This is a genomic window from Thioalkalivibrio sp. HL-Eb18, from assembly GCF_000364985.1.
In the GTDB taxonomy this organism is placed as follows: Bacteria; Pseudomonadota; Gammaproteobacteria; order Ectothiorhodospirales; family Ectothiorhodospiraceae; genus Thioalkalivibrio.
The window spans coordinates 1-230,009 of sequence record NZ_KB822962.1 but is presented as its reverse complement, the minus strand read 5'-3'; the positions used below and the strand labels follow the sequence as shown (position 1 = coordinate 230,009).

The window sequence follows — 230,009 nt, the reverse complement described above, 5'->3', positions numbered from 1 at the left end:
GGAATGGCGGACAGACGGCAACGACACAGACTGGGCCAGCCTGCGAAACGAAGTGTCACATATTACAGAGAGGTACGGCACAGCTGGAAAGACCCGGCGCGGAGCGTCAGCTCCGATGGAATCCGCCGCACCCGAACGGTCGCAGGCGCAAGGCTTCCGGAACAAGGGCATTTTTTGTGCGCGCGACGGTCTCATAGGGCATGAATGGACGAGCACCTTCGCTCGCCCCGATCGCCAGCAGGTCTCCCCTATGTCCGAACGTGCCCCTCCCATTGCCTGGACGCCGGCAGTTTTCTTTGTACTGACCAACCTGGCCGCGGTCACGCTGGTGCCGTGGTGGTGGTTCACCCAGGGCTTCAGCGGCGCGGCCTGGGCGGTCTTCGGGCTGTTCATGGTGCTGAGCGGGCTCGGCATCACGGTGGGTTATCACCGACTCTGGGCGCACCGCACGCTCAAGGCCCGCGGGCCCTTGCGCGTTCTACTGGCGCTGAGTGGCGCCCTGGCACTGCAGAACAGCATCTACAACTGGGGGGCGCGGCATCGCGTGCATCATCGTTACGTCGATGACGTGGAACGCGATCCGCATTCCATCAAGCGCGGTTTCTGGCACGCCCACATGGGCTGGATGCTGCGCAACTGGCCCGCCAGCGAGGCCGACTATTCACGGGTGAAGGATCTGGCGAAGGACCCGGTGGTGATGTGGCAGCACCGGCATTACTGGACACTCGCATGGGGACTGAACCTCGGCCTGCCGCTGCTACTGGGACTGGCGTTCGGGGATCTGGTGGGCATGCTGCTACTGGCTGGCGTCTTGCGCCTGGTGCTCAGCCACCACTTTACGTTCTTCATCAACTCCCTGGCGCACTGGTGGGGCCGGCGCCCCTACGGCGACGAGAACACCGCCGTGGACAACGGTCTGGTCGCGCTACTCACCTGGGGCGAGGGGTACCACAACTTCCACCACGCCTTTCAGGCGGACTACCGCAACGGGGTGCGCTGGTGGCAGTACGACCCCTCGAAGTGGCTGATCAACCTGCTGGCCTGGACCGGATTGGTGTATGACCGCCGACGGACGCCGCATTTCAAGATCATGCGCGCGCGGCTGTACACGGAGTTCCGCCGGCTGCTCAATGCCGACGCGGCCGGGCCGATGCACGACACCTGGCGCGCGACTGTGGAACGGGAGTATCAGCGTTTCCGCGATACTGTGAACCAATGGCAGGAGGTGCAGGCGCGCAAGATGCGGGCCGGGCGTGCGGCCTTGAATGATCGCTGGCTGCGCACGGAGTTGCGCACCCAGTTCAAGGAGCTGGAGTATCGCCTCAAGATGCAGCGCCGGCGACTGCGCGCCCTGGCGGCCTCTCGCCGCACGACTACGGCGTGAGCGCTGGCTCCGGATCACCGGGCCCGGGCGTCTTCAGGTGCGATCTTTCCCAATTTGGCGGCGACCCGGTCGGCCACCTTGCCACGTACCACCACCTCGTCGGCGCCCGCCTGGCGCGCGGCCTTGAGCACCGCCCCTTCTACATGCGGACCAAATGCGACGATGGTTGCGTCCGGATAGCGCTCCCTCCAGCCCGATACCGCTTCCTCACCACGCGCCCCCAGATCGACCACGATCAGGGTGGGCCGCTCGGGCGTCTGGCTGCTGCTGACCGTCGCGCCGGCCGAACGCCAGCGTGACTCCAGCCGAACGCGGGTCATCAGGTCCGGGGTATCAAGATGGATATGCATAGGGAAACACCGATTAATGTACACGCTCACGCTCGAGTCGCTTTTGCGGGCCAACCAGGCGCGGCGACTGCCATGCAGTCATTCTGCACAAGGGAGCCGCAACGCCGTGCGCGCGCCCCGTTTTTGATCACAACGGGCGGCCGAGCCCCTGCATTGTAATGGGTTGTGGGGTTGGTACCCCAGGTTCCCCGATCCTGCGTTGCGCCCCGAATCGATCAAAAACGGGCGGGTAGAACACTACCCGCTACGCGAGGCGCCTTGTCTCGGAAAACCTGGGGTGCCAACGCGAGTGTGCACATTGATCCGTGTTTCCCTGGGGACTCCCGAAGGGGTCCGCCGATTCGTGGGCATCGGTGCGCGCTCGGCACGGTTCCTGCTCGGACCCGTTAGCGGGATCAAGGTGCCAGGGAGAATGGCTCGGGCACGCTGTCACGACAATGCCATCCGTGATCGAGGATAATCGCACTGCACCGACTGGAGACGACACTGCACCATGACGGAACTGAAAAAAGCGATCGAGCACCAGCGCGAATACCTGGAAGCCCGGCTACAGGAGCCGCTGGCCGATATTGCAGCGCGTCTGAGTACGGCATGGCCACGCCGCGAGGCGCTGGATTCGATTCTGGAAGAGGCGATCCGCCAGATCCCGGAAGCCACCTTTGTCTATGCCCTCAACACCGAGGGCATCCAGCTCTCGGACAACATCTCGCGCAGCGGGGTGCTGCCGGAGCACTTCGGGCGCGACCGCTCGCAGCGTCCTTACATGAAGGAGGCGGTGCCGGCTGCGGGCTTTCTGCTGTCAGAGGCCTACATCAGCCTGCTCGGGCGGCGCCCGTCGCTCACCGCACTACAGCTGGTACGCGACGAGAACGGCACGGCACTCGGGTTCCTGGGTGCGGACTTCGACCTGCGCAACCTACCGGACCTGTCGGAGGATCTTTACGAAGAACCCAATGAGTGGCGCCAGATCAAGGGCGACCCGTCGATCCGCGGGACGCTGTTCCTGCAGAGCCGCACCGAGAGTCTGATGGACCAGCACATCGACACCGCGCTGGCCATCCTGGAGGAACTGTTCACCGAGCGCGGCGTATTTCAGGGTGTGTTCCATTTCTCCAGCTCTCGAGCGACGCTCTGGACCACCGAGGACCCCTACCGCTACCGCATCCTGACCCACGAGTCGCTGGCCGACCCCGATGTCTGCCTCGCCTTCCCCCACGAGCCCTACCCGGAGGAAGCGCTGATCCCGAAGGAGGCCATGGGCCGCGTGCTCGAAGGGCTCAAGGCCCTGCGCTTTGCCGACGAGACCATCTACCTGCGCTCGGCCTCGGTGAACCTGTTCAATGGCATGGTCAGCCTGACCTTCTCCTGCGACGGCTCCCACTACATGACCTGGGACGACTTCCTCGGCCGCTCCATCGACTTCTGGATCGGCGCCACCGGGTAGGAAATACCCACGCGCGCTGACAGCGACCCGCCGCCTGGGCCATGATGGTCTCGGAGTCAGGTGCGGGGACAAGGGATGGAGACCGCAGTAGCCAAGGAGATCGGCGGGCGGCGCGAGCAGCAGGACGCAGTCGGCGTATGGGCCAGCCCGGATGCCCGCTGCGCGTTGCTGGTCGTCGCAGATGGCATGGGCGGGCACGCGGACGGCGCTCAGGCAGCCCGGATGGCCATCGCCACCGCCGAGCGCCTGTGGAACGACTGCGACGGTCGCCCGGAGGACCCGGCGGCACTCCTGGAGCGCCTCTTTCACGAGACCCAGGCCGCCCTGTACAACCCCGAAGCGGCACCCGGCGAACAACCCGGGACCACGCTGGTCGCGCTGTATGTCGGGCCGGAGCGGGCCTGGTGGGCCCACTGCGGCGACAGCCGTCTGTATCACTTCGAGGGGGAGCGCCTGATCACCCGCACGCGGGACCACACCCGGGTGCAGGCGCTGGTGGATGCCGGCGAGATTGGCGAAGAGGACATGGCAACCCACCCGGAACAGAATCAGCTCCTGCAGGCCCTGGGTGTAGTGGATCCGGTACGGGTGGACCATGGCGAAACCCCGCTGACACCCGACAGCCGCTTCCTGCTGTGCTCCGATGGATACTGGGAACAGCTGGGCCCCGATGAGAGTGCTCGGTGGATGAGGCAGCCGGATCTGCGGGCAGCCTGTACACAGGCCGCCGGCCACGCGGCGCAGCGCGGCGGCGCGCATGGAGACAATGTGGCGATCGCGGTGTGGCGGGCGCACAGGGGAACCACGCCGGAGCGACATCACCTGCGGGCGGCGATCCGTCCCGCGTTGCTCGCGGGTCTGCTCCTGCTCGCTGTACTCACGATCCTGCTCTGGCCCCTGGATTGAATATGGCGCGCATTGTTTCCGTGGCAATAGTGCCTCTCGTCACCTTGCTGACCGGCTGCGCCATGCTCACGACCGACCACGAAGAAGCACCGGTCACCGAGGCGGCCGAGGAACCCCGTTCCGACGAGGCGACCGAGCCGCAACCCGAGGTTCTGTCTATTGCCGAGATCATCGAGGCCCTGCAGGAAGGGGACACGGAACACGCCGGTCAGGCACTGGACCGGTTTCTCGAAAACGAGCCCGAGCACCGGGTTGCCCGCAGTCTGCGCTCGCAGCTGGATGCGGACCCGGTCGAGGAACTTGGCGAGGCATCGTTCGAACATACGGTAGAGTCTGGCGAAACGCTGGGACAACTGGCCCGGCGGTATCTCGGCGATGCCAATCGTTTCCTGATCCTGGCGCGTTATAACGACATCGAGCGGCCGTCACGGCTGCTGGCAGGGCAGCGTCTGCGCATCCCGGAAACCGCCCCGCGCGAGGCGAGCACCGCCGATAGGGAAACACTCGACGAGCAATTGGCGGCCCTGGGCGGGCAGGACGACGAGGATGCCTACCTGCGCGCCATCGAGGCCGACCTGGAAGCCGGCCGGTATGCGGAGGCGCGAGAAGGGCTCCAGCACGCGCGCGAGCAGAGCGGTAACGGCCGCTGGGGCCGACGGCTGGCGGCGCTGGAGCACGAAGTGGAGGGGCGGTACTGGGAGCAACGCGGGAACCAGGCACGCGATGCGGGCGACACCGGCGCCGCACTGACCGCCTATGACCGGGCGCTGGAGGCCGACTCCGGGCGCGATGCGGCCCGGGACGCGCGCGAGGAACTGCGCGAGCAACGCAAGGAAGAGCTACATTCGGCCGCGATCCGGCGTTACCGCAACCAGGACCTGGAAGAGGCAATCGCCCTTTGGGACGAGGCGCTGGAGCTGGACCCGGAGTTCGAGGCCGCACGCGGATACCGCCTGCGGGCCCTGGAACTGCAGCGCCGCCTGGAGCGGCTGGGGCACTCGGAAGACGGCGCTTCCTGAGCCGGTCAGACGCCGTATTCGGAGCGGTAGGCGCGCAGGGCCTCGAGGTGCTCGGGGGCGCGGCCGGTCTGCTCCAGCATCTGCACCAGGTCCCCCAGCCGGGCCACGCGCACGACCTCCAGGCCCAGTTCGTCCTCGACCTCCTGGATCGCCGAGCGCTCGCCACGGCCGCGCTCTTCGCGATCCAGGGCAATGGCCACCGCCACCGGCGTGGCGCCCGCCGCGCGGATCAGCTCCACCGATTCACGGATGGCCGTGCCGGCGGTGATCACGTCGTCCACGATCAGCACGCGCCCGGCCAGCGGCGCCCCCACGATGTTGCCGCCCTCGCCATGATCCTTGGCCTCCTTGCGGTTAAAGGCCCAGGGGCGATCCATGTCGTGGTCGCGGTAGAGCGCCTCGGTGACGGCCGCGGCCAGCGGGATGCCCTTGTACGCCGGGCCAAACACCAGATCGAAGGCGACGCCGGAATCGACGATGGCCTGCGCGTAGAACTCGCCCAGGCGTACGAGATCGGAGCCCCGGTTGAACAGGCCGGCATTGAAGAAATACGGGCTTGTCCGCCCCGACTTCAGTGTGAACTCGCCAAAGCGCAGGACGTCGCGTTCCAGGGCATAGTCGAGAAAGGCATGGGCGGTCATCGCGGGGCTCCGGTCGGAAAACGCCGTATTCTGACACAGGCACGGCGGGATTCATCACGCCGGCCCTTTCCTGTACGCGCGCGCGCCGGTATCGTTCCCGGCCATGCGCATACTCTCGATGAACGCCAACGGCATCCGTGCCGCCGCCCGCAAGGGCTTCTTCGACTGGCTCCCGAAGACCGAGGCCGACGTGGTCTGCATCCAGGAGACCAAGGCCCAGATCCACCAGATTCAGGGCGAGCCTTTCCATCCCCCCGGCTATCACAGCGCCTATGTGGACGCGGTGAAACCCGGCTATAGCGGGGTCGCCCTGTACAGCCGGCGCCAGCCGGACGAGGTCATTACTCGCATCGGCTTCGAAGAAGCGGACAACGAGGGTCGCTACGTCGAGATGCGCTTCGGGGACCTGTCCGTGGTGTCGCTATACCTGCCTTCGGGCTCCTCGGGGGATCACCGGCAGGATTCCAAGTGGCGGTTTCTGGATTTCTTCCGGCCGTGGCTGGCCGAGCGCATGCAGGACGGGCGCGAGTGGGTGATCTGCGGCGACTGGAACATTGCCCACAAGGAGATCGACCTGCGCAACTGGAAATCCAACCAGAAGAACTCCGGCTTCCTGCCCGAGGAGCGCGCCTGGCTCGATCACTTGTTCGACGAGATCGGGATGGTGGATGTTTTCCGGCGACTGGACGACCGGCCCGAGCAATACACCTGGTGGTCCAATCGCGGCCAGGCCTGGGCGAAAAACGTGGGCTGGCGTATCGATTACCAGATCGCCACCCCCGGCATCGCAGAAACCGCGCGGGACCCGTACATCCATACGGACGACCGCTACTCCGATCACGCCCCGTTCTGGATCGACTATGACTACACCCCCTGATCGTCATCTGCGGGCACCTTCGTGAGCACAGCTGCCGAGTCGCAGAATCGGCCGAACCGCGACTGGCGCGAGGCACTGTCCGTCTACCGCCATCCGCGGGTGGTGGGCATGCTGTTCCTCGGCTTTGCCGCCGGGCTTCCGCTACTGCTGACGGGCGGCACCTTCACCGCCTGGCTACGCGACCTCGGGGTCGAACTGGCCTCCATAGGTTTCCTCTCCTGGGTGGGCATGGCCTACAGTATCAAGGTGCTGTGGGCCCCGATCGTGGACCGGATGCGACTGCCGCTGCTGACCCGGATCTTCGGGCGACGGCGCGCGTGGATGCTGGCGGCGCAGGCGACCATCATGCTGGGGCTGTTCGGGATCGCCTTCACCGACCCCACCGAACAGCTCTGGCTGGTTGCGGTCTGGGCGGTACTGACCGCCTTTGGCGCCGCAACCCAGGACATCGCAATCGATGCCTACCGTATCGAGGCGGTCAGCCAGGAGCGCCAGGGCGCCATGGCGGCCGCCTATGTCTTCGGGTACCGCGTGGCATTACTGACGGCCGGGGCGGGGGCCCTGCATATTGCGGCCGCCGGCAGCTGGAGCCTGTCCTATATGGCGATGGCGGCACTGATGCTGGTGGGGGTGGTCTGCACCCTGATCGTCCGCGAGCCGGAGGTCGCGCCGCGCGACACAAAGACCGCGCAACTGGAAGCGCGCGTGGTGCATTACATCAACAACACTTCCGACACCGGGCTCTGGCGCGACTTCAAGGCCTGGTTCATCGGCGCGGTGGTATGCCCGTTCGTGGATTTCTGGCAGCGCTTCGGGCGAATTGCGCTGGTGGTGATCGCGTTCATCGCGATCTTCCGCATCAGCGACATCTTCATGGGGGTGATGGCCAATCCGTTCTATCTCGACCTGGGCTTCACCAAGGACGAGATTGCCAACATCGCCGCCGCCTTCGGCCTGGCGATGACCCTGACCGGGGCCGCCCTGGGCGGCCTGCTGGTCGTCCGATTCGGGATCATGCGCATGCTGATCGCGACCGCCATCCTGGCCCCGGCCACCAACCTGACGTTCTCCTGGCTTGCCACCCTGGGCCCGGAGATCTACGGCCTGGTGTTCGCGATCATGGCGGACAACCTCTCCGGCGGGATGGCAATCTCGGTGTTCATCGCCTACCTGTCCAGCCTGACCAACTCGGCTTACACCGCGACCCAGTACGCCCTGTTCAGCTCGATCATGACCCTTCCGGGTCAGTTCCTGGCCGGCTTTACCGGGGTGTTTGCCGAGCACTTGGGCTGGTTCTGGTTCTTTGTCAGCTCCGCCCTCATTGGCATCCCCACCATTTTGCTGGCCCTCGCCCTGATGCGCTGGGCCAACCCGGACCGCATGGCCCAGCCGGGAAGGCCGCCGGAGTTGCAGGAGCCGCCCGAGGGGCCGGAACGCGCCCCCTCGTAGGGAGAGGCCGCAGTTTCAAGCGGCCGTTCAAGCGCCCACGCTCAGGCCGACCGTGGCCTGCAAAAACAAAAACGTCCGCCGGCGATGAACATCGCAAGCGGACGGCAAGGCGCCCCATTAACGAAGGCGCGGCTATCGGCTACCCCGGCGTCAGGGGCGCTTCGGCGTGGTGTACTCGGCCTCTTTCTGGAAGGACTCCCAGATCGTCTCGTAACCGACGAAGCCCTTTTCGTTGGGCGGCATCTGGCGGGTCACCAGGTAACGGGACTTGCCGTCGGGGACCTGCGGGTGTTTCTTCTCGGTATCCTGGCTCATGGTTCATTCACCTCGCTTCGATGAAAAAGAGGGGATGGGAGATACGGGTCTCACTCCCCAGACTTACTGAAAGGCCGGGTGAACGGGCCCCATCACTCGATGGGCACCGCTCGTCCGCTGTCGATTTCCGGGCCCGACTCCACCTTGCCACCATGCTCGATTTCGTCCGCAGTGGCATCACGCACCAACAACACATTCAGCTTGAAAATCACCTGCCGACCACACAGCGGGTTATTGCCATCGATGGTGATCGTCTTGTCGTCGAGCCGCGTGACCAGAAAACTCTTGGTCTGGCCACGATCGTTTTCCATCAGGATCGCCGTACCGAGCTTGCGGTATTCCTCTGGCACATTTTCGATCGCTTCCGTGATCACCAGAGACTCGTCGCGCGGGCCGTACAGCGCATTGCAATCGATGGGGACCTCGATGGTTTCGCCCTGCGCCTTGCCCTCAAGCTCGCCCATTACCTTGGGCGACAGGACCTCATTGACACCGTGCACATAGCCCAGCGGGAACTCCACCTCGGTCAGGACCTGGCCGGATTTCTCGTCGATGACCTGATAGTTCAGCTCAACGTACTTGTTGTCCTTGATTACATCTGTCATTCAAAGTCCCGCTGCCTTAGAAAATGGACGCACCGAAGATTCGCACTTCGCCTTCCTCGTAACCGAGGACCATGCGGCCGAGCCACTCGCCTTCTTTCTTCGTGCTGCGCACCCGATACAGGACCGTGACATGTTCGCCGCGGCGAATGATGCCGAGAAAATCCCAGTCCTCCTTCAGGTTGCGGGTCAGCTCGCTCTGGGCGAATTGCTTGCCCACCTCGACCTCGTTAAGGCCGAACAGCAGGTGGTAGGAGAACCGGCGGACGAATTTGCCGTACTGGCCCTTGTTCGAGTATTTGATCAGATCGTTCCACATGGGGTGGGCGATCTCCAGGATCTCCTCGTCGGAGTGATCGATGATGTTCATCGAGGTCTCCGGCATCGGCTGTGCTTCAGCTGCACTGGTCATGTTGAAACCCCCGGGGGTGACGGTTGAAAGAGAAGACCAACGCGCGAACGCGTTGGCCATCGCCGCTTGCCAGCCGTGGTGACGGGGCCGCAGCCGACCCCGTCACGTTAGCACCCTAGGCTTCCGCCTTCTCGGGCTCGGCCGGGGCCTCGTCCTTGTCGACCAGGTGATAGCACGGCGCCTTCTCCATGGTGTACTCGCCCGTCTTCGGGTCACGACGAGAGACGGTCAGGTGATGCCAGTTCTTGTCGTCGAGCTTCATGTAGTCGCCGCGGTAGTAGTAACCCGGCCAGCGGGTTTCCTTGCGGAACAGCGTGTGGTGGAAGACACTCTCGGCCGTGCGCACGCGGTGCTTCAGCTCCCAGGCGCGCAGCAATTCGTGGATGTCCTCCGCCGCCAGCTTGTCCAGGTCCTCTTCGAGGATGTGCATCTTCTTCAGGCCGATGTTGAGCAGCTTTTCGTTGGTCATGTAGCTGACCGTCACGCCGCCACAGTATTCGTCCATCAGCTTCTGCAGGCGGTCAAGACCCTGGCGCGGGTTGATGTAGTTCGGATTGACCGAACCGGCCACGACCTCGTTGCGGTAGATCTTGTAGTGTTCCAGCGGCTTGTAGATCTCCTCTTTGCGCTTGTTGATCTGCGAATCGGAGACGCGGATGCCATCGGCCTTGCCATCGTCGATGTACTTGCAGGCGGCCTTCGCGGCCAGGCGGCCCTCGGTGAACGAACCGGAGGAGAACGCATGTGGCGTCCCGCCCACGGCATCGCCGGCACCGAACAGGCCTTCGACGCTGGTCATGCGGTTGTAGCCCCAGAAATATTCGGGCGGGGAGACGTCCTCCGGACCGGAGCACCAGGCACCGCAACCCGTGGCGTGCGAACCCATCACGTAGGGCTCCGAGGTGGTCAGTTCGGGGTTCTCGTTCTTGGGGTCGACGTCAGTGGCGGCCCACAGCACGGCCTGGCCGACGGTCATGCCCAGGAAGTTCTCCCAACCCACCTCTTCGAGGTGCGGATCCTGGAAGGCCTCCATGGTGACCATGTGGATCGGGCCACGACCGGCATTCACCTCGTTCAGGAATGCGTGGTTGCGCAGGCAGGTCGGGATCGGGCGATGGGTTCGGTGGGAGGCCTCCGGATCCAGGTACTCCTTGCCGACCATCTCCTGCAGTTGTGGCCACCACTTGGACTCGTACTCTTCGCCGTTGCAGTTCTGCGTGCGGGTCTTCAGATGCAGGAAGTAGGCACCGACCGGGCCGTAGCCATCCTTGAAGCGGGCCAGCACGATGCGGTTTTCCATCTGGGTCATCTTGGCACCGGCGTTGATCAGCAAACCATAGGCCGAGCCGGAAGACCACGGCGCGTACCACACACGGCCCGCACCTTCGCCCACGGAACGCGGCTTGAAGATCATCGAGGCGCCGCCGGCGGCGACGATCACCGTCTTCGACTTGAAGACGTGATAGTTACCGGTGCGAACGTTGAAGCCCACGGCACCGGCCACCCGGTTCTCCTTGGACTCGTCCATCAGCAGATGGGTGACGCAGATGCGGTTGTAGATCGTATCGGCCGACTTCTTGGCGGCCTCGGCCACGATCGGCTTGTAGGATTCGCCGTGGATCATGATCTGCCAGCGGCCTTCACGCTGGTAGGCGCCCGTCTTCGGATCGCGCATCAGCGGCAGGCCCCATTCCTCGAACTGGTGCACGGTGGAGTCCACGTGCCGCGCCATGTCGAACAGCAGGTCCTCGCGCACCATGCCCATCAGGTCGATACGGGCGTAGCGGACGTGGTCCTCGGGGTTGTTTTCGCCCCAGCGGGTGCCCATATAGCAGTTGATCGCGTACAGGCCCTGGGCCACGGCCCCGGAGCGGTCGATGTTGGCCTTTTCGGCAATCACGACCTTCTTGTCCTGGCCCCAGAACCGGGCTTCCCAGGCGGCGCCCGTGCCACCGAGCCCGGCGCCGCAGACCAGGATGTCGATGTTGTCTTCGACGATTGTCTTGTAGGCCATCAGTAGTACACCCCTTCTTTCAGTTTGAGACCGGCGGCCTCCAGCGTGTGCAGATCCCCCTCATCCATGCGGATGTACTTGGGCTCGTTGAACAGTAGCTGGCTGTCCCGCATCGACTGATCCGGCGCGGGCACGTCGGCCAGCTGCGGGATATGCTTGCCCCAGGGTTTGGTGGTGATCGGCGACAGGAAATTCTTTTCCCGGCCGTCGCGGAACTTGATCTTCCAGGCGATGGTGCCGCGCTCTTCGTCGCGGTCGACGCGTACGCTGTGCCCCAGTGGCGCGAAGTCCGCGTAGCCGCGCACGTCAATGGCGTGGTGCGGACAGGCCTTCACGCAGGAATAGCATTCCCAGCACATGTTGGGCTCGATGTTGTAGGCGCGACGGGTCGTTTCGTCGATATGCATGATGTCTGACGGGCAGATGTCCACGCAGTACCCACAGCCATCGCAACGGGTCATGTATACGAAAGTTGGCATGGTAGTCCTCGATCGATGCTGATGTTCGGGTAAATGGCTTTAGTAGTGGTTGGGCGCTTCACGCTGGATACCCTTCCCCATCTCCATCGGCGCGTCACGCAACAGCTCCATCGAGTGGCGCTGCTGTTGCTCGGGGTCGTCACGCGTGAGGGTCGGGAGGTTCTCGGCGGAACCGTCAGCCCGGGTAAGGCGCTTCTGATAGGCCGCAGCGGGCTTGAAGAACATGTGCGCGAACTTGGACCAGTAAACCGTTGCGAACAGAGTCGTGGTGGCCGCGAGGAAGAGCGCGAAGAAGACCCAGCCGAGGGCACCGGCGCCCTGGGTCAGCGACCAAAGGATGGCGAACGTCGACATCGCCAGCAGCGACACGATGAACAGATCGGCACGGACCAGCTGGTACCAGCGACGGCCTTCGGAATTCACATCGACACGAATGAAGAACCAGAACCAGTAGCCACCGAAGGCGAGCGACAGGGCGCCCAGATGCCACAGGAGCGGCCACACGCCGGCGGCAGGCTCGGCCGCGTAGCCAAAAATCAGCACGGCGGAAGAGACGACGAAAACAATAAAGCCCCACATGGTGAAAAGGTGGGAGGCACGACGCGTCGGATTTTTGAATTCGCCAGAGGTGATGACCTCTTTCCCAATGGTCTGCATCGCGAGCGAGAATTTTTCGCCACCGCTCACGCTACGGGTCGCGTTCTTCTCGGCTTTCTTGGCGTTCTCGAAAAAGTACTTGGCACTCCTCTTGTGCATCATGTCGAGGATCGTGCCAGCAGCCACCAAGATGACCATGAGCACGACATACGCCTGCATTGCGGCTGGTGGGATAAACGCAGCCAGTTCGGCAAAGGGATTGCTAGTGATCACGGCGTCAGGCCTCCTCGAGTGTCCAATGGGCCCACTGAGTCTGTGATAAATCGTTCTTGCGCTTCAAATCAAAGTTGCTTGCCTCGACATAAGGGGAATGTATGGGTCGATATGCTAATTTAGGGAAACGCTAATCTATCAAGGTCGCCCGCAGACGGGCGCCCACCCCCAACGACCCTTCAGCCGGTCTTTACTTTGCAGCCCGCATCAAGCCCCCTGAACAATCGCAAAGCGCGCAGCGGCGGGCATTCCGCCCGAGCGAACCGGGGGCATTAAGCCCCGGACTACAAGCCCCGATACCACTTGATCTGCACAGCCCTGCCGGGGTCGCGCCCCGACAGAGGGTCAAGTAACCCGGCGCTTTATGGACTATCTTGTGCTACGTTCAGGGTCGATTTGCAGCGCGCCCGGCCACCAGACGGGCTGGCCGCGTGCGGCCCGAGCACGACACCCGGCGGGATAATCCGCCCAATCCATGCAGCCCACATCCAGCGTCGGCAGGAGATAAAGCCCCATGATCAAACCGCACGGTGCAGACACCCTGAAGCCCCTGTTTGTCTACGACCCCGAACAACACCATGCCCTGCTGAAAGAGGCGGAAAGCCTCCCCTCCGTGGTGATCAGCTCGGCGGCCGCCGGCAACGCCGTGATGATGGGAGGGGGCTATTTCACGCCCCTGACCGGCTTCATGAATGTCGCGGATGCGATGAACTGCGCGGAAAACATGCGGACCACCAGCGGTCTGTTTTTCCCGGTCCCGGTGGTGAACCTGCTGGAGAATGCCGACGCCATCCGCGGGGCCAAGCGAATCGCCCTGCGTGATCCCAACATGGAAGGGAACCCGGTGCTCGCCATCCAGGAAGTCGAGGCGATCGAAGAGTTCAGCGCCGAGCAGATGGAGACCATGACGCAGAAGGTCTACGGCACAACCGACATGGAGCACCCCGGGGTGGCCGCCTTCAACAGCGTGGGTCGCGTCTGCGTGTCGGGCCCCATTCAGGTGCTCCACTTCTCCTATTTCCAGGATGACTTCCCCGATACCTTCCGTACGGCGGTCGAGATCCGCAACGAGATTGCGGAACGCGGCTGGAACAAGGTCGTGGCCTTCCAGACCCGCAACCCGATGCACCGCGCTCACGAGGAGCTGTGCCGCATGGCACTGGATCAGCTGGGCGCCGATGGTCTGGTGATCCACATGCTGCTGGGCAAGCTGAAGCCCGGCGATATCCCGGCCCCCGTGCGCGACGCCGCCATTCGCAAGATGGCCGAGATCTACTTCCCCCCGAACACCGTAATGATCACCGGGTACGGCTTCGACATGCTCTATGCGGGGCCGCGCGAGGCCGTGCTCCATGCGCTGTTCCGACAGAACATGGGTGCCACCCACTTCATCATCGGGCGCGACCACGCCGGCGTTGGGGACTACTACGGACCATTCGACGCCCAGACCATCTTCGACACGGAGGTCCCGAGCGACGCGCTGGAGATCGAGATCTTCCGGGCGGATCACACCGCCTTCTCGAAGAAGCTCGGCCGCGTGGTGATGATGTGTGATGCACCCGATCACACGAAGGAGGACTTCGTACTCCTGTCCGGCACCAAGGTTCGCGAGATGCTGGGCCGCGGCGAGGCACCCCCGCCCGAGTTTTCCCGCCCGGAGGTGGCCGAGATCCTGATGGACTACTACCAGAGCATCAATCAGTAACCGCGTTCGACCGAGCCAAAGCCCGGAAACAAAAAAGGTGGCGGGGTCTCCCGCCACCTTTTTGCGTTCAGTAGGTCTTCGACAACGCCGCCTGGATTTCGGCGAAGGTCCGTGCAACATCGAATGTCTGCACCGACACGCCCAGCTGGCGGCCAATCTGCGTGGCCGAGAACATGCCCCGGATGCGGGTCTCGCCGGTCGCCGGGTCCGTCTGCCCGACGAGCGCATGCTGGCGCCCCCAGTCCTTCAGGGTGGCGATGATGTCGCCAACGTCCGCCTGCATCACCCGCTGCATGTCCAGAAGATCCACGTCATCCAGGGGCGCCATCAGGTCACGTACCCGAAGGTCCTCGTGCCGCAGACCGCGCTCGTTCACCATCTGGATCGGGCGCTCCCCCTGCGTATCGCGAGCCGTAATCAACCCGCGCACCTGACGCGCGTCGTCGACCACGATCAGCAACCGCACACCCCTGGCAATCATCTGCTCCGTCGCCTGACCGAGGGTCGCGTCGGGACCGATCGTGGCCACCGGCACTCGGCGGAAGTCGGTCAGCACACACAACGCGGAGGAGGCCAGCGTAACCCGCGGTTCCTCGTCGGTTACCTGCTGAAGCCCGGTTCCGGGAGCTGCCTTGCTCGATGGCAGGGGCTTGTGCGGGAATTCTGCGGTCATCGCGTTTCTCCATCCAGGGTGGGAACCTAGACGATGCCCTGAGATGGGCGCGCTGACAAGCGGGTTCTGCCGGACCGGATCGGTGGGGGCGAATCCACGCCACGGGGCCACCGAGGGCCTCGAGGGGTCACTCGATTCCGACGGCGGTCTCTTCCGGCGTTGGCCGGATCTCGAACGACATGCGGTCGAGATCCCCCAGCGCCCAGGTCGCCTCGGGCGCGCCGAGACCGGCGACCGTGCCGGGATTCACAACCCAGGTGGAGCCATTCTGCACGTGCGGCTGCTGACGGATCTCGGTCTCGTGGCTGTGGCCGCAGCAGACCAGATCGTAGTCACCGGTGCAGGCCATCGCGTGGGCGTAGTGGGGGTAGTGCGTGACGAAGATGCGCCGCCCACCCAGAGTGATCGTGGCATCCAGCCCGTAGTAGTGCAGCAGGCCGTTGGACTGGTGGGCAATGCGCGAGATCGCGACCGGGTCCCCCAGGTTGTTGCCATGCACCGCGTGGATCGGCACACCCAGCTTCAGTGACGCCCGCAGCGTATTGCCGCCGATCACGTCGCCGCAATGGATGACCGCCTCGGCGCCTTCGGCAATGCCGGCCTCGATCGCGCGGGCCAGCATCGGGCCGCGGTCATGGCTGTCGGAAACAATGCATACCTTCATTGGATTCGCGGGCCTCTGCTGTCAGGTTCCTGGCCCGAGACGATAACACTGCCGCACCCATCCCCGCGTTCAGCCCCGATCCAGGCCGCCCAATCGATACGCAAATCGCGCCCGAAATGCCTTGTGGTGGACCCCCCGGAACTGCATAGTGGGGGTAACCCCGGGCGGCAGAGAGGGGGACGCAAGTATATCGTAATTGTCTAAACTATCAAGGCGTTAACGATCTATGGCACAGACCCCGTCGCACGAAATCAAGAACACCACCTGTTACATGTGCGCCTGCCGTTGCGGCATCCGGGTGCACCTGCGTGACGGGGAGGTGCGCTACATTGATGGCAACCCCGAGCACCCGATCAACGAGGGCGTGATCTGCGCCAAGGGCGCCTCCGGGATCATGAAGCAGCACTCGCCGGCGCGGCTCACCCAGCCCCTGCGGCGCAAGCCCGGTGCCGAGCGTGGCGACGGCGAGTTCGAGCCGATCTCCTGGGAGGAGACCTTCGAGATCCTCGCCGAGCGCCTCGGGCACATTCGCGAGACCGACCCGAAACGCTTTGCGCTGTTTACCGGACGCGACCAGATGCAGGCCCTGACCGGTTTGTTCGCCAAGCAGTTCGGCACCCCCAACTACGCGGCGCACGGCGGCTTCTGCTCGGTGAACATGGCCGCCGGCATGATCTACACCATCGGCGGCTCGTTCTGGGAGTTCGGCGGCCCCGACCTGGAACGCTCCAAGCTGTTCGTGATGATTGGCACCGCGGAGGACCACCACTCCAACCCGCTGAAGGTGGCAATCTCCAAGTTCAAGCGCCAGGGCGGGCGCTTTATCTCCATCAACCCGGTGCGCACCGGCTACTCCGCGATCGCCGACGAGTGGGTCCCGATCCGTCCGGGGACCGACGGCGCCCTGCTGCTGGCACTGATCCACGAGATTATCAACAAGGGCCTGTACGACCGCGACTTCCTGGTGCGCTACAGCAATGCCGGCCAGCTGGTGAACATGGACGAGGACCAGGACGAGTTCGGCATGTTCCTGCGCACCGAGGACCCGCCGGAAGAGGGCTGCTACGACGCGCAGAACCAGCTCTGGTGGGATCGCAAGACCGGTCGCCCGGTGCCCACCCACACCCCGGGCGCCGACCCCTTCCTGCTCGGAGAGTTCACGCTTGACGACGGGACCCGCGCGAAGCCCTCGTTCCAACTGCTGCAGGACCGGGTTGCGGAGTACACCCCGGAATGGGCCGAGCGTGTCACCGGCATAGCGGCCAAGGATATCCGCCGCCTGGCCCACGAGATGGGCGTGACCGCGCGCGACCAGCGCATCGAACTGCCGATCGCCTGGACCGATTCCTGGGGCGTGGAGCACGAGTCGGTGACCGGCAACCCGGTCTCCTTCCATGCGATGCGCGGGCTGGCCGCACACTCGAACGGCTTCCACACCATCCGTTCGCTGTCGATCCTGATGTCGCTGCTGGGCACAATCGACCGCCCCGGCGGGTTCCGCCACAAGGCCCCGTTCCCGCGTCCGATCCCGCCCTGCGCCCGCACGCCGAAGGGGCCGGAGGGCGTGCAGCCCGGCAAGCCGCTGGACGGCATGGTGCTCGGCTGGCCGGCCAGCCCGGACGACCTGTTCGTGGACGACAAGGGCGAGCCGGTGCGGCTCGACAAGGCCTTCTCCTGGGAGTACCCGCTGGCCGTGCACGGCATGATGCACAACGCGATCACCAATGCCTGGCGCGGCGACCCCTACCCGATCGACACCCTGCTGATCTTCATGGCCAACATGGCGTGGAACTCGACCATGAACACGGAGGAGGTCCGCAAGATGTTGAACGACAAGGACGACAACGGGGAGTACAAGATCCCGTTCCTGGTCGTGGCGGATGCCTTCCAGTCCGAGATGACCGCGTTTGCCGACCTGGTGCTGCCGGATACCACCTATCTGGAACGCCACGACGTGATGTCGATGCTGGATCGCCCGATCTCCGAGTTCACCGGGCCGGTGGACTCGGTCCGCATCCCGGTGGTGCCACCGAAGGGCGAATGCAAGCCCTTCCAGGATGTACTGATCGAGCTCGGGTCGCGCCTGAAACTGCCGGCCTTCGTGAACGAGAAGGGCGATCGCAAATTCCGCGACTACCCGGACTTCGTCATCAACTACGAGACCGAGCCGGGCTCCGGCATCGGCTTCCTGGCCGGCTGGCGCGGCAAGGGCGGTGAAAAGTCCCTGCGGGGCGAGCCGAACCCCAATCAGTGGGAGATGTACGCCAAGAACAACTGCGTCTTCCAGTACGAACTGCCCCGCAGCTACCAGTACATGCGCAACTGGAACAAGGGGTATCTGGAGTGGTCGCAGCGCAACCGCATCACGCGCTATGGCGAGCCCGTGCTGATCCACCTCTACTCCGAGGTGCTGATGAAGTTCCGCGCCGCCGCCCAGGGCAAGGGGACCACGCGCAAGGTGCCGGCGCACCTCGCCAAGCGCGTCGAGACCTTTTTCGACCCGCTGCCCTTCTATTACGACCCGCTGGAACACCAGTCCACGGACAAGCACACCTATCCGCTGGCTGCGGTGACCCAGCGGCCGATGGCGATGTACCACTCCTGGGACTCGCAGAACGCCTGGCTGCGCCAGATCCACGCTCACAACCTGCTGTACGTGAACGCGCGCACCGCGCGCGCCGCCGGCATCGAGGACGAGGACTGGATTTGGGTGGAAAGCCAGTGGGGCCGGGTACGCTGCATGGCCAAATACTCCGAGGCGGTGGAACCCGGAACGGTCTGGACCTGGAATGCGATCGGCAAGGCCGCGGGGGCCTGGAACCTGACTCCGGGCGCCAACGAGTCCCGCAAGGGCTTCCTGCTGAACCACCTGATCTCCGAGGAGCTGCCGGGACATGACGGCCCGATCTCCAACTCCGATCCGGTGACCGGTCAGGCGGCCTGGTATGACGTCCGCGTACGAATCTACAAGGCCGAAGAAGGGGAGCCGCAGGAGACCTCTCCCCAGTTCAAGCCGCTCAAACCGTATCCCGGCCAGTCCACACGGGCACGTGTTTTGAACTTCTTTGCAGGCCTGGGGAAACGCTGAGCAATGTACACACTCGCGTTGGCACCCCAGGGTTTCCGAGGCAAGGCGCGGTGCGCAGCCGGTAGTGGTGCTACCGGCCCGTTGTTGTCTGATTCGGGCCGCAACGCAGGATCGGAAAACCTGGGGCACCAACCCCACAAACCATTGAAAAGCAGGGGCTCGGCCGCTTTTGCCTGCGCACGGCGTTGCGGCTCCCTTGTGCAGAGTGACTGCACGGCAGTCGCCGCGCCTTGTTCGCACGCAAAAGCGACTCGAGCGCGAGTGCGCACATTGTGCAGCGTTCCCCCAGGAGGCAAGAAATGACCCAACTCGCCCTCGTCATCGATCTCAACGTCTGCGTGGGTTGCCACGCCTGCGTAACCAGCTGCAAGGAATGGAACACCTCCGGCGATGCCGGCCCCCTGGTCGACCAGAATCCCTACGACGCGGACCCCACCGGCACCTTCTTCAATCGGGTGCAGAGCTTCGAGGTGGGTGAATACCCGAACACCGAGACGGTGCACTTTCCGAAGTCCTGCCTGCATTGCGAGGAGCCGCCCTGCGTGCCGGTGTGTCCGACCGGGGCCTCCTACAAGCGCGAGTCGGACGGCATCGTGCTGGTCGACTACGACAAATGCATCGGCTGCAAGTACTGCTCCTGGGCCTGCCCCTACGGCGTGCGCGAGGTGGATGCCGAACGCAAGGTGATGACCAAGTGCACCCTGTGCGTGGACCGCATCTACAACGAGGAGCTGCCGGAATGGGACCGCAAGCCGGCCTGCGTGCGGGCCTGCCCGACCAATGCGCGGCTCTACGGTGATATCCATGACCCCGAGTCGGTCGTCTCCAAGGCCATCCGCGAGGCCGGTGGTTACCAGCTGATGCCGGAATGGGGGACCAAGCCGGCCAACCACTACCTGCCACGACGCAAGACCCAGCTCACCATCCGCGAGGACGAGGTCGAACGCGCGGACAACCCGCTGAAGATCGACAGTCAGTTGCCGAAGCCCGGGCAGGACGAACCCTCGCTCGACGACGTCACCAGCTGGTAAACAGGGACGAAGACACTATGCATCCAGCCTTCTCGGTCATTTTTCTCACCACCCTGATTGGCGCCGGCCAGGGCCTGTTCCTCGGCCTGTTCGGTGCCGAGGCACTGAGCCTGCTGGGCGTGCTGCCGCCCCCGGGTTCGGACTTCCTGGCTCTGGGCTCCGCGCTTGCGCTGGTCTTCCTGGTGCTGGGGCTGATCGCCTCGTTCTTCCACCTGGGACGGCCGGAACGCGCCTGGCGCACCGCCACCAAGTGGCGCACCTCGTGGCTCTCGCGCGAGGTGATCGTGCTCCCGGCGTTCATGGGCGTGGTGTTCCTGTACGGCGCGGCCCATGCGTTCGGGTTCAATCCGCCCCTGGGTACGCTGGCCGGGGACATACCCGTGCTGCTGACCGTCGTGCTTGGAGCCATCGGGGCACTGCTGGCCATCGTGCTGTATGTGACCACCGCGATGATCTACGCCTGCATCAAGTTCCTGCAGGAATGGCACTCCCCGCTGACCGTGGTGAACTACACCGTGCTGGGGGCCGCCAACGGCTTTACCCTGGCGGCCGCTTATGCGGCCTGGGCCGGTGTCCCGCTGGTCGCCTTCCTGGCGACAGTCGCGATCGTCCTGACGGTTCTGGGACTGGGTACCCGCAGCGCGTCGCTGGTGCGCAACTCCCGCATCAAGTCGAAATCGACGTTGCAAACCGCGATTGGGGTGAAGCACCCGAAGATCCAGCAAAAGTCCCAGGGCTTCATGGGCGGCTCATTCAATACGCGGGAGTTCTTCCACCACATGTCGGCGGCGTTCCTGCGCGGCATGAAGTGGATCTTCCTGCTGGGTGCGTTCGTGGTCCCGGCGATCCTGCTGCTGGTCGTACTGGTCACCCGCATCGACCCGGTCAACCTGCTGATCGCCGCGTTCGTGATCCAGTATCTGGGCATGGTCGCCGAGCGCTGGTTCTTCTTCGCCCAGGCGAACCATCCGCAGAACATCTACTACCAGTCGGTGGCCTGAGTACCACCGGGGGCGGTTCTTCCGCCCCCGGTCCGTCACGGTTCCGGGCACACCCGAGCCGGCCCGGTCAGGCTGCAGGCCAGCCCTCGGTCGCTATCCCCTCGCCCAGATCCACATCTATCAGGCGGCGACGCACCTCCAGCAGCTTTTCCAGCAGGGCCGGTTCGACACGCTCGTAGGCCTCCGCATCCGGTACCCGGTTGACCACCACCCCCAGCAGCTCGGTAATCGCGTTGCCGATCGAGTTCTGGCTGATCGTGACGATCAGGCGACCCTCGTCGTTGCGGTAGATCAGCTGCTTGAAGGCCGGCTGCCAGCGGATCGCATGGGCGTACTTGGCATCGGTGAAGCAGCGGTCTCGCACCTTCTTCGCGGTCTTCAGGAAATCGTTGTTGAACAGCAGGACCTCCTCCACGGCATCGGGGAAGTGCGTCCCCTCGGGCATCGGCGCATTGCGGGTGGAGACCTGCGAGAAGAAGGTCCGGTAGAAGTCCAGAAAGCCCTGCAGCACCGCGTCGTATTCCCGCCAGAAGCGGATGTCCTTCAGCGCCTCGACCCCACCCTGGATCTCCCAGCTCGGGAGGCCGTGCGGGTAGCCGGTCAGCCCCAGGCGGGCCTGGTGGTCCGGCGCCGGCCGGAGGATCTGAAGATCCAGGGCCCGAGTGAAAAAGGCCCGGTAGACGTCGCGCATGTAGGCCTGAAACAGGCTGTGCTGGCCGCCATCGGTCAGGTTGGGGTTGCCGGGATCCGCCAGCGGCGCATCGGCCAGGGTCGCCATCGGAAAGACGATGAAATGGTTGTGCAGCATGCGGATGCTGGGCACGCCCGGCGCGGTGAGCGGCCAGGTCGCATCCAGGCTGGCCTCGCCCGCCAGCACCAGGGCCTCGGCCGGGTCCGGGTACTGTTCCAGCATGTACTCGATGATCACCCCGTTCATCCGGTTCCAGACATGCCGTACCGGCTCCGGCACCTGGGTGCGCCGTACCGGACGCCCCATCGGGTCGAGGATGGTCTGCGAGGTGTTGTAGATGATGGAGCAGTCGAACTCATTGCTGTGTCCCAGCGCCTTGCGGTAGAGCAGGAGGTTCTCCGGATTGACCAGCAGGCCGTTGTTATTCACCAGGTCGGCGAGGTTCTCGGTGCTGTTGAAGAACTCGTTGGGTTTCATGCCCTCCGGGATGTCCAGGGGGATAGGCCGAAACGGCGTGGTGATCTCGCGGGGGCCGGCTTGCATAACGGTGGATGACTCCTTGCAGGGGGCGGGTGTCACGTAAGGATGGGCAGGGTTGTACCGACAACCACAACCCCTGTACTGTAACTTGCGCGGCTCGGGAGTGTCTGCCGCGACCATAGCACAACCACCCACTCCTCATAGGAGCGAGAGCATGCGACTGATTCTGTTGGGGGCGCCCGGCGCCGGCAAGGGCACTCAGGCCCAGTACATCTGCGAGAAGTACAACATCCCGCAGATCTCCACCGGCGATATGCTGCGTGCAGCCGTCAAGGCAGGCACCCCACTGGGTCTGAAGGCCAAAGAGGTCATGGATGCAGGCGGCCTGGTCTCCGACGACATCATCCTGGGTCTGGTGAAGGAACGCGTGGAGCAGCCCGACTGCTGCGACACCGGCTTCCTGTTCGACGGCTTCCCGCGCACCATCCCGCAGGCCGAGGCCCTGAAGGAGCAGAACGTGCCGCTCGACTTTGTCGTGGAGGTGGACGTCCCCGACGAAGAGGTGATCCGCCGCATGAGCGGACGGCGGGTGCATCCCGGCTCCGGGCGCACCTACCACGTCGAATTCAACCCGCCGAAGGTCGAGGGCAAGGATGACGTGACGGGCGAGGATCTGATCCAGCGCGAAGACGACAACGAGGAAACCGTGCGCAAGCGTCTGGAGGCCTATCACAGCCAGACGCGCCCGCTGGTGGACTTCTACTCGAAGTGGGCGGAGAGCGACGACCCCGACGCGCCGAAATATGTCCACATCAAGGGAACCGGATCGGTGGAAGACATCCGCGACCAGATCTTCAAGGCCCTCGGATAGCAAAGGCCCGCCCGGCGTACCGGGCGGGCCTTTGTCAGGGGATCAAAACCCCTGCACTTGGCCCCTGGCCCCGGACACGGGACCAGGGGCCTTTTTCTAGCGACCGAGCACCTTGGTCACCTTGTTCTTGCGCAGACGATAGGCATCCGGCATGCCCGAGCCCAGCAACGGGCGCAGATACATGCGGAAGGCATCCGTGACATCGGTGCCCGAGTCATCGATGAATTCGTCCGGCATCACCTTGGTCTTGCCCGCAACGGCCTCCAGCGGGACGTACTCGTAGTCCACCGAGTAAAAGCCGGTGCGCTTGATCGCGACCGAGCCGTCGCGGCCCTCCCACATCGCGAACTGCACGGCCTTCTCGCCCACCTCGCGGGCCTCGCGCTGATCGACATCGGAGACACAGCCAATAAAGGCACGCTGGAGATAGCCGAAGGTATCGCCGCGCACGCGCTTGACCCCCAGCTTGCTGCGGATCTCGTCGCAAAGCATATCGGCCAGTGCCCCGGTACCGGAGAGCTGCACGTTGCCGTGGGCATCCTTCTCCACGTCCTTGGCCAGCTTGGTCGCGATCGGTTCGCCGTCCGCGTCGTGGATGCCCTCGCTGACCGCGATCACGCAGCGGCCATGACGGTCCATGGTCGCCTTGACGTCCGACAGGAAGCGGTCGACCTCGAAAACCCGTTCGGGCACATAGATCAGATGCGGTCCGTCGTCCGGGAACTTCTTCCCGAGGGCGGAGGCCGCGGTCAGGAATCCGGCATGGCGGCCCATGACGACCGCCAGATAGATCCCCGGGAGGGCATAGTTGTCGAGGTTGGCTCCAATAAAGGCCTGGGCCACGAAGCGCGCGGCCGAGGGGAAGCCCGGCGTGTGGTCGTTTTCCACCAGGTCATTGTCGATCGTCTTCGGGATGTGCACGCAGCGCATCGGGTAGTTGGCCTTGCGCGCTTCCTCGCTGACGATCCGTACCGTGTCGGAGGAGTCGTTGCCGCCGATATAGAAGAAGTAGGTGATCCCGTGGGCCTTCAGGACCTTGAAGATCTCCTTGCAGTAGTCGAGGTCCGGCTTGTCCCGCGTGGATCCCAGTGCCGAGGAGGGCGTCCGTGCGACCATCTCCAGGTTATGGGTGGTCTCCTGGGTCAGGTCCAGGAATTCCTCGTCGATGATCCCGCGCACCCCGTGGAAGGCCCCGTAGACGAGCTCGACATCGGTAAATTTCCGGGCTTCGAGCACCGCGCCCACCATGGATTGATTGATTACCGCCGTCGGGCCTCCACCCTGGGCGATCAGAACCTTGGCCATCTTCGTCCTCCTTCTGCGACTTTAAGTACGTTCCAACCGTGAATCGGCCGCGCAACGACCGGGCATCTCAGTGACATAAGGCCCGAAGATAGCAAATTCCGCACTCTACGCACGGAAACGTTTAATTGTATTATCAAAGACTTATTGACTGGGGAGGACCCACGGGTGCAACGGCACCACCAACCCGATGGGTCGGGGGTACCGGCTCGCAGGCCAGGGGAGGAAGTCGGGGGAACTCAGTCGCGCAAATGCTGGTTCACAAAGCGCGTGACCCGGATCATCGCGTCACGCGAGGCCAGATCGTCGGCGAAGGTGCGGTTGCCGCCGTTGCGAAAATCGAAGCCGCGGCCAACGCCTGGATATTCGATCCAGGTCACATCACCGCCGCGGCTCTCCAGGCCGTCCGCCGCCATCTTCGCGGTCCGGTGGCGCTGATACTGCTCGTCCTCGCCGATCAGGATCATCATCGGGATCTCGAGCTGATTGACCTCGTTGGCGTAGCGATACACCTGGTGCGGCTCGCCGAGGTTCGGGTCCTGCAGGTGCGGGTAGTAACCGGCCCAGCAGGCGACGTCCTCGACCTGGCGCTCGTAGGTCACGGCGACCTTCAGCGTCTTGTAGCCCCCGCGCGTGATGGAAACCAGGCAGGCCCGGTCGCCGACGATGTCGTCGCGCTCGAGCAGGACATCCAGCCCCTGGTTCAGGTCGCCCTCCAGTTCGTAGTCATGATCCAGCGGATGCGTCTCCATGAAGCGGCCGGTGTACAGGTCCGGCGCCATCACCACGAAGCCGCGCGCGGCCAGACGCTTCACGTGCAGGATCGCCAGATCGTCCAGCCCGCGCCGGCCATGGGCCCAGAGGATCGCGGGATAGGCCTCGCCATCGGCGGGGCGCGCGACCAGCGCCGGGATGTCCACGCCGTCGCGCTCATACTCGAATCGCTCGATCTCGACCTCGTGATTCTCGAGGTCCGAATACAGCACGCCGTCCTCCCACCAGTCGTCATCCCACCACCAGTTGTCGGAACCGGTGGGTTCGTCCGCGGCGAGCGGCGCGACGAGGAGGCTGGCGGTGGCCAGCAGGCAGAACGATCGCAAAGCAGAAAACATGAATCCCGAACCCCTTTTCCTGAAGCCGCGTGGACGGCCCAACCGGGGGTCCCGCAGCCGTGAGCCACGCCTTCGAGCTTAGAGCAAAGCACGGCGTCATGCCCAGCGCATCAGCCGCTAGATCCCGTCCGGAAAACCGAGCTGGCGCCAGGCCTCGTAGACCACCACCGCCACCGCGTTGGAGAGATTCAGGCTGCGGCTGTCGGGCTGCATGGGCAGACGCAGTCGCTGTTCGGGAGGCAGTGCGTCGAGTACCGCTTGGGGCAGGCCGCGGGTCTCCGGGCCAAACAACAGCGCATCACCGGACTGGAACCCAGCCTGATCGTAACGGGCCTGCCCGCGCGTGGTCAGGGCGAGCACGCGTTGCGGCCGGGTCGATTCCCGCCACTGGTCGAGGCTGTCATACTCTTGCACCCGGGCCAGCTCGTGATAGTCGAGCCCGGCGCGGCGCGCCCGGGCGCTGTCCAGCTCGAAGCCGAGCGGATGGATCAGGTGCAGCGCCGCCCCGGTGTTGGCCGCCAGACGAATAATATTGCCCGTGTTCGGCGGGATTTCCGGTTCATAAAGGACGATGTGAAGCATGAGTGATTCGCGCACCGATCCGCGGCTGGCCGTTGATTTCTGCGGGCTGCATTTGAACACGCCCCTGGTGCTGCTGTCCGGCTGCGTCGGCTTTGGCGAGGAATACACCCGGGTCGCGGGGTTCTCCAATCGCGACGCGGGTGCGATCTGCCTGAAGGGGACCACCGGCCAGGCGCGACTGGGTAATCCGCCGCACCGCGTCTACGAGACCCCGGACGGCATGCTGAACGCAATCGGGCTGCAGAACCCGGGCGTCGACCGGGTGGTGGACGAGATCCTGCCCGCGCTCGATTTCGAGGAGACGCGCTTTTTCGCCAACGTCTCCGGCTCCACGATCGAGGAGTACATCGAGGTCACCCGGCGTTTCGACGACTCGCCGATCGATGCCATCGAGATCAATATCTCCTGTCCCAACGTGAAAGAGGGCGGCGTGGCCTTCGGCAACGACCCGGAGATGTCCGCGCGCGTGGTCGAGGCCTGCCGTTCGGTGACCTCCAAGCCGCTGATCACCAAGCTCTCGCCCAACCAGACCAACATTGCCGAAAACGCCCGCCGTTGCATCGACGCCGGGACCGACGGCTTTGCGGTCATCAATACCCTGATGGGGATGGCCGTCGACGTGGAAAGCCGCCGTGCGGTGATCGGTAACAACCAGGGCGGACTCTCCGGCCCGGCGATCAAGCCGATTGCGCTGCTGAAGGTGCAGCAGGTCTATCAGGTGGCCGCGCCGCACAACATCCCGATCATCGGCCAGGGCGGCGTGCTGACCGCGCGCGACGCCCTGGAATTCCTGATCGCCGGCGCCAGCACCGTGGGTGTCGGGACCGGGCTGTTCTACGATCCGCTGTGCCTGCCGAAGATCCTGGACGGCATCCGCGACTACATGGATCGCCACGGCATCCAGCAGGTCAGCGAGCTGACCGGGAGCCTGCAGCTCAACAGCGCGATCTCCGCCTGCGCCGCCCCGGCCCCGGAAGACCCGACGACCTGACCCGCCCTACTCGTCGTCGATGCCCAGTTCCTGAATCTTGCGGGTCAAGGTGTTGCGGCCCCAGCCCAGCAGGGCGGCGGCCTGCTGACGGTGCCCACCGGTCACATTCAGCGCCTCGCGGATGACCGTGCGCTCCAGTTGTGGCAGGACCCGCCCGAGCAGATCACGCTCACCTTGTTGCCAGTGCTGCCGGGCCACCTGGGCCAGCTCGCTGGTCCAGTCCCGCGGCGTGGCCATCTGCGCGTCCGGCAGGCCCCCATGGGCCTCCATGGGCGGGGCCTCTTGATGCAGCTCGGTCGGCAGGTCATCCAGATGCACCTCGCGCCCCGATGCCATGACCGTCAACCAGCGACAGGTGTTCTCCAGCTGGCGCACATTGCCCGGCCAGGGCAAGCGCTGCAGCTCGCGCACCACCTCCGGCCGCATGGTCTTTGCCTCCACGCCCAATTCACGCGCCACCTCGGCCATGAAGTGCTGCACCAGCAGCGGGATATCCTCCGGGCGCTCGCGCAGTGACGGTACATGGATGCGGATCACGTTCAGGCGATGGAACAGATCCTCGCGGAACAGCCCGGCGCGCACGCGCTCCTCGAGGTCCTGGTGGGTGGCGGCGATGATACGGACATCGACGCGGATCGGGGTGTGCCCACCGACACGATAGAAGGTTCCGTCCGCCAGCACCCGCAGCAGACGCGTCTGCAGGTCGAACGGCATGTCGCCGATCTCGTCGAGGAACAACGTGCCGCCATCGGCCTGTTCGAAGCGGCCCTTGCGGCTCTGGCTGGCACCGGTGAAGGCACCACGTTCATGGCCAAACAGCTCACTCTCCAGCAGGTCCTTCGGAATCGCGGCGGTGTTCAGCGCGATCAATGGTCGATCGGCCCTCGGGCTGTGCTGGTGCAAGGCCCGCGCGACCAGCTCCTTGCCGGTGCCGGACTCGCCGTTGATCAGCACGGTGATGTTGCTGCGCGACAGGCGCCCGATCGCGCGGAACATCTCCTGCATCGCCGGCGCCTCGCCAATGATGGGGGTGTCCTCGATCCTGGTGCCACCCTCGGCGTTTTGTTGTGCGGTCGCACGCGCCTCGAGTGCACGCTGGACCAGGGCCACGGCGTCGTCGACATCGAACGGCTTGGGCAGATACTCGAAGGCCCCGGTCTGGTAGGCCCCGACCGCGCTTTCGAGATCCGAAAACGCCGTCATGATGATGACCGGTGGAGGATCCGGGCGGGTCTGCATCCGGGCGAGAAAATCGAGGCCGTTCAGCCCCGGCATGCGGATGTCGGCCACCACCGTATCCGGGGCCTCGTCGGTCTCCAGCGCAGCCCAGGCCGCGTCGGCCGTCTCGAATCCGCGCACCTGGATACCGGCACGCTGCAGGGCGCGGTCCAGCACCCAGCGGATCGAGTCGTCGTCATCAATGATCCAGACGATGGGGTCCATCAGTTGCCGGCCTCCTTGGCATTTTGGGGTTCGATCGGCAGCAGGATGTCGAACGAGGTACTGCCCGGTCGTGAACGGCATTCGATGAGCCCGTTGTGCAACTGGATCAGGCTCTGGGCGATCGGCAGGCCCAGCCCGGTGCCGGCGGCGCGGCCGGTGACCATCGGGAAGAAGATGCGCTCACGGATCTCCTCCGGGATGCCCGGGCCGTTGTCGCGCACGCTCAGGCGCGCCACCAGTCGGTGGCGGTGGCCAGAAATGGTGTACTGGCGCAGGACGCGCGAGACGAGCGTGATCTCGCCGCCCTCGCTCAATGCCTGCACCGCGTTCTGCACCAGATTCAGGATGGCCTGCACCAGCATGTCGCGGTCGGCCTGCACCTCAGGGATGCTCGGGTCGTAGTCACCGCGGATCTTCAGACCCAACGGCAACTGCACACTCACCAGGCCGCGCACGTGCTCCAGCACCTCGTGGAGGTTTACGGCCTCGAGGCGGGGCAGGTTGTTCGGCCCGAGCATGCGATCCACCAGGCTGCGCAGCCGGTCCGCCTCGCGAATGATGATGCCGGTATATTCCTTCAGCCCGTCGTCATCCAGTTCGCTGGCCAACAGCTGCGCCGCGCCGCGCAGGCCACCGAGCGGGTTCTTGATCTCGTGGGCCAGCCCGCGGGTCACCGCACGTGTGATGGCCTGCTGCTTCTGCAGCTGTTCCTCGCGACTGATCCGTTCGTGGCGATCGATGGCGTTGAGTTCAAACAAGAGCTGTGACGCTCGACTATCTTCACCGCGCAGGGGCGTGATGGTGATGTCCGCGAGGAACGGCTCGGCGCGCAGGGGCTCCATCTGTCGGGCGCGCAGGGTGATCGGCTGATCGAGCGACAACACCGACCGCAGCCGATTCGACAGGCTGCGGTCGAGCCTGAGCCACTGCCCCAGTCCGTGGCCAACGATACGCTCGCGGCTGAGCCCCAGCAGGACTTCGGCCGCACTGTTCAGGCTCACCAGGCGCAGCTCGCCATCCGTCACCAGCACGGCAGTAGACAGGTCATCCCACCAGGGCCATGGAGCTGGGGCGGGCTTGGCGACAGGATTGTTCATCAACGGGCCTCAAGCAGGAATCGCGCCAAACAGGGGCACCGCACGGGGTGGATCATCCTCGGGCCAGAAAGCGCCCAGGCGCGTTTGGCATGATGGCAATCGCAAAGCTCCGCCCCATTATAGTGCAAAAAAGGCACTATAATGGGGCGGTATACGCACGGAGTTGGTGCGACCGGCTAGTTCTGCGGGATCTGCGGGACCTGGGGCTGGGGTGCGCGCGGGGCTTGTGGGGCCCGAGGGGCCTGCGGGGCCCCACCCTCGGGGAACTGCTGTGGGCGCTGTTGCTGCTGCTGTTCCCGCGGAATCGCGATGCGCAGCACGTTGAACTGGATGGTGTCGCTGCTGACGACCTCCTGCCCGGCGTCGTCCTCTACCCGCGCCTGGAGGCTGTATTCACCGCGGTTGAGCCCCTCGAAGGTAATGCTGCGGTCGGTGCTGTCACCCGCCTCCTCGCCGTTCAGCAGCCAGACGATGCGGTGTCCGGCCTCGGCGTCCAGCGCCGGTTCCAGCGCGATCTCGGCGGTGACATTGCCGTCATTGGCGCGCACGCCGGAACCGTCCTCGGGTTGCGTAATTGCGATGCGCTCGTAGCCGCTGGCACCGGCCTCCTCCTGCTGGGGCCGTACCGGGCGTTCGAGGATCTCGCGGGCACCCTCAAGCGGCACCCCGCGCATGGGCTCGCGCACATTGACCGACTCGCTGGCGCGACCCTCTGGCGGGCGGTCACCAAAGTGCACATTGCCCTGATCATCGGTCCAGCGATAGATCTCGGCCTGGGCCAGCGCCGGGAGACAAAACGCGATTAGTAACAGCACCCAGACCTTGTTCATCGTCGATCTCCTTGGGTCGAGACCCCAGCGCCACCTACGCGGCGCGCACCCACATGCTCTGCACACGGGCGGCGTGCCCCTGCAGCGCAACAAGCCGCTCCCGCTCGGACTCGCCCGCCGCACCCGATTCGCGCCGGGCGATCCAGTCCTCCAGCGCCGCCAGACGCAGCAACGTCGGTGCGGCCCCGCGCTCGATCGCGGCCAACGGGCGTTTGGCATGGTATCCCGCCAGCAACGCGCGGTACGCATCGCCACGGATCTCGCCCGCCTCGTCCACTGCGAGCGCCAGCGCGATGCGCGCGAGCTGCCAGAAAGCGGGCACCGGCGCCGGGGGCATCACCAGATCCGCGAGCCCCGCCCCATCGGGGTAAACCCGCACCGAGTGCCAATAGCTCCCGGCCAGCGGCAGATCCTCGAAACGATAGAGGCTCTGGTGGTGAAGCTCGGCATCCAGCATCTCGCGCTCGCCGGCCGACAGCGTCTGGCCCAGGGAGTCGGCGCGTTCACGCAGTAGCTGCTGCAGTACGCCGCGGCGATAGCCCGTGGCCTCCGGCATCGCACCCGCCGGGTGCAGGGCCTGCCAGCTCGCGGCCCGCTCACCCAGGGCCTCGAGGCTTCCGGGGCCCTCGGCCGACAGGGATTCGCGCAATGCCTGGCCTCGATCCAGCAAAAGAATCCGCGCCCCGTCGGCATCGGCCGTGACCAGCGGGCTGATGCCCGCACCCTTCAGGGCCGCTTCGATACCGGAGGCGGCATCCGCCGGAAGACGCAGGCACTGCACGGGCTGACCCGCCAGCAAGGCCTCGCCCTCGCGAAACTCGATGCTCATCCCGCAGGCCTCGGCACAGGCCTGGAGGTCGTGTTCGTTCATCACCATTGGAAAATCACCCAAGACGGCGGTACGAAATCGGGTTCCAGCTCGCGCTGGCGGCGATCGAGCAGGCCGTCACCGGTGCTGTCGATCAGGTAGTAGGAAGGACCGACTGCGGGTGTCACCTCGACCATCACGAGCTGCCCGCCCACGCGGTACTCGCGCCGGGTCTCACCATCGCGCTCGATGATCACGATGTCGGCCTCTTCCAGTCCGCGCTGCTCGCGGGCGCGCTCGTCCAGCACCGGTGGTGCGGGGTCGACCTCCGCCTCGTCCGGCATCTCGGGCGGCGGCGGAGCATCGTCCCACTCGCGCTCCTGCTGGGCAAAGGCCAGGGCCGGCGCGAGGAACAGACCGGCCAGGATGGCGGCGGGGTAACGGGTGGGTTTAGCGGCCATGCTCACAGCTCCATCATGCGTTTCTTTTCTTCCGCGGAAGGCTCGAAGCTGCGCGCCTCGTAGTGCTCGAAGATCACGTCCACCACGTCTTCCGGGGCATCCACCAACGAGTATAGCTGCAGGTCCTCGGCGTCGATGGTGCCTTCGGACACAAGAGTGTCCTCGAACCAGTGCAGCAGCCCCTTCCAGAACTCGGAGCCGACCAGCACGATCGGGATGCGCCGGGTCTTGCCGGTCTGCACCAGCGTCAGGATCTCCGCCAGTTCGTCCAGCGTGCCAAAACCGCCCGGCAGGACCACATAGGCGGACGCGTACTTCACGAACATCACCTTGCGCGAGAAAAAGTGGCGAAACCCAAGGCCGATGTCCTGATAGGGGTTGGCGCTTTGTTCGTGGGGGAGCTGGATATTCAGGCCGATGCTGGGCGAGCGCCCGGCGAAGGCGCCCTTGTTGGCCGCCTCCATGATGCCCGGGCCACCGCCACTGACCACCGCGAAGCCGGCATCCGACAACTGACGGGCGACCTCTTCGGCCAGCAGGTAATGCGGATGCCCCGGCGGGAAGCGCGCGGAGCCAAAGATGCTCACAGATGGCTTGATATGCGCCAGGCGCTCGAAGCCCTCCACGAACTCCGCCATGATCTGGAAGATCTTCCAGCTTTCGCGGGTCAGGGCGGAGTCGTCAATCGGGCGCAGGCCGGGGTGTTCGGCGCGTTCGCGGTCGTTCATGCGGCGGGTTCCTCGTGTCGAAGGCCAAGCGTAACGGCCGCCCCGGGTCGGTACAAATGGTCGCGGCCTGAGACGGGGCTGTAGAATGGCGCGCACCTTCCGAACGGATGCCGCATTGATGTCACAAGCCCCCCTTGTCCTGGTCGACGGCTCGTCGTATCTGTTCCGGGCCTTCCATGCCTTGCCGCCGCTGACCGCGCCGGATGGCGCCCCGACCGGGGCGATGATTGGTGTGGCGAACATGCTGCGCAAGCTGCGCGCGGACTACGGCCCGGAGCACATGGCGGTGGTGTTCGACGCCAAGGGCAAGACCTTCCGCGACGACATCTATCCGGAATACAAGGCCACCCGCCCGCCGATGCCGGAAGAGCTCGCGGCCCAGATCGAACCGTTGCACGAACTGGTGCGGGCGATGGGCCTGCCGCTTTTGTGCGTCGAGGGCGTGGAGGCCGACGACGTGATTGCGACGCTCGCCGACCAGTCGGCCCGCGCCGGGCACGACGTGGTGATCTCCACCGGCGACAAGGATCTCGCGCAACTGGTGAATGACCGCATCACGCTGGTCAACACCATGAGCGGGGTCACGCTGGACCGCGAGGGCGTGCAGGAGAAGTTCGGCGTGACCCCGGAGCAGATCGTCGACTACCTCGCACTGATGGGCGACAGCGTCGACAACATCCCGGGCGTGGACAAGGTCGGCCCGAAGACCGCAGCCAAGTGGATCGCGAAGTACGGCGACCTCGACACCATCCTGGAACAGGCCGACGACATCGGCGGCAAGATCGGCGAGAACCTGCGCGCCGCAGCCGAGCGCCTGCCCACCTCGCGCGAACTGATCACGGTCAAGCGCGATGTCGAGCTGGACGTCGGCCCCGACGACCTCGCCATCCAGGAACCGGACCATGAGCGCCTGCTGGAGATGGTGCGGCGCTACGGCTTCACCCGCTGGCGCGCGGAACTGGAGGGCGGCGAGGCCGGGGCCGCCGGCGACAACCCTGACAACGGGGGCAATCCGGGCCCGTCGCAGGCGAAGGGCGACTACCGGACGCTGCGCGAGGCGGCCGAACTGGCCGAGCTGCTGGAACGCCTGGACCAGGCCGAGCGCGTCGCCTTCGATACCGAGACCACCAGCCTGGATGCCATGCGCGCCGAGATCGTCGGCATGTCCTTCGCCTTCGAGCCGGGCACCGCGTACTACCTGCCGCTGGCCCACACCGGACCGGATGCCGATCCGCAACTGCCGCGCGCGGAGACGCTCGAACGCCTGAAGCCGTGGCTGGAGTCGGAGCGCCACGGCAAGCTGGGGCATCACCTGAAGTACGACCGCAACGTGCTGGGTAATCACGGCATCACCCTGCGCGGCATCGTCGACGACACCCTGCTGGAGTCGTTCTGCCTGGACGCCGGCGCCAACCGCCACGACCTCGACTCCCTGGCCGAACGCCACCTGGACTACAAGACCACGCATTACGAGGACGTGGCCGGCAAGGGGGCGAAGCAGATCCCGTTCGCCGAGGTGGATATCGGCATCGCCACCGATTACGCCGGCGAGGATGCCGACATCTGCCTGCAGTTGGATGCGGTGTTCCAGCCACGCCTGCAGGAGGCCACAGGCCCCGCGTTTGTCTACCGCGAGATCGAGATGCCGCTGGTCCCGGTGCTGGCGGATATCGAGCGCGTCGGCGTGAAGGTGGACCCGGACCTGCTCGGCGAACAGAGCCAGGAGCTGCTGGCCGAGATGGAGCGCATCGAGCGCGAGGCCTTCGAAGAGGCCGGCGGCGAGTTCAACCTCGGGTCGCCCAAGCAGATCCAGGAGATCCTGTTCGAGCGCCTGGGCCTGCCCGTGCTGCGGCGCACCCCCAAGGGTCAGCCCTCCACCGCCGAGGACGTGCTGGAGCAGATGGCGGACGACTACGCCCTGCCGCGCCTGATCCTCGAGCACCGCGGCCTGTCCAAGCTGCGCAGCACCTACACCGAGACCCTTCCCCGGCGCATCCACCCGGAGACCGGGCGGGTGCACACCTCCTATCACCAGGCGGGGGCGGCCACCGGGCGGCTGTCGTCGTCGGAGCCAAACCTGCAGAACATCCCGGTGCGCACCGAGGCCGGCCGGCGCATCCGCCGCGCGTTCATTGCGGATGAGGGCCACCAGCTGCTGGCGGCGGATTATTCGCAGATCGAACTGCGCATCATGGCCCACCTGTCGCAGGACGCGGGCCTGCTCAAGGCCTTCGCCGAGGGCCAGGACATCCACCGCGCAACCGCCGCCGAGGTCTTCGGGCTGGACCCGGAGCAGGTCTCCGGCGAGCAGCGCCGCGCGGCCAAGGCGATCAATTTCGGCCTGATCTACGGCATGTCCGCCTGGGGGCTGGCGCGCAACCTCGGCATCGAGCAGGGCGAGGCGCGCGAGTACATCGATCGCTACTTCAGCCGCTATCCCGGGGTACACGACTATATGGAACGCGCACGCGCCTCCGGGCGCGAGAACGGCTATGTCGAGACCCTGTTCGGCCGCCGCCTGTACCTGCCGGAGATCAACAGCCGCAACGGGGCACGGCGCCAGCAGTCCGAGCGCGTCGCCATCAACGCCCCGATGCAGGGTACCGCCGCCGACATCATCAAGCGCGCGATGGTGCGGGTCGCGAACGACCTCGAAGCGGCAAAGATCGATGCCCGCATGATCATGCAGGTCCACGACGAACTGGTGTTCGAGGTGGCCGATGCGGCGGTAGAGGACCTGACCACCCACGTGCGCCAGGCCATGAGCGGGGCCGCCGATCTCGACGTCGAGCTGGTCGTGGACGTCGGCGTCGGCGCCAACTGGGACGACGCCCACTAGCCCCCATGTTCGCCCGTCGCTTCAACCGTATCGCCGCCTGGCTGGTCGCACTGTTACTGCTAGCGACCGCCTGGATGCTGGCCGAGCGTTACCTGAATGACGGCGCGCCGATGGGTCTACCATTGGTCCTGCCGGAGGACTGCGACCTGAATGCCGGTCCGTGCACGGCCGAACTGGCCAGGGGGGGCACGATCACGCTCGACATCAGCCCGCGGCCCGTGCCCATGCTGCGCGAACTGGAGCTGCGCCTGATGCTGGATGAACCGGCACGGGCGGCACTCGGGACACCCGATACGCTGGAACTCGATCTGGCGGGCGTGGAGATGTTCATGGGGTATCAGCGCCCGGCGCTGGAGCATGCCGGCGAAGGGCGGTACCACGGCACGACCACCCTGCCGGTCTGCGTGACCGAATCCATGACCTGGGCCGCCACGGCCATGCCCTCTGGCGCGCCGGACGAGGCCTTTGCACAATTCCGTTTTGTCACGGCCCGCGATCACTGATGAGTCCGTTATGAACCGTCTCCCCGTCAGCAGCCTCATCTGGGCCTTTGCCGTGGTCGCCGCCGGTGCGCTACTCGTGTACGTCACCCTGGTTCCGGGCGAACCGCCGCAGCGCGATTTCGCGGCCCACGCACAATTGCCGGTCGCGGACGAGGTGCAGGGCGGCCCCATCGAACTGCCGGTGGCCACCCATGCGAAGCGCTTCGACCTGGACGACTACGCGGGCCAGTACGTGTGGCTGTACTTCGGCTATACCAGCTGCCCGGACGCCTGCCCGACCAGCCTCGGCTGGATCGGCGGGGCGTTGAACCGCTTGCCGGAAGAGTGGCAGGGCGAGGTGAATGGCGTGCTGATCAGCGTGGACCCGAAGCGCGATACCGAGGACCGCCTGGCGGACTATGTGGGTCACTTTCATGCCGGGATTCATGGGGCCACCGGATCCGAGGACGACCTGAGGCCGATAGCCGAACGCTACGGGGTCTTCTACGAACGCCGCGCAACGGAGTCGGCCATGGGCGATGTGATCGACCACAGCTCATCCACCTATCTGATCGGGCCCGATGGCGAGCTGCTGGAGATTCACCCTCACGGGACCAGCGCCGCCGAGCTGGTCGGGGCCCTGCTGGAACATGCCGGGCGGCGGGAAAGCGCAGACTGACGGGGCCTCTGGGCGGCCGCGCTCAGGACTGTGATGCCAATCACGTTCATTTTCGGGAACGGATGGAACTCAAGGCAACGAACGCTTTCTTACGTTACAAGCGCTCTAGCCCAGCGCGAGCCCGCTTCTCTCCCTGAGCGGGCAGGCCTCGCTCCCCCCTGTCGAGGCCGAATCTTGCCCCGGTCCTCCCCAAGGCCGGGGCATTTTTTTGTCTAGGGTTCATGGTTCGCGCCCAAGGGAGGGCCACGGTCAGTCTTCGACCGGCTGGAGCCACTCGGTCAGCAGGCCGCGCAGGTCGTCGACCCCCTGATTTTTCAATGAAGAAAAGGTCTGCAGGGTCGCCTCGATCCCCAACCCTTCCAGCTCGCGCTGGGTCGCGTGCAATTGCTTGTCGGCCGCCTGCCGCGAGAGCTTGTCGGCCTTGGTCAGCAGGCAGTGCAACTGGCAGCGCTCCAGCGGCACCCACTCCAGCAGCTGACGGTCGAGCTCGGTCAGGGGACGACGGATGTCCATGATCAGCACCAGCCCAGCCAGGCACTCGCGCGACTGCAGGTAATCCCCCAGCAGCCGGTCCCAGTGCTGGCGCTGGCCGGCGGACACCTTCGCGTAGCCATAGCCGGGCAGGTCCACCAGCCGCCATGCCGCGTCCGGCGGCAGGGCGAACAGGTTGATCTCCTGGGTGCGCCCGGGCGTGCGGCCCACCCGGGCCAGCGCCTTGCGCCCGCACAGGGCGTTCAGGGCACTGGATTTGCCCGCATTCGAGCGCCCGGCGAAGGCAATCTCGATGCCGTCATCGGGCGGCAGTTGCTCGACTTGGGCAACGCCCTTGATAAAGGCGGTCTCGCGGAAACGGGGCTCCATGGGGCAGGGCGTCCTTGGGAAACACTGGTTAATGTACACGCTCGCTGCTTCGTCGCTCTTGCGAGCGAACACGGCGCAGTGACGGCCGTGCAGTCATTCTGCACAAGGGATCCGAAACGCCGCGCGCACGCCCGTTTTCATCAACAACGGGCGGGTAGAACCAACACCCGCTGCACGGCGCGCCTTGGCTCGGAAAACCTGGCGCACCCGCGCGAGTGCGTACATTGACCAGCGTTTCCCTTGGCCGAGTACCGGACTCGGTTTATTTTTGAGCGCAATTTAGCATTGTGCTATAAACTGCGCCCCTTATGTTGATCGCCCTGCCAAGGGGCACAAGGAACGCGGGTCCGACCCGGCACGCATTTACATGCAGGAGAATCTTCGATCATGAACCACAAGCTTTCCGCTCTCTTTGCTGCCCTGTCCGTCTCCCTGCTGCTCCCGCTGTCGGCAGCTCAGGCGGGCGATCCCCAGCGCGGCCAGGAAATCTCCCAGTCCTGCGCGGCCTGCCACCAGGCGGACGGCAACTCGACCAACCCGGAGTGGCCGAAGCTCGCGGGCCAGCACCCGAAGTACACCGTCAAGCAGCTGCGTGACTTCCAGGAAGGCGAGACCCGCTCCGACTCCCTGATGGCGGGCGAAGTGGCCGACCTGGACGAACAGGACATGCGTGACCTGGCGGCCTACTTCGCCGAGCAGTCCATCACCACCGAAACCGCCGACGAAGACGTCGTCGAGCGCGGCGAGCGCATCTACCGTGGCGGCATCCCGTCCCAGAACGTCGCCGCCTGTATCGCGTGCCACGGCCCGAACGGCCAGGGCAACCCGGAGGCCATGTTCCCGAAGGTGGCAGGCCAGCACGCCACCTACAGCGCAAACCAGCTGCGCAAGTTCCGTGACGGCGAGCGCGCGAACGACGCCGGTCGTATGATGCGCAACGTGGTTCAGCGCATGTCCGACGAAGACATCGAGGCCGTGTCGCAGTACATGGCCGGGCTGTCGTCCGACTGATCGTGCCGGAGCGCCGTGCAGTCCGGGCGGCGAACCTCCCAGGGAAGGGGCGGCCATGGGCCGCCCCTTTTTTGCTGTCCAGGGTGTACAAAATTTGCCGCCGCCGGGAATGGTGCAGGGGTTCCGCGCGTCAGACAGGGCGGATCACAGAGACTAGCCAGCCTTGATAACAGGGTTTGCACGGAACTTCCATGCAGTTTGTCTAGGAAATTGAACCCCGGCAGGGGTACTTCGCATAGTCGCGAAGGTCAACGCAGGTTTCAGTATGTCGAATAACGAACAGGTGGCGGGGCCTGCCCCCGCGGCCGGTGCCCGCAGCAAGCCCGCCCGCGCCCCGCGGCGCAGCCGCATCCTGGTCGAGTTCATGGGTTCCATGAGCCTGGCGATCACCTTGTTGGTGGCGCTGGCCATTGCCTCCGTGATCGGCACGGTGCTCGTCCAGAACCAGCCCTATACCGACTACCTGATCGACTACGGTCCCTTCTGGCACGAGATCTTCGCCGGCATGGGGCTTTATCAGGTCTATTCCGCCACCTGGTTCCTGCTGATCGTCACCTTCCTGGTGGTCTCCACCTCGTTCTGCGTCTACCGCCAGAGCCCGGGCATCCTGAAGGACCTGCGGCGCTACAACCTGCAGGTGAAGGAAAAGTCCCTGCGCTCATTCCACTCGAGCGCGACCGGGGAGCTGAACCAGTCGCAACAAGAATTCATTGATCATGCCCGGCGCGTGCTGAAGGCCCAGGGCTTCAAGGCACGCGAGAAGGAGTCGGAAGGCCAGACGGTGATCGCGGCCATGAAGGGCCGCTGGAACCGCCTCGGCTATCTTCTGACCCACGTTGGCATCGTGGTGATCTGCGTCGGTGCGCTGGCAGACGGCTCGACGCTGCTCAAGGCCAAAGAATGGCTGGGCATCATCGAGATCGAGACCCGGGGCGTCCCGGTCTCCGAGGTGCCGCGATCGGCCTGGGTGCCGGTCTCCAACCCCTCGTTCCGCGGCATGGTCGAGATCCCGGAGGGTTCTTCCGCGGACGTGGTGTTCCTGCCGATGCGTGAGGGCTATTTCGTCCAGCAGCTGCCGTTTCGTATCGAGCTGGAAGAGTTCCGCATCGAGCGCTTCTCGACCGGCACGGAAAGCTCCTACGAGTCGGATCTCGTGATCCATGACCCGAACCGCGACGAGCCGCTGCGGCATACCATCTCGGTCAACCACCCGCTGATCTACAACGGGTACGCGATCTACCAGGCCAGCTTCGCCGATGGCGGCACCCGCCTCGATATCGAGGCGATCCCGCTCGGCGGCGAGGCACTACGCTCGCTGGAAGTCCCCGGGCGCGTATTCCAGGAACAGGAAATCCCGACCCCGCAGGGCGACACCCGCACCATCGAGTTCATCGACTTCAGAGACGAGAACGTGGTGCCGCTGCTGAACGAGGAAGGCCAGCGCGAGAACCGTCGGCTCGGCCCGAGCTTCGATTTCCGACTGATGGACCGCACCGGGCACGGGCTCTACTACCGCAACTACATGCGCCCGGCACTGCAGGAAGGGGCGATGTACTTCCTCAGTGGCGTACGCGAGAGCCCGGGTGACGAGTTCCACTATCTGTTCCTGCCGGCGGATGCCGATGACTCGCTGGACCGTTTCCGCACCTATCTGGCGATGCTGCACAACGCCGAGGTGCGCAACACCATCGCGCGCGAAGTCGCGGCCGACGATCCCTCCGGCACCGCGATCGCCCAGACGACCTCGGAGCTGATGCGCCTGTTCGCCGAGGGCGGATACGGCGCGGTGCACGCGGAGATTGACCGCCGCGTGCCGGAGGAACAGCGCGAACAGGTCGGCCAGCTCCTGATGCGGGTGCTGCACGCCGGGCTACAGGGCCTGTACATGGAGGTCCTGGAAGACGAGGGTGTGGTCTCGATCCAGGAGGAGGAGCAGCGCTGGCTGGAAGATGCAGTCTCCGCGATCAACGCGATCAGCCTCTACGAGTCGCCGTTCTACTTCCACCTGAGCGACTTCGAACACCGCGAGGCCTCCGGTCTGCAGATTGCGCGCGCTCCGGGGCAAAGTACGGTGTACACCGGCAGCGTGATGCTGATCATCGGGATTTTCCTGATGTTTTATGTGTCGTATCAGCGTCTGTGGATCATCGCCCGACGCCGTGAAGACGGCCGCGGGACTCAGGTGACCATGGCCGGCACCAGTAACCGGCACAAGGTGGAATTCGAGAACCGTTTCGCGCATCTTAAGCGTTGGATCATCGATCAGAAGCCGACCAACGGCTCGGACGATGGCCAGAAGTGAATCAACTAATAAGAACGACTAACCGGTAGCAGTCGGAGGAGCGATCCATGTCAGTACCCCATGAGGCCCTGGATTTTGAACGGCCCAGTATCTTCCGGCGCATCCAGCTGCGCGACTGGGCCTATTTCGCCCTGGTGCTCGCCGTTGCCGTAATCGCGCACTGGCAATACGGCCACCTGATGGATCGCTATGACACCGGCGGGCTGATCCTCGCCGCCGGCACGAGCGCCTGGCTCGGCTGGTTCTGGCGACCCTGGCAGCTCTTTTCGATCATCGTCGCCGCGCTCTCGCTGTTCGGGGTCTGGTTGTACGGTGACGATCTGGCCCGGGGCAGCACCAACTTCTGGCTGAACTACATCGGCTCCGGCCAGGCCGGGGTCATGTGGATGAGCGTCATGCTCTACATGGCCACCGCGACCTACATCCTCGGCCTGTTCACCAAATCCGACTTCCCGTCCCGCCTCGGGGCGGCGCTCGCCTGGATCGGCTCGGGCGCCGGGATGATGGCGCTAATGGTCCGCTGGCGCGAGATCTACCTGACCGATCCCAGCTGGGGCTACATCCCGGTGTCCAACCTCTACGAGGTGTTCATCCTGCTGGCGGTGATGACCACGCTGATGTACCTGTACTACGAACAGCGCAGCGGCCAGCGCACCATGGGTGCCTTCGTGATGCTGGTGATCGCCGCCTCGGTAACCTTCCTGTTGTGGTACATGTGGGATCGCCAGGCGCACGAGATCGAACCGCTGGTGCCCGCCCTCAACTCGTGGTGGATGAAGATCCACGTACCGGCCAATTTTGTCGGTTACGGCGGTTTCGCGATTGCATCGATGCTGGGTGTGGCCTACCTGATCAAGCACCGCTTCGAGCGCACCCGCCCGGATGCCGCGATCACCCATCGGCTGCCCAGCAAGGATGCGCTGGACAGCGTGATGTACAAGTCCATCGCGATCGGTTTCGCCTTCTTCACCATCGCCACCGTACTGGGCGCGATGTGGGCGGCCGAGGCCTGGGGCGGCTACTGGACCTGGGATCCGAAGGAGACCTGGAGCCTGATCCTGTGGCTGACCTATGCGTCCTGGCTGCATATGCGCTTCACCAAGGGCTGGCGCGGTCCGGTCATGGCCTGGTGGGCCATCATCGGTCTGTTCGTCACCACCTTCACCTTCCTGGGCGTGAACATGTTCCTGTCCGGGCTGCATTCCTACGGAGAGCTGTAAATGAGGCGTCGTGATTTCTTGGGTGCCATGGGCGGTGCCGGGCTGCTGCTGGCAACCGGCACCAGCCTGGCCCGAGAATACCGGGACGGACAGAACTTCCGGACCATCCAGCCGCCCATTGATACCGGGCTGGAAGACGGGAGGATCCAGGTGGTCGAGGTCTTCTGGTATGGCTGCCCGCACTGCTACTCGTTCGAGCCCTACGTGCAGGAGTGGCAGAAAGGGCTGGCCGACGATGTCGAGTTCGTCTATCTGCCCGCACCGATGAACGATGTCTGGGCCCTGCATGCGCGCGTCTTCTACACCGCGCAGAAGCTGGAGGTCCTGGACGAGGTCCACCAGGCGTTCTATGACGCCATCCATGACCAGGGCCGCGAGCTGCGCTCGGAAAGCGCCATCCTGCGCTTTATCAATCAGCGCGGTCTGGATGCCGACGAGTTCCGCGAAGTGATGCGCTCCGAAGAAATCCGCCGCAAGGTCACAGAGGCCGGCCAGGACGTCCAGGAGTACGGCGTCGAGGGCGTGCCCACCCTGGTCATCGATGGGGAGGCCGTGGTCTCGGCCAGCATGACGCGCAGCCACGAAGAGATGCTCGACGTCGCCGATTTCCTGATCGAACGGGCCCGGGGCTGATCCCGCCCGTGCCCAGGTTCCAGCCGACCGGGTGGCGTAACGCGTGAGCACAACCGTCACCACGGCCCAGCGACTGGTCGAATGCCTGGAACAGGAACAGGTCGAGCGCGTGTTCGGCCTGCCGGGCGAAGAGAACATGGCCGTTCTCGACGCCCTGGCCGACTCCCCGATCGAGTTCATCACCACGCGCCACGAGCAGGGCGCGGCCTTCATGGCCGACGTCCATGGCCGCCTGTCCGGCCGTGCCGGGGTGTGCCTGGCGACGCTTGGCCCGGGGGCGACCAACCTGATCACCGGTGTGGCCGATGCCAACATGGATCACGCCCCGCTGGTCGCAATCGCGGGCCAGGCCAGTACCCACCGGCTGCACAAGGAGTCGCACCAGGTACTTGACCTGAAGGGTCTGTTCCAGCCGATCACCAAGTACAGCTCCAGCGTGGTCGAGCCCGAAATCCTGCCGGAGATCGTCCGCAAGGCCTTCAAGTGGGCCGAGGGTGGCAAGCCCGGCGCCAGCTTCATCGAGCTGCCGGAGAACGTGGCGGCCCTGCCGTGCCCCAACCCCCCGCTTCCGGTCCATGCCGGGCCCGAGGCGGTGCCGGCCGAGGCCTCGCTGGAGGCCGCGGCGAAGCTGCTTAACGAGGCCAAGCATCCGCTGATCCTGGCCGGCAACGGCGTGATCCGCTCGGGGGCCAGCGGTGCCCTTTCCCAGCTCGCCTCCGCGCTGAATATCCCGGTGGCCAACACCTTCATGGCCAAGGGCGTGCTGCCGTTCCGCCACCCGCTGGCGCTGGGCTCGGTCGGCCTGCAAAGCCAGGATTTCGTGAATTTCGGCTTTCACAAGGCCGACGTTATCGTCTGCATCGGGTATGACCTGGTCGAATATCCACCCAAGCTCTGGCACCCGACCGGCGACCGCACGCTGATCCACATCGACTCTGCCCCGGCCGAGGTCGATGGCCACTACAACGTCTCGTCCGAGGTGATCGGCGATCTGAACACCTGCCTCGCCCGCCTCACGGATCTCGTGGACCCGCGCGAGGAGACTATCCTGCGCCCGCTGCGCCAGAGTCTGATCGACGACATGAACGAGCATCGCGAGGACACCCAGTTCCCGCTGAAGCCGCAGAAGCTGATCTGGGACCTGCGCACCGCGGCCGAGCTCGACGCCGTGGTCATTACGGACGTCGGGGCGCACAAGCTCTGGATGGCACGCATGTTCCGCTGCGAGCTCCCCAACACCTGCCTGATCTCGAACGGCTTTGCCAGCATGGGCATTGCCCTGCCAGGGGCGATCGCGGCGGCGGCGCTCTACCCGGAACGCCAGGTGATCGCGGTTACCGGCGATGCCGGCTTCCTGATGAATGTGCAGGAACTGGAAACAGCCGTGCGTCTGAACCAGAGCTTTGTCGTGCTGATCTGGAACGACAACGCCTACGGCCTGATCGAGTGGAAGCAGGTCCGCGAATACGGGCGCAAGGCCTTTGTCGATTTCGGCAACCCCGATTTTGTCCAGCTGGCGCACTCGTTTGGCGCCAGCGGCGTGCGCATCGGCCCGGACGACAGCCTGGAGGCCGCCCTGCGCGAGGCCCTCGCCACCCCCGGTGTCACCATCATCGACTGCCCGGTCGACTACAGCGAAAACCTGAAGCTGACGGAACGTTTGGGCGAGTTGGTCTGTCCATTTTAGGGAGTATCCAGGCGGGCCTTCCGCCATTCTCTGGGGAACCAAGCAGTATGACGGCCGACGGCAAGCATGCCGAACCCGTTCGCGCACAGCCGGCCTCGCCGGAAGTCCGCGGACTGACCTATCAGCACGACCAGGGGGCGCAGCGCCTGCGCCTGTTGAGCTTCAATGCCCAAGTGGGCATCCCCTCGTCGCGCCTGCACCACTATCTGACCAACTCCTGGAAGCACGTCCTGCCTTACAAGGGGCGGATCGGCAACCTGGACCGCGTCGCGCGCTTCATCTCCGATTTCGACATCGTCGGCGTCCAGGAGCTGGACGGGGGCAGCCTGCGCTCGAACTTTGTCGACCTGGCCTCCTATCTGTCGGAAAAGGCCCGCTTCCCGCATACCTATAATCGAATCAATCGTAACCTCGGCCAGTTTGCCAAGCACTCGCTGGCCCTGTTTTCACGGCTGGAGCCGGAGCGGGTCGAAATGCACCGCCTGCCCGGACCGCTGCCAGGGCGCGGGGCGATCGAGGCTCGTTACGCGATGGAAAATGGCGAGGAACTGGTGCTGTTCCTGCTGCACCTTGCACTCGGCCGGCGCGCCCGCCAGGCCCAGCTGGACTACGTCGCCGAGCGCATCCAGTCGGAACGCCACGCCGTGGTGATGGGGGATCTCAACTGCCAGCAGGACAGCCTGGAGATCCGTCGTCTGGTCGCCCGTACCGGGCTGCTGGAACCGATGAGCTGCCCGGCCACCTATCCCTCCTGGGATCCGCGCCTCGTGTTCGACCATATCCTGCTGACGCCGGACCTGCATGTCAGCGACATGCGTGTGTACAACGTGGCCCTGTCCGACCACCTCCCGGTCGGTATCGAGATCGAGCTTCCGGCCGCCCAGTCGCTGCACGGGACCCGCCACACCGCCTGATCCCCACTGGTGGCGTCCGCGTCGCGGACGCGGTTAAATGATCCCGGCACACCCACACTCCACAGCCCTTCCGGGAGCCCCATGTCCGCCAGCGAGATGCGCAGGACCATCATCGACCTCGAACGCCGACTGGAGCGCGAGCAGGTCCAGCAGGATGCACTGAGGCGGGTGGCCCTGCGGGCACTGGCGGTGGTCGGTGCCCGCGTGCCGGCACTGGATGGCGCGGTTCAGGGCCTGTCCCGCGCGGTAGAGGCCTGCCCGCCCGACTCTGCCTGGATGGATCGGCTGGGTGCGCAGCTGGCCGACGCGGTTCGCAGCTCCGATCATCACGAGGACCTGGCCAGCGCTGTGCTCGAGGTCGTGCGCCGCGGACTGAACGGGTTCGATTTCCTGGATCCCGGCCTGGATGACCTGCATCGCGCCACGGAGCGGCGCGACCGCTCGGAGATCGAGCGAACGCTTTCCCGGCTCTTCCTCGTCCTGCATGACAAGTGCGAGCGCGCCATGCACGAGCGCGACGAATTGTCGGACGTCGTGGGCGAAATCTGGCATCGCCTGGAAGATGTCGACTCGGCCCTGTCGGAAGACGAGAAACGCAGCGAACGGGCACGCGACTCGGTTGCGTCCCTGCACGCCGGCATCTCGGACAACGTCCAGGCCATGAAGGGCCGCATGGACGACCTGGAGGACATCGGCACCCTGCGCCAGGAGATCAGCCGGGGCCTGGACCGCGTGGTCGAACACGTGGCGGCCTTTCGCAACCAGCAGGAAAGCGATCTGCTCGAGGCCCTGGAGCGCAACCGCCTGCTGCGGGCGAAGGGCCGTACGCTGGAGTCGCAGATCAATGCCCTGCGCAAGCGGCTGGATCAGGCGCGGGCGGAGGCCTACCGCGACAGCCTGACCGGGCTGCCCAACCGCACCGCCTTCGAGCGCTACCTTGATGGCCTGCGGGAGGAACTGGGGGCGGAGCAACCGGCCTGTCTGCTGGTCTGGGATATCGACCGCTTCAAGGCGATCAACGACGAGTACGGTCACAGTGCCGGCGACAAGGTGCTGAAGGCCGTCGCGGAGATCCTGGCCGAAGGTGTACACAGCGAGGACTTCGTTGCGCGCTACGGGGGCGAGGAATTCGTGATGATCCTCACCGCTGACCCGGATACCTGTCAGCGCCGTGCCGATTCGATCCGCGAGGCCGTCGATCGGCTGATCGTACGGGCCGGAAAGACACGGCTGCGCGTGACCATCTCGGCGGGTATGTGCCCGATCGTAGCTGGGCAGTCCACCGAGGCCATCTTCGACGCCGCGGATCACGCCCTGCTACAGGCGAAGAAGCTGGGGCGCGATCGCGTGGAGCGGGCCGACCGCGAGCCTCACCCGTCCTGATCGCCCGGGAAAATTTCTCTGATAGGAGAAGGCCACTGTGACTGCCGAGTCATCCCCTCAGCTGATCTTTGGCGAGGTCCTGTTCGATGCCTTTCCCGATGGAGAGCGTGTGCTGGGCGGGGCGCCATTCAATGTCGCCTGGAACCTGCATCAGCTCGGGGAGCCGGTCTGTTTCGTCGGCGGCATTGGCAACGACCGGGCGGGTGCCGAGGTGCAGGCCCGCATGGATGCGATCGGCATGGATACCCGCGGGCTGTACCGGCACCCCGAGGCCCCGACCGGCGAGGTCCGTGTCGAACTCGCCCACGGCGAACCCAGCTACACCATCGTGCCGGACCAGGCCTACGACGACGTACCCGCCGCCTGGGCCGATGAACTGCCCGCCTCGACGCCTCTGCTCTACCACGGCACCCTGGCCCTGCGCCGGGGGAATCACGACCTGCTGGCACGCCTGCGCGAACGCGCCGGGCACCGCTTCGTGGACGTGAACCTGCGCGACCCCTGGTATACCCGGGACACGACGCTGGACCTGATACGGAACGCCGACGTGGTGAAGCTGAACCAGGACGAGCTGGCCACCCTGGTCCCCGGGACGGCGGACGACGAGGCGAAGTCCACCCTGCTGGAGCAGGCGGGCATCCGTCAGGCCCTGGTCGTCACCGCCGGGGCCGACGGGGCGATCATCCAGACCGTAGGGGGGGAACGCGTTGCGGCCCCGGCCCCGTCGGTACCCGAGCTTCGCGATGCGGTCGGGGCCGGCGATGCCTTTGCCAGTGTCGTCCTGCTTGGCATGCGGCAGGGCTGGGACTGGCGGACCATCCTCGAACGCGCGCTGGCCTTCGCGGCAGCCGTCTGCACCCTGCAGGGCGCCACCAGCGACGACCCCGACTTTTACCGGGACGCCCGCATCCACTGGGATTGAGCGCGGACAGGCCTGGCCACCTCGTCCGAGATGGCCGTTGGCCGAACCGCCAGCTTACGGGCGCCAGCCGAACTCGTCGGCCTTCTGGCGGGCCAGCGCCGGGATGTCGGTGGCGACGAACTTCTCGTGCAGCACCTGCACCCCGATCATGTGGTTGATCACCGCGTCCAGCTGGACCTGGGTGGCCGCCGGGGTGTTCTCGTCCTCGTGGATCTCGAACACGCGCCGCACGCCCTCCGGGTCCAGCAGGCCCGCCTCGGCCACCTTCTCCGGCGACAGATAGCGATCGGCCAGGGCCTTCATCGCCGCCCACTTGACCGGGTCCGTGTGCGCGGGCGGGGCCATGAACGCGAATTTCTCACGCTCGTAGAGCACCTTGGGCAGCAGGCCCTTCATCGATTCGCGCAGCACATACTTCTCGGTGCGACCCTTGATGCGCATGGTCGGCGGCAGGTGGGCGCAGAATTCGGCCAGGTGGTGGTCGAGAAACGGCGGGCGCGCCTCCATGGAGTTGGCCATGTCCATGCGATCACCACCCCAGGTCAGGATCTGCCCCTCCAGCATGGTCTTGATCCAGACGTACTGGGCCTTGTCCAGCGGGTGGCGGCCATCCAGCATGTCGTCGTCCAGGGCGTTGGCGATCGCACGGCCGGGCTGATAGCCCTGCATGCGCTCGCGGCGCTCCGGCGCCAGCAGGCCGGGCACGTGCGCGGCGGCCGCCAGCCAGGGCTGCAGACAGGACGGGGTAAAGCCCATCATCTTCGTAAACTCGGGGTCGTCGACCTCGTCCTCGGCCAGCATCGCACCCGAGAACAGCTCGTTGGACTCGTTGAGCATCTGCTGCCAGGCGGCGCGGTCGGCCTCCGGCAGGGTGTCAAGGCCGTGCAGGAACATGTCACGGCGGAAGGCCGGGTAGCCGCCGAACAGCTCGTCCGAGCCCTCGCCGGTGACCACTACCTTGTAGCCCGCCTCGTTCACGTGGCGGCTCATCAGCAGCTTGGCCACCCCCAGCGTGTTGTAGATGGTGCGCTCGGCGTGCCACAGGGCCTCTTCGAAGTTGTCGTAGAGGTGGTCGGCGTCCAGCTTCAGGATGTCCTGGTCGGCACCGACACTCTCGGCCATCTCGCGGGCAATCGCGGTCTCGTCGTAGTCGTCGTTGTCGAAGCCGATGGTGAAGGCCTTGACCGGCGACTGCTGACTGGCCGAGGCCAGGCCCAGGGTGATGCAGGAGTCGATGCCGCCGGAGAGGTAGCAGGCCACCGGCACGTCGGCCTCCAGGCGCAGCTGGACGGCCTCCATCAGCTGTTCGCGTACACCCTCGATCCAGTAGTTTTCGTCGGTGTTCTCCTCCGGCGGGCGCTCGGAGGCCAGCGGGAAGTCCATGTCCCAGTATTTCTCCTGGCGCACCTTCAGTTTGCCGTGAGCGCGCTCGACGATGACCATGTGGCCGGGTTTGACCTGCTGGATGCCCTCGAACGCGGTGGTCCCCGGGACCATGGTCTGCATCAGCTGGTGGTACAGGCCGTCATCGGCAAACTGGCGCGGGACGTCGGGGTTGGCGAACAGTACCTTCAACTCGGAGCCGAACACGAAGCTGCCATTGGCCTCGGTGAAGTAAAGCGGCTTGATGCCGAATCGGTCGCGGATCAGGACCAGGCGGTCACGCTTGCGGTCATACAGCGAGATCGCGAACTCCCCGCGGAAATGCTTGATCGCATCCTCCAGCCCCTCACGCTGGTACAGGTGCATGACCATCTCGGAGTCGCTCTTGGTGCGGAACTGCACCCCGCGCGAGGTCAGATCGGTACGGATGCGCTTGTAGTCGTACAGCTCGCCGTTGACCGCGGTCATGATCTCGCCATCGGTCAGGCAGAACGGCTGGCGGCCGCGGTTCTCGTCCAGATCGATGATCGACAGCCGAGCATGCGAAAACCCCACCCCGCGATCATCCTGCGTCTTGTAGCCGAAGCCGTCCGGGCCGCGGTGATACTGGATCGCGGCCATGTTGACCAGGGTCTGAGGGTCCACCTTCCGGTTGGGGTCGGCGTGAAAGATTCCGGCGATGCCACACATGGCATGTCTCCTTGGTTCGATTCCGTGGGGGCGAGCGGGGCGCGCTTTACGGCGCGCCACGCCGCTCGCGGTTCAAGTTCAACGTTGGCTCAGTCTTCCGGGGTATCCATGACCGCACTGATCCGGCGGACCACCGTGGTCAACAGCGCCATGCGCACGAACACAGCCCCGCGGGCCTGGGCGAAGTACCAATTGTGCGGGGTGTCGTCGAGGTCCGTGGACAGCTCGTCACCGCGTGCCAGCGGGTGCAGGATGACCGCGCCCTTCTTGAGCGGGGAGTTGCGATCCAGCTTCAGGCCCTCGCCCATGGATTCGAACGTGTCCCCCACCCAGGCAATGGCGTTGATATAGACGACGTCCAGTTCCGGCAGCAGCGGGTCCAGTTCGTGCACCACGCGAAGGCTCAGGCCAGCCTCTTCCAGCTCCTCGCGCTGGCCCGGGTCAAAATTCTCGTCCTCGCGGGAGATGATTACGACCTCCTCGATGGCCTCGGGGAACAGGCTCAGCAGGCGCAGCAGCGAACGCACCGTGCGCATGCGCGAGGGCACCCCGATGATGCCGACCTTGATGCGATCCTCCGGCGCCACCGGGCCGGTGAACAGCTGCGGTCGCCACTTGGCCAGGGTGTAGACGTCGGCCAGGGCCTGGGTCGGATGCTCGTCGATTCCGTTGCCGGCGTTGACCAGGGGGATGCGCAGGTTCTCCAGCATGTTGTGCGCCGCCTCGCCGTCGGAGGAGCGCAGCACCAGCACGTCGCCGTAGTTGTTGAACATCTCGGCGATGTCCGCCAGCGATTCGCCCTTGGCAATCCCGGTGCTCTTGGGGTCGGTGATCGACATCACCGCCCCGCCAAGCCGGTGCCAGGCGCTCTCGAACGACAGCCGCGTTCGGGTCGAAGGCTCGTAGAACGCGCTGATCAGGATCTTGCCGGCCAGCGGCAGGTGCATCAGCGCCGGGGTGGTCTCGTACTGCGCCGCCAGACGGAACAACTGCAGCAGTTCGGCGCGCGAGAACTGCTGACTGGAGACCACATGCGCGGCCGCGAGCTTCAGCAGCGGGTCCGGGTCTTCCTCCACCGCCTCGAGGAGCGCCTTCGGCCGGTCGGTACCGGCGGCGCCGTCTTTCGGGTGGAGCACGTGCAGGGGATCTTCGGTGTAGTTCACCAGAGGCATCCTTTTTTCCAGTCGCGAATGAACAGGGCCAGCAGCAGGATCGGGGTCAGGGTGGCGACCAGCGTGGCCACCACGACGATCACGGACAAGGCGGTAGACGAGATCATCATGCGCTCCGGACCTCCTCGGCCTTGGCGTCGCGGGACAGGCGATCCCAGTCAAACGGCCGCGGCGCCAGCCAGGTACTCAGTACCATCACGGCCAGGGAGACGGCCGCGCCCACCAGTGCCGCGACATAGAAGCCGATCAGGAAATAGCTGGCCAGCCCAATGCCCGATCCCAGTATCATCGACCAGGCCGCGCCCTGAGGGTTCGCCCGCCGCCAGTACAGCCCGGCGACGATCGGCCAGATCGCCGAGGCCACGAAGGCCCCGGTAAAGTACAGCAGTTCGGCCAGCGATCCGATGATCGGCAGCTCGCCGCGATAGCTCGCGGCCAGCCAGGTCAGCAGCCCCAGCAGCACCACGATCACCTTGGTCGCGCGGAACTGGTTCTGCTCGCTGGCCTGCGGACGGATATGGCCGCGGTAGATATCACGGGTGACCAGGTCCGAGGTGGCCGCCAGCAGCGAGTCGAGGCTTGAGGCCAGTGCGGCGAAGACGACGATGAAGACCACGATTGCGCCGGTCAGCCCAAGCACCTCGGCCGCGACCAGCGGCCCGACCATGTCCGCCGCGGGCACATTGATGCCCAGTGCCGGCGTAGCGAGGGCGATGAATCCGGCCACGATCGGGATCGGCAGCCACAGCAGCCCGCCCAGCAGGTAGGCGCGGAAGCCCACGTTGCGGCCGAAGGCGAACGCACGCGACCACCAGACGTTGGAGTGGAAGATCTCGCCCACCCCGAACAGCAGGTTGTTGAACAGGAACATGATCGCGGCCGGGAACAGCAGGCTCAGCAGTTCCGGGCGCTCTTCCATCAGGTTGAAGTGGATCGCCTCGAAGCCGACCTTGTCGATGGTCAGCCAGGCAATGAACGCCGCGCCCGCGATGATGATGATGGTCTGGATGAAGTCGGTCCCGATGACCGCGCGCAAACCGCCCAGCAGGGTGTAGATCACGCAGACCGTGAGGATCACGGTCATCCCCACGCGGTAGTCGATCCCGGCCAGGGCGTTGATCAGTACCCCGCCAGCCATGGCCATCGAGACCAGCCAGCCGAAGGCGTAGATCAGCGAGACCAGCAGGAAGACCCGCCAGGTAAAAGTGCCGAAGCGCAGCCGGATAAAGTCCCCGGAGGTGAAACCGCGCGGCATCAGCTCGCGGATCCGTCGCGCCAGCGGCGCGAACAGGATCAGGCCCAGCGCCCCCAGCGAATACCCGAGCATGCCCCAGACACCCAACTGCAGCGCCAGCTGCGGGGCGGTCATCGTGGTGTTGGCCGTCACCCAGGTGGCCATCGCAGTCGCGGTGGCCAACGCCAGCCCCACGTTGCGCCCGGCCAGCATGTGGTCCTCGGCGGTCTTGTTGTGACGACCCAGCCACCAGCCGAGCACCACCCAGAGGATGCTGAACGCGATCAGCAGCCCCCAGGCGATCGAACTCGGGAGGATCGGGTCGTCGAGGCCGGTCACGAGGCCTCCTTCACCTTCTTGATCTCGCGGATCGCCTCGTCGGTGGTCATCACGCGGGCGTAGCGATCCTTGATGGTGGTGATCGTCGCCTTCTGCATCTCCGGGGTCACCGTCGCGGTGGCGTCGTCCATCAGCGTGACATAGAAGCCGAGGTCACAGGCATCGCGCACGGCCGTGGACACGCACTCGTTGGAGTACACACCCACAATGAACAGCGCCGAGATGTTCAGGTTGCGCAGGATGTAGTGCAGATTGGTCGAGTTGAAGACCCCGCTGGCGGTCTTGTCCAGCACGATTTCGTCGCCCACCGGTGCCACCTGCTCGACGAACTCCGCGTCCTTGGAGCCGGGCGCGGCGTGCAGACCGAGGCGCTTGTGGCCCGGGCTGCGGTCGCGGCCGTCGTGGGTCAACGATCGGATACGCGTGTGGATGACCTCCAGCCCCTGCTCGCGAAACGCATCCTGCAACCGGCGCACGTTCGGCAGCACCGTCTGCTCCAGACGGTTGAAGTAGTACTCCTGCGCCTCGGGCGGCACGCCGGACTGCACCGAGTCGGCGAACACGCCGTGACCGCGCGCGGCGTCCAGATACTGCAGGTCGATGCACAGCAGGGCGACGTGATGCTCGCGCAGCTCCTGACGCAGGACCGGCGTCGTGATCAGGCTCTCCTGGTACTGCTCGCGCAGCGGGTCCAGGGAGTCGTAGTCGGTGAGCTGGGAGACGTTGTCGTTATTGGCCATGCCGGGCGGTCCTTGGGTCGCGGTGATCGGGGATGCTCACGAACGGGCGGCCAGGGCCAAGGCGCTTTGCAGCGTCAGGTTGGCGCCAGTCTCGATGTCCTCCCAGTTTGTCCATTCCGCTGCGGAATGGCTACGCCCCTGCAGGCTCGGCACGAAGATCATGCCGGTCCGCGTGATCGCGCTCATGCTCTGGGTGTCGTGCGCGGCCCCGCTGGGCATGGTCAGGTACTCCAGACCCATGCGTTCGGCGGTCGCCTCGATGGTCTGCACGATGCCCGTATCGCAGCGCACGGGATCGATCTCGGAGAGCACGTCGAACTCGAACATCAGGTCGCGCCGTCGCGCCAGGCTCGACAGGGTCCGGCGGGCCGCATGGGCCAGCGCGGTCAGGACCTTCTCGTCGGTGTCGCGCACCTCGAACGAGAAGGTCGCCATGCCGGGCACGGTATTCGCCGCGCCCGGCGAGAGCTCCACGCGTCCGATGGTCGCGCGCGAGTTCGGGCTGCCGTGCTCCTCCAGCAGGCGATTGATCTCGCCGCCGAACTCGGCCAGCCCCTGAAAGGCGTCGATGCGCATATCCATCGGCGTGGTGCCCGCATGGTTCGGCTGCCCCTTCAGGCGCACCTCCCACTTGAACAACCCGGTGATGGCCTCGACCACACCCACGCTCAGCCCGCGGCGATCCAGTACCGGGCCCTGTTCGATATGGGTCTCGATGAAGGCATGCAGGGTGTGCGGGTCGCGCCGCGCGCTCAGGGCGTCGTCGGCATTCAGGCCCCAGTTGGCCATCGCCTCGACCAGGGTGATGCCCTCCAGATCCCGGGCATGGCTGATGCTCTCCGGGGTCAGCTTGCCGGCCATCGCCTGCGAGCCGAACATGCCGCCGAACCGGCCCTCCTCGTCGGTGAAGTCGATCACCTCCAGCGGATACTGCAGGTCGACCTCCTGTTCCTTGGCCGTGCGCAGGACCTCCAGCCCGATCAGGACGCCCAGGGCACCATCCAGCGGGCCGCCGCCGGGGACGGTATCGAGATGTGAGCCCATCGCGACCACCGGGCGCTTGCCGTCGTAGTCCAGTCGACCATGCAGGTTGGCGGCGCCATCCTGCCAGACGTCGAGGCCCGCGGCCTCCAGGCGGCCACGAAACCACTCGCGCCCGGCGCGATCCCCCTCGCTGAACGCGCGGCGGTGCAGGCCACGGTCGGCGTCGCGTCCAATCTGCCCCAGCTCGGTGATGTCCTGCTGCAGGCGCTGCATGTTGATCTTGAGTTCGTGCATCGTGTTCTCCGGTGGGGCCACCGGCCCCGGTCGCGGTGCACGCGGATCGACGGGGCGGGGCGAGTGAATTCAGTCGCGCGGGCGGCCGCGCAGGATGGCGACGATCAGGACCAGAAAGACGACGCCCCCCAGCGCGAAAAAGCCGAACGCACGGGCCAGGCTGTGGTGCGCCACCTCGACCCGGGCCTCGTCGGCCCAGTCGTCCGCGCCATCGGCCCGCAGGCGAAAGCGATATTCGCCGTCCGGGAGACCGCTGATCACGCTGCTGGTGTCACCGCCGCGGTAGATCACGCGAGCGTCGTCGAAATCCGGACCGCTCGCCTGTTCGAGTTCGACGGGCCCCTCGGCGTTCCATTCGAGGGTTAGACCACCATCACGGGAGTCCGCAGGCGGGTCGTCAAAACGAGGCTCGGCCAGTGCAACCAGCGGCAGCAGCAGAAGCAGCAGGCTCGCGGGCAGGAGGGAGCGCATGGCGCGTTTCCTGACGGCCACGCCGATCAGGTTTTCACCTCGAACGGCTGCAGACCGGCACGCGGCTCGGTGGTGTTCATCGCATCGACCAGCAGGGTCAGCCCCTGATCCAGCTCGGCCAGGCGCTCGGGCGGGAGGGCGTGCAACGCACGGTTCAACTCGCCCTGGGGGGCCGCCGGGGCGTCGGACAGGAGCGCCTCCCCCTTGGGCGTGACATACAGGCGCACGATGCGCTGGTCCTTCTCTGGACGGCGGCGCTCGACCAGCCCGCTGTATTCCAGCTTGTCCAGCAGGTTCGAGGTGGTCGAGGCATGCACCGACAGCCGACGCGAGAGGTCGCTGACATTCAGCCCGGGCGTACGCTGCAGCTCCCACAAGGCCCACAACTGCGAGGCACTGATCCCACAGGCGCGCTCCACTGCCCGCGAGTGCCCTTGCAGGGCGCGGATGATCACGCGCAGCTGACGGATCACGGAACGCGGCAGATCCGGTTCCCCTTCCGTTGCGGGGCGTTGAGGTTCGTTCTGGGCAGAAACAGCTGACATCACAGTCGGACTCAGTGTGGCGATTGCCATATAGTTTTGTACAAAAATACTATTAGCGCAAGTCTGGGCTACTCAGTCATTGGACAAGACCTGTACATGCGTCTATCTAGAGGAAGGGCCACGGAGAGGGTCCGTTTGGCCAGGTACGGCGATCTATTCCTTGCCGGCAATGCCAGAATGAGGACCGCACTCGCGGTCAGATCTTGGGAGCGACCACTACAGGGGACAGGGACAGGCAGGTCGGCATCGGAAGGGTTTGACCGAACCCGCACGGCCCACGAAAAGGGCCATCGATCAGAGGGGTGAAAATGCTGCGCACCAACCTTCTCGCGGCGGGACTGGGTCAGTTGTCTCCTCAGAATGCGTGACCTCCCTGACAGACCTTTTCGGGAGGAGTACAGCATGGACAAGTACACGTTGAACCGGCCCCGGGCGCTCGGGCTGTCCGGAGCCATCGTGCTCGCCTTGACCCTTGGCCCGCAGTCCGCGGCCGCAGAGTACGAAGGCATCCAGGTGGGGAATCTGACCATCGGTGGCGCGCTGAGGGCCAACTATATCCTGGGTGACTATCCCGACGGCGATCGACGCGAATGGGGCAAGGGTGGCGATTTCACTCTGGACACCGCCCGCATCAATCTCGATTACGAAAACGGGCCGTGGCTCGGCAAGTTCGAGTACCGCTGGTACGAGGGCTACAACATGCTGCATACCGGCTGGGCAGGCTATCGCTTCAACAACGAGAGCCAGCTGGAGGTCGGCGTGACCCGCGCGCCGTTCGGCCCGGGACCGTACGGTGTCTCCCAGAGCTGGTTTTTCGACCAGCATTACTATCTCGGCCTGTCGGACAACATGAACCTCGGTGCCAAATACACGATGCCGATGGGCGACTGGACTTGGGATTTTGCCTATTTCTATTCCGATGCCGGGTCCTACTCGGGTGACACCGAAGACAGCGCCCGCTACTCCTACGACGTCGTCAACGAGACCGGGGACGGCTTTGAGGAACGCAACCAGGTCAATATCCGCGGGATCTACAGCATCCCGGATACCAACCACGAGGTGGGCTTCTCGGCGCAGTACGGAGAGCTGCGCAGCCGCGGCCCTCAGGACGACGGGGACCACTACGCGGTGTCCGGCCACATGGTCAACAACTGGGGCAACTGGACACTGGCCAGCCAGCTGACCTACTACAAGATGGACGTGGACGAACACACGCTGCTTGATGGCAGCGTCACGGATCGCCGGATCGACATGGGCGCTTACGACTTCCCGAACACCGTGGCCACCGAGGGCTGGGTCCCGGCCGTCTCGCTCAGCTACTACCACGAGACCCCGAATATCGGCTGGCTGGACTACGTTATCCCCTATGCGGAATTCAGCTCAGTGGTAAAAAGCGAGAGCGACTTCAACAACAGCGACCTTCTGGTGCTGGGGGCCGCCTGGGGCCGAGGCAACTGGTACATCTATACGGATCTCGCCTACTCCAACGGCAACGAGTTCGTCGGTGGCAACCGTCGCGGCGACAATCCGTTCGGTGACCGTCTCGGTGCCAACGAAGATGACAACTGGGAAGCCCGCTTCAATATCAACTTCGGGTACTACTTCTGACGCAGCCCCCGGGAAACGGGGTCCATGCGGATGCCGTTCCCCGGGCCCACCAAAGCTAGAGACATTCACAAAGCCGGGACCACCCGCCGCCGTCAATGCATTGACCGGCTGAACTCGCCATCCCGGACCGGAGTTCCAAGGAGGAGACCGTGAGCGACAACGCACAAGACCCGAAACGGGAGATTGAGGAGCTCGAGGCCCGTTACGAGACCGATCACGAGATCGGGGAACAGAACATCAACCCGCTAGGGCTGGATCTACACAACCCGGTATTCGTCGTCAGCGCCCTGCTGATCCTCCTGTTCGTGATCCTGTCCCTGCTGTTCCCGGAACAGGCCGACGAGAGTCTGGGCGCCACGCGCGCCTGGATCGGCGAGACCTTTGACTGGTTGTTTCTGTCGGCCGGCAACCTGTTCGTGCTGTTCTGTCTGGCCCTGATCCTGCTGCCGGTGGGAGGCATCCGGATCGGCGGCCAGGATGCGAAGCCGGACTTCAGTGTGCTGTCGTGGTTTTCGATGCTGTTCGCCGCCGGCATGGGTATCGGCCTGATGTTCTGGGCCGTAGCCGAACCGGTAGGCTATTTTACCGAATGGTTCGGGACACCTTTGGGCATCGAGGGCGGCACCGAGGAATCGAAGCACGCCGCGCTCGGTGCAACGATGTACCACTGGGGACTGCACCCATGGGCGATCTATGCCGTGGTGGGTCTGGCGCTGGCGTTCTTTGCCTTCAACAAGGGCCTGCCGCTCACCATCCGCTCCGCGTTCTACCCGATCTTTGGCGAGCGGATCTGGGGCCCGGTCGGGCATGTGATCGACACCCTGGCCGTACTGGCCACGCTGTTCGGCCTGGCCACCTCCCTGGGTCTCGGGGCGCAGCAGGCGGCGTCTGGACTGGAGTCGGTGTTCGGCATCGAGGCCGGGCTGAACACCCAGGTGGCGATCATCATCGGCGTTACCGTCATTGCCCTGTTGTCGATCATGCGCGGCATCCATGGCGGGGTGCGCGTGCTCAGCAACATCAACCTGACACTGGCGGCCATCCTGCTGCTGTTCGTGGCCCTGTTCGGCGGCTTTATCGCCTTCCTCTCCAATACCGGCATTACACTCAGCGCCTACGCCCAGTACATGTGGCCGCTCAGCAACCCGGTGGGCCGTGACGACCAGACCTTCTACCACGAGTGGACGATCTTCTTCTGGGCCTGGTGGATCTCCTGGTCGCCGTTTGTCGGCATGTTCATCGCGCGGGTCTCGCGCGGGCGCACCGTTCGCCAGTTCGTGACCGCGGTGCTCTTGGTGCCGACGGCCGTGACCGTGATCTGGATGAGTGCCTTTGGCGGGACCGGCCTGGATCAGGCCCGCGACGGGGTCGGCGCACTGGCCGACGGCATCAGCGACTCCTCGCTGGCGCTGTTCCAGATGCTGGAGCACCTGCCGCTGACCACGATCACCTCGCTGCTGGCGATCACCCTGGTGCTGGTGTTCTTCATCACCTCGTCGGATTCCGGTTCGCTGGTGATCGACTCGATCACCTCCGGTGGCAAGACGGACGCCCCGCAGTCCCAGCGCCTGTTCTGGGCCACCGTCGAGGGCGTGATCGCCGGTGTGCTGCTGGCGGTGGGCGGCGCGGCCGCGCTGCAGGCCCTGCAAGCCGGGGCCGTCAGCACCGGACTGCCCTTCGTGATTGTGCTGCTGTTCATGTGCGTCAGCCTGATGATGGGGCTGTTCCACGAACTCAAGCTGATCCGACTGAAGGAGGCGACCGGATAGGCCGGCAGATCTCCACCCTTGAGGCCAGCACGGGGTCATGGGCCCCGTGCAATGCCGAGCCAGACTCTCTCGGTACTGGAGAAACAGGAAACCCCGCCGGGGCGTAGTCCGGCGGGGTTTTTTGTTCAGCCGTGTCCCGCTCTCCCGGGATCCAGGACACGGGCTGGAGCCACGATCTAGAAGTCGTAACGCATGCCAAGCGAAAAGGCCGTAGCGTTTTCGCCCATCGCGCCACCCGGGCCGGAACTGCGCGCCGCACCCCATGGGGTCAGAGCCGAGGCATCGTCATTGTCGACCATGGCAATGTTGCCGTAGAAGCGCAGGTCGCTGTCGATACGATATTCCAGGCCAAGGGCGTACATCGTGGCATCGGCATCGTCCAGGTCGGAATCCAGCTGGAAGACGTGGCCGTTCAGGTACATGCTCGGGCTCAGACGGAACTGGCCGCCCAGTCCGTACACGTCCGCCTCGTCACCATTGACCGTCTCGGAATTCTGGTAGAGGCCGCCGATGCGGAAGGCCTCTGTGATGCGGTAGCCAACAGCCAGGCGCCAGGCATCCGGATTCACGTCACCGTCTTCCTGCTTTTCGTAGGCCAGCGCGCCGGTCAGGTCGCCCAGGCTCAGGTTCAGCGAGGTCGAGTAGGCCTTGTTGTCAGCACCGTCCACCGTCGTGGCGCCATCGGTCTCGTTCGAATACTGGATGTTCCAGGTCAGGCCGCCAAAGCTCGGCGTCTGGTAGTGGATGCTGTTGTTGAAGCGCTCGTCGAAGCGACCCGTCTGGGCGGCGGAGCGCGCGAGATTACGCAGATCGCCAACCTGATCACCGAAAAAGTTGGCGGGACCACGAGCACGCTTGAAGGGGGTATCGAACTTGCCGACGCGCAACATGCCCCAAGCGTCGCCACGCAGCCCGACGAAGGTGTCGCGCGTGGCAAAGCTCAATTCATTGTCTGCCGCGGTGTCGAAGTCCACCTGCTGTTCGATCTGGAACATCCCGATCATTTGCTCGCGGAATTCGCGCTCGCCGCGGAAGCCCAGACGGCTGGAGTTACTCGAAACGTTGAATTCATTGTAGTCGGCGCCGTCATCGAGAACATCGGCGGAAACGTGGGCGCGTCCGTACAGAGTCCAGTCGGCCGTAGCCAGGGCCGGAACGACCAGACCAGCCGCAATCAGGCTGGTCAGCAAGTGCTTGCGATTCATGGGTTTCTCCCCTTTTGGCATGTGCAGGTTGGCGAGACGCAGCGGCGTCCCGACAGGGCGCAAGCATGGGGAGGGCGGGTGACGCGCCCATTACGAGGGGGTGAAGATCGTGTTAATAAGCGACACTGTGGCATAAACAATACGCCCGACCGGGGAACCCGCGCACCGGCGACGAGTCCTCCGAAGAGCAGGCTGACTCGAGGCCTGTGGCGACGCAGCCGCGAATGGGAGGGACCGTGGTGGAGCGACGAGTGGATAGGGCGTTCTCTGGCAAGCTACGGTGGCCCCTGTTCGCCGGCCTGCTGGTCGCGGGCTCGACGGGGCTCGCCGAAGACGACGTGCCGGTGCTCGACCCGGTGGAGATCACGGTGACCGCACCCAGGCTGGCCACCCCGCTGGCGGACCTGCCGGCGGCGGTATCGCGCGTGGACGAACGCCAGGCCACCGAGGGTCGCCAGGGCCTGCAGCTGGACGAATCGCTGAACCGCGTGCCGGGACTGTTCGCCCAGAACCGCTACAACTTCGCGCAGGACGCGCGCATCTCCATCCGCGGTTTCGGCTCGCGGGCGCCGTTCGGGGTACGCGGGCTGCGCATCCTGCAGGACGGTATCCCCGAGACCACCCCGGACGGCCAGTCACAGGTGGACGCGATCGACCTGCTGAACCTGCGCGACATCGAGGTCCTGCGCGGGCCCAGCGCCGCGCTGTACGGCAATGCCTCCGGCGGCGTGATCTCGGCGCGCACCCGCGACGGGCGCGACCCGCGCGGCTTTGGCGGCGGGGTCATGCTGGGCAGCTACGGCTATCGCCGCGCCGAGGCGATCGCCGAGCAGGATCACGGGACCCATCGCTACTCCCTGACCGCGCACGACTTCGCGATCGACGGCTACCGCGACCAGTCCACCGCCGAGAAGCGCTACCTGCGCCTGCACACCGCCTCGGAACTGGAGGCGGGAACGCTGAACTTTCACCTGCGTTACCTCGATGCCCCGCGCACCGACGACCCCGGCGGACTCACCCGCGACGAGATGCGCGATAACCGGCGCGCGGCCGCACCCCTGGCCACGGCACTGGACAGCACACAGGAGGCCGAACAGCTCACCACGGGGCTGCAGTGGGAACAGTCGCTCGGCCCCGGCGAGCTGCGCCTCGGCGCGTTCTGGACCCAGCGCGATTATGCGCAGCAACTGCCATTCCCCGGCGACTCGCGGGTGGCCTACGAGCGAGACTTCTACGGGCTCAACGCCCAGTACGAGCAGGCCATCGGGCCGACCCGGGTGCTGACCGGTATTGATGTCGAGGAACAGCGCGACGACCGCACCCGGCGCTGTTCAGCCGGACGGTTTTTTGACCGCGATCCTGACGCACGCGAGTGTTCGGCAGATCCCGAAGATCCCCTAACTGACCTCGCGCTGGACCAGCGCGAGCGCGCCCGCTCGCGCGGGGTGTTCGTACAGACCGACACCGCGCTGGGGTCCGACTGGAACATGGTGCTCGGCGCCCGTCATGACCGTATCCGCATGTCCATCGATGACCACTTCTCCGACCGGGTGGGCGAACCCGATCGTTCGGATGCACGGACCTTCCGCGAGACCAGCGCAATGGCGGGGCTGATCTGGCACTTCCGCCCGGAGTACCGGGCCTACGTGAACGTGGCCACCAACTTCGAGACACCCACCTTCACCGAGTTCGCGAACCCCGAGGGCGGCGGTGGATTCAACGCCGATCTCGACCCCCAGCGGGCGCGCAGCATCGAGGTCGGAATCCGCCGCGAGACCGGTCGCCTGGCCTGGGATGCCTCGGTCTACGCGACCCGCGTGCGCGACGAGATCGCCCCGTTCGAGGAGCCCAACGTGGACGGTCGCACGTTCTACACCAACGCCGGCCGAACCGCGCGCAACGGCTTCGAGCTGGCGATCGACTGGGCCGCGACAGAGCAATGGACGCTGTCCAGCGCGCTCAGCCTGAACGACTTCCGCTATCGGGATTTCGTGGACCAGCAGGGCGAGCGGCGCGACGGCAACCACCTGCCCGGCCTGCCACGCGAGCAGCTGTTCGTGGAGGCCGACTGGCGTCAGGGGCCTTACTTTTTCACCATCGATGCGCTGTACACAGGCGGGTGCTACGTGAACGACGCCAACGACGAACGGGTGGGCGGACAGACCACGCTGAACCTGCGCGCGGGCCGCCACTGGCAGGATGGCAATGCCCATGTCGAGGCCTTCGTGGCCGCGAACAACCTGCTGGATGCGGACAACGTCGACAACATCCGCATCAACGACGGCAACCGCCGCTACTACGAGCCGGCCCCGGGCCTGACCCTGATGGCCGGGATGCGCATGACCTTCGGCCGGTGAGCGGGCCGCGGCCGGTGCGGTTCGCTGCGCTCACGGCACCCTACGAACCCCCGTCGCGGAACCATTACCGGAGGATGCACTGAGCGCAGCGAACTGCATCGGGAAAGGGTGACCAACTAGTCGCGCCGCCCGGGCCCCCCCGGCGGTTCTTTCGGCTCGATCTCGTCGAGCCGCCCCTGCTCGATCTTGCGCAGGGTCTCGGGGTCGGTCGGATCATCGTCCTCCCAGTCATGTCGGCGGTAGACCGGGAACGGGTCGCGACGGTACAGGAACCAGCCGCAGACCGCGCCCACGACCGCGCCGAACAGGTGCGCCTCGAACGAGACCTTCGGGCCGCTGGGGAAGACACCCCACAGCATGCTGCCGTAGAGGAACAGGATGATGATGGCCACCGCGATGGACAGCGCATCGCGGCGACGAATGCCGATCACTACAGCGAAGAACATCAGGCCGTGGGTCAGGCCCGAGGCGCCGATGTGGAGCCCCTCGCGGGCGAACAGCCAGACCCCCAGCCCGCCCATCAGCCAGATCAGCGGGACCGCAACGCGCGTGGCCCGCGGGAAGCCGTAGAGCGTGAGCATTCCGAGCACCCACAGGGTGGGCACATTGGCGAGCAGGTGGCCCCAGGAGCCATGGATCAGCGGCGAGGTGACGATGCCCAGCGCTCCGACCGCGTCGCGTGGCAGGATGCCCAGCCGCGACCAGTCCCCGCCGACCAGGTCATGCAGGGCATGGATCACAATCAGGATGGCGGCCCCCAGCATGGGCCAGAGCAGCGCACGTCGAATCCGCTCGCGCTCGGCCCGGGGGTCGGCCGGGGGTGCCGGCCGGCGAAGGTTCATCATGCGCCTAGCCTGCCACGCCCCGGCGCGAGGTCCAATTTCTCCAACCTCCTGGCGCCGATTGCGGTGCCGGGGCTAGTGCCCGCCCGGCCCCAGATCGGCGCCCTTGTCGTGCAGGGCGAGCTTGTCGTGGAGTTCGCCGCTCTCGCCGCCCGGGGCCTTTACTTCGACCTCCATGCCGTTGCGGCGGAACTTGCCGACGACCTTGTCGATCGCCGCTACCGCCGAGCTGTCCCACAGCGAGGCGCGGGTCACGTCGATCTCGACGTTATGGATGCGCTCGCGGTAGTCGAAGCTGTCGATGAACTTGTCCACGGCCACGAAGAACAGCTGGCCGCGCACGGTGTAGATACGGGTCTTGCCATCCTCCGACAGGTCGCTTTTCACGTCGACCGCCTTGACCATCTTGCGCGCGAAGAAGATCGCCGAGAGCAGCACGCCGGCGAATACGCCCAGCGACAGGTCGTGGGTGATCACGGTGGTGCCGACGGTCACGATCAGCACAGTGGCGTCGGTGCGCGGCAGCTTGTGCAGGGTGGTCAGCGAGCCCCAGTCGAAGGTGGCGATGGAAACCATGATCATCACCGCGACCAGCGCGGCCATCGGGATGATCGAGACCAGGTCGCCCAGGAACACGATGAAGATCAGCAGGAAGATCCCCGCCGACAGCGTGGACAACCGCCCCAGCCCCCCGGACTTGATGTTGATCACCGACTGGCCAATCATCGCGCAGCCCGCCATGCCGCCGAAGAAGCCGGTGACGACATTGGCAATGCCCTGGCCCTGGGCCTCTCGGTTCTTGCCGGAGGGTGTGTCGGTCAGGTCGTCGAGGATGGAGGCGGTCAGCAGCGACTCCAGCAGGCCGACGATCGCCAGCGCGAAGGCGGTCGGGAAGATGATCTGCAGGGTCTCCCAGTTCAGCGGGATGTCCGGGAACAGGAATACCGGAAGGCCGTCCGGCAGCTCGCCCATGTCGCCGACCTCCAGGGTCGGCAGGCCCATGAAGTAGACCACGACGCTGAGCACCACGATCGCGACCAGCGGCGGCGGCAGCAGTTTCGGGTAGCCCGGGATCATCGGCAGGCCGTAGAGGATGATCAGGCCGGCCGTGACCAGCGCCCACATGGTGGTGTCGCCATCCACCAGGTAGGGCACCTGGGACAGGAAGATCAGGATCGCCAGCGCATTCACGAAGCCGACCAGCACCGTGCGCGGGATAAACATCATGTAGCGCGCGAGCTTGGCCCAGGCGAACAGGATCTGGATGATGCCGGTCAGGATGGTCGCGGCCAGCAGGTATGCAGTCCGTGCTCGGCGATGAGTGTCACCATCAGCAGGGCCATGGCCCCGGTCGCGGCCGAGATCATGCCGGGGCGTCCTCCCGCGAAGGCGATCACCACGGCCATGGTGAAGGACGCGTACAGGCCCACGCTCGGGTCCACCCCGGCGATGATGGAGAACGCGATCGCCTCCGGGATCAGGGCCAGCGCGACCACGATCCCGGCAATCAGGTCTCCGCGCACATTGAACAACCAGATCTTGCGCTGGCGGGAGAGGAAGTCTTGTAGGGTCTGCTGCACGATATGGTCCCCAATACCCATGCGCGCCGAAGCCGACATGCGTCGGGATCAACGGGTGAACGAACAGGTACCAGAGACTTGTGCGAAGTAGCCGGGCCCGGTTGCCACCAGTGGATGGCGCGGTTGCAAGCGGTTCAATGCCGGTACAGACTGAAACCGCCAGGAAAGGCGACAAAGTCTAGCACTTCATAAGCCCGTCCTGAAGTTTGCCGCCCCGCTCAAGCCTTTGCCGGGGCTCTTCCATGCGTTCAATTGGGGATCTTCATGCTGCAGCGCGTCATCATCGCCGTCGACTTCTCGCCCGCCTCTGCCGCGGCGCTGGCCGTTGCGCGCCAGCACTGCCCGGGGGCGAAGAAGCGGTTGCTGTATGTGATGAAGCCGTCGGACGTGGCAGGGCCCAGTTCGGCTGGTGCGTTCAGTGGCGCCGGCTCCTCACCCCTGAATGCCAAGGACATGCGCCACTCGGCGGAAGACCGGGTCCGCGCACAGCTCGAGGCGTGGGCCGAGGCGGACGACGAGGTGGCCGTGGCCATCGGCAGTGCGCCGGAGGAAATCTCGCGCCACGCCGAGGAGTGGGGCGCGGACATGATCGTAATGGGGACCCGCGGGCGCAGTCAGATCGCCAACATGCTCTCCGGTTCCGCGACCGAGTGGCTGGTGCGCAACGCCCGGCTGCCAGTGCTGGTGGTACACGACGTACCCCTGTCCGACTCGATGAAGGAGAAGCTGCCCCCGGAGGGCGCGGTCAACTGACCACGCAGCGGGGCCTCAGGACGAGCAGCTCAGCTGGATGCCAGCGGCCCAGACGGGCGGCAGGTCCGCGTAGGCCTCGAACTCGGGCTGCTCGTCGAACGGGCGCGCGAGGATGGCCTGCAGCCGCAGCAGCTCGGAGGTATCGCCCGCCTCGGCCTGCTCGATCGCGGCCTGCGCCAGGTGGTTGCGCAGGATGTATTTGGGATTGACCGCATTCATCGCCGCCCGGCGCGCCTCGAACGGGCGGGCCTCCGCCTCCAGGCGCGCCTGATAGCGCGACCACCACGCGCGCCAGGCGGCCGCGTCCTCCAGCTCGGCCTCGAGCTGTTCGCGGATCTCGGGCTGTTCCAGATCCGGCAACTGGCGGAAGAAGCGCGTGTAGTCGACGCCCTCCTCGGCCATGCGCGCCAGCAGGTCGTGGATCAGCTCGAGGTCCCCTTCGCGTTCCTCCACCAGCCCCAGCTTCGTGCGCATGCGCGTCAGCCAGGCCTGTTCGAATCGCGGCATGAAGTCCATCAGCAGTGCCTTGGCCCGCTCGATCGCGGCCTCGCGGGTGGTGTCCTGGAAATGGATCACCAGGGTCTCGGCCAGACGGATCAGGTTCCACTGCGCGATCGCCGGCTGCTGGTCGAAGGCATAGCGGCCGCCCTGATCGGTGTGGTTGCAGATGTAGCCCGGGTCGTAGGCATCCAGGAACGCGAACGGGCCGTAGTCGATGGTCAGACCCAGCAGGCTCATGTTGTCGGTATTCATCACCCCGTGACAAAACCCGACGGCCTGCCAGTCGGCGATCATCTCGGCGGTATTCGCGATCACCTGTTCGAGCATCGCGGCCACCGGGTCTTCGGCGTCCGCCAGTTCGGGGTAGTCATGCGCCAGTGCATAGTCGATCAGTTCGCGCAGGCGTTCGCTGTAACCGCTGTAGTGGAAGTATTCGAAGTGCCCGAAGCGCAGGAAGCTGGGCGCCGCACGCAGCACGATCGCCCCCGGCTCCACGCGCTCGCGCAGGACCTGCAGGCTGGAGCCGTACAGGGCCACCGCGCGGGTGGTCGGCACGCCCAGCGCAGCCATCGCCTCGGAGATCAGGTACTCGCGGATCGAGGAGCGCAGCACCGCGCGGCCGTCGGCGCCGCGCGAGTAGCGCGTGCGCCCGGCCCCCTTCACCTGCAGTTCCCAGTGTTCGCCGGTGGCGGTACGGACCTCGCCCAGGAGTTTTGCGCGTCCGTCCCCCAGCTGCGGCACGAACACACCAAACTGGTGCCCGGCATAGACACTGGCGAGTGGCTCGGGGCCCTCCATCGGATGCCCTTCGGTGCAGGCCCCCAGCCAGGGCTGGCGGGCCAGGTCGGTCTCGGCCAGCCCCAGGCGCTGGCACATCCCGGGGCTGGTCGCCAGGCACGTGGCATCCGGGAACGGGGCTGGCGCCGGACGGTCATAAAAGGCCTCCGGCAGACTCGCAAAGCGGTTCACCCATTGCAGTTCGGGGGTGCTGGGCGCTGGGGCTTCGGCGCGGGACATCGATACCTCGGCAGATCGCGGCTTCAGGCGTTATGATGCGCGACGATTCGATTTTGCACCTTTGGGCCCACACAGCCCGGGTGTTCCGTCACGCGGGCACGGCTTTCATGCGATGTGCCCCATTTCCGGGAGGAGACTCGTGACCGAGGAGCAGGACAACAAGAATCAGGGTGGCCTGAAGAACAGCGAACGCCTGGCCTGGCTGGGTTTCATGCTGTTTTTCGTCATCATCCTCGCCATCTACATCGCCCGCGCAACAGGCCTGGAGCAGGATGTGACCGAGGCCCAGCGCGAGCTGTACCAGACCCAGGTGCAGCTGCAGGAGTACACCCGGCACGAGATCCCGCGTCCGGTCGAACTGGGCCTGACGAACGCGCATATCCAGGACCTGCAGCGCCGCGGCATGGCGCGTGCCGAGGAGCGCCTGCGAAACGATCTCATGCAGCATCCGGAACTGATCCCGCACGAGGCCGAGGGCGACGAGGGCTTTGCGTTCCGGCCCGATGGCATCCACGTGCTGAACCACCGCTGGGTACTGGCGAACTTCGAGGGCGACGATGCCCATGGCCAGGTGCTGCTCGGCTACGAGGTGGTGCACGGAAACGTGATGTGGGAAGTCATCGACTCGACGCTGGCCTACTGACGGTCCTGGTAAATCAGGTGGTGCGCCTTCGCACCACCTCGACCGTGTTTCAGCCCATCGTGCTTGCAAGCTGCTCACGGGCGGCCGCGACCTGGCGCCGGACCTGCTCCGGGGCTGTGCCGCCGATCAGGTTACGGGCGGCGGCTGACCCCTCAGGGGTCAGCACGGTATAGACATCGTCGCCCACTGCATCACTGATGGCCTGCAGATCGGCCAACGGCAACTCCGCCAGATCAACTCCGCGCTCCTGCGCGACCCGCACTGCGCGACCTACGACCTCGTGGGCATCGCGGAAGGCCACCCCACGCCCGACCAGGTAGTCGGCGAGATCGGTCGCGGTGGCAAAGCCCTTGCGCGTGGCCGCCAGGGTGTTCTCCGCGCGCACCTCCAGGTTGGGCACCATGTCGGCGAACGCGCGCAGCGAGCCGAGCAGGGTGTCCACGGTGTCGAACAGCGGTTCCTTGTCTTCCTGATTGTCCTTGTTGTAGGCCAGCGGCTGGCCCTTCATCAGGGTCAGCAGGGACATCAGGTGGCCATAGACCCGGCCGGTCTTGCCGCGCACCAGTTCGGGCACGTCCGGGTTCTTCTTCTGCGGCATGATCGACGAGCCGGTGCAGTAGCGATCCGGCAGGTCGATGAAGGCGAACTGCGCGCTGGTCCAGAGGATCAGCTCCTCGGCCTGGCGCGACAGGTGCATCATCAGCGTCGCCGCGGCGGCGGTGAACTCGATCGCGAAGTCGCGATCCGAGACCGCGTCCAGCGAGTTGCGCGTCACCCCGTCAAAGCCCAGCAGCTCGGCGGTGTACTCGCGGTCCAGCGGATACGGTGTGCCGGCCAGCGCGGCCGCGCCCAGCGGGAGGATATTGACCCGCGCGCGGCAGTCGACCAGGCGCTGGGCATCGCGCTCCAGCATCTCGTACCAGGCCAGCATGTGGTGCCCGAAGGTCACCGGCTGCGCGGTCTGCAGGTGGGTGAAGCCGGGCATCACTGTCGCGGCCTCGCGCTCGGCCAGATCCACCAGCCCGCGCTGGTAGCCCCGGATCAGGCCCAAGATGTCGTCGATGGCGGCGCGCAGCCACAGGCGGATGTCGGTCGCCACCTGGTCGTTGCGCGAACGGCCGGTGTGCAGCTTCTTACCGACATCACCGATGCGCTCGATCAGCCGCGCCTCGATGTTCATGTGCACGTCTTCGCGGCCGATCTGCCAGTCGAACTCGCCGGCGGCGATCTCGTCGCGGATAGCATCCAGCCCCTGCAGGATCTGTTCGGCCTCGGCGCCGGTCAGCACGCCGACCTTCGCCAGCATGCGCGCATGCGCCTGCGAGCCCTGGATATCCTCACGGTAGAGGCGCTGGTCGAACTCGACCGAGGCGGTAAAGCGTTCGACAAAGGCGTCGGTGGGCTCGGAGAAACGGCCGCCCCAGAGCTTGGCATCGCCCTCGGGGGCCGGGGCCTGCGGCTTGTCGCGTGCGGAATCCTGCGTCATGGTGCACCCTGAACCGGGTTGGAAAGACACGGAAGTATAAGGGAGACGCGGCACAGTGTCCCCCGCAGAACAGGGATGGACGGCACCCGGAGGGGAGACGGGTCGTGAAGGCAGAAAAGCCGGACGACGAGACCAACGAACTGACGCGCCAGTCGCCGCTGCCGGATTTCTGCAGCGCCGAGACGCTGTTGCGTGTGTTGATGGTCGCGGTATTGCTGGCCCTGGCCGTGACCCTGCTGCGCGGGGGCGGGCAGGACTGGGTGCCGGGGCTGGCCCTGCATGCGCTGTTCATCTTCTGGGTCGCGCTGACCAGCCTGCTGATCCTGTGTGCCGGCAAGCGGCTGCTGGTGCGCCTGCCCTTGTGGGGGCAGATTGTCCTGCCCCCGCTGGTGCCGATCGCCAACACGGCGGCGGTCTTTCTGGGGGCCGAGGGGCTGCAGCTGGCCGACCCGGCCTGGCGCTGGCCGGCGATCGCGGTGGCCACGATCCTGAGCCTGGTGGCGATGCATTACCTCTACCTGCAGGCGGCCTGGCAGCGGGAGACCCAGGCCGTCTCCCGTGCCCGCGAACAGGCGATGCGGGCACGGCTGCGCCCGCACTTTCTCTACAACAGCATGAACACCATTGCCGGGCTGTGCCGCAGCGACCCTGCGCGCGCGGAACAGGTTACCCTGGATCTGGCCGATCTCTTTCGCGCCACCTTCGCCACGGAGGACCGTCAAACCCTGCGTGAGGAACTGGAGCTGGTACGGGCCTTCCTGAACTTCGAGCAGACCCGCTTTGGCGAACGCCTGCAGGTGGAATGGGATTGCCCGGATCAGGCCGGCCTGGATGTCAGCGTGCCCACCCTGATCCTGCAGCCGCTGGCGGAAAACGCGATTCAGCACGGCATCGGGCCGGCCCGGGGCCCCGGCTTCGTGCGCGTGCGCTGTCGGCTCGACTCCGGCACGGTCATGCTGGCGTTGACCAACAGCTTCGACCCGGAGGCGCACAGCGAGGGAACGGGAACTGCCAGCGATGCCGTGCGCCTGCGCCTGCATCATGCGTTTGGCGATCGGTTCCGCTTCGAGGTTGACGCGCGGGAACACGAATTCGAGGTCCGCATTCGACTGCCACTGGAACGGGGGAAACGTCATGTCGACTGAAGCCTTGCGCGTGCTGATCGTGGACGACGAACCGATCGCGCGCCAGCGCCTGGCCGGGATGGTCAGCGACGCCGGACACCAGGTGATTGGCCAGGCGGCCGAGGCGATCGGGGCCCGTGATGCCATTACCCGCGAGGCACCGGATCTGGTGCTGCTGGATGTCGAGATGCCCGGCGAATCGGGCATGGAGCTGGCCGCCGAGATCGGCTCGCAGCGACCGGACCTGATGGTCATCCTGGTAACCGCACACGACCAGTTCAGCCTGGAAGCGTTCGAGGCCGGGGTGCGCGACTACGTGCTCAAGCCCGTGCGTGGGGAGCGCCTGACCCAGGCCCTGGAGCGCGCGGCTCGGCACAAGGCCAGACCTTCGGCGCCCGCTCCACGGACGGTTCGCCTGACCATCGGGCGGCGCGAGGAACGGGTATCCCTGGACCGTATCGCCTACTTCACGGCCGAGGACGGCTATGTGATTGCGCGCGGTGAGCAGCTCGAGGGATTTGTGGATACGCGACTGCACGAACTGGAATCCCGGTTCGGTGAGGCCCTCCTGTGCGTGCGCCGGGGCTGCCTGGTGGTGCGCATGGCGATCCGGGGACTGGAGACGCGCGGCCCAGCCGATCACCGCCTGTTGTTTCACGGCAATGTCGATCCGGTCGCCGTCAGCCGCCGCCAGCTGCCACAGGTGAGGGCCTTCCTGCGCGGCGATCGCTCATAACGGTTACCGGTAACCCCGCGATCCGGGAGGGTTCGGGCCACCGCAGCGAAACCGTTATACTACGGCGCTTTATTCTCCAGCCGCCGGACCCCGCATGAAACCCCTGCGTATCGCCACTCGAAAAAGCCCGCTCGCCATGTGGCAGGCGGAACATGTCGCCGCGCGCCTGCGGGCGTTGTACCCGGATCGGCCCGTGGAACTGGTCGGCATGACCACCCAGGGCGACCGTGTGCTCGACTCGCCACTAGCCCGCATTGGCGGTAAGGGGCTGTTCGTGAAGGAGCTGGAGATCGCGATGCTGGAGGATCGTGCGGACATCGCGGTGCATTCGGTCAAGGACGTGCCGATGGAGCTACCGGCGGACCTGGTGCTGCCGGTGATTCTCGACCGGGAGGATCCGCTGGATGCGTTCGTCTCCAACACCTATGCCCATGTCGACGAGCTGCCCGAGGGGGCACGCGTGGGTTCGTCCAGCCTGCGCCGCCAGTGCCAGCTGCGGGCGCGGCGGCCGGACCTGCAGATCACCGATCTGCGCGGCAACGTGAACACGCGGCTGGGCAAGCTGGATGCCGGCGAATATGACGCGATCCTGCTGGCAGCCGCCGGGCTGAAGCGCCTCGGGTTCCACGAGCGCATCCGCGCCCGGCTGGAACCGGCAGTCAGTCTGCCGGCAGTAGGCCAGGGGGCGATCGCCATCGAGTGCCGCGAGAACGACGCGGAGATCGCGGCGCTGATCGCACCCCTGAACGACGGCGACACCTCCGACCGCGTGCGTGCCGAACGCGCATTCAATCGCCGCCTGGAGGGCGGCTGCCAGGTACCGCTGGCCGCCCATGCGACCCTGGACGGCGACCGGCTGCACCTGGACGGTCTGGTCGGCGCGGTCGATGGCAGCCAGCTCTTGCGACGCCAGGTGGAAGGGCCGCGCAGCGACGCGGAGGCCCTTGGGGTGCAGCTGGCCGAACAACTGCTGGAACTGGGGGCCGGCGAGCTGCTGGCCGCCGCCCATGCCGAGAACGCAGCCTCCACGAAAGGATCCTGAAGATGGCCGAGCTGGATATCATGAAGCCCACCGCCGACGGCCCCCTGAACGGCTGGGGGATCCTGGTCACGCGGCCGGCGGCGCAGGCCGAGGAGTTCTGCGCCTTGCTGGCCGACGATGGCGCCGAGGTGATCCGCTTTCCGGTGCTGGAGATCCTGGCGCCCAGCGACCCGACCAATCTGCGCGCGGTGCTGGATCAACTGGAATCCTTCGACATCGCGGTCTTTATCAGTCCGAACGCGGTACAGCGGGTGCTGAACCTGGCGCTGGCCGACCGCACATGGCCCGAAGGGACGCGCATTGCGGCCATCGGCAACCGAACCGCGAAGGAGCTGAAGGGCTTTGGGCTGAACGTGGAGATCGCCCCGCCGCGGCGCTTCGACAGCGAGGCGTTGCTGGAACAACCGGCGATGCAGGATGTGGCCGGCCAGCGCGTGGTGATCTTTCGCGGCGACGGCGGGCGCGAATACCTCGGCGATACGCTGAAGTCGCGCGGCGCGGAGGTCACCTTTGCCGAGGCCTATCGGCGCGGGCGCCCGGAAGGCGATACCGGCGCGCTGATGTATGCGTTCTCGCGCGACCAGATCGACATCATCACCATCACCAGTGGCGAGGGCCTGCGCAATCTCTACGAGATGGTCGGCAAGCTCGGGCGCATGTGGCTGCGCAAGACGCCGCTGGTGGTCGGTTCCGAACGCATCGGCGAGATCGCGCAGGAGCTGGGGTTCAAGGCCGCGGTGGAGGTCGCCGAGGACCCGACCGATGCCGCGATGCAGCAGGCGGTACATCGCCTGGCCGCGCAACTCGCGACTAGTTAGCGGCCTCGTGGGGCGCAGCCGGCTCGAAGCTGTCGTAGTAGAGCTGCTCGGTCGGTAGTCCCGCGGCGAGGAAGGCATTGGTCGCCGCCTCGATCATCGCCGGCGGGCCGGCCATGTAGACATCGAATCCGGACAGGTCCGGGTATTCGGCCAGTACCGCGTCGTGGGGCCAGCCCGCGACCGCCGGGAACCCGCCCGCCATGTCCGCCGGTACATCGGAGAGCACCGGTGTGAAACGGAAGTGCTCGCCATGCTCGGTGCTCATTTGGGCGAGCCAATCGGGGGCGTAAATCCCCTCGGCACTGCGCGCGCCCCAGAACAGGTGGTGCGGGCGGTCGAAGCCCTCGACCGCCAGATGATCCAGCATCCCCTTGAGCGGGCCGAAGCCCGTGCCGCCGCCGACGAACAGGCGCGGACGCTCCGATTCCTCGTCGACAAAGAACGTTCCGAGCGGCCCCTCGATACGCAACAGCGCCTTGGGCTGCATCTCTTCGAACACCATCTTCGAGAAGCGTCCACCCTCCAGGTTGCGCACATGCAGGACCAGCTGCTCGTCGTCGTGCGGGGCATTGGCCAGCGAGTAGCTGCGACGCCCGCCGCCCTTGAGCAGGACATCCAGGTACTGTCCGGCGAGAAACTGCATGCGCTCGGTTGCGGGGAGCTGCAGGCGCAGCTCCATCACATCGTCGGCCAGGCGGTTGAGCTGCGCGACGCGACAGGGCAGCGTCTTCACGACGATGTCCTTGGCCGCGCCGATCTCGCGCACCTCGATCTCCAGATCATCCACCGGGACCGCCTGGCAGAACAGGGCCCAGCCATCGGCCATTTCCGCTTCGGTAATACCCGGCGGCTTTTTCGGCCCGTGGTCGACTTCGCCCGCGAGGACGCGGCCCTTGCAGGACCCGCAGGCGCCATTGCGGCAGCCATAGGGAAACGCAAAACCCTGGCGCAGCGCGGCCTCGAGTACGGTCTCGTCGTCCTCGACCTCGAGCTGCTGCCCGCTGGGCTGGATGATCACGTCAAAGGCCATGCGCTGCTCCCGCTGCTGATCCAACAAGGGGGCTTATTGTCGCCACGGTCCGGGCAAACGCAAGCAACCCCGGAAGCGGCATGTGGCGGTCCCGGGGGGTGCATTCCGCGGACGGGATGGGGCAGACTCGGGGGCGCCAATCACAGGCAGGGAGAAAGGAATGCAGGGAGCAAAATGGACGGCCGCACTGGCCGCTGCCGGGCTGATGCTGCTGGGCGGATGCGCGGCCAACGAAACCCGTGAAACGGACGCGGGGGCCGATACAGGGGCCGAGGCCGCCGCCGAGGTCACCGATCCGGAGGTGATCGTCGCGGTGCCCGAGCGCTTCGCCTATAGCGACGATGCAACGGTGTCCGAGGCCATTCGCCGCGAATGCGAGCTGGAGGAACGCTTCCCCGGCTTCGTGCAGGAATTCGGCGCGCGCCATGATGTTCGGGTCGAAACCGGAGCGAACGTGAGCCCCGGTGATGCGGGGAAGGTCCTGGTGGTGAAGATCACCCAGGCCCGCAATGACGGCAATGCCTGGTCCGGACACCGGTCCCTGGCGGAGGCCGAGGGCACGCTGTACGAGAACGGCGAGGCGGTGGCCGAGTTCACCTCGCGCCGGGTCTCCGGTGGCGGGGCATTCGGCGGGTTCAAGGGCAGCTGCTCGGTGATGGGGCGCACGGTACGGGCCATGGGCGCCGACATCGCGTCCTGGGTACGGCTACCCGAGGACGGCGCACACCTGGGTAACTAGGACCCTGTCGGGCGGGGCTGTGGCGACGGCTACAGCCCCAGCTCGTCCCACAGGGCATCCACCCGCTCGCGTACGGCCGGATCCATGGTGATCGGGCGGCCCCACTCGCGCTCGGTCTCCCCCGGCCATTTGGAGGTCGCGTCCATACCCATTTTGGAGCCCAGCCCCGAGACCGGCGAGGCGAAATCCAGATAGTCGATCGGCGTGTTCTCCACCAGCGTCGTGTCACGCGCGGGGTCCATGCGCGTGGTAATTGCCCAGATCACATCGTTCCAGTCGCGCGTGTTCACGTCATCATCGACGACGATCACGAATTTTGTATACATGAACTGGCGCAGGAACGACCACACCCCCATCATCACACGCTTCGCGTGGCCGGGGTACTGCTTGCGCATGGAGACCACCGCCATGCGGTAGGAGCAGCCCTCCGGTGGCAGGTAGAAGTCCACGATCTCCGGAAACTGCTTCTGCAGGATCGGGATGAAGACTTCGTTCAGGGCGACCCCCAGGACCGCCGGTTCGTCGGGCGGGCGCCCGGTGTAGGTCGAGTGATAAATCGGCTGGTCGCGGTGAGTGATGCGGTCGATGGTGAACACCGGGAATTCGTCGACCTCGTTGTAGTAACCGGTGTGATCCCCGAACGGCCCCTCCGGCGCGGTTTCGCCGGGATGGATGTGGCCCTCCAGCACGAACTCGGCCGACGCCGGGACCTCGAGATCGGAGCCGATGCAGCGGGTAACCTCGGTGCGGCTGCCGCGCAGCAGCCCGGCAAAGGCGTATTCCGACAGCGTATCCGGCACCGGTGTGACCGCACCGAGGATGGTCGCGGGATCGGCCCCCAGGGCCACTGCAATGGGGAACGGCTCGCCCGGGTGCGCCTGACACCACTCCCGGTAGTCGAGCGCGCCCCCGCGATGCGACAGCCAGCGCATGATCACGCGGTTGCGGCCGATCACCTGCTGACGGTAGATGCCGAGGTTCTGCCGCGACTTCTCCGGGCCGCGTGTCACGACCAGCCCCCAGGTGATCAGTGGCCCGGCATCCCCCGGCCAGCAGGTCTGCACCGGCAGGGTCGACAGGTCCACATCGTCGCCTTCGATCACGTGGCGCTGGCAGGCGGCCCCGCGTGTCTTCTTCGGCGCCATGTCGAGGACCTTGCGAAACACGGGCAGCTGCTCCCAGGCCGCCTTCAGGCCCTTGGGCGGGTCCGGCTGCTTGAGAAAGGCCAGCAGCCGGCCGACCTCGCGCAGGGCCCCCACGGAGTCCTCGCCCATGCCCATGGCCACCCGCTCCGGCGTGCCGAACAGGTTGGCCAGTACCGGGATATCGGAACCCTTGGGGTTCTCGAACAGCAACGCGGGGCCGCCGGCGCGCAGGACGCGATCGGCGATCTCGGTCATCTCCAGGTTCGGGTCGATCTCGGTGGTGATGCGCTTGAGCTCGCCGCGGGCCTCCAGCCCGTCGATGAAATCACGCAGGTCCCTGTATTTCACGGGTGTCTCCCAGGGCGCGGCCGGCGGCCGGGCCTAGTCGCTGAATTCGGCCCAGACGGGGGCGTGGTCGGAGGGCCGTTCCCAGCCCCGGGGTTCGCGGTCGATGCCCGCGGCGGTCAGGCGTTTTAGCAGGGCGGGGCTGGCGAGAACCAGGTCGATCCGAAGGCCGCGGTTGCGCCGGAACGATGCCGCCCGGTAGTCAAACCAGGAGAATTCCTCCTCCGGCTGTTCAAACGCACGGAAGGTGTCCGCAAGGCCCAGCTCCGTGAGCGCCGCCAGGGCCTCGCGTTCCGGGGTCGAGCAGAGGATGCGCTCGTGCCAGGCCTCGGGGTCATGCACGTCGCGGTCCTCCGGGGCGATGTTGAAGTCGCCCAGCACCACGAGTTTCGGGTGGGCCTCGATTTCGGCGGCCAGCCAGCTGCGCATGCGCGCCAGCCAGTCGAGCTTGTAGGCGTACTTCTCGGTGCCGACGTTCTCGCCGTTCACCACATAGAGATTGACGACACGGATGTCGCCGATCGTAGCCGCGAGGATGCGGCGCTGGGCATCCTCCAGCCCCGGCGGGTCGGTCACGACGTCCGTTGCCTGCGTACGCGAGAGGATGGCCACGCCGTTGTAGGTCTTCTGACCGGAGTAGACCACCTCGTAACCGGCTTCATGGATGGCACTGACCGGGAAGTTCTCGTCGGTCAGCTTGGTCTCCTGCAGGGCGAGGATGTCCGTACGCGAGCTGCCCAGCCAGTCGAGGACCTGCGGCAGGCGGACCTTTAGAGAGTTGACGTTCCAGCTGGCGATCTTCACGCGGCATCCTCCAGGCCACTGTGGCGCAGCAGGGCGTCGATCTCGGGATCCCGGCCGCGGAAGGCCCGGAAGGAATCGGCGGCAGGCCGCGAGGCTCCAACCTCCAGGATCTCCCGCAGGTAGGCGGCGCCGACGTCCGGCGAGAACAGGCCCTCCTCCTCGAAGCGCGCAAAGGCATCGGCGGACAGGACCTCCGCCCACTTGTAGCTGTAGTAGCCCGCCGCGTAACCACCGGCAAAGATATGGGCGAAGCCATGCGGGAAGCGGTTGAACGCCGGCGGCCGGACCACCGCAACCTCGTCGCGGACCGCTTCCAGGAGATCGAGGATGGCCTCAGCCGTTTCCGGGGCCGGGCCTGCATGCAGACGCATGTCGAACAGGGAGAACTCCACCTGTCGCAGGAGCTGCAGCGCGGCATGGAAGTGGCGAGTATCGACCAGGCGCTGGTAGAGATCGTCCGGCATGGGCTCGCCACTCTCGTAATGTCGGGCGAACAGGTCCAGGGCCTCGCGCTCCCAGCACCAGTTCTCCATGAACTGGCTCGGCAGTTCGACGGCGTCCCACTCGACCCCGTTGATCCCGGCGATCTCCGGCTCGTTCACCCGTGTGAGCATGTGGTGAAGACCGTGACCGAACTCGTGGAACAGGGTGATCACCTCGTCGTGGGTAAACAGGGCAGGCTTTCCATCGACAGGGGGCGTCGAGTTGCAGGTCATGAACGCGACCGGGACCTGCTGGGCCGTGTCCGAGACAAAGCGTTGCCGGCAGACGTCCATCCAGGCGCCGCCACGCTTGTTCTTGCGGGCGTAGAGATCAAAGTAGAAGCCAGCACGTTCGATCCCGTTCACATCAAATACACGATAGTAACGAACGTCGTCATGCCAGCATTCGACAGTCGGATCGGCCTCGAAACGGACACCAAACAGGCGCTCGACGAGCCGAAACAGGCCCTCCACCGCCTGGCTGGCGGGAAAATAGGGCTTCAGCATTTCCTGGCTCAGCCCCAGACGCCGCTCACGCATCTTCTCGGCAGCATAGGCCATGTCCCAGGCTTCCAGGGTGTCGAGCCCGAGCTCTTCGCGGGCGAAGGTGCGCAAATCGGCCAGGTCCTGCTCGGCCCGAGGACGGGCCCGCCGGGACAGATCCTGAAGGAAGCTGTCCACCTGATCCGCAGTCTCGGCCATCTTGGTCGCCAGCGAGCGCTCCGCGTAGTGCTCGAATCCGGTGATCCTTGCCTGCTCCTCGCGAAGCTGGAGGATCTCGACCATGACCTCGCTGTTGTCGAAGCGGCCTGCATCGGGGCCCTGGTCGGATGCCCGTGTCGCGAAGGCCTCGTAGACGCGGCGGCGCAGTTCGCGGTCGTCAGCATGGCTCATCACCGCGAAATAGCTCGGAAAATCCAGGGTCACGAGATACCCGGTTCGCTCGTGCGCACGGGCGTTCTGGGCCAGCATGGCCTGTTCTGCGGCGGGTATGCCGGCGAGTGCGTCCGGATCGTCGGTCTGCCAGGTCCAGGACTGGGTCGCATCAAGGACGTTCTCCTCGAATCGCGCCGTGAGTGCGGACAGGCGCGCGTCGATCTCCCGCAAGCGGGCGCGCGCATCCTCGGGGAGGTCCACACCACTGAGGTGAAAGTCCCGCAGAGCGTCATCGATGACCTTGCGCCGCTCGGGCGCGAGCCGGGCATATTCGGGGCCATCGGCCAGACGGCGAAAGGCGGCGTACAGCCCCTGGTGCTGCGAAACCCAGCTACCGAACTCGGACAACTTGGGCAGACAGGCGTTGTAAGCCTGACGCAGTTCGCTGCTGTTCATAACCGCATTCAAATGCCCGACAGGTGCCCACACCTGGGAAAGACGGGCATCCAGGTGCTGCAGGGGTGCGACCAGGCCACCCCAGGTGGGCTGGTCGCCGGCCTGTCCAACAAGCGCCTCGATTCCGTCGCGATTCTCCTGAAGGACGGTATCGATGGCAGGGAGGACATGTTCCGGGGCGATGGATCGAAACGCGGGCAGGCGATCCGTTTGCAGCAGGGGGTTCGTCACGGGGACTCCTGATTCGACTAGGACGGGAATTATGCCATTCGGACCGCGGGGCCGGGAGGGCGTTCCACCGTTGCGAGTCTCCGAAGACCCCAAAGCTAGGCAGGGTTGTCGGGATCCGAGGATGGGGGTTGCAAGGGGGTGTAACGGCCCATTCCGCCCAGCCAGGCGAGCGGTGCGTAGAAGGGAGAGCGGCAGGTGTGCCGATACATCTGCAGGGCGGCGTTGTAGCGAATCAAGGTGTCGCGAATGGCCTGATCCAGAGCCACCACCCGACGCGCCGACTCCTCTACATTTTCTTTTTTAATATCAATATCTTGTTGGTATAGCGAATCCCAAAGGGCGCGGATCTCGCGCTCCGCTTCGGCAACGGTGCTCAGGTCTCCGCGGCGACGAGCGGTCTCCTGACGCTGCAACGAGCGATGCAAATGCTGGACGGCCGAGGGTCCGCTGCCGGCAGCCATGCAAACCTTCTGCAGATGGCCGTTGCGCTGCACCAGCAAACGCTCCAGTTGATCCCAGGCACCCACGACCTGGCGTTCCTGAACGGCCAGATGGGAGTACAAGCGGGCAATGGTCAGAGTCAGACCCACGAGGCCAACGATCGTGACGATAACGAATATCGCCATCCGGGATCAGACGTCTACGTTCTCCGCGCTTAAAGCTCGGGACTCGATGAAGTCTCGGCGCGGTTCGACCTGATCCCCCATCAGGGTGGTGAAGATTTCGTCCGCCCGGATCGCATCCTCGACCCGGACCTGCAGCAGGCGACGGGTTTCGGGATTCATCGTCGTTTCCCAGAGCTGCTCCGGATTCATCTCGCCCAGGCCCTTGTAGCGCTGGGTGGCCAGACCCCGGCGGCCCTCCTGGAGCAGCCATTCCATCGCCTCGGAAAAGCCCTGGATGCGATGGGCGCGTTCGCCACGCTTGATGTAGGCACCAGACTCCAGCAGGGCATTCAGGCGGGCGGAGAGGTCGAGAATGGTCTGGAAATCGCGCGAGGCGAGCGTGTCGTCGGTGATGTATTGGGAGAGCGCCGCGCCGTGCTCGAGCCGATCCAGGCTCAGCTGGGCATGACCGTCGACATTGGTGACCGGACCCAGGCTGTAGCGGGTGGCACCGGCGCGATCGCTGGAGATGGATTCCAGGATGCGCGAGAACCAGGCCTGAACGTCAGGGTTGGTGACGCTGCGCGGCTCGGGAATCGCATCGGCCTCGAGCATGGCCCAGAGGATGCGCGAGTCGTACAGACGGCCCAGCCGCTCCACCGCACGGGCGGCCTTCTGGTAGCCCTTCACCAGTTCCTCGAAGGCCTCTCCCGTGACGGGCGGGGCGTCCGGACCCGGATGCAGTGCGGCACCGTCCAAAGCAAGCGAGACCACGATTTCGCCCATCTCGGCCTCGTCACGGACATACTGCTCGCGCTTACCGCGCTTGATCTTGTACAGCGGTGGCTGGGCAATGTAGACATGCCCACGCTCAATCAGCTCGGGCATCTGACGGAAGAAGAAGGTCAGCAGCAGGGTTCGGATGTGTGATCCGTCCACATCCGCGTCAGTCATGATGATGATGCGGTGGTAGCGCAGCTTGTCCGGATCGTATTCGTCTTTCCCGATCCCGCAACCCAGCGCGGTAATCAGGGTACCGACCTCGGCGGAGCCGAGCATGCGATCAAAACGGGCACGTTCGACGTTAAGGATCTTTCCCTTCAACGGCAGGATCGCCTGGAAATGGCGGTCCCGTCCCTGTTTGGCAGAGCCACCCGCGGAGTCGCCCTCCACCAGATAAAGCTCTGAATGGGCCGGGTCCTTTTCCTGGCAATCGGCCAGCTTGCCCGGCAAGCCGGCGATATCCAGCGCACCCTTGCGGCGCGTCACCTCGCGCGCCTTGCGCGCGGCCTCGCGGGCACGCGCCGCCTCGAGGACCTTGTCGGTAATCGCCTTGGCCTCGGGCGGGTTCTCCAGCAGGAAGTTGGTTAGCGCATCGGACAAGACACTCTCGACGATCGGCTTGACCTCGGAGGAGACCAGCTTGTCCTTGGTCTGGGACGAGAACTTCGGGTCCGGTACCTTGACCGACAGCACGGCCGTCAGGCCTTCACGCATGTCGTCGCCGGCGGTGGCGACCTTGGCCTTCTTGATCAGCCCCTCTTTCTCCAGGTACTGATTGACCGTCCGGGTGAGCGCCGCGCGAAAGCCGGCCATGTGGGTGCCGCCATCGCGCTGCGGGATGTTGTTGGTGTAGCAGAAGATGTTCTCCTGATAGGAGTCATTCCACTGCAGCGCAACCTCGACGACGTAATCATCCTCGCGGGTCTGGTTCGCGTAGATCACAGTGGGATGCAGCGCCGTCTTCTTCTGGTTCAGGTGCTCGACAAAGGCGCGAATCCCGCCTTCGAACAGGAAGGTCTCTTCGCGATTGTCCCGCTGATCGCGCAGGGTGATCCGGACCCCGGAGTTCAGGAACGAGAGTTCACGCAGGCGCTTCGCGAGGATCTCGTAGTGAAATTCGATGTCCGTGAAGATCTCGTCACTGGGTCGGAACCAGATCCTGGTGCCAGTTCGATCGGTGGACCCTGCGACCGCCAGAGGGGCGTCGGGTACACCGAGATGGTAGACCTGCTCGTGGCGCTCGCCGGCTCGATGGATCTCCAGTCGGAGCTCTTCGGACAGGGCATTCACGACCGACACCCCAACGCCGTGAAGCCCGCCGGATACCTTGTAGGAGTTGTTATCGAACTTACCGCCGGCGTGAAGGACCGTCAGGATCACCTCCGCAGCGGACTTGCCTTCTTCCTCGTGGATATCCACCGGGATACCGCGCCCGTTATCCGAGACGGAGACCGCGTTGTCTTCGTGGATCGTAACCTCGATGGTGTCGCAGTGGCCGGCAAGCGCCTCGTCAATCGAGTTATCGACGACCTCGAACACCATGTGGTGGAGGCCGGTCCCGTCATCGGTATCCCCGATGTACATGCCAGGGCGCTTGCGCACGGCGTCCAGGCCCTTAAGGACACGGATCTGGGAAGAATCGTAGGTTTCGGGATCAAGCGGTTCAGATTCGGACATGGATTACGGCATCCGGCGGGTAGCAGACACTGCAGTATAACGTAAAGCCGAGGGCTGGGGCGTGGCTCAGTCCGGGGTCACCACACCATGTTCCACGTGAAACAATCGCGTGGATCGCCCACCCTCTAACCCCGGAATATGTGGCTCGACAGTGGTGACCAGTACCTGCCATCCGAACTCCAGAAGGCCGCACATCAGCCCTTCTACCGCAGCGACATCGAGCTCGGAGACCACATCATCCAGTAGCACCACCGGCGCCCTGCCCGCCTCGCGTTCTAGCATCCTGGCCTGCCCGCCGGTCAACGCCGTGATCAGCCGTTTCTGCTCGCCCCGCGACGCCTCCGCCGCGACCCGACCGTCAAAGCGGAGATCGATGTCCGCTCGCTGCGGCCCGACCTGTCCGAAACCGCGTTCTTCGTCCGAATCCCGACTGCGTGCGATCGCTTCCGAAAGCGAACGATCCCGGTCCCAGCCAACACGAAGGTGCACCTGGAAGTCCCCCAGGCGCTGCGAAAACCCGAAGACGCGGGCTGCCTCCGAAGTATTGATTTCCCAGCGATCGATATAGGCCTGCCTGGCCTGCGTGATGTTTTCACCGGCGTCGACCAGTGGTCGTTCAAACTCTCGGGCCGCACGACGATCACCCTTGCGCAACGCGGCGTTACGTTGTTCGTGGGACCGCCTCCATTGTTGCCAGTGCCATCGATACCCTCGCACCGAATGAAAGCAACCCCAATCAAGCAAACGCCGCCGTTCCTCTGGTGACCCCGTGAGCAGATCAAAGGAACCCGCATGCAGTACCCGCACCGGCAGCCATTCCGCGACACTGGCATGCCCTTCCATCCATCGCCCGTCGAGCCGCGAGCGCCGAGTGCCTTCCCAGCTGACGCCCAGGCGATGCTCACCGCCATGGAGGTCGCGCACCCGTCCCCCGATCCACAGGCCTTTCTCGCCCGATCGAACGACGCGGCGAAGCTGGGGTGTCCTGAACGATCGTCCTGCGGCAAGCACATGGCACGCCTCCAGCACCGAGGTCTTGCCTGCGCCATTTGGCCCCACCAGCCGATTGATCCCCTCACCCGGCTCGAACGTCTGCTCCGAGAGATTGCGCACCCCTCGCCACCACAGGCCTTCCAGCACAGTACCTGTCCGCCCGGTCGCGGCTACAGGCGCATCGGCATCACGACGTAACGAGCCCCACCGGGCGGCTCGGCCTGCACCAGGATCGAGGAGTTCCCGTCCCGCAGCCCGATCCGAACCTGATCCGTTTCGATCGCATTAAGCACATCGACCAGGTAACCGAGGTTGAATCCGATTTCCATCGGCGGCCCCTGATACTCGGCCTCGACCGACTCCTGGGCCTCTTCACGATCGGCGTTGTGAGTCATCACCTGACAGCCCTCATCACCGAGCGTCATCCGCACGCCGCGATACTTGTCCGACGCGACGATGGACACGCGCGCCAGCGCCTGCTTGAGTCGCTCACGTTCTACCGTGAGCGTTGCCGGCAGATCCGCCGGAATTACGCGCTCGTAATCGGGAAACCGCCCCTCGATCACCTTGCTCCGCAACACCGCATTCCCAAGGTCGAACAGCACCTGATCTTCACTGAACCCGACGCGCACCGGGACATCGTCATCCGACAGGTTCCGGCGCAGCTCTGCGATGGTCTTGCGCGGCACGATCTTCTCGAGCCGTCCATCAATCGCCTGGTCGAGCTCGGCCTCGGCCAGTGCCAGCCGGTGCCCGTCGGTTGCGACCGCCCTGAGACTGTGACCACTGGCCACCAGCAACAGGCCCTGAAGGTAATAGCGCACATCCTGCTGCGCCATCGAGAACATCGTCGCCTCGAGCAACCGACGCAGGCGGTTCTGCGGGATATCCAGGGTCCACTCCGAGCTCTTGCTCTCCCAATCGGGGAAATCCGCCCCCGGCAACGTGGCCAGGCTGAAGCGCGATCCGGCGAACCCCACGGACATCCGTTCCCCGTCAATTGTTGCCCGGATCTCGCTGTCTTCGGGTGCCGCTTTCACTACATCCAGCAGCTTGCGTACCGATACCGTCACGTCGCACTCGCCCGGAATGGTTCCCGCCGCTTCGCCTTGCCAGGCCAGTTCCAGGTCGGTGGTATCCATGCGAATGCCGCCCCGTTCGTCCGGCCGCAAGCGCACGTTGCCGAGGATCGGCATCGTCAAACGTTTCTCGGCCGCCCCGACAATCCGTTGCAGGGCGTCAGTCATCGCTTCGCGCTGGAAAGAGAGTTCCATGGCGGTGTCCTGTAATTGGGTTTAAGTAATTTAAAACTGATGATAATAAGGTCCGCGTCTCCCTGTGCGGAAAACCTTTAACAAATTGATTAGCAACCGTTTTTTAGCCCGAAACCGGCTTTCAAACCTCTGTATCACCTGTGTCTATCCTGTGGATGAAATCACGCGCCAAAAATTCGCGCTCGGTACGCACGACTTCCCCCCATCTTATCCACAGCTTGCTCCGTCAACCTGCCGGGGTGTCGGGCGGCCTTAGCTGCTCAGCGTCCGTAGCAGGTTCGCATAGTCTTCATCCAGGCTCGCATCGGCCTCGCGCAGCTCGACAATCTTGCGACACGCATGGATGACCGTTGTATGGTCGCGCCCGCCGAAGGCCTGTCCGATCTCCGGCAGGCTGTGCTGCGTGAGTTCCTTCGCGAGTGCCATCGCCATCTGGCGCGGTCGCGCCACCGAGCGACTGCGTCGCGTGGAGAGCAGATCGGCCACCTTGATGCGGTAATAGTCGGCCACGGTCTTCTGGATGTTTTCCAGCGTGATCAGCTTGTTCTGAACGGCGAGCAGATCGCGCAGCGCCTCTTTGGCGAAGTCCAGGGTGATCGGCTTGCCGGTGAAATGCGCGTTCGCGATGACTCGGCGAAGTGACCCCTCCAGCTCCCGGATGTTGGACCGGATGCGCTTGCCCATGAAAAAGGCAACTTCGGTCGGCAGCTCGATACCGGCCTGTTCCGCCTTCCGTTGCAGGATCGCCACGCGCGTCTCCAGTTCCGGGGGTTCGATGGCGATGGTCAGGCCCCAGCCGAACCGCGACTTCAGCCGCTCCTCGAGCCCCTCGACCTCCTTCGGATAGCGATCCGAGGTCAGGATGATCTGCTGCTGGCCTTCAAGCAACGCATTGAATGTATGGAAAAATTCTTCCTGAGAGCGTTCCTTGTTGGCAAAGAACTGGATGTCGTCGATCAGGAGGGCATCGGCCGTGCGATAGTGCTGCTTGAAGTCGTCGATCGCGTTGTGCTGCAGCGCCTTGATCATGTCGGCGACGAAGCGCTCGGAGTGCAGGTAGATGATCCGGCCTTCCGGCAGTCGGCTCAGGATGCTGTTGCCGATTGCGTGCATCAGATGGGTCTTGCCCAGGCCCACGCCGCCATAGATAAACAGCGGGTTGTAGGCCACGCCCGGGTTCTCGGCGACCTGCAGACTGGCTGCACGCGCTAGTTGATTCGATTTACCCTCGACGAAGGTGTCGAAGGTGAAGGCCGGGTTCAGGTTACTGACCGGCCCTTTGGGGACCGCCGCTCGCCGAGGTGTCGCGCTGGCGGGAGCACGAGCGGGTGCCGCACCCTCCGGCTCCGCGGAGGTCCACTCCGTGCCCCCGATCCCCAGGCGAACGCGTTGGCCATCCGTTTCTTCGGTGCCGGGGCGCAGTTCGCTGACGGCCTCTTCGATGGAGCTCAGGAGATGGTCGCGGACATGCTCGAAGACAAACTGGTTGGGTGCCAGCAGGCGCAGAGCCCCCGCTTCCTCCTCGGCATGCAGGGGTCGCAGCCAGGTGTTTAGCTGCTGCTCACTCACACGACCCTGCAGGCGATCCAGACAGGCTGTCCACAGGGTATTGGCAGTCACACGCGGGTCTCCGGGATCACGAGGGTTCGGGGGCCTCCGAGTCTACGCCGATGGCGACCCCGTGCGCTAGCCGCGTCTCGCCCGCTGATTGACTTCGCGCACAGTTGACGGTAGTTTTCTCCGCCCTTTATCCCATTGACCGAGATCCGTCATGAAGCGCACCTTTCAACCGAGTCGGCTCGTCCGCGCCCGTACCCATGGCTTTCGTGCCCGCATGGCCACCCGCGGGGGCCGCAAGGTCCTGAACGCCCGTCGCGCCAAGGGTCGCAAGCGTCTCTGCCCGACCAACTGATCGCGCTGTCCGGCTGGCCATCATGACCGCCGGGGCGCAGGGTTTCCCGCGCCAGGCGCGCTTGCTGGTCGGCGCTGATTTCCAGCGTGTCTTTGCCGAGGCGCGTCCGGTCCGAGGCCGTTACCTGACCTTGCTCTATCGCGCACGCGAGGGTGGCGATTCGCCCCGGCTGGGCATGGCGATTGGCAAGCGCAATGTCCGCAACGCCACGGATCGCAACCGGATCAAGCGCATTGCGCGCGAGGCGTTCCGCCAACGCCGCGCGGCGCTGCCACCGGTAGACATGATTGTCCTGGCCCGTGCCGGAGCGGGCGACTGTGACCGACGGGCTCTGCGCTCGGAGATGGAAACCCTGCTGGATCGCCTGCAATGACGCTTCTACGCAAGATTGCCCTGTTGCCGGTTCGTGCCTATCAGTACGGCATTTCCCCGTTTATGGCGCCGCATTGCCGGCACTACCCGACCTGCTCGGCCTACACCGTCGAGGCGGTCGAAAAACACGGCGTTGCACGCGGCTTCTGGCTCGGACTGCGGCGCATTCTGCGTTGCCACCCGTGGTCCCCTGGGGGCTATGACCCCGTGCCGGAACCCCATCTGTCCGCCCACTCGCATCGATCCCGGAAATAGTCGCGCTCATGGATAACTTGCGTCCCCTTTTGTGGCTCAGCCTGGCCTTTGTCCTGTTCCTGATGTGGCAGGCCTGGAACCAGGACTACGGCACCCCCGCCCAGCCGGAGACGGCCGGGCAGGAGGCGGAGGATCCCGATGCCCGCCCCGAGGACGTCCCCGACGCGCCCCAGTTCGAGGACGAGGACGATCCGCGTGCCGCCGCCGCGGACGTGTCCGAGATCAGCCCGATCCAGGAGCCGGATCGTCGTCAGTTCACCGTCCGCACAGACAAGCACGAGCTGCTGATCGACACCCGGGGCGGCACCATCCTGCGTGCGGACCTGCTGCAGTATCCGCGCGATCTGCAGGACGACCCGCTGGTACCGGTTCGCCTGTTCGACCACCGCGTGCGCGGCTATGTCGCCCAGAGCGGCTTGACGCACGACCGCGTCAATGACCGCGCGATGGAAGGACGGGCCCCCTCGCACCACGCCAACTTCGAGGTTGACGGCGACCACTTCGAGATGGCCGAGGGCGACGATACCCTCCAGGTGCCGATGCGCTGGGTCTCGGACGATGGCGAGATCGAGGTCATCAAGACCTATACCTTTACCCGCGGGACTCACCTGATCGAGGTGGGTTACGAGGTCCGTAACCAGGGCGATTCCACCTGGAGCGGGCGCCAGTATCGACAGTTGCGCCACGGGCCGACCCCGGACCGCGAGTCCTGGTGGTTGTATACGTTCACCGGGGCCGCGTATTTCGACGGCAGTTACCAGCGTGAGCGTTTCGAGTCGCTGGCCGACGACCCCATCCAGCAACGCCTGCATGGCGGCTGGGTGGCGATGATCCAGCACTATTTTGTCTCCGCCTGGGTCCCGGGCGATGACGAGGTGAACGCGCTGTATGCCCGAGCCGTGCCTGGCGAGGTTGGCGAGGAATACCTGATCGGCCTGCACTCGGCCGAGCCCCTGACCGTGCGCCCGGGCGAGAGCGGGCAGCTGCAGACCCGACTGTGGGTTGGACCGAAGTTGCAGGACGAGCTCTCCCAGATCGCCCAGGGACTGGAACTGACCGTCGACTACGGGATGTTCACCTTCCTGGCCAAGCCGCTGTTCTGGCTGCTGGATCTGATCCATAGCGTCGTGGGCAACTGGGGTTGGTCGATCGTGCTTCTGACCATCCTGATCAAGATCGCGTTCTTCAAGCTCTCCGCGACCAGCTACCGCTCGATGGCGCGCATGCGCAAGGTCGCGCCCAAGCTGCAGGCGCTGAAGGAACGCTACAAGGACGACAAGCAGCGCATGAACCAGGCGCTGATGGAGCTCTACAAGAAGGAGAAGATCAACCCGCTGGGTGGCTGTCTCCCGATCCTGGTCCAGATCCCGGTGTTCATCGCCCTGTACTGGGTGCTGCTGGAGAGTGTGGAACTGCGCCAGGCCCCGTGGTGGCTGTGGATTCAGGATCTGTCCTCGCGCGATCCGTACTTCATCCTGCCGATCCTGATGGGCGTGTCCATGTTCGTGCAGTACAAGCTGAATCCGCCGCCGATGGACCCGGTGCAGCAGAAGATCTTCATGGCGCTGCCGTTCGTGTTCACGATCTTCTTCGCCTTCTTCCCGGCGGGCCTGGTGCTGTACTGGTTCACCAACAACCTGTTCTCCATCGCCCAGCAGTGGTACATCACGCGCAAGATCGAAAGCGGCGAGGACCCGGACAAGCAGAAGAGCTGACCGGGCCGTGACCGTGGCGGATACCATCGTCGCGGTCGCCACCCCGCCGGGGGTCGGCGGCATCGGCGTGGTCCGCCTGTCGGGCCCCGAGGCGCCGGCGATCGCGCGGCGCCTGACCGGGCGCGAGCGCCTGCGGCCGCGCCATGCCCACTACGACCGCCTCATTGATCCGGCCAGCGGCGAGGCGATCGACGATGGCCTGATCCTCTATTTCCCCGCCCCCCATTCCTATACCGGCGAAGACGTGGTCGAGCTGCAGGGGCACGGCAGCCCGGTGCTGCTGGAGGCGCTGGTCGCGGCGGCGGTCGGTCTTGGGGCCTGCCGCGCGCGGCCGGGCGAATTCACCGAACAGGCCTTTCTGAACGGCCGCCTCGACCTCGCGCAGGCCGAGGCTGTCGCCGACCTGATCCATGCCCAGACGGCCGAGGCCGCGCGCCTGGCCCGCTCCAGCCTCGACGGGGCACTGGCCGCCGAGCTGGAGCCGGTCTCGCGGGCCATCCGCGACATGCGCGTGATCATCGAGGCCGAGATCGACTTCGGCGAGACTGACCTCGAATCCGAGGCCGCCCCGGACATCGCCAGGCGGGCGGAGCGCCTGCACATGACCATCCTCGCGCTGCTGGAGCGCCTGCGCCCGGCCCGGTACTTTGCCCAGGGCCTGCGTCTGGCCCTGGTGGGGGCCCCGAATGTTGGGAAGTCCTCCCTGATGAATCGCCTGGCCGAGAGCGAGGTGGCCATCGTCACCGACCGCCCCGGGACTACACGCGACGTGCTGCGCTCCCCGATCGCCATCCACGGCATCCCCGTCGAGCTGATCGACACCGCCGGACTGCACGCCAGCGACGACCCGGTGGAGAAGATCGGCATGCAGCGCGCCCGCGAAGCCGTAACCGGGGCCGACCTGATCCTGGAGCTGCGCGACCTCACGCGCCCCGAGGCAAAGCCGGATCTGGAGGCCCCGCCCGAGATTCCGCGGCTCACGGTCTGGAACAAGCAGGACTGCGTCGCGGAGTCCCGATCCACAGACGGGATCGTCATCTCGGCGCGCACGGGCGCGGGCATTGATGACCTGAAGCAGGCGATCGTCGAGCGGCTGGGTGCCGGCGAGGGCGGGCAGCAGCGTTTCAGTGTGCGCGCGCGCCATCTCGATGGCCTGCGCCTGGCGGCGCTGCATCTGGGTCGTATCGAGGCCAGCGCCGCGCCCGATCTGATCGCCGAGGAGCTGCGCCTGGCCGAGACCGCGCTGGATGCCCTGCTGGGTCGCCAGGACCACGAGGCCCTGCTCGGCGAGATCTTCGCCGGTTTCTGCATCGGCAAGTGATGGCGCAGGGAAACACGGATGCCCATGCGGCCGCTTCGACACCGCCGCCACTCCTGCTAAACTGCTGATTTTACGTTTTCGGGCCGCCCAGCGGCCGGGTTTCAAGAGGTCATGGCAGAAACATTCGATGTCATCGTGATTGGCGGCGGACACGCCGGCACCGAGGCCGCACTGGCCGCGGCGCGCGCGGGCGCGCATACCCTGCTGCTGACCCACAACATCGAGACCATCGGCCAGATGAGCTGCAATCCGGCAATCGGTGGCATCGGCAAGGGCCACCTGGTCAAGGAGATCGATGCCCTGGGGGGCGTGATGGCGCGTGCGGCGGATGCCGCCGGCATCCATTTCCGTATCCTCAATCGGCGCAAGGGCCCGGCGGTGCGCGCGACCCGCGCCCAGTCCGACCGGCAGCTCTACCGCCAGGCCATTCGCCAGTTCGTGGAGGCCGAGCCGAATCTCGAGATCTTCCAGCAGCCGGTGGCCGACATCACCATGGAGGGCGATCGCGTGACGGGTGTGGTCACCGAGGCGGGGACTGCCTTCCAGGCCCGTGCCGTCGTGCTGACCGTCGGCACCTTCCTCAACGGCCAGATGCATACCGGGCTGACCCAGCAGCCGGGAGGGCGCGCGGGCGATCCGCCGAGCGTGCGCCTGGCCGCGCGCCTGCGCGAGATGGCCTTTGCGGTCGGGCGCCTGAAGACCGGCACCCCGCCGCGCATCGACGGGCGCAGCGTCGACTTCGCGCGGCTCGAGGTGCAGCCGGGCGATGACCCGCGTCCGGTCTTCTCGTTCACCGGCTCGACCGACGACCACCCGCCCCAGCGCCCCTGTCATATCGCGCGTACGAGCGAAAAGACCCACGACCTGATTCGCGCCAACCTCGATCAGGCCCCGATGTACTCCGGCCAGATCGACAGCACCGGACCGCGGTATTGCCCCTCGATCGAGGACAAGGTCGTGCGCTTTGCCGACAAGACCAGTCACCAGGTCTTCGTCGAGCCGGAAGGGCTGACCACCCACGAGCTCTACCCGAACGGAATCTCCACCTCCCTGCCCTATGCGATCCAGGTGCCGCTAGTGCAGAGCATCGAGGGCTTCGAGCACGCGCGCATTACCCGTCCGGGCTACGCGATCGAATACGACTACTTCGACCCGCGCGGCGTGCGCCCGTCGCTGGCCACGCGCGAGGTGGCCAACCTGTTCTTCGCCGGGCAGATCAACGGCACCACCGGATACGAAGAGGCCGCCGCCCAGGGCCTGGTCGCCGGGCTCAATGCCGCCTGCCTGACCCGGGACGCCGAACCCTGGATCCCGCAGCGTTCCGAGGCCTATATCGGTGTGCTGATCGACGACCTGGTCACCCGCGGCACGCAGGAGCCCTACCGCATGTTCACCTCGCGCGCCGAATACCGGCTGCTGCTGCGCGAGGACAACGCGGATCTGCGCCTGACCCCGATCGGGCGCGAGCATGGCCTGGTCGACGATGCCCGCTGGGACCAGTTCGAGCACCGCGCCGCCGCGATCGAGTCGGAAATGAGCCGGCTTGCACAGACGCGACCGGATCGCGATCAGCGCAGCCGCCCGACTCTGGTCGAGCTCCTCGGCAAGGCCCCGGAGCCGGATGCCACGCTGCTCGACCTGCTGCGCCGACCGGAGGCCGACTATGACGCCCTGATGCAGGCCCTCCCGGAACTGGATGTGGGCTGCACGCCGGACGTGCGCGAGCAGGCCGAGATCCAGGCCAAGTACGCCGGGTACATCGAGCGCCAGCAAACCGAAGTCGCGCGCCAGGCGAAGGCCGAGCAGACGGCACTGCCGGATAACCTCGACTACGCGCGGGTACATGGCCTGTCCAACGAGATCCGCCAGAAGCTCGCCGAATTCCGTCCGCATACACTGGGCCAGGCCCAGCGTATCCCGGGCGTGACCCCGGCCGCGCTGTCGGCCCTCGCCGTGCATCTGAAACAACGCGCCAGTGGCGAGTAACGACTGGCGCGCGGCGCTTTCCGCCGTGGCCCACGAGTGGGCGCTGGACGCAGCCGCCATTGAGGCCCTGGCGATCTATCTGGAGCAGCTCGGACGCTGGAATCGGGTGCATAACCTGACCGCCGTGCGTGACCCCCAGCAGTGGATCCCCCGCCACATCCTCGACAGCCTGACCCTGCGCCCGTATCTTCACGGGGACCGCATCCTGGATGTCGGGACGGGCGCGGGCCTGCCGGGCTTTGTGCTGGCCGCCTGCGAGCGCCGGCGCGATTTCTGCCTGCTGGACAGTGCAGCCAAGCGCATCCGCTTCCTGCGCAACGTGATCGGGCTGGCCGGGCTGAGCCGGGTCGAGGCCGTGCATATGCGGATCGAGGATTTCCGACCCGCCGCGCCCTACACCACGGTGCTGGCGCGGGCCTTCAAGGCCCCGGCGGACATGGTCGCGCGCGTCGCACCGCAGGTGGCCACGGGCGGGCGGGTGCTGGCCATGCTCGGGCAGCGCTCGGTGGCGGACGCGCCGCTACCGGCCCCGTGGTCGTACCGGAGCGTGGACCCGGTTACCATTCCCGGCGAGACTGCCGAGCGGCACATCGCCATTATCGAGAGAGCCGAGACGTGACCGATACGCTGGCCATCACCAATCAGAAGGGCGGGGTGGGCAAGACCACGACCTGCGTGAATCTCGCCGCCTCGCTCGCCCGGCTGGGCAAGCGCGTGCTGGTCGTGGACCTCGACCCGCAGGGTAATGCCACCACCGGTTCGGGCGTCGACAAGCACGCCGACGACCCGACCTCCTGCGAGGTGCTGCTGGGCCAGGCGACGGTACCGGAGGCCGCCCACCGCGTGGAGGGCGGTTTCGATCTGGTGCCGGCGAACGGGGACCTGACCGTGGCCGAGGTGCGCCTGATGGATCAGGAGCGACGCGAATATCGGCTGCGCGACGCCCTTGCCCCGGTGGCCGGCGACTACGATCACATCCTGATCGACTGCCCGCCCTCGCTGAACCTGTTGACGGTCAACGGGCTGGTGGCCGCCGACGGGGTGGTAATCCCGATGCAGTGCGAGTACTACGCACTCGAGGGCCTGACCGCGCTGATGCGCACAATCGAGAGTATCCAGAAGGGCCCGAACCCGCAGCTGCGCATCGCCGGGCTGCTGCGCACCATGTTCGATCCGCGCAACCGCCTGTCCGGCGACGTCTCCGACCAGCTCACCGGGCATTTCGGCGAACGCGTGTTCCGGACTGTGATCCCGCGCAACATCCGTCTGGCCGAGGCCCCCAGCTTTGGTCAACCGGCCTTGTTGTATGATGCCTCCTCACGCGGGGCGGTGGCCTACCTCGCGCTGGCCGGCGAGATGCTGCGCCGCTGATCGCGCCCAGGGAAACACTGATTAATGCACACGCTCGCGTTGGCACCCCAGGTTTTCCGAGACAAGGCGCGTCGTGCAGCGGGTAGTGGTTCTACCCGCAAGCGGCGCAACGCAGAATCGGGGAACCTGGGGTGCCAACCCCGAAGGGGCTCGGCCGCTTTTGCGCGCGCACGGCGTTGCGGTTCCCTTGTGCAGAATGCTGCACGGCAGTCACCGCGCCTTGTTCGCACGCAAAAGCGACTCGAGCGCGAGCGCGTGCATTAATCAGTGTTTCCCTAGACGAGCAGGACTGAAACGATGGCAAAACGTGGACTGGGCCGCGGGCTCGATGCCCTCCTGTCGGGGGCACAAAGCGGCGACGAGAGCGACTCCCTGGCGCAGCTGCCGATCGACCAGATCCGCCGCGGTCAGTATCAGCCGCGCGTGCATATGTCCGAGCCCGCGCTCGCGGAGCTGGCCGAATCGATCCGCGCCCAGGGCATTGTCCAGCCGGTCGTCGTCCGGCGGGTCGAGGGTGGCTTCGAGCTGATTGCCGGCGAGCGCCGCTGGCGCGCCGCCCAGATCGCGGGACTGGAGAGCGTGCCCGCCGTGGTCCGCGATATCCCGGACCAGGCCGCGGCCGCGATGTCGCTGATCGAGAACATCCAGCGCGAGGACCTGAACCCGCTGGAAGAGGCCCAGGCCATCCGGCGCCTGATCGACGAGTTCGAGATGACCCACCAGGCGGCTGCCGACGCGGTCGGCCGTTCGCGCACCTCCGTCACCAACCTGCTGCGTCTGCTGGAGCTGCACGACGTAGTCAAGGAACACGTGAACGAGGGCCGGCTGGAGATGGGCCATGCCCGCTCGCTGCTCGCCCTGCCGCTGGACGATCAGCCCGGGGTGGCCGCGACGGTCGTCAAGCGCGACATGACCGTTCGTGCCACCGAGCAACTGGTGAAGAAGGTCCTCTCGGCGCAGCCGGAACCGCGCAAGGAAGCCGGCCCCTCGCCCGAAGTCCGGCAACTCGAAAGCCGCCTTTCCGACCGCCTCGGCGCCCCCGTTCAGGTCCGTTACAATCGCCAGGGCAAGGGCCGGCTGGTCATCGAATACAACAGCCTCGACGAGCTCGACGGCATCCTCGAACACATCCAGTAAACCACCCCTCCGCCTCTCCCAAAGCCTCTCGCCAGCACGCTTTCGACACCCCATAACGGTTTGACCTAATAGAAGGGTGCTCTTATAATGCGCGCACTTTTTGGGAGAGGGGTGGGTGTGCCCATCCGCTGAATGACACCGCGACGCTTCAGACACGCCCTGCAATCGATCGGTCTGCAGCTCGCCCTGACGCTGATACTGTCGGGCCTACTACTGGCCCTGTTCCCCCCGATCGTGGCGATCTCGGCCATGGTCGGCGGCTTGACCGCGACCCTCGGCAACGCCGTGGCCGCGGTCGTTGTGTTTCGAGCCTACCAATCCGATCAGGTGGGCTCGCTCACGGCGCGCATGATGGGCGCCGAGCTGGGACGACTCGTAATCATCGCGGTGGCATTCGGGGTGGCGTTCGCTTACCTGGACGAGCCGAACTTGCTGGCTTTGTTCGGCATCTTCCTCCTGGTGCATCTGGCCCCGCTCTGGTGGCTGCACCGGGTTTCTGATCAAGCAATGACGAGATAACTGCATGGCTTCAGAAAGCGAACTGCCCACGATGGAAGAGCACATTGCTCACCATCTCACGAACCTCACCTTTGGGCTCCACCCCGAGAACGGGTTGAGCTTCGCCACGACCAGCACCCAGGCCGCGGAAATGGGCTTCTGGGCGATCCACGTCGACTCCATGCTGTGGTCGATTGGTCTTGGTCTCCTCTTTATCCTCACGTTTCGCGCTGCGGCCAAAAAGGTCACTGCCGGTGTCCCGGGCGGCTGGCAGAACTTCGTCGAGATGGTCATGGACTTCGTCAACGACAATGTCCGTGGCTCGTTCAAGCACAAGAATGACATGGTCGCGCCACTCGCGCTGACCATCTTTGTCTGGATCTTCCTGCTCAACCTGATGGACCTGGTGCCGGTGGACCTGCTGCCGCACATCGCCTATCTGCTGGGCATCCCTTACTTCAAGATCGTGCCGACCACGGACATCAACGTGACCGCAGGCCTGGCGCTGGGCGTTTTCGTCCTGATCATCTACTACTCGCTGAAGATCAAGGGCCCAGTGGGCTTTATCAAGGAACTGACGGGTATCCCGTTCCAGACCAACATCGTGTTCCTGAAGCCGATCTTCTGGGTGATCAACTTTGCCCTGGAGTTCATCAACCTCCTGGCCAAGCCCGCATCGCTCGCCCTGCGACTGTTCGGCAACCTGTACGCGGCCGAGATGATCTTCATCCTGATCGGCGTCATGTACTCCGCGGGCCTGATCCTGGGTCTGGCCGGTGGCGTGCTGCATGTCGGCTGGGCGATCTTCCACATCCTCGTGGTGCCGCTGCAGGCCTTCATCTTCATGGTGCTGACCGTCGTCTATCTGGACATGGCGTACAGCGAAGATCACTGATTCGATTCACCTTCAAACTGACCGTTTCAACACTCGACTGGAGATACAAAAATGGAAATGGCTAACGCTCTGATCGTCCTGGCTGGCTCTCTGCTTCTGGGTCTGGCCGCTGTCGGCGCCGCCATCGGCGTGGGTACCCTGGGTGGTCGCTTCCTGGAAGGCGCCGCGCGTCAGCCGGAACTGATCCCGATGCTGCGTACTCAGTTCTTTATCGTGATGGGTCTGACCGACGCCGTGCCGATGATCGGCGTGGGTATCGGCCTGTACGTTCTGTTCGCCCTGGGTTAACAAGGCTGAGCGAGTCCCGAGGTCCCCTCCACTCGTCAACCTGAGGTAGCAGGATGAATATCAATCTGACCATCATCGGCCAGCTCCTCGCGTTTAGCGTGTTCGTGTGGTTCACGATGCGCTACGTTTGGCCGCCCATGTCCGCCGCCCTGGAAGAGCGCCGCAAGAAGATTGCGGACGGCCTGGCCGCCGCCGAGCGTGGCGAAAAGGAACAGGAGCTCGCCCAGGAGCGCGCGACCGCGGTGATCAAGGAGGCCAAGCAGCAGGCCAACGAGATCATGGCCTCTGCGCAGAAGCGTGCGACGGAGCTGGTCGAGGAAAGCAAGACCACCGCGCGCGAGGAAGGCGAGCGTATCAAGGAACAGGCGCACTCCGAGATTGAGCAGGAGATCAACCGTGCGAAGGAAGAGCTGCGCAAGCAGGTCTCCCAGCTGGCGGTTGCCGGTGCCGAGCAGATCCTGGCCAAGGAGATCGATGCCAAGGCCCACGGCGATCTGCTGAAGAAGCTCGCGGCCAAGCTCTAAGGAGACGTTATGTCAGACCTGATTTCGGTCGCCCGACCCTACGCCCGCGCAGCATTCGAGCGGGCCCAGGAGAAAAACGATCTCGCTGGCTGGGCCGAGCAGCTCGAGTTGCTGGCGGCGATCGCCACCGACTCGCAGATGCACAGTCTCCTCTCCAACCCGCGGCTCCCGCGTGCCGATCGCGCGCAGCTCGTGCTGGACGTGGCCGGCGACAAGGTCGGCCCCGAGGCCGGCAACCTGGTTCGGCTGCTGGCCGAAAACGGGCGCCTGCCCGCGCTGCCCGCCGTATATGACGCGTTCTCCGCGATGAAGGCCGAGGCCGAAAAGCGCGTGCACGCCGACGTGGTTGCCTTCCGCAAGCTCACGCAGGCGCAGGAGAAAGAGATCCACGATGCCCTGGCGAAGGGCCTGGGTTGCGAAGTCGATCTCGAGTGTTCGGTCGACAGCTCCCTGCTCGGGGGGGCCATCATCCGCGCCGGCGACCTGGTAATCGACGGCTCCGTGCGAGGCCAGCTGAACCGCCTGGCTGCCAATTTGAGTCGCTAAGAGGATATTTAACATGCAACTGAATCCCTCCGAGATCAGTGATCTGATCAAACAGCGCATCGAGAAATTCGATGCCTCCTCCGAGGCCTCCACCGAGGGCACCGTGGTCAGCCTGACCGACGGCATTGCTCGCGTGCACGGCCTCGGCGATGTCATGCAGGGCGAAATGATCGAGTTCCCCGGCGACACCTTCGGCATGGCGCTCAACCTCGAGCGCGACTCTGTCGGCGTCGTGATCCTGGGTGACTACAAGCACATCAAGGAAGGCGATACCGCGAAGTGCACCGGTCGCATCCTGGAAGTGCCGGTCGGCGAGGGCCTGCTGGGCCGCGTGGTCGATTCCCTCGGCCGCCCGATCGACGGCAAGGGCCCGGTGGACACTGGCGTCACCAGCCCGATCGAGAAGATTGCCCCCGGTGTTATCGACCGCCAGTCGGTTGATCAGCCGCTGCAGTCCGGCATCAAGGCGATCGACGCGATGGTCCCGGTCGGTCGCGGCCAGCGCGAGCTGATCATCGGCGACCGCCAGACCGGCAAGACCGCGGTGGCCATCGACGCGATCATCAACCAGAAGGACTCCGGCGTTAAGTGTATCTACGTCGCCGTGGGTCAGAAGGCCTCGTCGGTCGCCTCCGTGGTGGCCAAGCTGGAAGAGGCCGGCGCGATGGAGAACACCATCATCGTCGCCGCCAACGCCTCCGAGTCGGCCGCGATGCAGTTCATCGCCCCGTACGCCGGCTGCGCGATGGGCGAGTACTTCCGCGATCGCGGCGAAGACGCCCTGATCGTCTATGACGACCTGACCAAGCAGGCCTGGGCCTATCGTCAGGTCTCGCTGCTGCTGCGCCGTCCCCCGGGCCGTGAAGCCTATCCGGGTGACGTCTTCTACCTGCACTCGCGTCTGCTGGAGCGCGCCTCGCGCGTGAACGCCGACTACGTCGAGCAACTGACCAACGGCGAAGTGAAGGGCCAGACCGGTTCCCTCACCGCGCTGCCGATCATCGAGACCCAGGCAGGTGACGTCTCGGCGTTCGTGCCGACCAACGTGATCTCGATCACCGACGGCCAGATCTTTCTCGAGACCGACCTGTTCAACTCGGGCATCCGCCCGGCGATCAACGCCGGTCTGTCCGTCTCCCGAGTCGGTGGTGCCGCGCAAACCAAGATCATCAAGAAGCTGGGTGGTGGCGTGCGTCTGGCGCTGGCGCAGTACCGCGAACTGGCTGCGTTCTCGCAGTTCGCCTCCGATCTCGACGAGCTGACCCGCAAGCAGCTTGACCGCGGCAAGCGCGTGACCGAGCTGATGAAGCAGGGCCAGTACCAGCCGATGTCCATCGGCGAAATGGCATTCTCGCTGTACGCCGCCAACGAGGGCTACCTCGATGACGTCGAGGCGGACAAGGTCGTGAGCTTCGAAAAGGAACTGATCGCCTACGCGCGTTCCTCGCAGAAGGAGCTCCTGGACGAAATCAACAGCTCTGGCGACTACAACGACTCCATCCAGGAAAAGCTGAAGAAGGCCCTGGAAGAGTTCAAGGCCAAGCACAGCTGGTAACGGGAGCACGCAATGGCGGGCACTAAGGAGATCCGGACGCAGATCAAGAGTATCCAGAATACTCAGAAGATCACGAAGGCCATGGAGATGGTCGCCGCGTCCAAGATGCGCAAGGCCCAGGACCGCATGGAAGAGTCCCGGCCCTACGCCCAGAAGATCCACGACGTGATCGGTCACGTCGCGATGGCCAATGCGGAGTACAAGCATCCGTTCATGGTCGAGCGCGAAGTGAAGCGTGTGGCGCTGATCATCGTCTCGACCGATCGCGGCCTCTGCGGCGGGTTGAATACCAACCTGTTCAAGAAGGCCGTCGGCGAGATGCGGCGCTACCGTGACGAAGGCGTAGAGGTGGACCTGTGCGTTGTCGGCAACAAGGCGCTGCAGTTCTTCAAGCGCCTGGGTGGCAACATTGTGGCCGAGGCGCGCGATCTGGGCGATCGCCCGCATATCACGGACCTGATCGGTTCCATCAAGGTGGTGCTGGACAACTTCCGCGACGGCAAGGTCGACCGCGTCGTGCTGCTGGAGAACAAGTTCGTCAACACGATGACCCAGCAGCCGGAGGCGACCCAGCTCCTGCCGACCGCGCCGAGCAAGGACGAGTCCCTGAAGCATCACTGGGACTACATCTACGAGCCGGATACGGTTCCGGTGATGGATACCCTGCTCGAGCGCTATGTCGAGTCGCTGATCTATCAGGCGGTGGTCGAGAACGTGGCCTGCGAAATGGCCGCGCGCATGGTTGCGATGAAGTCGGCCTCCGACAACGCCGGCACGATGATCAAGGACCTGCAGCTCGTCTACAACAAGGCGCGCCAGGCTGCGATCACCCAGGAGATCTCCGAGATCGTCAGCGGCGCGGCTGCGGTCTAGCGCCCGCCGGCACCAATCGATCGGCTCGGCACGAATTACGACTTACGAGGATGAACAAATGAGTTCCGGAAAAATTGTCGAAATCATCGGCGCCGTCGTGGACGTGGAATTCCCCCACGGCGAAGTGCCCAAGATCTACGACGCCCTGACCCTGGAAAACGGCCTGACCCTTGAAGTCCAGCAACAGCTGGGTGACGGCGTCGTGCGCACGATCGCCATGGGGACCACCGAGGGTGTGAAGCGCCAGACCCCGGTCACCGCGACCGGCAAGCCGATCTCCGTGCCGGTCGGCAAGGGGACCCTGGGCCGCGTGATGGATGTCCTCGGCCGCCCGGTGGACAACGCCGGCGACGTGGAGGCCCAGGAGACCTGGTCGATCCACCGCGCCGCCCCGACCTTCGACGAGCAGGCGGGCTCCACCGAGCTGCTGGAAACCGGCATCAAGGTGATCGATCTGCTGTGCCCCTTCGCGAAGGGCGGCAAGGTCGGCCTGTTCGGCGGCGCCGGCGTGGGCAAGACCGTGAACATGATGGAGCTGATCCGCAACATCGCGATCGAGCACTCCGGCTACTCCGTGTTCGCCGGCGTGGGCGAACGTACCCGTGAAGGGAACGACTTCTACCACGAGATGAAGGACTCCAACGTCCTCGACAAGGTGGCCCTCGTTTATGGCCAGATGAACGAGCCGCCGGGCAACCGTCTGCGCGTCGCGCTGACCGGCCTGACCATGGCCGAGTTCTTCCGTGACGAAGGCCGCGATGTGCTGATGTTCATCGACAACATCTACCGTTACACCCTGGCCGGGACCGAGGTCTCTGCGCTGCTGGGTCGTATGCCTTCCGCGGTGGGCTACCAGCCGACCCTGGCGGAAGAGATGGGTGTGCTGCAGGAGCGTATCACCTCGACCAAGAAGGGCTCGATCACCTCGATCCAGGCGGTCTACGTGCCGGCGGATGACTTGACCGACCCGTCTCCGGCCACGACCTTTGCGCACCTGGATGCGACCGTCGTGCTGTCGCGCCAGATCGCCGAGCTCGGTATTTACCCGGCGGTGGATCCGCTGGACTCGACGTCGCGCCAGCTGGACCCGCAGATCATCGGGCAGGAGCACTACGACACCGCCCGTGCGGTGCAGAACACGCTGCAGCGTTACAAGGAGCTGAAAGACATCATCGCGATCCTCGGCATGGACGAGCTGTCGGAAGACGACAAGCTGGTCGTGGCCCGTGCGCGAAAGATCCAGCGCTACCTGTCGCAGCCGTTCTTCGTGGCCGAGGTCTTCACCGGGGCGCCCGGCAAGTACGTGTCCCTGAAGGACACCATCCGTGCGTTCAAGGCCATCGTGGCTGGCGAGTATGACCATCTGCCCGAACAGGCCTTCTACATGGTCGGCACCATCGAGGAAGCCGTCGAGAAGGCCGAGAAGCTCGGCTAAGGAGTGAGCAACATGCCCATGACGATGCACGTGGATGTGGTCAGTGCCGAGGAGTCCATCTACTCCGGGACCGCGCTGATGATCGCGGCCCCGGCCGAGGGTGGCGAGGTCGGTGTCTATGCGGGCCACACCCAGATGCTGGCGCGCCTGCACCCGGGCGAGCTGCGCATCCTGGAAAAGGAAGGCGCCGATCCGCAGCCGGTGTTCGTCTCGGGCGGTATCCTCGAGGTCCAGCCGTATCATGTGACCGTCCTGGCGGATACGGCGGTGCGGGCGAAGGATCTCGACGAGGCCGAGGCGCTGGAGGCGAAGAAGCGTGCGGAGGAGGCCCTGGAAAACTCCAAGGCCGATTTCGACTACGCCAAGGCGCAGGCGGAACTCGTGGAGGCCGCCGCCCGCCTGCAGATGATCCAGAAGTTGCGCCGGAAATAATCCGGCAAACTGCGACGAATGACCGACCCAAAGGGCCAACCGATTCGGTTGGCCCTTTATGATTGCACCCATGCCTGACACGAAACCCCTTCATATCGCGGTCCTCGCCGCCGGCAAGGGGACGCGCATGCGGTCGCGTCTCCCCAAGGTCCTGCAGCTTCTTGCCGGACGCCCCCTGCTGGATCATGTCCTCGAACGCGTCGCGCCGCTGCATGCCGCCGCTCTCCACGTCGTGGTGAGCCACGAACAGGAACGAGTGCGTGCGGCGTTTCCCGATCACCTCCCCGCGCTTGACTGGATCGACCAGGGTGAGCCCCGCGGGACCGGGCATGCGGTGTATGAGGCCCTGCAGCACATCCCCGACCATGCCCGCGTCCTGATCGCCTATGGCGACGTCCCGCGGATCCCGGTCGCGGACCTGGAGGCCTGCGCCCGCGGCGACGGCGTCACGGTGTTGGCCGCTCAGGTTCCCGATCCGAGCGGCTACGGCCGCCTGATCCTTGATGCGGAGGGCCAGCTCGACCGTATCGTCGAGCACAAGGAGGCCACCCGCGCGGAACGAGCAGTCGACCTGATAAACACCGGCGTCCTCGCCGCTCCGGCCGGGGACTTGCGGCGCTGGCTTGCGGCCTGCGAACCCGATCCCGCCGGACCACGGGAGTGGTATCTCACCGACATCGTGGCCGTGGCGCGGGGTCAAGGGCGGGTGATCGAGGTCGTGCACAGTTCCGACCCGGTGGCCGTGCTGGGGGTGAACGATCGCGAGCAGCTGGCGGTCCAGGAGCGCCTGCACCAGGCGGAGCAGTGCGCCCGGATGATGCGGGACGGCCTCGCGGTGGCGGACCCCGCGCGTCTGGATGTGCGCGGCGTCCTGAAATTCGGACAGGACTGCTCGATCGACGTGAACGTCGTGATCGAGGGCACGGTGACACTGTCGGACGATGTCTATATTGGCCCCGGCTGCGTGCTGCGCGACTGCGAGATTGGATCCGGCACGCAGATTGCGGCACACAGTGTCCTGGAAGGTGTACGGATCGGCGAGGGCGCGACCGTTGGACCGTTCGCCCGCCTGCGTCCGGGGACGGAGCTCGGTCCCGGTGCCCGCGTCGGCAACTTCGTCGAGATCAAGAACGCCACGCTGGGCCCGGGCGCGAAGGCGAACCACCTGACCTACGTCGGGGACGCCAGCGTCGGGGCCGGTGCCAATCTGGGCGCAGGAACGATCACCTGCAACTATGATGGTGCGAACAAGCATCGCACCGAGATTGGCGACCGTGCGTTCATCGGCTCCAACACGGCTCTGGTGGCGCCCATCCGCATCGGCGATGACGCGACGGTGGGCGCTGGCTCGACCTTGTCGGACGATGTCGACCCGCGCGCGCTGGCGCTGACCCGTGCCCGCCCGCGCGTTATCCAGGACTGGCCGCGCCCCAAAAAGAAATCTGACTAGGGAAACAATGATGAATGTACGCACTCGCGTTGGTACCCCAGGTTTTCCGAGACAAGGCGCGTCGTGCAGCGGGTAGTGGTTCTACCCGCAAGCGGCGCAACGCAGGATCGGGGAACCTGGGGTGCCAACCCCACGGGGCTCGGCCGCCCGTTGTTGATCAAAAACGGGCGCGGGAACGGCGTTGCGGCTCCCTTGTGCAGAATGACCGCACAGCAGTCGCCGCGCCTTGTTCGCACGCAAAAGCGACTCGAGCGCGAGCGTGTACATTCATCATTGTTTCCCTGAGGAGCTTCCATGTGCGGTCTGCTGGCAGGTATTGGTGAGCGCAACCTGGTCCCGATCTTCGTCGAGGGTCTGCATCGACTGGAATACCGCGGGTACGACTCCGCCGGTGTAGCCGTCATCGAGGACCGCGCGCTACGTGACGTCCGTGCGGTTGGCAAGGTGGCCACCCTGGAGGAACAGATCGACGCGGCCGGCCTGCAAGGGCCGGTGGGCATCGCCCATACGCGCTGGGCCACCCACGGGCCGCCCACCGAGGTGAATGCCCACCCCCACCGTTCCCGTGACGGCCGGGTCGCCATCGTCCATAACGGCATTATCGAAAACCACGCCCGTTTGCGAGACGAGTTGGCCGCCGCTGGCTGGCCTTGCGTATCGGCAACCGACAGCGAGGTCATCGCCCATCGTATCGAGCAGGCCCTGGTCGACGGGTCCGCGCCCCTCGAGGCCATGCGCCGGGCCTGTGCCGACCTTGAAGGCGCCTATGCGATCGCGGCGGTGTTTGTCGACTATCCGGACGAGCTGATCGTCGCGCGTTCCGGCAGCCCGCTGATCCTGGGCCTGGGGATCGGCGAGTTCTTCGCCGCGTCGGATATCCAGGCCCTGCTGCCGGTGACCCAGCGGTTCGTCGACCTCGAGGACGGGGATATCGCCCGCCTGACGCGCAAGGGAGTGGAGATCCAGGACCTGCACGGCCAGCCGGTCGAGCGCGGCATCCGCGAGAGCCGCTGTCAGGCAAGCGTTGCCGATCGTGGCGAATACCGCCACTTCATGCTCAAGGAGATCTACGAGCAGCCGCACGCGCTGGAGGAGACCCTGTCCGGTCGTCTGGGCGCGGACGCCGTGCTGGAGAATATCCTCGGGCCCGGTACCAGCGAGCGCCTGGTCGATGTCCGCGCTGTGCAGGTCGTGGCCTGCGGCACCAGCTATCACGCCGGCATGGTCGCGGCCCACTGGATCGAAGAGCACCTGGGACTCCCCGCCCGCGTCGATGTGGCCAGTGAGTACCGCTATCGGCGCCACGTGCTCGCCCCGGGCACGTTGCTGGTGGTGATCTCCCAGTCGGGGGAAACCGCCGATACCCTCGCCGTGCTGCGCCAGTCCCAGGACGAGCCGTTCCTGGCTCGTCTGGCTATCTGCAATGTCCCCGAGAGCACCATGGCCCGTGCCGCCGATCTGGTGCTGATGACCCATGCCGGGCCCGAGATCGGCGTCGCCTCGACCAAGGCATTCACGACCCAGCTGGCCGCCCTCGCCACCCTCGTACTCCTGCTGGGCCAGACCGCTACGGCCGCCCGTATGACCGCCGAGGAGCGCGCCGCTGCGGTGACGGCCCTGCGCAGCCTCCCTGATCAGGTGGCGCGCATCCTGGCCCTGGACAACCCGATTGCGCGCGTCGCCGAGGGTCTGATGGAGCGGCAGCACGCCCTGTTCCTCGGGCGCGGGGCCCATTTCCCGATCGCCCTGGAGGGCGCGCTGAAGCTGAAGGAGATCTCCTACATCCATGCCGAGGCGTATCCCTCGGGCGAGCTGAAGCACGGACCGCTCGCGCTCGTGGACACCGAGATGCCGGTGGTTGCGGTGGCCCCCGACGACGCGCAGCTGGAGAAGCTCTCCAGCAACCTGCAGGAGGTGCGCGCCCGGGGTGGCCAGCTGATCGTGATTGGTGAGTCCAGTGCGGCGCGCACCCTGGCCCCGGAGGATATCTGGATCGGCCTGCCGCAGAGCGAGCCCCTGAGCCCCTGGCTGGCGCCGATCCTGCTGACCGTGCCGTTGCAGTTGCTGGCCTACCATACGGCCGTGCTCAAGGGCACGGACGTCGATCAGCCGCGCAATCTGGCGAAATCGGTGACGGTGGAATAGCCCCTCGCACGCGGTCCCCGCGGAGTTTCTATCAGGAAACGCTTGTATTCGCCGGGCGGGTCGGCTAGATTCGGGCGCGCTCGAATAACCGTACGATCAGGAGTATCCCATGGATCAGCAAGAGCTCAACAACCGCTGCGTCACCCTGTTTCAGTCCCCGCGTATCCAGACCAAACTCTGGAACCCGCGCATGTTCTGGAACGTTGGCCGCAAGCTGAACGTGACCCCCGAGGAACTGACCGAGCCCAAGGTCGACCTCTGCGAGCTTGAGGTGATGCTGTCCGCGGCCGCCTACGAGCCGTCCCAGTGCGCCGACAACCTGAATGGCCGCGAGTCCGGCCGCGCCGACTTCATCCGCCGTGCTGTGCAGTCCGGCCAGCGCCCGTTCCTGCGTCGCGCCGCCTGATCCGGTCTCCTGACTGGTGATGTCGAAGACCCGGCCTTTGCGCCGGGTCTTTTGTTTTGGGGCGTCGGTCAGGGCTTCTCAGGCGCGCGTCTCCAGCCAGAAGGTCACCGGGCCGTCGTTCACCAGGCTGACCTGCATGTCCGCACCAAAGCGCCCGCTGGCGACCTGCGGGTGTGACGCCTGCGCCTGGCGCACCAGATATTCGAACAGCGCCTGGCCATGCTCTGGGTTCGCGGCGCTGGTAAAGCTCGGCCGCATACCCTTGCGCGTATCGGCGGCCAGCGTGAATTGCGGCACCAGCAAGAGCCCGCCGCCGGTATCCTGAAGGCTCAGGTTCATGCGGCCTTCGGCATCCGCGAACACGCGGTAGCCGAGTACGCGCTCCAGCAGCCGCCTGGCGGCCGACTCGCTGTCCTGGGGTTGCACCGCGACCAGTGCCAGTAGCCCCGGGCCGATCGCCGCAACGCGCTCGCCGCCGATGTCCACCGCGGCCTCGGTTACCCGCTGGATCAGAGCGATCACCCCGAGGCAGCCCCGGTCCCGCCCGCGACCTGCCCCTCAAGATCATCGGCCAGGGTATCGGTCGCCGCGACCAGCTTGCGCACGATGCCTGGCTCGGCCGCCGAGTGCCCGGCATCGGCGACGATCGCCATGCGTGCCTGTGGCCAGGCCCGATGCAGTTCCACCGCCTGCTCCACCGGGCACACCACGTCGTAGCGCCCGTGCACGATCCAGCCCGGTATGTCGCGCAGGCGTGGGGCGTCGCGCAGCAGCTGGTCCGGTTCCAGGAAGGTGTCGTGCATGAAGTAGTGGCACTCCAGCCGCGCCAAACTCACGGCGACATCCGGATCGTCGAAATGGGCGATCACGTCGTCGTTCGGGATCAGGCAGGAGGTGTGTCCCTCCCAGCCTGACCAGGCGCGCGCCGCCGTGTGCCGGATCGCCGGATCCGGATCGGTCAGCCGACGGTAGTAGGCCCCGACCAGGTCGTTGCGTTCGTCCGGCGGGATGGGCTTCAGGTAGTGGGCCCACGCCTCGGGAAACAGGCGGTCGGCCCCCGACTGGTAGAACCACTGGATGTCCCGCGGCCGGCACAGGAATACGCCGCGCAGGATCAGACCGAGCACCCGCCCCGGGTGGGCCTGGGCGTAGGCCAGTCCCAGGGTAGAACCCCAAGAGCCGCCGAACACCGCCCAGCGCTCGATCCCCAGGTGCTCGCGCAGGCGTTCGATATCGGCCACCGCGTGCCAGGTCGTGTTGGCCTCCAGGCTCGCGTGCGGCGTCGAACGCCCGCAGCCGCGCTGGTCGAACAGCACAATGCGGTAGCGCTGCGGGTCGTAGAAGCGCCGATGCCACGGCTCGCAGCCCGAGCCTGGCCCCCCGTGCAGGAACACGATCGGGATCCCGTCGGGTGTGCCACATTCTTCAAAATAGAGCTCGTGGCCGTCACCGACCGCGAGCCTTCCTGTGTTGTGCGGTTCGATCTCCGGGTACAGGGTGTCCATTGATCAGTGTTTCCTAGATTGCGGGCCCCGAGTGTCGCCAAAACGCTCGCGCAGGGAAAGTCCGCAGTCCGTCTATTCGTCGATGATCTGCCCCCGGTAGACCCGGCGCCGTTGCGGCTCCACGCGGCGCTCCGGGGTGTCCGGCTCCGTGCCCGGCGGTGCCAGGTGTCCCGAACGCTGCAACTCGCTGCGCAGCGCAAGCGCCGCGGCCTGTGCAGTGCTCGACTGCGAGCGTGAGGCGTAGTCCAGGATGGCCTCCATGAAGTCCGGGTTGGTGACCGACAGCCGCGCCACTGCCGGGAACTCCGCGCGCAGGTTCCGGCGCAGCTCGGCGGCCAGGCTCAAGCTCTTGCGATCGTGCATATCGGTCCCCCACCGTTGAAGCGCCTGTCCAAACCGTATGCAAGCCCGGTGCCATGCGGCTGGCCCGCAGTCGCTGGCGGGCGCCGGGATTTATTGCTTCTACCGGGTGCATAACGGTGTGTGCCTGCACCGACAATGGGCGCCATCCGGCAACCGCTGCGGATATGGCGGCGCTTGCGAAGCAGGCCTCGCCGCCCTATGTTGCGGGCCATGGAAACGCCCACCGTCCCCGCCTCCATCCGCCGCCAGGCCGGCCGCGCCATCGCGGACTTCGACATGATCCGCGAGGGTGATCGCATCCTCGTCGGGCTGTCCGGCGGCAAGGATTCGCTGACGCTGCTGTGGCTGCTGCATGGCCTGGCGCGGCGGGCACCGGTGCGCTTCGAGGTTGGCGCGGTCACGATCAACCCGGAGATCGAGGGCTTCGAACCGCAGCGCCTGATGGACTATCTCGGTGGTTACGGCATCCCGTATCACTTCGTCTCCGAACCGATCGCGGAGCTGGCTGGCGAGCACATGGACAACGACTCGTTCTGCTCCTTCTGCTCGCGCATGAAACGCGGCCTGATGTATCGCACCGCGCGCGAACAAGGTTACAACGTGCTGGCGCTGGGACAGCACCTGGATGACCTGGCCGAGAGCTTCATGATGAGTGCCTTCCACGGTGGCCAGCTGCGCACGATGAAGGCGCATTACGCGATCGACGCCGGCGACCTGCGGGTGATCCGCCCGCTGGTCTACGTGCGCGAGCGCCAGACGATGGATTTCGCCGAGGCCGCCGGGCTGCCGGTGATCCTCGACAACTGCCCGGCCTGCTTCGCGATGCCCACCCAGCGCGAGCACATGAAACAGCTCCTCGCACAGGAGGAGGCACAGCACCCCAGACTGTTCCGCAACCTGCGCACGACCCTCAAGCCGCTGATGACCGAGGGTGGCATCCCGCCGCGGGCAGAGCCGGCCGACTCATCCGAACCCCACGGTCATGGCCGAACGCCGGCATCTGCGTGACCGGCTGATCGCGGGCGGCCTGCGCCTGCTCGCCCGTCTGCCGCTGCGCGTGAACCATGCGCTGGGCGGGCTGATTGGCGCGCTGGCCTGGTATGGACCGACGCGTTCCGCCCGGATCACCCGCCGCAACCTCGAGCTTTGTTTTCCCGACAAGGATGCCGCCTGGCGCCGTCGGGTCGGGCGCGGATCGCTGATGGCCATGGGTCGGGCGCTGACCGAGTCCCCCTGGCTCTGGCAGGCCTCTGCCCAAACCCTGGAGCGACTGGCGGAGCCGGCCCGATACGCCCGCCTGCGCGAACGCGAGGGCGGGCGCGCATTGTTTCTGTGCGCCCCGCACCTGGGTTCCTGGGAGTTCGCCGGGCTGCAGGCCGCCTGCCACGGGCCGATGGCCACCCTGTACAGCCCGTTCAAGACCCCCGAGATCGACCGTTGGGTGCGCGAGGCGCGTGCCTCGACGGGTGCCACCCTGGCCCCGGCCGACCGCTCCGGGCTGCGCGTGCTGCAGCAGGCGCGTGATCGTGGCGAGATTATCGGGATCCTGCCGGATCAGAGCCCGAAGGGCGCCTCCGGTACGCATGCCCCGTTCTTTGGCCGCTCGGCGCTGACCATGACCCTGCTTCCGCGCCTGCTGCGTGGGCGCGAGGATCATGTCGTGTTCCTGTTCGCCGAACGCCTGCCGCGGGGCCGTGGTTTTCGCTATCACGAGATCGAGGCGGGGCCCGAGGTGGCCGACCGCGACTTCGGCCGCGCGGCTGCGGCGATCAATGCCCACGTGGAGGCCCTGGTGCGGCGCTGCCCGGAGCAGTACAACTGGGCTTACAAGCGCTTTTATCCGGCCCCCGAAGGCCAGCCCGACCCCTATCGTTGAGGGCGTCCGCGCACAAAAAAGCCGCCGGACCCGGAGGGCACGGCGGCCGGTGCCTCTGGCCCCTCGGGGCCAGAGGCGAGTGCCTTACAGGCTGTAGTACATGTCGAACTCGACCGGGTGGGTGGTCATGCGCATGCGGGTGACCTCTTCCATCTTCAGGTCGATGTAGGCATCGATCATGTCGTCGGTGAACACGCCACCCTGGGTCAGGTATTCGCGATCCTGGTTCAGGGCTTCCAGCGCCTGGTCCAGCGAATGGCAGACCTGCGGGATGCCCTTTTCCTCTTCCGGCGGCAGGTCGTAGAGGTTCTTGTCCATCGCGTCACCCGGGTGGATCTTGTTCTGGATGCCGTCCAGGCCGGCCATCAGCATCGCGGCGAAGGCCAGGTACGGGTTGGCGGTGGAGTCCGGGAAGCGCAGCTCGATGCGGCGGGCCTTCGGGCTCATCACGAACGGGATGCGGATGGACGCGGAGCGGTTGCGCGCGGAGTAGGCCAGCATGACCGGTGCCTCGAAGCCCGGCACCAGACGTTTGTAGCTGTTGGTGGACGGGTTGGTGAAGGCGTTCAGCGAGCGGGCGTGCTTGATGATGCCGCCGATGTAGTACAGCGCGGTCTCGGACAGGCCGCCGTACAGATCACCGGAGAACAGGTTCTTGCCGTCCTTGGACAGCGACTGGTGCACGTGCATGCCGGAGCCGTTGTCGCCGACGATCGGCTTGGGCATGAAGGTCGCGGTCTTGCCGTGCATGTGGGCGACATTCTGGATCACGTATTTCAGGACCTGTACTTCGTCGGCCTTCTGCGTCAGCGTTGCGGGGCCGACACCGATCTCGCACTGGCCGGCGGTGGCCACCTCGTGGTGGTGCACCTCGGTGACCAGGCCCATCTCGGTCATCACTTCGCACATCGTCGAACGCAGGTCGTGCAGGCTGTCGACCGGCGGGACCGGGAAGTAGCCACCCTTCACGCCGGGGCGGTGGCCGATGTTGCCGTCCTCGTAGACGCGTTCGGAGTTCCACGAGGCCTCGGAGGAGTCCACGCGGCAGTAGGAGCCGGACAGGTCGGCACCCCATTTCACGTCGTCGAACACGAAGAATTCGTTCTCCGGCCCGAACAGCGCGGTGTCGGCGATGCCGGTGCTCTGCAGGTAGGCCTCGGCGCGGCGCGCCAGGGAGCGCGGGCAGCGGTCGTAGCCCTGCATGGTAGCCGGCTCGACCACGTCGCAGCGGATGTTCATGGTCATGTCTTCGAAGAACGGGTCGATGACCGCGGACTCTGCGTCCGGCATCAGGATCATGTCGGACTCGTTGATGCCCTTCCAGCCGGAGATCGAGGAGCCGTCGAACATCTTCCCTTCTTCGAAGGCCTCTTCGTCGAGGTCATGGGCCGGCACGGTCACGTGCTGTTCCTTGCCCTTGGAGTCGGTGAAGCGGAAGTCGATAAAGCGGACTTCCTTTTCCTGGATCTGCTTCAGCACGTCGGCTGCGGACATGGGAGTCTCCTTAAGGTTTGCTCTTGGTCTTTGGGTTCGCCGCGCCGATTCGAGCCCGGCCGGCGTCGAATCGAGTCTATGCAGGCATCATGCCAGCTCGCTCGATTGGCCCTGTGACGGTCGTTCAGCACTCATGAGGTCCGTGCCACGCGGCAGGCTGCACAATAACCGTGCGTCATCGGCACCACAGTAGTGCATCAAGGGTTTTGTTGCACGCCAGTGGTGCATGGGCGATAGAGGATCTTCACCTCACCCAGCCGGCCCGTCAGTCGTGGATGGCTCTGCAGCGACTGTGACAGGCCCTCGCCCCGAGCGTTCAGCTCCGCGGGCGTGTATGCCCCGTCAAGGCGCAGCGTCAGGGCCAGGTGGATCCGCCCGTTCAGATAGTGCATGGAGAGCTGCTCCAGGCGCTCCAGTTCCGGGGTGCCGGCCCAGGCCTCGCGCACCGCCTCGGCGACCTCCGGACGCAGGGGCAGGTTCGAGCTGCGGGCCTGATCTTCGTCGTTTTCCGGATCCACATGGACCGTAAAATCTCGCAGCCGCTCATGGCGCTGGGTGACGGCCCAGTACACGGCATCGGCAATCCGGTGTCCCTCGGAAACCGAGATCATCGGGGCGACCTGGATATGCACATCGGCGACCACGTCGCTCCCGTGACGCCGCGTACGTAGCATGTGCGCATCCTTCACCCCGGGCACCTCCATGATCGTGTGACGGATGCGCGCGACCTCCTCCGCATCCAGCGCCGTGTCGATCAGTTCGGACGCGCTGCGTACGATCAGGCGTCCGGCGATATGCAGGATGAACAGGGCGACGATCAGGGCTGCGAGGGCGTCGGCCCAGGGGAAGCCCGCGACCGCCGCCCCGACCCCGATCAGGACGAACAGCGAGGAGATCGCATCCGTGCGGTGGTGCCAGGCGTTGGCATCCAGCATGCGCGATCCGATCCGTTTCGCGACCCGGTGGGTGTACTGATAGAGCCCTTCCTTGGCGACCAGAGTCAGCACCGCAAACGCGAGCGCGGCCGGGGCCGGCCCGGTCGCGGCTGCGGTATCCACGAGCCGCTGCCCGGCGGCCCAGGCGATGCCGAGGCCAGCCAGTGCCAGGAACACGCCGACGACCACGGTGGCCAGGGTTTCGATGCGCCCGTGCCCGTACGGGTGGTCATGGTCGGGCGAGGCGGCGGCCTTGCCGGCGGCGAACAGCACCACACCATCGGTGATCAGGTCCGACAGCGTGTGCACGCCGTCGGCGATCAGCGCCTGCGAGTTCAGCAGCCACCCACTCAATAGCTGCGCCAGGGCAAGAAAGGCATTCACCACCGCACCCACGACCGTTACGCGGCGCGTGGCGCGGTAGCGTCGGCCGTTCTCGGGCGAGATCGTCGATTCGGAGTTGGCGCGGGGGTCGCTCAGGACGTCTCTCCCAAACAGGGTCAGGCCTTCAGTATGGGCCTGCATCGGAGGCATGCAAGACACCCGTGCCTACACTGGCGGTGGCCGCAGCCGGAGCCCGGCCGATATACTGTGCGCTTTGCCCTGATCCGGGACCCCGCATGTCGCAAGAACGCAATCCGTCCAGCAGCAGCCCGACCTTCCAGGACTTGATCCGCCGTCTGCAGGACTACTGGAACGACCACGGCTGCGTGGTGCTGCAGCCCTACGACATGGAGATGGGGGCCGGCACTTTCCATCCGGCGACCTTCCTGCGCTCGATCGGGCCGGAACCGTGGCGTGCGGCCTATGTCCAGCCCAGCCGTCGTCCGACCGACGGGCGCTACGGCGACAACCCCAACCGCCTGCAGCACTACTACCAGTTCCAGGTGCTGCTGAAACCATCGCCGCCGGATATCCAGGACCTCTTCCTGGGCTCGCTTCAGGCGCTGGGCTTCGACACCCTGACCCACGACGTGCGTTTCGTCGAGGACAACTGGGAGTCCCCGACCCTCGGCGCCTGGGGTCTGGGCTGGGAGGTCTGGCTGAACGGCATGGAGGTTACCCAGTTCACGTACTTCCAGCAGGTCGGCGGGCTGGACTGCTACCCGGTCTCCGGCGAGATCACCTACGGGCTGGAGCGCCTGGCGATGTACCTGCAGGGGGTGGAGAGCGTATTCGACCTGGTCTGGACCGTCGGCCCGGACGGTCGCCCGGTGACCTATGGCGACGTCTACCACCAGAACGAGGTGGAGCAGTCTACCTACAACTTCGAGCACGCCGACCGCGACGCCCTGTTCGCTGCCTTCGACCAGCATGCGAACGAGAGCGACCGAATGATCGACTTGGGCCTGCCGCTGCCGGCCTACGAGCAGATGCTGCGCGCCTCGCACAGCTTCAATCTGCTGGACGCCCGTGGCGCGATCTCGGTCACCGAGCGCCAGCGCTACATTCTGCGCGTGCGCGAGCTGTCGCGAAACGTCGCCCGGAAGTACTACGAGTCGCGCGAGGCCCTCGGCTTCCCGCTGTGCGCCGACGACGACACGAATCGGCCCGACGCCGCCTGAACCTATCTGTACGGACCGCGCCCATCCGCGCGGCCCCGATGGACCCGACACGGACCCGACATGGCTGAAGCCCGCGAACTCCTGATCGAACTGGGCACCGAGGAGCTGCCCCCGACCGCGCTGGCACGCCTGCGCGATGCTCTGGCCGAAGGCCTGACCACCCGCCTGCGCGAGGCCGGGCTGGAGCCGGGCGAGCCCGAGACGTTCGCTACGCCACGCCGGCTGGCCGTGCTGTTCCCGGACATCCCGGGGCAGCAGCCGGACCAACTCCAGGAGCGTCGCGGCCCGGCCGTGGCCGCTGCCTTTGACGACGCCGGCGACCCGACCAAGGCGGTGCTGGGCTTTGCCCGCTCCTGCGGCGTGGAGGTCGAGCGCCTCGAGCGCGAGACCACCGACAAGGGCGAATACCTGGTCTACCGCCAGATGCAGCCAGGCCGCGCCCTGGGCGAGCTGCTGCCGGAGATGCTGGCGGCCGCGCTGGAGGCCCTGCCCACGCCCAAGCGCATGCGCTGGGGCAGCAGTCGCACCGAGTTCGTGCGCCCGGCACACTGGCTGGTCGTCCTGCACGGGACCGAGGTGCTGGAGATGACGGTGCTGGAGCAGACCGCCGGGCGGGCCACGCACGGCCACCGCTTCCACCAGCCCGGCGCGCTGGAGCTGAAGCGCGGGAACGACTACGCCGAGCGGCTGCGCAGCCCCGGCTTTGTCGAACCGTCGTTCGAGGCGCGGCGCGAGAACATCCTGGCGCAGGTGCACGAGCAGGCCAAAGCCCTGGGCGGGCGCGCACTGGTGGATGCCGACCTGCTGGACGAGGTGACCGCACTGGTGGAGTGGCCGGTCGCCCTGACCGGCGGCTTCGACCCGCGTTTTCTGGATGTCCCGCAGGAGGCGCTGATCTCCACCATGCAGGACAACCAGAAATACTTCCCGGTGGTCGACGAGGCCGGCCGGATGCAGCCGCATTTCATCGTGATCAGCAACATCGAGTCGCGCGACCCGCACGCGGTGCGCGATGGCAACGAGCGCGTGCTGCGCCCGCGCTTTGCCGATGCCGAGTTCTTCTGGCAGCAGGACCGCAAGAAGCGCCTGGAGGAACGGCTGGACGCGCTGGAATCGGTGGTGTTCGAGAAGCGCCTGGGCACGCTGCGCGACAAGTCCGCGCGGCTGGAGGCGCTGATGCAGCGCCTGGCGGGCTTGATGCAGCTGGACGCGAACCTCGCCGCGCGCGCCGCGCGCCTGGCCAAGTGCGACCTGGTTACGCAGATGGTGTTCGAGTTCACCGAGTTGCAGGGCACCATGGGCCGCTACTATGCCCTGCACGACCGCGAGGACGAGACCGTCGCTGCCGCGATCGAGCAGCACTACTGGCCGCGCCAGTCCGGCTCCGAACTGCCGGATGCCCCGCTGGCCCAGGCACTGGCGCTGGCGGACCGGCTGGATACGCTGGTCGGGATCTTTGCGATTGGCAAGCAGCCCACCGGCACCAAGGACCCGTTCGCCCTGCGCCGCGCCGCGTTGGGGCTGGTGCGCATCCTGGTCGAGCGCGAACTGCCGCTGGCCCTGACCCCTTTGCTGCAGGCCGCCGCCGAACCCATCCGCGAACGCGTGCCGGAGGCCGATCAGGCGGTGGAGCCGGTGCGTGACTACATCCTCGAGCGCCTGCGCGGCTACCTGCTGGAGCAGGGCCAGGCGCACGAGACGATCGAGGCGGTGGCTGCGGTCGCGCCCGATACACCGCTGGACTTCGTCCACCGTGTGCGAGCGGTCAGCCTGTTCCGCGAGCGCCCGGAGGCCGAGGCCCTGGCCGCGGCGAACAAGCGCATCCACAACCTGCTGCGCAAGGCGGGCGAGGAGGCCGAGGCCGACCTCGATCCCGAGGCCCTGGCGCTGGACGAGGAGCGCCAGCTCTACCAGGGCCTGCAGGCGGTGCGTCCCGGTGTCGAGCAGGCCGTGGCTGATGGCGACTACCTGCACGCCCTGGGCGAGCTGGCGGGCCTCCGTGATCGCGTCGATACCTTTTTCGACCAGGTGATGGTGATGGCCGAGGATGCCGCCGAGCGGCGCAACCGCCTGGCGCTGCTGCGCGAACTGCGCCGCGCCTTCGAGACCGTGGCCGATATCGGTCGCCTGGCGACGGGGTAGCGCCGCCCCATGCTCCCCCTGATCCGCGGCCTGCTGTTCCAGCTGGGGTTCATCGGCTCCACGCTGGTGTTCGGACTGCTGGTCCCGCCGCTGATCTGGCCGCTCTCGCGCCCGGCGCGCTATCGCGTCCTGACCCAGTGGGGGCGCTTCAATGTCTGGTGGCTGCGCGTCACCTGTGGTGTTGACTACCGGGTGCGGGGCACCGAGCACATCGACTCCTCGCGACCGCATGTAGTGCTGTCCAAGCATCAGTCCGCCTGGGAGACGGTCGCCTTTGTGGCGATCTTTCCGATGCAGACCTGGGTGCTCAAGCGCGAACTGATGCGCATCCCCCTGTTCGGCTGGACGCTGTCGATGCTCGATCCAGTCCCGATCGACCGCGAGGCCGGGCGTCAGGCCCTGGAGAATCTGGTCGCGGAGGGCCAGCAGCGCCTGGATCAGGGCCGCTGGGTGATCGTCTTCCCCGAGGGCACGCGCGTGGCCCCGGGCGAGCACGGGCGCTACCGCCAGGGTGGCGCGATACTGGCGGCGCGCACCGGCTATCCGGTGCTGCCGGTGGCGCTGAACAGCGGCAGCTTCTGGCCGAAAAAGGGCCTCCGGCGCTACCCCGGCACCATCGAGGTGGTGGTCGGCCCGCCGATCGAGACCGCCGGGCGCAAGCCGATCGAGGTGCTAAGCGAAGCCGAGGAATGGATCGAGACCACCATGGCCGGGATCGAGCCGCGTCCCGCGAAACCGTCGTCGGAGGAACCGCATGGCCAGTAAACCCCTGATCAGTGCGCCGCTGGTCGAGTTGCGCGATCGCAGCATCTACCGCGTGGGCGATTCGGACCCGGCCGTCTGGCTGATCGACGACCACGAGCTGGGCGGCGTGCTGGTCAACGCCCCGGCGTACTCCGAAGCCTTGCTGGAGGCGATTCGGGCGATCACCAAGCCCGCCTACCTGTTCCTGCCCAGCCGCCATGGGGCGCAGGATCTGGAGGCCTGGCGGGCGGCGGGGCTGGAGACCCTGGCGTTCGAGGCCGAGGCGCCGGCGATCCGCGCCGCCGGCGGCGAGATCGACATCGCCTTCAACCGCAAGCAGCGCCTGTCGCGCACCATCGATTTCCTGCCGATGGCCGGGGTGACCGAGGGCACCTGTGCCCTGCGCCTGAAGAACCTGCCGGGGGTCGTGTTCTTCGGCCCCGCGCTGGCACCGGGGGCGGATGGCTGGCCTACGCTGATCCAGAACGCGGAGGATCACTCCTTCGAGGCGCGCCTGTTCGGCGCCCTGGGCGTCAAGGACCTGAAGTTCGCCTACGCCTTCTGCGATGGCTTCGACCCCGCCAGCACGCAGTACGGCCCGGACGCCGACCAGCACATTCAGACCCGCATCGAGGCGGTCTTCGACGAATAACGAAGTACTGCGATGACCCCTGCGTGTGCCGTGCGGTCGGGGGCAGTGTCGGTCGATTTCCGCGTCGCTTCGCGCTTCGCAATGACCGGGTTGTGTGTGTCAGGCGCGGGCGATCAGGGTCTGGATCACGTGGCCGGCGGCGGTCAGGCCGAAGATTGCGGGCAGGTAGGAGATCGTGCCGTTAACCGAGCGCGGGCGGCCCCCCTCGACCGGGCGGTGCTCGGTGCCCTTGCGCGGCTGCTCGATCGAGAACACCACGGGGTAGTCGAGCCGCGCACCCACGCGGCGCAGGTTCTTGCGCATCTGCCTTGCCAGCGGGCAGACGCGGGTGGCCTCCAGTGGGCCGACCCGCACGGCCGTCGGGTCGATGCGCCCGCCGGCCCCCATGCTCGAGATCACCGCCTGGCCGCGGCGCTGGGCCCCGGCGACCAGCGCGGCCTTGCAGGCGATGGAGTCGATCGCGTCGAGCACGAAGTCGGCGTCGTCCGGCACCAGATCGACGATGCTGTCCGGGCGCAGGAACTCGCGCTGGATGTTCAGCTCGATCTTCGGGTCGATGTCCCGGATGCGCGCCTCCATCACCGCGGTCTTGGGCTGGTCCAGGGTGGAACGCAGGGCCACCAGCTGGCGGTTCAGGTTGGAGGCGGCAACCACGTCGTGATCCACCAGGGTCATGCGCCCCACCCCGGCGCGGGCGATGGCCTCGGCGGCATAGCTCCCGACGCCGCCGAGGCCGGCGATGAATACATGCCGGTCGCGCAGGCCGGCGGTGACATCGGGACCCAGCAGGAGGTCCGTGCGTTCGCTGTAGGGATTGTGGGGCGTGCTCATGAATCCGGATCGTTCGGGAGCCGGAGGACCCGGCGCGCATTTTGTGACGTGATTATAGCCATCTCGGCCGGGTCGATGTCCCGCAGGCGGGCCAGATGGCGGTTCACCTCGGCGGTCATCATCGGTTCGTTGCGCTCGCCCTGGTGCCCGGCCAGCGGCTGATCCGGGGCGTCGGTCTCCACGACCAGGGCCTCCAGCGGGGCCTCGCGCACCACGCGGTGCAGTCGTTTCGCACGCTCATAGGTCACTGGCCCGCCGATGCCGAGACAGAAGCCAAGATCCACCGCCTGTCGGGCCTGCTGCGGCGAGCCGATAAAGGCATGCAGGATGCCGGTCACGCCGGCCTGCTGACGCAGGCCTTTCAGGACCTCGTCCAGCGCCCGGCGGCTGTGGATGATCACCGGCAGGTCGCGTTCGCGGGCGATCGCCAGCTGCCGCGTGTAGAAGCGCCACTGGCGGTCCCAGTCCAGCCCGTCCTGGTAGCCATCGAGCCCGATCTCGCCGACCGCGATGGCCTCCGGGTGCATCTCCAGCCAGGCCTCCAGGGCGTCGAGGTCCGCGTCCGCATGATCCTGCAGGAAAATCGGGTGCAGGCCGTAGGCGATATGCAGACCCGCGTGCTGGCGGTGGAGGGCGTCGAGGTCCGGCCAGCGCGCGCGGGTGACGCCTGGCAGGACCAGCTCCTGCACCCCGGCGGCGCGGGCGCGGTCCAGCACCGCCGGGCGATCCGGGTCGAACGCGTCCAGGTCCAGGTGGACGTGTGTATCGATCAGGTGCACCGGGCCCCGTCCCGGATTTACGGGCAGGGGTAGGTGTAGCGGGCGTGGATGGCCTCGATGGCCTCCAGCACGGCGTCGGACAGGGTGATGTCGACGGTTGCGATGTTCTCGCGCAGTTGGTCTATCGTGGTCGCCCCGACCAGGTTACTGGTCACGAAGGGCTGCTGGTTGATGAAGGCCAGCGCCAGCTGCGACGGGGTCAGGCCGTGATCGCGCGCGAGGCGTGCATACTCCGCGGTGGCGGCCAGGCCCGATTCGTTGCTGTAGCGCTGGAAGCGCTCGAACAGCGTCAGGCGCGCCCCTTCGGGTTTCGCCCCGTCCAGATATTTGCCGGAGAGCATGCCGAAGGCCAGCGGCGAATAGGCCAGTAGGCCGGCGTCCTCGCGGATGGCCATCTCGGCCAGCCCCGCCTCGAAGCTGCGGTTGAGCAGGTTGTAGGGATTCTGGATGGAAACGATACGCTCGGACAGGCCGCGGTCATGGGCGCGGATCCACTCCATGAAGCCCCACGGGGTCTCGTTGGAGATGCCGATGGTGCGCACGCGGCCGCTCTCGACCACCGCCTTCAGCGCTGCCGCGGTCTCCTCGATCGGGGTCGCGCTTGCATCCGGCTTGTGGACGTAGCCGAGCTGGCCGAAGAAGTTGGTGGAACGGGCGGGCCAGTGGACCTGGTAGAGATCCAGATAGTCGGTCTGCAGACGTTTCAGGCTGTCGTTCAGGGCCTGCTCGATGTGTTCGCGGTTCAGCTGCGGCCCGCCGCGCAGGTAGTCGATCATGCCGGGGCCGGCGACCTTGCTGGCCAGCACCACCTGGTCGCGGTTGCCGCGTTTCGCCAGCCAGTTGCCGATATAGGTCTCGGTCAGGCCCTGGGTCTCCGCGCGCGGCGGGACCGGGTACATCTCGGCGGCATCGATCAGGTTCACGCCCTGATCGAGCGCGTAGTCCAGCTGTTCGTGGGCCTCGGCCTCGGTGTTCTGCTCGCCCCAGGTCATGGTGCCCAGGCCGATCAGGCTGACCTCGATATCGGTACGTCCCAGTTTGCGGTATTGCATGTCTGTCCCTTGGTTCAGGTGAACAGGGTGAGGACCCCGGTATAGCCGTACAGGCGGTTGGCGAAGATCTCGCCATTGGCGAAAAAGCCGACCAGGGGCACATCTCCCAGACCCTGCTGCACGATCGCCAGTTCCGTGCCCTCCTGGCCGAACTGGTGACGCCCGCGCCCGATGCAGGAGACATAGATCGCCCCGCGAATGCCATTGGGGGCCTGGGCGCGGATCTGCTCCAGCATGCGTTCGAGGTCCTCGCGTGCGGCCTGGCCGTCGCGGCGCACGAACAGGATCTTCTGCCCGGGCTCCAGCAGTTCGCCGACCGCAAGAACTTCCTGGGCGAGATCCACGCCGATGATGTTGCGGACCCGGTAGTCGCCGGTGTCCGAGCCGGGGATCGGAAAGCCGACCAGGATGTAGCCCAGCGCCCGCTCCAGGTCGCGCGACAGGACGTCACCAATGATGCCCTTGAATGCCGGCAGCGCCCGCTGGCCGTCCAGCTGCACGATGATGTTGCGCCAGGTCTCGGTCAACTCGTGCTGGCCGGGCAGCGGGGTGCAGCCCTGGCTGTGTCGCGCCGCGATCGCGACGTCGTCACGCAGCGCCAGCCCGGTGATACCCGAGGCGACCACACCATCGGCGATCTGCACCGCCCCCTCCTCGCCGGAGTGGATGCCGCCGGTGGCGAACCAGGCAGTCTGGTCGCCGATCTCGGTCAGCACGGCCTCCACACCCTCCGTGCGCGGATCGGCATTGAGCAGCAGGCGGCCCGGAGTCGTAGGGTCGAGGAAGCCGTCCAGGGCCTGCTTCAGCTCGTCCAGGCTGTGGATCGGACGCTGGATCACGCGTGCCGAACTGGCCGGGAAGTCGCCGATCATCAGGGTAATCGCCGGGTCTTCGTAGAATTCCCGGTCCGGCCCGATCACGGCCATGCCCATGCCGCCGACGAAATGGTCTACCTCGAGTTCCTTGCGCAGCGTGTCCATGACCAGGCGGGCATTGCGGCTCAGCGCGTCGGAGACGTAGATAAAGCCCACGCGCACGGTCTCCGGCTCCCGGGGCGGCAACGCGCCCAGCCCCTGGATCAGTTCCGTGGCGAGGGTGCGCGGGTCATTGCCGCTGGCGGCGGTACTGACAAAGCGTTCCATCGGGGTCCTTGGTTCCGTCACAGCCCCAGCTGCTCCAGCATGCTGAGGGCCTCGTTGTCGGTTTCGGGGATGCCGCGCCGGATGGTCATCCGGTCGTTCTCCGCGAACTCCAGGCGGGCATGGTGGCGGGTGTCCAGCTCCTCCAGGAACCAGGCGATCTCGGAGGGGTGGACCGCACGGTCGCCCCGCATCAGGTGGCGCGCGAGGATCGCGTCCTCGCGGACGTCCAGATACAGCGGCTGGGGCAGCGCCAGTGGCAGCACATGGGTCTGTACCAGCCACTCGATCGGCGTGGGACGCCGCGCCGGCAGGCGGCGGCTGTCGATGCGGAAGTGCCCGCCGCCGCCGGGCTGCTTCAGCAGCTCCTCCAGCCAGTCGCCCTCGAAGCCCTGATGCACGATCAGCGAGCGGCCGGTGTAGCGGCTGCGAAAGCGTTCCATCTGTTGCGCGGGGCGCGGCCCGAACACTCCGAACACGGCAACTCCATCGGTCTTTGCAGGATCGCCGGAATGCTAGCCCAAACGCCTGCAGCCACAAAAAAGCCCCGCCGGAGCGGGGCTAGGGGAACTTCCGGAGCGCTTGTGCTCAGCCGCGACGCGCCAGCATGTCGTGGATGATCGGCGCGAGGATGACCTCCATCGCGAAGCTCATCTTGCCGCCGGGCACGACGATGGTGTTCGGCCGGGACATGAAGGAGTCGGGCAGCATGTTCAGCAGGTAGGGGAAGTCCACCCCGAACTTCTTCGGCTCCCTGAAGCGGATCACCACCATGCTTTCGTCCGGGGTGGGGATGTCGCGGGCGATGAACGGGTTGGAGGTGTCCACCGTCGGCACGCGCTGGAAGTTGATGTCGGTGTGGCCGAACTGCGGGGTGATGTAGTTCACGTAGTCCGGCATGCGGCGCAGGATCGTGTCCACAATGGCCTCGGCGGAATAGCCGCGCTCGGCGTTGTCGCGGAAGATCTTCTGGATCCACTCGAGGTTCACAATCGGCACCACGCCGATGCCCAGATCCACGTGCTGCGCGGCATTTACTTCACCGTTCACGACCAGGCCGTGCAGGCCTTCGTAGAACATCAGGTCGGTACCCGGCTGGATCTCTTCCCAGGGGGTGAACTCGCCCGGGCCGAGGTTGGTGCCGAGACGCTCGTTGTGGGCGGCGGCTTCCTCGTCGGAGTGCAGGTAGTAGCGCTTCTGGCCCTGGCCGGTCTCGCCATAGGTCTTGAACAGATCCTCGATGCGATCGAACAGGTTGGCCTCGGGACCGAAATGCGAGAAATGCTGATTGCCTTCGTCGGCGGCCTTCTTCATGGCCTCCTTCATCGCCTTGCGGTCATAGCGATGGAAGCTGTCGCCCTCGATGACGACCGGGTTGATCTGTTCGCGACGGAAGATCGACTCGAACGAGCGCTTGACGGTGGAGGTGCCGGCCCCCGAGGAACCGGTCACCGCAATTACGGGATGCTTCTGGGACATGGGATTTCTCCTTGCAAACGGGTTGCGCAAAGGTGGTGAAAAGGGAGTCTAGAAAATCAGGTTGAGCATGAACATGGCGACCACGGCAAACAGGATTGTCATGATGCCACCCGCCTTCATATAGTCCTTCACCCGGTAACCACCGGGGCCCATGATCAGGGCGTTCACCTGGTGGGTCGGGATCAGGAAGGAATTCGAGGTGGCGATCGCCACGGTCAGCGCGAAAACGCGCGGGTCGGCCTCCATACCCGCCGCCTGGGCGGCGACCGCGAAGTTGATCGCCAGCGGGACCAGCAGCACGGTCGCGCCGACATTGGACATCACCAGCGTAAAGAACGTGGCCAGCGCGAAGATCGTCGCCTGCAGCACCCAGGGCGGGACGGTCCCCAGCAGCTCCAGCGTGTTCTGCGCAATCCAGGCGGCGGTGCCGGTGTTCTCCACCGCCATCCCCAGCGGTATCAGCGAGGCCAGCAGGAACACGGTCTTCCAGCTGACCGAGCGGTAGGCGTCGTCGAGGCTGATCACGCCGGTCAGGATCATGCCCAGTGCGCCGGTCAGCAGCGCGACCGACAGCATCAGGTCGGTGAACAGGATCAGGCCCACCGTGAGCGCCAGGAAGAACAGCGCATGCGGGACCTTGGAAGGACGCAGTTCCTCGCGCGGGTAGTCGGAAGTGATCACGACAAAATCGCGATCCTTGTCCAGGCGCGCCAGTGACTCCCAGGTGCAGTGCACGACCAGGATGTCGCCGATCTCCAGTGGGATGTCACGCAGGCCCTCGCCGAAGGTCTCGCTGCCGCGCTGGATTCGCATCACTGACAGGCCATAGGTCTGGCGCATGGCCAGTTCGGTGACGGTCTTGCCGGCGAGATTGGACCCTGGCGCGATGGCGACCTCGGCCACCCCGGAGCGGCTGGTGTCCAGCGCATTCGCGAATACGTCGAGGCGGGTGGTCGGCCGCTTGCGCGTGCCCTCGCACAGCTTTTCCATGCGCTCGGGGCTGGCGAGCACGGCCAGGTGCGAGTTGGCCTGGATCTCGTAGCCGGTCCAGGGGGCCATGCGCAGCTCGTCGCGCACGTAGGTGCCGACGATCGCGATCCCGGTCTCGCGCTCGATCTCGGCCACGGTGCGGCCCACCAGCGGGTCCTTCTCAGGCACGAAGACCTCGTGGATCTCGTAGGACAGGCCGTAGACCCGCTGGAAGTACTCCTGGGCGCTCTCGCGCTGCGCGGACTTGGACTTGACCGATGGCAGTACGAAACGGCCCAGCACCACGAAGTAGACGATGGTGGTGGCGAGCAGCGCGAGGCCAATCGGGGTCACGTCGAACAGCTGGAAGGGCTCCATGTTCGATGGCAGCAGGTCGTTCAGCAGGATCAGCGGGCTGGAACCGACCAGGGTGATGGTGCCGCCGACGATCGCGGCGAAACCCATGGGCATCAGCAGGCGCGACAGTGGTATCCCGAGGCGGCTGGAGATCCGGCTCATCACCGGCATGAACAGCGCGGCCGCGCCGATGTTCTGCATGAAGCTCGAGATCACGCCGACGGTACCGGAGACCGTCGGAATGATGCTCTTCTCGGTGGTACCGCCCACGCGCATGATGAACGCGGCCACCTTGTGCATTACGCCGGTCTTGTCGAGCCCGGCGCCGATGATCATCACCGCGATGATCGCGATCACCGCATTGGAGGCAAAACCGCTGAACAGTTCGTCCTGCGCGACCAGCAGCCCGAGCCCGGGCACCAGCGTCAGCAGGCCGAGCAGCACCATCACCGAGATGGCAGCCAGGTCCACACGGATGACCTCCGTCACAAACAGGAAGATGGTGAACGCCAGCAGCGCGAGCACCACGATCATCTCGGTGGTCAGCGTAAGGTTTTCCATGTATCGATTTCGTGTCCTGAAGACCCGCACCGGACGGTGCAGGGCCGGGGCTGAGGGGGCTGGCGAGCGGCCCTGGCCGGTAGCCAGTGGCGTGGGAGGCGTCGCCGGTGCTCCCCCTTGGAAGCGCGCGATTATTTCATCCCGGGCGGTTGGACGCAAAAACCGGGCCGTTTGGACCTTTCGCGAGACGCTGGCTGTCGTACGCCGGCCGGTCGGTTATGCTGAACGAAAACCGTCAGGGAGACGCCCCATGTCCGATGCCCCGCTTTGCCGTTTCGAGACCATCGTGCTGGCGACCGACGGGTCCGAGTTCAGCGAGTCGGCCGAGGCCGTTGGCCTGGATCTGGCTCAGCGTTGCGGGGCCCGGCTCATCCTCGCCCGTATCATTCCGACCGATACGCAACACGACGCGCTGTCGCCCCGGCGCAGCCACGATGCGAGCGTGACCGCGCAGGGCGACCTGGACGTGCTCGAGAAAAAGGCGCGCGAACAGGGCCTTGATGCCCTGCCCATCCTGCGTCACGGGGTGGACCGGCACCAGGAGATCGTCAAGATCGCCGAGGAATACAAGGCTGGTCTGATCGTGATCGGGCGCCGCGACCGCAACGATCTTGCACGTCTGATGGTCGGCGACGCGACGCGCAAGGTGGTGGGCACGGCGCCGTGTAACGTCATGGTCGTTCCGCGGGGCGCGCAGGCGCCGCACCGGGGGTTGCTGGTCGGGACCGACGGCTCCGAACTGGGCGATCAGGCGGCGCGTGCGGCGATCGAGCTCGCCGGCTATTGCCAGTTGCCGATTACTATCGCCTCGGTCGCCGTGCCCGGCCAGAGCGAGGAGCGTCGCCAGGAGGGTGTCGATGCGATCCAGCGCCTGCAGGGCGAGGCCCGGGAGCAGGGCCTTCAGGCGGACGCGACCTTCGAGGAAGGTCGCGCCGAGGTCGCCCTGATTGACGTGGCGCGGCGTGACAACCGTGACCTGATCGTCGTGGGCAGCCACGGGCGCACCGGCCTCAAGCGTCTGCTGATGGGTTCGGTATCCGAGCGCGTGATTGGGGGCGCCGACTGCCCGGTGCTGGTGGTCAAGGAGCTCAACGACTAGGGAAGCATTTGTTTCCCTGGTCGCACCCCCTGGTTCACGATTCCCCCTGAACCCTTCCGCCCGGCGTTTGCCGGGCTCTTCAACTGGATTTCTCTAGGGAAACACTGATTCATGTACACACTCGCGTTGGTACCCCAGGTTGTCCGAGACAAGGCGCGTCGTGCAGCGGGTAGTGGTTCTACCCGCCCGTTCTTGACTGGTTCGGGGCGCAACGCCGGATCGGGGAACCTGGGGTGCCAACCCCACAACTTAATGGACGAAGGGGCTCGGCCGCCCGTTGTTATCAGAAACGGGCGTGCGCACTGCGTTGCGGCTCCCTTGTGCAGAATGACTGCACGGCGGTCACCGCGCCTTGTTCGCACGCAAAAGCGACTCGAGCGCGAGCGTGTACATGAATCAGTGTTTCCCTAGATCTCGATGGCTCTGCTGACCCTGCGCGATATCCACCTGGCCTACGGCATGGCCCCCCTGCTGGACGGCCTCAATCTGAGTCTGGAGCCTGGCGAACGCGTGGCCGTCGCCGGGCGTAACGGCGAGGGCAAGTCCACCCTGCTCAAGGTGATCGCGGGTGCGATCCAGCCGGACTCGGGCGAGGTGGTCCGCCAGGACGGCCTGACGACCGCATACTTGACCCAGGAGCTGCCACCCGGGGTCGACGGCACGGTGTTCGATGTGGTCGCCGAGGGGCTGGGTGAGGCCGGGCAGTTGCTGGAGCGTTTTCATCACTTGAGCCAGGCCGCCGCGGGTGGTGATGCCGAGGCCCTGGAGAAGATGGGCCCGGTCCAGGCCCGGCTGGAGGCGATCGACGGCTGGAGCCTGCAGAACCGGGTCGAAACGACGCTTTCGCGCCTGGAACTTGACCCCGAGGCCGGTTTCGCCGCGCTCTCCGGCGGGCTCAAGCGCCGCGTCTGGCTGGCGCGCGAGCTGGTGTGCGAACCGCAGCTGTTGCTGCTGGACGAGCCGACCAACCACCTGGATGTCGCCGCGATCCGCTGGCTGGAGGAGTTCCTGCGCGGGAGCGGGCTCACGGTGGTGTTCATCAGCCATGACCGCCAGTTCATGGAACAGGTGGCCACCCGCATCCTGGAGCTGGACCGCGGCCAGGTGTACGAGCATCCGCCCTCGATCGAGGCCTTCCGCACGCGCCAGGCCGAGCGTCTGGAGGTCGAGGCGCGTCAGCGCGCCGAGTTCGATCGCAAGCTGGCGCAGGAGGAGACCTGGATCCGCCAGGGCATCAAGGCGCGGCGTACGCGCAACGAGGGCCGGGTGCGCGCCCTGCAGGCCCTGCGCAAGAAGCGCGCCGAGCGACGCGAGCGCGGGGGGCAGGTGCGAATGCAACTGTCGCCCGAGCAGCGTTCCGGGCGTCTGGTGATCGAGGCGGAGCACGCGGACTTCGGCTATGACGACATGCCGGTGGCGCGTGACGTCAATCTGCTGCTACAGCGTGGCGACGCCCTCGGCATCGTCGGACCCAATGGCGCCGGCAAGACCACGCTGCTGCGCGGGCTGCTGGGTCAGGTGGAGCCGCTTGCCGGAACGGTGAAGTTGGGTACCCAGCTCGAGATCGCCTATTTCGACCAGGCCCGCGCGCGTCTCGACGAGACGACCACCGTGCAGGATGCGGTCGGCGAGGGCCGCGACCGCGTCACCGTGAATGGCGAGACCCGGCATGTGCTGAGCTATCTCGGGGACTTCCTGTTTCCGCCGGAACGCGCGCGCCAGCCCGTATCGGCCCTGTCCGGTGGCGAGCGCAACCGGTTGTTGCTGGCCAAGCTGTTCCTGCGCCCGGCCAATCTGCTGGTCCTCGACGAGCCCACCAACGACCTGGACGTCGAGACCCTCGAGCTGCTGGAGCAACTGCTGATCGAGTACACCGGCACGGTGATCGTGGTCAGCCACGATCGCGCCTTCCTCGACAATGTCGCCACCAGCACGCTGGTGCTGCCCGGGGATGGCACGGTCGAGGAGTTCGTCGGCGGCTGGTCGGACCTGCCCCCTCGCGTGACACATCGCCTGCTCACGCGTGAAGCGGATACCGGGACCCGGGAGACACCTGCCGCACCCGAGGCCCGGTCCGAGTCGACGCCCGCGACCCCGGAACCACCACCCCGCGCCCGCAAACTCTCTTACAAGGAGGGACGCGAACTGGAGGCCCTGCCGGGCCGGATCGAGGCACTGGAAAACGAACACCAGTCACTGGCCGAGGCCCTGTCGGACCCGGAGGTGCTGCGCGATGGCGAGCGGGTGCGCGAGATGCAGGCCCGGCTGGAACAGGTCGAACGTGACCTGGCGGCGGCTTACGAGCGCTGGGAGGCGCTGGAATCACCCTGATCCTTTCCGCGTCATCCGGTGTGATGGGATTCTCAAAACGGCCGGGCTCAACTTCAGGGGAATGCGGCCGTAACAGGGGATGAATCGTCTCTACAGGCAGCGGAATGACCCGCTTGCACGTGATGGCATGCGCCCGGCAGAAGGCGCGAAGGAAGGAGTCAACACCATGCTGGACAAACTCTCCATTCGGGGGCTGCTGATCGCCGGCTTCGGGCTGGTCGTCGCGATCCTGATCATCAATTCGTTGCTGGCGCTGCGTGCCCTGAATGTGGGCGGACAGGGCGTGGCCGAATTGACCCAGTCCGACTATCCGGCCGTGGCGCGCGTCAATGAGGTGGAGCAGCTGTTGCAGGAGAGTGCCGCCTTTCTGGGCTTCTACCTGATGAGCGAGGAAGAGGAGCACCGCGACGCCTGGCTGAACGCGATGGACGAGCTGGACGTCGCCATGGATGCCCTGGTCAACGATCCGGTCGTGCGGGGCTCGGATGAGCTGAGTGCCTCTGCGGAACAGGTGCGCGCGAACATCGATGGCTTTGCCGCGCACCGTGACCGTCTGATTGAAGTGGCCGAGGACGTGGCCCAGAACATGCCGGCCCAGGGTGTCGCCAACTCGCGTGCCAATCCGGCAACCATGCAGATGACCCAGCTGACCAGCACCATGATCGACGAGGAGATGGCGCGGGCACGCTTCCAGCGCTCGTTCGAGCGTCTCGGCGATTTCTACAGCCTGCGCACCAATCTTTTGCAGATCACCTCGAACCTGCGCGGTTTCATCGCGTTTCGAGATGACTCCTTCGAGCAGAATCTGCGTCTGTATCTCGGGCAGACCCATGATGTGCTGGCACGGCTCCTGGAGCAGTACGACGAGCTCGATTTCGAGCAACAGATCGCGGTCGAGGACTTCGAAGGGCTCCTGAACGATCTGGATAGCGCGATCCAGGACATCGTTCGTATCCACGGCAGCGAGGAGGCCCTGCAGGACGCATTCCTGATCCGTACCGAGGTCGGCCCCGTGATCTTCGAGGCACGTAATGAACTGCAGCAGTTGTCCGAGCGCATCACCGGCCGTGCCGAAGTGTCCGCCGCCGAGCTGACCGCGACCATGCGCAATACCCAGGTGACGCAGGGCGTGCTGGCGCTGATTGGTGTGATCCTGGGTGTGGCCGGCGCGGTGTTCATCATCCTGGTGGTACGCCGTGCGCTGGCCCACTCGACCGAGGCGCTGGAAGAGATCGCCGACGGCGATGGCGACCTCAGCCGCCGCCTGGACGAAAACGGGCTGCTGGAGACGGCCCAGCTGGGGCGTGCGTTCAACCGCTTCACCGACAAGATTGCGCAGGCGATCGGCAATGCCCGCAGCGGGACCGAGACGCTGAACCGGGCCACCGAGAACCTGAATCAGGAGGCCTACCAGGCCCGCGAGGTGGTCTCGCGTCAGCGCGACGAGACCGAACGCGTCGCCTCGCCACCGCAATCAACGAACTGCAAAGCAGCGCCGAGGAGATCGCGCGCAACACCGACGCCACTTCCCAGGCCGGACAGGAGGCGAGCGGCGCGGTGAACAACGGCGCCGAGGTGATGGAGAAGAACATCGAGTCCATGTCCTCCCTGCTGGGTACGGTCGAGCAGGCCGCCGGTACGGTGGCCAAACTGGGCGAGGATTCCAAGCAGATCGGCACCATCCTCGAGGTCATCCGGGGTGTCGCCGAGCAGACCAACCTGCTGGCGCTGAACGCGGCGATCGAGGCCGCCCGTGCCGGCGAGCATGGCCGCGGGTTTGCCGTGGTGGCCGACGAGGTGCGCAAGCTGGCGACCCGCACGCAGGAGTCCACCGACGAGATCGAGAGCATGATCTCGCGTCTGCAGACCGCCACTGGCTCTGCGGTGAAGGCGATGGAGCACGGCCAGGAAGAGGCCGAGACCACCATGGAGCACACCGCCGAAGTGAACGGGGCCCTGCAGCAGATTCGGCAGTCGGTGACCACGATCGTCGAGATGACTGACCAGATCGCGGTTGCCGCGCGTCAGCAGAGCACCGTGGTCGAGGACATCAACCGCAATATCGTGCAGATCTCCGACGGGGCCGATCAGTCGGCCAATACGGCGGATCGGGTCAGTGCGGCCTCCGACGAGCTCAAGCAGGTGGAACGCGAGATCCAGCAGGCACTGGCCCAGTTCCGCTTGTAGTGTCGCTCGCGCGCCCTGGGGTCACGCCTCGGGGTGCGCCAGCCAGGTCTGCGCGGCCTGGCGCAGGCGTCGAACGGCCTCCCGCCGTCCGGAAAACCCCAGTTCACGGGCCAGCGCCTCGTCATCCAGGGACTCGATGGCGGATTGCAGCAGCCTTCCTTCCGGTCCTTGCGGCGGGTGTGCAACAAGGGAGCGTCGCAGGGCGGCCCGTATCCATTGGAGCGGTCGTTGCCGCCGTGCAAAGGCTCGAATCTCTTCGATGTCCCGGGCGTGATCCCGGTCGGGTGCCGTGACGGCGGACGGCTGGATGGCTTCAAGGACCCGGCGTCGCCGGCCCGTCTGATCGCGCAGTAGCGCGGCGCCGCCCTCGCGCCAGTCGCGCGCGAAAGACGCTGCGGCCGCATCGACGAGGGCAGCGGTGTCTTGTGTCAACGCCCGGGTCAGCACGATCGACACCTCGCCGCTGGCGGGATCTGGTCGTTCCCCGACCCGCACCGGCTGCCAGCCTGCCTGTCCCCAGAACCGTACCAGTGCCGGTTGCAGTCCGAAGCTCGTGCCAAGCAGTGCGATGTCGTGGTGTGCCGCGCATTCCTCGACTGCGCGCAGCAGGCGGCCCCCAAGCCCTCTCCCTTGCCAGGCGGGGTGTACGGCGAGCCTTTGGATTCGCCACCAGGCCCGGGTGGCCAGAGCGAACTCCCCGCGAGCAGCCAGTGTGCAGGGCAGGAAGTGTCCCTGGGGGCGCCGCTCCCCGGCCCAGACCGCTTCCGCGAGTTCGGGCGCCAGGCCACTCTCTTTCTGGACCAGGGCAACCCCGAACAGCGCCCGGTCCTGCGCACCGAGGAGCAGCATCAGGTACGCGTCAGGATCGTCCAGCCAGCGGGCCAGATCCGACGGGCGTGTGCGATAGTGGGCGTCGGCGAGCAGGCCGGCCACGTCCTCGAGCCGACGCGTGTCACAGACGAGGCCCTTGCCACACAGCCAGTGAAATATCACGGCCTGACGGGCGGGTGCGCGACTCCTGGCCCGCATCAGGAACAGGTCATCCAGCCAGGCCTCCAGCGGGTCGCCACTCTCCCAGCGCACGGGCTGCTCAAGCCCAATCTGCCGAATTCGGAAGCCCATGCGCTGCAGGGCGGGAAGCGCGCGCAGGCGAAAGCCCTGTCCGCTGCCCTCGAAGCCGCCGGTAGTCGTCGACAGCACCAGTCGCCGGGCACGTCCCGCCAGCCGCACCAGGCGGTCGACCGGCAGCGCCGCCGCCTCGTCGATCACCAGGGTGTCGGGTGCGGTGGCGAGGGCTTCGATCTGGTCGGGGGAGCAGAAAGGTACCGACGGCCCCGGGTGGCGTTCCAGCTGACGGAAGAGCGCCCGAACGGCGCCGGCGCCGGGTGCCGTGACGACGACCGGTGTGCCGGCGCTGCGCTGGCAGGCGATCCACTCCCCCAGCAAGGTCGACTTGCCACGTCCACGATCAGCAACCAGTGCGCCACATTCCCCGGGGCCAAGTTCATCCAGGGTCACGAGCCCGCGCCGCTGATCTTCCGTCCAGGCCCAGGGAGGCTGTACGCCCGCGTCGGGGATTGGCCATTGCTCGACATCGTCATTCACCCAGTGAACGGGCGCGTGCCGCAGGGCGTTCGCCCAACGCCGGCCAAACGCCCCGTCGCCAGGTGGATCGACCAGCAGCAGGAGCACGCCGCCCCCGCGCAGCAGTCCCCCGGCGATGGCGAGGGCGTCTGCCGGGAGGGGCCAGGAGGCCTCGAACACGATCGCGTCGGCCTCGCGTCCCAGCCAGTGACCAGCCTGCGCGGGGTTTACCCGCGCCACGTCCGCTGGTGCCTCGCGGCCGACCCAGAGCGAGCTTTTCCCGCTGGGCATCCGCCCGAGCCAGGTGGCGGCACGCTCGCGCGCCGCCTGCGACATCGGGTGGGCCAGAAGCCGCCGCCAGCCAAGGGTGGGTCTGTCCTCTGCCTGTCTCATTGGGATCCTTGTCGCATATCGGCATGGCGCCAGAGATGAATCTGCGCACGGCTGTTGAGGGTAGAGCACCTTTAAGGAAACACGGATTAATGGACACGCTCGCGACTTCGTCGCTTTTGCGTGCCAACCGGGCATGGCGACTGCCGTGCAGTCATTCTGCACAAAGGAGCCGCAACGCTGTGCGGGCGCCCGTTCCGTCTGGGCACGATGCTCGCAGGGGAGTCAGTATGGCGAACGAAAGGGGTTCCGGTTAGCCTGCACGTTGGTCCATCCCGGCAGGAGAGCTTGCATGAGCAATGGCGTCATTGGCGCAGCACTGGTGACGGGCAATTCCAGTGGTTTTGGTCTTGGCCTGACGCGGGTGCTGCAGGGGCAGGGTGCGCGTGTCTACGGGATGAGCCGCCGGGGCTGCCCGGAGCCCGGCGTGGCCGGGGACGAGCGCGTGGACCTGGCCGACTTCGAGGCCACCGGCACCGCGATGGAGCGTCTGCTCGACGGTGTCGATGCGCTGGATCTCGTGATCCTGAACGCCGGCCTGCTCGGTCACATGCAGCGTATGCAGGACGCGTCGATGGACGAGCTGCGCCTGCTGATGGATGTCAACACTTTTGCCAACAAGGTCATCCTGGATGCCTTGCTGCGTCGCCATATCCGTGTGGGACAAGTCGTCGCGATCTCGTCCGGGGCCTCGGTGTCCGGTCATGCTGGCTGGAGCGGCTACTCGCTCTCCAAGGCGGCGCTGAACATGATGATGCAGCTCTATGCCCACGAGTTTCCCGAGGATACCGCGATCAATGCCCTGGCGCCCGGCCTGATCGATACCTCCATGCAGGACTACCTGTGTGAGGAGGCCGACCGCGAGGCCTTCCCGGTGCTGCAGCGGCTGAAGGCCGCGCGTGGCACCGAGACCATGCCGACGCCGGAGAAGGCGGCCGAGGCCGTGCTCGCGGTACTGCCCCGGCTGCGCCAGACCACGCGGGGCAGCTTCGTCGACATCCGCCAGCTGGACTGATCCGGGTGGGGCCGATCCAGGTCTCGAGCGGCCGAAGCCTCTGAATGTCACGAAACTTTCTTGCGGGCCGGTTGGCTTTTGCCGGAATGCAGGCGTATAGTCGGGATCGTGGTCTGCGGATGAACGGCAACACTAGGAAGTTTCTAGTTTCTGAACCAGTGCTCCCGTTGATCTGTTGGCAGCATCCCGCGACCACATTTGTTAGTTACATTGAAGAGGTTACAAGTTGTGAATACTGGTGTTGTTAAGTGGTTCAACGAGAGCAAGGGTTTTGGTTTCATCACCCCCGATGATGGCGGCAAGGACGTGTTTGTGCACTTCTCCGCGATCAGCGGTTCGGGTTTCAAGACCCTGGCCGAAGGCCAGAAGGTCTCCTTCGAAATCCAGGAAACCGCCAAGGGCCTGGCCGCCGGTGAAGTGACCGCCCTCTAAGGCGCACTTCCCAAGGCTGGCGACCCTTGAGGGTCGTCCGAGAAAGGCCGCCTTCGGGCGGCCTTTTTTGTGTCTGCGGTTCCGTTATTGCGGCTTGCCGAATAACGGACAAACAGGGCCGGCGCGCCCCTTTTGAACGCTGCGCACGGCCGGGCGTATTCGATTGCAGTACACTGCGGGCCTTTGTGCATGGACCCGCGCCGCCCGCGATGAACCGCCTGTTCCGCTCCACCGCCGTTGTCAGTGGCATGACCATGATCTCGCGGATCATGGGCTATCTGCGCGACATGGTGCTGGCGGTTACCTTCGGCGCCGGGGCCGCCACCGACGCCTTCTTCGTCGCCTTCCGCATCCCCAATTTTCTGCGCCGGCTGTTCGCGGAGGGCGCGTTCAACCAGGCCTTCGTGCCGGTGTTCGCGGAGTTTCGCGAGAAACGCGGGCGCGAGTCCCTGCGCGACCTGCTGGACCACACGGCGGGTACGCTGATGGCCGTGGTCTCGGTGGTCACGCTGATCGGCATCCTGGCCGCACCGCTGCTGATCTGGGTGTTCGCCCCGGGGCTCGCTACGCAGGAAGAGGGACGCCAGGATCTCGCGGGGCAGATGCTGCGCATCACATTCCCGTACCTGCTGTTCATCTCGCTGACCGCGATGGCCGCGGGGATCCTGAACAGCATCGGGCGCTTCGCGGTTCCCGCCTTTACCCCCGTTTTCCTGAACCTCGCACTGATCGTCGCGGCACTGTGGCTGGCGCCGATGTTCGCGGAGCCGATTGTCGCGCTGGCCTGGGGCGTGTTCGCCGCCGGTGCCTTGCAGCTCGCCTTCCAGATCCCCTTCCTGATGCGCGCGGGGCTGCTGCCGCGGCCTCGTTTCCGTCGTGCACACGAGGGGGTGCGGCGCATCGTCAAGCTGATGCTGCCGGCCATCCTCGGGACCTCGGTCGTGCAGATCAACCTGCTGGTGGACACTCTGGTCGCCTCGTTCCTGGTGGCCGGGTCGATCTCCTGGCTGTACTTCGGCGACCGTTTCGTGGAGTTGCCGCTGGCGCTGTTCGGCATCGCGATCGGCACCGTGATCCTTCCGCGTCTGGCGCGGCAGTACAACCAGGCGGACCCGGCCGCATACGGGCGCACGCTCGACTGGGCGCTGCGTCTGGCGATGCTGGTGGCGCTGCCGTCGATGGTCGGCCTGATCGTGCTCGCGGTCCCCATCCTCGCTACATTGATCCAGTACCAGGCCTTTACCCAGTGGGACACCTACATGGCCGCGATGGCGCTGGCCGCGTATGCACTGGGTCTGCCGGGATTCATCCTGATCAAGGTGCTCGCCCCGGGGTTCTTCGCCCGCCAGGACACCAGGACCCCGGTGAAGATCGCGATCATCGCGATGCTCGCCAATATCGTGCTGAACGCCGCGTTCGTGCTGCCCTGGTACCTGTCCGGCACCCCGGGGGCGCATGCGGGTCTGGCGCTGGCCACCTCGGCCTCCGCCTACATCAACGCGGGCCTGCTCTATCGCGGTCTGATCCGCGATGGGATCTATCAGCCTGGCCCCGCGCTAAAGCACCTGCGCGTCGGGTTGCCGATTGCGCTCGGGGTGATGGTCCTGGTGCTGGCCGTGCTGTCGCCGCCGTTCGGGCAGTGGACAGACTGGACCGTGAGCACGCGCCTGTTCGCGCTGACAGGCCTGATCGCGGCCGGGACCGGCGCGCTGATCCTGACGCTCCTGGCCGCGGGGCTGCGCCCAAGGCACTTCCTCTTGCGTGAGGCCAGCGAATGATGCCGGGGCCTTGCTTAATCATTGTTTCCCTGACGGGTTATACTTGCCGTTTTGCGCGGGATCGGGGCGATGCGGCTGATTCGCGGCCTGGGGCCGTCCGACAGCAGGGCTTCCACGGCAGCGGCCGTGCATGGCGCGGTGGTGACCATTGGCAACTTTGATGGTCTGCATCGTGGCCATCAGGCTGTTCTGGGGCGCCTGCTCGAGGCGGCGCAGGATCGCCAGGCGCCGTCAGTCCTGATGACCTTCGAGCCGCTGCCGCGCGAGTACTTCGGCAGCCGGCCCGAGGCCCCGGACCCGCCCGGCCGCCTGCAGCGCCTGCGCGACCGCCTGATCACGCTCGGTGATACCGGCCTGGAGGCCGTCTGGATCCTGCGTTTCGACGCGCAACTGGCCGGGCTGTCGGCGACCGCCTTCATCGAGGAGGTGCTGCACCAGCGCCTCGGTGCGCAGCATGTGCTGGTCGGGGACGACTTTCGCTTCGGCCGTGGCCGCGAGGGGGACCAGGCCCTGATGCGCCGCGAGGGCGAGCGCCTCGGCTTCAGTGTCGAGGGCACCCCGACGGTCGCGGATGCCGAGGGCCGGATCAGCAGCACGCGGGTACGCGCGGCGGCGCTGGCCGGCGATTTTACGCGCATGGCCGAACTGCTGGGGCGGCCCTACCGGCTGCACGGGCGGGTCGCGCACGGTGACAAGCGCGGCCGCACCATCGGCTTCCCCACCGCGAATCTGCGCATGGGGCCCTGGCCACTGGCGTTGCGCGGGGTCTACTCTGGCTGGTTGCGCCGCGCCTCGGGTGAGGCGCTGCCGGCGGTTGCCAATATCGGCTGGCGGCCGACGGTGGCGGGTACCGAACAGCGCCTGGAGGCGCATGTGCTCGAAGGCAGCCCCGATCTCTACGGCGAGGCCGTGTGCTTCGAGCCGATTGCGCGGGTGCGCGGCGAGCAGCGCTTCGAGGGGCTGGACGCCCTGTGCGCGCAGATCGCCCGCGATGTCGAAACCGCCCGCGAACAGATCAGGCAACCCGGGTGAGTGTGTGCGCTCATCCGTGTTGCTTTAAAGAATTCAGCTGAAACGCGGCCCCGAGGGCCGATCCGGAAAAGACATGGCACGCAAACCGGCACCGCCGAACCCCTACAAGGACACCCTGAACCTGCCGGAGACGGCCTTTCCGATGCGCGCCGGCCTCGCCCAGCGCGAGCCGGAGTGGCTGGAGGCGTGGAAGGCGGAGGATCGCTACCACCGCCTGCGCGAGCATTGCGCCGGGCGTCCCCGCTTCGTGCTGGCCGATGGTCCGCCCTACGCGAACGGTTCGATCCATGTCGGTCACGCGGTCAACAAGGTCCTCAAGGACATCATCGTCAAAAGCCGCACCCTGTCGGGTTTCGACGCCCCCTACGTGCCGGGCTGGGATTGCCACGGCCTGCCGATCGAGCTGAAGGTCGAGCAGAACCTGGGCAAGGCCGGCCGCGACGTGGATGCCGCGACCTTCCGCAAGGCCTGCCGCGAGTACGCGCAGGAGCAGGTCGACGGCCAGAGCGCGGATTTCCAGCGCCTCGGGGTGCTGGGCGACTGGGACCATCCCTACCTGACGATGAACTACCAGGTCGAGGCGGACACCGTCCGCGCGCTGGGTCGCATCTTCAAGCGCGGCCACGTGCAGATGGGCGAGAAGCCGGTGCACTGGTGCGTGGACTGCGGTTCGGCCCTGGCCGAGGCCGAGGTGGAGTACGAGGACAAGATCTCGCAGGCGATCGACGTGCGCTTCCGCGTGATCGACGACATCGACTTCCTGCGTCGCTTCGAGGGGGCCAAGGACTCGCGCGGCCCGATCAGCGTGGTCATCTGGACCACCACGCCCTGGACGCTGCCGGCCAACCAGGCCGTGGCCCTGCACCCGGAGCTGGACTACGCCCTGGTGCAGCTGGACAACGAGCGCCTGCTGCTGGCCGAGGCCCTGGTCGAGGACTGCCTGAAGCGCTATTCGCTGGGCGAGGGCATGGTGGTTGCGCGGGTCAGGGGCCAGGCGCTGGAAGGCCTGACGCTGCAGCACCCGTTCCTCGATCGCGAGGTGCCGCTGATCCTGGGTGACCATGTGACCACCGAGACCGGTACCGGCGCGGTGCATACGGCCCCCGGGCATGGCCAGGAGGACTACGCGGTCGGCCTGAAGTACAGCCTGCCCGTGCACAACCCGGTCGGCCCGGATGGCCGCTTCCTGCCGGACACGCCGCTGTTTGCCGGCGAGAACGTGCACCAGGCGAACGGCCATGTGATCGACGTGCTGAAGGAGCGCGGCGCACTGGTCGTGGCGGTGAAGTTCGAGCACAGCTATCCGCACTGCTGGCGGCACAAGACGCCGATCATCTTTCGTGCCACCCCGCAGTGGTTCATCAGTATGGATCGCGCCGAACTGCGCGCGGACGCACTGAAGGCGATCGCCGAGACCCGGTGGATGCCGAACTGGGGCGAGGCGCGTATCCACGGCATGGTGGTCAACCGCCCGGACTGGTGCATCTCGCGCCAGCGCAACTGGGGCGTCCCGATCCCGTTTTTCGTCCACCGCGAGACCGGACGGCTGCACCCGCATACACCTGAGCTGATCGAGTCGGTGGCGCAGCGCATCGAGCAGGCCGGCATCGAGGCCTGGTTCCAGCTCGATCCGAAGGAGTTGCTGGGCGACAAGGCCGAGGACTACATCAAGCTGAACGACACCCTGGATGTCTGGTTCGACTCCGGTGTGCTGCACAGCACCGTGGTGGAGAAGCGTCCGGAACTGGGTGGACTGCCGGTGGACCTGTTCCTGGAAGGATCGGATCAGCACCGCGGCTGGTTCCAGTCGAGCCTGCTGACCAGTGTCGCGATGCGCGGCGAGGCCCCGTACCGGGCCGTGCTCACCCACGGCTTCACCGTGGACGAGAAGGGCGAGAAGATGTCCAAGTCGCGCGGCAACGTGGTTGCGCCGCAGGAGGTCGTCTCCACCCTGGGCGCGGACATCCTGCGCTTGTGGGTCGCCGCGACCGATTTCTCCGGGGAGATGGCGATCTCCAAGGACATCCTCGACCGGACGGCCGACGCCTACCGCCGTATCCGCAACACCACGCGCTTCCTGCTGGGCAACCTGAACGGCTTCGACCCGGCCGAGCATGCGCTGGAACTGGACGAGCTGCTGCCGCTGGATCGCTGGATTGTGGCGCGGGCCCTGCAGGTACAGGAGCAGGTGACGAAGGCCTATGACGACTACCTGTTCCACCAGATCTACCAGCGAGTGCACAACTTCTGCTCGGTGGAGCTGGGATCGTTTTACCTCGACGTGATCAAGGACCGCCAGTACACCACGCAGGCGGATTCGCGCGCCCGGCGCTCCGCGCAGACCGCGCTGTATCACGTGGCCGAGGCCCTGACCCGCTGGGTCGCCCCGATCCTCACCTTCACCGCCGAGGAGATCTGGCAGCTGCTGCCGGGGGACCGCCCGCACAGTGTGCTGTTCGCCACCTGGTACGAGGGCCTCGCCCCGTTGCCGGAGGGTGCCGCGTTCTCCAGCGCAGACTGGGACGGCATCCTCGAGGTGCGCACGCATGTGGCCCGTGCGCTGGAGATTGCGCGCAACGAGCACGGCATCGGGGCCTCGCTGAATGCCGAGATCGAGGTCTACCTGCCGGCGGGTTCCGCCGCCCATGGGCGCCTTGCGCGGCTGGAAGACGAACTGCGCTTTGTGCTGATCACCTCCGAGGCGCGGCTGGTGGATGGGGCCGTCCCCGACGGGGCGCATACGGCCGAGCTGGAGGACGGCACTGCGATTGGCGTGGTGGTCCACAAGAGCGAACACGCCAAGTGTGTGCGTTGCTGGCACCGCCGGCCGGATGTCGGCCAGCATGATGCCCACCCCGAGCTGTGCGGGCGCTGCGTGACGAACGTGGAGGGCCCGGGCGAGACCCGGCGCTTCGCCTGATGGGGCTGGCGCAATCGGGTCTGCGACCGGGGCTGCTGATTGCGGTCGCGGTTGCGCTGCTGGATCAGGTCACCAAGCGGTGGGCGGAGAATGCCCTGACCCTGTACGCGCCAGTGGAGGTGACCTCGTTCTTCAATCTCTCCCTGGTCTACAACCCGGGCGCGGCGTTCAGTTTCCTGGCCGGCGCCGGGGACTGGGGGCGCTGGTTCCTGTCGGGTGTGGCCGTGGTGATCGGGCTGCTGATCCTGTGGTGGCTGGCGCGGCTGCCGCGCCAGGCGCGCTGGTCGGTCGCCGCCCTGGGACTGGTGCTGGGTGGGGCGATCGGTAACCTGATCGACCGCATCGCCCATGGCCGGGTGATCGATTTTCTCGATTTCCACTGGGCCGGCTATCACTGGCCGGCGTTCAATGTGGCCGATATGGCCATCGTCGTCGGCGCGATCACCCTGATCGTGGCAACTTTTATTGAAGGCGACCACAGCGGCTCGCCGACGGATTCGCGGGAGTAAGCATGACAACGGTAACCAAGGGCGCGACGGTGGAGATGCACTACCGCCTGATCCTGGACAACGGCTTTGTCGTGGATGGCACCGACGAGGAGACCATCCGCCTCGAGGTCGGGGCGGGCGAGATCCTGCCCGGGCTGGAGGACCTGCTGGTGGGGCTGGAACCCGGGGATCACCGGGAATTTGCGATCGAGGCCGGGGCCATGTTCCCGTTGCGGGACAATGCGGCGGTGCAGACGATGCCCCGTTCACAGTTTCCGGCGGACATGCCGCTGCAGAAAGACTACATTTACGAATTCACCAGCCCGTCGGGTGATGCGGTCCCGGGCCGCATTGAAGAGGTTGGCGACGAGTCCGTCACCGTGGACTTCAACCACCCCCTGGCCGGGCAGTCGTTCACCTTCGAGGTGGATGTGATCGCGGTGCACGAACCGCAGTAGCACGGAGCCCATCATGAGTATGCAGGTCCAGCTCGCCAATCCGCGCGGTTTCTGCGCCGGGGTCGAGCGCGCCATCGAGATCGTCGAACGCGCGCTGGAGATCTACGGCGCCCCGCTCTATGTCCGCCACGAGGTCGTGCACAACCGCCACGTGGTCGGACGCCTGGAGGCGGCCGGCGTAAAGTTCGTCGAGGAGCTGGACGAAGTCCCCGATGGCCAGGTGGTGATCTTCTCCGCCCATGGCGTGCCCAAACGCGTCCAGCAGGAGGCGGAGAACCGCGGCCTGACCGTGTTCGATGCGACCTGTCCGCTGGTGACCAAGGTCCACCTCGAGGTCGCGCGCTATGCCCGCGAGGGCCGCGAGGTGGTGCTGATCGGCCACGCCGGCCACCCCGAGGTCGAGGGGACGCTGGGCCAGTTCGATGACACCCAGGGCGGGCGCATGATGCTGGTCGAGACCGTCAAGGATGTCGCCGGGCTCGAGGTCGCCAACCCCGACCGCCTGGCCTTTGTCAGCCAGACCACGCTGTCGATGGACGACACCGCCGAGATCATCGACGCCCTGACCGCGCGCTTCCCGAAGATCGAGGGACCGCGCAAGATGGACATCTGCTACGCGACCCAGAATCGCCAGGACGCCGTGAAGGACCTGGCGAAACAGTGCGATCTGCTGCTGGTCGTCGGCTCGAAGAACAGCTCCAATTCCAATCGCCTGGCCGAGATCGGTGCCCGCCTCGGCATCGAGTCCCATCTGGTCGACGGTGCGTCGGACATCGACAGCGACTGGCTTGATGGCAAGCAGCGTATCGGCGTGACCGCCGGCGCCTCTGCCCCCGAGGTCCTGGTCAACGAGGTGCTGGACTTCCTGCGCGCGCAGGGCGTCGAGGCGGTCTCCGAGCTCTCCGGGCGCGAGGAGACCATCACCTTCTCCATCCCCTCCACCCTGCGCCGCGAATCCGCCTGACCCGGGCCGTCCGCGCGGCGCGCCGTGGCGATTTCCGCATGGGGTCCCAGTGCCGGATCGGCTATGCTCGGCGCTGCACGCCGCCCCACTTCGTGATCCCGAGACACAGATGATCGAACGCCCCCGCTTTCGCCTCAGCATTCGCTGTCCTGACCAGCACGGAATCGTCTCGCGTATCGCGGCGGCCATTGCCGATACCGAGGGCTGGATCACCGAGGCCGCCCAGCACACCGACGAAGAGGCGGGCTGGTTCTTCATGCGCTGGGTGTTCTCGCTGCCGGCCGATGGCGAGCCCCTGCTCGAACAGCGGCTGGCCTCCCTGGCACCCGAGCTGCGCATGGACTGGTGGCTGAACAATGCCGATACCCGTCCACGCGTCGTGCTCCTGGCCTCGCGAGAGCCGCATTGCCTCAGCGACCTGCTGGCTCGCTGGAGTGCGGGCGAACTGGCGATGGAGATTCCCGCGATCCTCTCCAATCATCGAGACCTGGAGCCGCTGGCCGCCTGCCACGGGATTCCGTTCGAGCACATCCCGGTGCCGAAGGACGGTCGCGAGTCCGCCTTCGCCACGCTCCAGGAGCGCCTGGCCCACCTGGAACCGGAGACCATCGTGCTCGCCCGCTACATGCAGATCCTCCCGCCGGGCCTGTGCGCGGAGTATCCCGAGCGCATCCTCAACATCCACCACAGCTTCCTGCCCTCGTTCGTCGGTGCCCGCCCCTATCACCAGGCCTTTGCCCGCGGGGTCAAGCTGATCGGCGCGACCTGCCACTACGTGACCGACGAGCTGGACGCCGGCCCCATCATCGAGCAGGACGTCACCCGCATCCGCCATGACGACGGCGTGCAGGACCTGATCCGCAAGGGCCGCGACGTCGAACGCTGGGTCCTCGCCCGCGGCCTGCGCTACCACCTCGAGGGCCGCGTCCTCACCCACGGCAACAAAACCATCGTCTTCGACTGATCGCCTTGCCGGGGCTGAGTCTGGCCCTTCTTCTTGGCGCCTCCGGGCTGAGTTATTGCATGCCCGGAAAGTGGCGTCGGGCCGCGCGCTGCGCGCTATTCTCTAGGGGTCAGCAACGGGGCTGGAGGGCGCGGCATGTGGGGCTGGGGAGACCGTCTTGGGGACCTTCGGCGGCCCGTTTGTTACCGGCGCCCGCGGGTCCCGTTCTGGATGGCGATACCGCTTGCGCTGCTCGTCCTGGTGGTTGCGCCGGGCCAGGCGCTCGCCGATCCGCTGCCCGATACGGCCGAGCGGGTAAAGGCCTCGGTGGTGAGTATTGCGACCTATCAGCCGACCCGCAGCCCGCGCGCCCAGTACCTTGGGACCGGCTTTGTGATCGACGATGGCCGTCTCGTGGTCACCAACGATCATGTCCTGCCCGGGAATCTGGACCAGGACAACCGGGAACGACTGGTGGTGGTCAGTGGCCAGGGTCGGGACAACACGATCCATCATGCCGAGGTCGTGGCCCGCTCCGCGAGCGATGACCTCGTCCTGCTGCGCATCGCCGCACCCTCCCTTCCCGCGCTGCAGCTCGGCAACTCCAGCCGCGTACGGGTCGGAGAGGAGGTCGCGTTCACCGGTTACCCCATCGGCATGATCCTGGGGCTGTACCCGGCCACGCATCGCGCGGGCATCTCGGCGATGACCCCGATGGCGATCCCGGCGCGCCGTGCCGCGGAGCTGGATGACAGCCGCATACGCGCCCTGCGCAATGCCCCGCCGATGGTCTTCCAGCTGGATGCCACGGCCTATCCGGGCAACAGCGGCAGCCCCCTGTACCGCAAGGACACCGGCGAGGTGATCGGGGTAATCAACCAGGTCTACGTCCAGGGCGGGCGGGAAGCGGCCGTGCGCAACCCGAGCGGGATCACCTACGCAATCCCCTCGGACCGGATTCGTCCCCTGCTGGAACAGTACCGCTCGCGAGCAGGCGATTAAATCAGCGTCTCCCTAACCGTGCTGTTCCGGCTGCGGCTGGGCTGTGGCCGTCTCCGGTTTCTCGGCGAGGAAGGCCTTGTGGAACAGGTGTCGCGCCAGCAGGCCGGCCGGCATCTTGAGCCAGTGCCCGCGCAGAAACAGCATGCCCCGTGCGAGCGCATCGCGGCGGGGGGTGATCGAGCCGGCACGCGTATGCAGCCCGTGCACGAACGCCCAGCGGCCGGGGCCCCGCAGGGCAATGCCCGCGCGTGCCCGGGCCAGCCGTTTGACGGGTTCGGGCGGGACCTCGGTCAGCAGTAGCCGGTTCGCGGTCCACAACGCGCGCTCCGCCATCCAGGCGATGTTCAGGGACTCAGCCTCGGCGACAAAGTGCTCCCAGAAGGCATCGCCGTCACGGGCACCGAAGTGGCCGAGCAGCACATGGATGTCGTAGAGGTCGCGCAGGCCGCGGTCCCATTCCGTCTCCGAAAACAGGTGCACGATTGCGTGGAGTACCAGGTGCGCCGGGCACAGGATCCGGAAGCGGAAGGGTTCCGGGAGCGCCTGGCTTTGCTGCCGCAGGCGGGCGGGATCGGGATGGCCGCGAAAGGTCTCCGGAAGGATGTTGTGGTGCAGGTCCAGCGTGGTGCCGCGGTTCTGGTGCACCAGTGGCGGCAGTTCGTGCATCCACTCGCGGTAGTAGCGCTGGTCGTAGATATTGTGGTGCGTGCCCGACCAGCCTTCGAAGAACAGGAGCTTCTCGGCGCGTTCCACCTCGTTGCGGGGAAAGAGCAGGTCGATGTCGTTGGCCAGCCGCCCACGCGCATTCGGCAGCCCGGCGGCCAGGTAGGCCGCCCCTTTCAGCGCGACACCCGGACTCATCCGCGAGAGCAGCCCGTTTTCCAGGCGGTGCAGTTCCCAGACCAGGGCCTGCGAGCGATGCTCGGCGATCAGGGCGGCGCCCCAGAGTTGGCTGGCCACCGGTTCCGGCAGGCCGTCCGCCAGGCCCGCGTCGTCCGCGAGGTGCCAGAGCGTACCCGGCAGTGCGCTCTCGCGCGCGGCCGCCAGCAGCGGGGCCCATTCGGCCGCCGTGCGCTCGGCCATGCTCTCCGGCCGTGCCAGGGCCAGGCGCAGTGCGGTGTCAGCGTCCATCGGCCAGCCCGTTGAACTGCTCTATGGCCTCGTCCAGACGGCTGTAGGAAAAGTCGAAGCATGCGGACTGTTCGACCAGTCGTCCGGCGCTGTGAAAACCCCGTGCACCGAGGGCGGCGTAATTGAAGGCATTGGCGATCAGCTGCATGAACCCGGAACCCGGCGTGCGCGGTTTCAGCCGGGTGGGGGCTCCTGGCTGGTAGCGCGGGAACACGATCCACCCGGGCCGTGCGGTCTCGTGACTGCGGCGCACGGCATCCGTCGGCGGGCGCATGTGCGCTACGGCGCCCTTCAGCGTGTCCGCGATGGGCGTGCTGAGGACTGCCGAGGGGCAGGTGTCGCGGATCACGCGGATTGAGTCGTTTTTCAGGCTGACCGGCCGCGCGGGTCCGGAAACCTCGCTGGAGGCCAGGTCTACCAGTACGGACTCGTCCGTCAGCAGGCGCCATCCGTGATGGGCCAGGGCTGCGCAAAGGGTGCTTTTCCCGGAGCCTGGCGGGGCCGGCAGGATCAGGGCCTTCCCGTCGCGTTCCAGGGCGGCGGCGTGCAGTACCAGTCGATGCGGCACCTGGTTGGCGATGCACCAGTTCAGTCCCCATTCGAGCATCGGATAGGCCTGGTCGTAGGCCAGGGGCTTGAAGACGCTGCGACGGTCGGCGAGAAACAGGACCTGGGGCCGATAGAAGCGGCGGTGGGAACGCGGTGCGCGCAGCTCGCAGTGGAAGTCGCAGAAACTCGAGTGGTCGGCCACCTCGAAGTCCCGGTACAGCGACTCGATGCCCCGGGCCACGCTGGCGATGGGGCTTTGGATGCGGCTGGTGAAGGGGCCTGTGCGCAGATACAGGCCGCGGCCCGTCAGGCTGCGCTGGAGCCGGGCCTGTCCCAGGTCCGCGATCCGCATCAGGGGTGTTCCCGGATCAGATCGGCCGTTTGCAGGCTGGACAGCCAGCGCCCCAGTTCGGCCTCCGCGTCCTTCTCCGACAGGCCCAGGTGTCGGGCCAGTGCGGCCTCGTCCATTGCCACGCCCTCGGCCAGGCCGTCCATCAGCGCGGCGGCCGCGGGTGTCAGCAGGTGGGTGGTGCCGGCCCCGGGGTGAAACACCACGCACTCCTGACCCAGGGTGCGCTGTTGCAGCCCGTCAGTCCGTTGCCACCTGCGGCGCGACATATCGTTCCCCCTGGGGTCTGGCCATTACGGAATGAATGGCTCAGGCGGACCCCCAGCTCGGGAGGCCCATCGTGTTCTCCAGGAACCGATACACCTGTTCGGGGTACAGGCGGTCGCCGCCATCGGTCTCGTAGTGGCCATGCTCCAGGGTGTCGGTGACGATGTCCCGCACCAGGCGTTCGGAGAGCGGGTACCCGTTGGTGTACCTGGCATTCAGCAGTGCGGCGGTGCCGTAGCGGATCACTTCGCGTTCGGCTGCCCCCTGCACATCCAGCACGAACACCGAGGCAGAGACGGCCCCGATCATGGTGAGATCCCCTTCCTCTTCCTGGAAGCCCCGGCTCACGCCCGGGAAGCCGTAGTTCGAGTCGAACAGCACGCCGGACTCCACCGCCAGCCGCCATTCCGGATGGCTGTGGAAGGAGGCGCTGTTGAACAGCTGGCCACCACCACGGCCCTGGGCACTGACATTGCGCGAAAGACTGGCGTGCGACGGGTCATAGCCGCCACTCCAGTAGTCGGGGGAGTGGCCGCCGCAGTCCTGGGGCCCGTCGTGGCGCGACACATTGCCGGACGCCCAGCCCGAGGGCATGCAGTTCGCACCGGCCGCCTTCAATGGCGAGGCATGCAGGGTCATCAGCAGAGGGGTGGCCCCGAGCATCGCCCGGCTCAGACGCCGCCGATTGTGGCCGTGTGCATCCAGCCCCTCCTGGCGCCGGCTTGAGTCCTGGTTGTCGTTTTGTTCCATCGTGTCCCTCCAGAATTTTCGGGACCGGGCCTTGGTTGGAGCGGTATCGCGTCCAGGGAGACGCGGACAATCCAGATTCCTGGTTTGATACTAGTCCGGGTTACCCGGGTCTTCGCATTCCGTCGCGATATTTGTGTTGCCACCCGCATTCGCTGCGACAACCAAAACACAGAGCAATATCTATACCCCAAATCAACAACGATGTAATCGGCTGTTTGGAAGGCTTTTTCTCATACCAAGGGCCTGCCGTGGGCTTTTCTGAGAAGTGATTTGTAAAAGGCGCTGACAGTTGTCGTCGTTCGCCAATACCGGCGCACCCGCGGACACGCAGAAGTGTCACCCCCTTTTACATTCAGTCTTTGCGTGCACGCAGGATGAACGAGTGACACAACCGCTCCGCGATCCACGGCGATGCCTGCCAAAGGGCCCTCGCCCAGCGGCTTTCGGCCGGGCCCTGGAGCCCATGCAGTCGGCCCGGGACCAGGGGCAGCCAGTAACACGCCAGCGACCGCAGGCCGGCCGCCCTCGCGGCCGCCTGCAGCGAGTCGGGCGCCTCGTAGCGCAGATGGGGTGCCTTTCCGGCCCGGACCCGTCGGCGTTCCTGCAACACGGTGGGCCAGGTCCTGGCGTTCAGCGCATCCACCCAGATCTCGCCGCCGGGGCGCAGCACGCGCTGCATCTCCGCGAGGGCCGGGCGCGAGTCGGCCAGCGCCTGCATCACCCCGAAACAGAGCACGCCATCGAACTCGCCATCGGCGAACGGCAGGCGGTGGACATCCGCCGCCAGCCAGTCGATCGACGCGGGGCTGCGCTGTCGCGCCTTGTGCAGCGACGGGGCGGAGTAGTCCAGCCCGATCGGGCTGCGCCCTTCGGCCTGAAGCAGACGGGTATAGGTGCCGGCCCCGCAGCCGATATCGAGCCATCGCGCCCCTTCGGGACGGGCTTGTTGCCAGAGTGACTGGAACTGGCGTACCCGGCTGGCCAACCCGGTGGGCGTCCAGCCCGCGATGGCCGCGTCGTCGTCGCACTGGCTGCCGCGCTGGGTAAAGCGCTGGCGCCAGCGCTGCTCAAAACTGGAGTTCGTCACGTTCGTGTTCCCGCCTGGCTGGCTCGTTGATGACTGTAGACCGCCCGGCCGTGACTGGCGCCGAACCGGGCGGCCGGGTCCGGGTGCAGCTCGTGGTACTGGCTTCGGTGGCCAGGCGCGTCAGGAAGTGCAGCGCGGTCGCCATGCCCCAGGCGGCCGCGGTGGCCAGGATCAGGCTGGCCGGGTCGGGCCGCAGCCCCACGACCAGCAGCTTGCCGCCTTCCATCAGTAGCGCCACGAGCAGCCCGCCGAGGGCGGCCAGCCACTGCAACTGGCGCGGATGCAGCGGGCGCCGGATCTGCGCCAGCCATATCAGTGCGCCCAGCGGCAGATACATGGCCACATGCAGCGCCGCACTGCGCAGGGCCACGGTTTCGCCGACGAAGTAGTGGTAATAGAACGGCCAGAGATTGAGCTGGGCCCATTGCGCCGAGATGGCCGCCGGGTTCCAGTGGTAGGGGCCCAGGTCATGGTTCAGGACCAGCAGTGCCGCCCCGTACAGTGGCGCGGCAACGACCAGGAGCGGGATCGCGGCACGCTGCAGGGCCTGCATCACCTGCAGCGGCGAGAGGTATGCGTGCAGAAGTATCCCTGTGACAAACCCGGCGCCCCGCAGCACGGCCGAACGGCCCTCTGCGATCCCTGAGAGCGTGGCAAGATTCAGCGCCTCCAGCAGGATGGCCAGGAGCGCGGCCAGGATCACCAGCACGGCCCCGTTCGCGGGCGGGCGCCGCCGGAGTCCTCCGTACGCGAGCAGGATCCCGACGGGCACGCTGGCCACCAGCGTCAGTCCCAGCTCGGAGATACAGCGAAGACCGGACGTACAGGCCCCGGTGGCGACCCACAGGCCCCAGGCACTGGGGCCGAGACGCTGGCTCCACTCGGCGCTGGACAGGACCAGGTCGAACGGCGCCAGACCGATCGCGACGTACAGGAGCGCATAGGCGATCAGGACGGCAGGCACGATGACACGGTTTGGGCCTGCGAGCTGGCCTCGCCAGTGCAGCAGCGGTCGGCGCAGTCCCCACCACATCAGGGCCCCGGCCACCGCACCGAGAAAATTGCCCGCGATGTCCGCCCCGGCCGGATAGCGATAGGGCAGCCAGATCTGCAGGAACTCCGCCGTTGCCGTGGTCGCCAGCCCCAGAAGGGCGACCAGGGCGAGGGCACCCAGGTGCCATACAAGGCGATCGCGGCCATGGGTGAGCCAGGCCATCCAGAAAAAGCCCAGTGGCATGAACATCATGACATTGGCCATGAACTGGGCGCGCCCGCTGGTGCCGGGTCCCTGCAGACTCATGTCGCGGTAGAGTGACCACGCCTCCTCCAGACCCATCTCGCCGAACTCGAACGGCAGCAGCGTCAGGTAGAGGGCAAACCCCAGGGACAGCCACGCCCCGATGACACAGGTCCACAGGGCCAGTGGTTCGCGTCTGCGTGTCATGGGTGGCCGCGCTCGCACATGGTCTAACCTGACAAGGGGGCATACACCGGAGTATGACCCCTCCAATCGCCACAGCGCGGGCTGGCTTCGCAGGCCTCGGGCGGGGAGTGCGGTGATGACGGCAGGGCGGTCAATGTTCCACTCGCTTGTGTCCCGGGCATGGGTGCTGGCGGGCGTGCTGCTGCTGGCCGTGATGACGGCGAGTGCCGACACGCCACGACCGGGCGGGGCGTCCGAGGCCCCCGCAGCCGCGACCCGCGTGCTGCAAACCGACCCGGAGGGATTGCGCCGCGCCGTGCGCCAGCTGCGCCCGGGCGATCATCTTCAGCTCGCCCCGGGCGAATACCCCGACCCGCTGGTGTTGCGGGGCATTAGCGGGACCGCCGAGCAGCCGATCGTGATCACCGGCCCGGATTCGGGAGACCCGGCCATCCTCCGCGGACGTTCGGGCAGTAATACCATTCGCCTGATCAATGCCGCGCACCTGGTGATCCGGCACCTGACCCTGGAGGGGGGTGGGCACAATATCGCCGGGGTCGTAGTCGAGCACGACAGTGAGTACGCCCACGACATCACGCTGGAGCACCTGACCATCCGCGGCTATGACCGTTCGCAGGGCAACAGCGGTATCACCACCCGAGCCGCCGCCTGGAACTGGACCATCCGCCACAACGACATTCGCGATGTCGGCACCGGCATGTACCTCGGCCGTCCGGACGGGACGGGACCGTTTGTCGCGGGCCTGATCGAGCACAACTTCATTGGTCGTACCCTGGGCTACAGCATGCAGATCAAGCACCAGCGTCCGCGAACCCCGCGCGCGGGGATGCCGACCGAACCCCATGCCACCATCATCCGCCACAACGTGTTCAGCAAGGCGGAGCGCGCGAGCAGCGGGCATCGCGCACGGCCCAATCTGCTGGTGGGGCACTTCCCGCCCGAGGGGCCCGGACAGCACGACTGGTACTGGATCTACGGCAACCTCTTCTACCAGAACCCCCACCAGCGCCTCTTTCAGGGCGAGGGCCGCCTGGCTCTGTACAACAACCTGTTCTTCAACGATGCCGGCAGTGCCCTGATCGTGCAGCCGCACAACCACATCCCGAAGGATGTCCTGATCGTCCATAACACCGTGGTCGCACGAGGGTTCGGGATACGACTGGTTCCCGGCGATCGGCGCTATGAACAGGTCATCGCCGGGAATGCGGTCTTCGCCGACCCCGCGATCGATGCCGCGCGCACGGTCCATGCCGAACCCAACCACGAGGCGGCGTTTGGCCGGGCTCCAGCCTACCTGGTGCGCCCGCGCGGGCCGCTGGCGGAACTCGATCTGTTCCCGCGGGAAGGGATGCTGGAGTATGAGGGTCTGCCCGAGTTCCAAAGTCCTCCACCTCCCGGTCTGGAACGCGACTACAACGAACGCGGGCGCAGTCAGCCCCGATTCGGGGCCTACGCGGGCGGCCACCAGGCCAATCCGGGGCGGCGCGCAGGCGTCGGACCTGCAGGCCGGTAGCGGCCCGCGCGCGGTCACAGGCGCAGGTCGCTGGCCTCGCGCGGGAAGACCGATTTCACATCGAACAGGACCGCCTGCGGGTGCGCGAGCGCACGGATCGCTTCCACTCCCATGTCCAGGAACGCCTGGTGGGGCACCGCCACGATGATGGCGTCGAACGAATCCGCCTCGGGGGCCGAGGTGATCGGGGTGATGCCGTATTCGTGTTCGGCCTCCTCCGGATCGACCCAGGGGTCGAACACCACGACCTCCGTGTTGTATCCGCGCAGCGTATGGTAGATGTCCATCACGCGCGTATTGCGCAGGTCCGGGCAGTTCTCCTTGAAGGTCAGGCCCATCAGCAGGATGCGTGTCCCCACCGGATTGATTCCCTTGCGCACCAGCGCACGGATGGTCGCGTCCGCGATGTGGGCCCCCATCGCGTCGTTCACGCGGCGCCCTGCCAGGATCATCTCCGGGTGGTGTCCGACGGCCTGGGCCTTGTGCGTCAGGTAGTACGGGTCCACCCCGATGCAGTGCCCGCCGACCAGCCCGGGCCGGAACGGCAGGAAATTCCACTTGGTCCCGGCGGCCTGCAGGACCGCCTCGGTATCGAGGCCCAGGCGCTCGAACAGCAGTGCCAGCTCGTTGATCAGGGCGATGTTGACGTCACGCTGGGTGTTCTCGATCACCTTGGCCGCCTCGGCCACGCGGATACTCTCGGCCTTGTGCGTGCCGGCGGTGATGACGCGCGCATACAGGGCGTCGACGAAGTCCGCCACCTCCGGCAGCGAGCCCGAGGTGACCTTCTTGATGGAGGTGACTCGGTGCGCCTTGTCCCCGGGATTGATCCGCTCGGGACTGTAGCCGGTGAAGAAGTCCTCGTTGTGGATCAGCCCGGATTCCCGTTCCAGGATCGGGACGCAGTCTTCCTCCGTCGCCCCCGGATAGACCGTCGACTCGTAGATCACCACGTCGCCGCGCTTGAGCACCTGCCCCACGGTATGGGTGGCCCCGAGCAGGGGGCGCAGGTCCGGGCGGCGGTGGGCATCGATCGGCGTCGGCACGGTCACCACGAACACATTGCACGGGCGGAGTGCCTCGAGCTCCGTGGTGTAGTCCAGGTGCGTCGCCGCAGCGAGATCCTCCGGCTCGACCTCGCGGGTGCGGTCGATACCGTTTTTCAGGTCCTGGATGCGTCCGGGCTGGATATCGAATCCCAGGGTCGGCCAGACCCGGCCGAACTCGACCGCCAGGGGCAGGCCGACATAGCCCAGTCCGATAACCCCGAGGCGAATCTCTTCCAATGAGGGGAGTGCATGCATGAGTGAGGGCTCTTCCGTGCAGCGGGTTGAGTGACGGGCGTCTTTCCGGGTCGGTTTCCTTTACACCCGGGCAGGCAGCGTAGTGCGAGCTTAGGCACAACATGGATGGCGGGACAATGATGAAAAATCTGGACAAATTTCGTCCTTTCGTCCTATGCCCATTTCCCTGAATTCGAACTACATTGGGCGCTAATGCCCCAGCCAAACCGGCGTGTCGGGGTTTCGACGGGATCACTATATGTCTACAGATTCGCAGTGCGACATCCTGTGCGTCGTCGGCGCGCGCCCCAACTTCATGAAGATCGGCCCGGTGATGCGGGCCCTGCAGCAAGCCCGGATACCGGCGCAGCTTGTGCACACGGGGCAGCACTACGACCCGGCGATGAACGAGCGCTTCTTTGCCGATCTGCAGATCCCCCGGCCGGATATCAATCTCGAGGTGGGCTCCAGCTCGCATGCCGTGCAAACGGCCGAAGTGATGATGCGTTTCGAGGGCGTGCTGGACCGCGTGCAGCCTCGAGCCATTCTCGTGGTGGGTGATGTGAACTCCACGATCGCCTGTGCCCTGGTGGCGGCCAAGAAGGGGGTCGGGGTGATCCATGTGGAAGCGGGGTTGCGCAGCTTCGATCGCAGCATGCCGGAGGAGGTGAACCGGGTGCTGACCGACCAGATCTCCGACCTGCTGTTCATCACCGAGCGCCATGCCCGCGACAACCTTGTGCGCGAGGGTATCGCCCCCGATCGGGTGCACTTTGTCGGCAACGTGATGATCGATACCCAGCTCTACAACCTGGAGCGTGCCGTGCCGTGGCAGGAGACGTTGCGGTCGGCCGAGGTGGATACCGATGCGTTCTCCGACAACCGGGACTATGGGGTGCTGACCTTGCATCGCCCCTCCAATGTCGACCATGCGCCGGTGATGAAGCGCCTGGTCGACAGCCTGGTGGCCATCGCCCGGGAACTTCCCCTGGTATTCCCGCTGCACCCCCGCACCCGGGCCCGTCTGCAGGGGTTCGGGCTGGAGTCTGCCCTGCGCGAGGCGCCGATCGCCGTGCTGCCACCGGCCGGCTACCTGGAGATGCTGGGACTGATGAAAGACGCCCGCGTCGTGCTGACCGACTCCGGCGGCATGCAGGAGGAAACCACGGCCCTCGGGGTGCCCTGCATCACCCTGCGCGAGAACACGGAACGCCCGATCACGATCGATGAAGGTACCAATATTTTAGTAGGCAATGACCCGCAACGACTGATGGAGTCTTTCCGCGAGGTCATGGACCATGGGGGCAAACAGGGGCGCATCCCGGAATACTGGGACGGCAATGCCGCAGAACGCATCGTGGCCGTCGTGGCTGACTGGCTGAATCACGCAAGAAAATCCTGACCGGTTTGTTCTCGCGCCCCCCGATGACGCCCCGAGCGGGTTCAGGAGATCGTGGGTGGAGCGCATGCTGCGAGTACCGTTGTCCATGCTGTCGCCGCAAGGCCGGCGCGCGCGCCTGACGATCCTCGCCTATCACCGCGTGCTGACGGACCCCGACCCGCTGCGACCGGAAGACCCGGTGGCCGAGACCTTTCGCTGGCAGATGCGCCTGCTGGCGCGGGAGATGAACCCGCTGCCGCTGGACGAGGCCATCGAGCGCCTGCAGGAAGGCCGGCTCCCCGCCCGGGCCGTTGCGGTCACCTTCGACGACGGTTATGCCGACAACGCGGAGGTCGCGTTGCCGATCCTGCGCGAGGAAGGGGTGCCGGCAACGTTCTTTGTCGCCACCGGCTATCTGAATGGCGGCTGCATGTTCAACGACATGCTGATCGAAACGGTTCGCCAGATTCCCTCCATGGCAGTGGACCTGACCCCGGAGGGACTGGGCACGCGTTCATTGGACTCCGTGGCGCAGCGCCGCTCCACGATCCACGCCCTGATCGGGGCCCTCAAGTATCGGCCGCTGACCGAACGCAGCCGTCGCGCCGAGGCGCTGGGTGCGCGTTTCGGCGTCATGCCCCCCGGCGATCTGATGATGACCGATGCCCAGGTTCGTGAGCTGGCCGATGCCGGCATGGGAATCGGCGGGCACACCGTCCTGCACCCGATCCTGGCCGAGACCGATGCCGCGACCGCACAGCAGGAGATCGCGGAGGGCAAGGCCGAACTCGAGGCCCTGGTGGGACGTCCCGTACGGCTGTTTGCCTACCCCAACGGGCGCCCCGGCAAGGACTATGCGCCGGAGCATGTCGAGATGGTGCGTGCCAGTGGGTTCGAGGCTGCGGTATCCACGATGGCGGGTGCCGCTGGCCGCGATACGGATCCGCTGCAGCTGCCGCGCTTTACCCCCTGGGACCGAACGCCTCTGCGCTTTGGCCTGCGGCTGGCGCGCAATCTGGCTTCAGCCCACTGAAGGTGCGAACACGATGACGACCCGCGTCCATTTGACCGTTGATACCGAGTTCAGCATCGCCGGGGCCTTTCGCGAGCCACAAACCCACCAACCGGTCGGGCCGCCGTCGGTCTACTGCCATCGCAACGGGCGTTCCGAAGGTCTTGGCTATCTGCTGGACACCCTCGACCGGAATGCGATTCGCTCCACCTTCTTTGTCGAGACGCTGAACACGACTTACTTCGGCGACGAGCCGATGGGCGAGATCGCCCACGAGATCGCCGGCCGCGGGCACGATATCCAGCTCCATCTGCACCCCTGCTGGACGTACTTCGGACACCCGGACTGGGTTCAGCGGCTGCAAAGCGACCCGCCGAACGACAATGTCACTCGGCGCAGCGTTGACGAACTGGCCGACCTGATCGAACAGGGAAGGGCGACGTTCCGCCGCTGGGGGCTGGATGCCCCCAGCGTGCTGCGTACCGGCGGGCTCAAGGTCGATCTGAAGGTCTACGCCGCCATGCGCCAGGCCGGGCTCCCCCGGGCCTCCAATATCGGGCTCGCGATCTATCCGCCGGCCGAGCCGGAGCTGCAGCTGCGGGGTGGCTGCCATGTGATCGACGGGGTACTCGAGTTCCCGGTGACCACCTACACCGATTTCCGGTGGGGGCCGCGGGCCCATCTGAAGTCGCTCACCATTACCGGCACCTCCTGGCCGGAGATGCGCAGGCTGCTGTTCCAGGCCCGGCGCCAGGGGCTTAGCGATGTGGTCGTGCTCACCCACCCGTTCGAGTTCGTGCGCTATCGGGACGATCAGCCGACACCCGGCATCAATCCGCTGACCCGCCGCCGCCTCGAGCGACTGTGCCGGTTCCTGCGGTCGGAACCCGGATTCAGCCCGGCCTGCATGGCCGACGTGCTGGCCACGCCCGCGCCTCGGGAGGCGACCCCCATGCTCACCGTCCCCGCGGCCCAGGCGGCACTGCGTGCCCTGGAGAACTGGACCAGTCAGCGGGTGTTCTGGGGATGAAAGCCGACCACCCAATGGCCGGACATTCGGTGGCCCGCTATCCGGTCGAGCAGGTCCGTCTCGCCCTGCGCATCGGCGAGATCACGCTGGGCGACGTCTCGCTGCGAATGTCGGTCGACAGCCGCCATTTCCTGCAGCGCCCGGCGGCCCAGGCCCCGTACGCCGGGGATGCACTCGCCGATGGCCACCTGGCCCGCTCGCAGCCCGTCGAGGCGCCCTTGCCACGGCTGTCGTGGGTGGAGGGCTATCTGCGCTACGTCCCCAGCCAGTACATGCGCCACTACATCGATCTCGACATGGGCTGGGAGAGTTATCAGGCGAAATTCTCGTCCAAGTCGCGCCAGACGATGCGGCGCAAGGTACGCAAGTTCGCCGAAGCCTCCGGGGGCACGATCGACTGGCGTACCTATCGTACGCCGGAGGAGCTCGAGACCTTTCGCAGCCTGGCGCGCGAGGTCTCGCGACTGACCTATCAGGAGCGCCTGCTGAACGCCGGCCTCCCGGATGATGACGCGTTCGCCGAGCGCAGCGCGCGGCTGGCCGCCACCGACCAGGTGCGGGCCTACCTCCTGTTCCTGGACGGCGAGCCGGTGGCCTATCTCTATTGCCCGGCCCGCGACTCGGCCCTGATCTACGCCCACCTGGGCTACCACCCGAAGGTGGCCGCCCTGTCGCCGGGCACGGTACTGCAATGGCTGGTGCTGGAATCCCTGTTCCAGGAGGGCCGGTTTCGCTATTTCGATTTTGCCCCGGGCGACAGCCCGCACAAGGCCCTTTTTGGTTCGGACCACCAGCTCTGTGCGGATGTCTATTACCTGCGGCGTCGCCCGCGCCCGCTCGCCCTGGGTCTTGCCCATACCGCTACCACGCTGGGTTCGGACGCCGTCTCCGCGGCCCTGTCCCGGATCGGTCTCAAGCAATCGCTGAAGCGTTTCCTGCGCCGCGGCGGGGCCAGCAACCCTGTCGGCCATGATCGGGAGGTGATCAAGAAATGATCCTGAAACGCCACCTTCGCAAGGCCTACACCTGCGCCAGGGGCTACTACCTGGCGGTATCGCAACCGACCCCGGACGCCCCGCGCGTCACCACCCGGCTGCACGGCGTACTCAAGGCCCGGTTTCGGCATCGTATCGGGCCGCGCTATTACTCGCTCTACCGTCTGGCCGCGATCGAGCCCTCGCGCTGGAATGACTATGTGATCGACAACAAGGACTACGGGGATAACTTCCGAGCGATCAGCGCGGAACGGTACCGAACCATCATTAACCGCAAGAGCCTGTTTTCTGATCACTGCCAGCGCCATGGGCTGCCCACGCCAGAGCTGCGGGTGATCGTCTCGCCCAGTACGGCATCGCTGGACGGCGATCGTTCAAGCACTCGGCGCCTGGTTGCCCCCAGCGTGCGGCGCTGGCTGGAGTTGATGGGAGATCGTGCGGATGATCTGTTCATCAAGCCTGATGACGGGGCCTATGGAGATGGGGCGTTTTCCGCCAGCCGGCGAGGGAACCGCTGGCACTATCAAGGCCGCACTACGACTGCCAACGACCTGTTCTATTTCATCCGGGAGCGTGCCAACGAGGGTCAGATGCGTTTTATCGTTCAGTCGCGCATCCAGGCCCATGACAAGCTCAGGGGTTTGATGTCGCCCACCGCCGTGGGTTGTGTGCGGATCGTGACGTACATGCGAGACGGGCAGGCCCACTTGTTCTGTGCGGAGATCAAGCTGACTGCGGGGGACGGGGACACCGATAATTTCGGGTTGGCGGCCAACGGCAATATGGTCTCCGCTGTGGATATGGACAGCGGTCGTTTATCGGTCGGCTATGCCTCGCGCAGTCCCGTCTGGCCGGTCATCCAGCCGGTATCCGAGCATCCGGACACCGGCAGGCGCATCGAGGGTACCCGGTTGCCGCTGTGGGAGGAGGTCAAGTCGCTTGCACTTCAGGCCCAGCGCAGCCTGCCCGAGGTCAAGACGATTGGCTGGGACATCGCGATTACCCCCGAGGGCCCTCTGATTCTCGAGGGCAATACGACCTATGGGCTGGCCAGTCTCCAGATCGCGCACCAGCGCGGGTTCCGGCGGGAGATGGAGCAGATCTTTCAAGGGTAGGCGGGTAAGGTCTGCGCTCGGGCTAGAGCAGAAAAGGGAGCGGATCGCGCATCGCCTGCCACAGGCCGCGCAGGTTGTACGGGGCGATCCCGCGCCACTGGCGGGGCTGCCAGAGCAGGTGTTTCAGCAGGTGGCTGTGCAGGTGGTAGGCGCCGGCCGCGGGGGAGGCGCGTACAAATGAGCCCCCCGCAGCGAGTGCAAAACCCGCCTCGACGAAATTGATCCCCGCCCACAGCGAGGCCTGCAGGGTGTACCAGAAGCGCGGGTTGCATTCGAGTACGCGAATGGCCCCGGTCGATTCGTCCACGCGCAGGTCGATATTCGCCACGCCGGTATAGTGGGACGCCCGGACGATCCGGCGACCGATCTCCAGCAGCCGCTCGTCGGCGAAAAATTCCAGTGAGCAGGGATTCCGGCGCGATTGCAGGAGGTGGCAGACCACCTCCCCATCCCGGGCCAGCAGGCTCAGGTCCGCGTCAAATCCGGGTGCGTATTCCTGCACCACCAGCGGGAACTGAGCATGTCGGCCACCTTTCTCCAGGTGGGTCTCGATATCCTCGAGGCGTTTCGCCTGAATGATTCCATGACTGGATTCGCCGTACAGCGGTTTGACCACGAGCGGGAATGTCATCCCGGCATTCTGCAGGCGCTCCAGGTCCCCGGGTCCTTCCAGGCGCAGTGCCTTTGGACACGGGATTCCGTGGGTCTCCATGAAATGCTGAAAGGTCCATTTGTCGTCCAGCATGCCCAGCACCTCCAGGCTGCTGGAGGGAAAGGCCGTCACGCCCGGCAGGCGCGGTGCGAGCGCGTGTACTACGCCGGCCCCCAGGATGTCGGCCCCGACCAGCCCGTCGATACGGTGTTGTGTGCAGTAGTCGCGCAGGCGGTCGCCAAAGGCTTCCAGGGTTTCCGACTGGATATCCGGCAGGGGCATGCGCAGGTAGCGATCGCAGTACCGGGAGTGACGGGCGGCCCCCGGGGACTTGAGCTCCAGTAGATGGACCTCGGTGCCGAGGCGCTGCAGGCAGTACAGTACCTTCAGGGCAAGCGGCGAACCGTCGGAGAGCACCGCGACGCGTTGCGGCATGGGGATTTCGGTCATACCGGCAGGCGAAGTTGAATGCGCCGGGAGAACGGGCAGATCTCGATATAGGAGCCGGCGACCCGCCAGCCGGTTTTTTCGCTGACCCGGATCGAGCTCTTGTGGCTGTGCCAGATGCGGCTGTACAGGCGGGTGAAGCCCCGTTGCGACATCAGGTAGGCCGTCTGCCTTTTCAGCAGGGCCGCATACCCCTGCCCGCGATGCTGGGGCAGGGTGTACAGCCCGGTGGATTTCGCCGCCCCCTCGGGCAGTCTCCAGCTGCGCCCCTGGCGCTCGGCCTCGTACCGCGCGCCCCACCAGTACCATTGCACTGCCACGAGCTCGTCGTCGCGAAAAAGACCGAAACCCTGCGCCCCCTCGCCTCCGAACTCCCGACGCTGCAGCATCCCTTCATCCACCACGCCGTCCAGGTCCTCGGGGGCGATCGGCCCGACCCGGATGCCTTCAGGCAGTTCGACCGCGGGCTGCGGGAGGTCGATATAAAAGACCTTCCAGTACTGGTAATCGCCCAGCCCCAGGTGCAGGGCCTCCTTTAAAAGGCTGCGCGGACTGTAAACATTGACGGTGGCCACACGCTTCCCCCATTGCAGACTTCGCTGACGCCGCGAATGCCGAGCAAGACCTTCCTGATTTCCGGCGCACGCGGTGCCGCGAGCGTGGTAGCCAGCTTGATTTCAAATCAACTGTCTATGATGGACGGTGTCGGCTGCGCGTCCATGTGTCGCCAGAAAGCGATCCTGAATCATCGTATCCCTAGCATATATCGCGTTGTTGCAACTGTCGGTACGGTTTTTTTGGTACGCGACAGGCCTTTTCGCGCCGTTTTGAACTGCTAATCTGAAACGTCCGGATTCGGGTCTTTGCAGGAGCGACGGGGTTGCTCGATCAGACCTGGAAGACGGGACGTTCTTGCAGCAACAGGTGCGGGTGCGTTCACGCGTTTACTTTTAATCGTGGAGTCCATCGTGGGTAAAGTCTCGGGGTTGTTGGTGTCCGCGCTTTATCGCTCTAATCACATTGTGCGGCACTTCTGCCGCTCCGATGTGTGGGGCCAGTTTCAGGCGGCCGCCAACCACTACGGTTCCTCGACACCGGCCATTGCCTGGAAGGCGCTGCGGCTGTACGGGGCCGGTCGATTTCTGCCGGGTGAGTCGTTGTGTCGGGGTCTGCTGGACCCGCGGCTTCCGGTGAACGAACACCTGGCCCACGTCAGCGAAGAACGCCTGCACGGGCTTCAGCATGCGGTGAACTCGCCGCATGCGGCGATGTGTCGCGACAAGCTCATGTTTCACGACTTCTGTCGCAGTCATGACCTCCCTGTGGCCGCCCTGTTCGGGGTGGTTTCGCGTCATGGATCGCGCGACGCCCAGGGAGAGCCGCTCTCCACGCCCGCGCAATGGGAGGCCTTCGTGCGGCGGCTACCCGCATCGTTTCTGGCCAAGCCCAGGCACGGCCGCCAGGGGCGCGGGATTGTCGCGCTGGGGCTGGATGCACGGGAGGGCACCGCCCTGCCCGAGTTCGCGAAGGAGGTCGCTGGTCTGGCCGATGATGGCGAGGATCGCATCCTCGAGCAGCGTCTGCGCAGCCATGACCGCGTCGCCGAACTGACCGGGACCCGCTCCATATCGGCGCTAAGACTGTTCACCCGGGTCAGCCCGGAAGGGGACCCGGAGGTGCTGGACTGTCACTTCCGCCTGATTGTCGGCGATTCGGTTACCGATAACATCAGTGACCCGCGCACCGGCCGTTACACGGCCAACGTGGTGGCCCTGCCGCAGCTCGACGATGGACGGCTGGGCAAGGCCTGGGCGTTCAACGCCAATGGCCTGGGCTATAACTGGGTCACCCACCACCCGACCACGGGCGCCTTGATCGAAGGATTCGAGGTGCCGTTCTGGGCGGAGGCCCTGCAGCTGGTCAAGACGGCGGCAAGGGACCTTCTGCCAATCCGGACGGCCGGCTGGGACGTGGCCCTGACCCCGAACGGTCCGGTCCTGATCGAGGTGAACGAGCGTTTTCAGCACGTCGGGTTCGGTGATGGCATTCAGCGTATCCGGCAGGCCCTGCTGGCGGACAAACGCTATCTGGAAACCGCCGGCCTCTCGTGCCCCCCTTCGTCTTCGCAGCTGCATTAGCCGCCATGCCCTCGCTGTCAGCTCATTACGCGGATCGGCGAAAAGGCCTCCAGGTCCACCGGGGCCCCTCGCGGAGCATACGATGGCGTTCGTAGAGGTTATCGGTCGCCAGTGCCTGGGGCAGGCTTCCCATCATCTGGGGTTCGACTGGGTCGCCGGAGGCCCGACGCTCGTCGCGGGCTGGTCATTCGACGGGGCGAGTCTCTCCGTCTCGGCGGATCGGCTCGGGTTCATCCCGCTGTTCTATGCCCGCGAGGGCCGTCGCCTGATCGTGGCCGACTCCCTGCAGGAGGCCGCGGCGCGCTTGTCGGCGCCCACTTTTGACGACGAGGCCATCGCGGTCTTCATGGCCCTGGGCTATCTGGTGGGTGACCAGACTCCGCTGGCGGGCGTGAAGGTTCTGATGCCAGGAGAGACCCTGCTGTGGCGCGAGGGTGTGCTCTCCGGCGAGCGCCCCGCCACCCCCCTGATGGCCCCTTTTTCCGGAGACCCGCACGAGGCACGGATACGGTTCGCGGAACTCTTTGCGCGGGCCATCGAACGGCGCGCCGCTGGAGGAGTGGGGCGCCTGCCTTTGTCCGGCGGCCGCGACTCGCGCCATATCTGTCTGGAGCTGGCGCAACAGGGCACCCCGCCACCCCGAACCCTGGTCCTGCGGGCGAAGAGGGGGGACGAGAGTGGGGTGGCGTGCACAGTGGCCCGGCACCTGGGCATCGAGTGCCAGGTGATCGACAATCCCCAGGATCGTATCGCCGCGGAGCGACAGAAAAACCGCCTGAACCACTACTCCACCGACGAAAACAGCTGGTACCTCGCGCTGATGCCGCATCTGCAGGGCCCGGTATTCGATGGCCTGGCCGGCGATGTGTTGTGCAACGGTTCCTATTTCGACGCGCGTCTGGCCGAGTGTCTGGATGCCGACGACCTCGCAGGTGCGGTCAGTCGCTTGCTGGCGGCGGGCAGCTATACCGCGTTCCTGAAGCGCCCGTTTCAGGAGCGCTGGGGCATACAGATCGCCCGTGAGGCGATCAACCGCGAGCTGTCCGCGCACGCCGGTGCCCCCGACCCGGTCAAGTCGTTCCTGTTCTGGAACCGGATCCGCCGCGAGATCGCCCTGCTGCCGATCGCCATGGCCGGCCAGCAGCAGGCGGTATGCCTGCCCTATCAGGATCCCGACGTGCTGGCGTTTCTGCTGAGCCTGCCGTGGCAGTCGTTTGCGATGCGCGCGTTCCATGACGAGGTGATCAAGAGTCACTATCCCCACGCCGCGCACATCCCGTACAGCCAGAAGCCCACGGAGCCGCACCCGCGCGCGGAGTGGACGGGTATCAGCCGCAGGGCGGCCCACCTGGCGCGGCCATTGTTCAATGTGTTCACTCGCCCCGAGCGTGTGGTCGGCTACACCCTCGAGGCCCTCCGCACAGGGCGGACCCGTCCGCTCTCGCCGACCTTCGTCAAGGTGATGCCGCTACTCCAGGCGGTGCAGGAGCTGGGCGTCGACCCTCACCGTAACCAGGCGGCCATGCATCCGGCCGTCAAGGTCGCCTGATGCGCCGGCTCGCATTCCGCAGCACCGTCTGGCTGCTGGTCGCCCTGGCGCTGGGATTCGTGGCCAGCCAGGCGGCGGCGAATGACAGCGCACTGGCCCGGCTGGCGGCCGGCCTGCAACCCGGGGAGCTGGCACCGCTCGACGCCGGCCTGCCCGAGGGGTTTCAGCGCTATCACGACTTTCTGCGTGCCTACTCGATCGATCCGGATACCTGGAATGACAGTGCGCATTGGGATGCCAACCGGCGCCAGGTCTTCATGTATGGCGACCGTGGATCGCGGCCGGTATTCATTGCCTACAGCGAGGACCGGCATGCGTGGCAGCACCTGTCCGCCGAGGGCCCGCCCCCCTTCGCGCATGTCTATGGCGGCGTGGCGCTCGACCCCGAGCGGGGCCATTACTACAAGATCAGTGCCGGCCGTTCGCAGCGCACCCTGCATCGCTATTCCATTGCGGAGGATCGCTGGGAACTCGCCACGCGCAGTTTCCCCGGCCCCGGTGGCGGCTGGGAGCATACCGACCCGATCGAGTGGCACGACGCGCTGGATCAGCTGATCTACCTCCGCGAGGGCCAGGTCTACGGCCTCCGCGAAGGCCGCTGGGTCGAACACGGCCAGGCCGCGGTGGACGGCTATCACTCCTCGGCCCAGTACAACCGCGTGCGCGACGAGATGCTGTTTATTGGTGGCAACAAGTCACGCAACAAGGTCTCCCTGCTAGACGCCAACGGCCACGTGCGTGACCTCGGCGACGCCCCGTTCGTGTTCGGGATCATGAACGAGAGCCTGACCTATGACCCGCAAACGGGGAACTACCTCGTGCTGCGGGCCGGCCGTGTACGCGAGTTGTGGGAGCTCGATCCGGACAGGGACGAATGGCGCAAGGCCGCCGACTGGAGCGGCCAGCGCTGGCCGTTTGATCGCTATGGCGGGATCGTGCCGGTGCCGATTGACGACCACGGGGTGGTCCTGTGGCTCAACCAGGCCGGCCCGCTGCTGCACCGGCATCAGTCCGTGTTCGGTCAGGAGCGGTCGGCGGCCTCCCCGCCAGCATCGGCCGAGCCCCGCGCGGCGTTCCTGCAGGTTTCGGCATCGCAATCCGCGCCCGCGCCGGAGCGGCGTTCAAAGCTGTACGACATCGCCGAGACCCTGGAGCCGGGCGAGTTCCGCCGCGTGGAGACCCGGCTGCCGGACGGCGTTCCGGACATGGCGCGCATGAACAACACCCAGTGGCACGACCCGGAAAAGCGGGGCACGTTCGGGGTCGGCTGGACCGACCGCCACATCTTCGATCCGGAGACCGGACGGCTGTTCAATATCCTGATGCGCGACAATTCCGTCCGCTCGGTGACCTGGCTGGAGCCGGATCTGACCTGGGCCGGCGTCGTGGCCCCGCCGGGGCTCGACTATGACGGCGGCGAACGGCGCCCGTACAACCGCCTGATGGATGGCGGTGATGGCTACCTGTACTTCTCGCCGAGCGAGCCGCGGCGCTCCGATATCGGCCGCCTGGTGCGCGCCCCGTACACCGACCCGACCGCCTGGGAGGAGGTCGGCCTGGGGGCCGGCCAGAGCAATGCGCATGCGGTGGGCGACCACTCCACCGTGTGGCACCCCGACATCGAGAAATTCGTCCTCTACACGCTGGGCTCCGCCAGCTACGACCTTATACCGGGTGACGGCATCGAGGCCCACACGATGGGGCAGGTCCGTGTCTGGGGGCATGGCGACCGGGCATGGACCTATCCCCGCAACCACCCGGACTACCGGGGCCCCGAGGGCCGTACCCAGTCCTCCGGCTATGGCGGGACGACGCTCTACAACCCGATCCGCCGCGAGGTGCTGATCTACGGGGGCATGACCCAGTACGGTGGCAACCACCGCCGCGGCGCCGAGGCCACGGCCACCATCGATCGCGAGGGCCGGTTCCAGCGGCACGGGCCCTCCGGACAGGCCTATGTTGCCGGCGGCAGCCGGCTGACCTATCACCCGAAAACCGGGGATTACATCCTGCTGCAGAACAATGCACGGCAGATGTACATCGGCGACCCGCCGCGCGGGAAACCCTGGCGGCTCATGTACAACTGGCAGCAGGTGGACTTTGCCGAGCGTCCGTTTGACCGCTACGAGAACTGGCATCGCGTCACCCCGCTGCCCGGGACGGATGTGCTGATCTGGTCCGACCTGCGGCGCGGGATCATCCTGCAGCGCCTGCCCGCGGGCGACTAGGATTCAGTCGCCCCAGCCAAGCGTCAGCCGGTGGGCATAGGGGCCTGGGGGCAGGGGCTTCGGCGGCAGTGCGCAGCCCCGCCCGGGGATGGTCGAGGGCAGGGGGACCTGAACGATCGAGCGTCCGGAGACCGGAAAGAGCACTTCGGTCCACTGGCCGGTCACCGGATCCTGCTGCTGGAGCCGTCGCACAGTCGGGCTGTTGTCGACCACCAGTGCATGGCCGCCCGGGTTCAGGTAGTCGACCGGTGCCGCGCCCCGACATTCCATCGCGACCTCCTGGCGCAGTGTAGGTCCGGCAGGTTCCAGCCAGAACGTAATGCGGCCGAACAGGGCAGACGAGCGTGGGCGCCGCAAGGCATCCCCGCGCCCGATGGTCCCGCCGAACCAGCGCCAGTCCAGTGCCGCCAGGCCACGCCTCCAGAGGGTGCGGGTCGCTGCCCGCAGCACGGGCACCGCGTGGCCATCTTCCAGGCGTACCCGTACGGCGGCCCCCAGCGTATCCACCGTCACCGAGCGAAAATCGGCCAGGGCCCAGAGCTGGTCGCCGATCCGAAACAAAGGGACCCAGCCGGCCAGGGCCGGGTGGCGCAGCAGCGCTTCGGCCTCGACCCGTACCGCCGGCGGGCACAGGATCCGGTCGCGGTGGCGAATGTGAAAGGGCTGCCCACCGGCATAACGCAGCTCGGCCACGTCGCGGCTGAACGCCTGTGGTGCCTGCCCGCGGGTGCTGATCAGCGCACACAGGTCCGGCCCGGCCCGGGCGCACAGCACGCCCGCCTGAAGGTCCTGCTGGCAGGCTTCGGTTCGTCCCCCTGCCCACTGAAGGCCCTCGACGATGTCGGGCGTGCCCTCGCGACGCCTTCGGTCACTGGCCCATGCCAGGATCGCGGCGGCCCAGGCGTTGTAGACCGACAGGTGCATGTAGTCGTCCCATCCCGCGGGACGGTTCCCGGGGGTGGGCACGGAGGCACGATCCGCGGGTGTCAGATCCAGCAGGCCGTCGGTTCTGCGTTGCCGTTCCCATCGCCTCAGCACACCACCCAGCATCTGCCCGGCCGGGGCGTCCGTCTGCTGAGTCCCGGCCAGCCCGAGTAGATCCAGGCTGCCCACCAGGCAGGCGTCGCCGAACAGCGAATGGGTGCTGCGGCCAAGGCCCCCCGCGTACTCCCCGCCGTCCCAGGTCAGCGCGACCCAGCCGTAGAGGCGCTGCGTGAGCGTTGCCAGCGCGGGTGTCGGCGTGTAACACAGCGCAATCGAGGCGATCAGCAAGGCCTTGTGGTGGTACGCCATCGGGGTGGCCACGCCGCGTGGCCCCGGGCGGGCCGGATAGTCGATAAAACCGCCGCTGGCGGTCGTCCAGCGCTCCAGTAATGCGGCCAGCCGGGCCGCCGCATGGTTGCGTGGGCGGCCGGGCCGGGCCTCGATCAGACGGCAAAGCTGGGCCAGCAGGGTCCAGTTGTTCGACGGATAGCGTCGACTCGGATGGCACCGTTGCAGCGCCTCGTCGAGCATCGTTTCCAGTGCGGGCGTGACAGGTTGTATCCCCGCGATCACCCGTTCCCGCAACAGCAGCAGCAACAGGCGGTTAAACGGTGCGTGCCCGGCACGGCGGCCACAGCGCGCGAGCCAGGCCCGCAACGGCCAGTCCCACTGTTCCATCTCGGGGCCACCCTGCAGGTACAGCGCCAGCGTCGCGCTGGTCTGGCCGTAATGGTCCGCGGGGCTCGGCGCCTGCTCGACGGGATCCCAGAGTCCGGTGTCCGGTCGCACATGGGCCGCGACCGCCTGTGCGAGGCGCTCGGCCCACGGCTGGAGCGTGGAGGTTCCCAAGGTGACGACCTTACCCATGAGCGTGCGGTCGCATTGACCAGCGCTGCCTAGCGCGAGACGCCGGGCGCCCCGGTGGCGCTGTCGGGCTCGGCGCGCGCTGGGTACGCATTCGCCTGGACCGGTGCGGGCACGGGTGCCTCGGCCACGCGGGGTGCTTCTTCCAGTTCGCGGCGCATGATGACGGCCAGGGCGATGAACGCGAACAGCAGGTTGAAGTAGATCACGTCGAGGAATGCCCCGGCGGCCAGGTAGCCGAGCAACCCCACCTGGATGGCCCAGGCGTATTCCGCCAGCCAGATTTGTCCGGTCTCCAGCCGCGCTCGCTTGCGGATCCGGTTCAGCGAAAAGAACGTGAAGCCGACCAGCAGCAGGAACGTGGCGAGCCCGCCAAAGCCATGCTCGCCCATCAGGCCGAAATAGATGCTGTGCGGCGACAGCACGTGGCGCCAGTCCCCCTCGAAATTCGCGTAGCCGACCCACCAGTCATAGCCGAGGTGGTGGCTCCGAAAGCCCATCCCGGTTAGCGGCCGCTCGGTGGCCATGTTCCAGTTCACGCCCCACGCCTGGATGCGCTGCATGGCGGAACGGTCTTCCTCGTAGGTCTCGATCGTGCTCCAGCGATCCAGCAGGCGATCCGGCGCGGTGACCCCGATGACCCCGAAGGCCAGCACGCCAACCATCACCATCGCCAGTTTCTGGCGCATGTGCCAGAAGAGGAACGGCGCCACCACCAGGAATCCCAGCAGGGCCCCGCGGGAATAGGTCGCGAGGATCGCGATGGCGGTCAGCCAGAACACGCCGTAGACGGCCCAGCTGATCGGCCGGTAGAAGCGCTCCAGGCCCGGGATCTCGAGATCCACCCAGCGCTCGCGGAACAGCCGCGCGCTGATCAGGATCAACGGCAGCACCATCACCATTGCCAGCCCGATGTACGTGTTTCCGGCCAGATAGGAGCCCGGCGGGCCCAGCACCATGTACTGCCCGCCTGTGGACAGTGTGAACAGGCCGCCCTTGAACCCGTAAAAGGCGATGGAGAATGTAATAACTAATAACAGCCAGACGATACGAAGCTGACCGAATATCAGCATGGGTGTGATAAATGTAATCAGGAGGATCTTAAAAACGTGCTGCCAGAAGTCCCATGCACCGCTGGAATTTACCGCAAAATACGAAGTCATGGTGATGTAGCCGAGAAAGACCCATAACATCACCATCTCGCGTGTCATCGGCATCGGTCGCCGATCCTTGGCCAGAAACAGCGCGGCCAGCGTCGTCATGCCGATGACAGCGGCCACCGGGAAGGTGCGCATGAAAGACCAGGTGAGGCCGTGCGGAGCCATCAGGCCGACCCAGAACCAGGCCGGGATGCCGACCCAGGGCCTTGCCAGGATCACCGGGATCAACACCATGATTATAAAAAACAGCAGGTAGTCGCGCATCGCAGAGAGTTCCGCTATACAGCAGTACGTGCGTGTCGATCAGCATACCGACACATGAAAACGGCGATAGTATTCAGCCCATTCGAAGAGTAGCCTATTTACCGAACGAGTGGGTATGGGGTTGTAAAAGATTCGTACTCGGCTGCGTGCCGAATCCACATTGACGGAGTCCGTTCTGATCATGCGTTACACCACCCTCCTGCACGAAGGCGTTCTGCACAGCGCCGAACGAAACCCAATGGCCTCGGCCATCACCCATCGGGGTGTCACGCAGTCCTACGAGGCGGCCGCCAGCGACATCGAGAACGCGGCGCGACGGCTACTCGCCACCGGGCTCCAGCGACAGGACCGGGTTGCGGTGTATCTGGACAAATGTCCGGAGGCGGTCCATGCGATGTTCGGGGCCTCGCGGGCGGGAGGGGTGATGGTCCCTGTCAACCCGCTGCTGAAGGCCTCGCAGGTCGCGCACATCCTTCGGGACTGCGGGGTGCGTGTCCTGGTCACGTCCGCCGTGCGCCATGCCGCGCTGCGCGATGTCCTGGCGCAATGTCCGGAGCTGGACACCATCCTGTTCGTGGACACACCGCCCGACGCCGAAACATCGGGCGGGCCGCGGCTCGAGGCCTGGCAATCGGCGGCGGATTTCGGGCTGGGCCGGCCGGCCCATCGGGTCATCGACACGGACATGGCGGCGATCCTCTATACCTCTGGCAGCACCGGACGGCCCAAGGGCGTGGTGCTGTCGCACCGCAACCTGGTGGCCGGCGCGCAAAGCGTCGCGCACTATTTGCACAATCGCGCGGAGGACCGGATCCTCTGCGTGCTGCCGTTCAGCTTCGATTACGGCTTCAGTCAGTTGACCACCGCGTTCCTGACCGGCGCCCATGCCACCCTGCTCAATTACCTCCTGCCCCGCGACGTGCTGAAGGCGGTGAGTCAGGGCGGGATCACCGGGCTGGCGGCAGTGCCACCGCTGTGGATCCAGCTGGCCGAGATGGAATGGCCGGAGGCCGCGCGGCGATCCCTGCGCTACATCTCGAACTCGGGCGGCGCGATGCCCCTGAAGACCCTGAAGCGTCTGCGGGCGCATCTGCCGCGCACCCAGGTCTATCTGATGTACGGCCTCACGGAGGCCTTCCGTTCCACCTATCTGCCGCCCGAGGAGGTCGATCGTCGCCCCGACTCGATGGGGCGGGCGATACCCAATGCCGAGGTCATGGTCGTGCGCGAGGACGGCAGCCGTTGCGCGCCCGGAGAGCCCGGGGAGCTGGTCCATCGCGGGGCCCTGGTCGCGATGGGCTACTGGAACGATGCCGCGCGTACGGCCCAGCGCTTTCGCCCCGCGCCGGGGCAACCCGAAGGCCTTCCGGGCCAGGAAATGGCTGTGTGGTCCGGGGACACGGTGCGGATGGACGAGGACGGATATCTGTACTTCGTCGGCCGGCGCGACGAGATGATCAAGACCTCGGGGTACCGGGTGAGCCCGGTGGAAATCGAGGAGGTTGCCTATGCAACGGGGCTGGTGACCGAGGGGGCGGCGCTCGGTATCGCGCATCCGCAGCTGGGCCAGGCCGTCGTCCTCGTTGCGCTGCCCGCCGAACCTTCGGTGACCCATGACCAGTTGATGGCACTGCTGCGCGAACGCTTGCCGGCCTTCATGGTGCCCGGCCACCTGGAGCTGCGGTCGCAGTCCCTGCCTCGCAATGGCAATGGCAAGATTGACCGCAAGGCGCTGGCGGCCGAGTTCGAGGGCCTGTTCCAGGAGGTCGCCCTGTCATGAACCGGGAGGTGTCCACGACCTCTGCCCCCCGTCATGCGGCGATGGCAGCCTTCGAGGTGCGCGACCACTCGCTGTTGATCGGCGGTATCCCGCTGGCCGAGATCGCTCGCCGCGCGGGCCGGACCCCGTTCTATGCCTATGACCGACAGGTCATGACGCGCCGCGTCCACGGACTGCGTCAGGCCCTGCCCCGGGATCTGTCGATCCACTACGCGATCAAGGCGAACCCGATGCCGGCGGTCGTGGGCCATATGGCCTCGCTGGTCGATGGTCTGGATGTCGCCTCCGGGCGCGAACTGCAGATTGCCCTGGACGCCGGGGTGTCCGCGGCCGATATCAGCTTCGCCGGGCCGGGCAAGTCCCCGGCCGAGCTGGAGATGGCGGTGGCCGCGGGGATCACGATCCACCTCGAGTCCGATACCGAGCTGACGCGGGTCGCGGCGATCGCCGAACGCACCGGCAGGACGCCCTGCGTCGCGGTGCGCGTGAACCCCGACTTCGAGCTGAAGACTTCGGGCATGAAGATGAGCGGGGGGCCCAAGGTGTTTGGCGTGGATGCCGAGCGCGTGCCCGAGATGCTGGGGCGTATTGGCGAGCTGGGGCTGCACTTTCGCGGCTTTCACATCTTTGCCGGCTCGCAGAACCTGCGCGCCGAGTCGCTGGTGGAGGCCCAGGGCCTGACCCTGGACCTGGCATTGCGCCTCGCCGACCATGCTCCGGGGCCGGTGGAGACGCTGAACATCGGGGGCGGTTTCGGCATCCCCTATTTCCCGGGCGATCAACCGCTGACCCTGGGCCCCATCGCGGAGCAGCTCGAGCGGCGTCTGCCAGAGGTTCGCGCGCGGATGCCGCAGGCCGAGGTCATCCTCGAGCTGGGTCGCTACCTGGTGGGGGAGGCGGGCGTATACGTCGCCGAGGTGCTGGACCGCAAGGTCTCGCGCGGCCGGGTATTCCTCGTCACCAACGGGGGCCTTCATCACCATCTGGCGGCCTCGGGCAACTTTGGCCAGGTGATCCGCAAGAACTACCCGGTCGCCATCGGCAACCGCATGGGGGAGGCCGCCAGTGAAGTCGTCGACATCGTCGGGCCGCTGTGCACCCCGCTGGACGTTCTGGGCCAGCAGGTGGAGCTGCCTCGCGCGGAGATTGGCGATCTGGTCGTGGTCTTCCAGTCCGGGGCCTATGGTTACACGGCCAGCCCCAGGGGCTTCCTTAGCCACCCGGAGCCCGCGGAAATCCTCGTCTGACGCGAGGCGTCGGGTGTCAGGCGTGCCCGGCGGCCAGCTGCTGGAAGTGCGTGCTGCCGTCGACCAGCATCTCCCAGCGGCCCTGGTCGACCAGACGCCCGCCATCGAGCACGTAGATCTGGTCGCAGGGTTTGACGGTGCTCAGCCGGTGCGCGACCAGGATGATCGTCTTGTCGCCGCTCAGGTTGTGAATGGCATCCATCACGGCGCGCTCCGTGGCGTTGTCCAGGGCGCTGGTGGCCTCGTCGAAGAACAGCACCGCCGGGTCGCGGTAGAGGGCCCGGGCAATGCCGATGCGCTGACGCTGTCCGCCGGACAGGCGGGTCCCGCGTTCCCCGATCAGGGTGTCGTAGCCGTGCGGGAGCTCGTTCATCACGAAGTCGTGCAGGTTGGCCAGGCGCGCGGCCCGCTCCACCGCGGCATGATCGATCTCGGCCTCCGGTACGCCCAGGGCGATATTGGCGGCGACGCTCTGGTCGGCCAGAAAGATGTGCTGCGGGACATACCCGAGCGCCGCCTGCCATTGGCGCACGTTTGCTGGCGCTAGCGGCTGACCGTCGACGAGAATCGCGCCCTCTTCGGGTTCCAGCAGCCCCAGCAGCAAATCCACCAGTGTGCTCTTGCCGGCCCCGGATGATCCCACCAGGCCAATGGTCGTGCGGGCGGGTATTTCCAGCGAGAGTTTGTCCAGCGCGGGTCGATCATGCTGTGGATAGCGATAGGTCACGCCCTCGACCCGAATGGCCTGCTGCGGCGCCAGTGGGGCAAAGCCCTCGCCGCGCGGGGGCTGGATGTCGCCGCCGCGGTCACCCAGGTCCTTCAGGATGTTGTCGACCGCCGCAAAATTGAAGCGCAGGGCCGCCACGTTCTGGAAGATCTTCTGGAAGGCGGGAATCAGCTGCTTGCCCGCCAGCGCATACAGGCCAAGCAGGGGGAGGGCCTGGGCGAGGCCCCCGTCGCCGGCCATCAGGTACAGCACGAGCAGCAGTACGCCACCAAAGGCGATCGCCTCGATCGCGTATTGCGGGGTGTCCTGCAGGAGTACCGCATTCGCCTGGTGCCGGGCATAGCGCCTGGACGGGTGCCGGTAGCGCTCCAGGTAGTCGCGCTCGCGCCCCAGCAGGCGGATCTCCTTGGCGCCCGCGAAGGCCTCGGCCGCCGCGGTGAAGCGCTCGCGGTTGGCCTCCACCCGGTCCTGTCCGATCCGGTTCAGCCAGATTCGGGCCACGATGTAGATGGCCGCATAAACGCTGCCCAGACCCAGGGCCACGGTGAGCGCGAGCCACGGCTCGACCAGGATGAGCAGGGCGATAATCGAGACTGCCAGCAGGCCCTGGCTGACCAGCCGCATGGCCGGCATTACCGCGCCACTGATCGCGTGCGTAGTCTCCTGCAGGATCGTCTTGGCCAGGTCACCGGAATTGCGGTGCAGAAAGAAGGTATAGGGCCGCCGCAGATAGTCGGCCATCAGGCGGCGGGACAGTTCGTATTGCTGCATGTGGGAGAAACGGGTGATCGACCACTGCGTCAGCGCCTGCAAGAGCGTCCCGAGCATGAACATCACAAACGCGGCTACCCCCAGAAAGTAGAGAAACTCTCCGGTCGACTCGAACCCGAGGGTGTTGTACGCCTCGTTTAACAGCGCGTGGCCGTGAACCATGTCCGGGTCGGACAGCACTGCGAGAAACGGCATCACCGAGGCGACCCCTACGGTCTGCATGAACGCGGCGATGATCATGAGGATCACCAGCAGGCCGACCTTGCGCCGATCCCGGGGGTGCAAAAGGGCGTTCAACTTGCGCAAGGTTCCAAACATGAATCAACCGGTTTTCAGTATCGAGATCCCTATGACGTATAGCGTTTTTTTACCCTCGAGGAAACGGGAAAGTGAGTCCTGACGGGGCGGAATGGCGCGTTAATTACAAAACTCATGCGGTCGTCCAATTCGAAACATCAGGTAAATCCCCCGCGGTCGGGATTGCGTGATTTAACAGGTTTCCGGATTCTCCCAGAAGAGGGTGGACAGCCCGCTATCGGCGAGTATTCAAGTAAAACCGCCGCCAGCAGGAGCGGCCTCCATCCCGTACATTTGTGACTTCAAGGAGTGGTCGGATGGCCATGGACGAGTTCGGTTTGCACGCCGGTTTCCTGCACGCGGCAAGGCAGTTCGCGGATCGCCCGGCGCTGGATGTGGAGGGGGGCGAGATCCGTTATCGGGATCTCTACGCCGCCAGTGCCAGCCTGGCTTCAGCCCTTCAGGCCGTCCTGCCCGCCGACGGGCCGCGCACGATCGGCGTCCTGGCCCAGCGCTCGCGCATCCTGTATCAGGGCCTTCTCGGGGTGCTGATGGCCGGGCACACGCTGGTACCCCTGAATCCGTCCTTCCCCCCCGAGCGAACACGGCGGATGGTCGACCTGGCCGGCCTGGGGGCCCTGGTTGTGGATGCCACCGGGATGCAGTCGCTGGATGGCTGGCTGGGGCCGGAGCATTCCGACTGTGCGATCTGGCTGCCGACCCGGGAGGACTGCGATGCCTTTCAGTCCCGCTGGCCCGGACATGCCTTCCATGCCATGGACGAGGCGTCTCTCCCCAAGGGATGGTCGCCGGCCCCGGTCAATCCCGACGATCTTGCCTGTCTGTTCTTCACCTCGGGCAGTACCGGCGTACCCAAGGGCGTGGCCGTGCGTCATCGCAATGCGGCCCGGTTCGTCGCGATGTCGCGGGAGCGCTATGACCCTCTGGGGCTGAGCGAGAATGATCGGTTCTCGCAGTTCTACGACATTACCTTCGACTCCTCGATGTTCGACCTGTACGTGGGCTGGGCCTACGGGGCGTGTCTTTGCTGCCCCTCCGCCCGCGAGTGGTTCAACCCCAACCGCTACATTGCCGACAAGGCCCTGACCGTCATCGACATCACGCCGTCGGCCGGCCATGGCATGAGTCGCCGCAACGGCTGGGCCCCCGGCCGTTTCCCCCACCTGCGGCTGTGCCGCTTTGGCGGCGAGGCCCTGTCGGCGGAACTGGCCAGGATCATGGCGGCCGCCGCGCCCAACGCCACGATCGACAATGCCTACGGGCCCACCGAGTGCACCGTCGATGCCTGTTTCTACCGCTGGGATCCCGAGCGGTCGCCCGCGGAATGCATACACGGGATGGCCCCCATCGGCTATCCGGGCAACCAGGTCGGCATTCGCGTGGTCGACGAGGCCTTTCACGACGTGCCGGAAGGGGACGAGGGCGAACTCCTGATCAGCGGGCCGCAGGTCAGCGCCGGGTACTGGAAGGACCCGGAGCGCACCGCGGCTGCATTCATCCGGCTCGGGGACGACAGCGCCCTGTATTACCGCACGGGCGATCTCGTGCGGCGCCCGTATCCCGGAGAGCCCCTGCAATTCCTCGGGCGCTTCGATCACCAGATCAAGATTGGCGGCGTGCGCATCGAACTGGGCGAGATCGAACAGGCCCTGCGCGAGGCCGCGGTGACCGACCAGGCGGTTGCGATCGGCTGGCCGCGCACCGCGAGCGGGGCCTCCGGCATCATCGCGTTCGTGGTCGCCGAACACGCCGACGCGGAGAGGATTCGGGAACAACTGAGGCAGCGGCTCCCCACCGTGATGGTGCCGCGGGAGATCCATCTTCTGGACGAGCTGCCGCTGAACGCGAATGGCAAGGTCGATCGCAAGATGCTCGTCGAGACGCTGCAGGCGGCCGAAGCGTGAATCGCTCTGCGCTTGCAAACCCGGCCACTGCGAGGGCGGCGAGATGATGGATGCGCTGGTGCAGTTGCGCTCCTCCCTGCACCGGCACGGCTGGTGGCGCACCCTGGCCCTCATCCCGCGGAACATCCTGTTCCGGCTGACGGACTTCGATCGCAAACATGGCACCAATACCGGCATGCAGGCCGAAGACGATGCGGGCCTGCCGCGGGAGCACGAGGGATACGAGGGCGCCCCGCCACGCCTGTTCCACAGGATCATCCGCTCCCTGGACATCGCCCCCGCGCGCTATGCGTTCATCGATCTGGGGTCGGGCAAGGGCAAGGCGCTGCTACTCGCGTCGCATCACCCGTTTCGGCGGATCATCGGGGTCGAGTACAACCCCCGCCTGGATGCGATCGCCGCCGCGAATGCGCGGATCTACCGGCACCCCGAGCGCTGCATGCACCGGATCGAAACCGTCTGTGGCGACGCCGGTGCGTTCGAGTTGCCGCCGGGCGACCTGCTGATCTACCTGTTCAACCCCTTCAAGGCCGCGATCATGGAGCGCATGCTCGCGAACCTCGAGAGCGCCCTGCAGGCCGACGGAGAGCGGGACGTGCTGGTCGTGTACCAGAACCCGACCCAGCGAAGGCTGCTGGACGAGGCCCCGTTTCTGGAGCGGGTGGCCTACCGGGAGTACCGCACCAGGCGGCTGCGAAAGATGCCGATCGGTCGTGTCGCGGTGTACCGAAACCACTGAGGCCCTGCGCGCGCCTAGCCCCGCGCGAGCAGGGCCTTCACCGTACTGGCCCCCAGATACCCCCAGGTCTTCATGCGCCCCGGTCGGCGGACCAGGGCCTGCAAGAACGCGCGCCGGGCGATCCGTGGGTCCCCCTCCCAGTAGTGGTGGTAGCCAAAGGTGAAACAGGCATTACCCAGGCGCTCGCGAACCCGGGGCCAGGGGGTCTTCTCGCCGTTGGGTCCCACCAGACCCCAGCGGCCCAGCGCCCGCTGGACGACCTCGACCTCGTAGTTCACATCCGGGTACTTGGTCATGCAGCCACGCCCGTGCAGTCGATAAAGGGCGGTGACCCGGTCCAGCTGGCGGTATTCGGTCAGTCGCGAGGCGCGAATCCAGTAGTCATAGTCCTGGCCGCGCTTGAGTTGCGGGTCGAACGGGCCCACTTGTTCCACCAGCTCGCGCCGCATCATCACCGTGATCGTATGCGGCAGGGATTCCATCAGCAGCTGGTTGTACACCCAGCCCGAACCCTCCGGGACAATCCCCGGTGTCTCGGTCACCGGGACCGGGGGATCGGCCAGGGTATGGGGTGGGGCGAACTGTCCGTTGGCATCCGGTTTCCACGCCAGAAAATCCGTGTGTACCAGGCCGATCTCCGGGTGCTGCTGCATGTACAGCACCTGCGCGGTCAGCTTGCCGGGCAGCCAGACATCGTCGGAATCGATGAAGGCGATGAAGTCGCCCTGTGCGGCCGCGATGCCCGCATTGCGGGCCACGGCCGCCCCCTGGTTCTGCTGGGTCAGTAGCGTCAGACGGTCGCCATACCCGCGCAGGACCTCGACCGTCCCGTCGGTCGAGCCGTCATCCACCACGATCAGCTCGATGCCGGGATAGTCCTGATCCAGGACGCTGTCGACCGATTCGGCAATGTAGGCCGCCGTGTTGTAGGCGGGCATGATCACCGACACCAGTGGCTTGCGGGGGAGTCCCTCCGGCTCGGCCGAGGGTGTGCTGTGCGCCAGGGAAGTTTCCATGGGGGACATCATCCCGGGCTTTGCCCTGGCACCTGGCGCAGCCAGTCATGGGTCCATGTTGCAACCTGGTCGCGCCATTCACGGCGGGAAAAGGTGTGGTTCGCGTCCGGCAGTTCGCGCAGGGTCACGCGTGGCTGTCGCAGCAAGCCGTCCCAGGCCGGTGCATGGCTGGCCACATCCCGAAACTCGGCGGCTGTCAGGTCCTCTCCGCTCAGGACCAGCAGGATCGGCCCGCGAAAGCGGCGCCAGCCCTCGGCCATCCGGTCCGGCAGGGGGGCCGACGAAACATCGGCACGGCCCTCGTCGGTCGCAGCCGGGGAAGCCCCGGTACGGCGGCCCAGTACCGTGCCGACCATCCGTCCCAGGGAGCGCAGGGAGACCCACGGGTTGAAACGCCCCTTCAGGGCGCCTGACCAGAAGTCGCGCGAAACAAGCCGCTGGAGGTAGTAGGTCTTCAGGTAGGCGCGGGCCAGGCCCTCGTCGGTGCGGACCCACGGGTTGGCCAGCACCAGGCCCGCCACCCGGGGGTCCCGCCAGGCATAGAACAAGGCGGCGGAGGCCGCACCGCACAGACCCCAGATTACGACCTCGCGCATGCCCGGCACCTCGGCCGAGAAGGTATCCATCGCCGCGCGCAGGTCATCGTGCACTTCTTCGTAATCGCGCTGGGCGCCGGACGAGTCGCCCATGCCGCGGAAGTCGAAACGAAATACCGGGACCCCTTGAGCCGCCAGGTCGCGCGCCAGGAGCAGAAACTGGCGATGGCTGCCGACGCGATACTGCGGGCCGCCCACGGCGATCAGCACACCTCGCGTGGCCCCGGCGGAACCGGGGTGGAGAATGCCGAGCAGCTCATCCTCGCCCAGCCGGAAGACGACCGCCCGCTCGTTCATGCCGCCCGCCCCAGGGATACCGTGTGTCCCAGGCAATCCATGGTGTGTTCCAGCAGGGCCGGGACCTCGAGGATGTCCGGCGCATTCCAGAAGGGTTCGCCGAGGACAACGGAGGCGTGTGCTTCCACCCCCTGCTCGCGCCACGCATCCAGCGTCCGGGTGCTCCCCGGGGACAGAGCAGCGCCCTCGCTGTCGCTGACCTCGAACCAGTACACCGGCCCGTGTGGCGGTGGTGCCAGCCGGGCTTTTGCCAGTGCCTCTGCCAGGGCCGGCGCCAGGGTATAGCCGGCGACCTCGATGGCTTCTCCCGCCTCCAGTCGGCCGCGCAGCTGCCCCGTGCTTTCCTTCTCCCCGCCCATCATGGCGGCGGCCATGCGCAGGCGGAGGAACTGTGTCAGGTGCTGTTCGCCGTTGGTGACCGGTTGCCACAGCACGGTCGCCGCCACCGACGGGGCGCGTGTGGCCAGAAGCTCGCTGATCAGCAGGGCGCCCGCGCGCAGTCCCCAGAGAATCAGGGGCCCCTGGTCGTCGGATGTCGCCTCCAGGTGATCCAGGCAGCGCGCGAGGTCGTCGAGCCAGGTCTCCCAGCGCGCATCGCCAAAATCGCCTCCGCTGTCGCCGCAGCCGTACAGGTCCGGCAGCAGGACGGTGTAGCCCTCGCGGGCCATGAGTCGGGCTTGCAGCGCCACCATGCGCCGGGCCTTGTTCAGCTCCTCGGCAAAGGGTGGTACGAACAGGACCCGCCCGCGGGCCGGGCTCCGGGCGGTCGGATACAGGACATAAAAGACTGGTCCGGCGCAGCCCGGCAGGAAACCGGCCTCCATCTAGGCACCATTCTTGTGTTCAACGAAATCGACCAGGGCGCCGACGGTCTCGAAGGTCTCCGCACTGACGTCATCGTCATCGATCACGATGTCGAACTGTTCTTCCATCTCGTTGATCAAGGAAACCACCGCCATGGAGTCCAGTTCGGGGACCCCGCCCAGCAGAGGGGTGGAGCGGTCAAAGTGCTGGGCGCGGCCGTTCAGACCAAGGGCGCTGTCAAGCAAGGCCTTGATGTGCTCGAGCGTCGACATAATGCTGATCTCCTGTTCCCTGGTGGCGCATTCCACATACTTCCGGAAGCCCTATTGTGAAAGTTTGTGGCCGACAACTGGAGACCTTGCGGGTACCAAATAATCAATACTTTAAAGTGGTCGGCAGTCCCTCCATCATTGAGTTTTAACTTTTGCCGGCATTTTTGTTTGCTGTAAGGCAAACGCGGAAATGTATATATCGGCATGCCCACGGACGCCATCACAGGCGGGCGTTTGAACGCCACCGAAGGCGACAGGAAGGCCAATGGCGGGACTATGTGGATGGTTTGGGTCGCCCAGGGAGGCGGCGGGCGATGTCCTCGGCCTGCAGGAGGCCGGGCTCCCTTCGGTCCCGGGTGAGTCCAGTGCGCGCTGTGATGGCCCCCGGGGCGGGTGTCTGGTCCAGGGCGGCTGGGTGGCCCAGGCCCCGGATGGGCTGATCGCGGCCATCGCCGGCCACCCCCGGTGGCGGGAGCGCGGCCTGCAGCGCCTGGCGCTGGAGCAGTCGCCCGGACATGCCTTGCTGGACGCCTACCGGCGTTTCGGCGATGCCCTGTTCAGCCAGCTGGCGGGGGATTTCGTGGTGGCGATCCTGGACCCGCAGCGGCCGCGCCTGCTCGCGGGCGTGGACCGTATGGGGCAGGCCTCGCTGCACTGGGCGGCGGTGCCGGGCGGGGTAGTCTTCGGGACCACTGCGGGCAGTGTGGTTCGCTATCCCGGTCTGAGCCGCGAGCCGACCCCCTCGGGGCTTTATCACTACCTCTTCTTCCATATGCTGCCCGCACCGGTCAGTGTGTTCGCGGGCGTCGAGAAGCTGCGCGCCGCGCACTACCTGGACCGCCAGGCGGACACCATCCGCGTGAGGTCGTACTGGGTCCCGCATTTTCGCGAGGCGCGCATGGGCGATGCCGCCGAGATGGGCACGGCCCTGCGGGATCAGCTGCGCAATGCCGTCAAGCAGCAGCAGGAGACGCCGAAGCCGGGGGCCTTTCTCAGCGGAGGTCTGGACAGTTCGACCGTGGCCGGGCTCCTGGCCGAGACCACCCCCGAGCCGCCGCCGACATTCAGCATCGGTTTCGATGCCCCGGGTTACGACGAGATGGAGTACGCCCGCATCGCGGCCCGGCACTTTGCGACCCAGGCGAACGAGTACTACGTGACGCCGGACGATGTCGTCGCTGCCGTCCCCCTGATTGCCGGCAGTTATGACGAGCCCTTTGGCAACTCCTCGGCACTGCCTGCCTATTTTTGTGCCCGCATGGCGGCACAGGCGGGCGTGACCCGGCTGCTGGCCGGTGATGGTGGCGACGAGCTGTTTGCCGGCAACGCACGCTATGCCAAGCAGGGCCTGTTCGAGCACTGGCAGCGCCTGCCGCGCCCCTTGCGCCAGGGCATGCTGGAACCCCTGGCGACCCGCATCCCCCAGGGGGCCGGCTGGCTGAGCAAGGCGCGCCGCTATGTGGAGCAGGCGCGCATCCCGCTGCCCGATCGGCTGCAGACCTACAACTACCTGTACCACCTCTCGCCCACGGCGATGTTCGAACCGGACTTTCTCGCGGCCGTGGATACCCGGGCCCCGTGGGATTTGATGCGCGAGATCCACGACCAGCCGGCACACGCCTCGTCGCTGAACCGCATGATGTACCTGGACTGGCAGCAGACCCTGGCCGACAACGACCTGCGCAAGGTCACTCGGATGTGCGAGCTGGCCGGCGTGGATGTCGTCTTTCCGATGCTGGACGACGACGTGGTGGAGTTTTCCCTGGGCATCCCGTCTGACCAGAAACTGCGCGGGCAGCGGCTGCGCCACTTCTACAAGGAGGCGATGCAGGGCTTCCTGCCCGACGCCATCATCGACAAGAAGAAGCATGGCTTTGGTCTGCCCTTCGGGGTGTGGATGCACGACCACGCACCACTGCGCGAACTGGCCTATGACAGCCTGCTGCGCCTCAAGGGGCAGGGCTTTTTGCGGCCACAGTTCATCGACGAACTGATCGCGCTGCACCGCGACGGACACGCGGCCTACTACGGCGACATGGTGTGGGTGCTGATGATGCTGGATCTCTGGCTGCACGCCCCGCCGAGCGAGATGCCGGCCGAAGCGCGCGCCCAGGCGGGCGGTTACTGAACCCGGCAGACCACGTGCCGGAGCTTGCCGCCGGCTTCCGGGGCGATCGCCTCGACCTGGCGGATCTCCATCGTCAGGGATTCCCCCAGGGCCTGTGTGAAGGCACGCCGCAGGCCTTGCTCCACGGCCTCGGCCAGTGGCTCGTCGAGGACCAGCAACAGCTCGACCCGGTCCGGCGCGTGCTGGATGATCTTGTACGAGCGCAGCCCCGCGATCTCGCGCAGGCAGTAGTTGAAATGACTGCCGTGCACCCAGCGGCCATCGAGCGCGACCAGGCCGTCGTTGGCCCGGCCCTCGATCTCCCGCAGCAGCGGCAGGCCGCGCCCGCAGGGGCAGGGCGCGGGGTCCAGCGCGCCACGATCACCGGTACGGTAGCGGATGAAGGGATACTCCGGGCCCATCAGGTTGGTGACCACGATCTGTCCGGTCGCGCCGGCCGGAAGCGGGCGGCCGGCATCGTCCAGAATCTCGACGATCAGCGCCTCGGCCGTCAGGTGCAGCCCGCCATGCGGGCACTCGCGTGCGATCAGGCCGGCATCCCGGCCGCCATACTCGTTCGCGACCCCGCAGCCCAGTACGTCGGTGATGATCGCCCGCCATTCCGGGCGCAGGACCTCCGACGTGGTAAAGGCCACCCGAATGCCCAGATCATCCAGGCACCGCCCCTGTTCCCGCGCGCGTGCGCAGACCCGTGCCAGTACGGAGGGATAGCCGAAGATCATGCGCGGGCGGAACTCGCGAATCTGGTCAATGATGGCATCGACCCGTGCCCGGTCGAGGTCACGGGCCGGGACCAGGCGCGAGCGCAGTACGCGGTCGCGCCAGGACCGCAGGCGATTCTGTACGTCGGTCTCGTTCGGTGCGCCCCACAGGACCAGCTCGCGATCGCCAATGTCGACGCCCCACCAGCGGGTCGCGCGCCACTTGGCGGCGATGTCCATCGCAATGCGTTCGTGGCCCAGCCAGAAGGCCAGCGGTTCGCCGGTCGAACCGCTGGTACGTTGCGCGACCAGGCCTTGTGCCCCCTCGGCCCGCCACCCGGCGCCTGCCTGGCGCAGCACGGCCTTGTCGATGACCGGCAGGCGCTCCAGATCCGCAAGGCTCGTCAGTGCGCGGGGTGACCAGTCCTGGTCGGCAAACCACTGGCGATAGAACGGTACCTGTTGTGCGACGCGCTCGAGCAGGATCTGCAGGCGGGTCAGCTGCAGGTTCTCCAGCGCCGCGGGTGCCCACCACTGGGTCGCCTCCAGCGCCTTGCGCAGGGGCACCGTCGGGTGCCCCTTCAGCCGTTCGTGTACGGGAAACGCGCCATGCGCGACCAGCGAGGTGTACAGCCCCATCTTCAGGCGCGCCTTGGCAGGCGGTGGTCCACGGGCCCGGCGATCGTCTCGAAGGCCGCGACCAGTTCCGGAATCCGCACCCGCCAGTCATTCGCCCGCGCATGGGCCAGGATCGCCGCGCGGTCCCACTCGCGACCCAGGGCCTCGTGGATCGCCGCGCGCAGTGCGTCATGATCCCCGTACGGGACGATCAGCCCCACCTGCTCCGAGGCGACGACCTCGGCGTTGCCCCCCACATCCGTGGTGACGATGGGCAGCCCGCAGGCCGAGGCCTCCAGGAAGACATTCGCCCAGCCTTCAAAGCGCGTGGCCAGCACGAACAAGTCCCCCGCGGAGTATACGAACCGTAGCGCGTCGGGCGCGACGGGCCCGAGGAACCATACCCGGTCCTGCAGCCCCAGGGACTGGACCTGCTGGCGCAGCTCGGCCTCGTTGTTGCCCTCGGGGGTCCCGCCTCCGGCAATCACCAGGTGCAGATCCCGGTGCTGTTGCAGCAGTTCCGGCAGGGTTGCGATCACGCGGTGAAAGCCCTTGCGCTCGGACAGTCCGCCGACGGAGATCAGGAACCGCCCCTCGGCGGGCAGCCCCAGGCGTTGCCGGGCTTGAGCCCGATCCTCCGGCTTGAAGCGGTCGAGATCGGCCCCGTTCCCCACGACCTGCAGATGATCGGGCTCGATGCCCCAGTCCAGCGCCTCGTCGCGCAGCGCGCTGGCCACCGAGAACACCCGCGCCGCATCCTCCAGCGCCCGGCGAATCTGCCCCCGGTGCAGTGGCCGGTCGCGGAAACGGTTCAGGCTGCCGCGCAGGGTGATGGTGTAGGGGTGGTGCAACCAGCGCGACAGCCAGCGCGCGGCGACCCCGTCGGGATAGATGAAATGGGCATCGATCACGTCGAAGCCGAGTTCGCGCTGCAGCCGACGCATCAGGCGCAGACTGCCGAGCGCCTGAAAGAAGCCGTCGGTCCACTTGAACAGGCCCGGGATACACAGGAAACGGGGGTGGTAGACGCGAATCGAACCCTGTCTCTCGAAGGCCGGCAGCGGCGGTCGGGCGTGCGGGCGCAGGCGCCCCAGCCAGTTCTGGAACGGGAACCAGGGCGCCGGAGCGACGACGACCAGATCCAGATGTTCGGCGACCCGGCGCATGCGCTCGCGCACGAACAAGCCCAGATTGGGCTGTGCCGCGTTCGGGTACACGCGCGTGAAGACCATCAGACGTGGCCGCCGCTCATCCGGCACGCAGCACCTCCGGCCGGGCCCGCAGCCCGTCGTAGACGGACTGGTAGCGAGCGACACTCGCCGCCCAGGTGCGCTCCTGTTCCACGAAGCGCCGCCCGTTCTCGCGCACCCGTGGCCAGTGTTCCGGGTGCTCCAGTGTCGCCAGCACCCGGGCGGCCAGGGCTTCGGGGTTGTCGGCGGGGAACAGCCAGCCGGTCTCGCCATCGCGGATCAGTTCCCGGTGGCCGCCCACGTCCGATGCCACCAGCAGGCGCCCCTGGGCCATCGCCTCCAGTGGTTTCAGCGGCGTGACCAGCTCGGTCAGGCGCATCGAATGGCGTGGATACACGAGCAGGTCGACCAGGTCGTAGTAGCGCTGTACCTGGTGATGCGGGACGCGCCCGGTGAAGATGACGCGGTCCTGGATGCCGAGGCGTTCGGCCTGGGCCTTCAGGCGTTCGGCCTGCGGCCCGCCCCCGACCAGCAGGATGCGGACGTCGGGCGTCCGGGCCTGGATAAGCGGACAGGCCTCGAGCAGGGTATCCAGTCCCTCGTAGGCATAAAAGGACCCGAGAAAGCCGAGCACACGGGCGTCACCCAGACCCAGTTGGGCCTTCAGGGCGGGGTCGGGCTGACCGCCCAGGTGGAAGTCATCCGCGTCCACCGCATTGGGGATCACGGTGACCCGTTCGGGCGGGATCCCGCGCGCGATGATGTCGCGGCGCAGCCCCTCGCAGATGGTGGTGACATGGCCCACGCGCTTCAGGGCATAGGTCTCCAGCTCTCGCGTCAGGCGGTAGCGCAGCCCATGTTCGCGGGCGGTGCCATGGTCGACCGCGGCGTCCTCCCAGAATGCCCGCACCTCGTAGACCACCGGAATGCCCAGCCGGCGACCGGCACGCAGGGCCGGCAGGGCATTCAGCGCGGGCGAGTGCGCATGGATGATGTCGGGTGCGACCTGGCAGGCGACGCGGGTCAGCCGCTGGGTCAGTGCCTGCATCAACCCCCATTGTTCCACCCCCGGGATCGCGCTCGGGTTGTAGGTCGTGCGGTAGAAATGCAGGCCGTCGATCGTCTCCTCGTCGGTCTGGGCGCCGGTATGCTTGGGGCTGGTCAGGTGACACGTCTGCCAGCCCCTGCGGTGCTGTTCGCGCAGGATGGCCGCGGTGCGAAAGGTGTACCCGCTGTGCAGCGGGATGGAGTGGTCGAGGACGTGGAGGATCTTCATGCCGCCGCCCTCGCTTCGTCGCCCGGCGCCGGTCGGGTCACCACGAGCCAGAATCCCAGGCAGCGCAGCGTGGCCTTGTCGAGCCCGCGAAACGGCGCGGCCAGATAAGGGGCCACTGCAGCCACATCCTCGTCCAGTGCCTCGGCCGTGGACTCGATATGCCGTATCACCAGCCCCGTGTTCTCGATCGCCTGCCGGTAGCGGTCCAGACGCCAGCGGTTCGGGACCCCCTTGCCGGCATACATCCAGTGCCACAGGCCGACCGGCCAGGTGAGAAAGTCGAGCGGATTCTCGCGGTGCAGGCCATGACTCTTGAGGTCCACCTGGTGGACCGCCAGCGCCCCCGGTTTCAGGGCCTTCGCCATGTCGCGAAAGGTCGCGTCCAGGTCGTTGACGTGTTCCAGCACCGCGCGCGAATAGATCAGGTCGACGTCGGCGTTCAGGCCCGACAGTCCATCCCGGGTCACGCGGTATTCCAGCCGCTCGCGGCGAAACCCCGAGGCCGGATCGCCGGGGTGCTCGAAGCAGGCTGCAGCCCGTTCGCGCGCCTCGGGGTCCAGGCCGTCCAGCAGGCACTGCAGGACCTCCAGCTGAAAGGGACTGCGCTGCGACAGTGCAAAGCGGTCGACGCAGGTTACCCGGGCCGCGCCATGGGCCAGCATCAGCAGGGCCACGCCGGGTACGTCGCCGGGCCCGTACTCCAGCAGGTGCTTGTCGCGAAGCGCGTCCTCGATCGCCTCGGGCGGGACCTCCAGCTGATCGAAGTAGTCGAAGAAACAGGTGGTGAAGTACTGCGCCACGGATTCCGCCGTCTCCGCGCCCCGACCACGGCCGGTCTCTTGGGTCAGACGCACATAGAGTCCGGGGGCGCCCCGGGCCAGGAGGTTGCTGAGGATCGCGCGGGTGGCACGCGAGGCATCGGCAACGGGGTGGCGTCCATACATGGCTAGGCTCCAGGCAGGACGCAGCCGCTGCGCGGGCTGGTCGGTTGCACCTTGTCCAGAAAGGTCTGGAACATCATCAATGACCACAGCGCCGCGCTGTGATCGCGCGCGCCCCGGCCATGCTCGTCGACCAGACGCCTGAGGGTGCGTTCGTCGAACAACCCGGAATCACGCATCTGCTCCCCCAGCACCCGCTCGTGCATCGCCTCGCGTAATGGTCCCCGGAACCAGTTGGCCAGGGGTACGGCGAAGCCCCGCTTGCGCCGATAGAGAATCGAGTGTGGCAGGTAGGGCTCCATCGCCTTTTTCAGGACCGCCTTGCCTTCGCCGTCGCGCAGCTTCAGTTCCGGTGCGAGGGTGGAGGCCCACTCCACCAGCGGGTGATCCAGCAGCGGCACGCGGACCTCCAGCGAGTGCGCCATGCTGGCGCGGTCGACCTTGGTCAGGATGTCGCCCGGGAGGTAGGTCTTGAGGTCCAGGTACTGCACCAGCGAGAGCGGGTCATCGGTCGGGGCCCGCCCGGCATGGGCGCGCAGCACCTCGACCGCCCCGTAGCCCTGCAGCTCGCGGCGGAATGCGGACGAGAACAGCGTGCTGCGCTGCTCGTCGCGCAGCACCGACACGCCCTGGAAGTAGCCCTCGACCGCATCCCGTGCCAGTGCCTGAAAGGTCGCCCGAGCGCGCAGCGGGCGCGGGGCCCAGTCCGCCTTGGGGTAGACCTGGGCCAGGCTGCCGAACAGCACGCGCCGCAGGCCCAGGGGCAGCGGGTTGCGCAGGCGTTCCTCGGCGAGGTGGTGCCGATAGCGGCGATAGCCCGCCAGGGTTTCGTCGCCCCCGTCGCCGGACAGCGCGACCACGACCTGTCGGCGGGCCTGCTCGCAGACGCGGTAGGTCGGCAGGGCCGAGCTGTCGGCAAACGGCTCGTCGTAGAGATCGCCCAGACGCTCCAGCAGGGCAAAGTCATCGGGGTCGACCTCGCGGTTGTGGTGGTCCGTTGCGTAGCGCTCGGCGACCTCCCGGGCATAGCGTGACTCGTCATAGGCGGGGTCGGCAAAGCCGATGGAGCAGGTGCGCACGGGCTCGGAGGAGAGCCCGGCCATCATCGCCACCACGGCGCTGGAATCCACGCCTCCCGACAGGAAGGCCCCCAGCGGCACCTCGGCCACCATGCGGATGCGTACGGCCTCGCGCAGGCGTTCGCTCAGCTCCTCCGCCGCCTCCGACATGCCGATGGGGGTGGCTGTCGCAAAGGGGACGTCCCAGTACGCGCGCGGACTGGCGGTGGAGCGCTGGTTGCGGCGTACGCTCAGCGTATGTCCCGGTGGCAGCTTGTGGACGCCGGACAGAATGCTGCGCGGCTCGGGCACATAGCCATAGGCGAAGTATTCCTCGACCGCGCAGGGGTCGAGCTCGCGCGTCTGCCCGGGATGGGCCAGCAGGACCTTGAGCTCGGAGCCAAAGATCAGTTGGCCATCCGGGAGTTCGCTGTAGTAAAGCGGCTTGATGCCCAGGCGATCCCGCGCCAGAAACAGGGTCTGGGTGTGGCGATCCCAGAGGGCGAAGGCGAACATCCCGCGAAAGCGCTGGACGCAGTCCTCGCCCCATTCCTCCCAGGCGTGCACGATGACTTCCGTATCGCAGTGGGTACGAAAGCGATGGCCCGCCCGCTGAAGTTCGTGGGTCAGCTCCGGGAAGTTGTAGATCTCGCCGTTGTAGGTGACGACGACGCTGCCGTCCTCGTTGAACAGCGGCTGCTGGCCACCCTTGAGGTTGATGATGGACAGGCGTCGGTGCGCCAGCCCGACCCCCGGTTCCAGGTGGATTCCACCTTCGTCCGGGCCCCGGTGGAACTGGGTCGCATTCATGCCCTCCAGGCAGGCGCGATCGATCGGGCGCCGCCCGTTCAGATCGAAAATACCGGCGATACCGCACATGTCAGCGTCCCATCGTTTCGTGTTGTCGCCGGCGGCCCCCCGCCCGAACCGAGGGGGTTCGGGCGTTGGCCCTGTCCAGCAGGCTGTCGTAGACCCCGAGGTAGCCGGCCACCATGGCGTCCAGGCTGAACGCGGCCTCGGCGCGAATGCGGGCCGCCTGTCCCATGCGCTTGCGGGTATCCGGATTGGCGAGCGCATTACGGATGGCCTCGGCGAGGGCAGCGGGCGCCCCTGCGGGGACCAGGGTCCCCGTCTTTCCGGGGGTCACCAGGTCAGGATTGCCGCCGACGTCGGTTGTGATCACCGGGAGCCCGGAGGCCATGGCCTCGAGAATGGTGTTGCAGATCCCCTCGGCCAGCGAGGGGAGGACAAAGAGGTCCATCGCCCGCAGGCACTGCGGGATATCCTCGCGGGCCCCCGGCAGCCATGCCTGTTGCGCGACCCCGGCGGCCTCCAGACGCTGGCGGGCCTGTTCCCTCAGCGGGCCGTCTCCCACGATCACCAGGCGAAGACGGTCGAAGGGCACTGGGGCGTTTTCGCGCAAGGCGATGAATGCCTCCACCAGATCCAGTGGGGCCTTCACCGCCTGCATCCGCATCACGCTCCCGATCACGATGGCCTCCGGGCCGGCAAAGCCCGGGGGCCAGGGGCCTGCGCGGGTGCCCTCGCGCGGGTGGAAGCGTCCGGTATCCACCCCGTTGCAGATGTGCGCGACCCGCTCGGTTCCGACACCAACCCGTTGCTGCAGGTAGTCCATCTGATGGCGCGACAGGGCGATGTACCGGCCGACCAGGGGGCGCACCAGCCGTCGCATGTAACGATGCTTGTCGCGGGAGCCATCGAGGTCGGCAATATCCCAGCCATGCTCGCCATGTACCCGGGCGCGCACGCCGGCCAGGGCGGCGGTGACCTGCCCCTCCAGCGTGGCCAGATTGCGGGTGTGGACGATCGCGGGCCGCAGTTCGCGCAGCAGCCGCCACAGGCGCCGATGCACCCCGAAGTCCTTGCCCTCGCGCTTGTGCAGGGCATGCAGGCTGACGTCCTCCCGCTGCAGGCGCTCGCTGAACCGCGTGTAGTCGGTCATGCAGATGATCGCGTGCCGGTAGCGCTCGGCGGGCATGTGATTGAGCAGGTTGACCAGCCCGTTCTCCATGCCGCCGACATCCAGGCGATGGATGACATGAGCCACGCATGGGCGCGGGTCGGCGGCGCTGTCCTGGGGTGTCCGGGTATTCATCGCTGGCTGACGTCCTGCAGCTGTTCCAGCACCTGTGGCATCGCGGCCTCCACATAGGCGCGCATTGCGTCCTCTGCCGGCTGCAAGTCGTCTCGGTACTCGGCATAGACCACGATCAGTGCGGCATCGTCGCGCCCGCCCAGCAGCCGGCTCGCGGCCTCGCGGGCCTTGACCTCGAAGGGCCGGGTGGTGAGATGTCCGTTCGCCCAGTACCACTGCCACGCCACCATCTGCTGCTGGCGGCCGCGCAGCAGGACCCGCTGCGGATCGGGATAGCCCGCGACCTCCGCCTGGCCACGGCGGGTCTGGCTCCACTCGGCCCGCTCCCGGCCCGCCAGCGTGTTGTGCCAGCCGAGCATGTTTCCGTGGCGCGCCTGTTCGCGGTAGAAGCCTACGTGCATCCCGACTGCGGCCTGTGAATCGTTCACGACCCAGCCCCCGCGCTCCGCACGCATGAACTGGTAGCCGGGTTGCCAGCCGGGCCGCTCCTCAGCGGGCACGGCGGTCCACCCGGAAGGCACGACCGGCCCGGTGCCCAGCCCCTGTACCGGGCCGAGATCCCGGGTGTCCATCCAGTGGGCATAAACGGGACCCAGCGTGACCACCAGCGCGGCGATCACCGCCATGTGAGCAAAGCCCATGGCCCCGGTCTGTTGGGCTGGTGCGGGGGGGCGGCGGGCGGGGGCTTCTTCCGTACCATCCTCGCGCCAGAGGGCGCCGATCCAGAACATCAGAAAGATCACGACACCGAAGAAGACCCAACCGTAGAGCAAGTGGTCGGCACCCGCGGCATATTCCATGTCGCTCAGGTGCCCGATCATCACGATCATGTAGGCACGCAGGCCATTGGCGATGATCGGGACGATGATCGCGACACCGACAAACGCCAGCCGCCGCCAGAGGCTGCGGTACATCAGGTAGGCGTACAGCGTCCCCAGCGCGACCGACGCAATCAGATAGCGCACGCCGCTGCAGGCCTCGACCACCGACCAGCGTCCGGTTGGCAGTTCGAAGTGCAGGCCGTCGCGGTAAATCGGTATCCCGGACAGCTGCACGGCCGCGACGGTGAACTCCGCGGTGAAGTCCATCAGCGGCGGCACCAGAAATTCACCCAGTGGGACCGCGAACAGCAGGTAGGCCAGGGGAAACTGCAGGATACGCACGACCGCGGTGCCCATGACCAGCCACACCAGGAAGGGGATCATCAGGGTCGCGGCAAACTGGCGCACCGAGATGACATCCACCAGTTCGCCCATGACCCAGGCAAGCCCCAGCAGCACGATCGGTACCAGCGCCAGGGGATAGGGGCGGGGCGATACGGCTGCCAGTTCGTCGCGCTTGAGATAGACCAGAAACAGGACGATCGGCACGACCAGGAACCCGTGCGCGAAGGTATCCGAACGCGCCCAGGTATCCACCATCGAGACGAAGGTGGGCGCGAACACGATCAGCGTGGTCGCAATCAGGGCGGCCAGCGCCAGTACGGGAGCCCACCACCGCTGCACCAGCGGCTGGGACATCACGGTGGCCGGCGTGCTCATGCATCCCCCCGGGAGGCGATGGCCTCGCTCTCATGCGCCAGCCCGCTCTCGAGATAGTCGTGCAGGCACGCGAGGTTGCGGCCCCAGTCGTAGTCCGTGGTGATGCGTCGGCGGGCGCGGGCGGCCATCCCGGGATCGGGCTGTTCCAGGCACTGCAGGACCGCGCGGGCAAACACCTCGGGGTCAGTATCGGCCTCGATCACCTCGTCGTTGCGTACGGCGGTGATCCCCTCGAGCGCCTGCGGGGAGGCCACGACCGGCCGCGCCAGCGCCATGGCCTCGAGCACCTTGTTCTGGACCCCGCGCGCGATCCGCAGGGGCGCCACCGAGACCGCGGCGCCGCCGAGCCAGGGGCGCATGTCCTCCACCGGTCCCACGACCTCGACGCCCGGCTGGCGCTCCAGTTCGCGGACCTCCGGCGCCGGCCGACTGCCGACAATGTAAAAACGCACATCCGGATGAACCTGGCGAATGCGTGGCAGGACGGATTCAGCGAACCAGACCACCGCCTCCACGTTCGGCCAGTAATCCATGGCCCCGCTGAACACGATCGGCTGGACATGATCCGGGTAGGGGCTTTTCTGCGGGATCTGCTGCGGGTCGAAGTACGCCGCATCCACGCCATTGTTCAGTGCATGTACCCGCTCGGCACTTTCCGGCGCCAGGGCCCGAAACGTCGCGGCCTCGTCCGGTGATACGAACAGGCTGGCCTCGCTGCGCGCCGCGACCTGCCGTTCATAACGCAACAGCTGACGGCCCTCGCGGCGGTAGATCGCGCTCATCGGCCAGGGCTTGCTGGCGGCGTACTGGGTCCACTTGTCGGAGTCGACATCCACGAAGTCCACCACTCGCGTCAGGCCGGCCCGGTGCGGCAGGTATTGCGCCATTGCCGAGGAGAACACCAGCGCACGGGTGATCTCCTGCTGCTCCAGTACCTGGTTGACCCAGTGCTGCAGCGCCGCATCGCGATACCAGGGCAGGGTCAGCGGCTCCTGTGTCAGCAGGCCGCGCAGGGCGCGCCATTTCGCGCGTCCCGGCGAGAGAGGGCGCACGCAGACGCCCGCGCAGCAGCGCTCCAGCTCTTCGACGCAGGCCGCATCGGCCGGGTCGTCGATAAAGGTGCCCAGGTAGACCCGATAGCGCCGTGTCAGATCGCGCAGGATATGGTGCGAGCGAATCTTGTCGCCCTTGTTGGGCGGCCACGGGATTCGATGGGTCAGATAAAGAACGGCATCCATTGCAGGTTCACCCGTTGCCACAGTTGAAATTCAGAAACCCGTGTTAGCCGAGACTGCGGGACAGCCAGGGCCCCACGCGGTTGGCTACCGATAGCGGCAGTCGCTGCCACGCCTGTATGAAGTAGCGGTACTTCGGGTTGAGCGGGTTCACGTCGGGCATGGTCCGGGCACGCACCAGGTCGTATTCGTAGTACAGGGGCTGCGGCTCGAAGCCCCAGTTCTTCTTGAAGCTGAACGACCCGGTATCACGCTTGCTGCGGCCATAATCGAAGATGCGCAGGCCCGACTCGCAGGCCCGGCGCATCACCTCCCAGTACATGAAGTCATACCCGGCCACCTCGCGGGCGCGCGGTGTGCCGCCGCCGTAGTAGGGCAGGACCTGGTCGCGGAAGTAGAAATTGAGCACGCTGGCCACAGGGGTCCCCGCGTCGGTGACGGTCAGGATCCGGCAGTCGTCGCCGAACACGGTGCGCAGGATGCGGAAGTAGCGCCGGCTGAACACGGGGGTCCCCATGCGATGCACGTTGGCCGCATAGATCGGGAAGAAGCGATCGATATCCTGGTCGATCTCGCTGACCAGCCCGGCCTTGATGCCCTTGCGCACCATGCGCCGCTGTTTGCGCGGGATCGCCTCCAGGTTCTCTTCGACCTCGTTCGCCATCTCCTTGCGAAAGGTCACGTAGAGGTGCTTGGTCGGCCGGTCCGGGTGGTAGGGTGCCATATGGCGGTACTCGAGATAATCCACCTTGTGTTGCCGCGCGAGTTCCCGGGCCCGGTTGTCCAGGGCCACGAAGGCCTCTTCGGTGCGCGCGGCGATGCCGCCGTACACACAGAACGGCAGCGAAACCAGGGAATGGCCGAACAGCACGCTGCGCACGCGCGCCAGGGGCAGGACTCCCTCGATCCCGTTCGGGCCGTCGGCCAACAGGAAATGGGTCGAGTGCCCGAAGGCCTGTTCGATGACCGTCTGCCAGCCCGCGCGATGGAAAAACGTCGCCACCGGGCAGGTCTCGACAAAGGCATCCCACCGGGCCACATCGGCCGGTGTGAGCTCCTGGACCCGCAGCGCGGCCGCGCGCGTGGTCGTGGATCGCGGGTCAGTGGACTTGAGCATGGCTGTTCGCTGTCGTCGGGGATTGCGGCGCGGGGCTGGCGAGGAGGTGGGCAAACACCTGGTCCATGCGGTCCCAGCGGAAGTCCTGCAGCAGCCGCTGCAGCCGCCGTTCCGTACGCCCCAGGTTGAGGTAGTGACGAAATCGCGTCCTGGTGCTCACTCCGGGAACACGCGGTTGTCCGGGGTCGATCTCCCAGGGGTGGAAGTAGAACACCCCGGAAAGGCCGTCCCGGGTGTTGATCCTCCGCAGTGCCTGGCGGGAGACGGCATAGGGCAGCAGCCGAAAGTAGCCGCCGCCGGCCGCCGGCAGATTGCGGCCAGCCACGCGCAGGGTGGCCGGGGGCAGTTCCAGCACGCCCTGAGGGCCCCGTGGACGATAGGGGTGACGCGGCGCAGTCGGCGTGCCGTAGTGATCGTGCTGTACCGGATAGATGCTCGAGCTGTAGGTGTGCCCCGTCTCGGCCAGCAGGTCGAGTGCCCACAGGTTGCCCTCGCCGATCGAGAAGCTGGGGGCGCGATAGCCGCGCACCTCGACGCCGGCGATGTCTTCCAGGATGGCCTTGGCGCGGACGATATCCGCGCGAAATGCCTGAGGCTCCAGTTCGGTCACCCGCTGGTGCCCGTAACCGTGGCTGGCCAGCTCGTGTCCGGCGTCGACGATCCGGCGAACCGCCTGGGGGTAGCGCTCGGCGATCCAGCCGAGGGTAAAGAAGGTCGCGCGCACCCGGTGATGATCGAATAGCGCCAGGATCCGCTCGAGGTTGTATTCCACACGACACTCCTGGCTGTCCCAGCAATGCCTCGGGAAATGCGGTGCCAGCGCCGAGACCTGAAAGTAGTCTTCTACATCGACCGTCAAGGCATTGGACACGGGAGGCGGAGCGGACGGCATGGCGGTTTCGCCGGCACTAGTGCCGGGCGACCTCCTTGTGATTGAGGTCCGAGAACCTGTTCAGCGAGTCCAGGGCGTCGAGGATGCGCTGCGACTGCCGGTAGTTGATTGCCAGGGCGTGTTCGATCCGGTCCAGGCGTTTTTCCATCGCCTCGTAGCTGTCCTCCAGACGGATCAGGGCCAGCTCGTTGGCAACGGCGCGTTCGCTATCGATCACGCCATTGATGGCGTTGCCAGGTTCCGCTGTGACCGTTTCCTGCTGTGCGCCAAAGTCCTCCTCGATCTCGTCGATTACCCGGCGGGCCTCGTCGGCGTCGAGGTCGTAGCGCTCCTCGAGGTATCCCATCAGCAGCAGGCGGTCGCAAAGGGTGTTCACCTTGCGCGGGATGCCGCCGGTGAACTCATGGATCACCGGCCAGATATCGGTGGCAAAGTGGGGTGTCCCCTCCCAACCCACGCGTGAAAGGCGGTGTTCGACGTAGGCCCGCGTGTCGCTCTCGTCCATCGGGCCCAGGTGATAGGTGGCGATCACCCGCTGGCGTAGCTGCTGCATGTTTTCGCTGCGCAGGATGTCGCGAAACTCGGGCTGGCCCAGCAGGAAGCTCTGCAGCAGTGGCCCGTCAATGCCCTGAAAATTGGACAGCATGCGCAGCTCTTCCACCGCATCCATGCCGAGGTTCTGCGCCTCGTCCACGACCAGGAGCGCGCGCTGCCCGCGTGAACGTGTGTTCAGCAGGAACCGCTCCATGTGGCGCAGCTGGCTGGCCTTGTCGTCGCCCGTCCCTTCCAGGCCAAAGGCCAGGCACACCGAGCGCAGCAGGTTTTCGGCATCCAGCTGGGTGCTGACCAGCTGTGCCGCGAGTACCCGCTTGGTGCCGAGGGTCTCGAACAGGCTGCGCACCAGGGTCGTCTTGCCGGCCCCGACCTCGCCGGTGATGACGATGAAGCCCTCCTGCTGCTGTACGCCGTATTCGAGGTAGGCCATGGCTCGCCGATGGCCCTTGCTGGCGTAGAAGAATTTCGGGTCCGGGCTGAGGGCGAATGGCTTGCCCTGCAGCCCGTAGAAGTTCTCGTACATGCTCAGAACTCCTTGGTGATCAGCGCGAGGATCGAGTTTTCCCGGTACTCGTTGAGCTGGCTGTTCGAATCGCGCTGCTGATAGCGATAGGACAGGCTGCCCCGCAGGTCCGGAGCAAACTGGCGGTTCAGGCTGGCGCGGAAGTAGAAGAAGTCGTCTTCACGGTCGCTGCCCAGAAACTCCGTGCGCGAGACCCCGGAGCTCAGCTCCGTGGTGGTGCGCGGCCCCAGCGTCAGCTCCCAGAAGGCGATTACGCCGGTGCGGCGATTGTCGTCCTCGAACAGACCCTCCCCGATCTGGAATTCCGCCTCACGCCGGGTCTGGTAGGCGGTGACCCCAAATACACTAAGGCCGGTGTCGTAGCGCCAGTTCGCGCGGGCACTGCGCGTCAGATAGAACCCCTCGATCAGCGCTTCTTGCGTGACCAATGCGCTCGCGAACAGCAACTGGAGCTCCTCGAAGGTGTACTGGTCGAACACCTCCTCGATCGTCATGCCTTCCAGTTCGGCCAGTTGGGAAACGTCGAAGAACTGGAAGTCACGCCGATCACGCGTGGAGGTGATCCCCTCGCTGTAGCTGACACCGTAGCTGGCCCGGCGGCTGCGGTGCGTCGCGCTGAGGGCGCGCGTCTTGCCGAAGAAGCGTTCGCCATAACGGGCCTCGACGGAGGTCACCGGTGTCGGGGTCCAGCCGACACCGACCTCCCAGAAGCTGCCGTCGTTTTCGTCGCGCAGGGTTTCGTAGTCGTTGAACTCCTCGCCCACGACGCCGAACACACGCAGGGTGCGGCCAATGTTGTACCCGAGGGTCGCGCTGATCTCGCTGAATTCGCCCTCGAGTCCGTCTTCGTACTTCAGGCGGTCGTAGAAACCCGCCAGTTGCCAGAACACGCGATCAAACATGGGGCCGCTGTCCAGGGTGTACTCCGCCCGGTTGCCCGTGCTGCTGGCCCGGTTGCTGCGGTGATAGTGCCGCTCGTCGTAGGTGTAGCGGATGTCCTGACGGGCAAAGCCACCAAACTCGTTTTGCAGGTTGGGCGACACGCTGTAGTACGAGGTCTCCTCGATATTGCTGCGCGGCGTGCTGCCGCCAATGCCGACCGGATCCAGCAGCGAGGTGGCCTGCTCCCGGCGCGAGGCCGTCACGTCGACAAAGAGCGTGTCTTCGATGACCTCGGTCTGGTTGCGGGCGCGCAGCATGTGGGTCGTGCGGTCTTCGCTCGACTCGGACAGGTGGGTGCGATGGTTCAGCTGGTAGTCCACGCGGGTGTCATTGCGCGCGCCGTCCCGACGCAGGGTGAAGCCGGGGCGCGCATGCCCGATCAAGTCCGCATCCTCCTGCCCGCGGGGGGCCAGGCGGACGTTGTCGGTCGCCTCCACCCCCACCGTGACCCGCGGCGTGAAGTCCCATTCGGTGGCCAGGCCCGAGGCGGGCAGCGCCAGCGTGCAGCCGCCCAGCACGGCGATCAGACAGATCGCCCGGTCGTTCCGTGCCGGAGCCTCCTTGCGGTGTGTGGCCCGCACCCGTCCCTGGTTAGTGCTCATGGCTCACCTCCCCGTACGGGCGGTCGTGGTAGTAGCCCGTGCCGTAGCCAAGCCCCGGGGTGGAGGGCGCACGGTTGAGTGCGGTCAGGACCACGTCGCAACTGGCGAGCTGCTGCATCGCGTTCTCCACCGATGCGGCCGGGGTACGCTCGGCGTCGACCACCATCACGACCTGCCCCATCCCGGCGGCCAGCACGCCTGGCTCGCTGGTGGCCAGTAGTGGCGGGGAGTCGAACAGGATGATGCGGTCCTGATAGCGGTCGTGGAGTTCGTCCAGCAAGGCTCGCATCCCGTCACTGGCCAGGATCTCGGTGGATCGCCCATGCGGGCGCCCGGCGGGCAGCACCGAGAGATTCTCGATGTTGGTCCGCATCAGGACATCCGGGATGCCGAGGTCCGGATCCGTCAGGACATCCATCAGCCCGCGCTCGGCCTTGAAGCCGAGGACCTTCGGGATCGTGGGCTGGGCCACATCGGCGTCGACCAGCAAGACCGTGCGGTCGACCTCCATCGCCATGCTGATCGCCAGGTTGGTGGTCAGAAAGGTCTTGCCCTCGCGTGGCAGCGAGCTGGTCACCATGATCAGCCGACCGCGCGGTATCCGCATGGCGGAATGGCGCCCGAAGGCATTGTTCAAAAGCGGCCGCTTCATCATGCGGATCTCTTCGGCCAGGGTGGAGCGCTGGTCGCCGGGCACGATCAGCCCCTGCCGCCGCAGCTGCCCGAAGTCGATGCGGGCCGCCTCCGGGTGCTCGCCGTGCCCGGATGCCGGGGCCTCCGGGATCCCCGTCTCCCGGTCCGGCTGCCCGGATGCTGCGTCGGTAGCAAGGGGGTGTATGGGAGCCGACCGGCTCTTGTCGAGGGCTTTTTCAATGATGCTCATGAGCGTCTGGCTCCCCTTGCCGGGCGCCGGCCTGCAAGACCCGCGCCTCCATGGAACAAATGCATCCCGGTCCGTGATGACTCGCATGCGACACGCCGGGCCGATGGCCGCGGCTGTTCATCGCAACAGGCTCAGCAGTTCGTCGAGAACACCGGCCGATCCGGTGAGGTAAAGACCCATGACCACGGCATACACCAGCAGGAGTGTGGCCAGGGCGATCGAAAAGGCCGATAGCTCCAGCCTGCGGCGGCGCCGTATCTGGGGTGTGCGTACGGCCGAGAGGGTGCCCAGAACCGGGCGACCGGCGATTTCCGCAAGCTGTCGTCGGCTGTTGATCGTCCGCCGCAGCTGCGAAAGCAGGAAGGCGAAGCCCGTTCCCGCGCCCAGGCCGACCAGCAGGATGCCGGTGGCCATCAGTGGGCGATCGGGTGCCGAGGGGGCCGTCGGTCGGCGCGGCGGTTCAAGGACGCGGAAATCGACCGAGTCGGTCTCCGACTCCACCGCGCCGGACATGATCGCCTGCTCGCGGCGGCTCTGGAGCTGGCGGTAGGAGTCGCGCAGCACGTCGTAGTTGCGCGTCAGCGCGGTCAGCTCCGACTCCACGGCCGGGGCGCGGTCGACATCCTGTTCCAGCCGCGCGACCCGCGCCTGGAACTCCTCGATGCGGGTCTCCAGCATCGCGATCTCGCTCTCGGCCTCGGTGATCGCGGCCTGCAGCGAGTCGCCACCCCCGGTGCCCCCAATGGGGACCACCGCTGGGTTGCGGGCGTAGTCGGCGGCTTCGCGCGAGCGGCGTTCTTCCAGCTCCGAGAGGATGCGCCTTGCGGCAACGATGTCGGGATGGTCGTCGGTGTAGCGATGCCGCATGGCATCGATGTTTTCCTGCAGGTCGTTAATCCGCCGGTCCAGCTCGGGGTTGCGGTACTGCGCCCTGACCGTGCCTCCGCCCGACCGGCTTTCCTCGGCACGGCGCTGTAACGCGGCCAGGCGGCTGTGCGCCTCGCGCAGTTGCAGCTCTGCCTGAGCCACCTGTTCGCGGCCGCGCTCCAGGCGCGAGTAGAAGTTGCCGTCGCCGCTGATAAACCGCGCGTTCTGCCGCTTGAAGTCTTCGATCTCGGCTTCCCTGGCCTGCAGCTGGCGCTCGTAGGTCTCGAGCTGACGCTCAATGAATCGCTGCGAGGTGCTCAGGTCCAGGCGCGAGTCGCCCAGGCCGCGCTCCATGAACAGATTCACCGTCTCGCGGACCACGCGCTCGGCGACGTCAGGATTGCTGTGGCGAAAACGCACAGTGAAGATGTTTTCGCGCCGTTCGCCGTCCAGGGTCAGCCTGCCGCGCAGCAGGTTGACCTGTGCGTCGAGGTCGGCACTGCCCATGTAGACGTCCAGGTCGCTTTGCTGGGCGATGGTTTCCAGGTTGTCGCGGCTGAGCAGAGTGCGCGTCACCATCCGCAGCCGCTCCTCTGTATCCGGACGCACCGTCATCCCGCGCAGCAGCGGATTCAGTACGGACTGGGTGTTTACGAATACCTGCGCATTAGCCTGATAGGTATCCGGAAGGCTCTGGATGTAAGCCCATCCGCCCAGACACACAATCCAGGCAATCGGCAGAATCCACCAGCGACGGCGCCATGTGGCGCGTGCCCGCTGAACAAAATCCTGAACAATCTTTTCCATTCCTTGCGGCCCCCTGTTGAACCCTTTGACGCTCAATGCCGCCTTGCGGGTCTTAGAACGGAGTAACGGTTCTCCAGTAAAAGGGTTCCCCGCAAAGCCCTTTTGTCACCTTGCCTGGACCCCACCCGGGAGACGTCTAGGGCTATTGAAGATCGTTTGTTTTCCCTTGTCTACAGATGTCGAGAATGTTTACACCTGAAAAAGTTTTGAAGCTGAGTTTTCTAATAAATTTTCGCGGTTTTATAACGGATCAGGGGTTTACGTTAACTGGTACGCAGTTTGCTGGGGTTTGTTCGATTAGGCTCGAAACGGCTGCGGCGGGGGTGGCGTTGCAGTTGGGAGGGATTCTCAAATGGACGACGATCTGAGCCAGAGAAGCCTCGCGCAGAACCTGGCGGAGTTTTGGCATCCCGCCATGCTCAAGCGGAACTGGAGCGAGCGTCTCGCGCTGATGAACGACATCTACCGACAGCTCCACCGGTTCAGCGCTAGTGACGAGGAGTACGAGTCCTGGGCCGGACAGCTGGTGGAGGCCGTAATCGACCGGCTCGGGGAACCCCCGGTCGCGGATCCGGATCAGGCCGATCTCTACGCCTGCTCGCCGAACCCACGGCACTGGTCGGCCGCATTCGCCTGGCGCTACGGGCGCATGACACCCGGCCGGCCCGAGCAGCGGTGCTGGCCGAGGTATGCGGTCAATCTGCTGACCGAGATCGGCATCCGAAAGGAGTGGCGCAAGTGCCGCCTGATGGATCTTTCGCGGGGTGGCGCGCGGATTGTGCTGGTCGGGCAGTACCCGTACCTGCCGCCTGAGACCACCTTGCAGCTGGTGCTCCCGACCGCCGGGACCTTCGATGCCGTTGTGGTTTCCGATCGCCGGGTGGGGCTGGGCCTGCGCTTTCTCAGGCGCAACCGCCCGGGTCACCGCATCGACACCACGGCCTGAACCGATGGGGCCGTGCTCGGGGGGCTCAGTGCTGAATTGCCCAATGGAGGACGAACGTTTGTATACCCATGCTGGCGTCGAACCTGGACGCCCTACTTCAGATCGTTGCCTGCCGGATGGGCATTCCCCGTCCTATCAGGTGTATCTCGCCACGGGCGCCCGGGCACGTCGCATTCACTACCGGATGCGCTACGCGGTGTACTGCCTGGAGACCGGCTTTGAGGCGGCCGAGCGTTACCCGGAAGGCTTCGAGCGCGACATCCACGATGAGCACGCCGCTCATTTTCTGGTGCGGATGGGCGGGCTGTACGACGGCGGGCGCTGGGTTGGCGCCATGCGCCTGATCCGGCCGGAGGCGGGTCCCCTCCCGACCATGGCCGCCGGGCATCTGTTTTCGGATGCCTTTGCCACGCCCGGGGTTGAGTCCCCGCGGGTGCTCGAGGTTTCCCGGTTGATCGCCCGTGGTTCCCCGGAACGCGGATCGCCGCGCCTGCTGTACCACTTGTGCCAGGCCGCCCAGGCCTATGCCGAGGATCACGGGTATGACTTTCTGCTGTTCATGATTCGCCCGGCCCTGGCCCGTCTGCTTCAGCGCCACTACATCCCCATCGAGTTGTGTGGCGAGGCCTGCGACCATCGGGGGCTGCGGCTGCCGTTCCGGGCCCCGACTGCCGAGTCCGGCCTGGCGCTGTCGGCCTGGCGCCGCCGGCTGGGACTGGGCAACACACCGGAGCGCCCTCACTACGCGCAACTGGCCGGGCACCCACCGTTCCCGTACCGAGCGGCGCCGGGGTACAAGCGTTGCTGGCGCCCGCGTGGGTATCACGCCCCAAGGGCTATGGAAGTGCCCTGTGCAGGATGACCCGCTCATCACGGCGTTCTGCCGCTATTTTTCTCTGGTGAAGCCGGACAAAGAGCAGCTGGAGGCGGTGTACCGACTGCGCTATGAGGTCTATTGCCGAGAGTTCCGGTACGAGTCTCCGGAGAACTGCCCGGGCGAGCGCGAGATCGACGAATATGACGCCCAGTCTTCGCATTGCCTGCTGGAGCATGTGGTGAGCGGAACCCACGCGGGGTGCGTTCGGGTCGTGCATGTCGACGCGCGTCAGAAGATCCACGAACTCCCGATGGAGCGTCACTGCGATAACTGCTTTTACGAGACCGAGTACCGCCCGGACCGGCTGGAGCGGGACGCGATCTGCGAGGTCTCGCGGCTGGCCGTCAACGGCCTGTTCCGGCGACGTCTGGGGGAGTCGGTCACGCCTGTCGGGGACCTTCACCTGCTGAACGTGCCTCTGGAGCAGGCGCGCACCTTCCCGCTGCTGGCGCTGAGTCTGTTCATGAGCGCGGTCGCCATGATGGAGATCCAGGGCCGTTCGCATGCCTTCGCCATGATGGAGCCATCGCTGGCGCGCATCCTGCGGCGCCACGGCCTGAAGGTGAAACAGATCGGTACGCTTCAGAACTACCATGGCCGCCGCGCGCCATTTCATATTAGTCTGCTTACAGCCCTGTCCGGGATTCACCGGTCACCGTCGCTGAGCCAGCTGTATGCACACTCCTATGCCAATCTCTCCGACCCTCATCCCTCTGACTCTCTCTGGGACGCGATTGCCAGCGCGGCCTGATGCCTGAGTTCGACTATCACGCGGCGTTCCGGCGCACCCATGGTTGGGTGACCTGGCCGGAGCTGGAACGCCTGCGTGGCGCGCGGGTGGCGATCGCCGGTCTCGGCGGTGTGGGCGGGAGCCACCTGCTGACACTCGCCCGCCTGGGGGTGGGGCGCTTTCATATCGCGGATTTCGACTGCTTCGAGCTGCACAACATGAATCGCCAGGCGGGGGCGGGCATGTCGCGTCTGGGCCGGCCCAAGGTCGAGGTCCTGCGCGAGATGGCGCTGGACATCAATCCGGAGCTCGAGATCACGACGTTCCCGGAGGGTGTGTACCAGCACAATCTGGAGACCTTCCTGCAGGGTGTGGATCTCTACGTCGACGGGCTCGACTTCTTCGTGTTTCAGGCCCGTCGCGAGGTCTTCGCCGTGTGTGCAGAGCGAGGGATCCCGGCGATCACCGTGGCCCCGCTCGGCATGGGGGCGGCATTGCTCAACTTCCGCCCGGGTGGCGTGTCGTTCGATGACTACTTCGACCTGCGCGACGGGTTGCCCGACGAGGAGCTGGCGCTGCGTTTCATGATGGGCCTGGCCCCGTCGATGATGCAGATGGGCTACCTGGCCGATCCTGCCGCCGTCGACCTGAAGGCCCAGCATGGCCCGTCCACCGTGATGGCCTGCGAGCTGTGCGCCGGGGTCATGGGTACCGAGGCCCTGAAGATCCTGCTGCGGCGGGGTCGCGTCGTCTGGGCCCCGCACGGTGTTCACTTCGATGCCTACCGCCAGCGCCTCGTCCGCACCTGGCGCCCCGGTGGCAACCGCAACCCCCTGCAGCGTCTGCTCCTGGCCATCGGCCGCCGACGGCTCGCGCGCCTCCGGGCGAGTACGCAGTAATCGCGCTTCAGAGGAGGTGCCCACTCGGACACAAAAAAACCCCTCGTCCGAGGACGAGGGGCCGGGAGAGGCTTTCCACCCAGGGGGGAGCAGAAGGCCCAACCACAAGGGCTGCTAGGCAGCCAGGCCGGTCTCGCGGCGGCGGCGTCGCGTGGCGACGAAGCCGAGCAATACCAGCCCGGTTCCCAGCAGAAGCAGCATGGCCGGTTCCGGCACTTCCTGTCCGGACCAGCGGGCGTCGGCCGAGCCGACCACCTCAAAGGTGGTGCGCTGGTCGACTTCCTCGAAGCCTTCGATGAAGTCGAACTGTCCGGTCACACGTACATTCATGTAGAACGGATCCGGACTGGTGAAGAACTGCTTGCCTTCGTCGGACAGCATCCACTCGTTGAAGATCAGCGCGAAGCTGCCGATGTCGTCCGAATCGGGGTCGAAGGAACCTGCGCCCCGCTCGAAGATGTCGGACCAGCCGACGAGAATGTCGTCACCCGTGCCGCCCAGGGCCACTCCGTCGGCCGCATCGTTCGAGTTGAACCCGAAGGTGGTATTCAGGTCCGGGTCCAGATAGAGCGCGATCGAGCCGGTGGTGCCGGTGAACTCGCCCGTCATAGCGTCGTAATTCCCCGAGGACTCGAACACGGCATACAGACCGTAGAACAGGTCGCCATCGTCCCCGGTGGACCCCAGTCGGTTGCTGACGGATGTGCCGCCAAGGAAGTACTGACCCACGTTCCAGTAGGCCGCCGCGTCGAAGGAACCATCGGTATCGAGGGTCAGCAGCTCCTCATACCCGCCGGTAATACGGTCGACCTGACGTTCGCCCACTGCGATCGTCGAGAGATCGAGCTGCGAATCATCAATCGTAAAGACGCCGGCATGTGCGGTGCCCGCAAGCCCCAGGCTGGCCACTGCCAGTACCGCCCCCAGCGCTGTTTGCTTGAACCTTTCCATGTTGTAATCCTCCACCAGTTAGAATCAATGTGTTTGGGTTAACGCTTACTTCCACTTCAATTTGCTAGTCGTCCTGTCTTGCGAGTGAAGTAAAGCAGGCTGCGTGCCAAGCGCGATAACTATATGTTTTAAAATGGGTTTGCGTTTATTTTTCTTGGCCATGCAAAAGGGCCATGTAAAAAAAACGGACGGCGGGGATTGGGGGCTCGGCCGTTCTTTCCGTGAAGGAGATGCGACATGTCCAGGCGTGCCAAGACCCGCGACGAGATTGCCGAGGCCTACAAGTCACCACCGTGGTGGTACGACGCGCGGGGGTTTTTCATCCTGACCTTTGCCTACAACAGCACCCTGGGCGCCCAGATCCGGTTTTTCGGCGGCAACATGGGGGCCCGGCATCTGGAAATCGGCTGCGGTACGGGGACACTGCTGGAGATGGCGATCAAGTGGCGGCGCCGGCGCAAGCTGCCGGAGAGCGAAGTCGTCGGCGTGGATTACGCCGAATCCATGCTGGCGGGCGCGCGCCACCGCTTCGCAAAGGACGAGTACGTGACTGTCAAACACGCCGACGCCGCGGAGCTGCCGTTCGCCGATGGCGAGTTCGATACGGCCAACATCGCCAACTCGGTGCACTGCTTTCCGGATGTGGACGGCGCCATCCACGAGGCCTTTCGGGTGCTCAAGCCGGGGGGCACCCTGGCCGCAAACGTCCTGCTGTACCCGCGTACGCCGCAGCCACTGAAGGCGATTGCCGAACGTATCAACCGCTGGGGCATGCGCAAGGGCATCCTGCATACCCCGTACGAGGCCCGCGATATCCTGAGCCGCTTCACCAGCGCCGGATTTCAGGTGGTCGACTCCTCGATCTCGGGCAACTGCTACAACCTGCTGTTGAAGCGACCGTAATCGTCCTGGAGAAACGCTGAAGCCCACGTTCGCGTGGGCTTCAGCAGCCATTGCATCTTTCTCGCTTTTCGGGCCTATAACGACTCGCGCAACGACTGTGCCCGTTCGCGCTCCGGGAAGTCCTCGTGGGCCTCCAGTAGCTCCGTCAGCAGGGCGCGCGCCTGTTCGGTTTCGCCGCTGGCCTGATAGGCCTGCGCCAGATGGAACCCGATATCCGGTGCCTGCGGACTCATCCGGTAGGCCCGCTGCAGAGTCTCCAGGGCGCTCTCGGTGTCGCCGCCCTCCAGCAGTACCACGCCCAGGGTGTCGAGGATCGCGGGCTGATCCGGGGCCAGTTCGACGGCTCGCTGGGCGTACTCGCGGGCGCGCGGGTTGTCGATCTCGCGGGCCAGCCATGCCGCATTGTTCAGTGCAATGACATCGTTGGGCCGCTGTTCCAGCACGGTTTCGTAGGTTTCCAGAGCCTCGGCCTCGTGGCCGGCGTTGATCTGCGCCGAGCCGAGCAGGTGGCGCGAGGCCGCATCTTCGGGGTGCTCCTGCAGCCAGCCCTTCAGCGTCTCCAGGGCCGCCTCGGAATGGCCGGCGCGCTGCTGAGCCTGGTATTTTTCCACCAGCCAGTCGCGTCGGGACTCGCGCTCGAGTGCACGCTCGTAGCCTTCGATCGCTTTTTCGAGCTCGCCGGCTTGCGCGTCGAACCAGGCCTGCTGCGCGATCACCTGCGCTGCCTCCGGGGCGCGCTCCACGACGGGCTCGAAGACCTGACGCGCCTCATCGACCTCGCCGGCCAGACTCAGGTGGCGGGTCAGCACCATGCGTGCGCTCATATGGCTGGAGTCGATCGACAGCGTCTGGCGCAGGGCCGTGACCGCCTGCTCGGTCTCGCCCAGAGCGGCGAGATTGCGCGCCTGCCGGAAGCGCAGCTCCGCGGCATCCGGACGCAGTACGGCCAGGTGCCCAAGCGTCTGTGCCGCGCCCGCGAAGTCCCCCTCGCGCTCCTGCAGGTCGACCAGCAGGCCCAGCACTCGGGTGTCGTTGGGGTGATGTTCACGTGCTTTTTCCAGGGTGGATCGGGCGGCGGCGTGATCCTCCTGCTGGTTCTGGGCGCGTGCCAGCATCAGGTAGGGCTCGATCCGATCCGGGTGTGCCTCGATTGCGTCCTGCAGCCAGCGCTTGCCGGCCTCCATCTCGCCCTGCTGAAAGTGCAGTGTTGCCAGCCGAATCGCCGAGGTGGGATGCCCGGGGTCGCGTTCCTGGAGGTCCTCGAGGATCTCGCGGGCCGTCTCCAGGTTGCCCTGGCGGACCTCGAGCGAGCTCAGGTTCAGGGCCAGGGTGCTGTTGTCCGGGTGGAGCGACAATCCTTCCTGGTAGATCAGGCGGGCCTCGTGGATTTCGCCCAGCCCCAGCAGGGCGGCGCCCATCAGGTTGAAGCCCTGCGGGTTTTCCGGGTCCTTGTCGCGCAGGCGCTGAGTAGCCTCCAGGGCCTGTTCGTACTGCTCGTCACGGAGATGTGCCAGCGCCACCGAATAGTCGGCCAGGCGTACATCCGCGCTTTCGCTGGCGACCCGGTGCAGCAGCGCCATGCCTTGCTCGTGGTCGCCGTGCCGCACCAGGGCGATTCCCAGCATCTCCTGCAGCTCCGGGCGGTCCGCGCGGTTGGCCAGGGCCTCGCGCAGGACCTCGATCCCGCTGTCGGTGTCGCCCTCGCCGATATAGAGCGCGGCGAGCTGATCGCCCAGGGCCTCGATCAGATCGGGCCGCTCGCTCAGTGCCTCGGCCAGAATCCGTCGCGCGTCCTGCGTGCGGCCCTGCTCGATGCGCAGCTGGGCCAGCAGCCGGTAGCTCATCGCGTTGGCCGGACCCAGTGCATGATGGCGCTCCAGCAGGCGCTCTGCCTGGGACCAGTTGCCTTCTTCCAGCTGGATGGCCGCCAGATAGGGCATCGCGAGGCGATAGTTGGCCGAGGCCGACAGCGCCTCTTCCAGGTGGGGGCGGGCCTGCAGGGGTTCACCCGTCTCGAACTCGATCAGCCCCAGCAGGAAGTGGCCGCCGGGGTGATTGGGTGCGCCATCCTTCAGGAACTTGCCATCGGCCCGGGCCTCGTCGAACTGCTCCAGTTCGACGTGCATCAGCCCGCGTTTCAGACGTTCGGCAATCGCATCCGGGCGCAGTTCGACGGCGCGGTTAAAGGCCTTGAGCGCAGCCTCGGGGTCGCCCTGCACCCGTTCCAGATCGCCCTTGAGGGACCAGGCAGGGGAAAATTCGGAGTCCGTTTCCAGGGCCGCGTCGGTCATCTTCATGGCCTGCTCGGCATTGCCATCGGACATCGCCTGGTAGGCGCGCGCCAGGTGAATCTCGACCAGGTCGTCCTGCACCTCCCGGGCGGCCTCAAGATAATCCGATCCGGCGCTGGCATCTCCCGCCTGATAGGCCGCCAGCGACCGGTAGGCCAGCAGACGCGCGGCATCCTCGCCTTCCAGGCCATCGGCCTCGGGGATCTCGGCGATCGCGCCACTGCCGCCCAGCGTGAACAGCAGGCGCGCCAGAGGCAGGGCATACACATTCGGGTCCGCACCCATCTCCAGGGCCCGCTGCAGGTGACGTACGGCCGGTTCCGGCTGCTGGTCGCGCAGATAGGCCAGGCCCAGGCGGCCCCGGATCTCGGGGTCCGCGTTGTGCTGCAGTGCGTTGCGGTATTCGATGGTGGCCGCGGCGTATTCGCCCGCGTCCATGTGGCGCTCGGCACGTTCCCGGTGCTCGGCCTCGGTCGGGGTGCCCAGGGCATCGCAGCCGACCAGAGTCAGCGCCATCAGCAACGGGGCCAGGCGCGGGAGGGTACGGCGGGGCGCGTGCACCACACGGGATACAGAACGGGGAGTCTTCATGGCGGGTTTACCTCAGGCCAAATTTGTCGAGCAGGCTGTAGAGCGTCGGCCGCGTGATTCCGAGCTGGTCGGCAGCCTGGGCAATGTTGTTCTTGCTGCGGGCCATCGCCTTCAGGATGGCCTCGTGTTCCGCGCTGTCACGGATATCGCGTAGTCGGACCGCCGGGGCCTCGCCCTCGGGGGGCTCCAGGCCCAGGTCCTTCGCGGTAATCAACTGGCTGTCGGCCATGATCACGGCGCGGCGGATCAGGTTTTCCATCTCGCGCACGTTGCCCGGCCAGTCGTAGGCCTCGATCGCGTGGGTGGCATCCTGGGTGAAGCCGCGGCGCGGCCGCCGCTGATCCTGGGTGAAGCGGTCGAGCAGGTAGTGTGCGAGCAGCGTTGCATCCCCCTTGCGCTCGCGCAGGGGGGGGATCGAGACCGAGATCTCGCTGATGCGGTAATACAGGTCTTCGCGGAACTCGCCCTGCTGGATCAGCGCCTTCAGGTCCTGGTTCGTGGCGCCGATGATGCGCACGTTGACCGGAATCTCGCTGCGACCGCCGAGGCGTTCGATCTTGCGCTCCTGCAGAAAGCGCAGCAGCTTGGCCTGCAGGCTGTGCGGCAGGTCGCCAATCTCGTCCAGGAACAGGGTCCCGTTGTTGGCGTGCTCGATGCGGCCGATGGTTTGCCGCGTGGCCCCGGTAAAGGCGCCCTTCTCGTACCCGAACAGTTCGCTTTCCAGCAGGTTCTCCGGGATTGCGGCGCAGTTGATCGCCACAAAGCGTTCATCGGCGCGCCCGCTCAGGTCGTGCAGTGCGCGTGCCAGCACCTCCTTTCCGGTGCCGCTCTCGCCCAGCAGCAGCACGGTGGCGTCCGAGGGCGCGACACGCTCGACCACCCGGCAGACATCGAGCATCCCCGGGTCGGCGGTAATCATCCCGCTCAGGGATGCACCGGGCTTGCGTGCCAGCTTGCGATTCTCCGCCTCGAGCCCGTACAGGTGAGCGGCGCGATCGACGATCATCCGCAGCAGGTCGGATTCGACCGGTTTGATGTAGTAGTCGTAGGCCCCCAGGGCCACGGCCTTGAGCGCGTTCTCGCGATCGTCATTGCCGGTGACGACGATGACCTTGGTCTCCGGATCCATTGCCAGGATGTCCTGCAGCAGGGCCAGGCCTTCGGAGGCGTTGGCCGGGTCCGGTGGCAGGCCCAGATCCAGCGTCACCAGTTCCGGCTGATGGCGGCGCATCCTGGACATGGCGCTTTCGCGATCCTCGGCCTCCAGGATCTCGTATCCCTCAAAGCACCAGCTCAGCTGGTTGCGCAGACCCTGGTCGTCTTCGACGATGAGAAGCTTCAGCATAGAACCCTCTTGCTCACCAGCGGTCTTCATGACGGCTCGGCCATGGCTGGCGCCATCTGCAAGGGGAGCTTCAGGGTAAAGACCGTTCCGACGCCGGCCTCGCTGTCGACGGTGATGCGTCCACCCATGCGTAGAATCCGGTCGCGCGCTTCATATAAGCCAATCCCCATCCCTGCATTTCCCTTGGTGGTTTGAAAGGGTTTGAAGAGCCGATTCTTGAGAAAGGCCGGCTCCATACCGCTCCCCGTGTCTTCAATTTGAACAATAGCCCAACCCCCTTCGGTGTAAAGATTGAGATTGATTGAGCCGTCATCCGGCGTAGCCTCTTGAGCATTTCTTACAAGATTGAGTAGTACATTTTTAAGTCCATCCTGGTCGCCGATGACCGCCGCGGGTTCGCGCAGGTCGAGCCGGGGCAGGGGCGAGCGGTGGCTGCTGGCCTCGGAGACCTCGGCGAGCAGCCGGTCCAGCGGGATGATGCGGCTCGGGGTGTCGGGCGTGGCCTGGGCGTGGCGCAGCTGGGCCAGGGTCCGTTCCAGCCGGTCGCGGGCATTGCCCACTGTGTTCAGGGCATCGCGAACAAAGTCCGGATTGGACAGGTGACGCTCGGCGTTGGAGCACACCAGGGACAGCTGGGCCGAGACGTTCTTGAGGTCGTGCACCAGAAACGCCGCCAGCCGATGAAAGGCCTCGAACTGGCGGGCCTCCAGCAGGGCCTCGTCCGTCTGCACCAGCGCGACATACACCGCGAGCTGGCGCCCGGCGGTCTTCAGGAGGTCGCGTTCCTCCCAGTCGATCTTGCGCGGCGCGCGGGGCTGGGCGAGCACGACGAACCCCTGCAGCCGCTCGCCCTTGAGCAGCGGCACCACCACCCACAGGCGCGTGTTCTGCGCCAGCCATTCCGGCAGTTGCAGCCCCTGATACAGCTCGGGGTCCCGGCGGTATTCGTTGAGGTCGATCACCCAGCCGGTGCGCGCAACGAACTCCACCAGCGCCCCGTCGGGTTCCTCCGGGGGATAACTCGGATCGCCCAGGTTCAGCACTCCCTCCAGGGCGTAGGTGCCGTTGCGGTCGCGCACCCACAGCAGGCCCCCGGGGCTGTCCACCAGCTCGCCGATCGCCTGGATGGCGCGCTGGCGGAACGGGATCTCGTCATCCTCGGCCGAGAGGGTGCCGGTAAACCGCAACCACTCCTGGCGGTAATCGAACGAGTAGCGAAAGAAGTGTTTGGCCAGGAAGACGCGCAGGCGCGAGCGCAGACTGCCCGAGGCGACAATGACGGCCAGCAGCAATGCAGCGCCGAACAGAAAGACCGCCTGCAGGAAGGCGCCCAGGTCGCCGCCGACATGCCGCAGGTAGTAGCCCGCGGCGCCGATGGCGAACAGATAAAGCCCGGCACCGATCAGCGCCGCGGTATGGAACAGCAGGTGGCGCGAGACCACCGGGGCCTCGCGTGCCTGCAGCGGCCGGCGGGCCAGGGAGATCGCGATCAATGGTACGACCAGGGCGTTCACCAGGCCGCGGGCCTGCCAGACGGGGCTGTTGATCGCCCCGAACAGCACGAGATCGGCAAACAGGAACAGGTCGAAGGCGAACAGCGCTCCGAGGCCCAGGCTCAGGAACTTGATCTCCCAACGCCGCTGCAGGGGTGTATTGCGAAAGACCTGCTCGACGAGCACCAGGCCCAGCACCGCCATGCCCAGCATCGCAGTGCCCACCCAGGCGCCATAGGTCAGCGGGAGCGGCAGGGCGAGGGCCACGAACAGCCCGAACATCAGGGCGGCGGTGACGATCATCGCGGTCCGCAAGGGTGCGGGCGGTCGCGCCGCGGACGCGCCGCGGCGCGCGAGCAGCGCGAACAGGACCGCAAACCACCCGGCGTTGCGAAGCACCTCGAAGGCCCCGCCGGAGACGGGGGCCTCGCCGATCTCGCGTGCTACCAGCGCCATGTGCAGCGCCCAGATCACGGACAGCAGCGCCGCCCCGGCGACCCACAGGCTCCCCGGGCGCTGTCGCCAGGTCCACAGGGCCAGCACCACCAGGACGAGAAAGGCGAGGGCCGCCAGGAGATAGCTGGGCGCGGCGAGATTCATGGCTCAGCGGGCCCCGCGGCCAAACAGGACGACGCGGACCGTCTCGAACAGGATCATCAGATCCATGAACAGGCTGTGGTTCTTGACGTAGTACAGGTCGTACTGGAGCTTTTGCCGTGCATCCTCGACCGACGCACCGTAGGCGTAGCGCACCTGGGCCCAGCCGGTAATGCCGGGGCGGATGCTGTGGCGGGCGAGGAAATACGGGATCTCTTCGCTGAGCTGTTCCACGAACACCGGGCGTTCCGGGCGCGGCCCCACGAACGACATGCGCCCCTGAAACACGTTGATGATCTGCGGCAGCTCGTCGATGCGCAGCTTGCGGATTACCCGGCCCACGCGCGTGATGCGGTCGTCGTCGCCGCTGGCCCAGCGCGCCACGCCGTCCCCTTCGGCATCACTGCGCATGCTGCGGAACTTGCAGATCTCGAACGGCGTGTTGCCCTGGCCGACGCGGGTCTGCCAGTAGAGCACCGGCCCCGGGCTGTCGAGCTTGATGGCGATCGCGGTCAGCAGCATCACCGGCAGGGTTGCCACCAGCAGGGCCGTGCTCGCGACCAGATCGAAGCTGCGCTTGACCACCGTGCGTGGCCAGTACTGCCGGAAGCCCTCGCCAAACACCAGCCAGCTGGTGTTGATTCCGTCCAGCTGGAGCTGGCGGTCCTCGCGTTCAAAGAAGGTCGACAGGTCCGTGATGCGAATGCCGTTGAGCTTGCATTCCAGCAGCTGGTTGACCGGCAGGTTCTCGCGGCGCTCGCGCATGCCCACCACGATCTCCTCCACCCGCAGCGAGCGCGCCACATCCAGCAGGTTGGTCTTGTCGTCCAGCACCCAGAGTCGCTGCTGATCCACCAGCCGGTCGGTCTCGCGCTCGGTCGCCACATAGCCGACGACCTGATAGGTGGTATCGCCCACGCCGGGTCCGGCATGGCGCATCTCCAGCGAGCGGGCGCGGCTGCCCGTACCCAGGACCAGCACACGACGCTTGAAGGCATCGGTCTCCGACAGCCCGCGAAAGAGACTGCGCTCGGCCGTCAGGCTCGCCAGCAGGATCACCGCGCCGCCGCCCACGATCGTCGGCGTCAGTACGCTGCTGGCCGTGAGCACCCCGTAGATCGCGAGCGCGCCACCGGCCAGTACCAGTGCCCCGCCCAGGCGCAATACAGCCGATCGCAGGCTGAAGGCCGCCAGGCACTCCTGCTCGTAAAGTCCCACCAGCATCACCGCGAACAGCACCACGCCCACGGCGATCAGGAGTTCCGGCATCCAGGGGTCAATCGGCCCCAGCGACAGGGCGAACAGCGCGAGCGACAGGTAGAGCGCAATGTAGATCGCAACCAGCTCCAGCCCCACCAGCGCCAGAATCCGTCGCGATACGTAATGCCCCAGTATGCGCATGCTCAAGATGCCCCCCGGTCACCTCCCCAGAGCCGGGGAGACGATCGATGCCTGTTGCTTTCCCGAAACCGTCGACTTGGCTTGTAACCTGCGGGCGCGACAAGAGGCCTTGCCGCGCCCGCAGCGGTCAGAAGCGGCGTTCCGGGATGATCAGAATGTCGCCCGGCAACATGTCCACGTTGGCCGAGATGTCACCCCCGTAAATCAGGTCGTTCAGGCGGACGCGGTACTGCTGGCGTTCGCCGTTTTCGTTGCGTACCAGGACGGCGCGGTTGCCGGCTGCGAAATCGGTAATCCCGCCGACCGCGATCATCACGTCCATCACCGTCATCTCTTCGCGGTACTGCAGCGCCTGCGGCTCGGCCGCCTGACCGATCACGCGCACCTGGCGGTCATAGGGGCCGGCAAAGCTGGTCACCATCACCGTCACGATCGGGTCGCGAAGAAAGTCAGAGAGCTTGTCTTCCATGTCCCGCGCGAGCTGGCTGGGGGTTCTGCCGCTGGCCTGCACGTCTTCCACCAGCGGTGTGGTGATCTGGCCATCCGGTCGCACCGCCACTGCGGTGGACAGGTCCGGGTTGTTGCGGACCGCAATATTCAGTGTGTCTCCGGGCCCGATGATGTACTGGTCCACCACCGTTTTTTCCACGGTCGAGGGGGCATCCGGATAGGGCGTGGTGGTGCAGGCGCTGGTCGTCACCAGGACGAATGCCAGGGACAAAACAAGAACAATAAAAGCGCTTTGTGGGCTGGTCTTGACGGTCATCGCTTGTCTCCCCTTTGGGCGTGTAAGGAAACGCTTCCGCTTCCTTGAGTCAGTCCAATTTGACACCGCCGACTTCATTGTCCGGCGAAACCCGGGCCCGGCCCTGATCGTGCCCGGACCAGTCTCCGTTTAGCCTCGGAACGGTGCGGGCAATAGCAAGCACTTATTTAGTATTGGCTATTCCCCTGGATAACCGATGTTAGACGTGACCCCCTGCTCAGACCATCAGTCTTTAGACTGACGATGGGGTGTTTTACGTTCGGTTTATTTGGTCCTTTTAAATCCCGTTGGTGGGCTCAAAATAGGGTCCCTGATTTTGCGTCTACTACCGGGTAAAAACCTTGGACCCCACCCCTCTGCGCCTGCTAGCCAATTGGCTTCTGCTACCTCCTTCCGGGCCTCTCATACTTGCCATTATCGGGTGGGCCATTTACCGAACAAATGTTGGAAAAGTGCTGTTGGTAATCGGCCTCCTGTTGAGCTATTCCTTGTCTACTCCTGTATTTAGTTATGCCCTCATCAAGCCTTTACAGGAGGGTTTTGCGCCGCCGGACGACAACCAACTGGCGGACGCACAAGCGATTGTGGTGCTGGGGGCGGGGTATCGCAGTGGAGCCGAGGAGTTCTCGGGCGAGACCGTCCACGACCTTGCACTGGTGCGCCTGCGTTACGCGGCGCACCTGCACCACCGCACCGGGCTGCCCGTGATGGTTTCGGGTGGTGGCCCCGAGGGGCGAGTTCCAGAAGCCGACTACATGGCAGAGGTACTGAAGGAATATGGCGTCCACCCGATCCTGCGGGAACCCAATGCACGCGACACCTGGGGCAATGCCCGGCATTCCGCCGAGCAGCTGCACGCAGATGGCATCGAGCGCGTCGCACTCGTAAGTCATGCCCATCACATGCCGCGTGCCACATGGTCATTCGAACGTGCGGGTCTGGAGATCATCCCGGCCCCGACCGGTGCCTTTGTGCCGCGAGATAACGACTGGTCCCTGGAGGGCTTTCGCCCGCAGGCCAGTGCGGTCTGGGCCAGCTGGCTCGCGCTGCACGAGTACTGGGGTATGGCCTGGTATCGCTGGCAATACGGGCCGGAATAGCCCGGCACACCACACTTTTATGTACAGCCGTTCGATCAACGACGAGGCGAAGGTTCGACGATGAAAATCCTGGTAACCGGTGGAGCGGGCTATATTGGGTCACATGTCGTGCGCCAGTTGCTGGCCGATGGTCACGACGTCGTCGTGTACGACAATCTCAGCACGGGGCACCGCTGGGCCATTGGGCATGCCGCGCTGATCGTCGGCGACATGGCCGACCGCCAGCGCCTGCACAGTCTCCTTGCGGACTATGCGTTCGACGGCGTCCTGCACTTCGCCGCCAGGATCGTCGTCCCGGAGTCGCTGGCCGACCCACTGGGGTACTACGGCAGCAACACACGCAATACCCTGAACCTCCTGGAGGGGTGCCAGGCGACAGGCGTGCGCTTCCTCGTCTTTTCCTCGACCGCCGCGGTATACGGCATCCCGGAAAATAACCCCGTCGACGAAACCAGCCCGCTCCTGCCCATCAACCCCTACGGCGCCTCCAAGGTCATGTCCGAGCGGATGATCGCCGATTTCGGTCAGGCGAGTGATCTGCGTTACGTCTGTCTGCGCTATTTCAACGTGGCCGGCGCGGCCCCCGACGGGACGCTGGGCCAGGCCACCCCCAACGCGACCCACCTGATCAAGGTTGCCTGCCAGGCCGCCCTGGGCGAGCGCGAAAACATCACCGTCTTCGGGACCGATTACCCAACCGCCGATGGCACTTGCGTACGGGACTACATCCACGTCGAGGATCTTGCCGCCGCCCACTTGCGCGCCATGGACTACCTGGTCGCGGGTGGCCCCTCGCAGGCCCTCAACTGCGGTTATGGCCATGGCTACAGCGTGTTGCAGGTCCTCGAGTCCGTGCAGCGCATCAGCGGCTACCGATTCCCCGTCATCCATGGCCCCCGCCGCGCCGGCGATCCGCCCGCCCTCACCGCAGACGCATCCCGCATCCGCGAGCTCCTGGCCTGGTCACCCGAGTACGACGACCTGGATCTCATCGTCCGCCACGCCCTCACCTGGGAACGCCGCATGACCACCGCCGCCGCCCCCCATCTGGCGGTCCGGATTCATCCCCTGCCCATGCCGGAAACCACCGCCCACGCCTACGGCGCCCCCTGACATACGGCGGTTTCGGTTGCGAGCCTTTCGGGGGAGCGAGAGAGTACATCCCTCATGCCTCGTCTCCCATCAATACATCTTGCTTGAGTAAGTGCTGGTAGCCGGGTGCGCTGCCGCCCGAGTGACGGGCGGCAGAGTGCCGGCGTCCGTTGGGCGAGCGGGCGGTTGGCCTCGCGGGCTCGCGACAGCTCGATGATTCCAGCGGCATGAAATCCGGTTTCCATCGGGACTGTATGGGAAAGGCTGGGTCGAACCTGGTACCATGCCGTGCAGGGCTTGGCTGGCTACTTTGGGTAAGGCCATTCATATTGCTGCTCGGCGCCCTTGATCCATCCGGGGAGCCAAGCCAGATCAGAGTCTTTGGGTTGCGGTCCCTTGAGTCCACACTCCCAGATCGTGAGAACGCGCCAGCCTGAAGCGAGAAGCGTCTCCCGGTTGCGGCGGTCTCGCCTGATGTTGGCTGCAAACTTCGCCTGCCAGCGGTCTTGATTGGTGGCGGGGGTAGTACAGAGCCGGCAACCCTGATGTCGATGCCAGAAACAGCCATGTACAAAGACAGCAAGGTTGTGCTTTTTGAGTACCAGGTCCGGTTTTCCGGGGAGTGCCGAAACGTGCAGCCGATAGCGAAACCCTCGGGCGTGGAGGAAGCGGCGGACCCTCATTTCGGGTTGCGTGTTGCCAGACCGAATCCCGGACATCATCCGGGAACGGGTGGCTTTGTCCACTACGTCAACCATTCGCACATGATCCCGGCCTCTGCTCCTCAGGGGCAACTCTCGGCCTCAAGGACAGGTTAGTGAGCCAGCGCATACCGGTAGTTGATCTCTTTGCGGGTCCCGGGGGACTGGGTGAAGGGTTTGCCTCGCTCAATGACTTCTTTCGCATAGAGCTGTCCGCGGAATGTTCGGTTCCTGCGCACAAGACACTGCGTCTCCGGGCGTTCAAGCGACTTCTCGAGGAAGACGGGAGCTCCCTAGACGACTATTACCGGTACGTTCAGGGGTACACGTCCGTCCCATATTCGGGCAGAACCCGAGATATATGGGAAGAGGCCAGCCACGAAGCGCTGCGTGTCACGCTCGGTGACTCGGACGATGACAGGTGGTTTGCCGGCAAGCTTGACGAACGAGAGTTCGACGGCGCAAATGGTGTTCTGATCGGCGGCCCTCCGTGCCAGGCGTACTCGCTTGTCGGTCGTGCCAGGAATCGCGGTATCGCCGGATATGTGCCCGAGGAAGACAAGAGGCATTTTCTTTATCGTGAATACCTCAAGCTGATCCAGCACTATCGCCCGGCCGTCTTTGTCATGGAGAACGTGAAGGGGATTCTTACCTCCAGGGTCGGTGGCGAACGCATCTTTCACCGAATTCTGGAAGACCTGGTGGATCCCGACGAAGCCCTCGGGCGCGACCGCAACGGTCCGGGCTATCGCATCCACTCTCTCGTTGATCCCGAGGTCGTCTTCAGGCGGGATGACTCGCCCGCTTGCCTTCGAGGCCACGAGTTTCTGGTCCGCTCCGAAGATTACGGTATTCCACAGACCCGGCACCGGGTCTTCCTGGTCGGCGTTCGGGAAGACATAGAAGCTGCCCCCGGGGTGCTGGAAACTCGCCAGAGGGTCTCCCTCAGTCAGGCTCTGGCCGATCTTCCGCCGCTTCGGAGCGGGCTGTCTCGGGATGACAGCCAAGAAGGCTGGGTAGACGCTGTCCGGGATCAGATCAGCCAGCTCGCCCGTGACGCGCGGAGTCACGGTCAGAGCGATATTGCGTCCAGCCTCGAGCGTACGAGTCGCGAGATACGGGACAGGCAAAGCTGGTCCCGTGGTGGCCTGAGATGTCCGAAGGTAGCGAGCTGTCGGCTCCCGGAACACGAAGCGCTCGAGTGGTGGTGGAACGATGACAGGCTTGAAAGCGTGCTCAACCACGAGGCCCGCTCCCATATGCCCAGTGACTTGGGTCGATACGTCTACGCAGCGACATTCGCCAGGGAGTACGGGCGTTCTCCTTCCGGTGCTGGGGACTTCTCCTTGCCGAGTCTGGCTCCCAACCACGCAAACTGGATGAGTGGAAAATTTGCGGACCGCTTCCGTGTCCAGTTGCGAGACGAGCCTGCGAAGACGATAACAAGCCACATATCCAAGGACGGGCATTACTACATTCACCACGACCCGGAACAGTGCCGATCCCTTACGGTACGCGAAGCCGCCCGCATCCAGACGTTTCCCGACAACTACTTCTTCGAGGGCAATCGCACTGAGCAATATCATCAGGTCGGTAATGCCGTACCGCCCTGGCTCGCTCGACAGATTGCGCTGCTCGTGAAGGGAGTGCTTGTCGCTCACGAGCAAGAGAAGGGGCGTGGCACGGCCCTGGCCGATGACCAAAGCGCCGAAGTCGCTGTCTAAATACGGCCGGGCAGGCCGCGGTCACCCCGGACGAGAGAAATTTCTCAGGGCCGAGTTAAATACCGCGCTGACTCTTCCTAGAAGCTCGTTGTCCCCAAGCCCGTCGATGTCCTGCGTTACTCGGTACGCAGTGAGGTTGCGAATGGCATCGCGAGTCAGGGCTTCCATGGGAACACCGGGGTTTTCCTGCCGTATCCGCTTCCAGACTGATGCGATCGTCCGTGCAGTTCTTGGGCTGGCAGAAAGATCCGGGCGCTCAATGATTTGCACAAGGGCATCTTGTGTGAGTGGCTCGAGGCTGTTCCAGCCTGGCCCGCGACCATCATTGTGGTCGGCCCCGATTAGATAACCACGCCGCCACAGGACCCCAAATGTATTACGGATACCGCCCGCCCAGCGTTCGCGCTTTCGTCCTGGGAATCGCCAATCGGTCAGATCCGGCATCAAGACCAGAGTGAAGTACGCCCAGACTCCCTTGCGACATGCCTCGCAGGCGGGGATCCCAGCGTCCTCAGCCAGATAGCGGGCGGCGCGAAAATCAAACTGACGGACCTCTTCGTCACCGCGCGTATCCGGAAATCCATGTTCACGGGCGAGCCGGACAAGATCATTCCGGATGCGACGCAGCTTGTCGAAGTTGCACCTTGTCCCGCCAGTGGCCGTAAATGTGGCGGATGGATGGCGCACATCCTCGAACTCGACCGGACCACAGAGCCGAGCGACCTCGTTCCACAATGCGTCGGCGGCAAAGCCGTCAAGTCTGGGGAACAGCTCAACCGTCATGCTGCCCTCCAAACACGGCGAACACTATTGCTTCGAAATCTGCAGGACGCTGCTCGAACATGTCCCGGATTTGCCCCGCTGTCTGGTCGGGGAATGCCGCATCGAGCCACGCGGCAGCAACGGCACCAATGCTGCCGTTTGGGTAATCCTCGGCGCGCAGGGTGAATTCCTCACTGCGGAGCAGGCGGGCCAAAATGTGGCGGACGAGGTCACCTTGCAGGATGGGCATCATAAGGGTGTCCTTGCGCGAAACTGCGTCGAGAACATCCTGCCGCTTGGTGTTAAGGATTACCTGAAACGCCGCTTCAAACCGGTCGTCGAGTCGGCTTTCCTCGAGCCGGAAGTACCAGGGCGCCAAGGCGTACTGTGCTGAAACTTCGGAAAAGTCTCTGGCCTCCATCGGCAGCCTGCCGCCTCCTCCTTCGAGTCGGCACCTGAACTCGTCTTCCCACAATCGGCTGCCCGGAGCCATCGGCGCAAGCCGCTCGATACGCTCTGCGCGTTCGACCGAAAGGACTGTCACAAGGTCGATGTAGCCCTGCAGCTCGGCCCCTTCGAGCTCCAGGGGCCCAATGTCGAGCTGTACGCTCCCGGAGCAATCCCTGAGTGCCCGTTCAAATATGCACTTTCGCAGCTTGAGCTCCCCGGTCGCGGCATATACATGCAACAGAAGACTCGAGGACGGTCCGAGTCCTGTGTCACTCCACAAACCCTCTAGGTCAAGTTCCAGCGTGCGTTGTAGACCGAGACTGACCGAATAATCCCAGTCCGGGAGCAGTTCCGGAAGCACGCACGTACCATCGGTGTCCGGCCCCATCCAGGGCCCAGCTTCAATGCGGGATACACTGGGTCGCAGGAATGGAAATGCGAAGACCTCACTCATCTGCTGCCTCCCGGACCGCTAGACGGGGCCGTACAGCCACGCCGACCGGAACAGTCACCCGAAGCTCTCCTTCGGTTGAGTCTTCGGGCAGGCAAACTTCCAGAGACTCGGATGGCGAATGGTTCTCACCTGACAGATTCCATCCCCGGATTTCCGGCTTGTCGCCATCCGGAGCAATACCGAGCAACTCGCCGCTCCCTTCCGTCACGATGGCGGGGTCCGCGGACAGGACGACGCTGGTTCCCGCACGCCCCACGACCTGGAACCGGAAGGTGGCGACCGTCTTCTGCCCCTCCGCTGCCAGCTTCTCCAGCTTCAGCCCTGACAGTTTCAATGCCCGCGGCTTGCTGTGGCCGCCCTTTGGGCGATGGCGAGGCAGTGCGCGATCGCCGTCCCCCGAGAGAAGAGCGCCTCCGAGCATGTCGGCGGCTGGGGCCAGTCCTTCCGATGCGCCACCGGAAGGGTCGCGCCGCTCGGGGTTCAGCTCATCCATCAGCTCCTTGATACGGGTCAATGCGACGTTGACGTAGGTTCGCTTCGGAGATTTCGGCAATGACCTGGGATTCCAGTCATCATGGGTCGGCGGCTCCGAGGCCGCGAACGCCTGCTCGATCTCCTCGTCGTTACTGCACACAAACACGCCAGCCCATTCGAGGCGGTTGTTGGGCAGCGGCGTTCCTTCGAGATACTTCACGACCAGTTCGGCAGGTCGCATCAAGGCCACATGGCGGCTGACATCCGGGATGGAAATGCCCACATCCCGATCACTGTCGAAGGTCCGTTCCTCGTGAAGGCCGCGCTGATATCCCATCCAGCCCAAGTGCGCTTTCGGTCGCCTGCTTCGAACTTCTCTGGTGTCCCCGTTCGGCGCCGACCGAACCTGTTGAAGGGCCTCTGCATAGAGGTGAAAGGGCGGCGTCGACTCGACCGAGGGAATTTCGCATGGCTGACCCTCCACTTCTAGAGCAAATTCCATGGGGCTCAGGGGCTGGCCGGGCCACGGCACCATCTTCGGCCAGAAGAACCACAGGAACGCCTTCTGGACGTGTTCGGCAAGACCCTCGTGATCGTCCCATTCCACTTCCAGTGTCGGGTCGAGGATCATCACTGATGTACCACTGCGCCCCTTGCGGTCGGGCATCCCCAGCCCGTCCGCAAGGCGGGTGGCTTCCTCGTTTCTGACAGGGTCCACCGCGCCGCCGGCGGGAGCACCCGCTCCCCACCAGTGTCGGCCTGTAAAGCTGCGGCCGGTCTCCGGGTCATAAAATTCTTCGCCCATCCGGCTGGCCATAAAGCGCCGCTCGCTCGTGCCGTCCTCCTCCTGCGTCAGGCTGTCGACCACAACGGTCTGGCAGGAGCCTAGGGAAAAGAGCGAAGACTTTCCGTAACCGTAAGTTCCACCGGAGTGGCTGCCCTCCCTTCTCGGTGCACCGATGTTTCTCAGGAAGCGGACAAATCTGGAGTCCTCTTCCTCGGTCACTTCCGAAGGGCGTGTCTTGCCGGTCAGTCCGTGGGTCCCGAAGTCACAAATTTCGGCAACTCGAATCTCATTTCTCCGGAATAGACCCCGAAGAGGTGACCCGGGGTCAGGCGACAGGTCGCGGAAAACCACCTCCCGTAGAAACCGGTACTCTTCGGGAGACAGGGTTCGAAGTCTGAGAAGGTAAGTCGGCCTGGTGTTCGGAAGGTGGGCATCCCAGCTGTTCTGCACGCTTTCGCGTATTGCGGTCAGGAGCGGTTCAGTTGCCGGCGTTCCTAGCAACCGTCTCGCGCCCTCGCCCGACAAGTTGCCGTAATCGCTGTAAGGCTCGCTGGAGCGGACGACACGAAGGTTATGCATGCACGAATCCCTGGAGAATCTTGTCGCTTTCGTCGCGCGGAACTTCCCATTTCACCACTGCATCGAGGCGAAGGGAGAACGTGATGGAATCAATACCGGGATCGAGTGCGCCGCGGGCAAGCCGATCGGGTGTCAGTCGGGGAAAGTCGGAATCGACTTCGAAGAATCGCCGCGGGCCGGCACTGAAGCGATGGGCCTCCCAGCGGCTGGCCGACAGATTCGAGTAGTCGACCGCCAGCAGGCGTTCCGAAAGTGACGCCGGATCCGAAACTTCCTGATGCAGCGCCTCGACGAGGGCCGGCACGGAGATCTCGCCCTCGGGGTCGGGGACAAGCGTCTGATGAACGAGGTGAAGCCCATTGGGCGGGGGGTCGAGCTGACGGATGCCGTGGATCTCTACCGTGGTTGCTGCGCGCCGCGTGGAGGTCTTCACTTCGAACGAGCGCCCATTGCGATGGAAGTCGTGTTCACCCCCAAGGGGGCCCTCCCATGCGCTCCAGCCCCCCGCGTCCAGCTTCACCAGGTCCCGCAAGAGCATCAGTTCGCCCGCCAGCCCTGCGGCGATTTCGCGGCTGATGGCCTCGCCAGCGCCACCGTCCAACAGGCGCCGGAAATCCATTACCGCGTCCCGCACGGCAGATTGTCCGGAACGCCCCTGGCACATCCGCCGATGAATACTGGCGACCAGTTCCGCGAACACCTGCCGCAGCCGTGGTTCCCGGCAGGTCAGACGGATGACACGCTGACGGCGGCCATCAGTCGACACCGTGCGCGTGACAATTTCCACGTTCCTTCCCGAGAGACCATCGGAGCCCTTTTCGTCAGGCTCGATGGCGACCATCACCGCCGGCGCCCCCGCCTCGCCAAGGGCCAGCATGAAACGATCGCCCAGGCCACACCCCTTCGGCTCGAGCCAGCCATCGTCGCTTTCGCCGACGCGCCGGGCGAGGCTTTCCCAGAACCAGAGGATCTCGGGCGGCGCGAGCTGTTCGTCCGTCTCATGCTCCATCCGGATCATCCTCCTCGTCAGCCACAACCTCGTCCAGGGAGACTGTGATGTAGTGTCCGCTGAAACCTCTTGGATCTTCCGGGAACACAACCCCCATTCCGAGAACGTCGTGCGCCGCACCCAGCGACTGGCGCGTGGTCGACTGCGTGTCCCGCGGTTCGGAATCCTTGTCGATGGGATACAGCAACAGCAGAGGAGGCGGCTCCCCGCCGTACTCCTTCGCTCGATGATCCTTGAGCGCTGGCCAATCCCGCCTCTCGGGAACGGGCCCGGCCGTATCCACCAGGATGTCCATGCGAGACATCAACGCCTTGATGTCGGTGCAATGCTCAAGGGACTTCTGGAGCGCAGCACGGTTGACGAGCCTTAGCGGATCAACCGGCCCAAGGGCCAGGCTTCCCGGTTTCGCGCTGGCGGGCATCATTACCGCCACATTCCAGCGCCTCAGTTCGGCGGACTCGTACTTCTCGATGTACTCCCGCAGTGCCTTGGTGTTGGTGCGAACCTGTTCCCGACAGGTCTGGTAGTTACGCAGGAACTCGAGAATCGCGTCCACCGGTACGTTCCGCACCAGGAACGCATTCTGCCGATGCTCGGTTTGCACACTCGGGTCATCCACCGCCCGTGTCAGAAGGCGGCCACCAGCCTGCCAGTTCCGCTGCAGCCAGGCCGTGTCCCTGTGGTAGAAGCGGATAGTCTGCAGGTGCTCACCGGAATACGACAATGCAGCTTCCTTCGTGTGCTGCATTGCGGGCCGCCGGGTAACCAGCATGCCGGGAACTTTCCGAATGCGGACACCCCAGTCTATCGGGCGTATGGAGCCATCCCGGTAATAGGAAATCTCCTCCCTCAATTCGGCCTCGATCGTCGCCAGCTCACGGAAACTTGACATTGTTGCAGCAGTCATCCAGATCCGCGGCAATTCCTCATAGCCGTGTCGATAACCGAACCAGCGCCCCATCTGCATCAGGGTGTCGTACTGTCGGGCATTGCGCCCGAAATAACTGACGACCAGACCCGGCAAGGTCACTCCTCGGGCCAGCCGGTCACCCCCGATGATGACCGCCCATACAGGTTCTCCGTCCCTGGGAAACTCAAGACGCGTTTCACTCACGTAGTTGTCCTGAGCCACCAGCGTGCGCGCCAGGACCTTGTCCGTTTGCTCCAGGACGGTGTCGGTGGCCAGCGGTTCCCTGCCGAACGCAGTTGCCGGCTGGAGCGGATACTCGCGCTCCCAGATGTCCTTGAGCATCTTGTGCCGGGCCGCTGCCGGAGTATCGCGAAATTGGGCAAGGAAACTCCGGACCGTCAGCTCGAGGTTCTGGTGGGCTTCGGTAAGGCGACTGGTGTGCAGCAGCATCGTTGAATGCACCTCATCACCGTGCGCCGTTCTCGCCGCCGTCGCCAGCACGAACCACAGGAGTGCTTCCTGCAACGACGAGGGCAACCCCTGGTCAGGACCCGCCTCTCCCTTTTCGAGTCCCTGGATGGTCTCGATGTCTTCTTCGCGGATCGTCCGGATAACGTCAACACCGTCACCGGAAGGCCCGGGATCATCGGCCGACAGCAGGTCACGCCCGAACAATCGCTCCGCACCGAAGTAATCCGCGGGCGCGGGAATCGACACAATAAAATCTCGCGGGTACAGGTCGCGGTCGTATTCTTCGTTCCCTTCCGCCCCCGGATTGATCAGGACGTTCGCAAAAGGCGTCGCGGTATACCCGACATAGGAGCACTTGGGCAGACGCCTGAGGATCTCCCGGATGCGCCTGTTGATGGTGGTGGGGTCTTCGTCTGTCTTCTTGGCGACATCAGGGCTAGCCTGGTCGGTCTCGTCATCGATCACCAGGGCCGGCAGCTTCATGCGTGTCGAGAGCGCGGTCTGCTCGAGAAAATCCCTCAACCTCGCAAGAACGTGGGTGTTCTTCTTGACGACGGCAAGGATGCCGCCTTTCCTAGGTTCCACCAAGTTCTGGCGCGTCCCGGCATCGAAATCCTGCTCCCAGGTAGTCAGGTGATCCCAGAGTTCCGGGTGGGCGGCAACCAGATCCTCCTCCATCCGCTCCTGGGTCTGGGTACGCAAGGCATCCGTGACTCCGGCCAGAATAATCACAAGGCGGTAGCCCGAATCCAGGGCCTTGGCAATCACTGCGGTCATGTTGGCCGTCTTGCCGGATTGCACATAGCCGACGACGAGCCCGCGGGCCGAGAACTTTTCCGGTGATTCCGGCGGTGCGAGCCTCGCGACGATGGACGAGGAATGCTCGTCGATCGACTGGACCGAGTCCGCGCTCCAGTGCTTGTCCTCGAGGAGGTGACGTTCAAGACTCGGCCAGAACAGGTCATCCGGTTGCGGGCCGGCATACCAGCGCGTGCGCCCGCGGGCTTCGATGACTGGGACATCGCGTTCCCGGATCGCGGCCATGTCAGCCAGAACCATTTGTTCGATGTCCTCAGCGAGCCGCCAGGCTAACTCCTTGTCGACCTCGAGAAGATCCTCGATCAGTTCCTGAATCTCTTCGCGGGCCTGCTGGGGCGAGCGCGCAGCCCGGAGTTCTTTCCTGAAGCGGTCCTTGAGCTTCTCGACCTGACGCTTGCTAAAGTACTTAGCGGTATCTTCGTCCAATGAAGTGGCCCCTTCTCCGTGTTATCCAGAGAGCATTCTGGGACAAGAATAATGTCCGGCTCTCATCAAGCGCATTCCTGTACTCCTGCTCAGGATCCTACCAGCGTGGGCGCCTAGAAACAGGGCTGTTCCCGTGATCGCCGGGGTCAGACCGATCGCCGGGGTCAGACCTTGCCTTTTGCCCTGCGCTGTCCCTCCCCGAAGCAATCCACCATGCCGTTGATGAAATGCGGCATAGCCCCTTCCCCATCGCCACCGGGGTCGCCTTTGACCGCTGCAACGACGGGGTCTAGCGTCAAAAGGAAGCGGGAGGGAACGGCCCGACGGAATCCGTTGCAATCTCGCGGAATCGCGAAGGAGGCACACCATGCGCAGCGTAGACAACATGCCGGTGCTCGACTGGCAGGACGGCAAGAACGCCATGCGGGCGAAGTTCCAGGTGATGCACGAGGAGCCGGTGGTGCTGAAGATGCCGGCCGACATGGACTGGTCGGTGAACGAGGGCGAATTCGGCTGCACGCTGGACGAGAACGGTATGCCGCGTGACTGCGAAGGCGGCAGTCTTCTGCATCGGCTGGCGGAGCTCAATGACATGCCAGGACTGGAAGACCTAGCGAAGGCCTGCGCCTACTCCAGCTCGCGCGTGGATATCGACGCCGCGGGCTCCCGCATCATCGTGCACGACTGATCGGGCCTGGGTCGTCGGTCCGACCGGCGGCGCTTCTTCAACCTGGAGCGGTGGGCGATGTCAGTGATCCACCACGAGATGGAGATCGACGCCGCTCCGGAGGCGGTGTTCGATCTGATGGCGCGGGTAGAGGCGTTCGCCGCCTACAGCGAGGCTATCGAGTCCATCACCCGCGTCGGGCCCGAGCGCTACCGCTGGAGTGTGCGGGTGGCCGGGGTGCCGCTGGTCTTCGATGTGGAGGTGCTGGTCGCGCTCCCGCCGCGTCTGCTTGGCTGGCGCGCGCTGGCCGGCTTGTCCTGCGAGGGCTGCTACCGGCTGACGCCGAGCGCGCGCGGTACGCATCTGGAACTGGCCGTGCGCTGCGGCGACGAGAATCCCCTGACCGACGGCCTGCTCGGCCTGGCGGCCCACCCGTTGCTGGATGCGCTGGGGGCGGAGGTGGTGCGCAACGCCTGGCCGCGCCTCCACGGGCCATGAGCCCTAGTGCTCCGCGTGAAACTCGCGGTATTCGTCGAGGAAGGCGAGGCGGGTGGTGTCGGTGACGCGGTCGATGAACAGGGTGCCATCGAGGTGGTCGATCTCGTGCTGGAAGACGGTGGCGAGGAAGCCTTCGGGTTCCAGGTGGCGGGGCGTGCCGTCGGGCTCGCGGTAGTCCACGGCGATGTGGCGCGGCCGGGCGACCCCCCCGCGCAGGCCCGGTACGGAGAGGCAGCCTTCCCAGTAGCGTTGCGGGGTCGGGTCAAGCACGGTGACCACGGGGTTCACCAGCACCAGACGGCCGGTCGGCACGGCGCCGGGGGTAGCGGGTATTGCCCGGCTGGATCTCGATCACAGCCACGCGTTGCGGAACGCCGATCTGGGCAGCAGCCAGGCCGAGGCCTTCGTTGGCGTGCATGGTATCGACGAGGTCGTCCACCAGGGCGTAGAGCCCGGGGCTGTCAAAGTCCGAGTCGGGTACCGGGTCGCAGACGCGACGCAGATCGGGGTGCCCCATACGCAGAATACGGCGAACGCTCATGGCATCATCAATGGTGCCACAGCGACGAAGAACGTTCGCTGCCCGGCGCATTTGAAGAGGAAATGACCTGGCCGGCTGCCACCTTTCCGGAGTCGTATCCCAAGGTCCTTGTACAGGTCGAGAAGGTAGTAACTCCCCACGATTACGGGAGGGCGTGACATGAGTGATTATCGCAAGGCAGACAGGAGGGTCGAGGTTTCGGTTGGCGAATCGGTCCGGATCCTGCGTGAGCTTCAGGAAATGAGCCAGAACGATCTGGCGAATGCCTCCGGGATCCCCCAGTCGACCATTTCGGCCATCGAGAATGACCGTGTACGTCTCGGTGTTGATCGTGCCAAGGTCCTGGCAAGGGCATTGCGCTGCCACCCCGCCGTACTCGTATTCCCGGGCTGGAATGTCGAGCATGAGTCGGCCGCATAGCCATCAAGCCATTGGGGGCGCTCAAAGTCGGATCAGGTACCAGGCCGAAGGCACGACGCACGTCGGGGGTCCACGCGCAGAATACGGCGAACGCTCATGGGAAGGATGGTGCCACAGGAGAGATAATGGTGGCCGGGGACGGAATCGAACCGCCGACACGGGGATTTTCAATCCCCTGCTCTACCGACTGAGCTACCCGGCCATTTTCGGAGGGATCCGCCCGTTGGGCGAAGGGCGGTATTAAAGCGGTCCGGGGCGGCTACGTCAAGCAGCCGCCGAGCCGCCGGGAATCAGGACTGGTTCGGGTCGACGAAGCCTTCCGGCTTTTCCGAGCCTTCGCCGAACAGGAACTTTTCCATTTCCTCTTCGAGGAACTTGCGCGCCTTGGGGTCGACCGGGGTCAGGCGGTATTCGTTGATCAGCATGGTCTGGTGGCTCAGCCAGGCCTGCCAGGCCTCCTTGGACACGTTCAGGTAGATCTTCTTGCCCATCTCGCCGGGATAGGGCGGGAAGTCCAGGCCTTCGGCCTCCTGGCCAAGTTTCACGCAGTTAACGGTTCGTGCCATTGCCGGAATCCTTGTGTTCGTGCAGATAACGCTGGATGGGAGCCGGGATGCCGACCGCCCGTGATGTGCCGGGTTTATACCAAATCGCCCTGTCGCCTTCCATGATCCCACACGCGTTCGGCGGGAGGTGGTAGCGGTGGATGCGCAGATCGAGGTGGTAGTGGCTGAAGGTGTGACGCAGCCCGATGGTCTCGTTTGCCTCGGCCTGTGGCCACTGGGTGCGCACCCAGGCGTCGAGTTCGGGCGCCTCGGCGGCTTCGGGGAGGCTGTACAGTCCGCCCCAGATGCCCTGTGCCGCGCGTTGTACCAGCAGGCTCCCCTGCGCGGTCTGCAGGTGGGCGGCGTGGCGAATCCGTGTGGGCAGGTCCTTGCGCGGGCGCGGCGCGGGCAGCTCTCCGGTCCGGCCTTGCGCAAGTGCCTGGCAGTCGCTGGCCACGGGGCAATGCCGGCAGTCCGGGCGGGTGCGCGTACACAGCAGGGCGCCGAGGTCCATGATGGCCTGGGTGTAGTCGGCGCAGCGGGTGGCCGGGGTGCGTGCCTCCGCCTCGGCCCACAGCGCGCGCTGGACGGCCGGGTTGCCGGGCCAGCCTTCGATGGTCGCGTGCCGGGCGAGGACGCGCTTGGCGTTGCCGTCCAGGATGGGCTCCGGACGGTCGTGCGCCTGGGCGATGATCGCGGCCGCTGTGGAGCGTCCGATGCCGGGTAGCTCCTCCAGGGCCTCGCGCGTGTCCGGAAAGCTCCCTCCATGCTCGCTGGCGATCTGCTGCGCGGCGCGATGCAGGTTGCGGGCGCGGGCGTAGTAGCCGAGTCCGGACCACAGGTGCAGGACCGTGTCCTGGTCGGCGGCCGCGAGTGCTTCGACGTCGGGGAAGTGTTCCATGAAACGCTGGAAGTACGGGATCACCGTCTCCACGCGCGTTTGCTGCAGCATGATCTCGGAGACCCAGACGCGATAGGGCGTGCGCGGGTGCTGCCAGGGGAGGTCGCTGCGTCCGTGCTGGTCGAACCAGCCGAGCAGGCGTTCGGCAAAGGGGGTCATCGCGGGGGTATTGAAACGAAGTGGCCGACCTCGAAGGCCGGCCACTTGAATGCCGAGTTCGCCGGCACGATTACCGCAGGCGCTCGCGCAGGCCGCGCTCCAGCTCGCGGCGCAGGTCGCGCTCGCCGGATTCTTCGGACTCGCCTTCGGCGTCGTCGCTGCGATCACTGTCGAGGCGCTGCATCAGGCGATCCCGCAGGCGGTCTTCTTCTTCGCGCAGGCGGTCGCGTACATCACCCTCGAAGCGCTCGCGCAGGATGTCTTCCAGGTCGAGGCGGAAACTCGGGTCGCCAAAGGTACCTGTAATTCGGATCGGCAGGCGGATGCCGCTCAGGTCTTCCAGGGGGCGTCCGCCCTGGCCCTCGAGGGTGCCAACGATCGTGGTGTTCACGAGATAGTCGAGGGTGTCGTCCGTGAGGTCGGCGCTGCCCTCGCCGCGTATGCGCAGGAGCGGGGAGTTGGCGACCAGGTCGTCGTTGTGCACGACGCCATCGCGAATATCGAAGGTGCCGGTCAGGTCGCTGAAGTCGGTCTGGTTGGGTTCGTCTTCTTCCAGCTGCTCGCCGCGCAGGCGTGCCTCTGCCCGACGGATCACCTGGGCGACGTTGATGCCGCGCACGGCACCGTCGGAGAACTGCATGGAGCCGGAGCCGTTCAGCGCGCTGCGCAGTGCGTTTACCGTGTTGCCACGGGTGGCGATATCCAGTTCCAGGTCGCCGATGCCCATGAGTCGCGCGTCGTCGCCCTGCATATCCTCCAGCAGCGCACCGATGTCCAGGTCGGCCAGGTCGGCCGCCAGTTCGTAGCGCGGGGTGTCTTCGCGTACGTCGACCCGCACTCGGCTGCTTAGCTGGCCTTCATAGGCCTGCGCTTCCAGCGGGTCGATGCGCCAGTCGCCTTCGTTGGCGCGGATCTCCAGCTGGATGTTGCGCATCACCATGCCCAGGGCTTCCAGGCGTTCCAGCGCCATTTCGCCCCGTACGTCGATCCCGCGCAGCAGCTCTACCGGCAGGTCAATGGCGATGTCGTCATCGTCATCGCGTTCGCCATTGGAGGGGCCACCCTCGGTGCGGGCCCGTTCCACTTCGGGCGGCAGGTAGCGATCAAGGTTGAGCTCGTTGCCGCTCAGATTGAAGTCGAAAAGGGGCCGCTCGCCACTGGTGTCCCAGCGGGCATTGCCGGTCAGCCGGGTGTCATCGACCGTGATCAGGAATGGGTTCAGTTCCAGCGATGTCAGACTGCCACTGGCCGACAGGTCCAGCGCCACACGTTTGAACGCGTCCGGATCGTTGGTTTGGGGTGGCTCGAGCCCGAGACCTTCCATCAGGTCCGGCACCGAGAAGGTGTTGCTGCGCAGTTCGCTGCGCACGGAGAGCTCTTCGCCGGCGCCCAGTCCGGCCAGCTCGATCAAGCCCGTCAGCCGTGCATCGCCAAGGCCCGCAGTTACGCGTTCAAAGCGCATCTTGGTCTCGTCGGCGACTTCCAGCGCGACGTCGGTTTCCAGCGAGATGCCGACCGGCCGCGGCAGCCCGGCGCCCTCCACGCCAAGGTTCGCGTTCAGGCGGCGGATGGAATAGCGATTGCTCAGGAGGTCCACATTCATCAGGCCCCCAAGGTCCATCGCGAACTCCACCGGCTCGTCCAGCTCACCGCCCTCGGCACGGATCACGGCCTCCATCTCAAGCGGCGTCTCCACGCCGGGGCGGAAGCGCCCGACCTCCAGGCGGAAGGGGTCCAGTGTGGCCTGCAGCCCCGTCATGCGGTCGTCCCAGTGCACCCGGGTGTTGGTCAGGGTTACGCCAGCGATACCGATACGTTCCATGGCCAGGCGTGATTCGGTCGCGGTGCGTTCCTCGCCGTTGTCGCCGGTGACGGCGTCGTCGCGGGCCTTCTCGGCGCGTTCGGTCAGGTCCTCCCAGTTGGTGCGCCCGTCTTCGTCGCGCGCCAGGTTCAGGCGTACGCCATCACCCTCGATGTGGCGCACGTCCAGCTCGCGGCGCAGCAGCGGCATCACCGCAACGGAGACATCAACGACATCCAGTTCGGCGAAGGGGTCGTCGCCAAAGCCCTCGGCGTTGCCGAAGCGAACCTCTTCCAGGCGCAGACCGAGGTTGGGGAAGAAGGTCAGGCCGATCGGGCCCTCCAGGGTCAGTTCGCGGCCGGTGGCGTCGCGGACTTCGGCCTCGATGCGTTCCTTGTAGTCGTTGGCGTCGAAGGTCGCGACCAGGTAGATCGCGACGATCACGACCAGCAGCAACAGGATCGCGATCAGGGCCAGCAGGCGCTTGATCCATTTCATCGGGGTTCTCCTTGCGTCGTGTCCGCCCGCCAGGTGCCGCTGCGGCCGCCACGCTTCTCCAACAGGCGCACGCCATCGATCACCATGCCGCGGTCCACGGCCTTGCACATGTCATACACCGTCAGCAGTGCGGTGGAGACCGCAGTCAGGGCCTCCATCTCCACGCCCGTTTTGGCATGGACCTCGCAGGTCGCCTGCACACGGACGGCGGTACTCTCGATATCCAGTTCCAGGGCCACACGCGTCAAACCGATCGGGTGGCACAGCGGGATCAGGTCACCGGTACGCTTGGCGCCCATGATACCCGCGACGCGGGCGATCCCCAGAACGTCCCCCTTGGCATGGCGGCCTTCGCGGATCCGCTGCAGGGTTTCCGGCTGCATGTAGATGCGGCCTTCGGCAATCGCGACCCGGTGGGTGACCGACTTGCCGCCGACATCGACCATGTGTGCATGGCCTTCGGCATCAAAGTGAGTGAGATCGTTCATCGTCGTTATAATGCTTGACTTGAACCCGTGATGACAGGGGCCCGCATGACCGTAACCGTTCACTACTTTGCACGCCTGCGCGAGGAAATGGGGCGCGCCGACGAGCAGGCCGAGCTGCCCACCGAATCGATCTCCGTGGGCGATCTCTGGCGGCATCTGCATGGGGGTGCCCCGCCGGAACGCCTGATGGTGGCGGTCAACCAGGAGCAGGCGGCGCTGGATACACTGGTGCGGGACGGCGACGAGGTCGCCTATTTTCCTCCGGTGACCGGGGGCTGAGGTGGCGGTCGAGCTCTACAGCGAAGACTTCGACCCGTGGGCGCTGGTTGCCCGTGCCGAGCGGGACATCCCGGCCGAGGCGCGCGGGGCGGCCAGTGTGTTTGTCGGGCGTATGCGCGACTTCAACGAAGACGACACCGTGACCGGACTGTTCCTGGAGCACTATCCCGGCATGACCGAGCGCGAACTGGAGCGCATCGTCGCCGAGGCCGAGTCGCGCTGGCCGCTGCTGGGCTGCCTGGTCGCGCATCGCGTAGGGGACGTTCGGCCCGGTGATGCCCTGGTGCTCGTGGCCACCTGGTCCGCACACCGGATCGCGGCGCGCGACGCCTGCTCCGACATCCTCGAGCGCCTGAAGCACGAGGCCCCGTTCTGGAAGCGCGAACGCCTCGCCGACGGCAGCGACCGCTGGGTCGAGAAAAACACCCCCGGTTTCTGATCCTTCCGCCCCCGGAGGCTGTCTGAAAGCCCCGGTCATCCCGGCCGCAGCGAGGCGGCAGAATCTCTGTAGATACCGTCTTGCCCTACGGGGTGCAAGGGGTTTCATGGCGGGCTTGATACGGGGTTTGGGATTTGAGCACACCGAAGGCGATGTGCAGGAGTTTGCGCATAGCCGCCCCGATCGCCGACATCTTGGCCTTGCCGCGTGTCAGCAGACGTTGATGCTGGTGTCGCACGTCCGGGTTGTACCGGGTCGCCACCACCGCCGCCATGTAGAGCGCCTTGCGCAGTCGGCTGGAACCGATCTTCGCCAACCGCGAGGGCCGCCGGACCGTGGTCCCCGATTCTTCCAGGACCGGT

200 protein-coding genes, 1 tRNA gene and 4 pseudogenes are annotated in these 230,009 nt (G+C 65.9%); 100 read left to right on the top strand and 105 right to left on the bottom strand.

What is annotated here, in order from left to right; all coding sequences use genetic code 11:
- Positions 1-250 precede the first annotated feature (250 nt).
- Entirely contained in the window at positions 251-1,384 is a 1,134-nt protein-coding gene (locus tag F813_RS0103800; RefSeq protein ID WP_017925632.1) for an acyl-CoA desaturase, read from the top strand.
- A gap of 14 nt (positions 1,385-1,398) precedes the next feature.
- Here F813_RS0103800 and F813_RS0103795 read toward each other — a convergent pair whose 3' ends face one another.
- Positions 1,399-1,734 carry a hypothetical protein gene (locus tag F813_RS0103795; protein WP_017925631.1) on the bottom strand — a complete coding sequence of 112 codons (336 nt, stop codon included), beginning with the start codon at positions 1,732-1,734 and terminating at the stop codon, positions 1,399-1,401.
- A 493-nt stretch (positions 1,735-2,227) separates the two neighbouring features.
- On the opposite strand from F813_RS0103795, the gene F813_RS0103790 reads away from it, so the two are divergent.
- The 3 genes from F813_RS0103790 to F813_RS0103780 all read left to right on the top strand — a co-directional run bounded on the left by F813_RS0103790 (position 2,228) and on the right by F813_RS0103780 (position 5,103).
- Positions 2,228-3,178, top strand: a complete 951-nt coding sequence (locus F813_RS0103790; RefSeq protein WP_017925630.1) for a PDC sensor domain-containing protein — start codon at positions 2,228-2,230, stop codon at positions 3,176-3,178.
- 75 nt (positions 3,179-3,253) lie between these two features.
- On the top strand, positions 3,254-4,084 hold the full coding sequence (locus tag F813_RS0103785) for a PP2C family serine/threonine-protein phosphatase (protein ID WP_017925629.1): 831 nt from the start codon (positions 3,254-3,256) through the stop codon (positions 4,082-4,084).
- A gap of 29 nt (positions 4,085-4,113) precedes the next feature.
- Complete coding sequence (locus tag F813_RS0103780; protein ID WP_026148127.1) at positions 4,114-5,103, top strand: LysM peptidoglycan-binding domain-containing protein; 990 nt, start codon at positions 4,114-4,116, stop codon at positions 5,101-5,103.
- Between the two features lie 5 nt (positions 5,104-5,108).
- Here F813_RS0103780 and pyrE read toward each other — a convergent pair whose 3' ends face one another.
- Positions 5,109-5,744, bottom strand: a complete 636-nt coding sequence (pyrE, locus tag F813_RS0103775) for an orotate phosphoribosyltransferase (RefSeq protein ID WP_017925627.1) — start codon at positions 5,742-5,744, stop codon at positions 5,109-5,111.
- Positions 5,745-5,847: 103 nt separating this feature from the next.
- On the opposite strand from pyrE, the gene F813_RS0103770 reads away from it, so the two are divergent.
- Together F813_RS0103770 and F813_RS0103765 are read left to right on the top strand one after the other, a co-directional pair.
- Positions 5,848-6,621, top strand: a complete 774-nt coding sequence (locus F813_RS0103770) for an exodeoxyribonuclease III (protein ID WP_012981486.1) — start codon at positions 5,848-5,850, stop codon at positions 6,619-6,621.
- Positions 6,622-6,642: 21 nt separating this feature from the next.
- Positions 6,643-8,070, top strand: a complete 1,428-nt coding sequence (locus F813_RS0103765) for an AmpG family muropeptide MFS transporter (RefSeq protein WP_017925625.1) — start codon at positions 6,643-6,645, stop codon at positions 8,068-8,070.
- A gap of 150 nt (positions 8,071-8,220) precedes the next feature.
- Here the strand turns inward: F813_RS0103765 and F813_RS14400 are convergent, their stop codons facing one another.
- From F813_RS14400 to F813_RS0103735, 6 genes are all read right to left on the bottom strand, one after another.
- Positions 8,221-8,385 (bottom strand): hypothetical protein, encoded by a 165-nt coding sequence (locus F813_RS14400; RefSeq protein ID WP_012981484.1) that lies wholly within the window; start codon positions 8,383-8,385, stop codon positions 8,221-8,223.
- Between the two features lie 92 nt (positions 8,386-8,477).
- The gene (locus F813_RS0103755) at positions 8,478-8,990 is read right to left on the bottom strand and encodes a peptidylprolyl isomerase (RefSeq protein ID WP_012981483.1); all 513 of its coding nucleotides are present in this window, start codon (positions 8,988-8,990) and stop codon (positions 8,478-8,480) included.
- 16 nt (positions 8,991-9,006) lie between these two features.
- Positions 9,007-9,357, bottom strand: a complete 351-nt coding sequence (locus tag F813_RS0103750) for a hypothetical protein (protein ID WP_012981482.1) — start codon at positions 9,355-9,357, stop codon at positions 9,007-9,009.
- A 157-nt stretch (positions 9,358-9,514) separates the two neighbouring features.
- Complete coding sequence (gene aprA, locus F813_RS0103745) at positions 9,515-11,413, bottom strand: adenylyl-sulfate reductase subunit alpha (RefSeq protein ID WP_012981481.1); 1,899 nt, start codon at positions 11,411-11,413, stop codon at positions 9,515-9,517.
- On the bottom strand, positions 11,413-11,892 hold the full coding sequence (aprB, locus tag F813_RS0103740; RefSeq protein WP_012981480.1) for an adenylyl-sulfate reductase subunit beta: 480 nt from the start codon (positions 11,890-11,892) through the stop codon (positions 11,413-11,415). The genes aprA and aprB overlap by 1 nt, the downstream gene beginning before the upstream one ends.
- Positions 11,893-11,931: 39 nt before the next feature.
- Positions 11,932-12,708: a hypothetical protein gene (locus F813_RS0103735; RefSeq protein WP_017925623.1), complete on the bottom strand. Its 777-nt coding sequence runs from the start codon at positions 12,706-12,708 to the stop codon at positions 11,932-11,934.
- A gap of 568 nt (positions 12,709-13,276) precedes the next feature.
- Between F813_RS0103735 and sat the strand changes: the two genes are divergently transcribed.
- Positions 13,277-14,467 (top strand): sulfate adenylyltransferase, encoded by a 1,191-nt coding sequence (sat, locus tag F813_RS0103730; protein ID WP_017925622.1) that lies wholly within the window; start codon positions 13,277-13,279, stop codon positions 14,465-14,467.
- A gap of 67 nt (positions 14,468-14,534) precedes the next feature.
- Here sat and F813_RS0103725 read toward each other — a convergent pair whose 3' ends face one another.
- Entirely contained in the window at positions 14,535-15,140 is a 606-nt protein-coding gene (locus F813_RS0103725; RefSeq protein WP_012981477.1) for a CBS domain-containing protein, read from the bottom strand.
- A gap of 127 nt (positions 15,141-15,267) precedes the next feature.
- Positions 15,268-15,804, bottom strand: a complete 537-nt coding sequence (locus F813_RS0103720; protein ID WP_017925621.1) for a metallophosphoesterase family protein — start codon at positions 15,802-15,804, stop codon at positions 15,268-15,270.
- Between the two features lie 226 nt (positions 15,805-16,030).
- Here F813_RS0103720 and F813_RS0103715 point away from each other — a divergent pair, with 226 nt between their 5' ends.
- From F813_RS0103715 to F813_RS0103705, 3 genes are all read left to right on the top strand, one after another.
- A complete protein-coding gene (locus F813_RS0103715) occupies positions 16,031-18,892 on the top strand; it encodes a molybdopterin oxidoreductase family protein (protein WP_017925620.1) in 2,862 nt (953 codons plus the stop codon).
- A gap of 299 nt (positions 18,893-19,191) precedes the next feature.
- Positions 19,192-19,923 (top strand): 4Fe-4S dicluster domain-containing protein, encoded by a 732-nt coding sequence (locus tag F813_RS0103710; RefSeq protein ID WP_017925619.1) that lies wholly within the window; start codon positions 19,192-19,194, stop codon positions 19,921-19,923.
- Positions 19,924-19,940: 17 nt separating this feature from the next.
- A complete protein-coding gene (locus tag F813_RS0103705) occupies positions 19,941-20,924 on the top strand; it encodes a DmsC/YnfH family molybdoenzyme membrane anchor subunit (protein ID WP_017925618.1) in 984 nt (327 codons plus the stop codon).
- A 67-nt stretch (positions 20,925-20,991) separates the two neighbouring features.
- Here the strand turns inward: F813_RS0103705 and F813_RS0103700 are convergent, their stop codons facing one another.
- Entirely contained in the window at positions 20,992-22,158 is a 1,167-nt protein-coding gene (locus tag F813_RS0103700; RefSeq protein ID WP_017925617.1) for a hypothetical protein, read from the bottom strand.
- Between the two features lie 151 nt (positions 22,159-22,309).
- On the opposite strand from F813_RS0103700, the gene adk reads away from it, so the two are divergent.
- Positions 22,310-22,966, top strand: a complete 657-nt coding sequence (gene adk, locus F813_RS0103695; protein WP_017925616.1) for an adenylate kinase — start codon at positions 22,310-22,312, stop codon at positions 22,964-22,966.
- A gap of 96 nt (positions 22,967-23,062) precedes the next feature.
- Here the strand turns inward: adk and F813_RS0103690 are convergent, their stop codons facing one another.
- The 3 genes from F813_RS0103690 to F813_RS0103680 form a co-directional block, all read right to left on the bottom strand.
- Positions 23,063-24,271: a 6-phosphofructokinase gene (locus F813_RS0103690; RefSeq protein WP_017925615.1), complete on the bottom strand. Its 1,209-nt coding sequence runs from the start codon at positions 24,269-24,271 to the stop codon at positions 23,063-23,065.
- Positions 24,272-24,507: 236 nt separating this feature from the next.
- Positions 24,508-25,380 (bottom strand): dienelactone hydrolase family protein, encoded by an 873-nt coding sequence (locus F813_RS0103685; protein ID WP_026148126.1) that lies wholly within the window; start codon positions 25,378-25,380, stop codon positions 24,508-24,510.
- Positions 25,381-25,497: 117 nt separating this feature from the next.
- Complete coding sequence (locus F813_RS0103680) at positions 25,498-25,962, bottom strand: tRNA (cytidine(34)-2'-O)-methyltransferase (RefSeq protein ID WP_017925613.1); 465 nt, start codon at positions 25,960-25,962, stop codon at positions 25,498-25,500.
- On the opposite strand from F813_RS0103680, the gene F813_RS0103675 reads away from it, so the two are divergent.
- A complete protein-coding gene (locus F813_RS0103675) occupies positions 25,961-26,953 on the top strand; it encodes a dihydroorotate dehydrogenase (protein WP_017925612.1) in 993 nt (330 codons plus the stop codon). The two genes, F813_RS0103680 and F813_RS0103675, sit on opposite strands and share 2 nt — an antisense overlap.
- A gap of 6 nt (positions 26,954-26,959) precedes the next feature.
- Here the strand turns inward: F813_RS0103675 and ntrC are convergent, their stop codons facing one another.
- The 6 genes from ntrC to F813_RS0103645 all read right to left on the bottom strand — a co-directional run bounded on the left by ntrC (position 26,960) and on the right by F813_RS0103645 (position 32,320).
- Positions 26,960-28,396 carry a nitrogen regulation protein NR(I) gene (ntrC, locus tag F813_RS0103670; protein ID WP_017925611.1) on the bottom strand — a complete coding sequence of 479 codons (1,437 nt, stop codon included), beginning with the start codon at positions 28,394-28,396 and terminating at the stop codon, positions 26,960-26,962.
- A complete protein-coding gene (gene glnL, locus F813_RS0103665) occupies positions 28,396-29,493 on the bottom strand; it encodes a nitrogen regulation protein NR(II) (RefSeq protein WP_038059954.1) in 1,098 nt (365 codons plus the stop codon). Before glnL ends, ntrC begins: the two co-directional genes overlap by 1 nt.
- A 176-nt stretch (positions 29,494-29,669) precedes the next feature.
- Positions 29,670-30,323: a DUF4124 domain-containing protein gene (locus tag F813_RS0103660; protein WP_017925609.1), complete on the bottom strand. Its 654-nt coding sequence runs from the start codon at positions 30,321-30,323 to the stop codon at positions 29,670-29,672.
- Positions 30,324-30,357: 34 nt separating this feature from the next.
- Positions 30,358-31,194 carry a hypothetical protein gene (locus tag F813_RS0103655; protein ID WP_026148125.1) on the bottom strand — a complete coding sequence of 279 codons (837 nt, stop codon included), beginning with the start codon at positions 31,192-31,194 and terminating at the stop codon, positions 30,358-30,360.
- Entirely contained in the window at positions 31,194-31,592 is a 399-nt protein-coding gene (locus F813_RS0103650; protein ID WP_017925607.1) for a DUF2782 domain-containing protein, read from the bottom strand. The genes F813_RS0103655 and F813_RS0103650 overlap by 1 nt, the downstream gene beginning before the upstream one ends.
- Before the next feature lie 2 nt (positions 31,593-31,594).
- A complete protein-coding gene (locus F813_RS0103645; protein ID WP_017925606.1) occupies positions 31,595-32,320 on the bottom strand; it encodes a TIGR00730 family Rossman fold protein in 726 nt (241 codons plus the stop codon).
- A gap of 118 nt (positions 32,321-32,438) precedes the next feature.
- Between F813_RS0103645 and polA the strand changes: the two genes are divergently transcribed.
- The 3 genes from polA to F813_RS0103630 are packed head-to-tail and all read left to right on the top strand — an operon-like array spanning position 32,439 to position 36,320.
- The gene (gene polA, locus F813_RS0103640; RefSeq protein ID WP_017925605.1) at positions 32,439-35,159 is read left to right on the top strand and encodes a DNA polymerase I; all 2,721 of its coding nucleotides are present in this window, start codon (positions 32,439-32,441) and stop codon (positions 35,157-35,159) included.
- 5 nt (positions 35,160-35,164) lie between these two features.
- The gene (locus F813_RS0103635) at positions 35,165-35,662 is read left to right on the top strand and encodes a hypothetical protein (RefSeq protein WP_017925604.1); all 498 of its coding nucleotides are present in this window, start codon (positions 35,165-35,167) and stop codon (positions 35,660-35,662) included.
- A 10-nt stretch (positions 35,663-35,672) separates the two neighbouring features.
- Positions 35,673-36,320, top strand: a complete 648-nt coding sequence (locus F813_RS0103630; protein WP_017925603.1) for an SCO family protein — start codon at positions 35,673-35,675, stop codon at positions 36,318-36,320.
- A 249-nt stretch (positions 36,321-36,569) separates the two neighbouring features.
- Here F813_RS0103630 and yihA read toward each other — a convergent pair whose 3' ends face one another.
- The gene (gene yihA, locus F813_RS0103625; protein ID WP_017925602.1) at positions 36,570-37,181 is read right to left on the bottom strand and encodes a ribosome biogenesis GTP-binding protein YihA/YsxC; all 612 of its coding nucleotides are present in this window, start codon (positions 37,179-37,181) and stop codon (positions 36,570-36,572) included.
- A gap of 387 nt (positions 37,182-37,568) precedes the next feature.
- Between yihA and F813_RS0103620 the strand changes: the two genes are divergently transcribed.
- The 8 genes and pseudogenes from F813_RS0103620 (at position 37,569) to F813_RS0103585 (ending at position 47,253) form a co-directional block, all read left to right on the top strand.
- A complete protein-coding gene (locus F813_RS0103620) occupies positions 37,569-38,192 on the top strand; it encodes a cytochrome c (RefSeq protein WP_017925601.1) in 624 nt (207 codons plus the stop codon).
- A 265-nt stretch (positions 38,193-38,457) separates the two neighbouring features.
- Positions 38,458-40,516 (top strand): annotated as a pseudogene (locus F813_RS0103615) (cytochrome c biogenesis protein ResB).
- A 25-nt stretch (positions 40,517-40,541) separates the two neighbouring features.
- The gene (gene ccsB, locus F813_RS0103610) at positions 40,542-41,714 is read left to right on the top strand and encodes a c-type cytochrome biogenesis protein CcsB (RefSeq protein ID WP_017925599.1); all 1,173 of its coding nucleotides are present in this window, start codon (positions 40,542-40,544) and stop codon (positions 41,712-41,714) included.
- Positions 41,715-42,347, top strand: coding sequence for a thiol:disulfide interchange protein DsbA/DsbL (locus F813_RS0103605; protein WP_017925598.1), 633 nt, complete (start codon positions 41,715-41,717; stop codon positions 42,345-42,347).
- A gap of 43 nt (positions 42,348-42,390) precedes the next feature.
- Positions 42,391-44,034 (top strand): acetolactate synthase large subunit, encoded by a 1,644-nt coding sequence (locus tag F813_RS0103600; RefSeq protein WP_017925597.1) that lies wholly within the window; start codon positions 42,391-42,393, stop codon positions 44,032-44,034.
- A gap of 47 nt (positions 44,035-44,081) precedes the next feature.
- Entirely contained in the window at positions 44,082-44,948 is an 867-nt protein-coding gene (locus F813_RS0103595) for an endonuclease/exonuclease/phosphatase family protein (protein WP_017925596.1), read from the top strand.
- An 81-nt stretch (positions 44,949-45,029) separates the two neighbouring features.
- Positions 45,030-46,331: a GGDEF domain-containing protein gene (locus tag F813_RS0103590; RefSeq protein ID WP_017925595.1), complete on the top strand. Its 1,302-nt coding sequence runs from the start codon at positions 45,030-45,032 to the stop codon at positions 46,329-46,331.
- Between the two features lie 37 nt (positions 46,332-46,368).
- The gene (locus tag F813_RS0103585; RefSeq protein WP_017925594.1) at positions 46,369-47,253 is read left to right on the top strand and encodes a carbohydrate kinase; all 885 of its coding nucleotides are present in this window, start codon (positions 46,369-46,371) and stop codon (positions 47,251-47,253) included.
- A gap of 54 nt (positions 47,254-47,307) precedes the next feature.
- Here F813_RS0103585 and asnB read toward each other — a convergent pair whose 3' ends face one another.
- The 8 genes from asnB to F813_RS0103545 form a co-directional block, all read right to left on the bottom strand.
- A complete protein-coding gene (gene asnB / locus F813_RS0103580; RefSeq protein ID WP_017925593.1) occupies positions 47,308-49,326 on the bottom strand; it encodes an asparagine synthase (glutamine-hydrolyzing) in 2,019 nt (672 codons plus the stop codon).
- Positions 49,327-49,415: 89 nt separating this feature from the next.
- Entirely contained in the window at positions 49,416-50,498 is a 1,083-nt protein-coding gene (locus tag F813_RS0103575; RefSeq protein ID WP_017925592.1) for an aspartate carbamoyltransferase, read from the bottom strand.
- Positions 50,486-50,608 carry a hypothetical protein gene (locus F813_RS14585; RefSeq protein WP_012981446.1) on the bottom strand — a complete coding sequence of 41 codons (123 nt, stop codon included), beginning with the start codon at positions 50,606-50,608 and terminating at the stop codon, positions 50,486-50,488. The genes F813_RS0103575 and F813_RS14585 overlap by 13 nt, the downstream gene beginning before the upstream one ends.
- Positions 50,605-52,071, bottom strand: a complete 1,467-nt coding sequence (locus F813_RS0103565) for a sodium:solute symporter family protein (protein WP_017925590.1) — start codon at positions 52,069-52,071, stop codon at positions 50,605-50,607. The genes F813_RS14585 and F813_RS0103565 overlap by 4 nt, the downstream gene beginning before the upstream one ends.
- Entirely contained in the window at positions 52,068-52,811 is a 744-nt protein-coding gene (locus tag F813_RS0103560) for a cysteine hydrolase family protein (protein ID WP_017925589.1), read from the bottom strand. The genes F813_RS0103565 and F813_RS0103560 overlap by 4 nt, the downstream gene beginning before the upstream one ends.
- Positions 52,812-52,847: 36 nt before the next feature.
- Entirely contained in the window at positions 52,848-54,089 is a 1,242-nt protein-coding gene (locus F813_RS0103555) for a Zn-dependent hydrolase (RefSeq protein WP_017925588.1), read from the bottom strand.
- A gap of 69 nt (positions 54,090-54,158) precedes the next feature.
- Positions 54,159-54,560: a hypothetical protein gene (locus F813_RS0103550; protein ID WP_017925587.1), complete on the bottom strand. Its 402-nt coding sequence runs from the start codon at positions 54,558-54,560 to the stop codon at positions 54,159-54,161.
- A 26-nt stretch (positions 54,561-54,586) separates the two neighbouring features.
- The gene (locus tag F813_RS0103545; protein WP_038029692.1) at positions 54,587-55,105 is read right to left on the bottom strand and encodes a MarR family winged helix-turn-helix transcriptional regulator; all 519 of its coding nucleotides are present in this window, start codon (positions 55,103-55,105) and stop codon (positions 54,587-54,589) included.
- A gap of 402 nt (positions 55,106-55,507) precedes the next feature.
- Between F813_RS0103545 and F813_RS0103540 the strand changes: the two genes are divergently transcribed.
- Complete coding sequence (locus F813_RS0103540) at positions 55,508-56,713, top strand: hypothetical protein (protein ID WP_017925585.1); 1,206 nt, start codon at positions 55,508-55,510, stop codon at positions 56,711-56,713.
- Between the two features lie 149 nt (positions 56,714-56,862).
- Positions 56,863-58,482, top strand: coding sequence for a BCCT family transporter (locus F813_RS0103535; RefSeq protein ID WP_017925584.1), 1,620 nt, complete (start codon positions 56,863-56,865; stop codon positions 58,480-58,482).
- A gap of 176 nt (positions 58,483-58,658) precedes the next feature.
- Here the strand turns inward: F813_RS0103535 and F813_RS0103530 are convergent, their stop codons facing one another.
- The gene (locus F813_RS0103530; RefSeq protein ID WP_017925583.1) at positions 58,659-59,687 is read right to left on the bottom strand and encodes a porin; all 1,029 of its coding nucleotides are present in this window, start codon (positions 59,685-59,687) and stop codon (positions 58,659-58,661) included.
- A gap of 224 nt (positions 59,688-59,911) precedes the next feature.
- Between F813_RS0103530 and F813_RS0103525 the strand changes: the two genes are divergently transcribed.
- Positions 59,912-62,044, top strand: coding sequence for a TonB-dependent receptor (locus F813_RS0103525; RefSeq protein WP_231289536.1), 2,133 nt, complete (start codon positions 59,912-59,914; stop codon positions 62,042-62,044).
- Between the two features lie 116 nt (positions 62,045-62,160).
- On the opposite strand, the gene F813_RS0103520 is transcribed toward F813_RS0103525, so the two are convergent.
- Positions 62,161-62,889 carry a rhomboid family intramembrane serine protease gene (locus F813_RS0103520; protein WP_017925581.1) on the bottom strand — a complete coding sequence of 243 codons (729 nt, stop codon included), beginning with the start codon at positions 62,887-62,889 and terminating at the stop codon, positions 62,161-62,163.
- A 72-nt stretch (positions 62,890-62,961) separates the two neighbouring features.
- Positions 62,962-64,466: pseudogene (locus F813_RS13525) on the bottom strand (SulP family inorganic anion transporter).
- 264 nt (positions 64,467-64,730) lie between these two features.
- Between F813_RS13525 and F813_RS0103510 the strand changes: the two are divergent.
- Positions 64,731-65,219 carry a universal stress protein gene (locus tag F813_RS0103510; RefSeq protein ID WP_012981434.1) on the top strand — a complete coding sequence of 163 codons (489 nt, stop codon included), beginning with the start codon at positions 64,731-64,733 and terminating at the stop codon, positions 65,217-65,219.
- Between the two features lie 15 nt (positions 65,220-65,234).
- On the opposite strand, the gene F813_RS0103505 is transcribed toward F813_RS0103510, so the two are convergent.
- A complete protein-coding gene (locus F813_RS0103505) occupies positions 65,235-66,737 on the bottom strand; it encodes a YdiU family protein (protein ID WP_017925579.1) in 1,503 nt (500 codons plus the stop codon).
- 139 nt (positions 66,738-66,876) lie between these two features.
- Here F813_RS0103505 and F813_RS0103500 point away from each other — a divergent pair, with 139 nt between their 5' ends.
- Positions 66,877-67,380 carry a hypothetical protein gene (locus F813_RS0103500; RefSeq protein ID WP_017925578.1) on the top strand — a complete coding sequence of 168 codons (504 nt, stop codon included), beginning with the start codon at positions 66,877-66,879 and terminating at the stop codon, positions 67,378-67,380.
- Between the two features lie 49 nt (positions 67,381-67,429).
- Here F813_RS0103500 and argH read toward each other — a convergent pair whose 3' ends face one another.
- Complete coding sequence (gene argH, locus F813_RS0103495) at positions 67,430-68,866, bottom strand: argininosuccinate lyase (RefSeq protein WP_017925577.1); 1,437 nt, start codon at positions 68,864-68,866, stop codon at positions 67,430-67,432.
- Between the two features lie 104 nt (positions 68,867-68,970).
- On the opposite strand from argH, the gene F813_RS0103490 reads away from it, so the two are divergent.
- The 4 genes from F813_RS0103490 to F813_RS0103475 all read left to right on the top strand — a co-directional run bounded on the left by F813_RS0103490 (position 68,971) and on the right by F813_RS0103475 (position 72,586).
- Positions 68,971-70,011: a sensor histidine kinase gene (locus F813_RS0103490; protein WP_017925576.1), complete on the top strand. Its 1,041-nt coding sequence runs from the start codon at positions 68,971-68,973 to the stop codon at positions 70,009-70,011.
- Complete coding sequence (locus F813_RS0103485; protein WP_017925575.1) at positions 70,001-70,726, top strand: LytTR family DNA-binding domain-containing protein; 726 nt, start codon at positions 70,001-70,003, stop codon at positions 70,724-70,726. Before F813_RS0103490 ends, F813_RS0103485 begins: the two co-directional genes overlap by 11 nt.
- Positions 70,727-70,820: 94 nt before the next feature.
- Positions 70,821-71,768, top strand: coding sequence for a hydroxymethylbilane synthase (hemC, locus tag F813_RS0103480; RefSeq protein ID WP_081601279.1), 948 nt, complete (start codon positions 70,821-70,823; stop codon positions 71,766-71,768).
- A gap of 2 nt (positions 71,769-71,770) precedes the next feature.
- Positions 71,771-72,586 carry a uroporphyrinogen-III synthase gene (locus F813_RS0103475; RefSeq protein WP_017925573.1) on the top strand — a complete coding sequence of 272 codons (816 nt, stop codon included), beginning with the start codon at positions 71,771-71,773 and terminating at the stop codon, positions 72,584-72,586.
- On the opposite strand, the gene F813_RS0103470 is transcribed toward F813_RS0103475, so the two are convergent.
- A complete protein-coding gene (locus tag F813_RS0103470; protein WP_017925572.1) occupies positions 72,579-73,616 on the bottom strand; it encodes a CDP-6-deoxy-delta-3,4-glucoseen reductase in 1,038 nt (345 codons plus the stop codon). The genes F813_RS0103475 and F813_RS0103470 overlap by 8 nt on opposite strands.
- Before the next feature lie 160 nt (positions 73,617-73,776).
- On the opposite strand from F813_RS0103470, the gene F813_RS0103465 reads away from it, so the two are divergent.
- Positions 73,777-74,355: a hypothetical protein gene (locus tag F813_RS0103465; RefSeq protein ID WP_017925571.1), complete on the top strand. Its 579-nt coding sequence runs from the start codon at positions 73,777-73,779 to the stop codon at positions 74,353-74,355.
- Between the two features lie 29 nt (positions 74,356-74,384).
- Here the strand turns inward: F813_RS0103465 and ubiD are convergent, their stop codons facing one another.
- From ubiD to dnaA, 8 genes are all read right to left on the bottom strand, one after another.
- Entirely contained in the window at positions 74,385-75,848 is a 1,464-nt protein-coding gene (ubiD, locus tag F813_RS0103460) for a 4-hydroxy-3-polyprenylbenzoate decarboxylase (protein ID WP_012981424.1), read from the bottom strand.
- Between the two features lie 33 nt (positions 75,849-75,881).
- The gene (gene xth / locus F813_RS0103455; protein ID WP_012981423.1) at positions 75,882-76,649 is read right to left on the bottom strand and encodes an exodeoxyribonuclease III; all 768 of its coding nucleotides are present in this window, start codon (positions 76,647-76,649) and stop codon (positions 75,882-75,884) included.
- Positions 76,646-78,694, bottom strand: a complete 2,049-nt coding sequence (locus F813_RS0103450; protein WP_017925570.1) for a M3 family metallopeptidase — start codon at positions 78,692-78,694, stop codon at positions 76,646-76,648. The genes xth and F813_RS0103450 overlap by 4 nt, the downstream gene beginning before the upstream one ends.
- A gap of 95 nt (positions 78,695-78,789) precedes the next feature.
- Positions 78,790-79,320, bottom strand: a complete 531-nt coding sequence (locus F813_RS0103445) for a hypothetical protein (RefSeq protein WP_017925569.1) — start codon at positions 79,318-79,320, stop codon at positions 78,790-78,792.
- A gap of 6 nt (positions 79,321-79,326) precedes the next feature.
- Complete coding sequence (gene gyrB, locus F813_RS0103440) at positions 79,327-81,759, bottom strand: DNA topoisomerase (ATP-hydrolyzing) subunit B (protein ID WP_017925568.1); 2,433 nt, start codon at positions 81,757-81,759, stop codon at positions 79,327-79,329.
- 66 nt (positions 81,760-81,825) lie between these two features.
- Positions 81,826-82,899: a DNA replication/repair protein RecF gene (locus F813_RS0103435; protein WP_012981419.1), complete on the bottom strand. Its 1,074-nt coding sequence runs from the start codon at positions 82,897-82,899 to the stop codon at positions 81,826-81,828.
- A 23-nt stretch (positions 82,900-82,922) separates the two neighbouring features.
- A complete protein-coding gene (dnaN, locus tag F813_RS0103430; protein ID WP_012981418.1) occupies positions 82,923-84,026 on the bottom strand; it encodes a DNA polymerase III subunit beta in 1,104 nt (367 codons plus the stop codon).
- Positions 84,027-84,278: 252 nt separating this feature from the next.
- On the bottom strand, positions 84,279-85,646 hold the full coding sequence (gene dnaA, locus F813_RS0103425; RefSeq protein WP_017925565.1) for a chromosomal replication initiator protein DnaA: 1,368 nt from the start codon (positions 85,644-85,646) through the stop codon (positions 84,279-84,281).
- Positions 85,647-85,797: 151 nt separating this feature from the next.
- Between dnaA and rpmH the strand changes: the two genes are divergently transcribed.
- The 21 genes from rpmH to F813_RS0103320 all read left to right on the top strand — a co-directional run bounded on the left by rpmH (position 85,798) and on the right by F813_RS0103320 (position 105,142).
- Positions 85,798-85,938, top strand: coding sequence for a 50S ribosomal protein L34 (gene rpmH, locus F813_RS0103420; RefSeq protein ID WP_012983964.1), 141 nt, complete (start codon positions 85,798-85,800; stop codon positions 85,936-85,938).
- Positions 85,939-85,960: 22 nt separating this feature from the next.
- Positions 85,961-86,311, top strand: coding sequence for a ribonuclease P protein component (gene rnpA / locus F813_RS0103415; RefSeq protein ID WP_017925564.1), 351 nt, complete (start codon positions 85,961-85,963; stop codon positions 86,309-86,311).
- Positions 86,308-86,565, top strand: a complete 258-nt coding sequence (gene yidD, locus F813_RS0103410; protein WP_017925563.1) for a membrane protein insertion efficiency factor YidD — start codon at positions 86,308-86,310, stop codon at positions 86,563-86,565. Before rnpA ends, yidD begins: the two co-directional genes overlap by 4 nt.
- Positions 86,566-86,573: 8 nt before the next feature.
- Entirely contained in the window at positions 86,574-88,280 is a 1,707-nt protein-coding gene (yidC, locus tag F813_RS0103405; RefSeq protein WP_038059953.1) for a membrane protein insertase YidC, read from the top strand.
- A gap of 7 nt (positions 88,281-88,287) precedes the next feature.
- Positions 88,288-89,601: a tRNA uridine-5-carboxymethylaminomethyl(34) synthesis GTPase MnmE gene (mnmE, locus tag F813_RS0103400; protein ID WP_017925561.1), complete on the top strand. Its 1,314-nt coding sequence runs from the start codon at positions 88,288-88,290 to the stop codon at positions 89,599-89,601.
- A gap of 111 nt (positions 89,602-89,712) precedes the next feature.
- Positions 89,713-91,587 (top strand): tRNA uridine-5-carboxymethylaminomethyl(34) synthesis enzyme MnmG, encoded by a 1,875-nt coding sequence (gene mnmG, locus F813_RS0103395; protein ID WP_017925560.1) that lies wholly within the window; start codon positions 89,713-89,715, stop codon positions 91,585-91,587.
- Entirely contained in the window at positions 91,577-92,206 is a 630-nt protein-coding gene (rsmG, locus tag F813_RS0103390) for a 16S rRNA (guanine(527)-N(7))-methyltransferase RsmG (protein WP_017925559.1), read from the top strand. Before mnmG ends, rsmG begins: the two co-directional genes overlap by 11 nt.
- A complete protein-coding gene (locus tag F813_RS0103385; protein ID WP_012983957.1) occupies positions 92,203-92,958 on the top strand; it encodes a ParA family protein in 756 nt (251 codons plus the stop codon). The genes rsmG and F813_RS0103385 overlap by 4 nt, the downstream gene beginning before the upstream one ends.
- Positions 92,959-93,255: 297 nt before the next feature.
- On the top strand, positions 93,256-94,095 hold the full coding sequence (locus F813_RS0103380) for a ParB/RepB/Spo0J family partition protein (protein WP_017925558.1): 840 nt from the start codon (positions 93,256-93,258) through the stop codon (positions 94,093-94,095).
- 132 nt (positions 94,096-94,227) lie between these two features.
- Positions 94,228-94,614: an ATP synthase subunit I gene (locus F813_RS0103375; RefSeq protein WP_017925557.1), complete on the top strand. Its 387-nt coding sequence runs from the start codon at positions 94,228-94,230 to the stop codon at positions 94,612-94,614.
- A gap of 31 nt (positions 94,615-94,645) precedes the next feature.
- A complete protein-coding gene (atpB, locus tag F813_RS0103370; RefSeq protein ID WP_017925556.1) occupies positions 94,646-95,488 on the top strand; it encodes a F0F1 ATP synthase subunit A in 843 nt (280 codons plus the stop codon).
- A gap of 51 nt (positions 95,489-95,539) precedes the next feature.
- Positions 95,540-95,776, top strand: a complete 237-nt coding sequence (atpE, locus tag F813_RS0103365) for a F0F1 ATP synthase subunit C (RefSeq protein WP_012983953.1) — start codon at positions 95,540-95,542, stop codon at positions 95,774-95,776.
- A 53-nt stretch (positions 95,777-95,829) separates the two neighbouring features.
- Positions 95,830-96,300: a F0F1 ATP synthase subunit B gene (locus F813_RS0103360; protein WP_017925555.1), complete on the top strand. Its 471-nt coding sequence runs from the start codon at positions 95,830-95,832 to the stop codon at positions 96,298-96,300.
- A 9-nt stretch (positions 96,301-96,309) separates the two neighbouring features.
- On the top strand, positions 96,310-96,846 hold the full coding sequence (locus F813_RS0103355) for a F0F1 ATP synthase subunit delta (protein ID WP_017925554.1): 537 nt from the start codon (positions 96,310-96,312) through the stop codon (positions 96,844-96,846).
- Positions 96,847-96,859: 13 nt separating this feature from the next.
- The gene (atpA, locus tag F813_RS0103350) at positions 96,860-98,401 is read left to right on the top strand and encodes a F0F1 ATP synthase subunit alpha (RefSeq protein ID WP_012983950.1); all 1,542 of its coding nucleotides are present in this window, start codon (positions 96,860-96,862) and stop codon (positions 98,399-98,401) included.
- Positions 98,402-98,413: 12 nt separating this feature from the next.
- Complete coding sequence (gene atpG / locus F813_RS0103345; protein ID WP_017925553.1) at positions 98,414-99,274, top strand: F0F1 ATP synthase subunit gamma; 861 nt, start codon at positions 98,414-98,416, stop codon at positions 99,272-99,274.
- A gap of 58 nt (positions 99,275-99,332) precedes the next feature.
- Complete coding sequence (atpD, locus tag F813_RS0103340) at positions 99,333-100,709, top strand: F0F1 ATP synthase subunit beta (protein ID WP_017925552.1); 1,377 nt, start codon at positions 99,333-99,335, stop codon at positions 100,707-100,709.
- 12 nt (positions 100,710-100,721) lie between these two features.
- Entirely contained in the window at positions 100,722-101,141 is a 420-nt protein-coding gene (locus tag F813_RS0103335) for a F0F1 ATP synthase subunit epsilon (protein WP_017925551.1), read from the top strand.
- Between the two features lie 70 nt (positions 101,142-101,211).
- Complete coding sequence (gene glmU, locus F813_RS0103330) at positions 101,212-102,591, top strand: bifunctional UDP-N-acetylglucosamine diphosphorylase/glucosamine-1-phosphate N-acetyltransferase GlmU (RefSeq protein ID WP_081601278.1); 1,380 nt, start codon at positions 101,212-101,214, stop codon at positions 102,589-102,591.
- A 294-nt stretch (positions 102,592-102,885) separates the two neighbouring features.
- Positions 102,886-104,736, top strand: coding sequence for a glutamine--fructose-6-phosphate transaminase (isomerizing) (gene glmS, locus F813_RS0103325; RefSeq protein ID WP_017925549.1), 1,851 nt, complete (start codon positions 102,886-102,888; stop codon positions 104,734-104,736).
- A gap of 109 nt (positions 104,737-104,845) precedes the next feature.
- Entirely contained in the window at positions 104,846-105,142 is a 297-nt protein-coding gene (locus F813_RS0103320; RefSeq protein ID WP_012983944.1) for a hypothetical protein, read from the top strand.
- A 78-nt stretch (positions 105,143-105,220) separates the two neighbouring features.
- Here F813_RS0103320 and dtd read toward each other — a convergent pair whose 3' ends face one another.
- The 3 genes from dtd to F813_RS0103305 all read right to left on the bottom strand — a co-directional run bounded on the left by dtd (position 105,221) and on the right by F813_RS0103305 (position 107,010).
- Positions 105,221-105,664 (bottom strand): D-aminoacyl-tRNA deacylase, encoded by a 444-nt coding sequence (gene dtd / locus F813_RS0103315; protein WP_012983943.1) that lies wholly within the window; start codon positions 105,662-105,664, stop codon positions 105,221-105,223.
- On the bottom strand, positions 105,661-106,647 hold the full coding sequence (gene pip / locus F813_RS0103310) for a prolyl aminopeptidase (RefSeq protein WP_012983942.1): 987 nt from the start codon (positions 106,645-106,647) through the stop codon (positions 105,661-105,663). The genes dtd and pip overlap by 4 nt, the downstream gene beginning before the upstream one ends.
- A 72-nt stretch (positions 106,648-106,719) precedes the next feature.
- A complete protein-coding gene (locus tag F813_RS0103305) occupies positions 106,720-107,010 on the bottom strand; it encodes a hypothetical protein (RefSeq protein ID WP_017925548.1) in 291 nt (96 codons plus the stop codon).
- 210 nt (positions 107,011-107,220) lie between these two features.
- Between F813_RS0103305 and F813_RS0103300 the strand changes: the two genes are divergently transcribed.
- Positions 107,221-108,018: an ATP-binding protein gene (locus F813_RS0103300; RefSeq protein ID WP_026148122.1), complete on the top strand. Its 798-nt coding sequence runs from the start codon at positions 107,221-107,223 to the stop codon at positions 108,016-108,018.
- A complete protein-coding gene (locus F813_RS0103295; protein WP_017925546.1) occupies positions 107,993-108,886 on the top strand; it encodes a lysophospholipid acyltransferase family protein in 894 nt (297 codons plus the stop codon). Before F813_RS0103300 ends, F813_RS0103295 begins: the two co-directional genes overlap by 26 nt.
- An 84-nt stretch (positions 108,887-108,970) precedes the next feature.
- On the opposite strand, the gene glnA is transcribed toward F813_RS0103295, so the two are convergent.
- Positions 108,971-110,380 carry a glutamate--ammonia ligase gene (gene glnA / locus F813_RS0103290; protein WP_017925545.1) on the bottom strand — a complete coding sequence of 470 codons (1,410 nt, stop codon included), beginning with the start codon at positions 110,378-110,380 and terminating at the stop codon, positions 108,971-108,973.
- 197 nt (positions 110,381-110,577) lie between these two features.
- A complete protein-coding gene (locus tag F813_RS0103285; protein ID WP_026148121.1) occupies positions 110,578-111,849 on the bottom strand; it encodes a cation diffusion facilitator family transporter in 1,272 nt (423 codons plus the stop codon).
- Between the two features lie 86 nt (positions 111,850-111,935).
- Here F813_RS0103285 and glyQ point away from each other — a divergent pair, with 86 nt between their 5' ends.
- Genes glyQ through F813_RS0103265 form a run of 4 tightly spaced genes read left to right on the top strand, consistent with a single transcriptional unit; the run spans position 111,936 to position 116,418 of the window.
- Positions 111,936-112,880, top strand: coding sequence for a glycine--tRNA ligase subunit alpha (gene glyQ, locus F813_RS0103280; protein WP_012983936.1), 945 nt, complete (start codon positions 111,936-111,938; stop codon positions 112,878-112,880).
- Positions 112,881-112,940: 60 nt separating this feature from the next.
- Positions 112,941-115,022 (top strand): glycine--tRNA ligase subunit beta, encoded by a 2,082-nt coding sequence (gene glyS / locus F813_RS0103275; protein WP_017925543.1) that lies wholly within the window; start codon positions 112,941-112,943, stop codon positions 115,020-115,022.
- A 9-nt stretch (positions 115,023-115,031) separates the two neighbouring features.
- The gene (locus F813_RS0103270; protein ID WP_017925542.1) at positions 115,032-115,787 is read left to right on the top strand and encodes a 1-acyl-sn-glycerol-3-phosphate acyltransferase; all 756 of its coding nucleotides are present in this window, start codon (positions 115,032-115,034) and stop codon (positions 115,785-115,787) included.
- Complete coding sequence (locus F813_RS0103265; protein WP_017925541.1) at positions 115,777-116,418, top strand: hypothetical protein; 642 nt, start codon at positions 115,777-115,779, stop codon at positions 116,416-116,418. The genes F813_RS0103270 and F813_RS0103265 overlap by 11 nt, the downstream gene beginning before the upstream one ends.
- Before the next feature lie 99 nt (positions 116,419-116,517).
- On the opposite strand, the gene F813_RS0103260 is transcribed toward F813_RS0103265, so the two are convergent.
- From F813_RS0103260 to F813_RS0103230, 7 genes are all read right to left on the bottom strand, one after another.
- A complete protein-coding gene (locus tag F813_RS0103260) occupies positions 116,518-117,249 on the bottom strand; it encodes a ThiF family adenylyltransferase (protein WP_012983932.1) in 732 nt (243 codons plus the stop codon).
- Positions 117,246-118,028, bottom strand: a complete 783-nt coding sequence (locus F813_RS0103255; RefSeq protein WP_017925540.1) for a TatD family hydrolase — start codon at positions 118,026-118,028, stop codon at positions 117,246-117,248. The genes F813_RS0103260 and F813_RS0103255 overlap by 4 nt, the downstream gene beginning before the upstream one ends.
- Before the next feature lie 17 nt (positions 118,029-118,045).
- A complete protein-coding gene (locus tag F813_RS0103250) occupies positions 118,046-119,080 on the bottom strand; it encodes an NADP(H)-dependent aldo-keto reductase (RefSeq protein WP_017925539.1) in 1,035 nt (344 codons plus the stop codon).
- Between the two features lie 14 nt (positions 119,081-119,094).
- Positions 119,095-120,222 carry an FIST C-terminal domain-containing protein gene (locus tag F813_RS0103245; protein ID WP_017925538.1) on the bottom strand — a complete coding sequence of 376 codons (1,128 nt, stop codon included), beginning with the start codon at positions 120,220-120,222 and terminating at the stop codon, positions 119,095-119,097.
- A 17-nt stretch (positions 120,223-120,239) separates the two neighbouring features.
- On the bottom strand, positions 120,240-120,698 hold the full coding sequence (locus F813_RS0103240) for a hypothetical protein (protein WP_017925537.1): 459 nt from the start codon (positions 120,696-120,698) through the stop codon (positions 120,240-120,242).
- 109 nt (positions 120,699-120,807) lie between these two features.
- Entirely contained in the window at positions 120,808-121,698 is an 891-nt protein-coding gene (locus F813_RS0103235) for a phosphoribulokinase (RefSeq protein ID WP_012983927.1), read from the bottom strand.
- Positions 121,699-121,746: 48 nt separating this feature from the next.
- Entirely contained in the window at positions 121,747-123,585 is a 1,839-nt protein-coding gene (locus F813_RS0103230) for an SLC13 family permease (protein ID WP_012983926.1), read from the bottom strand.
- Between the two features lie 250 nt (positions 123,586-123,835).
- Here F813_RS0103230 and F813_RS0103225 point away from each other — a divergent pair, with 250 nt between their 5' ends.
- The 3 genes and pseudogenes from F813_RS0103225 (at position 123,836) to F813_RS13520 (ending at position 129,202) form a co-directional block, all read left to right on the top strand.
- Positions 123,836-124,684 carry a universal stress protein gene (locus F813_RS0103225; protein WP_017925536.1) on the top strand — a complete coding sequence of 283 codons (849 nt, stop codon included), beginning with the start codon at positions 123,836-123,838 and terminating at the stop codon, positions 124,682-124,684.
- 417 nt (positions 124,685-125,101) lie between these two features.
- Complete coding sequence (locus tag F813_RS0103220) at positions 125,102-127,015, top strand: ATP-binding cassette domain-containing protein (protein WP_012983924.1); 1,914 nt, start codon at positions 125,102-125,104, stop codon at positions 127,013-127,015.
- A 166-nt stretch (positions 127,016-127,181) separates the two neighbouring features.
- Positions 127,182-129,202, top strand: a pseudogene (locus F813_RS13520) (methyl-accepting chemotaxis protein).
- A gap of 21 nt (positions 129,203-129,223) precedes the next feature.
- Here F813_RS13520 and F813_RS0103210 read toward each other — a convergent pair.
- Positions 129,224-131,179, bottom strand: a complete 1,956-nt coding sequence (locus F813_RS0103210; protein WP_012983922.1) for a GNAT family N-acetyltransferase — start codon at positions 131,177-131,179, stop codon at positions 129,224-129,226.
- A 289-nt stretch (positions 131,180-131,468) separates the two neighbouring features.
- Here F813_RS0103210 and F813_RS0103205 point away from each other — a divergent pair, with 289 nt between their 5' ends.
- From F813_RS0103205 to F813_RS0103160, 10 genes are all read left to right on the top strand, one after another.
- Complete coding sequence (locus tag F813_RS0103205) at positions 131,469-132,191, top strand: SDR family NAD(P)-dependent oxidoreductase (protein ID WP_012983921.1); 723 nt, start codon at positions 131,469-131,471, stop codon at positions 132,189-132,191.
- 228 nt (positions 132,192-132,419) lie between these two features.
- Complete coding sequence (locus tag F813_RS0103200; RefSeq protein WP_012983920.1) at positions 132,420-132,623, top strand: cold-shock protein; 204 nt, start codon at positions 132,420-132,422, stop codon at positions 132,621-132,623.
- A gap of 209 nt (positions 132,624-132,832) precedes the next feature.
- Positions 132,833-134,401 carry a murein biosynthesis integral membrane protein MurJ gene (murJ, locus tag F813_RS0103195; protein WP_017925533.1) on the top strand — a complete coding sequence of 523 codons (1,569 nt, stop codon included), beginning with the start codon at positions 132,833-132,835 and terminating at the stop codon, positions 134,399-134,401.
- A gap of 69 nt (positions 134,402-134,470) precedes the next feature.
- Entirely contained in the window at positions 134,471-135,433 is a 963-nt protein-coding gene (locus tag F813_RS0103190) for a bifunctional riboflavin kinase/FAD synthetase (RefSeq protein ID WP_017925532.1), read from the top strand.
- Between the two features lie 73 nt (positions 135,434-135,506).
- Positions 135,507-138,353, top strand: coding sequence for an isoleucine--tRNA ligase (gene ileS, locus F813_RS0103185; protein ID WP_017925531.1), 2,847 nt, complete (start codon positions 135,507-135,509; stop codon positions 138,351-138,353).
- Positions 138,353-138,862, top strand: coding sequence for a signal peptidase II (gene lspA, locus F813_RS0103180; protein ID WP_012983916.1), 510 nt, complete (start codon positions 138,353-138,355; stop codon positions 138,860-138,862). Before ileS ends, lspA begins: the two co-directional genes overlap by 1 nt.
- Positions 138,863-138,864: 2 nt before the next feature.
- The gene (locus F813_RS0103175; protein ID WP_017925530.1) at positions 138,865-139,299 is read left to right on the top strand and encodes a peptidylprolyl isomerase; all 435 of its coding nucleotides are present in this window, start codon (positions 138,865-138,867) and stop codon (positions 139,297-139,299) included.
- A gap of 13 nt (positions 139,300-139,312) precedes the next feature.
- The gene (gene ispH / locus F813_RS0103170) at positions 139,313-140,263 is read left to right on the top strand and encodes a 4-hydroxy-3-methylbut-2-enyl diphosphate reductase (RefSeq protein ID WP_017925529.1); all 951 of its coding nucleotides are present in this window, start codon (positions 139,313-139,315) and stop codon (positions 140,261-140,263) included.
- Positions 140,264-140,372: 109 nt separating this feature from the next.
- Positions 140,373-141,227, top strand: a complete 855-nt coding sequence (purU, locus tag F813_RS0103165; RefSeq protein ID WP_017925528.1) for a formyltetrahydrofolate deformylase — start codon at positions 140,373-140,375, stop codon at positions 141,225-141,227.
- Between the two features lie 210 nt (positions 141,228-141,437).
- Complete coding sequence (locus tag F813_RS0103160; RefSeq protein WP_017925527.1) at positions 141,438-142,208, top strand: S1C family serine protease; 771 nt, start codon at positions 141,438-141,440, stop codon at positions 142,206-142,208.
- A gap of 12 nt (positions 142,209-142,220) precedes the next feature.
- Here the strand turns inward: F813_RS0103160 and F813_RS0103155 are convergent, their stop codons facing one another.
- The 6 genes from F813_RS0103155 to F813_RS0103130 all read right to left on the bottom strand — a co-directional run bounded on the left by F813_RS0103155 (position 142,221) and on the right by F813_RS0103130 (position 147,785).
- On the bottom strand, positions 142,221-143,339 hold the full coding sequence (locus tag F813_RS0103155; protein WP_017925526.1) for a nucleotidyltransferase family protein: 1,119 nt from the start codon (positions 143,337-143,339) through the stop codon (positions 142,221-142,223).
- Positions 143,329-144,240, bottom strand: a complete 912-nt coding sequence (locus F813_RS0103150) for an HprK-related kinase A (RefSeq protein ID WP_017925525.1) — start codon at positions 144,238-144,240, stop codon at positions 143,329-143,331. Before F813_RS0103150 ends, F813_RS0103155 begins: the two co-directional genes overlap by 11 nt.
- Positions 144,240-144,506, bottom strand: coding sequence for an HPr-rel-A system PqqD family peptide chaperone (locus F813_RS0103145; protein ID WP_026148120.1), 267 nt, complete (start codon positions 144,504-144,506; stop codon positions 144,240-144,242). Before F813_RS0103145 ends, F813_RS0103150 begins: the two co-directional genes overlap by 1 nt.
- A 40-nt stretch (positions 144,507-144,546) precedes the next feature.
- Positions 144,547-145,254: a hypothetical protein gene (locus tag F813_RS0103140; RefSeq protein ID WP_017925523.1), complete on the bottom strand. Its 708-nt coding sequence runs from the start codon at positions 145,252-145,254 to the stop codon at positions 144,547-144,549.
- A 352-nt stretch (positions 145,255-145,606) separates the two neighbouring features.
- Positions 145,607-146,341, bottom strand: coding sequence for a class I SAM-dependent methyltransferase (locus F813_RS0103135; protein ID WP_012983907.1), 735 nt, complete (start codon positions 146,339-146,341; stop codon positions 145,607-145,609).
- Positions 146,322-147,785 (bottom strand): VanZ family protein, encoded by a 1,464-nt coding sequence (locus F813_RS0103130; protein WP_017925522.1) that lies wholly within the window; start codon positions 147,783-147,785, stop codon positions 146,322-146,324. Before F813_RS0103130 ends, F813_RS0103135 begins: the two co-directional genes overlap by 20 nt.
- A gap of 133 nt (positions 147,786-147,918) precedes the next feature.
- On the opposite strand from F813_RS0103130, the gene F813_RS0103125 reads away from it, so the two are divergent.
- A complete protein-coding gene (locus tag F813_RS0103125) occupies positions 147,919-149,298 on the top strand; it encodes a hypothetical protein (protein WP_017925521.1) in 1,380 nt (459 codons plus the stop codon).
- Positions 149,299-149,312: 14 nt separating this feature from the next.
- Here the strand turns inward: F813_RS0103125 and tviB are convergent, their stop codons facing one another.
- Entirely contained in the window at positions 149,313-150,602 is a 1,290-nt protein-coding gene (tviB, locus tag F813_RS0103120) for a Vi polysaccharide biosynthesis UDP-N-acetylglucosamine C-6 dehydrogenase TviB (protein ID WP_012983904.1), read from the bottom strand.
- Positions 150,603-150,840: 238 nt separating this feature from the next.
- Between tviB and wecB the strand changes: the two genes are divergently transcribed.
- From wecB to F813_RS0103095, 5 genes are all read left to right on the top strand, one after another.
- Complete coding sequence (gene wecB / locus F813_RS0103115; protein ID WP_012983903.1) at positions 150,841-151,983, top strand: non-hydrolyzing UDP-N-acetylglucosamine 2-epimerase; 1,143 nt, start codon at positions 150,841-150,843, stop codon at positions 151,981-151,983.
- 64 nt (positions 151,984-152,047) lie between these two features.
- On the top strand, positions 152,048-152,995 hold the full coding sequence (locus F813_RS0103110; protein WP_026148119.1) for a polysaccharide deacetylase family protein: 948 nt from the start codon (positions 152,048-152,050) through the stop codon (positions 152,993-152,995).
- A 13-nt stretch (positions 152,996-153,008) separates the two neighbouring features.
- The gene (locus F813_RS0103105) at positions 153,009-154,004 is read left to right on the top strand and encodes a polysaccharide deacetylase family protein (protein ID WP_012983901.1); all 996 of its coding nucleotides are present in this window, start codon (positions 153,009-153,011) and stop codon (positions 154,002-154,004) included.
- Entirely contained in the window at positions 154,001-154,999 is a 999-nt protein-coding gene (locus F813_RS0103100; protein WP_017925520.1) for a GNAT family N-acetyltransferase, read from the top strand. The genes F813_RS0103105 and F813_RS0103100 overlap by 4 nt, the downstream gene beginning before the upstream one ends.
- Positions 154,996-156,114, top strand: coding sequence for a sugar-transfer associated ATP-grasp domain-containing protein (locus F813_RS0103095; protein ID WP_017925519.1), 1,119 nt, complete (start codon positions 154,996-154,998; stop codon positions 156,112-156,114). Before F813_RS0103100 ends, F813_RS0103095 begins: the two co-directional genes overlap by 4 nt.
- A gap of 22 nt (positions 156,115-156,136) precedes the next feature.
- Here the strand turns inward: F813_RS0103095 and F813_RS0103090 are convergent, their stop codons facing one another.
- Positions 156,137-157,201 (bottom strand): ATP-grasp domain-containing protein, encoded by a 1,065-nt coding sequence (locus tag F813_RS0103090; RefSeq protein ID WP_017925518.1) that lies wholly within the window; start codon positions 157,199-157,201, stop codon positions 156,137-156,139.
- A gap of 11 nt (positions 157,202-157,212) precedes the next feature.
- Positions 157,213-157,788 carry a GNAT family N-acetyltransferase gene (locus tag F813_RS0103085; RefSeq protein WP_012983897.1) on the bottom strand — a complete coding sequence of 192 codons (576 nt, stop codon included), beginning with the start codon at positions 157,786-157,788 and terminating at the stop codon, positions 157,213-157,215.
- A 447-nt stretch (positions 157,789-158,235) separates the two neighbouring features.
- Between F813_RS0103085 and F813_RS0103080 the strand changes: the two genes are divergently transcribed.
- The 3 genes from F813_RS0103080 to F813_RS0103070 all read left to right on the top strand — a co-directional run bounded on the left by F813_RS0103080 (position 158,236) and on the right by F813_RS0103070 (position 163,128).
- The gene (locus F813_RS0103080) at positions 158,236-159,351 is read left to right on the top strand and encodes a sugar-transfer associated ATP-grasp domain-containing protein (protein WP_017925517.1); all 1,116 of its coding nucleotides are present in this window, start codon (positions 158,236-158,238) and stop codon (positions 159,349-159,351) included.
- An 82-nt stretch (positions 159,352-159,433) separates the two neighbouring features.
- Positions 159,434-160,900: a hypothetical protein gene (locus F813_RS0103075; RefSeq protein WP_012983895.1), complete on the top strand. Its 1,467-nt coding sequence runs from the start codon at positions 159,434-159,436 to the stop codon at positions 160,898-160,900.
- Positions 160,900-163,128, top strand: coding sequence for a hypothetical protein (locus F813_RS0103070; protein WP_017925516.1), 2,229 nt, complete (start codon positions 160,900-160,902; stop codon positions 163,126-163,128). Before F813_RS0103075 ends, F813_RS0103070 begins: the two co-directional genes overlap by 1 nt.
- Positions 163,129-163,131: 3 nt before the next feature.
- Here the strand turns inward: F813_RS0103070 and F813_RS0103065 are convergent, their stop codons facing one another.
- Both F813_RS0103065 and F813_RS0103060 read right to left on the bottom strand, forming a co-directional pair.
- Positions 163,132-164,979 (bottom strand): hypothetical protein, encoded by a 1,848-nt coding sequence (locus F813_RS0103065; protein ID WP_017925515.1) that lies wholly within the window; start codon positions 164,977-164,979, stop codon positions 163,132-163,134.
- A gap of 29 nt (positions 164,980-165,008) precedes the next feature.
- Positions 165,009-166,400, bottom strand: a complete 1,392-nt coding sequence (locus F813_RS0103060; protein WP_017925514.1) for a putative O-glycosylation ligase, exosortase A system-associated — start codon at positions 166,398-166,400, stop codon at positions 165,009-165,011.
- A 181-nt stretch (positions 166,401-166,581) separates the two neighbouring features.
- Here F813_RS0103060 and F813_RS0103055 point away from each other — a divergent pair, with 181 nt between their 5' ends.
- Positions 166,582-168,180: an acyl-CoA ligase (AMP-forming), exosortase A system-associated gene (locus tag F813_RS0103055; RefSeq protein ID WP_017925513.1), complete on the top strand. Its 1,599-nt coding sequence runs from the start codon at positions 166,582-166,584 to the stop codon at positions 168,178-168,180.
- Between the two features lie 41 nt (positions 168,181-168,221).
- A complete protein-coding gene (locus tag F813_RS0103050; RefSeq protein ID WP_038059960.1) occupies positions 168,222-169,427 on the top strand; it encodes a pyridoxal-dependent decarboxylase, exosortase A system-associated in 1,206 nt (401 codons plus the stop codon).
- A gap of 16 nt (positions 169,428-169,443) precedes the next feature.
- On the opposite strand, the gene F813_RS0103045 is transcribed toward F813_RS0103050, so the two are convergent.
- On the bottom strand, positions 169,444-171,243 hold the full coding sequence (locus F813_RS0103045) for an ABC transporter ATP-binding protein (protein WP_017925511.1): 1,800 nt from the start codon (positions 171,241-171,243) through the stop codon (positions 169,444-169,446).
- 296 nt (positions 171,244-171,539) lie between these two features.
- Here F813_RS0103045 and F813_RS0103040 point away from each other — a divergent pair, with 296 nt between their 5' ends.
- Both F813_RS0103040 and F813_RS0103035 read left to right on the top strand, forming a co-directional pair.
- A complete protein-coding gene (locus F813_RS0103040) occupies positions 171,540-173,147 on the top strand; it encodes an amino acid adenylation domain-containing protein (protein ID WP_012983888.1) in 1,608 nt (535 codons plus the stop codon).
- A 43-nt stretch (positions 173,148-173,190) separates the two neighbouring features.
- Positions 173,191-173,886, top strand: a complete 696-nt coding sequence (locus F813_RS0103035; RefSeq protein WP_017925510.1) for a class I SAM-dependent methyltransferase — start codon at positions 173,191-173,193, stop codon at positions 173,884-173,886.
- Between the two features lie 14 nt (positions 173,887-173,900).
- On the opposite strand, the gene F813_RS0103030 is transcribed toward F813_RS0103035, so the two are convergent.
- Genes F813_RS0103030 through F813_RS0103015 form a run of 4 tightly spaced genes read right to left on the bottom strand, consistent with a single transcriptional unit; the run spans position 173,901 to position 176,871 of the window.
- Entirely contained in the window at positions 173,901-174,902 is a 1,002-nt protein-coding gene (locus F813_RS0103030; protein WP_017925509.1) for a glycosyltransferase, read from the bottom strand.
- Between the two features lie 8 nt (positions 174,903-174,910).
- On the bottom strand, positions 174,911-175,795 hold the full coding sequence (locus F813_RS0103025) for a hydrolase 1, exosortase A system-associated (protein ID WP_017925508.1): 885 nt from the start codon (positions 175,793-175,795) through the stop codon (positions 174,911-174,913).
- On the bottom strand, positions 175,792-176,619 hold the full coding sequence (locus tag F813_RS0103020) for a hydrolase 2, exosortase A system-associated (protein WP_017925507.1): 828 nt from the start codon (positions 176,617-176,619) through the stop codon (positions 175,792-175,794). The genes F813_RS0103025 and F813_RS0103020 overlap by 4 nt, the downstream gene beginning before the upstream one ends.
- Positions 176,620-176,871, bottom strand: a complete 252-nt coding sequence (locus tag F813_RS0103015) for an acyl carrier protein (RefSeq protein WP_012983883.1) — start codon at positions 176,869-176,871, stop codon at positions 176,620-176,622. It lies immediately after the preceding gene.
- A 415-nt stretch (positions 176,872-177,286) separates the two neighbouring features.
- Here F813_RS0103015 and F813_RS0103010 point away from each other — a divergent pair, with 415 nt between their 5' ends.
- Positions 177,287-178,999: an asparagine synthetase B gene (locus F813_RS0103010; RefSeq protein WP_017925506.1), complete on the top strand. Its 1,713-nt coding sequence runs from the start codon at positions 177,287-177,289 to the stop codon at positions 178,997-178,999.
- Here F813_RS0103010 and F813_RS0103005 read toward each other — a convergent pair.
- The 14 genes from F813_RS0103005 to F813_RS0102940 form a co-directional block, all read right to left on the bottom strand.
- The gene (locus tag F813_RS0103005; protein ID WP_017925505.1) at positions 178,993-180,339 is read right to left on the bottom strand and encodes a phenylacetate--CoA ligase family protein; all 1,347 of its coding nucleotides are present in this window, start codon (positions 180,337-180,339) and stop codon (positions 178,993-178,995) included. The genes F813_RS0103010 and F813_RS0103005 overlap by 7 nt on opposite strands.
- 2 nt (positions 180,340-180,341) lie before the next feature.
- On the bottom strand, positions 180,342-181,577 hold the full coding sequence (locus F813_RS0103000) for a glycosyltransferase (RefSeq protein WP_012983880.1): 1,236 nt from the start codon (positions 181,575-181,577) through the stop codon (positions 180,342-180,344).
- Complete coding sequence (locus tag F813_RS0102995) at positions 181,567-182,784, bottom strand: TIGR04063 family PEP-CTERM/XrtA system glycosyltransferase (protein ID WP_012983879.1); 1,218 nt, start codon at positions 182,782-182,784, stop codon at positions 181,567-181,569. The genes F813_RS0103000 and F813_RS0102995 overlap by 11 nt, the downstream gene beginning before the upstream one ends.
- On the bottom strand, positions 182,781-183,728 hold the full coding sequence (locus F813_RS0102990; RefSeq protein ID WP_017925504.1) for a class I SAM-dependent methyltransferase: 948 nt from the start codon (positions 183,726-183,728) through the stop codon (positions 182,781-182,783). The genes F813_RS0102995 and F813_RS0102990 overlap by 4 nt, the downstream gene beginning before the upstream one ends.
- Before the next feature lie 2 nt (positions 183,729-183,730).
- Entirely contained in the window at positions 183,731-185,662 is a 1,932-nt protein-coding gene (locus F813_RS0102985; protein ID WP_017925503.1) for an XrtA/PEP-CTERM system amidotransferase, read from the bottom strand.
- Position 185,663: 1 nt separating this feature from the next.
- On the bottom strand, positions 185,664-186,899 hold the full coding sequence (locus F813_RS0102980; protein ID WP_017925502.1) for a TIGR03088 family PEP-CTERM/XrtA system glycosyltransferase: 1,236 nt from the start codon (positions 186,897-186,899) through the stop codon (positions 185,664-185,666).
- Positions 186,896-188,440, bottom strand: a complete 1,545-nt coding sequence (xrtA, locus tag F813_RS0102975) for an exosortase A (RefSeq protein WP_017925501.1) — start codon at positions 188,438-188,440, stop codon at positions 186,896-186,898. The genes F813_RS0102980 and xrtA overlap by 4 nt, the downstream gene beginning before the upstream one ends.
- Entirely contained in the window at positions 188,437-189,678 is a 1,242-nt protein-coding gene (locus F813_RS0102970; protein ID WP_017925500.1) for a TIGR03087 family PEP-CTERM/XrtA system glycosyltransferase, read from the bottom strand. Before F813_RS0102970 ends, xrtA begins: the two co-directional genes overlap by 4 nt.
- Before the next feature lie 43 nt (positions 189,679-189,721).
- Positions 189,722-190,792, bottom strand: a complete 1,071-nt coding sequence (locus F813_RS0102965) for a FemAB family XrtA/PEP-CTERM system-associated protein (RefSeq protein ID WP_017925499.1) — start codon at positions 190,790-190,792, stop codon at positions 189,722-189,724.
- Complete coding sequence (locus F813_RS0102960; protein WP_012983872.1) at positions 190,776-191,684, bottom strand: XrtA system polysaccharide deacetylase; 909 nt, start codon at positions 191,682-191,684, stop codon at positions 190,776-190,778. The genes F813_RS0102965 and F813_RS0102960 overlap by 17 nt, the downstream gene beginning before the upstream one ends.
- A 16-nt stretch (positions 191,685-191,700) precedes the next feature.
- The gene (locus F813_RS0102955; RefSeq protein WP_012983871.1) at positions 191,701-192,762 is read right to left on the bottom strand and encodes an XrtA/PEP-CTERM system-associated ATPase; all 1,062 of its coding nucleotides are present in this window, start codon (positions 192,760-192,762) and stop codon (positions 191,701-191,703) included.
- A 2-nt stretch (positions 192,763-192,764) separates the two neighbouring features.
- Positions 192,765-194,222: a TIGR03016 family PEP-CTERM system-associated outer membrane protein gene (locus F813_RS0102950; RefSeq protein WP_026148118.1), complete on the bottom strand. Its 1,458-nt coding sequence runs from the start codon at positions 194,220-194,222 to the stop codon at positions 192,765-192,767.
- A 73-nt stretch (positions 194,223-194,295) separates the two neighbouring features.
- Positions 194,296-195,189, bottom strand: a complete 894-nt coding sequence (locus tag F813_RS0102945) for an XrtA-associated tyrosine autokinase (protein ID WP_012983869.1) — start codon at positions 195,187-195,189, stop codon at positions 194,296-194,298.
- A 117-nt stretch (positions 195,190-195,306) separates the two neighbouring features.
- Positions 195,307-196,863, bottom strand: a complete 1,557-nt coding sequence (locus F813_RS0102940; protein WP_012983868.1) for an XrtA system polysaccharide chain length determinant — start codon at positions 196,861-196,863, stop codon at positions 195,307-195,309.
- Between the two features lie 352 nt (positions 196,864-197,215).
- Between F813_RS0102940 and F813_RS0102935 the strand changes: the two genes are divergently transcribed.
- From F813_RS0102935 to F813_RS0102920, 4 genes are read left to right on the top strand one after another with little or no spacing between them, the layout of a single operon-like run.
- Complete coding sequence (locus F813_RS0102935; RefSeq protein ID WP_012983867.1) at positions 197,216-197,809, top strand: PilZ domain-containing protein; 594 nt, start codon at positions 197,216-197,218, stop codon at positions 197,807-197,809.
- A 43-nt stretch (positions 197,810-197,852) separates the two neighbouring features.
- Positions 197,853-198,671, top strand: a complete 819-nt coding sequence (locus F813_RS0102930; RefSeq protein ID WP_026148117.1) for an acyl-homoserine-lactone synthase — start codon at positions 197,853-197,855, stop codon at positions 198,669-198,671.
- Positions 198,661-199,437 (top strand): PEP-CTERM/exosortase system-associated acyltransferase, encoded by a 777-nt coding sequence (locus F813_RS0102925; protein WP_017925495.1) that lies wholly within the window; start codon positions 198,661-198,663, stop codon positions 199,435-199,437. The genes F813_RS0102930 and F813_RS0102925 overlap by 11 nt, the downstream gene beginning before the upstream one ends.
- Positions 199,437-200,315: a ThiF family adenylyltransferase gene (locus tag F813_RS0102920; protein WP_017925494.1), complete on the top strand. Its 879-nt coding sequence runs from the start codon at positions 199,437-199,439 to the stop codon at positions 200,313-200,315. Before F813_RS0102925 ends, F813_RS0102920 begins: the two co-directional genes overlap by 1 nt.
- 114 nt (positions 200,316-200,429) lie before the next feature.
- On the opposite strand, the gene pepA is transcribed toward F813_RS0102920, so the two are convergent.
- Positions 200,430-201,266, bottom strand: coding sequence for a flocculation-associated PEP-CTERM protein PepA (pepA, locus tag F813_RS0102915; protein ID WP_038059959.1), 837 nt, complete (start codon positions 201,264-201,266; stop codon positions 200,430-200,432).
- Positions 201,267-201,503: 237 nt separating this feature from the next.
- Between pepA and F813_RS0102910 the strand changes: the two genes are divergently transcribed.
- Complete coding sequence (locus F813_RS0102910; RefSeq protein WP_017925492.1) at positions 201,504-202,169, top strand: class I SAM-dependent methyltransferase; 666 nt, start codon at positions 201,504-201,506, stop codon at positions 202,167-202,169.
- 74 nt (positions 202,170-202,243) lie between these two features.
- On the opposite strand, the gene prsT is transcribed toward F813_RS0102910, so the two are convergent.
- The 5 genes from prsT to F813_RS0102885 form a co-directional block, all read right to left on the bottom strand.
- On the bottom strand, positions 202,244-205,024 hold the full coding sequence (gene prsT, locus F813_RS0102905) for an XrtA/PEP-CTERM system TPR-repeat protein PrsT (protein ID WP_017925491.1): 2,781 nt from the start codon (positions 205,022-205,024) through the stop codon (positions 202,244-202,246).
- A gap of 34 nt (positions 205,025-205,058) precedes the next feature.
- The gene (gene prsR, locus F813_RS0102900; protein WP_017925490.1) at positions 205,059-206,396 is read right to left on the bottom strand and encodes a PEP-CTERM-box response regulator transcription factor; all 1,338 of its coding nucleotides are present in this window, start codon (positions 206,394-206,396) and stop codon (positions 205,059-205,061) included.
- A 26-nt stretch (positions 206,397-206,422) separates the two neighbouring features.
- Positions 206,423-208,489, bottom strand: coding sequence for an XrtA/PEP-CTERM system histidine kinase PrsK (gene prsK, locus F813_RS0102895; protein ID WP_017925489.1), 2,067 nt, complete (start codon positions 208,487-208,489; stop codon positions 206,423-206,425).
- 3 nt (positions 208,490-208,492) lie between these two features.
- Positions 208,493-209,887: a TIGR03013 family XrtA/PEP-CTERM system glycosyltransferase gene (locus F813_RS0102890; protein ID WP_017925488.1), complete on the bottom strand. Its 1,395-nt coding sequence runs from the start codon at positions 209,885-209,887 to the stop codon at positions 208,493-208,495.
- A gap of 127 nt (positions 209,888-210,014) precedes the next feature.
- Positions 210,015-210,653 (bottom strand): XrtA/PEP-CTERM system exopolysaccharide export protein, encoded by a 639-nt coding sequence (locus tag F813_RS0102885; protein ID WP_017925487.1) that lies wholly within the window; start codon positions 210,651-210,653, stop codon positions 210,015-210,017.
- Between the two features lie 563 nt (positions 210,654-211,216).
- On the opposite strand from F813_RS0102885, the gene F813_RS0102880 reads away from it, so the two are divergent.
- Positions 211,217-211,753 carry a YdcF family protein gene (locus tag F813_RS0102880; protein ID WP_196793815.1) on the top strand — a complete coding sequence of 179 codons (537 nt, stop codon included), beginning with the start codon at positions 211,217-211,219 and terminating at the stop codon, positions 211,751-211,753.
- A 60-nt stretch (positions 211,754-211,813) separates the two neighbouring features.
- Positions 211,814-212,866, top strand: a complete 1,053-nt coding sequence (galE, locus tag F813_RS0102875) for a UDP-glucose 4-epimerase GalE (RefSeq protein ID WP_017925485.1) — start codon at positions 211,814-211,816, stop codon at positions 212,864-212,866.
- A 284-nt stretch (positions 212,867-213,150) separates the two neighbouring features.
- On the opposite strand, the gene F813_RS13910 is transcribed toward galE, so the two are convergent.
- Positions 213,151-213,603, bottom strand: a complete 453-nt coding sequence (locus F813_RS13910) for a very short patch repair endonuclease (RefSeq protein ID WP_017925484.1) — start codon at positions 213,601-213,603, stop codon at positions 213,151-213,153.
- A gap of 59 nt (positions 213,604-213,662) precedes the next feature.
- Between F813_RS13910 and F813_RS0102870 the strand changes: the two genes are divergently transcribed.
- A complete protein-coding gene (locus F813_RS0102870; RefSeq protein ID WP_017925483.1) occupies positions 213,663-215,270 on the top strand; it encodes a DNA cytosine methyltransferase in 1,608 nt (535 codons plus the stop codon).
- A 21-nt stretch (positions 215,271-215,291) separates the two neighbouring features.
- Here the strand turns inward: F813_RS0102870 and F813_RS13905 are convergent, their stop codons facing one another.
- From F813_RS13905 to F813_RS0102850, 5 genes are all read right to left on the bottom strand, one after another.
- A complete protein-coding gene (locus tag F813_RS13905) occupies positions 215,292-216,053 on the bottom strand; it encodes a hypothetical protein (RefSeq protein WP_081601277.1) in 762 nt (253 codons plus the stop codon).
- On the bottom strand, positions 216,043-216,936 hold the full coding sequence (locus tag F813_RS0102865) for a hypothetical protein (protein WP_017925482.1): 894 nt from the start codon (positions 216,934-216,936) through the stop codon (positions 216,043-216,045). Before F813_RS0102865 ends, F813_RS13905 begins: the two co-directional genes overlap by 11 nt.
- Positions 216,929-218,416 (bottom strand): hypothetical protein, encoded by a 1,488-nt coding sequence (locus F813_RS0102860; RefSeq protein WP_017925481.1) that lies wholly within the window; start codon positions 218,414-218,416, stop codon positions 216,929-216,931. Before F813_RS0102860 ends, F813_RS0102865 begins: the two co-directional genes overlap by 8 nt.
- 352 nt (positions 218,417-218,768) lie before the next feature.
- Positions 218,769-219,785: a PD-(D/E)XK motif protein gene (locus F813_RS0102855; RefSeq protein WP_017925480.1), complete on the bottom strand. Its 1,017-nt coding sequence runs from the start codon at positions 219,783-219,785 to the stop codon at positions 218,769-218,771.
- Positions 219,775-222,411 carry a Z1 domain-containing protein gene (locus tag F813_RS0102850; RefSeq protein WP_017925479.1) on the bottom strand — a complete coding sequence of 879 codons (2,637 nt, stop codon included), beginning with the start codon at positions 222,409-222,411 and terminating at the stop codon, positions 219,775-219,777. Before F813_RS0102850 ends, F813_RS0102855 begins: the two co-directional genes overlap by 11 nt.
- 367 nt (positions 222,412-222,778) lie before the next feature.
- Between F813_RS0102850 and F813_RS0102845 the strand changes: the two genes are divergently transcribed.
- Positions 222,779-223,099: a hypothetical protein gene (locus F813_RS0102845; RefSeq protein WP_017925478.1), complete on the top strand. Its 321-nt coding sequence runs from the start codon at positions 222,779-222,781 to the stop codon at positions 223,097-223,099.
- Between the two features lie 57 nt (positions 223,100-223,156).
- On the top strand, positions 223,157-223,576 hold the full coding sequence (locus tag F813_RS0102840) for an SRPBCC family protein (protein ID WP_017925477.1): 420 nt from the start codon (positions 223,157-223,159) through the stop codon (positions 223,574-223,576).
- A 3-nt stretch (positions 223,577-223,579) separates the two neighbouring features.
- Here the strand turns inward: F813_RS0102840 and def are convergent.
- Positions 223,580-224,117, bottom strand: a pseudogene (gene def / locus F813_RS13515) (peptide deformylase).
- A gap of 159 nt (positions 224,118-224,276) precedes the next feature.
- Here def and F813_RS0102830 point away from each other — a divergent pair.
- Positions 224,277-224,537, top strand: coding sequence for a helix-turn-helix domain-containing protein (locus F813_RS0102830; RefSeq protein WP_017925475.1), 261 nt, complete (start codon positions 224,277-224,279; stop codon positions 224,535-224,537).
- Between the two features lie 126 nt (positions 224,538-224,663).
- Here F813_RS0102830 and F813_RS0102825 read toward each other — a convergent pair.
- The 5 genes from F813_RS0102825 to moaC form a co-directional block, all read right to left on the bottom strand.
- Positions 224,664-224,739 (bottom strand) — tRNA-Phe (locus tag F813_RS0102825).
- Between the two features lie 88 nt (positions 224,740-224,827).
- Positions 224,828-225,103 (bottom strand): oxidative damage protection protein, encoded by a 276-nt coding sequence (locus F813_RS0102820; RefSeq protein WP_038059951.1) that lies wholly within the window; start codon positions 225,101-225,103, stop codon positions 224,828-224,830.
- Complete coding sequence (gene mutY / locus F813_RS0102815) at positions 225,087-226,142, bottom strand: A/G-specific adenine glycosylase (RefSeq protein ID WP_017925473.1); 1,056 nt, start codon at positions 226,140-226,142, stop codon at positions 225,087-225,089. Before mutY ends, F813_RS0102820 begins: the two co-directional genes overlap by 17 nt.
- 70 nt (positions 226,143-226,212) lie before the next feature.
- A complete protein-coding gene (locus F813_RS0102810; RefSeq protein WP_017925472.1) occupies positions 226,213-228,441 on the bottom strand; it encodes an AsmA family protein in 2,229 nt (742 codons plus the stop codon).
- Positions 228,438-228,929 carry a cyclic pyranopterin monophosphate synthase MoaC gene (moaC, locus tag F813_RS0102805; RefSeq protein WP_017925471.1) on the bottom strand — a complete coding sequence of 164 codons (492 nt, stop codon included), beginning with the start codon at positions 228,927-228,929 and terminating at the stop codon, positions 228,438-228,440. Before moaC ends, F813_RS0102810 begins: the two co-directional genes overlap by 4 nt.
- Positions 228,930-228,974: 45 nt before the next feature.
- Here moaC and moaD point away from each other — a divergent pair, with 45 nt between their 5' ends.
- Complete coding sequence (gene moaD / locus F813_RS0102800; protein ID WP_017925470.1) at positions 228,975-229,208, top strand: molybdopterin converting factor subunit 1; 234 nt, start codon at positions 228,975-228,977, stop codon at positions 229,206-229,208.
- A 1-nt stretch (position 229,209) separates the two neighbouring features.
- Positions 229,210-229,647, top strand: coding sequence for a molybdenum cofactor biosynthesis protein MoaE (locus F813_RS0102795; protein ID WP_012983842.1), 438 nt, complete (start codon positions 229,210-229,212; stop codon positions 229,645-229,647).
- A gap of 85 nt (positions 229,648-229,732) precedes the next feature.
- Here F813_RS0102795 and F813_RS0102790 read toward each other — a convergent pair.
- On the bottom strand, positions 229,733-230,009 hold a 277-nt coding region (locus tag F813_RS0102790; RefSeq protein ID WP_026148115.1), incomplete at its 5' end, for a transposase.

What these genes read in the sequence shown, in the direction of transcription:
- F813_RS0103800 (WP_017925632.1), top strand. Translation starts at nt 251, where the DNA reads ATGTCCGAACGTGCCCCTCCCATTGCCTGGACGCCGGCAGTTTTCTTT.
- F813_RS0103795 (WP_017925631.1), bottom strand. Translation starts at nt 1,734, where the DNA reads ATGCATATCCATCTTGATACCCCGGACCTGATGACCCGCGTTCGGCTG.
- F813_RS0103790 (WP_017925630.1), top strand. Translation starts at nt 2,228, where the DNA reads ATGACGGAACTGAAAAAAGCGATCGAGCACCAGCGCGAATACCTGGAA.
- F813_RS0103785 (WP_017925629.1), top strand. Translation starts at nt 3,254, where the DNA reads ATGGAGACCGCAGTAGCCAAGGAGATCGGCGGGCGGCGCGAGCAGCAG.
- pyrE (WP_017925627.1), bottom strand. Translation starts at nt 5,744, where the DNA reads ATGACCGCCCATGCCTTTCTCGACTATGCCCTGGAACGCGACGTCCTG.
- F813_RS0103770 (WP_012981486.1), top strand. Translation starts at nt 5,848, where the DNA reads ATGCGCATACTCTCGATGAACGCCAACGGCATCCGTGCCGCCGCCCGC.
- F813_RS14400 (WP_012981484.1), bottom strand. Translation starts at nt 8,385, where the DNA reads ATGAGCCAGGATACCGAGAAGAAACACCCGCAGGTCCCCGACGGCAAG.
- F813_RS0103755 (WP_012981483.1), bottom strand. Translation starts at nt 8,990, where the DNA reads ATGACAGATGTAATCAAGGACAACAAGTACGTTGAGCTGAACTATCAG.
- F813_RS0103750 (WP_012981482.1), bottom strand. Translation starts at nt 9,357, where the DNA reads ATGAACATCATCGATCACTCCGACGAGGAGATCCTGGAGATCGCCCAC.
- aprA (WP_012981481.1), bottom strand. Translation starts at nt 11,413, where the DNA reads ATGGCCTACAAGACAATCGTCGAAGACAACATCGACATCCTGGTCTGC.
- aprB (WP_012981480.1), bottom strand. Translation starts at nt 11,892, where the DNA reads ATGCCAACTTTCGTATACATGACCCGTTGCGATGGCTGTGGGTACTGC.
- F813_RS0103735 (WP_017925623.1), bottom strand. Translation starts at nt 12,708, where the DNA reads ATGCAGGCGTATGTCGTGCTCATGGTCATCTTGGTGGCTGCTGGCACG.
- sat (WP_017925622.1), top strand. Translation starts at nt 13,277, where the DNA reads ATGATCAAACCGCACGGTGCAGACACCCTGAAGCCCCTGTTTGTCTAC.
- F813_RS0103725 (WP_012981477.1), bottom strand. Translation starts at nt 15,140, where the DNA reads ATGACCGCAGAATTCCCGCACAAGCCCCTGCCATCGAGCAAGGCAGCT.
- F813_RS0103720 (WP_017925621.1), bottom strand. Translation starts at nt 15,804, where the DNA reads ATGAAGGTATGCATTGTTTCCGACAGCCATGACCGCGGCCCGATGCTG.
- F813_RS0103715 (WP_017925620.1), top strand. Translation starts at nt 16,031, where the DNA reads ATGGCACAGACCCCGTCGCACGAAATCAAGAACACCACCTGTTACATG.
- F813_RS0103710 (WP_017925619.1), top strand. Translation starts at nt 19,192, where the DNA reads ATGACCCAACTCGCCCTCGTCATCGATCTCAACGTCTGCGTGGGTTGC.
- F813_RS0103705 (WP_017925618.1), top strand. Translation starts at nt 19,941, where the DNA reads ATGCATCCAGCCTTCTCGGTCATTTTTCTCACCACCCTGATTGGCGCC.
- F813_RS0103700 (WP_017925617.1), bottom strand. Translation starts at nt 22,158, where the DNA reads ATGCAAGCCGGCCCCCGCGAGATCACCACGCCGTTTCGGCCTATCCCC.
- adk (WP_017925616.1), top strand. Translation starts at nt 22,310, where the DNA reads ATGCGACTGATTCTGTTGGGGGCGCCCGGCGCCGGCAAGGGCACTCAG.
- F813_RS0103690 (WP_017925615.1), bottom strand. Translation starts at nt 24,271, where the DNA reads ATGGCCAAGGTTCTGATCGCCCAGGGTGGAGGCCCGACGGCGGTAATC.
- F813_RS0103685 (WP_026148126.1), bottom strand. Translation starts at nt 25,380, where the DNA reads ATGTTTTCTGCTTTGCGATCGTTCTGCCTGCTGGCCACCGCCAGCCTC.
- F813_RS0103675 (WP_017925612.1), top strand. Translation starts at nt 25,961, where the DNA reads ATGAGTGATTCGCGCACCGATCCGCGGCTGGCCGTTGATTTCTGCGGG.
- F813_RS0103680 (WP_017925613.1), bottom strand. Translation starts at nt 25,962, where the DNA reads ATGCTTCACATCGTCCTTTATGAACCGGAAATCCCGCCGAACACGGGC.
- ntrC (WP_017925611.1), bottom strand. Translation starts at nt 28,396, where the DNA reads ATGGACCCCATCGTCTGGATCATTGATGACGACGACTCGATCCGCTGG.
- glnL (WP_038059954.1), bottom strand. Translation starts at nt 29,493, where the DNA reads ATGAACAATCCTGTCGCCAAGCCCGCCCCAGCTCCATGGCCCTGGTGG.
- F813_RS0103660 (WP_017925609.1), bottom strand. Translation starts at nt 30,323, where the DNA reads ATGAACAAGGTCTGGGTGCTGTTACTAATCGCGTTTTGTCTCCCGGCG.
- F813_RS0103655 (WP_026148125.1), bottom strand. Translation starts at nt 31,194, where the DNA reads ATGAACGAACACGACCTCCAGGCCTGTGCCGAGGCCTGCGGGATGAGC.
- F813_RS0103650 (WP_017925607.1), bottom strand. Translation starts at nt 31,592, where the DNA reads ATGGCCGCTAAACCCACCCGTTACCCCGCCGCCATCCTGGCCGGTCTG.
- F813_RS0103645 (WP_017925606.1), bottom strand. Translation starts at nt 32,320, where the DNA reads ATGAACGACCGCGAACGCGCCGAACACCCCGGCCTGCGCCCGATTGAC.
- polA (WP_017925605.1), top strand. Translation starts at nt 32,439, where the DNA reads ATGTCACAAGCCCCCCTTGTCCTGGTCGACGGCTCGTCGTATCTGTTC.
- F813_RS0103635 (WP_017925604.1), top strand. Translation starts at nt 35,165, where the DNA reads ATGTTCGCCCGTCGCTTCAACCGTATCGCCGCCTGGCTGGTCGCACTG.
- F813_RS0103630 (WP_017925603.1), top strand. Translation starts at nt 35,673, where the DNA reads ATGAACCGTCTCCCCGTCAGCAGCCTCATCTGGGCCTTTGCCGTGGTC.
- yihA (WP_017925602.1), bottom strand. Translation starts at nt 37,181, where the DNA reads ATGGAGCCCCGTTTCCGCGAGACCGCCTTTATCAAGGGCGTTGCCCAA.
- F813_RS0103620 (WP_017925601.1), top strand. Translation starts at nt 37,569, where the DNA reads ATGAACCACAAGCTTTCCGCTCTCTTTGCTGCCCTGTCCGTCTCCCTG.
- ccsB (WP_017925599.1), top strand. Translation starts at nt 40,542, where the DNA reads ATGTCAGTACCCCATGAGGCCCTGGATTTTGAACGGCCCAGTATCTTC.
- F813_RS0103605 (WP_017925598.1), top strand. Translation starts at nt 41,715, where the DNA reads ATGAGGCGTCGTGATTTCTTGGGTGCCATGGGCGGTGCCGGGCTGCTG.
- F813_RS0103595 (WP_017925596.1), top strand. Translation starts at nt 44,082, where the DNA reads ATGACGGCCGACGGCAAGCATGCCGAACCCGTTCGCGCACAGCCGGCC.
- F813_RS0103590 (WP_017925595.1), top strand. Translation starts at nt 45,030, where the DNA reads ATGTCCGCCAGCGAGATGCGCAGGACCATCATCGACCTCGAACGCCGA.
- asnB (WP_017925593.1), bottom strand. Translation starts at nt 49,326, where the DNA reads ATGTGTGGCATCGCCGGAATCTTTCACGCCGACCCCAACCGGAAGGTG.
- F813_RS0103575 (WP_017925592.1), bottom strand. Translation starts at nt 50,498, where the DNA reads ATGCCTCTGGTGAACTACACCGAAGATCCCCTGCACGTGCTCCACCCG.
- F813_RS14585 (WP_012981446.1), bottom strand. Translation starts at nt 50,608, where the DNA reads ATGATGATCTCGTCTACCGCCTTGTCCGTGATCGTCGTGGTGGCCACG.
- F813_RS0103560 (WP_017925589.1), bottom strand. Translation starts at nt 52,811, where the DNA reads ATGGCCAATAACGACAACGTCTCCCAGCTCACCGACTACGACTCCCTG.
- F813_RS0103555 (WP_017925588.1), bottom strand. Translation starts at nt 54,089, where the DNA reads ATGCACGAACTCAAGATCAACATGCAGCGCCTGCAGCAGGACATCACC.
- F813_RS0103550 (WP_017925587.1), bottom strand. Translation starts at nt 54,560, where the DNA reads ATGCGCTCCCTCCTGCCCGCGAGCCTGCTGCTTCTGCTGCTGCCGCTG.
- F813_RS0103545 (WP_038029692.1), bottom strand. Translation starts at nt 55,105, where the DNA reads ATGTCAGCTGTTTCTGCCCAGAACGAACCTCAACGCCCCGCAACGGAA.
- F813_RS0103540 (WP_017925585.1), top strand. Translation starts at nt 55,508, where the DNA reads ATGGACAAGTACACGTTGAACCGGCCCCGGGCGCTCGGGCTGTCCGGA.
- F813_RS0103530 (WP_017925583.1), bottom strand. Translation starts at nt 59,687, where the DNA reads ATGAATCGCAAGCACTTGCTGACCAGCCTGATTGCGGCTGGTCTGGTC.
- F813_RS0103525 (WP_231289536.1), top strand. Translation starts at nt 59,912, where the DNA reads ATGGGAGGGACCGTGGTGGAGCGACGAGTGGATAGGGCGTTCTCTGGC.
- F813_RS0103520 (WP_017925581.1), bottom strand. Translation starts at nt 62,889, where the DNA reads ATGATGAACCTTCGCCGGCCGGCACCCCCGGCCGACCCCCGGGCCGAG.
- F813_RS0103510 (WP_012981434.1), top strand. Translation starts at nt 64,731, where the DNA reads ATGCTGCAGCGCGTCATCATCGCCGTCGACTTCTCGCCCGCCTCTGCC.
- F813_RS0103505 (WP_017925579.1), bottom strand. Translation starts at nt 66,737, where the DNA reads ATGTCCCGCGCCGAAGCCCCAGCGCCCAGCACCCCCGAACTGCAATGG.
- argH (WP_017925577.1), bottom strand. Translation starts at nt 68,866, where the DNA reads ATGACGCAGGATTCCGCACGCGACAAGCCGCAGGCCCCGGCCCCCGAG.
- F813_RS0103485 (WP_017925575.1), top strand. Translation starts at nt 70,001, where the DNA reads ATGTCGACTGAAGCCTTGCGCGTGCTGATCGTGGACGACGAACCGATC.
- hemC (WP_081601279.1), top strand. Translation starts at nt 70,821, where the DNA reads ATGAAACCCCTGCGTATCGCCACTCGAAAAAGCCCGCTCGCCATGTGG.
- F813_RS0103475 (WP_017925573.1), top strand. Translation starts at nt 71,771, where the DNA reads ATGGCCGAGCTGGATATCATGAAGCCCACCGCCGACGGCCCCCTGAAC.
- F813_RS0103470 (WP_017925572.1), bottom strand. Translation starts at nt 73,616, where the DNA reads ATGGCCTTTGACGTGATCATCCAGCCCAGCGGGCAGCAGCTCGAGGTC.
- F813_RS0103465 (WP_017925571.1), top strand. Translation starts at nt 73,777, where the DNA reads ATGCAGGGAGCAAAATGGACGGCCGCACTGGCCGCTGCCGGGCTGATG.
- F813_RS0103445 (WP_017925569.1), bottom strand. Translation starts at nt 79,320, where the DNA reads ATGGCGATATTCGTTATCGTCACGATCGTTGGCCTCGTGGGTCTGACT.
- gyrB (WP_017925568.1), bottom strand. Translation starts at nt 81,759, where the DNA reads ATGTCCGAATCTGAACCGCTTGATCCCGAAACCTACGATTCTTCCCAG.
- dnaN (WP_012981418.1), bottom strand. Translation starts at nt 84,026, where the DNA reads ATGGAACTCTCTTTCCAGCGCGAAGCGATGACTGACGCCCTGCAACGG.
- rpmH (WP_012983964.1), top strand. Translation starts at nt 85,798, where the DNA reads ATGAAGCGCACCTTTCAACCGAGTCGGCTCGTCCGCGCCCGTACCCAT.
- rnpA (WP_017925564.1), top strand. Translation starts at nt 85,961, where the DNA reads ATGACCGCCGGGGCGCAGGGTTTCCCGCGCCAGGCGCGCTTGCTGGTC.
- yidD (WP_017925563.1), top strand. Translation starts at nt 86,308, where the DNA reads ATGACGCTTCTACGCAAGATTGCCCTGTTGCCGGTTCGTGCCTATCAG.
- yidC (WP_038059953.1), top strand. Translation starts at nt 86,574, where the DNA reads ATGGATAACTTGCGTCCCCTTTTGTGGCTCAGCCTGGCCTTTGTCCTG.
- mnmG (WP_017925560.1), top strand. Translation starts at nt 89,713, where the DNA reads ATGGCAGAAACATTCGATGTCATCGTGATTGGCGGCGGACACGCCGGC.
- F813_RS0103380 (WP_017925558.1), top strand. Translation starts at nt 93,256, where the DNA reads ATGGCAAAACGTGGACTGGGCCGCGGGCTCGATGCCCTCCTGTCGGGG.
- F813_RS0103375 (WP_017925557.1), top strand. Translation starts at nt 94,228, where the DNA reads ATGACACCGCGACGCTTCAGACACGCCCTGCAATCGATCGGTCTGCAG.
- atpB (WP_017925556.1), top strand. Translation starts at nt 94,646, where the DNA reads ATGGAAGAGCACATTGCTCACCATCTCACGAACCTCACCTTTGGGCTC.
- atpE (WP_012983953.1), top strand. Translation starts at nt 95,540, where the DNA reads ATGGAAATGGCTAACGCTCTGATCGTCCTGGCTGGCTCTCTGCTTCTG.
- F813_RS0103360 (WP_017925555.1), top strand. Translation starts at nt 95,830, where the DNA reads ATGAATATCAATCTGACCATCATCGGCCAGCTCCTCGCGTTTAGCGTG.
- F813_RS0103355 (WP_017925554.1), top strand. Translation starts at nt 96,310, where the DNA reads ATGTCAGACCTGATTTCGGTCGCCCGACCCTACGCCCGCGCAGCATTC.
- atpA (WP_012983950.1), top strand. Translation starts at nt 96,860, where the DNA reads ATGCAACTGAATCCCTCCGAGATCAGTGATCTGATCAAACAGCGCATC.
- atpG (WP_017925553.1), top strand. Translation starts at nt 98,414, where the DNA reads ATGGCGGGCACTAAGGAGATCCGGACGCAGATCAAGAGTATCCAGAAT.
- atpD (WP_017925552.1), top strand. Translation starts at nt 99,333, where the DNA reads ATGAGTTCCGGAAAAATTGTCGAAATCATCGGCGCCGTCGTGGACGTG.
- F813_RS0103335 (WP_017925551.1), top strand. Translation starts at nt 100,722, where the DNA reads ATGCCCATGACGATGCACGTGGATGTGGTCAGTGCCGAGGAGTCCATC.
- glmU (WP_081601278.1), top strand. Translation starts at nt 101,212, where the DNA reads ATGCCTGACACGAAACCCCTTCATATCGCGGTCCTCGCCGCCGGCAAG.
- glmS (WP_017925549.1), top strand. Translation starts at nt 102,886, where the DNA reads ATGTGCGGTCTGCTGGCAGGTATTGGTGAGCGCAACCTGGTCCCGATC.
- F813_RS0103320 (WP_012983944.1), top strand. Translation starts at nt 104,846, where the DNA reads ATGGATCAGCAAGAGCTCAACAACCGCTGCGTCACCCTGTTTCAGTCC.
- pip (WP_012983942.1), bottom strand. Translation starts at nt 106,647, where the DNA reads ATGGACACCCTGTACCCGGAGATCGAACCGCACAACACAGGAAGGCTC.
- F813_RS0103305 (WP_017925548.1), bottom strand. Translation starts at nt 107,010, where the DNA reads ATGCACGATCGCAAGAGCTTGAGCCTGGCCGCCGAGCTGCGCCGGAAC.
- F813_RS0103300 (WP_026148122.1), top strand. Translation starts at nt 107,221, where the DNA reads ATGGAAACGCCCACCGTCCCCGCCTCCATCCGCCGCCAGGCCGGCCGC.
- F813_RS0103295 (WP_017925546.1), top strand. Translation starts at nt 107,993, where the DNA reads ATGGCCGAACGCCGGCATCTGCGTGACCGGCTGATCGCGGGCGGCCTG.
- glnA (WP_017925545.1), bottom strand. Translation starts at nt 110,380, where the DNA reads ATGTCCGCAGCCGACGTGCTGAAGCAGATCCAGGAAAAGGAAGTCCGC.
- F813_RS0103285 (WP_026148121.1), bottom strand. Translation starts at nt 111,849, where the DNA reads ATGCCTCCGATGCAGGCCCATACTGAAGGCCTGACCCTGTTTGGGAGA.
- glyQ (WP_012983936.1), top strand. Translation starts at nt 111,936, where the DNA reads ATGTCGCAAGAACGCAATCCGTCCAGCAGCAGCCCGACCTTCCAGGAC.
- glyS (WP_017925543.1), top strand. Translation starts at nt 112,941, where the DNA reads ATGGCTGAAGCCCGCGAACTCCTGATCGAACTGGGCACCGAGGAGCTG.
- F813_RS0103270 (WP_017925542.1), top strand. Translation starts at nt 115,032, where the DNA reads ATGCTCCCCCTGATCCGCGGCCTGCTGTTCCAGCTGGGGTTCATCGGC.
- F813_RS0103265 (WP_017925541.1), top strand. Translation starts at nt 115,777, where the DNA reads ATGGCCAGTAAACCCCTGATCAGTGCGCCGCTGGTCGAGTTGCGCGAT.
- F813_RS0103260 (WP_012983932.1), bottom strand. Translation starts at nt 117,249, where the DNA reads ATGAGCACGCCCCACAATCCCTACAGCGAACGCACGGACCTCCTGCTG.
- F813_RS0103250 (WP_017925539.1), bottom strand. Translation starts at nt 119,080, where the DNA reads ATGCAATACCGCAAACTGGGACGTACCGATATCGAGGTCAGCCTGATC.
- F813_RS0103245 (WP_017925538.1), bottom strand. Translation starts at nt 120,222, where the DNA reads ATGGAACGCTTTGTCAGTACCGCCGCCAGCGGCAATGACCCGCGCACC.
- F813_RS0103235 (WP_012983927.1), bottom strand. Translation starts at nt 121,698, where the DNA reads ATGTCCCAGAAGCATCCCGTAATTGCGGTGACCGGTTCCTCGGGGGCC.
- F813_RS0103230 (WP_012983926.1), bottom strand. Translation starts at nt 123,585, where the DNA reads ATGGAAAACCTTACGCTGACCACCGAGATGATCGTGGTGCTCGCGCTG.
- F813_RS0103225 (WP_017925536.1), top strand. Translation starts at nt 123,836, where the DNA reads ATGTCCGATGCCCCGCTTTGCCGTTTCGAGACCATCGTGCTGGCGACC.
- F813_RS0103220 (WP_012983924.1), top strand. Translation starts at nt 125,102, where the DNA reads ATGGCTCTGCTGACCCTGCGCGATATCCACCTGGCCTACGGCATGGCC.
- F813_RS0103210 (WP_012983922.1), bottom strand. Translation starts at nt 131,179, where the DNA reads ATGAGACAGGCAGAGGACAGACCCACCCTTGGCTGGCGGCGGCTTCTG.
- F813_RS0103205 (WP_012983921.1), top strand. Translation starts at nt 131,469, where the DNA reads ATGAGCAATGGCGTCATTGGCGCAGCACTGGTGACGGGCAATTCCAGT.
- murJ (WP_017925533.1), top strand. Translation starts at nt 132,833, where the DNA reads ATGAACCGCCTGTTCCGCTCCACCGCCGTTGTCAGTGGCATGACCATG.
- F813_RS0103190 (WP_017925532.1), top strand. Translation starts at nt 134,471, where the DNA reads ATGCGGCTGATTCGCGGCCTGGGGCCGTCCGACAGCAGGGCTTCCACG.
- ileS (WP_017925531.1), top strand. Translation starts at nt 135,507, where the DNA reads ATGGCACGCAAACCGGCACCGCCGAACCCCTACAAGGACACCCTGAAC.
- lspA (WP_012983916.1), top strand. Translation starts at nt 138,353, where the DNA reads ATGGGGCTGGCGCAATCGGGTCTGCGACCGGGGCTGCTGATTGCGGTC.
- F813_RS0103175 (WP_017925530.1), top strand. Translation starts at nt 138,865, where the DNA reads ATGACAACGGTAACCAAGGGCGCGACGGTGGAGATGCACTACCGCCTG.
- ispH (WP_017925529.1), top strand. Translation starts at nt 139,313, where the DNA reads ATGAGTATGCAGGTCCAGCTCGCCAATCCGCGCGGTTTCTGCGCCGGG.
- purU (WP_017925528.1), top strand. Translation starts at nt 140,373, where the DNA reads ATGATCGAACGCCCCCGCTTTCGCCTCAGCATTCGCTGTCCTGACCAG.
- F813_RS0103160 (WP_017925527.1), top strand. Translation starts at nt 141,438, where the DNA reads ATGGCGATACCGCTTGCGCTGCTCGTCCTGGTGGTTGCGCCGGGCCAG.
- F813_RS0103155 (WP_017925526.1), bottom strand. Translation starts at nt 143,339, where the DNA reads ATGGACGCTGACACCGCACTGCGCCTGGCCCTGGCACGGCCGGAGAGC.
- F813_RS0103150 (WP_017925525.1), bottom strand. Translation starts at nt 144,240, where the DNA reads ATGCGGATCGCGGACCTGGGACAGGCCCGGCTCCAGCGCAGCCTGACG.
- F813_RS0103145 (WP_026148120.1), bottom strand. Translation starts at nt 144,506, where the DNA reads ATGTCGCGCCGCAGGTGGCAACGGACTGACGGGCTGCAACAGCGCACC.
- F813_RS0103140 (WP_017925523.1), bottom strand. Translation starts at nt 145,254, where the DNA reads ATGGAACAAAACGACAACCAGGACTCAAGCCGGCGCCAGGAGGGGCTG.
- F813_RS0103130 (WP_017925522.1), bottom strand. Translation starts at nt 147,785, where the DNA reads ATGACACGCAGACGCGAACCACTGGCCCTGTGGACCTGTGTCATCGGG.
- F813_RS0103125 (WP_017925521.1), top strand. Translation starts at nt 147,919, where the DNA reads ATGTTCCACTCGCTTGTGTCCCGGGCATGGGTGCTGGCGGGCGTGCTG.
- tviB (WP_012983904.1), bottom strand. Translation starts at nt 150,602, where the DNA reads ATGCATGCACTCCCCTCATTGGAAGAGATTCGCCTCGGGGTTATCGGA.
- wecB (WP_012983903.1), top strand. Translation starts at nt 150,841, where the DNA reads ATGTCTACAGATTCGCAGTGCGACATCCTGTGCGTCGTCGGCGCGCGC.
- F813_RS0103110 (WP_026148119.1), top strand. Translation starts at nt 152,048, where the DNA reads ATGCTGCGAGTACCGTTGTCCATGCTGTCGCCGCAAGGCCGGCGCGCG.
- F813_RS0103105 (WP_012983901.1), top strand. Translation starts at nt 153,009, where the DNA reads ATGACGACCCGCGTCCATTTGACCGTTGATACCGAGTTCAGCATCGCC.
- F813_RS0103100 (WP_017925520.1), top strand. Translation starts at nt 154,001, where the DNA reads ATGAAAGCCGACCACCCAATGGCCGGACATTCGGTGGCCCGCTATCCG.
- F813_RS0103095 (WP_017925519.1), top strand. Translation starts at nt 154,996, where the DNA reads ATGATCCTGAAACGCCACCTTCGCAAGGCCTACACCTGCGCCAGGGGC.
- F813_RS0103090 (WP_017925518.1), bottom strand. Translation starts at nt 157,201, where the DNA reads ATGCCGCAACGCGTCGCGGTGCTCTCCGACGGTTCGCCGCTTGCCCTG.
- F813_RS0103075 (WP_012983895.1), top strand. Translation starts at nt 159,434, where the DNA reads ATGGCGTTCGTAGAGGTTATCGGTCGCCAGTGCCTGGGGCAGGCTTCC.
- F813_RS0103070 (WP_017925516.1), top strand. Translation starts at nt 160,900, where the DNA reads ATGCGCCGGCTCGCATTCCGCAGCACCGTCTGGCTGCTGGTCGCCCTG.
- F813_RS0103065 (WP_017925515.1), bottom strand. Translation starts at nt 164,979, where the DNA reads ATGGGTAAGGTCGTCACCTTGGGAACCTCCACGCTCCAGCCGTGGGCC.
- F813_RS0103060 (WP_017925514.1), bottom strand. Translation starts at nt 166,400, where the DNA reads ATGCGCGACTACCTGCTGTTTTTTATAATCATGGTGTTGATCCCGGTG.
- F813_RS0103055 (WP_017925513.1), top strand. Translation starts at nt 166,582, where the DNA reads ATGCGTTACACCACCCTCCTGCACGAAGGCGTTCTGCACAGCGCCGAA.
- F813_RS0103050 (WP_038059960.1), top strand. Translation starts at nt 168,222, where the DNA reads ATGGCAGCCTTCGAGGTGCGCGACCACTCGCTGTTGATCGGCGGTATC.
- F813_RS0103045 (WP_017925511.1), bottom strand. Translation starts at nt 171,243, where the DNA reads ATGTTTGGAACCTTGCGCAAGTTGAACGCCCTTTTGCACCCCCGGGAT.
- F813_RS0103040 (WP_012983888.1), top strand. Translation starts at nt 171,540, where the DNA reads ATGGCCATGGACGAGTTCGGTTTGCACGCCGGTTTCCTGCACGCGGCA.
- F813_RS0103035 (WP_017925510.1), top strand. Translation starts at nt 173,191, where the DNA reads ATGATGGATGCGCTGGTGCAGTTGCGCTCCTCCCTGCACCGGCACGGC.
- F813_RS0103030 (WP_017925509.1), bottom strand. Translation starts at nt 174,902, where the DNA reads ATGGAAACTTCCCTGGCGCACAGCACACCCTCGGCCGAGCCGGAGGGA.
- F813_RS0103025 (WP_017925508.1), bottom strand. Translation starts at nt 175,795, where the DNA reads ATGAACGAGCGGGCGGTCGTCTTCCGGCTGGGCGAGGATGAGCTGCTC.
- F813_RS0103020 (WP_017925507.1), bottom strand. Translation starts at nt 176,619, where the DNA reads ATGGAGGCCGGTTTCCTGCCGGGCTGCGCCGGACCAGTCTTTTATGTC.
- F813_RS0103015 (WP_012983883.1), bottom strand. Translation starts at nt 176,871, where the DNA reads ATGTCGACGCTCGAGCACATCAAGGCCTTGCTTGACAGCGCCCTTGGT.
- F813_RS0103005 (WP_017925505.1), bottom strand. Translation starts at nt 180,339, where the DNA reads ATGGGGCTGTACACCTCGCTGGTCGCGCATGGCGCGTTTCCCGTACAC.
- F813_RS0102995 (WP_012983879.1), bottom strand. Translation starts at nt 182,784, where the DNA reads ATGAAGATCCTCCACGTCCTCGACCACTCCATCCCGCTGCACAGCGGG.
- F813_RS0102990 (WP_017925504.1), bottom strand. Translation starts at nt 183,728, where the DNA reads ATGTATGGACGCCACCCCGTTGCCGATGCCTCGCGTGCCACCCGCGCG.
- F813_RS0102985 (WP_017925503.1), bottom strand. Translation starts at nt 185,662, where the DNA reads ATGTGCGGTATCGCCGGTATTTTCGATCTGAACGGGCGGCGCCCGATC.
- F813_RS0102980 (WP_017925502.1), bottom strand. Translation starts at nt 186,899, where the DNA reads ATGAATACCCGGACACCCCAGGACAGCGCCGCCGACCCGCGCCCATGC.
- xrtA (WP_017925501.1), bottom strand. Translation starts at nt 188,440, where the DNA reads ATGAGCACGCCGGCCACCGTGATGTCCCAGCCGCTGGTGCAGCGGTGG.
- F813_RS0102970 (WP_017925500.1), bottom strand. Translation starts at nt 189,678, where the DNA reads ATGGATGCCGTTCTTTATCTGACCCATCGAATCCCGTGGCCGCCCAAC.
- F813_RS0102965 (WP_017925499.1), bottom strand. Translation starts at nt 190,792, where the DNA reads ATGCTCAAGTCCACTGACCCGCGATCCACGACCACGCGCGCGGCCGCG.
- F813_RS0102960 (WP_012983872.1), bottom strand. Translation starts at nt 191,684, where the DNA reads ATGCCGTCCGCTCCGCCTCCCGTGTCCAATGCCTTGACGGTCGATGTA.
- F813_RS0102955 (WP_012983871.1), bottom strand. Translation starts at nt 192,762, where the DNA reads ATGTACGAGAACTTCTACGGGCTGCAGGGCAAGCCATTCGCCCTCAGC.
- F813_RS0102945 (WP_012983869.1), bottom strand. Translation starts at nt 195,189, where the DNA reads ATGAGCATCATTGAAAAAGCCCTCGACAAGAGCCGGTCGGCTCCCATA.
- F813_RS0102940 (WP_012983868.1), bottom strand. Translation starts at nt 196,863, where the DNA reads ATGGAAAAGATTGTTCAGGATTTTGTTCAGCGGGCACGCGCCACATGG.
- F813_RS0102935 (WP_012983867.1), top strand. Translation starts at nt 197,216, where the DNA reads ATGGACGACGATCTGAGCCAGAGAAGCCTCGCGCAGAACCTGGCGGAG.
- F813_RS0102930 (WP_026148117.1), top strand. Translation starts at nt 197,853, where the DNA reads ATGGAGGACGAACGTTTGTATACCCATGCTGGCGTCGAACCTGGACGC.
- F813_RS0102920 (WP_017925494.1), top strand. Translation starts at nt 199,437, where the DNA reads ATGCCTGAGTTCGACTATCACGCGGCGTTCCGGCGCACCCATGGTTGG.
- pepA (WP_038059959.1), bottom strand. Translation starts at nt 201,266, where the DNA reads ATGGAAAGGTTCAAGCAAACAGCGCTGGGGGCGGTACTGGCAGTGGCC.
- F813_RS0102910 (WP_017925492.1), top strand. Translation starts at nt 201,504, where the DNA reads ATGTCCAGGCGTGCCAAGACCCGCGACGAGATTGCCGAGGCCTACAAG.
- prsR (WP_017925490.1), bottom strand. Translation starts at nt 206,396, where the DNA reads ATGCTGAAGCTTCTCATCGTCGAAGACGACCAGGGTCTGCGCAACCAG.
- prsK (WP_017925489.1), bottom strand. Translation starts at nt 208,489, where the DNA reads ATGAATCTCGCCGCGCCCAGCTATCTCCTGGCGGCCCTCGCCTTTCTC.
- F813_RS0102890 (WP_017925488.1), bottom strand. Translation starts at nt 209,887, where the DNA reads ATGCGCATACTGGGGCATTACGTATCGCGACGGATTCTGGCGCTGGTG.
- F813_RS0102885 (WP_017925487.1), bottom strand. Translation starts at nt 210,653, where the DNA reads ATGACCGTCAAGACCAGCCCACAAAGCGCTTTTATTGTTCTTGTTTTG.
- galE (WP_017925485.1), top strand. Translation starts at nt 211,814, where the DNA reads ATGAAAATCCTGGTAACCGGTGGAGCGGGCTATATTGGGTCACATGTC.
- F813_RS13910 (WP_017925484.1), bottom strand. Translation starts at nt 213,603, where the DNA reads ATGGTTGACGTAGTGGACAAAGCCACCCGTTCCCGGATGATGTCCGGG.
- F813_RS13905 (WP_081601277.1), bottom strand. Translation starts at nt 216,053, where the DNA reads ATGACGGTTGAGCTGTTCCCCAGACTTGACGGCTTTGCCGCCGACGCA.
- F813_RS0102865 (WP_017925482.1), bottom strand. Translation starts at nt 216,936, where the DNA reads ATGAGTGAGGTCTTCGCATTTCCATTCCTGCGACCCAGTGTATCCCGC.
- F813_RS0102855 (WP_017925480.1), bottom strand. Translation starts at nt 219,785, where the DNA reads ATGGAGCATGAGACGGACGAACAGCTCGCGCCGCCCGAGATCCTCTGG.
- F813_RS0102845 (WP_017925478.1), top strand. Translation starts at nt 222,779, where the DNA reads ATGCGCAGCGTAGACAACATGCCGGTGCTCGACTGGCAGGACGGCAAG.
- F813_RS0102840 (WP_017925477.1), top strand. Translation starts at nt 223,157, where the DNA reads ATGTCAGTGATCCACCACGAGATGGAGATCGACGCCGCTCCGGAGGCG.
- F813_RS0102830 (WP_017925475.1), top strand. Translation starts at nt 224,277, where the DNA reads ATGAGTGATTATCGCAAGGCAGACAGGAGGGTCGAGGTTTCGGTTGGC.
- F813_RS0102820 (WP_038059951.1), bottom strand. Translation starts at nt 225,103, where the DNA reads ATGGCACGAACCGTTAACTGCGTGAAACTTGGCCAGGAGGCCGAAGGC.
- mutY (WP_017925473.1), bottom strand. Translation starts at nt 226,142, where the DNA reads ATGACCCCCTTTGCCGAACGCCTGCTCGGCTGGTTCGACCAGCACGGA.
- F813_RS0102810 (WP_017925472.1), bottom strand. Translation starts at nt 228,441, where the DNA reads ATGAAATGGATCAAGCGCCTGCTGGCCCTGATCGCGATCCTGTTGCTG.
- moaC (WP_017925471.1), bottom strand. Translation starts at nt 228,929, where the DNA reads ATGAACGATCTCACTCACTTTGATGCCGAAGGCCATGCACACATGGTC.
- moaD (WP_017925470.1), top strand. Translation starts at nt 228,975, where the DNA reads ATGACCGTAACCGTTCACTACTTTGCACGCCTGCGCGAGGAAATGGGG.